This is a genomic window from Streptomyces sp. NPDC020742 (assembly GCF_040641675.1).
Lineage (GTDB): Bacteria > Actinomycetota > Actinomycetes > Streptomycetales > Streptomycetaceae > Streptomyces.
In genome coordinates, this window is record NZ_JBFAEA010000006.1 from 57,672 (window position 1) to 284,690 (window position 227,019).

General features: G+C 72.7%; 196 protein-coding genes, 3 tRNA genes, 1 other RNA gene and 5 pseudogenes (2 of these 205 running past the window's edge). 89 read left to right on the top strand and 116 right to left on the bottom strand.

Features of this window, described 5'->3' with window-relative positions; genetic code table 11:
• The 4 genes in view from AB0G84_RS13445 to AB0G84_RS13460 are tightly spaced (at most 22 nt apart) and all read right to left on the bottom strand, a layout consistent with a single transcriptional unit that may run on beyond the window.
• Window positions 1-1,068, bottom strand: partial view of a nucleotide disphospho-sugar-binding domain-containing protein gene (locus AB0G84_RS13445; protein WP_361319347.1) — the 5' portion only. It extends 147 nt beyond the left edge of the window; only the first 1,068 of its 1,215 coding nucleotides appear in the window; its start codon is at window positions 1,066-1,068; the stop codon falls past the left edge of the window.
• Between the two features lie 22 nt (window positions 1,069-1,090).
• Window positions 1,091-2,293 carry a cytochrome P450 gene (locus AB0G84_RS13450; RefSeq protein ID WP_361319349.1) on the bottom strand — a complete coding sequence of 401 codons (1,203 nt, stop codon included), beginning with the start codon at window positions 2,291-2,293 and terminating at the stop codon, window positions 1,091-1,093.
• Between the two features lie 18 nt (window positions 2,294-2,311).
• Window positions 2,312-3,448 (bottom strand): cytochrome P450, encoded by a 1,137-nt coding sequence (locus AB0G84_RS13455; RefSeq protein ID WP_361319351.1) that lies wholly within the window; start codon window positions 3,446-3,448, stop codon window positions 2,312-2,314.
• Window positions 3,449-3,460: 12 nt separating this feature from the next.
• Window positions 3,461-4,516, bottom strand: coding sequence for a methyltransferase (locus tag AB0G84_RS13460; RefSeq protein ID WP_361319353.1), 1,056 nt, complete (start codon window positions 4,514-4,516; stop codon window positions 3,461-3,463).
• A gap of 132 nt (window positions 4,517-4,648) precedes the next feature.
• Between AB0G84_RS13460 and AB0G84_RS13465 the strand changes: the two genes are divergently transcribed.
• Genes AB0G84_RS13465 through AB0G84_RS13475 form a run of 3 tightly spaced genes read left to right on the top strand, consistent with a single transcriptional unit; the run spans window position 4,649 to window position 7,014 of the window.
• Window positions 4,649-5,092, top strand: a complete 444-nt coding sequence (locus AB0G84_RS13465; RefSeq protein ID WP_361319355.1) for a DUF1772 domain-containing protein — start codon at window positions 4,649-4,651, stop codon at window positions 5,090-5,092.
• Between the two features lie 33 nt (window positions 5,093-5,125).
• Entirely contained in the window at window positions 5,126-6,160 is a 1,035-nt protein-coding gene (locus tag AB0G84_RS13470) for a methyltransferase (protein WP_361319357.1), read from the top strand.
• 47 nt (window positions 6,161-6,207) lie between these two features.
• The gene (locus AB0G84_RS13475) at window positions 6,208-7,014 is read left to right on the top strand and encodes a tyrosine-protein phosphatase (protein ID WP_361319359.1); all 807 of its coding nucleotides are present in this window, start codon (window positions 6,208-6,210) and stop codon (window positions 7,012-7,014) included.
• Between the two features lie 110 nt (window positions 7,015-7,124).
• Here the strand turns inward: AB0G84_RS13475 and AB0G84_RS13480 are convergent, their stop codons facing one another.
• The 3 genes from AB0G84_RS13480 to AB0G84_RS13490 are packed head-to-tail and all read right to left on the bottom strand — an operon-like array spanning window position 7,125 to window position 10,484.
• On the bottom strand, window positions 7,125-8,060 hold the full coding sequence (locus tag AB0G84_RS13480; RefSeq protein ID WP_361319361.1) for an NAD(P)-dependent oxidoreductase: 936 nt from the start codon (window positions 8,058-8,060) through the stop codon (window positions 7,125-7,127).
• Between the two features lie 22 nt (window positions 8,061-8,082).
• On the bottom strand, window positions 8,083-9,096 hold the full coding sequence (locus AB0G84_RS13485; RefSeq protein WP_361319363.1) for a Gfo/Idh/MocA family oxidoreductase: 1,014 nt from the start codon (window positions 9,094-9,096) through the stop codon (window positions 8,083-8,085).
• Entirely contained in the window at window positions 9,093-10,484 is a 1,392-nt protein-coding gene (locus tag AB0G84_RS13490) for an NDP-hexose 2,3-dehydratase family protein (RefSeq protein WP_361319365.1), read from the bottom strand. The genes AB0G84_RS13485 and AB0G84_RS13490 overlap by 4 nt, the downstream gene beginning before the upstream one ends.
• A 101-nt stretch (window positions 10,485-10,585) precedes the next feature.
• Here AB0G84_RS13490 and rfbC point away from each other — a divergent pair, with 101 nt between their 5' ends.
• Window positions 10,586-11,197 (top strand): dTDP-4-dehydrorhamnose 3,5-epimerase, encoded by a 612-nt coding sequence (rfbC, locus tag AB0G84_RS13495; RefSeq protein ID WP_361319367.1) that lies wholly within the window; start codon window positions 10,586-10,588, stop codon window positions 11,195-11,197.
• Between the two features lie 35 nt (window positions 11,198-11,232).
• Here the strand turns inward: rfbC and AB0G84_RS13500 are convergent, their stop codons facing one another.
• The 22 genes from AB0G84_RS13500 to AB0G84_RS13605 all read right to left on the bottom strand — a co-directional run bounded on the left by AB0G84_RS13500 (window position 11,233) and on the right by AB0G84_RS13605 (window position 37,551).
• The gene (locus tag AB0G84_RS13500; RefSeq protein WP_361319369.1) at window positions 11,233-14,763 is read right to left on the bottom strand and encodes an ABC transporter ATP-binding protein; all 3,531 of its coding nucleotides are present in this window, start codon (window positions 14,761-14,763) and stop codon (window positions 11,233-11,235) included.
• Window positions 14,756-15,475, bottom strand: coding sequence for a VC0807 family protein (locus AB0G84_RS13505; RefSeq protein WP_361319371.1), 720 nt, complete (start codon window positions 15,473-15,475; stop codon window positions 14,756-14,758). Before AB0G84_RS13505 ends, AB0G84_RS13500 begins: the two co-directional genes overlap by 8 nt.
• Before the next feature lie 72 nt (window positions 15,476-15,547).
• Entirely contained in the window at window positions 15,548-16,768 is a 1,221-nt protein-coding gene (locus AB0G84_RS13510; RefSeq protein WP_361319373.1) for an NAD(P)/FAD-dependent oxidoreductase, read from the bottom strand.
• Window positions 16,765-17,730 (bottom strand): amidohydrolase family protein, encoded by a 966-nt coding sequence (locus tag AB0G84_RS13515; protein WP_361319375.1) that lies wholly within the window; start codon window positions 17,728-17,730, stop codon window positions 16,765-16,767. Before AB0G84_RS13515 ends, AB0G84_RS13510 begins: the two co-directional genes overlap by 4 nt.
• A gap of 15 nt (window positions 17,731-17,745) precedes the next feature.
• Window positions 17,746-20,139, bottom strand: a complete 2,394-nt coding sequence (locus AB0G84_RS13520; protein ID WP_361319377.1) for a PEP/pyruvate-binding domain-containing protein — start codon at window positions 20,137-20,139, stop codon at window positions 17,746-17,748.
• 14 nt (window positions 20,140-20,153) lie between these two features.
• Window positions 20,154-20,414 carry a ferredoxin gene (locus AB0G84_RS13525; protein ID WP_361319379.1) on the bottom strand — a complete coding sequence of 87 codons (261 nt, stop codon included), beginning with the start codon at window positions 20,412-20,414 and terminating at the stop codon, window positions 20,154-20,156.
• Window positions 20,398-21,666, bottom strand: coding sequence for a cytochrome P450 (locus tag AB0G84_RS13530; RefSeq protein ID WP_361319381.1), 1,269 nt, complete (start codon window positions 21,664-21,666; stop codon window positions 20,398-20,400). Before AB0G84_RS13530 ends, AB0G84_RS13525 begins: the two co-directional genes overlap by 17 nt.
• A 16-nt stretch (window positions 21,667-21,682) precedes the next feature.
• A complete protein-coding gene (locus AB0G84_RS13535; RefSeq protein ID WP_361319383.1) occupies window positions 21,683-22,834 on the bottom strand; it encodes an aminotransferase class I/II-fold pyridoxal phosphate-dependent enzyme in 1,152 nt (383 codons plus the stop codon).
• Window positions 22,831-24,141 (bottom strand): lipopolysaccharide biosynthesis protein RfbH, encoded by a 1,311-nt coding sequence (gene rfbH, locus AB0G84_RS13540; protein ID WP_361319385.1) that lies wholly within the window; start codon window positions 24,139-24,141, stop codon window positions 22,831-22,833. Before rfbH ends, AB0G84_RS13535 begins: the two co-directional genes overlap by 4 nt.
• Window positions 24,142-24,192: 51 nt before the next feature.
• Complete coding sequence (locus AB0G84_RS13545) at window positions 24,193-25,134, bottom strand: NAD-dependent epimerase/dehydratase family protein (RefSeq protein ID WP_361319387.1); 942 nt, start codon at window positions 25,132-25,134, stop codon at window positions 24,193-24,195.
• A 5-nt stretch (window positions 25,135-25,139) separates the two neighbouring features.
• Window positions 25,140-25,499 (bottom strand): antibiotic biosynthesis monooxygenase, encoded by a 360-nt coding sequence (locus AB0G84_RS13550; protein WP_361319389.1) that lies wholly within the window; start codon window positions 25,497-25,499, stop codon window positions 25,140-25,142.
• Window positions 25,499-25,843 carry an antibiotic biosynthesis monooxygenase family protein gene (locus AB0G84_RS13555; protein ID WP_361319391.1) on the bottom strand — a complete coding sequence of 115 codons (345 nt, stop codon included), beginning with the start codon at window positions 25,841-25,843 and terminating at the stop codon, window positions 25,499-25,501. The genes AB0G84_RS13550 and AB0G84_RS13555 overlap by 1 nt, the downstream gene beginning before the upstream one ends.
• Window positions 25,843-26,580, bottom strand: a complete 738-nt coding sequence (locus AB0G84_RS13560; RefSeq protein ID WP_361319393.1) for a 3-oxoacyl-ACP reductase family protein — start codon at window positions 26,578-26,580, stop codon at window positions 25,843-25,845. Before AB0G84_RS13560 ends, AB0G84_RS13555 begins: the two co-directional genes overlap by 1 nt.
• A gap of 22 nt (window positions 26,581-26,602) precedes the next feature.
• The gene (locus AB0G84_RS13565) at window positions 26,603-27,070 is read right to left on the bottom strand and encodes a DUF1772 domain-containing protein (RefSeq protein WP_361319395.1); all 468 of its coding nucleotides are present in this window, start codon (window positions 27,068-27,070) and stop codon (window positions 26,603-26,605) included.
• Window positions 27,067-27,534, bottom strand: a complete 468-nt coding sequence (locus AB0G84_RS13570) for an SRPBCC family protein (RefSeq protein WP_361319397.1) — start codon at window positions 27,532-27,534, stop codon at window positions 27,067-27,069. The genes AB0G84_RS13565 and AB0G84_RS13570 overlap by 4 nt, the downstream gene beginning before the upstream one ends.
• A complete protein-coding gene (locus AB0G84_RS13575; RefSeq protein ID WP_361319399.1) occupies window positions 27,531-27,806 on the bottom strand; it encodes an acyl carrier protein in 276 nt (91 codons plus the stop codon). Before AB0G84_RS13575 ends, AB0G84_RS13570 begins: the two co-directional genes overlap by 4 nt.
• Window positions 27,807-27,851: 45 nt before the next feature.
• Window positions 27,852-29,075 (bottom strand): ketosynthase chain-length factor, encoded by a 1,224-nt coding sequence (locus AB0G84_RS13580; protein ID WP_361319401.1) that lies wholly within the window; start codon window positions 29,073-29,075, stop codon window positions 27,852-27,854.
• The gene (locus tag AB0G84_RS13585) at window positions 29,068-30,348 is read right to left on the bottom strand and encodes a beta-ketoacyl-[acyl-carrier-protein] synthase family protein (protein ID WP_361319403.1); all 1,281 of its coding nucleotides are present in this window, start codon (window positions 30,346-30,348) and stop codon (window positions 29,068-29,070) included. The genes AB0G84_RS13580 and AB0G84_RS13585 overlap by 8 nt, the downstream gene beginning before the upstream one ends.
• Complete coding sequence (locus AB0G84_RS13590; protein ID WP_361319405.1) at window positions 30,348-30,782, bottom strand: cupin domain-containing protein; 435 nt, start codon at window positions 30,780-30,782, stop codon at window positions 30,348-30,350. The genes AB0G84_RS13585 and AB0G84_RS13590 overlap by 1 nt, the downstream gene beginning before the upstream one ends.
• A gap of 27 nt (window positions 30,783-30,809) precedes the next feature.
• Complete coding sequence (locus AB0G84_RS13595) at window positions 30,810-31,133, bottom strand: TcmI family type II polyketide cyclase (RefSeq protein WP_361319407.1); 324 nt, start codon at window positions 31,131-31,133, stop codon at window positions 30,810-30,812.
• Window positions 31,130-34,321, bottom strand: a complete 3,192-nt coding sequence (locus tag AB0G84_RS13600) for an AMP-binding protein (protein ID WP_361319409.1) — start codon at window positions 34,319-34,321, stop codon at window positions 31,130-31,132. The genes AB0G84_RS13595 and AB0G84_RS13600 overlap by 4 nt, the downstream gene beginning before the upstream one ends.
• Window positions 34,322-34,368: 47 nt before the next feature.
• Window positions 34,369-37,551 carry an AMP-binding protein gene (locus AB0G84_RS13605; protein WP_361319411.1) on the bottom strand — a complete coding sequence of 1,061 codons (3,183 nt, stop codon included), beginning with the start codon at window positions 37,549-37,551 and terminating at the stop codon, window positions 34,369-34,371.
• A 172-nt stretch (window positions 37,552-37,723) separates the two neighbouring features.
• On the opposite strand from AB0G84_RS13605, the gene AB0G84_RS13610 reads away from it, so the two are divergent.
• From AB0G84_RS13610 to rfbB, 5 genes are read left to right on the top strand one after another with little or no spacing between them, the layout of a single operon-like run.
• On the top strand, window positions 37,724-38,884 hold the full coding sequence (locus AB0G84_RS13610) for a nucleotide disphospho-sugar-binding domain-containing protein (RefSeq protein ID WP_361319413.1): 1,161 nt from the start codon (window positions 37,724-37,726) through the stop codon (window positions 38,882-38,884).
• Entirely contained in the window at window positions 38,881-40,059 is a 1,179-nt protein-coding gene (locus tag AB0G84_RS13615; RefSeq protein ID WP_361319414.1) for a glycosyltransferase, read from the top strand. Before AB0G84_RS13610 ends, AB0G84_RS13615 begins: the two co-directional genes overlap by 4 nt.
• Window positions 40,056-40,799 carry a 4'-phosphopantetheinyl transferase superfamily protein gene (locus AB0G84_RS13620; protein WP_361319416.1) on the top strand — a complete coding sequence of 248 codons (744 nt, stop codon included), beginning with the start codon at window positions 40,056-40,058 and terminating at the stop codon, window positions 40,797-40,799. The genes AB0G84_RS13615 and AB0G84_RS13620 overlap by 4 nt, the downstream gene beginning before the upstream one ends.
• Window positions 40,800-40,848: 49 nt before the next feature.
• A complete protein-coding gene (locus AB0G84_RS13625; protein WP_361319418.1) occupies window positions 40,849-41,907 on the top strand; it encodes a glucose-1-phosphate thymidylyltransferase in 1,059 nt (352 codons plus the stop codon).
• Window positions 41,904-42,875 (top strand): dTDP-glucose 4,6-dehydratase, encoded by a 972-nt coding sequence (rfbB, locus tag AB0G84_RS13630; protein WP_361319420.1) that lies wholly within the window; start codon window positions 41,904-41,906, stop codon window positions 42,873-42,875. Before AB0G84_RS13625 ends, rfbB begins: the two co-directional genes overlap by 4 nt.
• Window positions 42,876-43,040: 165 nt before the next feature.
• On the opposite strand, the gene AB0G84_RS13635 is transcribed toward rfbB, so the two are convergent.
• The 3 genes from AB0G84_RS13635 to AB0G84_RS13645 all read right to left on the bottom strand — a co-directional run bounded on the left by AB0G84_RS13635 (window position 43,041) and on the right by AB0G84_RS13645 (window position 46,037).
• Complete coding sequence (locus AB0G84_RS13635) at window positions 43,041-43,694, bottom strand: response regulator transcription factor (RefSeq protein WP_361319422.1); 654 nt, start codon at window positions 43,692-43,694, stop codon at window positions 43,041-43,043.
• Window positions 43,691-44,755, bottom strand: coding sequence for an ATP-binding protein (locus AB0G84_RS13640; protein ID WP_361319424.1), 1,065 nt, complete (start codon window positions 44,753-44,755; stop codon window positions 43,691-43,693). Before AB0G84_RS13640 ends, AB0G84_RS13635 begins: the two co-directional genes overlap by 4 nt.
• A gap of 331 nt (window positions 44,756-45,086) precedes the next feature.
• On the bottom strand, window positions 45,087-46,037 hold the full coding sequence (locus AB0G84_RS13645) for a UbiA family prenyltransferase (protein ID WP_361319426.1): 951 nt from the start codon (window positions 46,035-46,037) through the stop codon (window positions 45,087-45,089).
• Between the two features lie 342 nt (window positions 46,038-46,379).
• On the opposite strand from AB0G84_RS13645, the gene AB0G84_RS13650 reads away from it, so the two are divergent.
• From AB0G84_RS13650 to AB0G84_RS13675, 6 genes are all read left to right on the top strand, one after another.
• Window positions 46,380-47,147, top strand: a complete 768-nt coding sequence (locus tag AB0G84_RS13650) for an AfsR/SARP family transcriptional regulator (protein WP_361319428.1) — start codon at window positions 46,380-46,382, stop codon at window positions 47,145-47,147.
• A 161-nt stretch (window positions 47,148-47,308) separates the two neighbouring features.
• Window positions 47,309-49,708, top strand: coding sequence for a PEP/pyruvate-binding domain-containing protein (locus tag AB0G84_RS13655; protein WP_361319430.1), 2,400 nt, complete (start codon window positions 47,309-47,311; stop codon window positions 49,706-49,708).
• Window positions 49,705-50,907, top strand: coding sequence for an FAD-dependent monooxygenase (locus AB0G84_RS13660; protein ID WP_361319432.1), 1,203 nt, complete (start codon window positions 49,705-49,707; stop codon window positions 50,905-50,907). The genes AB0G84_RS13655 and AB0G84_RS13660 overlap by 4 nt, the downstream gene beginning before the upstream one ends.
• Before the next feature lie 34 nt (window positions 50,908-50,941).
• Window positions 50,942-51,643, top strand: coding sequence for a VC0807 family protein (locus AB0G84_RS13665; protein WP_361319434.1), 702 nt, complete (start codon window positions 50,942-50,944; stop codon window positions 51,641-51,643).
• 46 nt (window positions 51,644-51,689) lie between these two features.
• Window positions 51,690-52,301, top strand: coding sequence for a malonic semialdehyde reductase (locus AB0G84_RS13670; protein WP_361319436.1), 612 nt, complete (start codon window positions 51,690-51,692; stop codon window positions 52,299-52,301).
• Between the two features lie 10 nt (window positions 52,302-52,311).
• Window positions 52,312-53,349, top strand: a complete 1,038-nt coding sequence (locus AB0G84_RS13675; protein WP_361319438.1) for a zinc-binding dehydrogenase — start codon at window positions 52,312-52,314, stop codon at window positions 53,347-53,349.
• Between the two features lie 900 nt (window positions 53,350-54,249).
• Here AB0G84_RS13675 and AB0G84_RS13680 read toward each other — a convergent pair.
• Window positions 54,250-54,966 (bottom strand): CPBP family intramembrane glutamic endopeptidase, encoded by a 717-nt coding sequence (locus AB0G84_RS13680; RefSeq protein WP_361319440.1) that lies wholly within the window; start codon window positions 54,964-54,966, stop codon window positions 54,250-54,252.
• Between the two features lie 92 nt (window positions 54,967-55,058).
• On the opposite strand from AB0G84_RS13680, the gene AB0G84_RS13685 reads away from it, so the two are divergent.
• Both AB0G84_RS13685 and AB0G84_RS13690 read left to right on the top strand, forming a co-directional pair.
• Window positions 55,059-55,634 carry a TetR/AcrR family transcriptional regulator gene (locus tag AB0G84_RS13685; protein ID WP_361319442.1) on the top strand — a complete coding sequence of 192 codons (576 nt, stop codon included), beginning with the start codon at window positions 55,059-55,061 and terminating at the stop codon, window positions 55,632-55,634.
• Between the two features lie 134 nt (window positions 55,635-55,768).
• Entirely contained in the window at window positions 55,769-56,329 is a 561-nt protein-coding gene (locus AB0G84_RS13690; protein WP_361319444.1) for an aldo/keto reductase, read from the top strand.
• Here AB0G84_RS13690 and AB0G84_RS13695 read toward each other — a convergent pair.
• From AB0G84_RS13695 to AB0G84_RS13715, 5 genes and pseudogenes are all read right to left on the bottom strand, one after another.
• A complete protein-coding gene (locus tag AB0G84_RS13695; protein WP_361319446.1) occupies window positions 56,317-57,177 on the bottom strand; it encodes a hypothetical protein in 861 nt (286 codons plus the stop codon). The genes AB0G84_RS13690 and AB0G84_RS13695 overlap by 13 nt on opposite strands.
• A 221-nt stretch (window positions 57,178-57,398) precedes the next feature.
• Window positions 57,399-57,665: a hypothetical protein gene (locus tag AB0G84_RS13700; protein ID WP_361319448.1), complete on the bottom strand. Its 267-nt coding sequence runs from the start codon at window positions 57,663-57,665 to the stop codon at window positions 57,399-57,401.
• The gene (locus AB0G84_RS13705; RefSeq protein ID WP_361319450.1) at window positions 57,665-58,822 is read right to left on the bottom strand and encodes a toxin glutamine deamidase domain-containing protein; all 1,158 of its coding nucleotides are present in this window, start codon (window positions 58,820-58,822) and stop codon (window positions 57,665-57,667) included. The genes AB0G84_RS13700 and AB0G84_RS13705 overlap by 1 nt, the downstream gene beginning before the upstream one ends.
• On the bottom strand, window positions 58,822-59,139 hold the full coding sequence (locus AB0G84_RS13710; protein ID WP_361319452.1) for a WXG100 family type VII secretion target: 318 nt from the start codon (window positions 59,137-59,139) through the stop codon (window positions 58,822-58,824). The genes AB0G84_RS13705 and AB0G84_RS13710 overlap by 1 nt, the downstream gene beginning before the upstream one ends.
• 248 nt (window positions 59,140-59,387) lie before the next feature.
• A pseudogene (locus AB0G84_RS13715) lies at window positions 59,388-59,897 on the bottom strand (mobilization protein); the annotation flags it as partial.
• Between AB0G84_RS13715 and AB0G84_RS13720 the strand changes: the two are divergent.
• Entirely contained in the window at window positions 59,897-60,040 is a 144-nt protein-coding gene (locus AB0G84_RS13720; RefSeq protein WP_361319983.1) for a hypothetical protein, read from the top strand. The pseudogene AB0G84_RS13715 and the gene AB0G84_RS13720 sit on opposite strands and share 1 nt — an antisense overlap.
• Before the next feature lie 129 nt (window positions 60,041-60,169).
• On the opposite strand, the gene AB0G84_RS13725 is transcribed toward AB0G84_RS13720, so the two are convergent.
• From AB0G84_RS13725 to topA, 5 genes are all read right to left on the bottom strand, one after another.
• Window positions 60,170-60,243, bottom strand: a tRNA-Thr gene (locus tag AB0G84_RS13725).
• A 93-nt stretch (window positions 60,244-60,336) separates the two neighbouring features.
• Window positions 60,337-61,926, bottom strand: a complete 1,590-nt coding sequence (locus AB0G84_RS13730) for an alpha/beta hydrolase (RefSeq protein ID WP_361319454.1) — start codon at window positions 61,924-61,926, stop codon at window positions 60,337-60,339.
• Between the two features lie 211 nt (window positions 61,927-62,137).
• Window positions 62,138-63,400: a DNA polymerase III subunit delta' gene (locus AB0G84_RS13735; RefSeq protein WP_361319456.1), complete on the bottom strand. Its 1,263-nt coding sequence runs from the start codon at window positions 63,398-63,400 to the stop codon at window positions 62,138-62,140.
• A 281-nt stretch (window positions 63,401-63,681) separates the two neighbouring features.
• Window positions 63,682-66,966: a dTMP kinase gene (gene tmk / locus AB0G84_RS13740; RefSeq protein ID WP_361319458.1), complete on the bottom strand. Its 3,285-nt coding sequence runs from the start codon at window positions 66,964-66,966 to the stop codon at window positions 63,682-63,684.
• Window positions 66,967-67,086: 120 nt separating this feature from the next.
• The gene (topA, locus tag AB0G84_RS13745; protein WP_361319460.1) at window positions 67,087-69,930 is read right to left on the bottom strand and encodes a type I DNA topoisomerase; all 2,844 of its coding nucleotides are present in this window, start codon (window positions 69,928-69,930) and stop codon (window positions 67,087-67,089) included.
• Window positions 69,931-70,439: 509 nt separating this feature from the next.
• Between topA and AB0G84_RS13750 the strand changes: the two genes are divergently transcribed.
• Window positions 70,440-71,021, top strand: a complete 582-nt coding sequence (locus tag AB0G84_RS13750; RefSeq protein WP_361319462.1) for a hypothetical protein — start codon at window positions 70,440-70,442, stop codon at window positions 71,019-71,021.
• A gap of 5 nt (window positions 71,022-71,026) precedes the next feature.
• Window positions 71,027-71,443 carry a DUF2752 domain-containing protein gene (locus tag AB0G84_RS13755; protein ID WP_361319927.1) on the top strand — a complete coding sequence of 139 codons (417 nt, stop codon included), beginning with the start codon at window positions 71,027-71,029 and terminating at the stop codon, window positions 71,441-71,443.
• 14 nt (window positions 71,444-71,457) lie between these two features.
• Here AB0G84_RS13755 and AB0G84_RS13760 read toward each other — a convergent pair whose 3' ends face one another.
• The 7 genes from AB0G84_RS13760 to bldG all read right to left on the bottom strand — a co-directional run bounded on the left by AB0G84_RS13760 (window position 71,458) and on the right by bldG (window position 79,212).
• Window positions 71,458-71,862 carry a hypothetical protein gene (locus AB0G84_RS13760; RefSeq protein ID WP_361319464.1) on the bottom strand — a complete coding sequence of 135 codons (405 nt, stop codon included), beginning with the start codon at window positions 71,860-71,862 and terminating at the stop codon, window positions 71,458-71,460.
• 180 nt (window positions 71,863-72,042) lie between these two features.
• Complete coding sequence (locus AB0G84_RS13765) at window positions 72,043-72,240, bottom strand: hypothetical protein (protein ID WP_361319466.1); 198 nt, start codon at window positions 72,238-72,240, stop codon at window positions 72,043-72,045.
• A gap of 108 nt (window positions 72,241-72,348) precedes the next feature.
• Window positions 72,349-73,899 carry a methyltransferase gene (locus AB0G84_RS13770; RefSeq protein WP_361319468.1) on the bottom strand — a complete coding sequence of 517 codons (1,551 nt, stop codon included), beginning with the start codon at window positions 73,897-73,899 and terminating at the stop codon, window positions 72,349-72,351.
• A 172-nt stretch (window positions 73,900-74,071) separates the two neighbouring features.
• The gene (locus tag AB0G84_RS13775; RefSeq protein WP_361319470.1) at window positions 74,072-74,656 is read right to left on the bottom strand and encodes a small secreted protein; all 585 of its coding nucleotides are present in this window, start codon (window positions 74,654-74,656) and stop codon (window positions 74,072-74,074) included.
• Window positions 74,657-74,885: 229 nt separating this feature from the next.
• Window positions 74,886-77,291, bottom strand: a complete 2,406-nt coding sequence (locus AB0G84_RS13780; RefSeq protein ID WP_361319472.1) for a sodium-translocating pyrophosphatase — start codon at window positions 77,289-77,291, stop codon at window positions 74,886-74,888.
• Window positions 77,292-78,316: 1,025 nt separating this feature from the next.
• Window positions 78,317-78,760: an ATP-binding protein gene (locus AB0G84_RS13785; RefSeq protein WP_361319474.1), complete on the bottom strand. Its 444-nt coding sequence runs from the start codon at window positions 78,758-78,760 to the stop codon at window positions 78,317-78,319.
• Window positions 78,761-78,870: 110 nt separating this feature from the next.
• Window positions 78,871-79,212, bottom strand: a complete 342-nt coding sequence (gene bldG / locus AB0G84_RS13790) for an anti-sigma factor antagonist BldG (RefSeq protein ID WP_030412609.1) — start codon at window positions 79,210-79,212, stop codon at window positions 78,871-78,873.
• A gap of 276 nt (window positions 79,213-79,488) precedes the next feature.
• Here bldG and AB0G84_RS13795 point away from each other — a divergent pair, with 276 nt between their 5' ends.
• Entirely contained in the window at window positions 79,489-81,933 is a 2,445-nt protein-coding gene (locus tag AB0G84_RS13795; protein WP_361319930.1) for a DEAD/DEAH box helicase, read from the top strand.
• Between the two features lie 807 nt (window positions 81,934-82,740).
• Here the strand turns inward: AB0G84_RS13795 and AB0G84_RS13800 are convergent.
• From AB0G84_RS13800 to ssd, 7 genes and pseudogenes are all read right to left on the bottom strand, one after another.
• Window positions 82,741-83,061: pseudogene (locus tag AB0G84_RS13800) on the bottom strand (Rv3654c family TadE-like protein); the annotation flags it as partial.
• Entirely contained in the window at window positions 83,039-83,437 is a 399-nt protein-coding gene (locus AB0G84_RS13805; RefSeq protein WP_361319476.1) for a TadE family type IV pilus minor pilin, read from the bottom strand. The pseudogene AB0G84_RS13800 and the gene AB0G84_RS13805, both read right to left, overlap by 23 nt.
• Window positions 83,424-83,633 (bottom strand): DUF4244 domain-containing protein, encoded by a 210-nt coding sequence (locus AB0G84_RS13810; RefSeq protein WP_361319478.1) that lies wholly within the window; start codon window positions 83,631-83,633, stop codon window positions 83,424-83,426. The genes AB0G84_RS13805 and AB0G84_RS13810 overlap by 14 nt, the downstream gene beginning before the upstream one ends.
• A 141-nt stretch (window positions 83,634-83,774) precedes the next feature.
• Entirely contained in the window at window positions 83,775-84,596 is an 822-nt protein-coding gene (locus AB0G84_RS13815) for a type II secretion system F family protein (protein WP_361319480.1), read from the bottom strand.
• 67 nt (window positions 84,597-84,663) lie between these two features.
• Window positions 84,664-85,611 (bottom strand): type II secretion system F family protein, encoded by a 948-nt coding sequence (locus AB0G84_RS13820; protein WP_361319482.1) that lies wholly within the window; start codon window positions 85,609-85,611, stop codon window positions 84,664-84,666.
• Window positions 85,608-86,756, bottom strand: a complete 1,149-nt coding sequence (locus AB0G84_RS13825; protein WP_361319932.1) for a TadA family conjugal transfer-associated ATPase — start codon at window positions 86,754-86,756, stop codon at window positions 85,608-85,610. Before AB0G84_RS13825 ends, AB0G84_RS13820 begins: the two co-directional genes overlap by 4 nt.
• Before the next feature lie 20 nt (window positions 86,757-86,776).
• The gene (ssd, locus tag AB0G84_RS13830) at window positions 86,777-88,060 is read right to left on the bottom strand and encodes a septum site-determining protein Ssd (RefSeq protein ID WP_361319935.1); all 1,284 of its coding nucleotides are present in this window, start codon (window positions 88,058-88,060) and stop codon (window positions 86,777-86,779) included.
• 535 nt (window positions 88,061-88,595) lie between these two features.
• On the opposite strand from ssd, the gene AB0G84_RS13835 reads away from it, so the two are divergent.
• Entirely contained in the window at window positions 88,596-89,504 is a 909-nt protein-coding gene (locus tag AB0G84_RS13835) for an HAD-IB family hydrolase (protein ID WP_361319484.1), read from the top strand.
• Between the two features lie 380 nt (window positions 89,505-89,884).
• On the opposite strand, the gene AB0G84_RS13840 is transcribed toward AB0G84_RS13835, so the two are convergent.
• Window positions 89,885-90,742 (bottom strand): oxidoreductase, encoded by an 858-nt coding sequence (locus AB0G84_RS13840; RefSeq protein WP_361319486.1) that lies wholly within the window; start codon window positions 90,740-90,742, stop codon window positions 89,885-89,887.
• A gap of 101 nt (window positions 90,743-90,843) precedes the next feature.
• On the opposite strand from AB0G84_RS13840, the gene AB0G84_RS13845 reads away from it, so the two are divergent.
• The 7 genes from AB0G84_RS13845 to AB0G84_RS13875 all read left to right on the top strand — a co-directional run bounded on the left by AB0G84_RS13845 (window position 90,844) and on the right by AB0G84_RS13875 (window position 100,552).
• A complete protein-coding gene (locus AB0G84_RS13845) occupies window positions 90,844-91,830 on the top strand; it encodes an ATP-binding protein (protein ID WP_361319488.1) in 987 nt (328 codons plus the stop codon).
• A gap of 321 nt (window positions 91,831-92,151) precedes the next feature.
• Window positions 92,152-94,476: a SulP family inorganic anion transporter gene (locus tag AB0G84_RS13850; RefSeq protein WP_361319938.1), complete on the top strand. Its 2,325-nt coding sequence runs from the start codon at window positions 92,152-92,154 to the stop codon at window positions 94,474-94,476.
• A 617-nt stretch (window positions 94,477-95,093) separates the two neighbouring features.
• Complete coding sequence (acs, locus tag AB0G84_RS13855) at window positions 95,094-97,061, top strand: acetate--CoA ligase (protein WP_361319490.1); 1,968 nt, start codon at window positions 95,094-95,096, stop codon at window positions 97,059-97,061.
• A 246-nt stretch (window positions 97,062-97,307) separates the two neighbouring features.
• Entirely contained in the window at window positions 97,308-98,702 is a 1,395-nt protein-coding gene (nhaA, locus tag AB0G84_RS13860) for a Na+/H+ antiporter NhaA (protein ID WP_361319492.1), read from the top strand.
• 44 nt (window positions 98,703-98,746) lie between these two features.
• Window positions 98,747-99,205: a phage holin family protein gene (locus tag AB0G84_RS13865; RefSeq protein WP_361319494.1), complete on the top strand. Its 459-nt coding sequence runs from the start codon at window positions 98,747-98,749 to the stop codon at window positions 99,203-99,205.
• Window positions 99,202-100,140, top strand: a complete 939-nt coding sequence (locus AB0G84_RS13870; protein WP_361319496.1) for an alpha/beta hydrolase — start codon at window positions 99,202-99,204, stop codon at window positions 100,138-100,140. Before AB0G84_RS13865 ends, AB0G84_RS13870 begins: the two co-directional genes overlap by 4 nt.
• 214 nt (window positions 100,141-100,354) lie before the next feature.
• A complete protein-coding gene (locus AB0G84_RS13875) occupies window positions 100,355-100,552 on the top strand; it encodes a hypothetical protein (RefSeq protein WP_361319498.1) in 198 nt (65 codons plus the stop codon).
• Between the two features lie 84 nt (window positions 100,553-100,636).
• Here the strand turns inward: AB0G84_RS13875 and AB0G84_RS13880 are convergent, their stop codons facing one another.
• The 3 genes from AB0G84_RS13880 to nth form a co-directional block, all read right to left on the bottom strand.
• On the bottom strand, window positions 100,637-101,836 hold the full coding sequence (locus tag AB0G84_RS13880; protein WP_361319500.1) for a MarP family serine protease: 1,200 nt from the start codon (window positions 101,834-101,836) through the stop codon (window positions 100,637-100,639).
• Window positions 101,837-101,849: 13 nt separating this feature from the next.
• Window positions 101,850-102,587, bottom strand: coding sequence for a CoA pyrophosphatase (locus tag AB0G84_RS13885; RefSeq protein WP_361319502.1), 738 nt, complete (start codon window positions 102,585-102,587; stop codon window positions 101,850-101,852).
• Between the two features lie 132 nt (window positions 102,588-102,719).
• On the bottom strand, window positions 102,720-103,826 hold the full coding sequence (gene nth / locus AB0G84_RS13890) for an endonuclease III (RefSeq protein WP_361319504.1): 1,107 nt from the start codon (window positions 103,824-103,826) through the stop codon (window positions 102,720-102,722).
• Between the two features lie 466 nt (window positions 103,827-104,292).
• Here nth and AB0G84_RS13895 point away from each other — a divergent pair, with 466 nt between their 5' ends.
• Both AB0G84_RS13895 and AB0G84_RS13900 read left to right on the top strand, forming a co-directional pair.
• Window positions 104,293-104,967 (top strand): Crp/Fnr family transcriptional regulator, encoded by a 675-nt coding sequence (locus AB0G84_RS13895; RefSeq protein WP_006604164.1) that lies wholly within the window; start codon window positions 104,293-104,295, stop codon window positions 104,965-104,967.
• A 136-nt stretch (window positions 104,968-105,103) separates the two neighbouring features.
• Window positions 105,104-105,946 carry a nucleotidyltransferase gene (locus tag AB0G84_RS13900; protein ID WP_361319506.1) on the top strand — a complete coding sequence of 281 codons (843 nt, stop codon included), beginning with the start codon at window positions 105,104-105,106 and terminating at the stop codon, window positions 105,944-105,946.
• Between the two features lie 147 nt (window positions 105,947-106,093).
• Here the strand turns inward: AB0G84_RS13900 and AB0G84_RS13905 are convergent, their stop codons facing one another.
• The 4 genes from AB0G84_RS13905 to AB0G84_RS13920 form a co-directional block, all read right to left on the bottom strand.
• Window positions 106,094-106,930: an MBL fold metallo-hydrolase gene (locus AB0G84_RS13905; RefSeq protein WP_361319508.1), complete on the bottom strand. Its 837-nt coding sequence runs from the start codon at window positions 106,928-106,930 to the stop codon at window positions 106,094-106,096.
• Window positions 106,927-107,874 (bottom strand): NUDIX hydrolase, encoded by a 948-nt coding sequence (locus tag AB0G84_RS13910; RefSeq protein WP_361319510.1) that lies wholly within the window; start codon window positions 107,872-107,874, stop codon window positions 106,927-106,929. Before AB0G84_RS13910 ends, AB0G84_RS13905 begins: the two co-directional genes overlap by 4 nt.
• Window positions 107,875-108,101: 227 nt before the next feature.
• Window positions 108,102-108,566 carry a RidA family protein gene (locus tag AB0G84_RS13915; RefSeq protein ID WP_361319512.1) on the bottom strand — a complete coding sequence of 155 codons (465 nt, stop codon included), beginning with the start codon at window positions 108,564-108,566 and terminating at the stop codon, window positions 108,102-108,104.
• Window positions 108,563-108,721 (bottom strand): DUF4177 domain-containing protein, encoded by a 159-nt coding sequence (locus tag AB0G84_RS13920; protein WP_003967454.1) that lies wholly within the window; start codon window positions 108,719-108,721, stop codon window positions 108,563-108,565. The genes AB0G84_RS13915 and AB0G84_RS13920 overlap by 4 nt, the downstream gene beginning before the upstream one ends.
• A gap of 209 nt (window positions 108,722-108,930) precedes the next feature.
• Here AB0G84_RS13920 and AB0G84_RS13925 point away from each other — a divergent pair, with 209 nt between their 5' ends.
• Window positions 108,931-109,911, top strand: a complete 981-nt coding sequence (locus AB0G84_RS13925) for an ArsA-related P-loop ATPase (protein WP_361319514.1) — start codon at window positions 108,931-108,933, stop codon at window positions 109,909-109,911.
• Window positions 109,908-111,281: an ArsA family ATPase gene (locus AB0G84_RS13930; RefSeq protein WP_361319516.1), complete on the top strand. Its 1,374-nt coding sequence runs from the start codon at window positions 109,908-109,910 to the stop codon at window positions 111,279-111,281. The genes AB0G84_RS13925 and AB0G84_RS13930 overlap by 4 nt, the downstream gene beginning before the upstream one ends.
• 476 nt (window positions 111,282-111,757) lie before the next feature.
• Here the strand turns inward: AB0G84_RS13930 and AB0G84_RS13935 are convergent, their stop codons facing one another.
• Window positions 111,758-112,099, bottom strand: a complete 342-nt coding sequence (locus AB0G84_RS13935) for a WhiB family transcriptional regulator (RefSeq protein WP_361319518.1) — start codon at window positions 112,097-112,099, stop codon at window positions 111,758-111,760.
• A 383-nt stretch (window positions 112,100-112,482) separates the two neighbouring features.
• Between AB0G84_RS13935 and AB0G84_RS13940 the strand changes: the two genes are divergently transcribed.
• Entirely contained in the window at window positions 112,483-114,696 is a 2,214-nt protein-coding gene (locus AB0G84_RS13940; RefSeq protein ID WP_361319520.1) for a transglycosylase domain-containing protein, read from the top strand.
• Window positions 114,697-114,960: 264 nt separating this feature from the next.
• On the opposite strand, the gene AB0G84_RS13945 is transcribed toward AB0G84_RS13940, so the two are convergent.
• Complete coding sequence (locus tag AB0G84_RS13945) at window positions 114,961-115,425, bottom strand: GatB/YqeY domain-containing protein (protein ID WP_361319522.1); 465 nt, start codon at window positions 115,423-115,425, stop codon at window positions 114,961-114,963.
• Between the two features lie 249 nt (window positions 115,426-115,674).
• Here AB0G84_RS13945 and AB0G84_RS13950 point away from each other — a divergent pair, with 249 nt between their 5' ends.
• From AB0G84_RS13950 to AB0G84_RS13960, 3 genes are all read left to right on the top strand, one after another.
• Window positions 115,675-116,601, top strand: coding sequence for a metallophosphoesterase (locus AB0G84_RS13950; RefSeq protein WP_361319524.1), 927 nt, complete (start codon window positions 115,675-115,677; stop codon window positions 116,599-116,601).
• 171 nt (window positions 116,602-116,772) lie between these two features.
• Window positions 116,773-117,495, top strand: a complete 723-nt coding sequence (locus AB0G84_RS13955; protein ID WP_361319526.1) for an integral membrane regulator — start codon at window positions 116,773-116,775, stop codon at window positions 117,493-117,495.
• A gap of 12 nt (window positions 117,496-117,507) precedes the next feature.
• A tRNA-Pro gene (locus tag AB0G84_RS13960) sits at window positions 117,508-117,581 on the top strand.
• A 58-nt stretch (window positions 117,582-117,639) separates the two neighbouring features.
• Here AB0G84_RS13960 and AB0G84_RS13965 read toward each other — a convergent pair.
• Window positions 117,640-118,108 (bottom strand): annotated as a pseudogene (locus tag AB0G84_RS13965) (LacI family DNA-binding transcriptional regulator); the annotation flags it as partial.
• A gap of 583 nt (window positions 118,109-118,691) precedes the next feature.
• On the opposite strand from AB0G84_RS13965, the gene AB0G84_RS13970 reads away from it, so the two are divergent.
• Window positions 118,692-118,910, top strand: a complete 219-nt coding sequence (locus AB0G84_RS13970; RefSeq protein WP_361319528.1) for a type A2 lantipeptide — start codon at window positions 118,692-118,694, stop codon at window positions 118,908-118,910.
• A gap of 291 nt (window positions 118,911-119,201) precedes the next feature.
• Here the strand turns inward: AB0G84_RS13970 and AB0G84_RS13975 are convergent, their stop codons facing one another.
• A complete protein-coding gene (locus AB0G84_RS13975) occupies window positions 119,202-120,491 on the bottom strand; it encodes a protein kinase (protein ID WP_361319530.1) in 1,290 nt (429 codons plus the stop codon).
• Between the two features lie 1,821 nt (window positions 120,492-122,312).
• On the opposite strand from AB0G84_RS13975, the gene AB0G84_RS13980 reads away from it, so the two are divergent.
• From AB0G84_RS13980 to AB0G84_RS14000, 5 genes are all read left to right on the top strand, one after another.
• Window positions 122,313-122,969, top strand: coding sequence for a YeeE/YedE thiosulfate transporter family protein (locus AB0G84_RS13980; protein WP_361319532.1), 657 nt, complete (start codon window positions 122,313-122,315; stop codon window positions 122,967-122,969).
• Window positions 122,969-123,385, top strand: coding sequence for a YeeE/YedE thiosulfate transporter family protein (locus AB0G84_RS13985; RefSeq protein ID WP_361319534.1), 417 nt, complete (start codon window positions 122,969-122,971; stop codon window positions 123,383-123,385). The genes AB0G84_RS13980 and AB0G84_RS13985 overlap by 1 nt, the downstream gene beginning before the upstream one ends.
• 437 nt (window positions 123,386-123,822) lie before the next feature.
• Window positions 123,823-124,173, top strand: coding sequence for a hypothetical protein (locus AB0G84_RS13990; RefSeq protein ID WP_361319536.1), 351 nt, complete (start codon window positions 123,823-123,825; stop codon window positions 124,171-124,173).
• Window positions 124,174-125,023: 850 nt separating this feature from the next.
• Complete coding sequence (locus tag AB0G84_RS13995) at window positions 125,024-129,040, top strand: AAA family ATPase (RefSeq protein ID WP_361319538.1); 4,017 nt, start codon at window positions 125,024-125,026, stop codon at window positions 129,038-129,040.
• Window positions 129,041-129,386: 346 nt separating this feature from the next.
• Entirely contained in the window at window positions 129,387-130,175 is a 789-nt protein-coding gene (locus AB0G84_RS14000) for a GntR family transcriptional regulator (protein WP_361319540.1), read from the top strand.
• A gap of 112 nt (window positions 130,176-130,287) precedes the next feature.
• Here the strand turns inward: AB0G84_RS14000 and AB0G84_RS14005 are convergent, their stop codons facing one another.
• Window positions 130,288-131,505: an amidohydrolase family protein gene (locus AB0G84_RS14005; RefSeq protein ID WP_361319542.1), complete on the bottom strand. Its 1,218-nt coding sequence runs from the start codon at window positions 131,503-131,505 to the stop codon at window positions 130,288-130,290.
• 190 nt (window positions 131,506-131,695) lie between these two features.
• Here AB0G84_RS14005 and AB0G84_RS14010 point away from each other — a divergent pair, with 190 nt between their 5' ends.
• Complete coding sequence (locus AB0G84_RS14010) at window positions 131,696-132,145, top strand: DoxX family membrane protein (protein WP_361319544.1); 450 nt, start codon at window positions 131,696-131,698, stop codon at window positions 132,143-132,145.
• Here AB0G84_RS14010 and AB0G84_RS14015 read toward each other — a convergent pair whose 3' ends face one another.
• Genes AB0G84_RS14015 through AB0G84_RS14030 form a run of 4 tightly spaced genes read right to left on the bottom strand, consistent with a single transcriptional unit; the run spans window position 132,146 to window position 135,756 of the window.
• Window positions 132,146-133,273, bottom strand: a complete 1,128-nt coding sequence (locus AB0G84_RS14015) for a hypothetical protein (RefSeq protein WP_361319546.1) — start codon at window positions 133,271-133,273, stop codon at window positions 132,146-132,148.
• Complete coding sequence (locus AB0G84_RS14020; RefSeq protein ID WP_361319548.1) at window positions 133,260-133,652, bottom strand: hypothetical protein; 393 nt, start codon at window positions 133,650-133,652, stop codon at window positions 133,260-133,262. Before AB0G84_RS14020 ends, AB0G84_RS14015 begins: the two co-directional genes overlap by 14 nt.
• Window positions 133,653-133,684: 32 nt before the next feature.
• Window positions 133,685-134,836, bottom strand: coding sequence for a hypothetical protein (locus tag AB0G84_RS14025; RefSeq protein WP_361319550.1), 1,152 nt, complete (start codon window positions 134,834-134,836; stop codon window positions 133,685-133,687).
• A complete protein-coding gene (locus tag AB0G84_RS14030; RefSeq protein WP_361319552.1) occupies window positions 134,833-135,756 on the bottom strand; it encodes a hypothetical protein in 924 nt (307 codons plus the stop codon). The genes AB0G84_RS14025 and AB0G84_RS14030 overlap by 4 nt, the downstream gene beginning before the upstream one ends.
• A gap of 315 nt (window positions 135,757-136,071) precedes the next feature.
• Here AB0G84_RS14030 and AB0G84_RS14035 point away from each other — a divergent pair, with 315 nt between their 5' ends.
• The 7 genes from AB0G84_RS14035 to AB0G84_RS14065 all read left to right on the top strand — a co-directional run bounded on the left by AB0G84_RS14035 (window position 136,072) and on the right by AB0G84_RS14065 (window position 143,433).
• On the top strand, window positions 136,072-136,743 hold the full coding sequence (locus AB0G84_RS14035) for a response regulator transcription factor (protein WP_361319554.1): 672 nt from the start codon (window positions 136,072-136,074) through the stop codon (window positions 136,741-136,743).
• 227 nt (window positions 136,744-136,970) lie between these two features.
• The gene (locus tag AB0G84_RS14040; RefSeq protein WP_361319556.1) at window positions 136,971-138,143 is read left to right on the top strand and encodes a histidine kinase; all 1,173 of its coding nucleotides are present in this window, start codon (window positions 136,971-136,973) and stop codon (window positions 138,141-138,143) included.
• Window positions 138,144-138,231: 88 nt separating this feature from the next.
• The gene (locus AB0G84_RS14045) at window positions 138,232-138,624 is read left to right on the top strand and encodes a hypothetical protein (protein ID WP_361319558.1); all 393 of its coding nucleotides are present in this window, start codon (window positions 138,232-138,234) and stop codon (window positions 138,622-138,624) included.
• A 1-nt stretch (window position 138,625) separates the two neighbouring features.
• Window positions 138,626-139,546: an ABC transporter ATP-binding protein gene (locus AB0G84_RS14050; protein ID WP_361319560.1), complete on the top strand. Its 921-nt coding sequence runs from the start codon at window positions 138,626-138,628 to the stop codon at window positions 139,544-139,546.
• A gap of 3 nt (window positions 139,547-139,549) precedes the next feature.
• On the top strand, window positions 139,550-141,157 hold the full coding sequence (locus AB0G84_RS14055; RefSeq protein WP_361319562.1) for a hypothetical protein: 1,608 nt from the start codon (window positions 139,550-139,552) through the stop codon (window positions 141,155-141,157).
• A 190-nt stretch (window positions 141,158-141,347) separates the two neighbouring features.
• Window positions 141,348-142,055, top strand: coding sequence for a helix-turn-helix domain-containing protein (locus AB0G84_RS14060; RefSeq protein WP_361319564.1), 708 nt, complete (start codon window positions 141,348-141,350; stop codon window positions 142,053-142,055).
• An 85-nt stretch (window positions 142,056-142,140) separates the two neighbouring features.
• Window positions 142,141-143,433: a cytochrome P450 gene (locus AB0G84_RS14065; protein ID WP_361319566.1), complete on the top strand. Its 1,293-nt coding sequence runs from the start codon at window positions 142,141-142,143 to the stop codon at window positions 143,431-143,433.
• Between the two features lie 105 nt (window positions 143,434-143,538).
• Here the strand turns inward: AB0G84_RS14065 and AB0G84_RS14070 are convergent.
• Window positions 143,539-143,622 (bottom strand): annotated as a pseudogene (locus AB0G84_RS14070) (SAM-dependent methyltransferase); the annotation flags it as partial.
• A 215-nt stretch (window positions 143,623-143,837) separates the two neighbouring features.
• Between AB0G84_RS14070 and AB0G84_RS14075 the strand changes: the two are divergent.
• Entirely contained in the window at window positions 143,838-145,628 is a 1,791-nt protein-coding gene (locus AB0G84_RS14075; protein ID WP_361319941.1) for a prolyl oligopeptidase family serine peptidase, read from the top strand.
• A 150-nt stretch (window positions 145,629-145,778) separates the two neighbouring features.
• Here AB0G84_RS14075 and AB0G84_RS14080 read toward each other — a convergent pair whose 3' ends face one another.
• The 11 genes from AB0G84_RS14080 to ffs form a co-directional block, all read right to left on the bottom strand.
• A complete protein-coding gene (locus AB0G84_RS14080) occupies window positions 145,779-146,732 on the bottom strand; it encodes a cation diffusion facilitator family transporter (RefSeq protein WP_361319944.1) in 954 nt (317 codons plus the stop codon).
• Window positions 146,733-147,151: 419 nt separating this feature from the next.
• Window positions 147,152-147,979, bottom strand: a complete 828-nt coding sequence (locus tag AB0G84_RS14085) for an SURF1 family protein (protein WP_361319568.1) — start codon at window positions 147,977-147,979, stop codon at window positions 147,152-147,154.
• Between the two features lie 83 nt (window positions 147,980-148,062).
• Complete coding sequence (locus AB0G84_RS14090; protein ID WP_361319570.1) at window positions 148,063-149,412, bottom strand: hypothetical protein; 1,350 nt, start codon at window positions 149,410-149,412, stop codon at window positions 148,063-148,065.
• Window positions 149,409-149,984: a SigE family RNA polymerase sigma factor gene (locus tag AB0G84_RS14095; RefSeq protein ID WP_361319572.1), complete on the bottom strand. Its 576-nt coding sequence runs from the start codon at window positions 149,982-149,984 to the stop codon at window positions 149,409-149,411. Before AB0G84_RS14095 ends, AB0G84_RS14090 begins: the two co-directional genes overlap by 4 nt.
• A gap of 655 nt (window positions 149,985-150,639) precedes the next feature.
• Window positions 150,640-151,755, bottom strand: coding sequence for an aspartate-semialdehyde dehydrogenase (locus tag AB0G84_RS14100; protein ID WP_361319574.1), 1,116 nt, complete (start codon window positions 151,753-151,755; stop codon window positions 150,640-150,642).
• The gene (locus tag AB0G84_RS14105; protein WP_361319576.1) at window positions 151,752-153,023 is read right to left on the bottom strand and encodes an aspartate kinase; all 1,272 of its coding nucleotides are present in this window, start codon (window positions 153,021-153,023) and stop codon (window positions 151,752-151,754) included. Before AB0G84_RS14105 ends, AB0G84_RS14100 begins: the two co-directional genes overlap by 4 nt.
• Before the next feature lie 382 nt (window positions 153,024-153,405).
• A complete protein-coding gene (locus AB0G84_RS14110; RefSeq protein WP_361319578.1) occupies window positions 153,406-154,074 on the bottom strand; it encodes a DUF5063 domain-containing protein in 669 nt (222 codons plus the stop codon).
• Entirely contained in the window at window positions 154,067-154,666 is a 600-nt protein-coding gene (gene recR, locus AB0G84_RS14115) for a recombination mediator RecR (RefSeq protein ID WP_361319580.1), read from the bottom strand. The genes AB0G84_RS14110 and recR overlap by 8 nt, the downstream gene beginning before the upstream one ends.
• 51 nt (window positions 154,667-154,717) lie before the next feature.
• Window positions 154,718-155,041 (bottom strand): YbaB/EbfC family nucleoid-associated protein, encoded by a 324-nt coding sequence (locus AB0G84_RS14120; RefSeq protein ID WP_361319947.1) that lies wholly within the window; start codon window positions 155,039-155,041, stop codon window positions 154,718-154,720.
• Between the two features lie 300 nt (window positions 155,042-155,341).
• A complete protein-coding gene (locus AB0G84_RS14125) occupies window positions 155,342-157,855 on the bottom strand; it encodes a DNA polymerase III subunit gamma and tau (RefSeq protein ID WP_361319582.1) in 2,514 nt (837 codons plus the stop codon).
• Between the two features lie 116 nt (window positions 157,856-157,971).
• Window positions 157,972-158,070: signal recognition particle sRNA small type (gene ffs / locus AB0G84_RS14130), an RNA gene on the bottom strand.
• Window positions 158,071-158,201: 131 nt separating this feature from the next.
• Between ffs and AB0G84_RS14135 the strand changes: the two genes are divergently transcribed.
• The 3 genes from AB0G84_RS14135 to AB0G84_RS14145 all read left to right on the top strand — a co-directional run bounded on the left by AB0G84_RS14135 (window position 158,202) and on the right by AB0G84_RS14145 (window position 161,206).
• Window positions 158,202-158,286, top strand: a tRNA-Ser gene (locus tag AB0G84_RS14135).
• Window positions 158,287-158,865: 579 nt separating this feature from the next.
• On the top strand, window positions 158,866-159,801 hold the full coding sequence (locus AB0G84_RS14140) for a helix-turn-helix domain-containing protein (protein ID WP_361319584.1): 936 nt from the start codon (window positions 158,866-158,868) through the stop codon (window positions 159,799-159,801).
• 292 nt (window positions 159,802-160,093) lie between these two features.
• Complete coding sequence (locus AB0G84_RS14145; protein ID WP_361319586.1) at window positions 160,094-161,206, top strand: hypothetical protein; 1,113 nt, start codon at window positions 160,094-160,096, stop codon at window positions 161,204-161,206.
• A gap of 61 nt (window positions 161,207-161,267) precedes the next feature.
• On the opposite strand, the gene AB0G84_RS14150 is transcribed toward AB0G84_RS14145, so the two are convergent.
• From AB0G84_RS14150 to AB0G84_RS14170, 5 genes are all read right to left on the bottom strand, one after another.
• Entirely contained in the window at window positions 161,268-162,017 is a 750-nt protein-coding gene (locus tag AB0G84_RS14150; RefSeq protein WP_361319588.1) for a hypothetical protein, read from the bottom strand.
• Window positions 162,010-162,594 (bottom strand): sigma-70 family RNA polymerase sigma factor, encoded by a 585-nt coding sequence (locus AB0G84_RS14155; protein WP_361319590.1) that lies wholly within the window; start codon window positions 162,592-162,594, stop codon window positions 162,010-162,012. The genes AB0G84_RS14150 and AB0G84_RS14155 overlap by 8 nt, the downstream gene beginning before the upstream one ends.
• Window positions 162,595-162,752: 158 nt before the next feature.
• Window positions 162,753-163,169, bottom strand: coding sequence for a hypothetical protein (locus tag AB0G84_RS14160; RefSeq protein ID WP_361319592.1), 417 nt, complete (start codon window positions 163,167-163,169; stop codon window positions 162,753-162,755).
• 231 nt (window positions 163,170-163,400) lie between these two features.
• Window positions 163,401-165,884 carry an NACHT domain-containing protein gene (locus AB0G84_RS14165; protein ID WP_361319594.1) on the bottom strand — a complete coding sequence of 828 codons (2,484 nt, stop codon included), beginning with the start codon at window positions 165,882-165,884 and terminating at the stop codon, window positions 163,401-163,403.
• Window positions 165,885-165,933: 49 nt separating this feature from the next.
• Complete coding sequence (locus AB0G84_RS14170; RefSeq protein ID WP_361319596.1) at window positions 165,934-167,034, bottom strand: alpha/beta hydrolase-fold protein; 1,101 nt, start codon at window positions 167,032-167,034, stop codon at window positions 165,934-165,936.
• 519 nt (window positions 167,035-167,553) lie between these two features.
• Between AB0G84_RS14170 and AB0G84_RS14175 the strand changes: the two genes are divergently transcribed.
• Window positions 167,554-168,852 carry an erythromycin esterase family protein gene (locus AB0G84_RS14175; RefSeq protein WP_361319598.1) on the top strand — a complete coding sequence of 433 codons (1,299 nt, stop codon included), beginning with the start codon at window positions 167,554-167,556 and terminating at the stop codon, window positions 168,850-168,852.
• A gap of 83 nt (window positions 168,853-168,935) precedes the next feature.
• Here the strand turns inward: AB0G84_RS14175 and AB0G84_RS14180 are convergent, their stop codons facing one another.
• The 4 genes from AB0G84_RS14180 to AB0G84_RS14195 all read right to left on the bottom strand — a co-directional run bounded on the left by AB0G84_RS14180 (window position 168,936) and on the right by AB0G84_RS14195 (window position 171,683).
• Window positions 168,936-169,220, bottom strand: a complete 285-nt coding sequence (locus tag AB0G84_RS14180) for an antibiotic biosynthesis monooxygenase (protein WP_361319600.1) — start codon at window positions 169,218-169,220, stop codon at window positions 168,936-168,938.
• Between the two features lie 141 nt (window positions 169,221-169,361).
• Window positions 169,362-170,030, bottom strand: coding sequence for a TetR/AcrR family transcriptional regulator (locus tag AB0G84_RS14185; RefSeq protein ID WP_361319602.1), 669 nt, complete (start codon window positions 170,028-170,030; stop codon window positions 169,362-169,364).
• Between the two features lie 181 nt (window positions 170,031-170,211).
• Window positions 170,212-170,895, bottom strand: a complete 684-nt coding sequence (locus AB0G84_RS14190; RefSeq protein ID WP_361319604.1) for a hypothetical protein — start codon at window positions 170,893-170,895, stop codon at window positions 170,212-170,214.
• 122 nt (window positions 170,896-171,017) lie between these two features.
• Complete coding sequence (locus AB0G84_RS14195) at window positions 171,018-171,683, bottom strand: TetR/AcrR family transcriptional regulator (RefSeq protein ID WP_361319606.1); 666 nt, start codon at window positions 171,681-171,683, stop codon at window positions 171,018-171,020.
• A 179-nt stretch (window positions 171,684-171,862) separates the two neighbouring features.
• On the opposite strand from AB0G84_RS14195, the gene AB0G84_RS14200 reads away from it, so the two are divergent.
• From AB0G84_RS14200 to AB0G84_RS14210, 3 genes are read left to right on the top strand one after another with little or no spacing between them, the layout of a single operon-like run.
• Window positions 171,863-172,144 carry a ferredoxin gene (locus tag AB0G84_RS14200; RefSeq protein ID WP_361319950.1) on the top strand — a complete coding sequence of 94 codons (282 nt, stop codon included), beginning with the start codon at window positions 171,863-171,865 and terminating at the stop codon, window positions 172,142-172,144.
• On the top strand, window positions 172,141-173,550 hold the full coding sequence (locus tag AB0G84_RS14205; protein WP_361319608.1) for an FAD-dependent oxidoreductase: 1,410 nt from the start codon (window positions 172,141-172,143) through the stop codon (window positions 173,548-173,550). The genes AB0G84_RS14200 and AB0G84_RS14205 overlap by 4 nt, the downstream gene beginning before the upstream one ends.
• A 10-nt stretch (window positions 173,551-173,560) precedes the next feature.
• On the top strand, window positions 173,561-174,790 hold the full coding sequence (locus AB0G84_RS14210; protein ID WP_361319610.1) for a cytochrome P450: 1,230 nt from the start codon (window positions 173,561-173,563) through the stop codon (window positions 174,788-174,790).
• Window positions 174,791-174,872: 82 nt separating this feature from the next.
• On the opposite strand, the gene AB0G84_RS14215 is transcribed toward AB0G84_RS14210, so the two are convergent.
• A complete protein-coding gene (locus AB0G84_RS14215) occupies window positions 174,873-176,825 on the bottom strand; it encodes an ABC transporter ATP-binding protein (RefSeq protein ID WP_361319953.1) in 1,953 nt (650 codons plus the stop codon).
• Window positions 176,826-177,233: 408 nt separating this feature from the next.
• On the bottom strand, window positions 177,234-178,841 hold the full coding sequence (locus AB0G84_RS14220) for an MFS transporter (protein WP_361319612.1): 1,608 nt from the start codon (window positions 178,839-178,841) through the stop codon (window positions 177,234-177,236).
• Between the two features lie 178 nt (window positions 178,842-179,019).
• Between AB0G84_RS14220 and AB0G84_RS14225 the strand changes: the two genes are divergently transcribed.
• Window positions 179,020-180,120 (top strand): AsnC family transcriptional regulator, encoded by a 1,101-nt coding sequence (locus AB0G84_RS14225; protein WP_361319614.1) that lies wholly within the window; start codon window positions 179,020-179,022, stop codon window positions 180,118-180,120.
• Between the two features lie 14 nt (window positions 180,121-180,134).
• On the opposite strand, the gene AB0G84_RS14230 is transcribed toward AB0G84_RS14225, so the two are convergent.
• From AB0G84_RS14230 to AB0G84_RS14245, 4 genes are all read right to left on the bottom strand, one after another.
• Window positions 180,135-181,331 (bottom strand): ABC transporter permease, encoded by a 1,197-nt coding sequence (locus AB0G84_RS14230; RefSeq protein WP_361319616.1) that lies wholly within the window; start codon window positions 181,329-181,331, stop codon window positions 180,135-180,137.
• Window positions 181,328-182,053 carry an ABC transporter ATP-binding protein gene (locus tag AB0G84_RS14235; protein WP_361319618.1) on the bottom strand — a complete coding sequence of 242 codons (726 nt, stop codon included), beginning with the start codon at window positions 182,051-182,053 and terminating at the stop codon, window positions 181,328-181,330. The genes AB0G84_RS14230 and AB0G84_RS14235 overlap by 4 nt, the downstream gene beginning before the upstream one ends.
• Window positions 182,050-183,081, bottom strand: coding sequence for a peptidoglycan-binding protein (locus AB0G84_RS14240; RefSeq protein WP_361319956.1), 1,032 nt, complete (start codon window positions 183,079-183,081; stop codon window positions 182,050-182,052). The genes AB0G84_RS14235 and AB0G84_RS14240 overlap by 4 nt, the downstream gene beginning before the upstream one ends.
• Before the next feature lie 74 nt (window positions 183,082-183,155).
• Complete coding sequence (locus AB0G84_RS14245; protein WP_361319620.1) at window positions 183,156-183,833, bottom strand: hypothetical protein; 678 nt, start codon at window positions 183,831-183,833, stop codon at window positions 183,156-183,158.
• A gap of 133 nt (window positions 183,834-183,966) precedes the next feature.
• Between AB0G84_RS14245 and AB0G84_RS14250 the strand changes: the two genes are divergently transcribed.
• The 3 genes from AB0G84_RS14250 (at window position 183,967) to AB0G84_RS14260 (ending at window position 187,030) form a co-directional block, all read left to right on the top strand.
• Window positions 183,967-184,653 (top strand): response regulator transcription factor, encoded by a 687-nt coding sequence (locus AB0G84_RS14250; RefSeq protein ID WP_361319622.1) that lies wholly within the window; start codon window positions 183,967-183,969, stop codon window positions 184,651-184,653.
• A gap of 113 nt (window positions 184,654-184,766) precedes the next feature.
• Entirely contained in the window at window positions 184,767-186,539 is a 1,773-nt protein-coding gene (locus AB0G84_RS14255) for an ATP-binding protein (protein WP_361319624.1), read from the top strand.
• Window positions 186,539-187,030 carry a hypothetical protein gene (locus tag AB0G84_RS14260; RefSeq protein ID WP_361319627.1) on the top strand — a complete coding sequence of 164 codons (492 nt, stop codon included), beginning with the start codon at window positions 186,539-186,541 and terminating at the stop codon, window positions 187,028-187,030. The genes AB0G84_RS14255 and AB0G84_RS14260 overlap by 1 nt, the downstream gene beginning before the upstream one ends.
• Before the next feature lie 153 nt (window positions 187,031-187,183).
• Here AB0G84_RS14260 and AB0G84_RS14265 read toward each other — a convergent pair whose 3' ends face one another.
• Both AB0G84_RS14265 and AB0G84_RS14270 read right to left on the bottom strand, forming a co-directional pair.
• On the bottom strand, window positions 187,184-187,348 hold the full coding sequence (locus tag AB0G84_RS14265) for a hypothetical protein (protein ID WP_361319629.1): 165 nt from the start codon (window positions 187,346-187,348) through the stop codon (window positions 187,184-187,186).
• Window positions 187,349-187,662: 314 nt separating this feature from the next.
• Window positions 187,663-187,884: pseudogene (locus tag AB0G84_RS14270) on the bottom strand (transposase); the annotation flags it as partial.
• 81 nt (window positions 187,885-187,965) lie between these two features.
• Here AB0G84_RS14270 and AB0G84_RS14275 point away from each other — a divergent pair.
• The 3 genes from AB0G84_RS14275 (at window position 187,966) to AB0G84_RS14285 (ending at window position 190,838) form a co-directional block, all read left to right on the top strand.
• Complete coding sequence (locus AB0G84_RS14275) at window positions 187,966-188,745, top strand: class I SAM-dependent methyltransferase (RefSeq protein WP_361319632.1); 780 nt, start codon at window positions 187,966-187,968, stop codon at window positions 188,743-188,745.
• A 258-nt stretch (window positions 188,746-189,003) separates the two neighbouring features.
• The gene (locus AB0G84_RS14280; RefSeq protein WP_361319635.1) at window positions 189,004-190,188 is read left to right on the top strand and encodes a histidine kinase; all 1,185 of its coding nucleotides are present in this window, start codon (window positions 189,004-189,006) and stop codon (window positions 190,186-190,188) included.
• On the top strand, window positions 190,176-190,838 hold the full coding sequence (locus tag AB0G84_RS14285) for a response regulator transcription factor (protein ID WP_361319638.1): 663 nt from the start codon (window positions 190,176-190,178) through the stop codon (window positions 190,836-190,838). Before AB0G84_RS14280 ends, AB0G84_RS14285 begins: the two co-directional genes overlap by 13 nt.
• Before the next feature lie 412 nt (window positions 190,839-191,250).
• Here AB0G84_RS14285 and AB0G84_RS14290 read toward each other — a convergent pair whose 3' ends face one another.
• The 6 genes from AB0G84_RS14290 to AB0G84_RS14315 all read right to left on the bottom strand — a co-directional run bounded on the left by AB0G84_RS14290 (window position 191,251) and on the right by AB0G84_RS14315 (window position 199,568).
• Entirely contained in the window at window positions 191,251-192,198 is a 948-nt protein-coding gene (locus tag AB0G84_RS14290; RefSeq protein ID WP_361319641.1) for a chitin-binding protein, read from the bottom strand.
• 29 nt (window positions 192,199-192,227) lie between these two features.
• Entirely contained in the window at window positions 192,228-194,366 is a 2,139-nt protein-coding gene (locus tag AB0G84_RS14295; protein ID WP_361319644.1) for a UvrD-helicase domain-containing protein, read from the bottom strand.
• A 157-nt stretch (window positions 194,367-194,523) separates the two neighbouring features.
• Complete coding sequence (locus AB0G84_RS14300) at window positions 194,524-196,761, bottom strand: family 2 encapsulin nanocompartment cargo protein terpene cyclase (protein ID WP_361319647.1); 2,238 nt, start codon at window positions 196,759-196,761, stop codon at window positions 194,524-194,526.
• Window positions 196,762-196,917: 156 nt separating this feature from the next.
• Window positions 196,918-197,775 (bottom strand): alpha-L-glutamate ligase, encoded by an 858-nt coding sequence (locus AB0G84_RS14305; protein WP_361319650.1) that lies wholly within the window; start codon window positions 197,773-197,775, stop codon window positions 196,918-196,920.
• Window positions 197,772-198,662: a hypothetical protein gene (locus AB0G84_RS14310; RefSeq protein ID WP_361319653.1), complete on the bottom strand. Its 891-nt coding sequence runs from the start codon at window positions 198,660-198,662 to the stop codon at window positions 197,772-197,774. The genes AB0G84_RS14305 and AB0G84_RS14310 overlap by 4 nt, the downstream gene beginning before the upstream one ends.
• Before the next feature lie 366 nt (window positions 198,663-199,028).
• On the bottom strand, window positions 199,029-199,568 hold the full coding sequence (locus AB0G84_RS14315; RefSeq protein WP_361319656.1) for a transposase: 540 nt from the start codon (window positions 199,566-199,568) through the stop codon (window positions 199,029-199,031).
• A 254-nt stretch (window positions 199,569-199,822) separates the two neighbouring features.
• Between AB0G84_RS14315 and AB0G84_RS14320 the strand changes: the two genes are divergently transcribed.
• The 4 genes from AB0G84_RS14320 to AB0G84_RS14335 all read left to right on the top strand — a co-directional run bounded on the left by AB0G84_RS14320 (window position 199,823) and on the right by AB0G84_RS14335 (window position 203,080).
• A complete protein-coding gene (locus tag AB0G84_RS14320; RefSeq protein WP_361319659.1) occupies window positions 199,823-200,305 on the top strand; it encodes an Lrp/AsnC family transcriptional regulator in 483 nt (160 codons plus the stop codon).
• 176 nt (window positions 200,306-200,481) lie between these two features.
• Window positions 200,482-201,294 (top strand): dimethylargininase, encoded by an 813-nt coding sequence (gene ddaH / locus AB0G84_RS14325; protein WP_361319662.1) that lies wholly within the window; start codon window positions 200,482-200,484, stop codon window positions 201,292-201,294.
• Window positions 201,291-202,550, top strand: coding sequence for an ornithine--oxo-acid transaminase (gene rocD, locus AB0G84_RS14330; RefSeq protein ID WP_361319665.1), 1,260 nt, complete (start codon window positions 201,291-201,293; stop codon window positions 202,548-202,550). The genes ddaH and rocD overlap by 4 nt, the downstream gene beginning before the upstream one ends.
• 206 nt (window positions 202,551-202,756) lie before the next feature.
• Window positions 202,757-203,080: a hypothetical protein gene (locus tag AB0G84_RS14335; RefSeq protein ID WP_361319667.1), complete on the top strand. Its 324-nt coding sequence runs from the start codon at window positions 202,757-202,759 to the stop codon at window positions 203,078-203,080.
• Window positions 203,081-203,126: 46 nt separating this feature from the next.
• Here AB0G84_RS14335 and AB0G84_RS14340 read toward each other — a convergent pair whose 3' ends face one another.
• Window positions 203,127-203,720: a TetR/AcrR family transcriptional regulator gene (locus tag AB0G84_RS14340; RefSeq protein WP_361319669.1), complete on the bottom strand. Its 594-nt coding sequence runs from the start codon at window positions 203,718-203,720 to the stop codon at window positions 203,127-203,129.
• 99 nt (window positions 203,721-203,819) lie between these two features.
• Here AB0G84_RS14340 and AB0G84_RS14345 point away from each other — a divergent pair, with 99 nt between their 5' ends.
• Both AB0G84_RS14345 and AB0G84_RS14350 read left to right on the top strand, forming a co-directional pair.
• On the top strand, window positions 203,820-204,278 hold the full coding sequence (locus AB0G84_RS14345; protein ID WP_361319672.1) for a nuclear transport factor 2 family protein: 459 nt from the start codon (window positions 203,820-203,822) through the stop codon (window positions 204,276-204,278).
• A gap of 310 nt (window positions 204,279-204,588) precedes the next feature.
• A complete protein-coding gene (locus AB0G84_RS14350) occupies window positions 204,589-206,145 on the top strand; it encodes an IPT/TIG domain-containing protein (protein ID WP_361319675.1) in 1,557 nt (518 codons plus the stop codon).
• 172 nt (window positions 206,146-206,317) lie between these two features.
• Here AB0G84_RS14350 and AB0G84_RS14355 read toward each other — a convergent pair whose 3' ends face one another.
• Window positions 206,318-207,889: a PLP-dependent aminotransferase family protein gene (locus AB0G84_RS14355; RefSeq protein WP_361319959.1), complete on the bottom strand. Its 1,572-nt coding sequence runs from the start codon at window positions 207,887-207,889 to the stop codon at window positions 206,318-206,320.
• Window positions 207,890-208,002: 113 nt separating this feature from the next.
• Between AB0G84_RS14355 and AB0G84_RS14360 the strand changes: the two genes are divergently transcribed.
• Window positions 208,003-208,836, top strand: a complete 834-nt coding sequence (locus AB0G84_RS14360; RefSeq protein WP_361319678.1) for a methyltransferase domain-containing protein — start codon at window positions 208,003-208,005, stop codon at window positions 208,834-208,836.
• Here the strand turns inward: AB0G84_RS14360 and AB0G84_RS14365 are convergent.
• A complete protein-coding gene (locus AB0G84_RS14365) occupies window positions 208,805-209,830 on the bottom strand; it encodes a helix-turn-helix transcriptional regulator (RefSeq protein ID WP_361319681.1) in 1,026 nt (341 codons plus the stop codon). The two genes, AB0G84_RS14360 and AB0G84_RS14365, sit on opposite strands and share 32 nt — an antisense overlap.
• Window positions 209,831-210,033: 203 nt before the next feature.
• Here AB0G84_RS14365 and AB0G84_RS14370 point away from each other — a divergent pair, with 203 nt between their 5' ends.
• The 5 genes from AB0G84_RS14370 (at window position 210,034) to AB0G84_RS14390 (ending at window position 214,817) form a co-directional block, all read left to right on the top strand.
• Window positions 210,034-211,560 carry an MFS transporter gene (locus AB0G84_RS14370; RefSeq protein WP_361319684.1) on the top strand — a complete coding sequence of 509 codons (1,527 nt, stop codon included), beginning with the start codon at window positions 210,034-210,036 and terminating at the stop codon, window positions 211,558-211,560.
• A 413-nt stretch (window positions 211,561-211,973) separates the two neighbouring features.
• Window positions 211,974-212,591: a TetR/AcrR family transcriptional regulator gene (locus tag AB0G84_RS14375; RefSeq protein ID WP_361319687.1), complete on the top strand. Its 618-nt coding sequence runs from the start codon at window positions 211,974-211,976 to the stop codon at window positions 212,589-212,591.
• Complete coding sequence (locus tag AB0G84_RS14380; protein ID WP_361319690.1) at window positions 212,588-213,244, top strand: peroxiredoxin-like family protein; 657 nt, start codon at window positions 212,588-212,590, stop codon at window positions 213,242-213,244. Before AB0G84_RS14375 ends, AB0G84_RS14380 begins: the two co-directional genes overlap by 4 nt.
• Before the next feature lie 143 nt (window positions 213,245-213,387).
• Window positions 213,388-213,639 carry a hypothetical protein gene (locus tag AB0G84_RS14385; RefSeq protein WP_361319693.1) on the top strand — a complete coding sequence of 84 codons (252 nt, stop codon included), beginning with the start codon at window positions 213,388-213,390 and terminating at the stop codon, window positions 213,637-213,639.
• Window positions 213,640-213,650: 11 nt separating this feature from the next.
• Window positions 213,651-214,817 carry an SPFH domain-containing protein gene (locus AB0G84_RS14390; RefSeq protein WP_361319696.1) on the top strand — a complete coding sequence of 389 codons (1,167 nt, stop codon included), beginning with the start codon at window positions 213,651-213,653 and terminating at the stop codon, window positions 214,815-214,817.
• Window positions 214,818-215,114: 297 nt separating this feature from the next.
• Here AB0G84_RS14390 and AB0G84_RS14395 read toward each other — a convergent pair whose 3' ends face one another.
• Window positions 215,115-215,594 (bottom strand): MarR family transcriptional regulator, encoded by a 480-nt coding sequence (locus AB0G84_RS14395; RefSeq protein ID WP_361319699.1) that lies wholly within the window; start codon window positions 215,592-215,594, stop codon window positions 215,115-215,117.
• A 402-nt stretch (window positions 215,595-215,996) separates the two neighbouring features.
• On the opposite strand from AB0G84_RS14395, the gene AB0G84_RS14400 reads away from it, so the two are divergent.
• Together AB0G84_RS14400 and AB0G84_RS14405 are read left to right on the top strand one after the other, a co-directional pair.
• The gene (locus AB0G84_RS14400; RefSeq protein WP_361319702.1) at window positions 215,997-217,235 is read left to right on the top strand and encodes a cytochrome P450; all 1,239 of its coding nucleotides are present in this window, start codon (window positions 215,997-215,999) and stop codon (window positions 217,233-217,235) included.
• A gap of 156 nt (window positions 217,236-217,391) precedes the next feature.
• Window positions 217,392-217,586: a ferredoxin gene (locus AB0G84_RS14405; RefSeq protein ID WP_361319705.1), complete on the top strand. Its 195-nt coding sequence runs from the start codon at window positions 217,392-217,394 to the stop codon at window positions 217,584-217,586.
• Window positions 217,587-217,637: 51 nt separating this feature from the next.
• On the opposite strand, the gene AB0G84_RS14410 is transcribed toward AB0G84_RS14405, so the two are convergent.
• Entirely contained in the window at window positions 217,638-218,075 is a 438-nt protein-coding gene (locus tag AB0G84_RS14410; RefSeq protein WP_361319708.1) for a nuclear transport factor 2 family protein, read from the bottom strand.
• Between the two features lie 82 nt (window positions 218,076-218,157).
• Here AB0G84_RS14410 and AB0G84_RS14415 point away from each other — a divergent pair, with 82 nt between their 5' ends.
• Together AB0G84_RS14415 and AB0G84_RS14420 are read left to right on the top strand one after the other, a co-directional pair.
• A complete protein-coding gene (locus AB0G84_RS14415; RefSeq protein WP_361319711.1) occupies window positions 218,158-218,730 on the top strand; it encodes a PadR family transcriptional regulator in 573 nt (190 codons plus the stop codon).
• Between the two features lie 273 nt (window positions 218,731-219,003).
• Window positions 219,004-219,357, top strand: a complete 354-nt coding sequence (locus AB0G84_RS14420) for a hypothetical protein (RefSeq protein WP_361319713.1) — start codon at window positions 219,004-219,006, stop codon at window positions 219,355-219,357.
• A 13-nt stretch (window positions 219,358-219,370) separates the two neighbouring features.
• On the opposite strand, the gene AB0G84_RS14425 is transcribed toward AB0G84_RS14420, so the two are convergent.
• Complete coding sequence (locus tag AB0G84_RS14425) at window positions 219,371-220,288, bottom strand: helix-turn-helix transcriptional regulator (protein ID WP_361319716.1); 918 nt, start codon at window positions 220,286-220,288, stop codon at window positions 219,371-219,373.
• 52 nt (window positions 220,289-220,340) lie between these two features.
• Here AB0G84_RS14425 and AB0G84_RS14430 point away from each other — a divergent pair, with 52 nt between their 5' ends.
• Window positions 220,341-221,396 (top strand): NAD(P)-dependent alcohol dehydrogenase, encoded by a 1,056-nt coding sequence (locus tag AB0G84_RS14430; RefSeq protein WP_361319718.1) that lies wholly within the window; start codon window positions 220,341-220,343, stop codon window positions 221,394-221,396.
• 123 nt (window positions 221,397-221,519) lie between these two features.
• On the opposite strand, the gene AB0G84_RS14435 is transcribed toward AB0G84_RS14430, so the two are convergent.
• On the bottom strand, window positions 221,520-223,796 hold the full coding sequence (locus AB0G84_RS14435; protein WP_361319721.1) for an MMPL family transporter: 2,277 nt from the start codon (window positions 223,794-223,796) through the stop codon (window positions 221,520-221,522).
• A 205-nt stretch (window positions 223,797-224,001) separates the two neighbouring features.
• Here AB0G84_RS14435 and AB0G84_RS14440 point away from each other — a divergent pair, with 205 nt between their 5' ends.
• The 6 genes from AB0G84_RS14440 to AB0G84_RS14465 form a co-directional block, all read left to right on the top strand.
• The gene (locus AB0G84_RS14440; RefSeq protein WP_361319724.1) at window positions 224,002-224,325 is read left to right on the top strand and encodes a winged helix-turn-helix domain-containing protein; all 324 of its coding nucleotides are present in this window, start codon (window positions 224,002-224,004) and stop codon (window positions 224,323-224,325) included.
• Window positions 224,326-224,337: 12 nt separating this feature from the next.
• A complete protein-coding gene (locus AB0G84_RS14445) occupies window positions 224,338-224,571 on the top strand; it encodes a hypothetical protein (RefSeq protein ID WP_361319727.1) in 234 nt (77 codons plus the stop codon).
• A 165-nt stretch (window positions 224,572-224,736) separates the two neighbouring features.
• The gene (locus tag AB0G84_RS14450; RefSeq protein ID WP_361319730.1) at window positions 224,737-225,276 is read left to right on the top strand and encodes an LPXTG cell wall anchor domain-containing protein; all 540 of its coding nucleotides are present in this window, start codon (window positions 224,737-224,739) and stop codon (window positions 225,274-225,276) included.
• A gap of 24 nt (window positions 225,277-225,300) precedes the next feature.
• The gene (locus AB0G84_RS14455) at window positions 225,301-225,984 is read left to right on the top strand and encodes a SigE family RNA polymerase sigma factor (protein ID WP_361319733.1); all 684 of its coding nucleotides are present in this window, start codon (window positions 225,301-225,303) and stop codon (window positions 225,982-225,984) included.
• Entirely contained in the window at window positions 225,981-226,562 is a 582-nt protein-coding gene (locus AB0G84_RS14460; RefSeq protein ID WP_361319736.1) for a hypothetical protein, read from the top strand. Before AB0G84_RS14455 ends, AB0G84_RS14460 begins: the two co-directional genes overlap by 4 nt.
• A gap of 149 nt (window positions 226,563-226,711) precedes the next feature.
• A protein-coding gene (locus AB0G84_RS14465; RefSeq protein ID WP_361319739.1) for a DUF4232 domain-containing protein crosses the window boundary here: on the top strand, window positions 226,712-227,019 show its 5' portion. It continues 307 nt past the right edge of the window; only the first 308 of its 615 coding nucleotides appear in the window; it begins with the start codon at window positions 226,712-226,714; its stop codon lies off the right edge, out of view.

Sequence of the window (227,019 nt, forward strand, 5' to 3'; positions counted from 1 at the left end):
CCGGGCCCGTACGGCCTCGGCGGAGAACTCCTCACGGGTCAGCAGCGTCCCGGCTCCGGCGGCGGCCAGGCGCTGTGCGGCGAACACCTGGTCGGGAAGCTGCGCCAGCACCAGCTGCGGCACCCCGTAGTGGAGGCCGGTCAACGTACTGCCGAAACCGCCCTGGTGGATCAGGGCGGCGGAGGACGGCAGCAGGTGCTGTAGCGCCACCCCGCTCACCACCCGGACGTGGTCGGGCACGTCGCCGAACCGCTCCAGGTCGCGCGGACCGACCGCGACCACGATCTCGGCGTCGAGTCCGTCCAGTGCGGCGACGACCTGGGGCGGCAGGAACGATCCGTTACCGCCCAGGTCCGTGGTGGTCGCGCCCCAGGTCAGACAGATCCGCGGCCGTCGTGGCGGGGTCCGCGCCCAATCCGGCAGCCGGGCCGGCCCGTTGTAGGGCACGTACCGTACGGGCAGCCGCCGCACCGCCGCGGGGATCTGCATGCTCGGGGGGCACGGGTCTACCGTCAGATCGCCCAGGATGTCCACGTCGTCGAGCCCGAGCCGGCGCGCCGTCGGGGCGAGCAGCGCCGGCACGAGCTCGTGCGCCTGGTAGGTCAGGTCGACGCCGTGGATGTGCCGCACCGCCGGCACGCCGAGCGCCGCGGCGGCCAGCGGTCCGGCGTAGCTGGTCGGCTCGTACATCACCAGGTCGGGGCGCCAGGAACGGGCGATGTCGAGCGTCTCCCCGGCCATCAGGTCGGCCCGGGCGGCGAACACCCCGAAGACCCGGGCGACCTTCTCCCGTTGCGCACGGCTCCAGTGCGCGGCCGAGGCGCCGGGCGGCGGGGCCTCGGGCACGTCCACATGGGCCAGCCCGTTCATGTACCGCCGCCGCAGCCCGGCGTGGTCCACGTCCTCCCCGGCCGCGACGAACACCGCTCCGGAGTCGGTGACGGCCCGGCGCAGCGCCGGCTGGCTGGCCACGCACACCTCGTGCCCCTGCGACCGCAGCGCCCACACCATCGGCACCAGCGGCAGATAGTGCGACGACCACGCCCACGCGGTCACCAGCACACGCATCGGGATGCTCCTTCCCCTTCGCTCACCAGGTGACCGGCAGCTCGACGAAACCCTCCAGCAGCGCCCCCTCCTGGCGGCGCAGCTCCTGCGGGGCCACCGTGAGCCGCAGCCCGGGGAAGCGCTTGAGCAACCGCTCGGTGGCGACCTCCACCTCCAGCCGGGCCAGGTTCGCGCCGATGCAGAAGTGCGGACCCGCGCTGAACGACAGCTGCTTGGCGGCGTCCCTGGAGATGTCGAAGACCCCGGGATCGGCGAAGACGGTCTCGTCCTGGTTGGCCGAGTCGACCGCCGGGATCACACTGGTGCCCGCGGGAATCGTGTAGCCGTCCATCGGGATGTCGGCCACCGCGTAGCGCAGCATCGACACGGACGAGCCGACCAGCTTCCACCGGAGCATCTCCTCGATCGCGCCCGGCAGCAGCGACCAGTCGGCCCGGAGAGCGGCCAGCTGGTCGGGGTGGGACAGCAGCAGCGCCACACCGCCGCCGAGCTGGGTGGCGGTGGTCTCATAGCCGACCAGGAGCAGCAGCCGGCACCACCACTGCAGCTCGTACTCGGCCAGCCGGCCGTCCTCCTCGTCCCGGGCCCGGATCATCGCGCCGATCAAGTCCTCGGACGGCTCGCGCCGCTTGGCCTCGATCAGCTCGCCGATGTAGGCGGACAGCTCGCGCATCGCCGCTCCGATCTCCGGACCCGTGTACCGGCTGACGGAGAGGAAGTGGTCCGTCCACGAGCGGAACCTCGCCGTGTCGGCTGCGGGGACCCCGAGCAGCTCGCACAGCACCCGGATGGGCAGGGGGAACGCCAGCGCCTCGTTCAGGTCCACCGGACCGCCGCGCCGTTCCATCCCGTCCAGCAGCTCGTCCACGACGCGCTCGACGAACGGGCGCAGTGCCTCCACCCGCGCGGGGGTGAACGCACTCATCACCAGGCGGCGCACCCGGGAGTGCTCCGGCGGGTCCGGGTCGATGCGCGGGTCCTGGAACATGTGGTTGTTCTTGGAGATCCGGGCGGCGCCGGGCCGGTTGATGCGACGGCTAAGCCGGTCGTCGGTCAGCAGCCGCCGTACGTCGGAGTACCGGGTGACCAGCACCGCCTCGTCGCCACTGGGCAGCGTCACCGGCACCAGCGGCTCGGCGCGCAGCCCGGCCAGCTCCTCGGGCGGATCGAGCGGACCCGGGCGTGCGAACGGATAGGGACACCGGGCCTTACCAGGCTCTTCCACGGTGCATGCGCCTTTCTGTCACCAGGTGACGGGAACGTCGGTGAACCCCTGGAAGAACAGGTCCTCCTGCCGCCGCAGCTCCGCGCTCGGCACCGCCAGACGCAGTCCGGGGAACCGGCGCAGCAGCGACGACAGGGCGATCTGCAGCTGTGCCCGGGCGAGGGGCGCGCCCGGGCAGTAGTGCTGGCCGGTGCTGAAGGTCAGCTGCGGCCGTTCCGCACGGTCGAGATCGACCTGGTGCGGGCAGCCGAAGGCGGCCGGGTCGTGGTTGCCGACCTCCAGCGCGGGGATGATGCTCGACCCCGCGGGCACGGTCACCCCGGCGATCTCGATGTCCTCGGTGACGTACCGCAGCATCGACAGCGACGAGCCGACCACTTGGCAGCGCAGCAGCTCTTCGACCGCGGTGGCCACGTCCGCGCCGTCGGCCAGGAGCCGCTCCCGCAGCTCGGGGCGGTCGAGCAGCATGACCGTGCAGCCGGTGACCTGGCTGGCGGTGGTCTCGTACCCGGCGAGCAGCAGCAGCGTCGACCACCAGTGCAGCTCCTCCTCGGCGAGCCGGCCGTCGTCGGCGTCGCTGACCTCGATCAGCGCGCTGATCAGCGCGTCGTCCGGGTCGGCACGCTTGCGCTCGATGAACTCACGCATGTACTCCCACGGCGGGGCGCTGGTGTCGCCGAACCGCGCCTGCTCTTCCTCGGGCACGCCGAGCAGTTCGCAGATGATCCGGATGGTCAGCGGACGGGAGAACGCGCGGTGCAGGTCGACCGTGCCGTCCGCCGACTCCGCCAGTTCGGCCAGCAGCCGGTCGACGATCTCCTGGATGCGGGGCCGGAACCGCTCGATGCGGTGCGCGGTGAACGCCTTGCCGATCAGCCGCCGCATCCGGGTGTGCCCGGGCGGGTCCATATCGACCTGCCGGTGGAAGACCTTGGTCTTCTCCGTGGTCATCCGGGCCACGCCCGGCCGGTTGCGGTTCTTGCTCACCCGGGGGTCGGCCAGCACGGCGCGGATGTCGTCGTACCGGGTGACCAGCAATGCCTCGTCACCACTGGGCAGGGTGATCCGCACCAGCGGTTCGGCGTGCACGGCGGCCAGTTCGGCGGGCTGGTCCGTGGCCCCCTTCCAGGCGAAGGGGTAACGCAGGGTCTTCACTGGGGCCTCCGATCAGACCGGGCGGGCCTCGATGATGTGGTGCGGCGGAACCGTCGCCGTGGCGCCGACCAGCTCGAACCCGGCCGCGGCGAGCAGCTGCGTCCACTCCTTGCGGTTGCGCTCCTTGCTGCCGAGGCTGACGCCCATGGCGATGTCCATCGCCTTGCTGAAGTGCCAGTCGTTGCCGTCCGGTACGACGGCGTCGATGACGAAGACGCGGCCCTCGGGCTTGCCGTCCAGCGCCGCCTTGATCCCGCTGAGGATCTTCACGCAGTTCTCGTCGTCCCAGTCGTGCATGATCGCCTTCAGCAGGTAAGCGTCCGGGCCCTGGGGGACCGAGGCGAAGAAGTCCCCGACCACGCACTCGACCCGGTCCGCCACGCCCTGCTCGGCCAGCACCGGGCCCGCACCCTCGATCGCGGAGGCCTGGTCGAACAGCACGCCACGGGCCTGCGGGTGCTTGGTGAGGATCGCCGAGAGCAGCCGTCCCTGACCGCCGGCGATATCGGCGATCGTGGCGAACCGCCCGAAGTCGTACGCCTCGGCGATCTTGGCGGAGATGTCGCTGGTACCGGTCATCGCCTTGTGGAAGACCTCGGCCCACTCGGGCCGCTCCGCCATGTACGCGAACCAGTCCTTGCCACCGCGGACCTTGGGCCCGGCCGGGCGGCCGGTGCGCAGCGTCTCCACCGCGTAGCCGAAGCAGTTCCAGACGCTCTCCTCGCCGTAGAGCGAGGCGAGGTGGCGCAGCGAACCCGGAATGTCGCTGCGCATGAACTGCCCGGTGCTGGTGAGCGCGAAGCGTCCGTCCGGCAGCTCCGCGTACAGACCGACCGACGCCGCGGCCCGCAGGAAGCGGTAGAGCATGCCCGGTTCGGTCTCGGTGGCGGCGGCCAGGTCGGCGACTTCGCGCGGCCCCTCGGTCAGGTGGTCGGCGACGCCCACCTGGGCGAGCACGCAGATCACCGACGAGATCATCTTTCCGGCCAGCAGCTTGAGGATGTACTGCTGCGGGCTGCCCTCGGGCCCTGCCTGCTGGGCGGACGGGGCGGGAGTGCTCGTCGTCATGGTTCTCCTCCGGTTCGGACCTGCCGAGCAGCGTCGGCGGAGCCTTTGGAGCGACGCTCAAGCCCGCGTCGACCGGGTGTCCCGCCAGCGGATCTCGAACCCGCCTCCAACACGCCCCCCGAACCTGCTCCCATGACACCTCTGCTCAGCATCGCCGTCCTGGTCGGCTGCGGCGTCGTGGCCGGAGTGCTGTTCGCGGTCGCGCTCAGCGTCGTCCCCGCCTTCCTCGCCATGCCGCCCGCGGACTACGTGCGGGTGCACCAGCTGGTGGGCCGGCACTTCGACAAGGTCATGCCGCCCCTCGTCCTGTGCAGCGTGGCCGCTGACATCGCCCTGGCCGTACCGGCCTCCGGGGCGCGGGGCCTCTACCTCACCGGCGCGCTGCTGCTGGCCGGGGTGTCGGTGGTCTCCCAGTTCGGCAACGTCCCGATCAACCGCAGGGTCAAGGCACTCACCCCGACCCGCCTGCCCGCCGACTGGCAGGACCTCCGCCCGCGCTGGCGCACCCTCCATCTCCTGCGCACCGCCCTGGCGCTCCTGGCCGCGCTGGCCAACGCCTGCGCGGCCGTCCTCTAGCCAGCACCACCCACCACAGAGACCGAGGCTCGTATGAACCCGACCACCGGCGGGACGCCCACCGCCTCCGCGACGGACGTCAAACGGCTGAGCAACGCCTTCTGCCACGCCAAACTGCTGCTCACCGCGGGAGAATTGGGGCTCTTCGAGGACCTTCAGCGGCACGGCCCCTCCGGGCAGGAGGAACTGTCCGCCCGCGTGGGCCTGCACCCCCGCGCCGCCCGCGACTTCCTGCACGGCCTGGTCCTGCTCGGTCTCCTCGACCAGGAGGACGGCCGCTACCGCAACAGCCCGGTCGCCTCGGCCACCCTGGTTCCGGGCGGCCCCGACCACATCGGCGGCTTCCTGCACCGCGCGAACCACATGCTGTACCCGGCCTGGGGAAAGCTCACCGACGCGGTCACCACCGGCAGGCCGCAGACCGCGGGCGCGCAGGACACCGGCGCGTTCCTCCGCATGCTGAACGACCCGGCCCAACGGACCCAGTACCTGAAGATGATGGACTCGGCCAACGGCCTGGTCGCCCCGCACCTGGCCGAGGCGTACGACTGGGGAAGCGTCGGCGAGGTGCTCGATGTCGGCGGGTGCCGGGGCAACCTGGTCTCACAGCTGATGCTCCGCTTCCCCGACCTCCACGCGGCGGTGTACGACCTAGCTCCGCTGGCCGACGCGTTCGCTGAACACACCGAGCGCCTCGGCGTGGCCGGCCGGGCCGCCTTCCACGGCGGTGACTTCTTCCGTGCCGATCCGCTCCCCGTCACCGCCGACGTCGTGGTCATGGGGCACGTACTGCACAACTGGTCCCCGGAGCAGCGCGCCTACCTGGTGAAGAAGGCGTACGCGGCCGTCCGGCCCGGCGGCGCCCTGCTGATCTACGACGCCGTCCTCCCCGAGGAGCCGGCGGACCTGGCGAGGACCCTGGTCAGTCTCAACATGCTGCTGGTCACCGAGGGCGGCTCGGAGTACACCGCCGCCGAGTGCCACCAGTGGCTGTCCGACGCGGGCTGCCAGGACATCTCCACCCGCCCGCTCGGCCCCACCGACACCCTGATCATCGGCCGCCGCTGATGAGGGCCGCCCGCACGGCCGGCCCACCGCACTCACGAGGAGTCCACATGCCAGCTTTGACCCGTACCTTCCCCGTTAGCCGCCGAAAGGCACTGGCCGGTATCGGCGCGGCCGTCCTCGGCCTCGCCGTCAGCCGCGTCCCCGCCGCACGCGCCGCCGACTACCCACCGGACGACCCGCGCCGGCGCTTCGTCGACGTGGACGGCGCCTTCAACATCCGGGACGTCGGCGGCTGGAAGGCCACCGCCGGCAAGATCGTCCCGCACACCTTCTACCGCGGCAGCACGCTCAGCCGGGTCAGCGATACCGGCTTCCCCCAGCTCTCCGCCCTCAAGCTGGCCGCGAGCGTCAATTTCCTCAGCCGCGCCGAACGCGACAAGAGCGCGCCCGATCGGCTCCCCCCGGGCGTGCGGACGGTCCTGGCGCCCATCGAGGACCCGGGCGGCGGCCGTCAGCCCGGCGGCGACACCACCAAGCCCGACCCGAACGTGCTGAGTGAGTTCCGTGGCTATGTGACCCTTCCGGAGGCCCGCGCCTCCTTCGGCCTCGCCGTCCGCGAGGTCGCGGCGCTGGGCGGCAAGCCGTTCTATCTGCACTGCAACTCCGGTACCTACCGGACCGGTTGGGCCACCGCCGTCCTGATGACGATCCTCGGAGTCGACCGCGCCCAGGTCAACGAGGAGTTCCTGCTGAGCAACCTGACCTTCGGCGCCACCTACGCCTGGACGGAGTACCTGGACGCCGCCTTCCAGCAAGTCGACGCGTCCTTCGGCTCGTTCGACGGCTACCTCGACAAGGGGATGGGCGTCGGCGCCGCGGACCTCCGCCGCCTCCGCCAGTCCCTGCTGGGCTGAGCTCGGCACGACGGCTGTGCACGACAGCACGTGGGGGGAAGGGCGCGTGAAGCGCCCTTCCCCCCACGTTGCGCTGCACGGTGGGCCCCGCGCCGCCCGACGCCCGTGGTTCAGCCGCCGGCGGAGCCGCGCGGCTCCGCCCAGAGGTCGGCCAGGGCTCCGGACAGCGTGCGGGACGCCGACCAGCCGAGGAGCTCCCGGGCGGGCGCCGGGTCGACCCGCAGCCACTCCGCGGCGGACCCCGGAGCGACCGGTCCGCCGGCCTCGGGCTCCCGCTCGATGATCCTGGCCGGTACGCCGCTCAGCTCCACCAGCTCCTCGACCAGGCCGCGGACCGGACAGGCATGGCCGGAGCCGATGTTCACCACCCCCTGCGCGGTCGCGGACGCGGCCGCCACGACGGCGTCCCCGAGATCGCGTACGTCCAGGTAGTCGCGTTCGGCGCGCAGCGGGGCCAGCGTGATCTCGGCCGCCGAGCGGGTGTCCCGCGCCCGGCGGAGCTCCCCGGCCACCCTGCCGACCAGGCTGTGCCGGTGGACGCCCGGGCCGACCGAGTTGGTGGGCCGCAGCACCAGGGCGTTGTGGCCGCTGTCCAGGACGGCCCGGGTGGCGGCGAGTTTGGCACGGCCGTACGCACCGGTCGGACCGATCGGAGAGCGTGCGGTCAGTGCGTGCCCCCGTGGCGTGGGCGCGTGCTCCATGACGCTGCCGAGCTGGAGGAACCGCACCGGGCGACCGTCCACGGCGGCCAGCAGGCGTGCGGTGAGGGTGCCGAACGACGTCTGCAGCTGCGCTTCGTCCAGCCCCCAGTAGCTGCCCGCCGCGTTCACCACCACATCGGGCCCGTGGGCCTTGAGCAGTCGGGGGACGGCTGCGGCCGCGGCGTGCACCGCGTCGAGCGGGAGTGTCAGCCGGGCGCCGGGCACCTCGGCCGGGCGGCGGGCGACGGAGACGACGTCCCAGCCATGGCGCGCGAAGGCCGCGCAGAGGTGCCTCCCCACGAATCCGGTACCGCCGAACACCATGGCCCGGCCGGCGTGCTTCATCCGGAGCGCTCCTTTCCGTTGTTCAGACGAGGTGGGCGAGGCGCCTGATGCGGTCGATCAGCTGTGCCTGGGCGAGGCTGGTGGCCTGGTCCGCCGCGTCGGGGCGTCCGCCCGCGACCTCCGCGCGGAAGGCGGCCAGCACCGCCTGGAACTGGTCGTGCGGCCGCAGCCTGATCCCGTCCGTGCGGCCGTCCATGGTGTGGCGCAGCACCGGCACGTGGTCGGCGGGCGGGGTGAAGGCCCGTTCGACCCGCAGCTCGCCTGAGGGTCCGACGATGTCGTAGTGGCAGCGGTAGGGGCGCCCGAAGCCCCACTCCAGCTGGGCGGTGACCCCTTCCGGGGACACCAGCAGGGCGCTGCCACCGGTGTCGGTGCCGTCCTCGTGGCGCAGGGCCGCTCCGAGCACCTCCAGGCCGGAGCCGAGGTGCATCAGGGCGGCGCGTACGGGATAGACCGCGGTGTCGAGCAGGGCTCCGCCGCCCAGGCCGGCGTTCAGCCGGATGTCCCCGGGCGGGCGGGCGGGCACGGTGAAGGCGGCGGAGAAGGACAGCGGGGCCCCGATGACGCCTTCGGCGACCAGACGCCGCACCTCGGCGTGCTGGCGGTGGTGCACGAACATCATGCTCTCGCGCAGGACCAGGCCACGGCGGCGGGCCAGCTGCTGGAGCCGGGCGACGGCGGTGGCATCGGTGGCGAGGGGCTTCTCGACGAGGACGTGCTTGCCCGCTTCCAGCGCCCGTTCGGCCCAGGGGGCGTGCAGGGCGTTCGGAAGCGGAAGGTAGACGGCGTCGGCACCGGGGTGGGCCAGCGCGGAGGCGTAGTCCGGCGCGGTGTCCGCACCGAAGCGTTCGGCGAACCGGGCCGCCTGCTCCGGGCGTCTGCTGGCCACCACCGCGACGTCCGTGCCGGGAAGAGCCGTCATGGCCGGAAGCATGCGGCGCCAGGCGATGTCGGCCGCGCCGAGGACCGCGAAGCGGAGCGGGGCGTCCGACGGCGAGGCCGCGCCGCACCGCGTGGCGGGGGGTGCGGTGCTCATGCCAGTGCCAGGAGGGCGGCGAACAGGCTGCGGGCCTGCATGTTCAGGTAGTAGCCGTGCCGGAGCAGGTCCATGACCTGACGCGGCGTCACCCAGGTGAAGTCCTCGGGCACGTCCAGCGGGCAGGCGTCATCCACCTCGGCGATCCGGTAGTGGCTCTCGGCGTACATGAACCGGCCGCCCTCCTCCGACTGGAGGGTGTCGTAGACCAGGCGGGCGGGGTCCTCTGCCGCACGGCTGAAGCGCGGCGGCCGGCCGGGGTGGTTGCACGGCTGGTACTGCACCGTGGGGGCGAGTTCCAGCACGTCCATGCAGCCCGCTTCCGACCGGGCGTTCAGCAGGATGTGCAGAACGCCGTTGATGCGGCGGGTGAGGAAGGCCACGACGCCCCGGCCGGCCGGTTCGAGCAGCGGCTGGGTCCAGCCGGGCACCTCCCGGTTGGCGGCGGCGATCTCGGCCGCGAGCACGCGGAAGTACCGGCCCGTCGGATGAGTGATCGCGGCCGGGCCGCGCCGCCACGGCGCGGCGTCGCTCAACGGGATCCGCTGCTGGGTGAGTTCGCGGCGCGATTTCAGATCGGAGATCCAGTGCAGGACCTCCGCGTCGCTGCGCAGCGACCACGATCCGGGCCGCAGCGCCTCGTGGAGGGCGCGGCCGTACGCGCCGCCGGCCGGCTCGTCGGGCAGACACGGAATGCACGACAGGACGGACCGGGCGTCCATGTTCACCACGTTGTCCCTCCGCAGCAGCCGGTTGACCTGGCCGAGCGTCAGCCAGCGGAAGTCGGGGTGGTCGGGTACGTCCTCGACCACCTCGACCAGCATGTTGCGATTGCGCTTGCGCAGGAACCACGAGCCCTGCTCGGACTGCGGCACGTCCACGATCGTCCGGGACCGGGAGCCGTCGGTGAAGTACTCCAGGTACGGGACGGCGCGGCCGCCGTGCACGCCGGTGTGGTTGCTCCTCGTGGCCTGCACGGTCGGGGACAACTGGACGGTGTTGATGTTGCCCGGCTCCATCTTGGCCTGCATCAGCAGGTGCGGCACACCGTCGAACTCCTTGACCAGGATGCCGAGGATGCCGATCTCCCGCTGGTTGATGACGGGTTGGGACCACTCACCGAGGTCACCGGTGACGTGCAGGCCCTCGATCCGGAAGAAACCGCCGCTGTCGTGGACCAGGTCGCCGGTGTCGGACCGGAACCGCCACCCGCGCAGCCGGCTGAACGGGACCGGAGTGACCTCGAACCGGTTGACCAGGCGCTGCCGCGCGAACCAGGCGTCGAATGCGGCGTTGGGGCACCGCAGGCCGTCGTGGGTGCGGCTCGATCGGGCGAACCGGCGGGCCGTCTCCACAGCGGGGTGCGGCACGGACGTGGCAATGCTCATGCCCGGAAGCCTGGCCGTCGTGGTTCAAGAACCGATCGCAGGCGTCTGGACGCCTGCCCGCCCACCAACCCGGCTCGACCGGACGCGGCCAAGGTGGCGCCATGGGAATCGTAATTACGCGAAGCATGCAGGTCAGGCCGTTGCGCATCCCTGACGTCCTGCTGGTCACCTCGACCCCCTTCGCCGACGACCGGGGCCAGTTCTTCGAGACCTATCGGGAGGACGCCCTGTCGGAGGCGGTCGGCCGCCCGGTCCGGATCGTCCAGACCAATGTCTCGGTCTCGCACCGGGGCGTCCTGCGGGGCATCCACGGCACGGCGGTGCCACCGGGTCAGGCCAAGCTCGTGAGCTGTCTGCGCGGCACCATTCTCGATTTCGCGGTCGATCTGCGGGTCGGCTCCCCCACCTTCGGCAGCTACGAGATGACCGTGCTGGACGCCGGATCCGGTGCGGCGGTGTACCTCGGCGAGGGCATGGGCCACGCCTTCTACGCCGTGGAGGACGACACCTGCGTCCAGTACCAGTGCACCGCGGGCTATGTGCCGCAGGACGTCGTCACCGTGGACGTGTTCGATCCGGAGATCGGCCTTCCGCTGCAACTGCCGCGTCCGCCCATCATGTCGCCGGGCGACGCCGACGCCCCCTCGCTGCGCGAACTGCTGGACGCCGGACGGCTTCCCCCGTACGAGGCCTGTCCGGGGCAGGCCGGCTGAGGTCCCGGGGCCGTTGTCCGGCGGCCCCGGTCTCCTCAGTGGACGGCCGCGCCCCAGAGCGCGGCGTAGTGGCCTCCGGCGGACATGAGTTCCTCGTGTCCGCCCACCTCGGCCAGCTGCCCGTCGACCAGCACCGCGACCCGGTCGGCGTGCCTGGCGTCCGCCGGCCGATGGGTGATCATGACGGTGGTGCGGCCCCGGGCGGCACGGAGGACGGCCTCCAGCAGGGTGGGGTCTCCGTGCGAGGTGGCCTCGTCAAGCAGCAGCAGCGCCGGATCGGCCAGCAGCGCGCGGGCCAGGCAGACCTGTTGCCGCTGGCCCGCCGAGAGCGTGCCGGTCCGTTCGTCGAGCACATGGTGATAGCCGCCGGGGAGGGACCTGATGACCTCGTGGACACCGGCCAGTTCGGCGGCGGCCTCGATCTCCGCGTCGGTGGCGTCCGCACGGCCGTAGGCGATGTTCTCCCGGAGGCTGACCGACAGCAGGAACGGCTCCTGGGGCACGTACCCGAGGGCCGCCTGGTCGCCCGCTGGCCAGGCCGAACGGAGCTCGATCCCGTCCAGCAGGACCTGGCCGGCGGTGGGCGAGTGCAGTCCGGCGATCAGCTTGACGAGGGTGGACTTGCCCGCTCCTGAGGCGCCGACCACCGCGAGCGTCTCTCCCGGCGAGACGTCCAGGTCCACGTCGTGCAGGACCTCGGGGCCGTCCTTGTAGCGGAACCCGACTCCGGTCAGCCGGAGCCATGCTCCGTCCGGATGCCACGAAGTCCACGCCCTCGTGGCGCAGCCCTTCAGATCGGGGTCGACGGCGAAGATCCGGCCGATGCGGTCCTGGGAGACCCGCAGTTGCTGCCAGGAGTCGAAGAGCCCGAACATCTGCTGCAGCGCCGGGGATATCAGGCCCAGACACAGCACGCACACGACCAGTCCGGCCGGGTCGACCCGGTGGCCCTGGATCAGCACGGCGCCGATGCCGAGCAGCGCGACCGTACCCAGGTCGAAGACCAGGTCGAGGAGCGGGAAGTAGGTCGCCACCAGGCGCTGGGTCCGCATCCTGGCCTCGGCGTAGCCGCGCGCCGCGGCGCGGAACACCTCCTGGCGCCGCTCGGCCGCCCCGTAGGCCTGGGACTCCCGGGAACCCGCGAGGCTCTCCTCCAGACTGCCGGTGAGCTCGGTGATCCGCTGCCGGGTCATCCGGTACTGCCGCGCCGACAGCCGCTGGCAGACCAGCGCGAGCACCAAGAGCAGCACCAGCGTCGCCAGCACCACGCCCGCCAGTTCCACGCTGACGGTGGTGATCACGACGAACGCCACCAGGAAGGCGCAGAACGCCACCACGATGCTCGCCAGACCGGAGGAGAGCATGTCGGACACCGCGTCGGCGTCGGTCGCGACGACCGTGAGCAGGTCGCCGCCCCGGTGGCGCTCGATGTGATCCACCGGAAGCCGCAGCAGGTGCGACCACAACCGGGTCCGCAGCGCGTGCACGATGCGCTGCCCGACGTCGTTCGTCATCACCATGAGCCCCCGGAGCCCCCCGTACTGGACGGCGACCACCGCGGCGAACGCCGCGCCGTATCCGGCCAGCGCCCATCGGTCACCGCCCAGACCCAGGTCGATCACCCGGCGGGCGAGAACCGGACGGGCCGCGCCGCCCACGGCGTCGAGCAGCACGAGCAGGGCCACGCCCAGCAGGGCCGTCCGATGGGTGCGCAGGAGTTCCGTCCAGCGGAACCGCCCGCCTTCGTCAGCCGGCTCGTTGACGGGCGGTGTCCGCTTCGCGTGGCGCCTGGCGGCCTGCCGCCGTACCGGCTCGGCCTGCGGTGCGGGCGGCGCGGGATCGGCCAGCAGCGCGCGGTAGCCGGCGTGGTCGCGCCACAGCTCTTCATGGGTGCCCTCGGCCACGACGGCCCCGTCGGCGAGCAGCACGACCCGGTCGGCGAGGGCGATCAGCGCCGGACGGTTGCCGACGATCAGCGTGGTGCGACCCGCGGTCGCTTCCCGCAAGGTCTCGGCGATCTCCTGCTCCAGCACGGGGTGCACCGAGCTGGTGACACCGTCGAGGACCAGCACGCGCGGGTCGGTCAGCAGTGCGCGGGCCAGCGCGACCCGTTGCAGCTGCCCGCCGGACAGGCCCAGCCCCCGCGGCCCCACCGCGGTGCCGAACCCCTCGGGCAGGCCGGCGACGAAGTCGGCCAGGCCCGCGCGGGCCGCGGCCGTCTCGACCTCCGCGTCGGTGGCGTCGGGGCGGCCGTAGGCGATGTTCTCCCGGATCGTCCCGGAGAACAGGAACGGGTCCTCGAACGCCATGGTGGCCTGCGCACGGAGCGATTCCAGCGTCACCGAGGCCACGTCGACCCCGTCGAGCAGGACCCGTCCGGACGACGGGTCGTGGAAGCGCGCGGGCAGCATCGCCGCCGTGGTCTTGCCCGAGCCCGACGCGCCGAGCAACGCGACGGTTTCGCCGGGCGCGATGCGCAGCGTGAAGCCGTCGAGCACCGGACGGTCCGGCTGGTATCCGAAGACCACATGGTCGAACGTCAGCTCGCCGGGGCCGTCCGGGAGCGGCCGGGCGCCCGGCCGCTCGACCACGGCCGGCACCGCGTCGAGCACCTCGAAGATGCGGCCCGCCGAGGCCCGTGCCCGGTTCAGCGTGGTGATGGTCTTGGCCAGGACGGCGGTCGGCCCGACCAGCATGGCCAGGAAGCCCGTTGCGGCCAGGAAGGCGCCGACGGTGACCTCGCCGCGCAACGCCAGCCAGCCGCCGACCAGCAGCACGACCAGCTGCCCGGCGACGGGAGCCGCGGTCAGCAGCGCCTCCTTGCGCGCCTGCAGACGCGCCGCGTCCCGGCGCGCCCGGAGCAGCTCGGCCGACTCGTCCCCGACCCGGCGGGCCTCGCGGCGCTCCTGCCGGTAGGCCTTGACCACGCGGATCCCGGCGAGCGTCTGCGACACCGCCTGGGTCAGCTCGCCCTGCCGCTGCTGAGCCTGCCCGGTGGCCTCGCTCAGCTCCCGCCCGCCCCGCTGTGCGAGGTAGACCAGCACCGGGATCAGTAGCGCGGTGCAGGCGGCGAGCGGAGGGCTGATCACCACCATCGCGACGAGGCCGCCCACCGTGAACAGCACCGCGCCGAACGCCCCCGGAAGCGTGGCCAGGGCCCGCACCAGCGTGCCGGTGTCCGAGTTGACCCGGGAGATGATCTGCCCCGACGACAGCTCCTGGCGCGCCGGGCCGCCGAGTTGCTGGCCGTGCCGGTGCAACAGGTCGCGCAGCCGGTACTGCACCTCGGTGACGATCTTCGCCTGGCGGTGCAGGCAGGACCGCTTGGCCGCGAACGTGACCACCGCGATCACCACGAAGAGCACCACCCACCGCCGCGCCTGCTCGGGCTGCCCCTGGACCGCCGCATCGACGATCCGCTGCTGGGCCAGGGGCACGACCGCCGACAGCAGGGAGCCCCCACAGGCGGCCAGGAAGGCCAGGACCAGGTCGAAGCGGTGCCGGCCGAGGAATCGCCACAGCCGGCGCACCCACAAGCCGCGCGGAGCGGACCGCCGATCAGCCACCGACCGCGACCTCCGCCCTGGCCGGCGCCGCCTTCGGCAGCCCGGTCCCGCGGGCCTTCGCGGCGGCGAGCGCCCGTGCCCGCATCGTGGCCAGCAACGGCCTGCCGAGCACCCTGCTGGCCAGCGCGAGACCGACCAGCGCGACCACGGTCGGCAGCGGGGACACCACGACCGCCACGCTCAGCGGGGTGGTGTAGACGATCGCTATCCGGAGCACGGCCGCCACGATGAACCCGACGCCCCAGAGGACGTTGAGCAACCGGAACCGGCGGGCGAACGCCGGGTCCTCGGCCCAGGCGGCGTCCCAGGCGGCCATCAGCCGCGGGTCGCCCTTGGTGATGAAGGGGGTCACCACATCGTTGATCACGGTCCGCCCGAAGAACGTGGTGATCAGGCCGTAGACGCCGCCCAGCGCGGGCACCACGGCCGACTTGGCCAGCACCAGCCGGGCGTCCCCGGTGACGAAGGTCAGGACCAGGCTGCCGACCAGCGTCACCATCATCATCAGCGGGAAGGCGCTGAGCCGGCGCGTCCGGACGCAGCCGACGACGGTGCGCAGCCCCGCCGCGGCCGCCCCGACGCTCAGCGCGAGCACCGGTCCGGCCCCGAAGAGGAAGTGCAGGACGAAGAAGCTGGCCGCGGGCGCCGCCATGTCGAGCAGCAAGGGATACGCGGTACGCGCGGCTGGCCCGCGCAAGACGGTCAACGACATCAAGAGCTTTCCTTCCAGGACCGTGCGACCTGCCCGGTCCTCACCTGTCGGGGCGGTCCTCACCTGTCCGGTTCAGACCTGAGTGAGCCGGCGGGCGCGGAACACGGTCTCGGCGCCGCGCAGCGAGCCCTGCACCGCCTCGTGGGCGTAGCCGCGCATGGTGTCCTCGTACGCGGCGACCGCCGCCACGGGGTCCAGCCGGCGCTCCGCGGCGTCGCCCAGTCGGGACGACAGCAGTGCGGCATCGCGCAGTGCCGTGTTGGCGCCCACGCCGCCCACCGGTGTCGTGGCGTGGATGCAGTCGCCCAGGAGCGTGATCCGGCTCGGCTCCCAGCGCCCGGGCAGCGGCACGGCCCGGATCGACAGGGCGAACGTGCTCTCCCGGTGGGCCTGCGCGACCATCCGGCGCAGGACCGGGTGCCAGCCGTCGGTCATCTCCACGGCCAGGGCGTGCAGTCGGAGCGGATCGGCGGTGAACAGTTCCCGCTCGGGCACCGGATAGCCGTCGGCCGGGGCGACCAGGGTCCACTTGAGGTAGTCGGGGACGGGGTCGAGCTCGGCCTCGGGCGCATACCGGCGCACCGCCTCCGGGATCGGCGTACGCGGCTGGAACACCCCGAGTGCCAGCGTCCGGCGGTGCGGACCCAGGACGGGCCGCGAGCCGCCGAGCAGCTCCGGCGGGATCCACGACAGCGCTTCGGCGTCCAGCGCCATGTGCCCGTAGATGCCGCGCAGGCCGGTGCAGAGGACCTCCGCCTCCGGCAACCGCTGTTGCCGGGCGAGGGAGTTGACGCCGTCGGCGATGACGAACACATCGGCGGTGACGGTGTCCCCGTCCGAGAAGCGCACCGTCACCTGATCGCCGGCGGTCTCGTAGCCGGCGACGGTACGGCCGAAGCGCACCGTGTCGCGCAGGCCGGTCAGCAGGATCTGCCGCAGCGTCCGCCGGTTGACCACCATGCTGGCCCGCGCCGGGTCCAGGGGGGTCCCCATCGGGCGGTGCGCTGCCAGCTCGCCCAGCTGCTCGTCGTAGGAGACGCCGCGCGGCATGTAGAGCCGGTTCGAGGTCGCTTCGACGAGCGCGTAGAGCCTTTCGGGAAGGCATGCGGCGAGCGCCTTGCGGCCGAACTCGTCGATCCGCAGCCGGTATCCCTGCAGCCGCGAGTCCGGGGTCGGGTCGGTCTCGTACACCGACACCTCGACGCCGCGTGCGCGCAGGCCCTGGGCCAGGCACAGGCCGCCGACCCCGGCGCCCGAAATCACCACGTGCAACGGTCTTGTGAGCTTCTTCATGTCCTCCGTCCGTCCTTGTCGGAATCTGGGATCACCGGTGCGGCGGCTCCGGCGAAGCGCGGGAACAGCGCCAGCGCGTTCTCCCGGTCGATCAGCCGCCGCTGGGAGGGGGTGAGCGGCGCGGCGTCGAGGCCGCGCACACAGGCGGCCACGGCGTCGGCGGGCGCGGCGCACCAGTCGGTGCCGAACAGGATCCGCTCCGGCGGTACGACCTGGAGCAGGCTCGGCAGCGCCGACGGGCCGGTGAGCGCCGTGTCGTAGTACAGCCGGTGCAGCCCCTGGGCTATCCGCTCCGGGTCGTGGCCGAAGAAGGCCGGCCCGAGCCACTGCACCCGGGAGGCGGCGTAGGGCAGGAATCCGCCACCGTGCGACAGGACGAACCTGATGTCCGGGAACCGGTCGAGCGCGCCGGAGAGGATCAGGCTCAGCCCGCCGCGCGTCGTGTCGAGCAGGAAGTCGGCCAGCACGTACGGCACGTTCATGGGCGCGGTGTCCGGAAGGGCCATGGGGTGCACCAGCACCACCGCGGCACGGCGGTTCAACTCGGCCAGCAGCGGCTCGTACAGCGGATCGCCCAGGTAGGCGCCGCCGGAGTGCGGGATCAGCACGACCCCGTCGGCGTCCAGCTCGTCGTAGGCGTGCGCCAGCTCCGCCAGGGCCGCGTCGACGTGCGGCATCGGCAGCCCGGCCAACAGGCCGAAGGTCTGCCGGCGGTCACCGGCGAACTCGGCGACGGCCTCGTTGGCGGCCCGGTTGAAGCGGGCGGCGGTGGCGGCGTCGGAGAAGAAGTCCCCGGGGATCGCGTTCGAGATCAGCGCTGACTCGATGCCGCCCGCCGCCATCAGCCGCTCGGTCCCGTCGAGCGTCCAGGGGATCTTGAAGGGGGCGCCCACCTCCCGCATCAGCTCGGCGATCCTCGGAAGGATGGCGTGGTGGTGTACGTCGATCCGGCGCGTGGTCATGGATGCTCCTCCGATTCAGCTCGTGGCCCGGCGGACCGTGCCGGACGAGCCGTCCACCACGAGCAGATCGCCGTCGTGGAAGACACTGGTCGCGTCACCGGTGGCCACGACCGCGGGCACTCCGTACTCCCGGGCGAGGGCCGCCGGGTGGGACAGCAGGCTGCCGCGGTCGGTGACCAGCGCGCCCACCGACGGGAACAGCACGGCCCATTGAGCGGTGGTCTGCGGGCAGACGAGGACTTCGCCGGCGCGCAGGCGGCCGAACTCGGCCGCGCTGGTGATGACCCGCGCCAGGCCCGTGTACCGCCCGGCGGACGCGGCCACGCCGTACAGCGTGTCCCCCTCGTCCTTCCGGCCCGCACCGGCGCCCGCGCCGAAGACGCTCATCGTCCACTCGGCGGCGTTCATCACGGCGCGCGCCCCGGGGGACGGCTCCGCCAGGCCGGGCCCGGCCGCCACCGGTCGCGGGGGCGGGCCGTACACCGGCGGGCCGGGGTGTGCCAGCGCCCAGGCGTACGCGCCGCGGTGCCGGGCCAGTTCGACCACGGCGGGCGGCGTTCCCTGAAGGGCCGCCAGGGTCTCCTCATACTCCAGGAAGAGCACGTCGTCGCGGGTGGCCAGGGCGCCGCGGGTGGCGAGGCGGGATCCCGCCTCCAGCATCGCGTAGCGCAGCAGGGCCCACAGCGACACCGCGTGCGCGGACTTCTCGTCCCGTACCGAGCAGCTCAGGTCCGAGTCGGCCAGGGCCGTCTCGAACCGCTCGCGGTCGGCGGCGCCCCGTGCGGAGAGCGCCGTGCGGGCTTCCGCCACCGCGGCGTCGCGGCGGGCGGCCAGCCGGGCCCGCTCGGCCACCACGTCGTAAGGGGCGTCGAGCTGGGCACGGACGAGTCCGAGCACCACCTCGGGCTGCTCGGCCAGGGTCGGTTCGGTGAGGGTGAAGCCGGGCGTGCGGTGCCCGTGCTCGGCGAGGTACGCGGTGAAGGCCGCGTCGAAGTCGGGGTCGACGGGGTGGTCACCGGCCTCCAGCGCCGCGCGCACCCGCGGCCTGGCGGCGGCCAGCCGGGCCAGGTCGCCCAGGAGCGCGGTGGCCGGCACATGGTCGCCGGCGAGCCCACCGCGCAGTTCGAGCGTCTTGCCGGGCTCCCAGCCCAGAAGCTCGGAGCAGGTGTGGCCGAGCCGGCCGAGCAGGAACGCGGAGGCGCCGCTGAGCCGGAAGTAGCGGTCGTGCAGCACCGCGAACGCCTCGCGCAGCGCGTCAAGGTGCCCGACGAGGCCCTCATCGGGCAGACGGGGCAGGGTGACCGACCGCAGCCGGGCGATCTGCCCGGCGCTCTCGGCCTTCCACCCGTCGTGCCAGCGCTGGATCAGCCGTCGGGGCTCCCCGTCCGCGACCCGGTCCGCGATCTCCTCCATCCGCGCCATCAGCTGCGCGGCGGTGTCGGGCCGGTAGTTGGCATAGGGCCAGCCGCCGATCACGACCGGACGGGGCCGCAGGCCGGTGCTGAAGGCGAACAGGTGCGGCGAGGCCGCGGTGAGGACCGGCAGGAGCACCGAACGGACGAAGGGTGCCCAGGGACGGTCGAAGTTGGGGTCGCGCATCGAGGTGCCCGGCGGTGCCTGGGCCGGTATCGGCACGTGCGGCACGAGCGCATCCGGCACCCCGGTGACCGGCCGGGCCTGTAACAGCCACAGCCGTCCGCCGTGGAACGCCCATTCGATGTTCTGCGGGCGGCCGAACCGGGCGGCGACCGACCGGGCCAACTCGGCGACCTGCCGGATCTGTCCGGGCGTGGCGACCTCGTCCTCGCCGGAGGTCCGGCGGGCCCGCCCGTCGGTGGTGACCGCCCACTCCTCGGCGGTGACCTCCCCGGCCATGAGCCGTACGCCGAGGCCGCGCACCGCGCTCACCACGACTTCCTCGGGGTCGAGCGTGACCACGTTGACGCTGAACGCCGCGCCGGCCACCTCCGCGTCCACCATGACCTGGATGAGTACGCCGACGCCGCCCTCCGCGCCGCCGCCGTAGGCGGCGACCCGCTCGCTGAACCCCGACGCCCAGCAGGCGCGCACGGCCTCGAACACCTCGTCCAGGCTGCGCAGGTTCACGAACGACTCGTACTGACCCGCGTACGACAACCCCGCGAGGTCTTCGGCAACGCCCGAGGAGCGCACCGCCACGGCGCGGCCGCCGGCGGCGGTCAGCACCTCACCGAGCCGCTCGCGCAGCGTCCCCGCCCGCTGCCGACCCGGTGATTCCTGCCCGAACTCCGTTTCCAGAGCGGCGGCGCCGATGACCCAGCCTTCGGGTACCTGGTAGCCGGCCGTCAGCAACTCACCGAGCACAGCGGCCTTCCGGCCGACGCGCGGCGCGTCGTCGAGCCCGGCCTCGGACAGGGGCAGGACGTCCATTCTTCGTACACTCCTCAGAAGTGCGAGCGGGCGTGGTCGCCCGGGCCGAGTCCATCCCGTGCCGATCCGGTTTCGTTCGACTCGGCTTCGAGACGGATGGCGCGCACCGGGCAGCCCTCGGCGGCTGCCCGGACGGCGGGCGCGAGCCGTGGCCCGGGGCGCTCGTCGAGCAGGACGGCGAAGCCCTCCTCCTCGTCCTGGCCGAACACCGCCGGCTGGGCGACGACGCACTCGCCGGACCCGATGCACCTGCTCTGCTCAATGGACACCCGCATCGCGGCTCCCCTCCTGTTCCTCGGCGCTCCACGTGACCGGCAGCCGGTCCGCCCCGAACAGCACCGACTCGTGCCGGAGCGGGATCTCCTCCGGCGGCACCGCCGTCCGAAGGTCCGGAAACCGCCTGAGCAGGGCGGTGAAGACCACGTCCAGCTCCAGCCGGGCCAGATGCGCGCCGAGGCACTGGTGCGGCCCGTGCCCGAAGGCCAGGTGGCGCGGGCCCGCCCGGAACGGGTCGAACCGGTCCGGCTCGGGGAAGGCCGCCGGATCGCGGTCCGCGGCCGCGGCCAGCGGGATCACGCCGTCGCCGGCGCGGATCACCACCCCGCCGATCTCGATGTCCTCGCGCGCGGTCCGACAGGTGGCCAGCTCGGCAACGGTGAGGTAGCGGAACATCTCCTCCACCACCCGGGGCATCAGCGACGGGTCGGCGGTCACCTTGGCCCGGACCTCGTCCTCACGCAGCAACAGCAGCGTGCCGAGCGAGATCATGTTCGCCGTGGTCTCGTAACCGGCGAGCAGCAGGAGCAGCGCGATCAGCGTCAGTTCGTGCGCGGGCATCTCCCCCGCCGCCGCCTGGGCGCCGGCGACCCGGCCGAGGAGGTCGGGGGTGGGCCGGACGACCTTGTCGGCGATCAAGGTACGCATGAAGCCGACCAGTTCACGGAAGGTGTGCTCGCTCGCCGCGGCCTCGGCCGGGCGCATCAGCTCCCCGGTCAGCTCGTGGAAGCGCGGCAGCCGTTCGGCCGGCACGCCCAGCAGCTCGCCGATCGCCCGGGTCGGCACCGGCAGCGCCAGCTCGGTGACCAGATCCACCACCCCGTCGGCCGCGTGCACCGCGGCCATCCGGTCCAGGCACTCCTCGACGTACCGCTCCATGGTGGGGCGCAGCAGCCGGATGCGGGAGGCGGTGAACTCGGGTGCGAACACCCGGCGGTGCGGGCCGTGCTCCGGCGGGTCCATGCCGACGAAGACCTTGACGTGCCGCAGGTACTCCAGTTCCTCGGAGAGGAACGGGTAGCCGGGCCGGGACCGGTCGGAGCTGATGCGCGGGTCGCCGAGGAGCGCCCGGACGTCCTCGTAGCGGGAGACGACCCAGGCGGTCTGCCCGGAGGCCAGCCGCACCCGCGCCACGGGCTCTTCCGCCCGCAGCCGGGCGTACTCCGGCGGTGGATCGTACGGGCAGGTCCGGCGCATCGGGAAGGCCGGCAGCTGCTCGTCGGCGGGCAGGTGCTCGCTGGTGGTGGACATGGGGGACCCTCCGTCCTCACTCCGCCGGCCACGCGGGCACCGCGGCCCGGATGATCCGGCAGACCTCTCTGATTCCGGCCTCGCCGACCTGCGTTCCGGTGGGCAGCGCCAGCACCCGGGCCGACAGCGCCTCGGCGTGCGGCAGGCGGACCGGTCCGCGGTAGGGCGTCATCCAGTGGCAGGCCGGGTGGAAGTACTTCCGGGCCAGCACGTTGTCCCTCTTGAGCACGGCGAGCAGCTCGTCCCGGTCGATTCCGGCGACCGTCTCGTCCACCTCGAGGATCACGTACTGGTAGTTGTTGCGCTCCCCCTCGGGGAAGGGCAGCAGGCGCAGTCCGGGCACCCGCGCCAGACCGCGCTCGTAGCAGCGCAGGTTCGCCAGGTTGCGGGCGACGAACCGGTCCAGGGAGTCCAGTGAGGTCAGCCCCATCGCCGCGGCCGCCTCGCTCATCTTGGCGTTGATCCCGATGTGCTCGACCACGTCCTCGCCGGCGATCCCGAAGTTGCGCATCCGCACGGCCCGTTCGGCCAGGGCATCGTCGTCGGTGACCAGCGCTCCGCCCTCGAAGGCGTTGACGAACTTGGTCGAGTGGAAGCTGAAGACCTCGCCGTTCCCGGCCCGTCCGACCGGCTCGCCGGCGTGGGTGCAGGCGTAGGCGTGCGCGGCGTCGAAGAACAGCGCCAGGCCGTGCGCCGCGGCGAGCTTCTCCAGCCGTTCGACCGGTGCGGCCCGGCCCCACAGGTGCACGGCCAGGATGCCGCTGGTGCCGGGGCCGATGAGGGTTTCGGCGTGTGCCGGGTCGAGCTGGCCGGTGCGCGGATCCACGTCACAGAAGACCGGAGTGAGGCCGATCCAGGAGACCGCGTGCGCGGTGGCGGCGAACGTCAGCGCCGGCACGATCACCTCGCCGGTCAGCCCGGCGGCCCGCAGGGCCAGTTGCAGCGCCGCGGTGGCGTTGCAGGTGGCCACGGCATGGCGGGTGCCGGACTGCTCCGCGATGCGCTGCTCGAACTCCGCGGTCAGGGGCCCGCCGTTGGACAGCCAGCCGCGGTCCAGCGCGCCGTTCAGCCGGGCGAGGAACCGCTCCCGGTCGCCGATGTTCGGTGTGCCCACCCGCAGCGGCGTGGCGAAGGCGGGCGGGCGCCCGGTCCCGGCCGACCGCGTCATCGGCCGGCCCCCGCGACGAACTCGCGGATCGAGGCGACCATGTAGTCGGTCATCTCGTCGGTGATGCCCGGATAGACGCCGATCCAGAAGGTCTGTTCGGTGATGAGGTCGCTGTTGGTGAGGGAACCGACGACCCGGTAGTTCTGGCCCTGGTAGGCGGGCTGGCGGGCCAGGTTGCCGGCGAACAGCAGCCTCGTGGCGATCTTCCGGCCCTCCAGGAACGCGACCAACTCGCGCCGGGTGAACGGGGCGTCGGGCTCGACGGTGAGGACGAAGCCGAACCAGCTGGGATCGCTGTCCGGGGTGGGCCGCGGCAGCAGCAGCCCGGGGACGCCCTCGAGCCCGTCCCGCAGCCGCTGCCAGTTGCGGCGCCGGGCCGCGACGAACCGGTCCAGCTTGGCGAGCTGGGTCAGTCCGAGCGCGGCGGCGATGTCGGTGGTCTTCAGGTTGTAACCGACGTGGGAGAAGATGTACTTGTGGTCGTAGCCGGCGGGCAGCGACCCCATCGAGTGGGTGAAGCGGCGCAGACACTTGTCGTCCTCGCCCGGCTCGCACCAGCAGTCCCGGCCCCAGTCGCGCAGCGATTCCACCACCCGCGCCAGCGCCAGGTTGTCCGTCAGCACACAGCCGCCCTCACCCATCGCGATGTGGTGGGCCGGGTAGAAGCTGACGGTCGCCAGATCACCGAAGGTCCCGGTGGTCCTGCCCTGGTAGGTGGACAGCACCGCGTCGCAGTTGTCCTCCACCAGGAACAGTCCGTGCGCCTCGGCGAACTCGGCGATCTCCGCGGCCGGGAAGGGGTTGCCGAGGGTGTGCGCCATCATGATGGCCCGGGTCCTCGGGGTGACCGCGGCCGCGATCCGGTCCAGCGTGGTGTTGTAGGTACCGAGGTCCACGTCGACGAAGACGGGGACCAGCCCGTGCTGCAGGAGCGGGTTGACGGTGGTCGGAAAGCTGGCGGCGACCGTGATGACCTCGTCGCCGGGACGCAGTCTGCGCTCCTCCAGCTCCGGCTGGCACAGGGCGGCCACGGCCAGCAGGTTGGCCGAGGAGCCGGAGTTGGTCAGATGCGCCTTGCGCAGCCCCAGCTTCCTGGCGAAGAGCCGCTCGAAGCGGATCGCCGACGGCCCCGAGGCGATCCGCATCGACAGGGCCTGCTCCACCAGCGCCGCGCAGTCGTCCTCGTCCAGCAGGGCACCGGAAGTCTGGATCATCGTCTGACCCGGGACGAAGCCGATCCCCGATGCACGGTCGCGATGTAGCTTGCGGGTCTGCTCCAGGATGAGTTGCTTGACCGGGTCGGTCACGATCGCGGCCTTTCGTTCGGCTGGCTGTGCTCACCAGGGTGGTGACGTGGGTCAGAGCTGCGATGGGACCTCGTTGGAGGACTCCCAGAGGGCGGTCAGAGAGTCGTGGGTGCTGCGGCGGGGCACCCAGTCCAGGACGCGCAGGGCACTCCCGACACCGATCGGCCGGCTGTCGCCGGCGTCGCGGCGCGGCGTCGCGCGCGGCTCGGACTCGCGCACCACCGGCATTCCGCTGATCCGGATCAGTGCGTCGACCGCCCCGTCGAGCGGTACGGGACGGCCGCCGGCGATGTTGAGGACGGGCGTGCGGTCGCGGGTCCGGGCGGCGGCCACCACCGCGTCGACCACGTCCCGCAGGTCCACCAGGTCCCGGTGGCCGTCCAGTTGGGGGACGCGCAGCACCCCGGAGCCCTCGCGCAGCCGGGCCGCGAGCATGCCGAACAGGCTGCTGCGCGGCGCATGCCGCCCGATCACGGTGGACAGGCGCAGGACGCATCCGTCGACGCGCCCCGCCGCGACCGCTGCCGTCACGAGGCGGGTCCCGGCCAGCTTGGTCCTGCCGTACGGGGTCGTGGGGCGTTCCGGGGTGTCCTCGTCGATGGCCTCGCGGCCGTCGGCCGGCGCCCCGTACTCGTACACCGTGCCGAGGTGGACCAGGCGCGGCCGGGGACCGGGGACGGCCCCCAGCGCGCCGACCAGCCGCCGGACCACCTCGGTGTTGGCACGCTCCATAGCGCTGTCGGTGACCTCCCACAGCGCCCCGGTGGCGTTCACCACCAGGGACGGCCGGGACCGGGTCAGCAGCCGGAGGAGCTCGGGGGCCGTGGCCGCCGACAGGTCCGCCGTCACGACCGCACAGCCCGCGGGCACCGGGCCGCCGCGGCGCGCGAGGGCCACCACCCGGTGGCCCTCGTCGCGCAGCCCGGCGCAGATCGCGCGGCCGAGGTAGCCGGTGCCCCCGAGGACGAGGGCCACCGGCGCGCCGGGGGCCACGTCCCTCACTTCCCGGCGCCGTTCGCCCCCGTGCAGGCCTCGTCCGGGACGCCGCCATAGGAGGCGACGACCTCGTAGATCCCGAACGCCCCGGCCGCACCGCTCTGGTAGGGGCGCAGCGGCGCCGTCGCCGCGCGGTGCTCGGCCCCCTCCTCCCACGCCCGGAACTCCTGGGCGCCGGCCCAGTAGCTCACCACCGCGTAGTCGTGCGGACGGGCGAGGCTGCGCAGCAGCTCGTTGCCGAGCAGGCCGGGAGTGCCCGCGAGGCCGCGGCTGATCCGGTGGTAGGCGGTGGTGACCGCCGCGGGGTCGCTCTCGGGAGCCGAGGCGTACAGCACCACGCGGAGCTGCCCTTCGGCGGCCATCAGGCGGCCGCCGCGGCGCCGGTCATCGCGCGGAGCACGGTCATGACCGCCATCGAGCCGCTCTTGCGGTAGGGGTGGAGGCGCTTGCGGTGCTCCAGGTGGATCTCGCTGTGCTCGTACTCCCGGAAGCCGGCCTCGTCGGTCCAGTCACTGACGATGTAGTAGACCGACGGCTCCTCGGTGCTCGCGGCGAGCCACTGGCCGAGGTTGGCGGGCTGGGAGGTGATGATGTCCGCGCCGGCCAGCCACGCCTCCTCGAACTCCTCCTCCCGGCCCGGGTGCAGCTCCATGCGCAGCAGGACCCGGAAGCAGGTCCCCGGCGCGTTCTGGTCGGTGGCGGTCATCAGATCCCTCCGTCGGCGTGCAGGGTCTCGCCGGTGATGTAGGACGACAGGTCGCTGAGCAGGAAGGCGACCGCGTGGGCGATCTCCTCGGTACGGCCCAGGCGGCCGACCGCGGTGAGGTTGCTGTACTTCTCGACGACCGCCTGCGGCAGCTCCGCCTCGGTCGCGATCACGCCGGGCGCCACCACGTTCACGCGTACGCCCCGGCCGCCGAGCTCCTTGGCCAGCGAGCGGGTCAGCCCGATCAGGCCGGCCTTGGCCGCGGTGTAGTGGGAGCGCAACGGGATGCCGACCGTGGCGGCCCGCGAGCCGATGTTCACCACCGAGGCGCGCTCGCCGAACAGCGGCAGGACCTGCTGGGTGAGGCGGAACACCGCGCCCAGGTTGGTGTCGAGGACCCGGCTCCACTCCTCGTACGGCAGGTCGGCTATCGGCACATGGCTGATCACTCCGGCGTTGTTGACCAGCCCGTCGAGCCCGCCGTAGCGCGCGCGGGCCTCCTCGACGAGCTGCCCGACACCGTCGGCGGAGCTGATGTCCGCCTGTATCAGGTGGTGATCGCCGGGCGTCTCCTTCAGCTGCGCAGCGAGTGCGTCGATGTGCTCGCCACCGCTGCGGTAGCAGGCCAGCACGTGCGCGCCGGACGCGGCGAGCGTCAGCGCTGTGCCGCGGCCGATGCCCCGGCCGGCGCCGGTGACCAGGACGCGCTTGCCATCCAGGGGGATCAGTTCGGTCATGTCGGTTGTTTCCTTTCGTTGCCTAGGCAGTGGCGGTGACGACGACGTTCACGGCGAAGGCGGTCAGCGCGAGCAGGGTGCGGGCCAGGTTCCAGGCCCGCCAGCGGCGGCGCGGGTCGATGCGGGCCCAGTCGGCCGGCTCCCGGGTGGCGTCCAGCGCCATCACCATGCGGTTCACGGGGACGTTGCGGGCGATCGAGATGCCCATCACCGCGGCCTGCAGCAGGGCGGCCGCGGCGCATCCGGCGGCGGCCGTGCCCCGGGCCGGCCCGACCGTCAACGCCACGTCGAGCAGCAGCGTCAGCCCGTTGGTGAGCGGCATCACGGGGTCGAACCGCGGCCGCAGGAACTGGACCGTCTCGACGTAGCGGCCGTACGGGAGGGCGAGGAACAGCGGCACGATGCCGATCACCGTGGCGAGCATGATGCCCGCGGCGATGCCGTTCGCCAGCGCGGCCAGCGCGGCGAGTACGTGCCCGTATCCGGTCATCCGGACCCGGCGCCGGCGGCCGCCCGCTCTTCCACCAGGGACTTGATCCGGCCCATCTCGCGGACCGTCTTACGGTTGATCCGCTCGGTCATCGCCGCGTCGTCAAGCGGCGCGTCCGGCTTCATGGCGAAGTCCTGGCGCCAGCGCATCTCCACCCCGCCCGGCACCTCCTGGTAGTCCCAGCGGATGTGCATGTGCGCGAACGGACCGGTCTCCACCCGGCGCGCCACCACGGTCCGCGAGACCGGGTCGGGGGTGCGCTCGGACACCCAGCTCCACACCCTGCCGTTGTCGTCGGGGTGCATGGTGAGCCGGAAGCGGACCGTCTGGCCGGTGGTGTCGAGGATCTCGGCCTTGGCGTACTCGGAGAACAGGTCGGGCCACGACGCCACGTCATTGGTCAGGGACCAGACGTGGTCCAACGGCGCGTCGATGACGATCCGGTTGTCGGTGCTGCCGCTCATGCCGCCGCCCCCACCCGCAGCTCCTCGATGTAGGCCAGCGCCTTGCGCGGGGTGGCCATCGTCTCCTCGAGGCTGTCGTCGGGTATGCAGATGCCGTGGTCGCGCTCCAGGACGTCGGCGACGTTCATCAGGGCCAGGGAGTCGAAGCCCAGGTCGCTCATCGGGGTGTCCAGGATGTCGCGGTCCAGATCGATCGAGTCGTCGTCGCCGACCGCGGCGAGCATGGCCTTCTTCAGGTCGGCCAGGGTGAAGGCGGGCACGGTTTCGGACACAGCGTGTCTCCTCTCCAGGTTCGGTTCGTTGTCGGGGACTTGGGATCAGGCGGCCTGGACGACCAGGGCCGAGGTGAAGCCGCCGGTGCCGCGCGCGACCACGACCGCGGTACGCACCCGGCCCTCGCGCGGCGCCCCGCACACCAGGTCGATGCGGTGTGCCGGGTCGGGCTCGACGGCGGCGGTCGGCGGGATGACCGCGTCGCGGATGGCCAGCAGGGCCGCGGCGGTGTCGACCGCGCCGGCGCCCGCGTACAGCCGCCCGATCAGCGTCTTGGGGGCGGTCACCGGCACGCCGTGCGGGCCGAAGACCGCCACCAGTGCGGCGGCCTCCTGCCGGTCCGGCTCCGGCAGGGCGGCGGCGTCGGCGAAGACCACGTCCACCTCGCCCGGCGCCACCCCGGCGTCGGCGAGGGCGGTGGTGATCACCCGGGCCAGTGCGGGCGGTCGCCCGCTGCCCGGACGGGGGTCGAAGCCCGCCGCGTAGCCGGTGATCCGGCCGTAGGGGGTGACGCCGCGGGCCGCGGCGGACTCGGCGGTCTCCACCACCAGCATCGCGCCGCCCTCCCCCGGCACATGCCCCGCGGCGCGGGCGTCGAACGGCAGGTAAGCGGTGGCCGGGTCATCGCCGGTGGACAGTCGGCCGCCGGCGATCTGGCAGACCAGTGCGTACGGGCTCAACGGCGCCTCCGTGCCGCCGCTGAGCACGATTCCGCCGTCCTCGCCGAGGGTGCGCCGGGCCTGGCCGAGCGCGTCGAGGGCGCCCGCCTGCTCGGCGATGACCACCCCGCACCGGCCGCGGGCGCGGTGGGCGATGGACACCTGGCCCGTGGTGGCGGCGTAGAACCAGGCGACCGACTGGTACACCCCCACCGCCTCCGGGCCCTCGGTCCACAGCTGTTCGATCTCCCGCTGGCCGAAGGCGTTGCCTCCGGAGGAGCTGGCAGTGATGACGCCCAGCCCGTAGTCGGGCAGCTCCGCGGGGTCGACGCGCGCATCGCGCAGGGCCCAGTCCGCGGCCGCGAGGCCGAGCTGTGTCCAGCGGTCGGTCTGCACCATCAGCTTGCCGCGCACGTGCTCCGCGGCGAAGAACCCGTCGGCCGAGCCGGCCAGGGTGACCGAGTAGCCGCTCGGGTCGAACGACCGGATCCGGTCGATTCCGCTCTTGCCGGCCAGGGTGGCCGCCCAGTACTCCTCGGTGCCCACACCGTTGGCGGCCACCACGCCCAGCCCGGTCACCACCGGGGCGTTCTTGGCTGACTCACTCATCTCGCGGCTCCGGTCGCTGAAGCAACATCGCTGATTGGAAGCCCCCGAAGCCGCTGCCCACGGTGAGCGCCACATCCACCGGCGCCCGCCGGGCGACCCGGGGCACATAGTCCAGGTCGCACTCCGGATCGCTCTCGGTGAGATTGGCCGTCGGGGGCACGACGCCGTGCTCGATGGCCAGTGCGCAGGCGGCGATCTCGATCGATCCGATCGCGCCGAGGGAGTGGCCGACCATCGATTTGATGGAGCTGACCGGGACTTCATGGGCCCGCTGACCCAGCGCCCGCTTGAACGCCGCGGTCTCGTGCCGGTCGTTCTGCTTGGTGCCGGACCCGTGCGCGTTGATGTAGTCGACGTCCTCGGGGGACAGCCCGGCCCGGTCCAGCGCGACCGTGATGGCTTCGGCCATCTCCTTGCCGTCACGGCGCAGCCCGGTCATGTGGTAGGCGTTGCCCCGGTTCGCGTAGCCGGCGATCCCGGCGTAGACGTGGGCGCCGCGCCGCGCCGCGGCTCCCGCCTCTTCCAGGACGAACACCGCCGCTCCCTCGCCCATGACGAACCCGTCGCGGGTCTTGTCGAACGGCCGGGACGCCGTCGCAGCCCCCTCGTTGTTGCGGGAGGTCGCCTTGATGGCGTCGAAGCAGGCCATGCTGATCGGGGAGATCGGGGCGTCGGTGGCGCCCGCGATGACGATGTCGGCGCTGCCCTCCTCGATCAGCCGCGCCGCGTGCCCGACCGCGTCGATTCCGGACGTGCAGCCCGTCGAGATCATCACGACCGGGCCCTCGGCGCCCCAGCGCCAGGCGACGTCGCGGGGGATGCTGCTGGGCACCAACTGGTCGTACAGCTCCGGTGAGGCCTCGGCCTCGTCGACCACCCAGCCGCGCTCGCCGCCGTGGCTGACCTTGAGGAAGCCCTCTTCCAGCCGGGTGGTGCAGCCGACCGCGCTGCCGATCACCACGCCGGTCCGTTCCGGGACCAGGTTGGCCTCGGTCAGGCCGCTGTCGGCGACCGCCTGTCCGGCCGCGGCCAGTGCGAACTGTGCGGCCCGGTCGAGAACGGCGCCCTGCCGTTCGGTGAGCCCGGCCGCGACCGCGTCGAAGTCGGCCTCGGCCGCGATCCGCGACTGGAAGCGGGAGGCGTCGAAGTGGGTCACCCCGCGGGTGGCGGTGGTGCCGGAGGTGAGCAGCGCCCAGAACGCCTCGGTGGTGGTGCCGCCGGGGGCGACCACCCCGATGCCGGTGATCGCCGCGGAGCGGTGGTGGGTGCCCATCACCGGGCCGCGATCTCAGGGTGCGGAGCGTCCGGGTTCGGCAGCTCCTCGGTGTCCACATGGCCCAGGCCCGGCTCCGGCGCGAGCGGGCACAGGTGGAAGACGGCCGTGGCGGGGACGTCCGAGGAATTGACCACCCGGTGCCGGGCGTTGATCGGCACCAGCACGCCCTCCTCAGCCGCCGCCTCCACCGGCTCGCCGTCGATGACGACGGTCATCGAGCCCGAGGTGACGTACAGGAACTCCTCGGAGTACGGGTGGTAGTGCTCGGACACGAACTCACCGGGCGCCAGGGTCAGGACGCCGAGGAACCCGGTGGTCGCACCGGCCGTCTTCGGACCCAGCACCACCCGGATGTCACCGCCGCGGCGCCGGTTGGCCGGGACATCCGCCAGCGCGACCTTGCGCGCCGCGGCCTGACTGGTCTCACTCATCAACACTCCTCACTCGGGCCAGAGCCCTCACGCACGGCGCCACTGGTAGAAGGGCGAGGCCAGGGCGTCCTTGGGCTCGTTCCAGGACGGGTGGTAGGGCTTGACGTAGGGGGCGAGACCCTCGTTGATCTCGCGGAACAGCGGGTGCTGGTGCACCTCGCCGAGCTGGGGCCGCAGCTCCTCGTCGGTCTCCACCAGGTGGAAGTAGAGGTCGTGGAAGGTGAACAGCGTGCGGCGCCGCACCCCCAGCAGCTCCGGCAGCTCCGACTCGTCGGACCGGGCGAACAGCTCCGCCACGCGGTCGCGGTGACGCTGGTCCAGCCGGGCGACGATCAGGTTTCGGGTGGTCATGTCCTCACCGTCGCCCTGCCGGGTAGAGGCGGGTTCAAGGATCGTTCAGTAGCTGGCGACCCCGGTGCCGAGGTGAGGGTGCGCAGCTCGTCCCGCCACCGGCCGGCGAGTTCCTGTGCCGCCCGCTGCGACAGCACGTCGGTGCGGTACCACAGGCGGGCGGCGGGCGCGTCCGCGCCCTGTGTGAGCTCCAGCGTGATCTCGAAACTGGACCGGGTGCGGGCCCGGCGCCGCTCGGTCGCGCGCACACCGGGCAGGTCGAGCACGGCGGCCCGGTTGTTCTGCACGACGAAACCGGCCTGACAGAACGGGTTGCGGGTGCGGTCACGGGGTGCCTCGGCGCGTAGCACCCGTTCGGTCGGCAGGAACTGGAACCGCAGCGCCAGGCCCAACTCCCGCTGTGCGGCCGCCAGGTCGGCCTCGGGGTCCTGGCCGGGGCCGCCCCGGAACCGGCAGGTCACCGCGTTGGCGAAGCAGCCGATCACCTGCTCGGACTCCGGGCTGGTGCGGCCGGCGACGGGGACGCCTATCGCCAGGTCGTCGGCGCCGGTCAGCCGGCGCAGCGCCCGCGCCCACGCCGCCAGCAGGACGGCCCGGGCGGTGCCGCCGCGCTCGGCCGCCACGGCCTCGGCGGCGCCGTACAGCTCCGCCGGCACCTCGATCGGCACCTCCTCGACCGGGGCGAACGGCGCCAGCTCCCCCTTCCCGGCCAGCGGCAGGTCCGGGACGCCGAGCAGGGCGTGGCCCCAGTCCAGCAGGTCGGCGCGGTCCGCCGCGCTCTCCGCGAGGTCCTGCCGCAGCCAGCTCGCGGCATAGCGGGTCGGGGCGGTCCACGGCAGGGCCGTCCCCGAGGCGATCGCCCGGTAGGCGTCCGACAGATCGCGGCACAGGAGGTCGGCCGACCATCCGTCGAACGCGGTGTGGTGGAGGGAGAGGGCCAGGGTGTGCCGGGTCTGCGACAAGGAGACCAGTGCGGCACGGACCGGGATCCGCTCCGTCAAGTCGAAGGGCTCGTCCAGCAGTTCCGCGACGATCCGTGCGGCCTCGTCCGCACCGGACGCCGTCCGCAGGCGCAGGACGTCCGGTACGTCGGCGGCGTCGATCACCTCGGCCCGGACCCCGCGCGCCCCCACCCGGTGCAGCAGCGTCCGCAGCGCCTCGTGACGGCGGATCACCTCGCGGAGCGCGGCCGCGAGCACCGGGCCGTCGACGGCGCCCTCCAGGTGGAACTCCAGTGGGCAGTGGGCGTCACCGCTCCCGGGGTTGGTGACCGACAGGTACCAGAATCTCCACTGCGGCACCGGCAGGCCCGCCAGCCAGCGGTGCTCGGACGGTTCCCCGGACGGTGCAGCGGCCCGCCCGGTGGCCGACCCGTCCAGGAGGGCCGCGAGGCCGCGCGGGGTGTGCTGGCCCATCACCTGCGCGGCGGTGGTCCGTACGCCGGACCTCTCGGTCAGCCAGTGCGCGATCCGGATCGCGGTGATGGAGGTGCCGCCCGCCTCGAACAGATCGTCGTCGGGACCGATCGGGGCCCCCAGCAGCCCGGCCACCAGGGACATGACGGCCCGTACGCCCTCCGGCAGCTCCTCCCCTGACGCCGCCTCGGCGCGGGCGGCGGCCTCCGCGGCGCGGTGTTCCTCCACGAGTGCGGCCAGCGCCGCCGCGTCGGTCTTGCCGTTGGGGTTCAGCGGCAGGTCCGGTACGCCGACCACGAAGTCGGGGACGAACGCCGGGGGCAGCACGCGGGTGACCGCCTCCTTGACCGCGGCGCCGAGGTCCGGCCCGGCCGGGTGCGCGGGCACCACACATGCGGCCAGGTGGGTCTTGACCGGCGCACCGTGCGGCAGCGGCACCACGGCGGCCCGCGTCACCTCCGGCAGCGCGGTGAGGGCGGCCTCCAGCTCGGCGGGCTCGATGCGCATCCCGCGGATCTTCACCTGGCGGTCCCGGCGGCCCAACATGACCAGCCCGTGCACCGGATCGATGCGGCCGAAGTCGCCGGTGAGGTAGACGCGGACCGGACCGCCGCCGGGCTCGGGCTCCAGTACGGGGAAGGCGCGGGCGGTGAGCTCATCGGCCCCCGCGTAGCGCAGGGCCAGGCCCTCCCCGGCCACGGCGATCTCGCCGACCTCGCCCGGGCCGAGCAGCCGCCGGTCCGGGCCGAGGACGTAGACCGTGGTCCCGGCCATCGGGTGGCCGACCGGGACGTCGTCGGCGATCCCGGTGGCGGGCACCTCGTAGGCGTTGGTGAAGACGCAGCTCTCCACCGGACCATAGACGTGCAGGACGCGCAGCCCCGGGGCAGCGGCCCGCACGCGTGCGAAGTGCCCGGCCGAGGCCCGCTCGCCTCCGGTCATCAGGACGTCGAGGCCGGCGAACGCGGCCGGGTCGGTCTCGGCGACCACGTTGAACAGCGCGGTGGTCAAAAAGAGGTGGTTGACCCCGGACGCCACGGCGGCACGCACGTCGTACGGCTGCACATGGCTGTGCCGGCCCTGCCGGTGCACCACCACGGTGCCGCCGTGGACCAGTGGCGACCACAGCTCCATCGCGAAGGCGTCCCAGGGGCTGGGCGCCGCCTGCAGCATGCACAGGCCGTCGCCGGCCCTGCCGAGGCCGAGCAGCGGGTCGCGCGCGATCCGCAGGATCGAACGGTGCCTGACGAGCGCGGCCTTGGGCGTTCCGCTGCTGCCGGAGGTGAAGAACACACACGCCGGGTCGTCGGTGTCCCCGTCGACCGGGCGGAAGGCCGCCTCGCAGGAGCGCAGCACCGTGAAGTCCAGTGCTTGGGCGTCTCCCGCGAACGGGTCCGGTCCCGCGCCGGGGTCGCCGCCGACGAACCAGCGGGCCCCGGTGTACGCGGCGAGCTGGGCACACCGGGCGGCCGGCCAGGCCATCTCGGGGGCGGCATAGACCGCACCGCATTTGAGGACGGCCAGCAGCGCCTGGTAGAGCTCCGGGCCGCGGGGCATCCGGACCACCACCACGTCGCCGGGCTCCACCCCCGCGGCGGTCAGCCCGGCGGCCACCCGGGTCGCCCCGTGGTCCAACTCCCGGTAGTCCAGCACCGCATCCCCGTACCGGACCGCCGGGGCCTGGGGGGTGGTGACGGCCCAGTGGCCGACGCACCGGTCGATGCGACGGCGGTCATCCGCGTCGAGAACCGGGCCGCGCAGGATCGAGGTCATGGCACCTTCCGCTCACATGGCTTTCCGCGGCTGGCGCGGAGGGAGGTCTACAGATGGGGGCAGGCGGGCACGGCCAGGGCGGCGAGCCGGCCCAGGTCGGGCCCGCCGTACAAGGTCAGCGGGATCTCCTCCACCACCGCCCACAGTTCGGGCATCATCAGGCGCTGCAATCCCTCGCCGGCGAACCGCCGGAGCTCGTCCAACGGGTCGTCGAGCGGTGTGCGCAGCACCACGGCGGCCAGCAGCCGGCGGGTGTCCGGCCCGGTGCCGACCGCCGCCACCACCACGTCCGCCACGGCGGGGTGGGCCGCGATCCGGGCGCGGACCTCCTCCGGCTCCACCCGGCAGCCGCGGATCCGCACCTGTCCGTCGAGGCGGCCGAGGAAGCGCAGCCGCCCGTGGCCGTCCCAGCGCACCAGGTCTCCCGACCGGTGACACCGTTCGCCCTCGAACGTGCCGAAGGGCTCCCGGGTGTCGTCTGCGTCGCTCAGGTACCCGGCCGGGAGCCCGTCGCCGAGGACGCACAGCTCACCGGTGCCGCCCGGCGGCACCAGACCGCCTTGCTCGTCCAGTACGACCACCTCCGTCCCGGCGACCGGACGGCCGAGCGGCAGCGGGCCGTCGGCCTCACATGCGTCGACGAGCTCGTGTCGCGTCGTGACCAGGCCGTTCCCGGTGGGGATATGGACGTGGGAGACGGCCAGGCCCGGATGGCGCCGCAGCAGGGCCCGCACCGGCTCCGGGGGCGGCGCGTCACCGCCGACCAGCACCCGCCGTACGGCCGTGAACGCGTCGGGCCGGTGCTCGACCAGGGCGCGGAACACCGCGGACGGCAGGACCGCCACGCTGGTGTCGTAGGTCTTGAAGAACGCGGCCAGCACCTCGGGCCGTGGCGGCTCGTCGGGAAAGACGTCCACGGTGCCACCGTTGAGCAGCGGGCCGAACAGCTCCAGCGCGGACATGCCGGAGCCGAGCGGGGCCAGCCGCGGCACCCGGTCACCGCGGCGGTAGCCGGCGATCCCGCCGTCCAGGGCGAGGCGGACCAGCGCGCGCTGCCGCACCAGCACGCCCTGCGGCGCGCCGGACTCCGCGCCGGCCCCTGGAGCGAGCAGCACACAGGCGATCCGGTCCGGGTCGTCGGGCGCCGGCGGGACCAGGGCCGGTGCCGTGGGCGCCGGCCCCCCGGCCGGCAGCGGCACACATCCCCGGGGCAGCAGCGGGCGGAACGTGCGCAGGGTCTCCTCCGTGCCGACGACCGCGGCCGGCCGGGCCGCACCGAGGATCCGGCCGAGTCGCTCCGGCGGGCTCTGCGGATCCAGCGGCAGGCAGACCGCGCCCAGCCGGAGGGCCGCCAGCACGGTGATCACCTCGTCGGCGGACCGGGGCAGTGCGATCGCCACGGTGTCGCCCTCGCCCAGGCCGCCGGCCGCCAGCACACCGGCCTGGTCGGCGGCGGCCTGGACGAGCTCTCCGTAGGTGAGGGAGAGATCGCGGGCGGAGTCGTTGACCGCGGGCTGGTCCCACTGATCGAGAGCGCGGCGTTCCAGGCAGTGCCAGATCCCCGACGGCTCGGCGGGCGACTCGGGGGACGTCCGCGGGTCGGCGCGGCGCAGCTCCGCCAGCAGGCGGCGCTGGTCCCCGGACATCCCCCGTACCCGTCCCAGCGGTTCGGTGTAGTGCCCGGCCAGGTCCAGCAGGGTCGCTTCGACGGCCTCGGCCAGCCCGGCCGCCTCGCCAGCCGACATGACCCCGGTGGCGTACTCGACGGCCAGCTCCGGCTCGGCGCCCCAGCGCTGTACGAGCAGCGTCACATCGGCACCGGTGGATCCGTTGAACGCCTGCCGCACCCTCATGCGCAGTCCCGCAGCCGCCAACTCGCCGGGCAGACAGGCGTCCTGACCCGAGAAGGCGACCTGGACCAGGGGCATGCGGCGCCCGTCGGCGTGCGCGCGCAGCCCCCGGCTCAGCACGCCCAAGGGCACCGAGGAGGCGCTCACTCCCTCGGCGACCGCGGCGGAGGTCCGGCGCAGATAGTGCTCGACGGTCCGTGCGTCATCGAGGTCGCAGCGGATCGGGACCAGCGCTGCACAGGGGCCGACCAGGCGCCGGGTGGCGGCCTCGGCCCGCCGGGCGACACTGATGCCGACCAGGAACCGGTTCAGCGCGGCCCGGCGGGCGATGACCAGCTGCCAGGCGGCGAGCAGTACGGAGTTGTGCGTGATCCCGGCCCGCGCGACGAGGTCGTCGACCGCGTCGCGGGCACCCGGCCCGAGCCCGAAGGGAATCCGGCCGCCCCGGAAGTCGAACCGGGCCGGGCGCGGGGCGTCCACGGGCACCTCCACGACCGTGGGGTAGTCGCTCAGTTCGGCGAGCCTGCGCCGGCCGAGCGCCTCCAGGCTCCCCGCGTCCCGGTCGTGCCGCTCCTGCAGGACGTCGGGGGTGGGAGCGGGCGGCAGGCCGACCGCGACGCCGGCGCACTCGGCGGCGTAGTAGGCCGCCAGCTCCTCCCAGAGCACGCCCACGGAGCGGAGGTCGGCGACCGCGTGGTGGACGACGAGCGTCAACAGGTGGTGCTCATCGTCGAAGCGGGTGAGCAGGAAGGGCCGGGCGGGCCGGCCGAAGGCCGAGGCCATACGGCGGGCGTCCCGCACCACCGTCGCCTCGACGGTCCCGACCGGATCGGTGCCGGGGGCGGGGCGCAGGCTCTGGCGGATCAGGGCCGGCCGCCAGACCGGCAGCACACGACGGCGGTATCCGTCGGGCGCTTCCTCGAAGACCGTGCGCAGCGCCTCGTGCCGGGCCACCAGCCAGTCCAGGGCCGTCGTGAGCGCCTGCTCGTCCAGCGGCCCGAACAGCTCACCGCTGACGACCTGGTGCAGCGCGGTGCCGCCCATCAGACGGTCCGCGCTCAGATAGCCGTCCTGTTCCGGGACCACCGGGCGGCTGAGCTCCAGCAAGGGCCCGGCGTGCACCGGGGCGTCCCCGGCCCCGCCGGGGACGGCGTCGGCCATCACCTTGGCCAGCGGCGCGAGGCCGAGGAGCCGGCCCACGTCGATGACCAGGCCGAGCTCCTCCTCGGCGGAGGCGGAGAAGTCCATGGCGGACACCGAGTTGCCGCCCAGTCCCAGGAACGACTCTTCGGCGGCCCGCTCGGCGATCTCCTCCGGCGAGAGGCCGAGTACGGACGCCAGCATCTCCAGGACCGGCCCGGTGTTGGTGTCAACGGTCATCGTTTACCTCCCAAGCCCTCATTGCCCGCAGCGTGCGCGGCGGCGATCGCATCCGGTTCGAGGCCCGTCGGCGGGCGGCCGGCCCCTCGTGGACGTCCGCCGGGGCGAACCGTTCTGGATCGCGGCTCGACCGGGCGGCCCGACGGTGGCGCGACGAGGTTGGGAGGCCACGATGCGTGTCTTGTTCGTCACCTGGGCCTGGCCGTCGCACTTCTTCCCGTGCGTTCAGCTCGGCTGGGCGCTGCGGGCGGCCGGGCACGAGGTCCTGGTCGCCAGCCAGCCGTCGCTCACCGGGGCGATCACCGGGGCGGGGCTGCCCGCGGCCGAGGTGGGCCGGGACGTGGACGTCGGTGCGATGGCGGGCCGGTACTTCTCCTGGCTGGTGCGGCAGGACCGGCCGGTGGAATGGGAGGAGATGCGGCGCTGGGGAACCGGCAACGTCATCACGTACAAGCGGATCGCCGAGGCCATGCTCGACGACACGCTGGACCTCGCCCGGCACTGGCGGCCCGACCTCATCGTCTTCGACCCGACGACGTATGCGGGTCCGCTGGTCGCGGCGCGGCTGGGCATACCGGCGGTCCGCCACATCTGGGGCATGGACTACACCTGCCGGACCCGCGAGTTCGAGCCGGAAGCGCTGGCCGACCTGTGCGGGCGCCTCGGGATACCCGGGGTGGAGACCCTCGGTGACATCACCGTGGACCCCTGTCCACCCTCCCTCCAGGTCGAGGCGCCGGTAGAGCGGCTCACGATGCGGTTCGTGCCCTACAACGGCCCCGCGGTCGTTCCGGACTGGCTGACCCGGCCCGCCGAACGGCCCCGGATCTGCGTGGTGGAGAGCAGCGCCGTCACGCGGTGGGGCGGGCCGGAAGCCGCTCTCACCCCCGTCGCGCTGGAGGCGTTCGCCGACGTCGACGCCGATGTCGTCGCGGTGGGCGCGGGAGCGGTGCCGGACGGACCGCTCCCACCCCGTGCCCGCCTGGTCGACCGGATCGCGCTGCACCTGCTGCTGCCCGACTGCGACCTGCTGGTCCACCAAGGCGGCGGCGGTGCGGTGATGACCGCGCTGGCGGCCGGAGTGCCCCAGCTCGTCCTGCCGCGCTTCACCGACCACGTCTTCAACGGGCGCCGGATCTCCGAAGCGGGTGCCGGCCGCGAGCTGTTCGCGGGCCGGGCCACCGCCGAGCTGATCCGCGCCGAGGCCGATCTGCTGCTGCGGGACGGCGGGTACCGGGCGACCGCGGAGAAGCTGCGGCGCGAGATGGCGGAGCAGCCGTCGGCGGCCGAGGTGGCCGACCAACTGGCCGAGCTCGCAGGGCGGGAGTCATGAGCCGGATCCTGTTCACCACGCAGCCCGCCAGCGGACACCTGCGCCCGCTGGTGCCGATCGCGCACGCCGCCCTGCTGCGCGGGCACACCGTGGCCGTCTCCGCGCCCGCCTGCCTGGCGGCCGAGCTGGCCGCGTACCGGCTGCCGCACCTGGTCGGCGGGTACGACTGGCGCTACGACGTCTACCGCATGCTGCCCGACGGCTACGCCGACCTGGACTTCGCGGCGGCGGCCGACACCTTCCGCTCGCTGGGCGAGCCGCTGACCCGGGCCTTTGCCGGGCACATCGCCCGACGGACCGCCGCCGACATCCTCGGGCACGGCTGGCGTCCGGACCTCATCGTGCGGGAACTGGACGAATTCGGCGGCTACTTGGCCGCCGAGGCGCTCGACGTCCCGCACGCGGCGGTCATCTCCTTCGGCGGGCTGCGCGAGGTCACCGGCCCCGCCCTCGGGCCGGTCCTCGACGAGGGCCGCCGGGAGCTGGGACTGCCGAGCGATCCCCAGGGGGAGCGCCTCCACCGCTTTCTGACGGCCGGGTTCCTGCCCCCGGAGCTCGGCGCGTCGGAGCTGCTCTTGCCGAACACCCGCTGCTACCGGCACATCAACGCCGAACGGGCCGCTGACCGGCTGCCGTCCTGGCTGGCCGGGCTCGATCTGTCCAGGCCGCTGGTCTTCGCCGCCTTCGGCACGGTGGTGTACGGCCTGCCCGGCTCGGCGCGGTTCGTCGACGAGGCCATCGCCGCACTCGGCGACGTGGACTGCACCGCCGTCCTGGCCCTGGGCGCGGGCGCCGACATGAGCGGTCACGGCTCCCCACCCAACGTCCACCTCGTCGACTTCGTCGACCAGGCGCTGATGCTGGAGGGCTGCGATCTCTTCGTGACCCATGGAGGACTCAACAGCATGAAGGAAGCCCTGCGCCTCGGCGTGCCCATGGTGACCGTCCCGGTGCTGGACGACCACCGACACAACGCCGCCCTGTTCGCCGCGGCAGGTCTCTCCCGCACCGTCCCGCTCGCCACCGCGACCAGGGAGGCGATGGCGGGGGCGGTCCGGCAGGCGCTGGACGCCCCGGGCCGGCGGACCGCCGCCCGCAGGATGCAGCGGCACCTCCACGCACTGCCCGCCCTGGACCGCCTCATCGATGACCTGGAAGCGCTGATCACACCATGACCGTCACCGCCGTGTCGGCCCCCGTGCGCTGCGAGGTCTGGTGGGCGCGACCGGACCACCAGCACGAACGGCTGCTGTCCCTGCTCGACTCCGTGGAGCTGTGGCGGCGCGCCAACTACCGGCGCAGCGAGGACCGGGCACGCTTCACCGTGGGCGCCGCCCTCCTGCGCCTGGCGTCCGGCCGGATGCTGGGCAGGGCGCCGCATCTGCTCACCTTCGGCCGCGACTGCCCCGACTGCGACCTCCCGCACGGGCGCCCGCGCCTGCGGGAGGGGCAGCTGCACGCATCGGTGTCGCACTCGGGGGGTCTGATCGCGGTCGCCGTCTCCACCGGAGCCGAGATGGGCGTGGACGTGGAGACGGTCGACCCCGCCAAGCCCGCGCGCCTGGCGAAGCGGGTGCTCGACCCCGCGGAACTGGACCGGTTCCAGGCCTTGCCCGGCGATCAGCGGCCCCAGGCCTTCTTCCGCATGTGGACCCGCAAGGAGGCGGTGCTCAAGGCCACCGGTGAGGGGCTGCGGCTGCCGATGAACGCGGTCGCCTTCGATCGCGGGGGCCGGCTGACCGCCTACCCCGGACGTCCCGACCTGCCGGGCGGCACCCGCATGTTCGACCTCCGGCCCCGCCCGTTCCTGAAGGACGTCCCGGACGGCGAGTACCAGGCCGCGCTCGCCGTCCTGTCGCCGTCCGACGTGCGGGTCGAGCAGTTCGACGCACGCGGGCTCCTGCACTCCTGGTAACCCCCGCGCCCCGTGAGCCCGGGGCGCATCCGACACGGAAGGTACGAGCATGAAAGCTCTGGTTCTCGCAGGCGGTTCGGGAACCCGCCTGCGCCCGCTGAGCCACACCATGGCCAAACAGCTCATCCCGGTGGCCGGGCGACCGGTGCTCATGCACTGCCTGGCCGACCTCGCGGAGATCGGCGTCACCGAGGTGGGCATGATCATCGGGGCCCGGGGCGAGGAGACGAAGGGTGCGGTCGGCGACGGCGGCGACTTCGGGCTGAAGGTCACCTACATCCCGCAGCGGGAGCCCCTGGGGCTGGCCCACTGCGTCCGGCTGGCCCGCGACTTCCTCGGCGACGACGACTTCGTCATGTACCTCGGCGACAACATCCTCGCCGACGGCATCGCCGACGCCACCGCCGAGTTCGCCCGGCACCGGCCGGACGCGCAGATCGTCCTCGCCCGGGTCGCCAATCCGCGCGAGTTCGGAGTCGCCGAGCTGGACGCCGACGGCAGGATCGTCGCGCTGGCGGAGAAGCCCGCCCGTCCCCGCAGCGACCTGGCCATGACCGGGGTCTACTTCTTCACCCCGGCCATCCACGAGGCGGTGGACGCGATCCGGCCGAGCGCACGTGGTGAGCTGGAGATCACCGAGGCACTGTCATGGATGCTCGCCCAGGGCCGCGACGTACGGGCCACGGAGTTCCTCGGCTACTGGAAGGACACCGGGCGGGTCGACGATGTGCTGGAGGCCAACCGGGTCCTGATGGAACGGCTCAAGGGCCGGGTCCAGGGCGAGGTCGACACGGCCAGCACGCTGCGGGGCGAGGTGGTGGTGGAGCCGGGCGCACGCATCGTCGGCTCCACGGTCGTCGGTCCCGCGGTGATCGGGGCCGGCACCGTGGTGTGCGACAGCCGCGTCGGCCCGTACACCTCGCTCGGCCGGGACTGCAGCCTGCTCGGCGCCGGCATCGAGTACTCGATCGTGCTGGACGGAGCGTCGGTACGGCACGTCGAGGGCCTGCACGGGTCGATGATCGGCCGGGAGGCGGACATCACCGCCGCGACGGCCCCCACGCGCCGGCTCGTCATCGGCGACCACGCCGAGGTGGAGGTGCCGTGAGAATCCTGGTCACCGGTGGCGCCGGTTTCATCGGCTCGCACTACGTCCGGACCCTGCTGGCCGACGGATACCCCGGGTGGGACGGCGCCCACGTCACCGTGCTCGATGCCCTCACCTACGCGGGAAACCGTGCCAACCTGCCCGGGACGCACCCCCGGTTGGAGTTCGTCGAGGGCGATGTCCGCGACCGGGCGCTGCTGACCGAGCTGCTGCCCGGACACGACGCCGTGGTGCACTTCGCCGCCGAGTCGCACGTCGACCGGTCGGTACGCGGTGGCTCGGAGTTCGTGGAGACCAACGTGGTCGGCACGCACACGTTGCTGGAGGCCGTCCGGCGGACGGGGGTGCCGCGGATCGTCTGTGTGTCGACCGACGAGGTCTACGGCACGATCGACGAGGGCTCGTGGACCGAGGACTTCCCGCTGCTGCCCAACTCCCCGTACGCCGCCGCCAAGGCCGGATCGGACCTCATCGCCCGCGCGTACTGGCGGACCCACGGGCTCGATGTGGTCCTCACCCGCTGCTGCAACAACTACGGGCCCCATCAGCATGTGGAGAAGCTCATTCCGCGCTTCGTCACCCGCCTGCTGTCGGGCGGTACGGTCCCGCTCTACGGGGACGGCGGCAATGTCCGCGAGTGGCTGCACGTCGACGACCACTGCCGGGCCGTGCACCGCGTCCTGGAGGACGGGCAGCCCGGCGGGATCTACAACATCGGCGGCGCCGAGGAGCTGACCAATCTGGAACTGACCCGGCAGCTGCTGGAGTTGTGCGGCGCGGACGAGAGCAGGGTGGTGCGGGTTGCCGACCGGCCCGGCCACGACCGCCGTTACTCACTGGACGCCAGCAAGATCCGTACGGAGCTCGGCTGGGAGCCCCGCATCCCGCTGGAGCGCGGACTGTCCGACACCGTCGCGTGGTACCGGGACGAACCGTGGTGGTGGAAGGAACAGCTGGACCAGGCGTAGCAGGGGCCTGCGCCGACCGGACCCTCGGACCCGGCGCGGTGGCGCGGTCGCGGCCGAGGACGGCCGCACCGTCCTTGCCCGAGGCCCTGCCGTCACACTCCCGCCCGCCCCGGGCGAACGACGGGAGTGTGACGTTCCGCCCCAGGGCGTTTCTTTAGGAACGCCCTAGCGATGACCGCTCGTGCTCGCCGGGATCAGCCGCAGCTCCTTGGCCCGGTTGACGGCATCGATCCGGGAAGCGGCACCGAGCTTGCCGAAGACGTTGTGCAGATGGCGTTTGACCGTCGCCTCGGTCAGCCCCAGCTTGTTGCCGATCTGGATGTTGCTCAGCCCGACCGCGGTCAGCATGAGGATCTCGGTCTCCCGCTTGGACAGCGTCCCGTGCCGTGCGGTGGAGGCGAGCTCGGCGAACTCCATGAGGCTGCGACGGGAGATGGACAGCATCAGCCGGTCGTCGTGGCCGCGCGGCATCCGTACGGCAGTCAGCAGCTCCTCCCAGCTCGCGCTCTTCAGCAGGTAGCCCGAGATGCCCAGTGCGATCAACTCGGTGACCAGGCGGGCGTCGTCCTGCATGCTCAGCACCACGATCCGGGTCTGCGGGGAGATGCTGCGGACCGCCGCCACGGTCTCGGTGACCGGCGCGCCGACGATGGAGACGTCGAGCAGCAGTACGTTCGGCCGGGTCTCCCGCACGACCTCCAGCGCGGCCCTGCTGTCCCCCGCCGAGCCCACGACCTCGATGTCGTCCTGCGCCTCGAACATGCCGCGCAGCCCGTCCAGGAACAGCACATGATCGTCGACGAGCGCCAGACGGATCATCGCCCCGCCCCTGCGGCCAGTGGAAGGAGCAACGTCACCCGGGTACCTCCGCCGGGGCGGGGCCCGACGGTCAGCCGGCCGCCCAGGAGGGTCGCGCGCTCGTGCATTCCGGTGATCCCGTAGCCGCCGGCCTCCGCCGGCTGGTTCCGGCGGGTGACCTCGACGCCTCGCCCGTCGTCCTCGACGGTCGCGGTGAGCAGGGTCTCTCCCACGTCCACCACGACCTCGACCGTGTCGGCGTCGGCGTGCCGCACGGCGTTGAGCACGGCCTCCCGCAGGATCAGGAAGGTCTCGGTACGGTCCCGCTCCGGCAGCAGGCTCTGGTCGCCGTTGACCTCGACGTCGAGGGAGATCTCGTCCAGCTCCGGTCCGGTGACCAGCGCCTGGAGCGCCTGGCGCAGGTCGTGGACCTCCGATCGCAAGTCCCCGATCAGGTTGCGGATCATCGCCAGCGAGGTGTTCAGCACCTCGCCGGCCTGGGCGATCTCACGCTCCGCCCGGTCGGGGTCGATCGTGCGCACTGCCAGAAAGGAGGAGAGCCGAAGCTTGCCCTCGACCACGCCGTGGCTGACCTGGTCGTGCAGATCCCCGGCGATCCGGGCCCGTTCATTGCGGTGGGCGTGGTTGATCTCGTTGCGCAGATATGCCGCGTACCAGGCCTGCGCCTCGGTGATCCGGTGGATGATCGAGGAGTTGAATTCGGTGAAGAAGCCGCTCAGCGAGTGGCCGCGCAGCTGCTCGACCTCGGTGACCTGCCGGATCGCCCAGTCGATCACGGTGCGGAACAGCAGCCGGGCGGCAGCCAGCGACTCGGCCTGCGGGATCTGCTGCCGGGCGCGGTCCAGGCCGATCTCCCGGCTCAGTTCGATGCCGGGCAGCTCGTCGTGGCGCCGACCACTGAGCACATCGGCGGTGTCGACGACCGCCTGCATGAGCTGGCCCTGCGCCTGTCTCCGGGCCTCCTCCGAGGAGGCGAATACGCCCCCCACTTCAAGGAGCGCCCGCCCGAACTCCTCGGCTAGTTCCGCGGTGGCTTCACGGAGCCTGGAGGCGAGCAGCACGTCTCGGGGGTCCGGCTCCGGACAGGAATTGCCTAAAGTTTTACCTTCTGTACTCTCGATTGTCACCGATTCCCCCCGGTCGACTCAGGCGTCAATCCCAGTCTCGTACGTGATCGTAGGTCACGTTTGGGGGGCTGTCGAAAGGCCATGCTCTAATTTAAGGCGAAACCAACGGGTTTCTTCCCCGGCGATTCTCCGCGGGGGCCGTCCGGAAGTCGCCGCGGGTGCCGAGGAGTTGCCGGGAGACGCAACCGCCCCGGTTCCGGCGCGCGGCCCCTCCGCCAGCCACTGCGCCAGCTGCCCGGCGACCGCCGCGCATCCTCCCGCTCGCTCACACACCCCCCGCAACGACCGTCAGCACACTGAGGTGCACGAGGTATTGGGTGGCCATGAAGGCCCGGTACGGCAGGCGCCGCAGCGTGCGCTCGTCCATGTGCGGCAGCCGCTGGGCCGTCCAGCGGGTGAAGCCGGGCACCAGGCAGTAGGCGGCGACCACGCCCGCACCGGCGAAGGCGAGCGCTGCGGCCGGCCACAGCACGGGGGCGAGAGCGAGGGCCGCGGCCAGGAAGCCGGCGCCCACCGCCACCGCACCGGCCGCACCCGCCAGCCGCGCCCGATGTCCCGATCCGCGCGCATACAGGGTGCGACGGCCGTCGACCCTGTCCCCGGCCAGATCGCCGAAGTCCTTGACCACCGCGCCGACCATCCCCATCCACAGCGACATCGACACCGCCACGATCACCAGCGGCCACGACAGCTGCGCCTGCGGGACGGCGAAACAGCCGTCGGTGTAGGCGAGCAGGCCCATGAGGAAGACGCAGATACCCGCGCCGGCCGTGGTGTTCTTCAGGGCGATCCCCCGGGCTGAGTAGAGCCAGCCGAGCAGCAGCATCCCCCCGGCGGCGAAGGTGCAGACCGGGCCGTCGAGCGAGGCCAGGACGAGCGCCGCGCCGCCGCTCGCCGCGACGAGCCGCCGGGCCGTGCCCACGGCCAGCAGCCCCTGGGCGATGGGCCTGGGCGAGCCGTTGACGCGGTCGCCGTCGACATCGCAGACACCGTTGTAGAGGTAGGTGCTGACCGTCGCCATATGCCACGACAGAGCCGCGATCACGACCCGGAACAGCCCGCCCGTCCCACTCGCCAGCAGCACGCCGGACGAGAAGCGCAGCATGAAGATGACCTGGACGAGGGGGCGCGATTCGGTGAGAGCCAGCTGGACCGGACGCAGACCGGATCCGAAGACGGAACGGACGCGCAGGGTGGCTGGCTGAGCTATGGACATATCCAGAAACCCAAGCATTTGTCAGAACACTTGGGAATAGAACTACATCCAAAGTGCAGTGTCTCTACATCCATCGCTATGACAAGAATGCCCAGCACCGGCCGCCCGCGGAGTCGCGCGCTCCGGCTTCGCGGCACGCCGACCGCCCGCACCCGGGATCGTACGGGCCGCCGAACGGCAGGTGTACGCATTTCCCGGGCCCGCTACAACCTTCGATCGCCCCGGCATAACCATGGAATTATTCGCGCGAATTGGGCGGCGCTTTCTGCGTAGTTTTATGGCCGGTTCCCGACCTAGGAACAACCGGCCGGGAGGGGAAAACCCGAAAGAACTGGAGAGACAATGCCGGAGTACAAGGTACTGGGGGCCACTCAGGTCCGCTCGGGGGACCGGGACCGTACCCCGACGCCCGCCAAGGTGCGACAGGTGCTCGCCCTGCTCCTGCTGCGCGGCAATCAGGTCGTGCACATCGACGCGTTCATCGACGAGCTGTGGGGAGCCGATTCCCCGCGCACCGCTGTCACCACCGCGCAGACGTACGTCTACCAGCTGCGCAAGTCCTTCGCCCGGGACGAGGTCATGGAGCCGGGACGCCGCTGGCTGCTCACCCGCCCGCCCGGGTACATACTGCTCCTGGAGCCCGGCGAACTCGACGCCGAGGTCTTCGAATCGACCGTCAAGACCGCCCGGAAGCTGCTGGAGAACGGCCGCCCCGAGGAGGCCGAGCCGATGCTCCGCCGGGCGCTGGGCCTGTGGACCGGTCCGGCCCTCGCCGACGTCACCAAGGGGCGCCAGCTGAGCGCCCATGCCGTACACCTCGAGGAAGAGCGCGTGCGCGCGCTGGAGCTGTGCGTCCAGGCGGGGTTCACGCTCGGCCGCAGCCGGGAACTGGTCGGCGAACTGCGCTCACTGACGGTCCGCTATCCGCTCAACGAGTGGTTCCACGGGCAGCTGATGAGGGCGCTCGCCGACTGCGGACGGCGCAGCGAGTCGCTGGACGTCTACCACAACCTCCGGATGCTGCTGGACGAGGAACTCGGCCTCGCCCCCTCGGAAGAGATCAAGCGAATACAGCACCGCATCCTCAACGAGTTGCCGTTGCGGGCCTGATGTCACCCCCCCCGGGGCGACGGTCGCCCCACCCGGGAACGCCGCCGCGCCGTGGGACGAGCGGCCGACGGCCGGGCTTGAACGAGACTCTAAGTGGAAGCCAACCTACGGGTGTGGGCTCGGCCCACAGACAGTCACCGCTGCGGAGGAGCGAGCGATCCATGGGTGTTCTGGCGTTATCACAGACCGGCCTGGCGGACGTGCCGGCCGCCGGACGCAAGGCGGCCGTGCTGGGCGAGCTGACGCAGGCCGGGTTCGACGTTCCGGCCGGCTGGGTCCTCGGCACGGAGCTGCTGGCCGCGGCGTTCGGCCCGGGCGGTGACCGGAGCCGGCTGCGCGAGAGCGTCGCCGAGATCCTCACCGAGGCGGGCGACGCCCCGTTGGCGGTGCGCTCCTCGGGCGTCGCGGAGGACCTGGAGGGCATGTCGTACGCGGGCCAGTACGAGTCGGTGTTGAACTGCCGCGGCCTCGACGACGTGCTCGACGCGGTCCGGACGTGCTGGGAGTCGGGATCCAGCGAACGGCTGACCGCCTACCAGGGCGACGCCCAGGGCGGCGGCGTGGCGGTCCTGGTCCAGGAGATGGTGGACGCCGACGTCGCCGGGGTCGCCTTCAGCGTGAACGTGCTCACCGCCGACCCCGACGAAGTGGTGATCAGCGCCGTGCGGGGGCTCGGCGAGCGGCTGATGTCCGGCGAGGCGACAGCCGAGGAGTGGGCCGTCCGCGACGGCGCCGCGCGGCGCACCTCCGGTGAGGAGAAGGTGGCCGATGAGGCGCTGGTCCTCCAGGTCGCCGAGCTGGCCCGGGCGGTCGCCGACCGGTTCGGCGCTCCCCAGGACGTCGAGTGGGCCGTCACCGACGGCCGGCTGCGGCTGCTCCAGGCCCGACCGGTCACCGGGCTCCCGGACGAACTGGTGCCGCATGTGCCGATCCCGGTAGAGGTACCGCCGGGATCCTCGATGCGCGACCCGAACTTCGACCGGCCCTGGACCCCGTTCGTCCGGTCGACGTTCCTGCCGGTCTTCACCCGGGCCGCGCCGCACGTCTTCGCCTTCACCACCGGTGCCACGCCGCGCCCGGCGGTCATCGGCGGCTGGCCCTACGTCACCCTGCGCCCCGACACCATGTCCGAACTGGTCGCCAGGCTGGAGGAGATCGCCGGAAGGTTCGCCGCGGACGAGCCGCTGGAGCTGGTGAACCAGTGGGAGGACGGCTGGAAGACCGAGTGCGCCACGGCCGTCGCCGAGCTCCGCGCGGTCGATCCGGCCGCCCTCGACAACCCGTCGCTGACCGCCCACTTCCACCGCCTCCTCGACGCCTTCGCGACCCTGCACGACCGCTACTTCCGGCTCAGCGGCGCCTCGGCGGGCCTGCTCGGGCGGCTCGGCGCGACCTGCGCCGAACTGCTCGGCTGGGACGCCGCCAAGACGCTGCGGCTGCGCGGCGGCCTGGTCGGCGACCACGTCCCCGCCACCTCCGGGGTCGGGGACATGGCACGTTACGCCGCCGGACGCCCGGGCGTCCGGGCCGCGCTGGAGGCGGGCGAGCGCCCCGCCGACCCGGGCTTCGACGCCCTGTTCACCGCCTACCTCGCCGCTTACGGCCACCGCACCGCCGGGTTCACCCTGGCCGAGCCGACCCTGGCCGAGCAGCCCGAGGTGCTGCTCGGGATGGTCGGCGCGCAGCTCGACGCCCCCTACGACCTGGACGCCGAACGCACCCGCCTGGACGAGCGCCGCGCCGCCGCGGTCGCCGAAGCCCGCACCGCGCTTGCCGGCCGCCCCGAGGCCGACCGGGAACGCTTCGAGCGCTGCCTGCGTGGCTCCGACATCAGCGCGCCGATCCGCGACGAGAAGTCCTTCTACGCCGTGTCGTTGTGGGCGCTGCTGCGCTACGCCGTGCTGGAGGCCGGCTCCCGCCTGGTCGCCGCCGGGATGCTCACCGCCCGCGAGGACGTGATGTTCCTGGAGCAGCAGGAGGTGCTCGCCGCCCTCGCCGGCCAGGCCCCCGCCGAGGGCCTGGTGCGCCGCCGCCGTGGTGAGCACGCCTGGGCACTGGCGCATCCCGGCCCGCAGCTGCTCGGCCAGCCGCCCGCGCCGCCGCGGCCGGAGCCGGACATGACACCGCCGTCCGAGGCCGCGCAGGCCGTCATGCGGGCCGCCGAGTGGTCGATGGGCGTCTTCGGCGCGGGTGCCGCCACGGCCCGTCAGGAGGAGGACACCCTGCACGGTGTCGCCGCCTCCGCCGGCCGGCGCACCGGCCGCGCCCGCATCATCACCGGTGTCGCCGACTTCGGGCGGCTGCGCGCCGGCGAGGTGCTGGTCTGTCCGGAGACCACCGCGCAGTGGGCGATCCTCTTCCCGGCGGTCGGCGCACTGGTCACCGACCGCGGCAGCCTGCTGTCGCACCCGGCGATCATCGCCCGCGAATACGGCGTCCCGGCGGTGGTCGCCACCCGCACCGCCACCGCGTTCCTCCGGGACGGCGACCTCGTCACCGTGGACGGCAACACCGGCACGGTGCGCCGCGAGCGCGCGGGCGGCTCCGAGGAGGGCCCGTGAGGGCACTGAGGGTCGCGGTGTCCGGGGGCGGCGTCGGCGGCCTGGCCCTCGCGCAGGGCCTGCGCCGCCACGGCATCGAGGCGACGGTCTTCGAGAGCGACGACTCCGCGCTGTCCCGGGAGCAGGGGTTCCGGCTGCGGATCGACGAGTTCGGCCGCGCCGCCCTCGCCGCCTGCCTGCCCGACCGGCTCTACCGCCTGACCGAGGACACCGCCAGCCGGCTCTACATGCCGCGCGGCGTCAGCTTCGACCACCGGCTCCGCCAGATCGGCGCGCACCGGCCGGCCGGAACCCCGGTCGACCGGGCGGCAGCGAGCATAGTCGTCGACCGCCGGTGCCTCCGGCAGATCCTGCTGACCGGACTGGGCGGCACGGTGCGGTTCGGCCGGAAGGTCACCGGCTACCGGCAGACCGACGACGGCGTACTCGTCGACTTCACCGGTGGCACCGCCACCGCCGATGTGCTGGTCATCGCCGACGGCATCAACTCCCTGACGCGGCGGCAACGCCTGCCTCAGGCCGAGGTGCTCGACACCGGCCTGCACGGCGTCCACGGATTCATGGCCCTGGACTCCGAGGCGCTCGGCTGGATTCCGCCGGAGCTGCTCGGCGGGGCTCGTCCGGTGCTCGGTCCGCGTCGCACGACCCTGGTACTCGGCGCGTACCAGCCGCGCCGGCCGTTCGCCGAGGCGGTCGCCGCACATGCGCCGGGCGCGGACATCGAAGCGGTCCATGACTACGTCAAGTGGACCCTGGTCGCCCCTGCCGGCGAGTTCCCCGCCACCGGCGCCGGCTTGTTCGCTGCCGACCCACTCGCCCTGCACACCGTGGCCGCCCGCATGACCGAGGACTGGCACCCGCTGTTGCGCCGGGTGATCGAACGCTCCCAGCGCGCCGCCACCTTCGCGCTGGCGATCAGAGCCGTGCCGGTGCCGGACGCCTGGCCGCCCGGCCGGGTCACGGTGCTGGGCGACTGTGTGCACGCCCCCACCCCGGTCGGCGGCACCGGGGCCAACACGGCCCTGTGCGACGCCGCCCTGCTCGCCGAGCGGCTGGCCGACGCCTCCGCCGGACGGCTGGATCTGATCGACGCGATCGGCCGCTACGAGGAGGAGATGCGAGCGTACGCACGCTCCGCGGTGACCAGCTCGCTCCGGGGCGCCGAGACCGTCTTCCGCGCCGACCCCCTCCCCGTCTGACCCCCAGACAGAAACCCCCAACAAAGGAGTGCCCATGCAGAACTCCGGCCCTCTCGCCCGTGTGCGGCCGTTCGTTCCCATACTGCTCGATATCGTTGTCCCCACGGCGCTGTACTTCGCCTTCAAGCGACTGGGGATGTCGGATTTCTGGGCGCTGACCCTCGCGGGTGTGTCCACCGGTATCACCACCCTGATCAACACGATCCGGCGGCGCCGCATGGACTTCGTCGGGGTCCTGGTCATGCTGGAGATCGCCCTGGCGGTGGCCCTGCTGTTCGCCACCAACGACCCCCGGGTGGTGGCGATCAAGCCGTCCTTCTTCACCGCCTTCAGCGGCGTGTTCCTGTGGGTCACCTGCTTCGTCGGCCGGCCCGTCGTGTACCAGGCGGCCGCCCCGATGGCGACCAAGGGCGACCCGGCCCGCGAGATCGCCTACGACCGCGCATGGCTGGAGTCGCGGGAGTTCCGGTTCCGGGAGCGGCTCATGACCGCCGCGTTCGGCGCGATGCTCGTGGCCGAGGCCGCGCTGCGCGTGTTCGTGGTGTACCACTACTCGGTCAATGACCTGGAGAAGTCCTTCGTGCTCTCCCAACTCCCCGGCATCGTCCTGCTCCTGGCGGTGCTCGGCTTCTTCCGCCTGAACGTGCCCGCCATCAGCCGCATCGTCGACGCCATCCAGGCCGAGGTCACGACGGGGCAGCAGAGCGAGCGCGGCCACGCGGGGAAGGGACGGTGATCCGATGCCTCCCGGCGTGCCCTGCTTCGCGGCATGAGGCACGCCGATGGCCGCTCTGACCGGCGAGGCCCGGCCACGGCTGTCGCCCGAGGCGCTGGACCTGCTGTTCCGGCAGGCCCGCACCCCGAACGGCTTCACCGACGAGCCCGTCCCCCCCGACGCGCTGGCAGCCGTATACGAGCTGATCCGATGCGGCCCGACCTCGTTCAACCAGCAGCCGCTGCGCATCCTGGAGATCCGCAGTGCCGAGGCGCGGCGGCGGCTGCTGCCACACCTGAGCGAACGCAACCGCGCCAAGACCGCGAGCGCCCCGCTGACCCTGCTGCTGGCCGTGGACCTGTACTTCCACGAGAACCTACCCGCGATGTTCCCGCACGCTCCGCAGCTATACGAGTGGCTGGTCGGCGCGCCACAAGTGCGGCGCGAGCGGGGCCGCTTCGACGCCGTGCTCCAGACCGGCTACCTCATCATGGCGGCCCGTTCCCTGGGGTTGGCCGCCATGCCCCTGCTCGGCTTCGACGAGGCGGGGTTGAACGCCGCGTTCTTCCCCGCCGAGGACCGGGAGGCACTGCTGGTCATGAATCTGGGGTGGCCGTCACCCGTGCGACGGGAGCGGCTGCCGCGCCTGGCCTTCGACCAAGTCGTCACCACCCTCTGAGGAGCTCGTTGTGTTCGCCGTCTACGCCGCCGCCCCCGATTTCGACGACCCGTTGGCGGGGCTGATGACCGGCGAGCGCCCCGAGCCGGAGGTGCCACCGGGCTGGGCAGCGGTGTCGATGCGTGCCGCCAGTCTGAACATGCACGACCTCTCCACCCTGCGCGGCTGGGGGATGCCACCCGAGCGGTATCCGATGATCCTGGGCTGCGACGGCGCCGGTGTGCTGGCCGACGGCACCGAGGTGGTCGTGCACGCCCTGGTCGGCTCCCCCGGCTGGACGGGCCCCGAGACGCTCGATCCGGGGCGGACCGTCCTCAGCGAGCGGCACCAGGGCAGCTTCGCCGAGACCCTGGTGGTGCCGGTCCGCAACCTGGTGCCCAAGCCGGCCGGGCTCTCGTTCAGCGAGGCCGCCTGCCTGCCGACCGCCTGGCTGACCGCGTACCGGATGCTGTTCACCAACGCGGGGGTGCGGCCCGGGCAGACCGTGCTGGTGCAGGGCCGCGAACGGATCGGCAGCATCGCGACCGCGGCGGTGCGGCTGGCGGTGGCCGCCGGGCTGGAGGTATGGGTCACCGCCGAGGGCAGCGGCCGTGCGCTGGCCGCCGACCTGGGCGCGCACCGGATCCTCGAACCGTCGCAAACGCCGCCCGGCCTGGTCGATGTCGTCCTCGACGGTGGCGTGGACGAGACCAGCTGGACCCGCTCGCTGGACCTGCTGCGGCCGGGCGGTGCGATCGTGTGCGCCGGCTACCGAGCGGGCCGCGCCGCCGAGTCGGCTGCGCCCCATGCCCTGCATCGCCTGATATTCGGGGAGCTGCGGCTGGTCGGCTCGGCCATGGGCACCGCCGAAGAGCTGGCCGAGCTCCTGACGTTCCTCGACCACACCGGGCTCCGCCCGCGCATCGCCCGAGAACTGCCGCTGCAGGAGGCCGCCGACGGCTTCCGGGAGATGCTCACCGGTGAGGCCGACGGAAAGATCGTCTTCACCCTCCCCCCTTCACCAGCCGCATCCGAGCACACGCAACCTCTCGGCCACCTCAGTGAGTGACCGGCCCGGGCATCCTCGCGTACCGCCGCTCCCCCCAGCACGAGTTCACGACGCCAAGGAAGCCCCCGGACGTCACCCCTACCACCGAGGGGCGTCGCGTGACGCACATCACACAGCCACGAGAGTGGAGTCTCGCCTGGACACGCTCAATCGCTGTGCGGCCCCCTGACAGCCCCTCAGGGCAACGGAGGTCAAAAATGACTGCCAGACATCGAGAGGTTTCTCGTTAAGTCTGCGCGTAAGTACCCGCCGCCACTCTCTGCGGGCCTACCGCGCCCAAGACCGCCCATATGGCGGCGAGTTGATGCGCTAGCCTCAGCGTGCTGCTCGCCTTCCGCCACGCTGTTCCGACCGACAGCCGGTTGACCGGGCCCCGCCATGGGGGCCTCGGAAGAGAGAGGGGCAGCGATGAGGGATCGATCGTTCAGGAAGGCCGGGAAGCGCTGGCCTGAGCCGGACCGCTGGCAAGTGCTCTTGTCGGCGCTCAGCCTTCTGGTGGCGGTCGTTGCTCTCGCGGAGCAAGTGGGACGGTAAGCCTGGCCGCAACCAACGCGGCCAGGCTCACCCACTGCTCCGTGGGCGCTGGCCCGGCCTGGTAGCCGCCAGGCCGGGCTGCACCCCGGAGCCGACCTTGTCGAGCCATGGCGCCTCCGCATCGCAGGTCGCCCCGCGATACGACGTGGTGGCGATCCCAATGGACCGCTGGCCAGTCACGCCAACTCCACTTGCAACTTAACGCCATGTCCATTGCGTCGCAATGAAAGTTCGCCCCGCACTCCGTCGCACCACGAAGAGGCCTCTCGGCCACCCCGTAGACCTCCCCCTGCCGTACGCCTCGTCATGCCGAATCACCCACCCACTTCGGGGCCTTGACGGAGTCCTGGTTCAGCCGCGGGCGGCTCACCCGCTCGCCAGCGCAAGGACCACGGGCACCGACATGGCGAGCGCGTTGTTAACGCCGTGGACGACGATGCCGGGCCACACCGAGCCGGTACGCCGCAGCAGCAGGGCATTGATGACGCCGACCACGAACGCGACGGGCAGCACCGGGTTGAGACCGTGCACGAGCGCGAAGACCGTGGCGCTGGCGAGCACGCTGACCCAAGCCCCGTAGCGGCCCAGCGCGTTGGCCAGCACACCGCGGAAGATGAGCTCCTCGCCGATCGGGGTGGCCACGAACCCGGCCACCGCGGTCGCGAGGTACCAGAGGAGGCCACCCGCGGCGGCCGCTTGGTAGCCGCCCTGGACGTTCTGGTGATCGCCCGCCACGGCCTGGTAGAGCAGCGAGGCGATGGTGGCCAACACGTAGGCGACGACGCCGAACCCGACGGCGGCGAGCAACGACCGCCCGCTCACGCGCCGCAGGCCGAACGGCGCGAGCCGGCGGATCCGCAGCAGGGCGGCGACCGCGAAGGCGCCGAGGCCCATCACCGCGGAGAGCACGAACCCGATGAGGCCAGCCATGGTGTCCGACAGGACGGCGTGCCGCAGGAACAGGGCCACGGCCGCGTAGAGCATCCCATAGGCGGCCACTCCGGCGACGCTCTCCGGCCAGCCGGGGCCCGACGGCCTATCCACGGGCGCTTCGACCAGGACGGGGCGGAGGGTCTCGTGCATGCGATGCTCCTGATCAGCGAGATAGCTCTAGCACAGCGTGCTAGTACGCCGTACCGTACACCGTACTAGCACACTGTGCTACTGTCCTCTTCGTGAGCAAGAGCAGGCAAGAAGAGATCCTCGCCGCAGCCCTCCGGCTGACGTACGAGCAAGGCGTCGGAGCGTTGAGCGTCCGGTCCGTCGCGGCCGCGGCCGGCGTCGGGGCGACCACGTTGCGGCACTACTTCCCGTCCCAGGCCGACCTCTATCAGGCGGTCGCGAGCCGGCTCGTCACCAACGTTCTCGGCGACCTCGACATCACCGATGACAGCCGGGATCCGGCCGCCCGCCTGTACGACTGCCTCGCGCAGTTCGTGCCGCAGCCCAACGAGCAGATGCAGGCGCTGACCGGCTGGGCCGAACTGCACAGGCTGGCCCTCGGCGGCGACGCGGGAGTCGTGGAGATCCTCAAGAGCGGGCGCCGGGCCTCGAAGGAGGCACTGCTCCGCTGGTTCGGCGTGCTCGCCGACCAGGGGCATGTCGCGCCGGCCGACGTCGACGCGCACGTCACACACGCCCTCACCCTGATCGACGGACTCAACCTCGACCTGTTCCTCTTCCCCGACCACGTCGATCCGGCCGCTGCAAGCACGGCACTCCGCTGGTTCGCCGAGCGCACTGTTTCCTGACCTTCATCCGGCTCCCGGCATCGCGGACGCAAGCGCGCCAGGACGGCCGACCCGCAGGGGTGGGCGCGGGAGCCGGGGCGTTGCGGACGTCGAGGTGGAAGCCCCGGTAGGAGGATCTTGGCCGTGAGCCGGATGTGGTGTTCCTGCACAACCCGGAGCACTCGCTTCACGAAGGCACCGCTCATAGCCGGGATGCCCTGGCCCAGGCATGCGCCGCCCTTGAGGAGGCCACGTCGAGCGGGCTGTGCGGCGCCTGGGGCGTCGCGTCCTGGAATCCGTCACCGCTGCCGAGCCTGATCGACGCGACCACGCCGAGGCCGTCCGCTTTCATGGTCCGCGTCGGCCTGCTGGTCGGCATCAAGACGCTCGATGCAGCGGATGCCGTCACTGCGACATGGCGCCTGAACGGCAACGTGGTGTGGGGCATGAGCCCCTTCGGAGGCGGCGCGAACGCCCCGGTGTGGGGCCGGATCGACTCCCGCGTCTTCCTCCGAGACGGCACCGGGCTCTCTCCAATGCAGGCGGCATTCCGGGCTGCCTACGAGCTCCCCAAGGTCGGCACGGTTGCCGTGGGAACCGACAGCCCCGCCCATCTAAGTGATCTGATCGACGCTCTGGCAGGCCAGGTCGACGAGCGAGCAATCGAGGAGTACCGGAACCTCCTTCGGGCCCGATTGCTCGATCAGCCCGCCTGAAACTCCGAGACGATCCGCTCGGCCACACGGCGAGCGGGCGTGAGACGGGGGTCCTCCGGGTGCGCGTCCGGCCCCAGGATCTTCGAGCACACGAACAGCGTCATCAGCTTGCCGTCCCGGCTCTCGAAGTCGCGCCTGCGTTCTTGCCATACGCGATCGGCCAGAGCCGGAACGGCGAGGGAACTTCCCCACAGCGAAGCCGAGTCCAACCCTCGCGGCGCGTTGCCCCAGTCCTCCCAGTCGAAGAGGCAGAACGCCGGCGCAGTCATGTTGGCCCAGTTCAGATCCGCGTGGGCGGGCACCCAGCTCTCGATGGTCGTATCGAAAGAGTGGGAGGGAGAGAGACCGTGGATGGCTTCGGTAACGAAAGCCTGCGTAATGGTGACGGTGTCGGGGGTAGCGACGCGGCTCGTGTCCTGGTCGGCAAGCGCGTCCAGGGAAGCGTTGAACGCCTGCCACCATGCGTCTTGCAGCTTCGGGTCCTCGCTGAGGATCGCGTTGCCGATGGGCGCACTCGGCAGGAGCTCGGTCTCATCGACCCGCCACATCACGAGTTCGTCCGCGTCCCGCCAGACCACACACCCCCGCCAGACGGGCTGCGCAATGCCTTCCAGACGCGAAGCGCACTCGGTGCCGTTCCAGCCCTGCGCCCCGATTCTGTCGAGCCCGCGCCGTTCGATACGCACCCACGTACGTCGGTCCGTCCGCGCTCCGACCGAGCGGCGTTTGCGTACCACCGTGTCCCGGTCCAGGTCGACTTGAAGAGATCGCGCTACGTGATCGAGGAGGTTTTCCACCGGTTCAACTCGCAAGTCCACGGAGCGCGCCGAAGATGCCGAGAGCGTCATGCGGGCGACCGTAACACCGGAGCAAGGGATACCAGGTCGATCTCGGGCACCGCGATCGGGCCAAGCCACGGGAGCCGTCGACTGAACGAGCGGGGTGCCAGGTCGTGACAGATGGTGCGGGGCGGTAGCGGCTCAGGCAGAAATCCCAGATCCACTCGTCATCGGTGAAGAAGGAGTCGCCGCCCAAGACGCGCTTTGCCTTCCGCGCAATCGAATCGAAATTACTCGTCCTGCCAGAGTGACCTGTCCTCGATCGTGCCGAGACGAGCTTCGCCGGAGGTCAGGTCAACCAGGATCGGCCAACAGTCAAGAAGCATGTCGTGAGGATCACGCGACTCCAGGTACTCCGGACTATTGAAAGGGGCAATAAGAAGATTTCCCCTGATTTCGGTGTTCTCGTAGTCGATTTCCAGCTCAGGGTCGTACGGCCCACGCTCCTGCTGAAGAAGCGCTTCGGCGACCTTCAGAGCCTCGCCACGATCCAGCATCAGTCTGTCCTCATGAATTGATAGTTCTTCCAGTTGTAGGCATGTGCCGCATGCCCACTCTGCCCGTCGATGAAGATGATGTCTCCATTGCGGTTGATGACGTTGAAGACGTGACCGCCGCGCTTGTCGCCACCGAAGATTATTCCACGCGCGCCGTCCCCGGCACCCTTCATATCTTTCACGATCCATGAAAAGGACTTGGGGCGGAAACTTCTACCCGGGAACTGCTTGGCAAGAGAACCAAGCGACCCACGGGGGAGGTTGGGAAGGGCTGAAGCGGGGGCACCTTGCATGGTGCGATCCACGGCGAGCGCGCATCCCCGACAATTGGTCATGCCACCGCCGGGGTTCACCAGGTCACGCAGAGGCTTCGTCAACGGAGTCTTGTAGGTATCGCCGAACAGCGTGGTACCGCCGCCTCCCTCGCCCCAGCGAAGGTTGCCCACACTATTGAGGTCAGGCCCCTCGGCTATGCGTGTTGCTACGCTCCGTGCACCGCCAAAGGCTCCCCCCAGCAGGATGCCGGATAGGCCGGCTGCGCTTGCCTCCTTGAGGCTGATGCCCTTCTGGTCGCCCAGAAGGTTGCGGCCACCCTGAGCGACGACCACATCCACCGTGATCGCCTCGATGCCGCCGATGGCAGCAGTGGCAAGGACCGTTCCGGCGATCTCGGCGACGGTGGCGGAAACGGCGACGCCCGCCGTGCTTGCTGCGGCGACGATCGCCTCGGTGGCGCCTGCCGCCGCGACCTCGCTGATGCCTCCGGTGAAGAGCGCCAGGGCCGTACCGGCGACCAGGACCGCTCCGGCGATCTCCAGTTCGTGCTCGATCTTCTTCTTGGCCTCGGCGACCTGGTCGGCGTACTTATCCAGGGCCTTGGCCATGTCGCGAGCAGCGGTGGCCACATCGTCGAGGTACCCCTTGCCGCCACCGTGGTACTTGCGCCAGAACCCCCCGAACGCTTCGATCGACTTGCCCTTGTTGTTGTCGATGACGTCCTGGGCCTTCTTGTGGCACGCGGCCGTGCAGTCCTCCACGTCGTCGGCGAAGGTGCGCCAAGCACGGGCGGCCTCCCGGAGTTCGTCCTCGTTGCCCTCCGGCCACCACATGCCGGTGAGATCCTGGACGATCTCCTTGGCCTTGTCGGCCGCACCCATCACTTACCACCCTCGAAGCCGGACTTGGCCGAGTGGTCAGCGTCTTCGTGGTTGGCGGCCATGTCGTTCATGGCCTTGGTGATGCTGGACAGGCCCTTGACCAGAGCTGCGGCCGCCTTCTCGATCTGTGTCTGGTGCGGGGCGTAGGCGTGCTCGAACTTCTTGCCCTGCTCGTCACCGCCCCAAGGCTCCCCCAGCCCGCTCAGCGTGTGGCGAAGCTTGGCCGTCGCCCGTTCCAGGGCAACAGACTCCCGGTGGAACGTCGGTGCGGCGGACTTGAGTTGGTCGGTGTCGATGTCGAAGCCGTCGCCAGTCATACCGTGCCTCCCCGTTGGCCGTGTACGCGTAACGCGTCGCGAGCCGCCGACAATGCTTCAGCTCGCAGATGGCGACCCTCGCATACAGCACTGACAATCGCCCTGGTGGGAGTACATTTCAGCCACGATGCAGCACCCCCGGCCCGCGGACCAGCCAGGCTCCCGCAGGGGCGATTCACCGAGAGCACGCACGGACCCTCGTTGTACGACCGCGAAGGGCTCCGTTCGTACAGCGACGTGTTGGGCGGCTAACGGCGGGGACGACGCTGCTTCGCGGGCGGTGCTGTGGCTGCTGCCGTTGGCTGACCGACGTCGGGTCCACTGAGCGATGGCGAAGGCGTGACTGTCGAGCGTCGGCGAGCGGCTTCAGCACGGCGGTTCGGTGCGGGGTTGCGTCCGGTGTGCTGGATGCGGGTGATCAGGACGCGGGCGGGTTGGCGAGCGGTGGCCAGTTCGCGCTGGGCGGCTGCTTCCTTGAGGAGTTGGTGGGGTTTGTGGCCGCGGGCTTCGGCGTCGGCGAGGACGGTGGCGAGGGCCGGCCAGCCGGTGTCGGTGAGGATCTGCTCGGCGTGCTCGGGGATGACAGCGCGTACATCGCTGGCCAGGGTGCGACGGGTCTCCTCCTTGGGCTGACGTTGCGCGAGGTCTGTGAGTTCGGGGGTGTGGCCGGCGGCGCTCTGAAGGTGCTGGAGGGCTTTGCGGGCGGCGTCGGCTTGGTGGGCGTGGCCCTTGGCTTCATGCCAGCGCCCTGCGACGATTGCGCAAGGCCGCGAAGAAGGAGAAGGCCAAGAAGGACGCGGCGAAGAACGCCGGCAAGAGCAAGGGCGGCAAGCCGAAGAACAAGGCGAAAGCCCAGCCCAAGGCCGACAAGAAGGCCAAGCTCCGGAAGCCCAACAAGTAGGTCTCTGAGCGCCCCCGCTCACGCATCGCTCACGCAAGCCATCTCGCGGCACCCCGGCCGCGCGACGCGTCATGCCCCAAGCAACGCAAAAGGCCAGGTCACGGACTGTGTGACCTGGCCTTTTTACTGAGCCGCCTTCGGGATTCGAACCCGAGACCTACGCATTACGAGTGCGTTGCTCTGGCCAACTGAGCTAAGGCGGCGTGGTGCGCGGCCCAGTCTACACATCGTGGAGGGGTGGTCTGTACCGGGATAAGGGGCTGGTCAGAGCGGGGCGGGCGGGGGTGTGAGGCGGGTCACTTGCAGACCTTGTTCTTGGGCGGGACGGTGCCGTCGAGGAGGTAGGCGTTGACCGCGGTGTCGATGCAGTCGCTGCCGCGGCCGTAGGCGGTGTGGCCGTCGCCCTGGTAGGTCAGCAGGGTGGCGCTGGTGAGCTGGGCGGCGAGGGCCTTGGCCCAGGTGTAGGGGGTGGCCGGGTCGCGGGTGGTGCCGATGACGAGGATCGGGTCGGCGCCCTTGGCCGGGATGCGGTGGGCGGTACCGGACGGCTTGACCGGCCAGTACGCGCAGTTCAGGGCGGCCCAGGCGAAGCTCTCGCCGAAGACCGGGGAGGCCTTGCGGAAGCTGGGCAGGGCGGCGCGGACCTGCTCGGGAGACGTGAAGGCGGGCGCGAGGTCGAGGCAGTTCACGGCGGGGTTGGCGTACATCTGGTTGGCGTAGCTGCCGTTGGGGTCGCGCTCGTAGTAGCTGTCGGAGAGGGTGAGCAGGCCCCGGCCGTTGCCGGCCTTGGCCTGGGCGAGGTACTCGCGCAGCATGGGCCAGGCGCGCTGGTCGTACATCGCGGCGATCACGCCGGTGGTGGCCAGGGATTCGGTGAGCTTGCGCGGCTCGCCGGTCTCCACCGGGTGCGTGTCCAGCTTCTTGAACAGGGCGGAGAGCTGCTTCCCGGCGTCCGCGGCGTTCTTGTGGCCGAGCGGGCAGTCCTTCTGCTTGACGCAGTCCGCGGCGAACGCCGTGAAGGCGGTGTTGAAGCCGATGGTCTGGTCGAGGTTGGTGGTGCGGGAGTCCAGGTCTGGGTTCATGGCGCCGTCCAGGACCAGGCGGCCGGAGCGGGTGGGGAACAGGCCGGCGTAGGTCGCGCCGAGGAAGGTGCCGTAGGAGGCGCCCATGTAGGCCAGCTTCTTGTCACCCAGGGCGGCGCGCAGCACGTCCATGTCGCGGGCCGCCTCGACCGTGGAGACGTGCGGGAGCAGCTTGCCGGAGCGGGACGAGCAGCCCTTGGCGAAGTCGCGGTAGGAGGTGACCAGCTTGTTGACCTCGGCCGGGGAGTCCGGGGTCTGGTCGGTCTGGGTGTAGCGGTCCATCTGCTGGTTGGTCAGGCACTCGACCGGTTCGCTGCCGGCCACCCCGCGGGGGTCCATCGCGACCAGGTCGTAGCGGGCACGGACGGCCGCGGGCTGGGGCGCGTACTGCTCCAGGTAGTCGATCGCCGAGCCGCCGGGGCCGCCCGGGTTGAGCTGGAGGGAGCCGAGCCGACTGCCGGGGCCGGTCGCCTTCTTGCGGGCCACCGCGAGCTTGAGGTCACTGGCCGCACCGGGCTTGGCGTAGTCCAGCGGCACCTTCAGCGTCGCGCACTCGAAGCCGGCGGCCTTGCAGGGGTGCCAGGCGAGCTTCTGGTCGTAGTACGGGCGCAGGTTGGCCGGGATGGCGGGCGGCAGGGGCTGGAGGGTGGAGGCAGCGGTGGGGCGCTGAGCGCCGGCCTCCGTCGTACGGCCCGGGGACGCCGCGCCGCCGGTGGACGAACTCCCCGCGGAACAGCCGGAGATCAGCAGGGCGGCGGCCGCGAGCGCGGCGGCGGAGAGGCGGAGCGGTCGGCTGGTGGCCATGGCGGTCCCTCGGTCTCGATCCCTGGCTGGGGAGGCGGAGTCTGGCGTGCGGTGGGTTCCCTGGGGGGTGGTGGACGGGTGGGGCGGCGGTGTCCGGGCGGTGCGCGGGCTCCGGGCGGAGAGTATCCGGACGGAGACCGTGAGTGGTCGTTTCGTCGGTGCCGGGTGTGGCCGGGTGTGTCTCCTGCCGTCGAGGGTCCGGGGTCCGGGGTCAGCCGGCTCGGAGGGCCGTGGTCATGGCTTCCACCGCCAGGAGCGGGGCGACATTGCGGTCCAGGGCTTCACGGCAGGCGATGACCGCCTCTATGCGGCGGAGGGTGCGCTCGGGCGTCGAGCCGGCGGCGACCCGCTGGACGCTGTCGCGCACCTCGTCGTTGGCCAGCGGGACCGGGGCGCCCACCTGGAGGGCGAGGACGTCCCGGTAGAAACCGGTGAGGTCGACCAGGGCCAGGTCGAGGCTGTCGCGCTGGGTACGGGTCGAGCGGCGCTTCTGCTTGTCCTGGAGCTCCTTCATGGCGCCGGCCGTGCCGCGCGGCAGCCGGCCGCCCGTCCCGGCGGCGGCACCGAGCGCCGCACGCAGCTCCTCGGTCTCCTTGGCGTCGACCTCCTCGGCGACCTGCTTGGCGTCCTCCCCCGCGGCGTCGATCAGCTCCTGGGCGGCCTTGAGGCAGCCGCCGATGTCGTCGATGCGGAGCGGGAGTTTGAGTACCGCGGCACGGCGGGCGCGGGCGCGCTCGTCGGTGGCGAGGCGGCGGGCCCGGCCGATGTGCCCCTGGGTGGCGCGGGCGGCACGGGCGGCGGCCTCCGGGTCGATGCCGTCCCGCCGTACCAGGACATCGGCGACCGCGTCCACGGGCGGCGTGCGCAGGGAGAGGTGGCGGCAGCGGGAGCGGATGGTGGGGAGCACGTCCTCCAGGGAGGGGGCGCACAGCAGCCAGACGGTGCGGGGCGCAGGCTCCTCCACGGCCTTGAGGAGGACGTTGCCGGCGCCTTCGGTGAGGCGGTCGGCGTCCTCCAGGACGATCACCTGCCAGCGCCCGCCGGCCGGGGAGAGCGAGGACCGGCGGACCAGGTCGCGGGTCTCCTTGACGCCGATGGACAGCAGGTCCGTACGGACGATCTCGACGTCGGCGTGGGTGCCGACCAGCGTCGTGTGGCAGCCGTCGCAGAAGCCGCAGCCCGGAGCGCCGCCGAGGGCCCGGTCGGGGCTGACGCACTGGAGGGCGGCGGCGAAGGCACGGGCGGCGGTGGCCCGGCCGGAGCCGGGCGGACCGGTGAACAGCCAGGCGTGCGTCATCTGGGAGGCGCCCCCGGGGCCGCCCGCCGGCTCGTCCTCCCCCGGCCCGGGCTGCCCGGCGAGCTGTCCCTCCTCCGCCGCGTGCTCAGCGGTGACGAGGGCGTCCGCGTCCCGTGCGGCCGCGGCCAGCTGCGCCGTCACCCGGTCCTGGCCGACCACGTCGTCCCATACCGCCATTGCTGCCCGCCGTTCCTGTCCGTTCCGTGCTGCTGGTGACCCGCCTGACCCATTGTGGGCTGCTCGTGACCCGCCTGACCCATTGTGGTGCAACCCACTGACAAGCGAACCCGAAAGCCTCCTCCGCCCGGGCGGGGGAGGCCCGCGGCACCGGCCCGGAAAACGGCCACCGGCCGCGGCGGCAGCTGCTGCGCTGCGGCCACGGCCGGTGGTACGGGTGTCCGACGGGGAAGGGGCCCGCCCGGGCGGAACCGACTAACGGCGCCGACTAACGGAACCGGCTAACGGCGCCGACCCCGGCCGCCGCGCCGTCCGTCGTCGTCCGCGTCCTCGTCCGCGCGCGAGCCGAGCAGCTCGTCGGCGAGCGACGGCAGATCGTCCAGCGGGGTCTCCTCCGCCCATTCGGGGCGGGGGCGGCCGCGCTGCGGGCTCGGCGCCGGCTGCGCGCCCTGGGCGGGCCGGCCGGTCGCCGGGTCGATCTGCGGGAGTTCGCGGGTGCGCTCGACGCCCGACTCGGGGGCGGCGGACGGCCCGGTGGCGCCGTGGTTCTCCTCCTTGCGGAACATCCACGACGGCACCCGGTCGGCGGGTGCGTCGCCCGCCGCACCGTCCTCGCGCACCGGCGGCAGCACCGCGGTCTCCTCAGCGTCGGCGGGGTAGCCCCCACGGGTGTCCCGCACCGGGGGCAGCACCGCGGTCTCGTCCGCGGCTCCGGGGGCCGTACGGCCGGACGCCTCGGGCCGCGGCAGCGCCTCGGTCCGCTCCGCGTCAACGCCGGAGCCCGCCGCGGAACCGTCACCGGATCCGGACGAGGCGGCTCCGGACGTCCCGGCCTCGGGCCCGTGCTCCACATAGCGCTTCCGCAGATCCGCCACCGGCGTCTCCTTGGTCGGCGCCTCGGCGGCCTCCTCCGCGGCCCTGGCCTCCTCGGCCGCCCTGGCCGCCGCCGCAGCCTCCGCCGCGGCCGCCTCCTCCGCAGCCGCCCGCCGGGCCTCCTCGGCGCGGACCAGCGCCTCCTCAGCCTTGCGCTGCTTCTCCAGGCGGCGCTCCTCGGCCTCCCTACGCAGCCGGGCCTGCTCCTCGTGCTGCTGGCGCAGCCGCTCCTGCTCGGCCTGGCGGGCCCGTTCCTCGGCCTCGCGGCGCCGCCGCTCCTCCTCCGCCGCCTGACGGGCCTCCTCGGCGCGCTGCCGGGCCTCGGCCGCCTGGCGGGCCTCCTCCAGCGCCCGGGCCTGCTCGGCCTCCTGCCGCTTGCGCTCCTCTTCCTCGGCGCGCAGCTTGGCAAGCTGCTCCTGGCGCTCGCGCTCCAGCCGCGCCTCCTCCGCCTTGCGCGCGGCCTCCTCCTCGGCCCGGCGGCGGGCCTCTTCCTCGGCCGCCCGACGGGCCTCGGCCTGCGCCTGGAGCTCGGACTCGGACAGCGGGAGCACCTGGTCGAGGCGGTGCCGTACGACGGTGGTGACGGCCTCGGGCTCCTGGCCGGCGTCGACGACCAGGTAGCGCGCCGGATCGCCGGCGGCCAGGGTCAGGAAGCCGGCGCGCACCCGCTGGTGGAACTCGGCCGGCTCGGACTCCAGCCGGTCGGGCGCCTCGGTGAAGCGCTCACGGGCCGTCTCGGGCGAGATGTCCAGCAGTACGGTCAGGTGCGGCACCAGGCCGTCCGTGGCCCAGCGGTTGATCCGGGCGATCTCCGTGGGGGCGAGGTTCCGGCCGGCGCCCTGGTAGGCGACCGAGGAGTCGATGTACCGGTCGGTGATCACCACCGCGCCGCGCTCCAGCGCGGGCCGGATGACGCTGTTGACGTGCTCGGCGCGGTCGGCGGCGAACATCAGCGCCTCCGCCCGGTCCGAGAGCCCGGTCGTCGAGACGTCCAGGATGATCGAGCGCAGCCGCTTGCCGATGGCCGTGGCGCCCGGCTCGCGGGTCACCACGACCTCGTGGCCCTTGCCGCGGATCCACTCGGCGAGCGCCTCCACCTGGGTGGACTTGCCCGCGCCGTCACCGCCCTCCAGGGCGATGAAGAAACCGGTCGGGGCGGGCGCCTGGGCCGGGTCGCCGCCGGCCAGCGCCTCGCGCAGATCGCGCCGCAGCGGTACGCCCTGCCGGTCGTCGACCTTGCCGAGCAGCCAGGCGGCGACGGGCAGCAGCAGCGCGCCGCTCAGCATCAGGGTGTAGGCGGCGCCCCCGTAGGCGACGCCGAAGTGGCCGCCGCCGACGTGGTGCGGGCCGATGACGGCCGCGAGCAGGGGCGCGACGATGGCGGCCAGCGCCACCGCGACGCGCACCACGGCGTGCAGGTGCTCGGTGGTACGGGCGGTGCGGGACTCCTCGGACTCCTGGTCCAGCAGGACGTGCCCCGTATTGGCCGCGACACCGGCGGCGAGACCGGCCAGCAGCGCCAGGATCAGCACCGTCGTGGTGTCCGGGACCAGGCCCATGGCCAGTAGCGCCAGGCCGGTCGCAGCCACCGCGAGGGCGAGCAGCCGGCGGCGGGAGAGCGCGGGCAGCACCCGGCGGGCACCGCGGATGCCGGCGGCCGTACCGCCGGTCAGCAGGAGCACCAGCAGGGCGAAGGTGGCCGGCCCGCCGGCCAGGTCGTAGCCCTGGAGCGCGGCGAGCGAGACCGCCGCGGCGATGCCGGCGGCGACCGATGCACAGCCCAGCACCAGCAGCGGCACCGCGCCGGTACGGCCCTTGTCGGCGGCCTTCTCGCCCTGGGCCGCGGCCTTCGGGCGGCGCAGTCCCTCCAGCGGGGAGCGCGGCCGCGGGGTGGCGGCACCGGGGAGCTCGATGAAGTAGAGGATCGACACCGAGGCGGCGAACAGCCCGGCGGCCACGTAGGAGCCGAGGGCGGCCTGGTGCAGGTGGAACCAGTCGATGCCGGTGCCCAGGAGCTTGCTGACGAGGGTGACGACCACCAGGGCGGCGGCCGCGATCGGCAGGGCGACGAAGGTGGTGCGCAGCGACAGGCGGCGCAGGGCGTCGAGGTTGTCCGGCAGCGGCCGCACCGCGGCGCCCTCGGCGGGCGGGGCGGGCAGCAGCCCGGGCGCCGCGCTCTCCCGGCACACGGTCCAGAAGCGCTCGGCGACGCCGGTGACGAAGACCGTGACCAGAAGCCAGGCCAGGGCGTCGGTGGGCGTCCAGTCGATCCAGAGCGGGGCGATGACCAGCAGGGCGAGCCGGAGCACATCCGCGCCGACCATCGTCCAGCGCCGGTCCAGCGGCCCCGACGGGGAGGTCAGCGCGGACAGCGGGCCCAGCAGCACCGCCCCGAAGAGCAGCATCGCCAGCATCCGGGTGGCGAAGACCAGGGTGACCGCCAGGGCGGCACCCCGGTAGCCGCCGCCCAGGACGGCCTCACCTCCCAGCGGCACATACAGCGCCGCCTGAAGGGCGAGCACCACCAGGACAAGCATGGACAAGGCATCGCCGACACCCCCGACGAACTGGGCGCTCCACAGCCGCTTCAGTGGGGGGAAGCGCAGCAGGGCTCGTACGGCGCGCTCGCGGGAATCCGCCGCTAGGGCGCCTGAGGTGGGGGTCACGACCGTTGGCTGCTCGGCACGCGTCATTCCGCCAGCCTATCGGGAGGGCCCGCACCAACGGGCGCCCACCCGAACAAACGGGCGGACCCGGCGGATCATGTCCGCCGGGTCCGCCCACTCCCGCGCACCGCAAGGGGCGCGCGGGGCTCACTCCTCGGCCGACGCCGCCGTCTTCTTTGCCGCCGCGGTCTTCGCGGTGGCCTTCTTGGCGGTCGTCTTCTTGGCGGTGGTCTTCTTGGCCGCCGTCTTCTTCGCCGTGGTGGTCTTCTTCGCCGCCGTCTTCTTCGCCGGCGCCTTCTTGGCCGCCTTCTTGGCGGTCTTCTTCGCCGGCCCCTTGGCGCGCTTCTCGGCCAGCAGCTCGTAGCCGCGCTCGGGGGTGATCGTCTCGACGTCGTCGTCCCGCCGCAGGGTCGCATTGGTCTCGCCGTCGGTGACGTACGCGCCGAAGCGGCCGTCCTTGACCACCACCGGCTTGCCGCTGACCGGGTCCGTGCCCAGCTCCTTCAGCGGCGGCTTGGCGGCGGCCCGCCCGCGCTGCTTGGGCTGCGCGTAGATCGCCAGCGCCTCGTCCACGGTGATGGTGAAGAGCTGCTCCTCGTTCTCCAGGGAGCGCGAGTCGGTGCCCTTCTTCAGATACGGGCCGTACCGGCCGTTCTGCGCGGTGATCTCCACGCCCTCGGCGTCCGCACCGACGACCCGCGGCAGCGACATCAGCTTGAGCGCGTCCTGGAGGGTCACGGTGTCCAGGGACATCGACTTGAAGAGCGAGGCGGTGCGCGGCTTGACCGCGTTCTTGCCGGTCTTCGGGGTGCCCTCGGGCAGGACCTCGGTGACGTACGGGCCGTAGCGGCCGTCCTTGGCGACGATCTCGTGGCCGCTGACCGGGTCGGTGCCCAGCGCGAAGTCACCGCTGGGCTTGGCCAGCAGCTCCTCGGCGTACTCGGGCGACAGCTCGTCGGGCGCCAGGTCGTCGGGGACGTCGGCCCGCTGGTGGCCCTCCTCGCCCTTCTCGCCGCGCTCGACGTACGGGCCGTAGCGGCCGACCCGCAGCTTGATGTCGTCGCTGACGGTGAAGGAGGAGATCTCCCGGGCGTCGATCGCGCCCAGGTCCGTGACCAGCTCCTTCAGTCCGCCGAGGTGGTCGCCGTCGCCGTTGCCAGCGTCCGCGGCACCACCCTCGCCGTGGCCCTCGCCGAAGTAGAAGCGCCGCAGCCACGGCACGGACTGCGCCTCGCCCCGGGCGATGCGGTCGAGGTCGTCCTCCATCTTGGCGGTGAAGCCGTAGTCGACCAGCCGGCCAAAGTGCTTCTCCAGGAGGTTGACCACCGCGAACGACAGGAAGGAGGGGACCAGCGCGGTGCCCTTCTTGAAGACATAGCCGCGGTCGAGGATCGTGCCGATGATCGACGCGTACGTCGACGGCCGACCGATCTCCCGCTCTTCCAGCTCCTTGACCAGGGTGGCCTCGGTGTAGCGGGCGGGCGGCTTGGTGGCGTGCCCGTCGACGCTGATCTCCCGCGCGGCCAGCCCGTCGCCCTCGGCGACCTGCGGCAGCCGGCGCTCGCGGTCGTCCAGCTCGGCGTTCGGGTCGTCGGCTCCCTCCACATAGGCCTTGAGGAAGCCGTGGAAGGTGATGGTCTTGCCGGACGCGGTGAACTCGGCGTCCCGGCCGTCGGAGGACCTGCCGCCGATCTTGACGGTGACGGAGTTCCCGGTCGCGTCCTTCATCTGGGAGGCGACGGTCCGCTTCCAGATCAGCTCGTAGAGCTTGAACTGGTCGCCGGTGAGGCCGGTCTCGGCAGGGGTGCGGAAGCGGTCGCCGGAGGGGCGGATCGCCTCGTGCGCCTCCTGGGCGTTCTTGACCTTGCCGGCGTAGGTGCGCGGCTTGTCCGGCAGGTACCCGGCACCGTACAGCTGCGTCACCTGCGCCCGGGCCGCGGCGACCGCGGTGTCCGAGAGCGTGGTGGAGTCCGTACGCATATAGGTGATGTAGCCGTTCTCGTACAGCTTCTGCGCCACCTGCATGGTCGCCTTGGCGCCGAAGCCGAGCTTGCGGCTGGCCTCCTGCTGGAGGGTGGTGGTGCGGAACGGGGCGTACGGAGAGCGGCGGTAGGGCTTGGACTCGACCGAGCGCACCGCGAAGTCGGTGTGATCCAGGGCGGCGGCGAGCGCGCGGGCGTTCGCCTCGTCCAGGTGCAGCACCTCGTTGTTCTTGAGCTGCCCGTTGGGGCCGAAGTCGCGGCCCTGCGCGACCCGGCGGCCGTCGACGGAGTTCAGCCGGGCGGTCAGCGTCGAGGGGTCGCTAGCGTCACCGGCGCGCCCGGTGGAGAAGGTGCCGGTCAGATCCCAGTACTCGGCGGAGCGGAAGGCGATGCGCTCGCGCTCCCGCTCGACGACGAGGCGGGTCGCCACCGACTGCACCCGGCCGGCAGACAGCCGCGGCATGACCTTCTTCCACAGCACCGGCGAGACCTCGTAGCCGTAGAGGCGGTCGAGGATCCGGCGGGTCTCCTGGGCGTCGACCAGCTTCTGGTTCAGGTCGCGGGGGTTGGCGACGGCCTCGCGGATCGCGTCCTTGGTGATCTCGTGGAAGACCATCCGGTGGACCGGCACCTTGGGCTTGAGGATCTCCTGGAGGTGCCAGGCGATGGCCTCGCCCTCCCGGTCCTCATCGGTGGCGAGGAAGAGCTCGTCGGATTCGGCCAGCAGCTCCTTGAGCTTCTTGACCTGATCCCTCTTGTCGCTGTTGACCACATAGATCGGCTGGAAGTCGGCGTCGACGTTCACCCCGAGCCGGGCCCAGGGCTCCCCCTTGTACTTCGCCGGGACCTCGGCTGCGCCGTTGGGCAGGTCGCGGATGTGCCCCACACTGGCCTCGACCACATAGCCAGGGCCGAGGTAGCCCTTGATCGTCTTGGCCTTGGCAGGCGACTCGACGATGACGAGTCGGCGGCCGCCGCCTCCTCCTGTGGCTTCGCTGGTCGGGGACAACTTCGCTCTTCTCTCCGGTCGGCGCTGGAAGTGCCCCCCGGCCGGATGCGGGGGCGCACTGGTGACGCTTGACGCTGCGGAGTGTGACGGTACCTCCCGCCCCCGTGTCAAACGGAAAAACCCCGCAACGCCACTCGAACGGTAACCCGACTACATGCCTTCATGCCGCCCGGACCGCATCAGCCGTCCGGTACGGGCCCGGGGCGGCACCCGTGGATCATGGCGGGTCCCCGCCCCCTCCCGGCGCCGCTGCCGGACGCCCCCGGCGCGTCGCGCCCGCACGCACCTCCGCTGATCTCACAGAGTGACCGATCGCCTGCACCGCGCCGGACCCACCGCCGCGGCCGGTTGGGCGTGGGGGGCGTATCTCACACGCTGCGTCGGATTCCGTCATCACCCTGATACGGCAGGTGAGGGGGCTGGCAGGATGGACGCAGGATGCCCCCGGCACGGCGCACCGCCCGGGCCGGGCACCGCCGTCATCACACACCTTCGGGGGGAATCTCACCATGGCGCACCAGTACCCCGGCCCTCCGCCGGAGCAGCCGCCCGGCCGGCCCGACCAGAATCCGTACACCGCCCCGCCGCTCGGCGGATCCGACGCCGGTTACGGCTACCCGCAGGCCGGCGCACCCGGTGGCCCGGGCTACGGCTACCCGCAGGCCGGCGCGCCGACGCCGCCGCCCGGTTTCGCACCGGGCACCCCGCCGCCGGCGCCCGGTGGCTTCCCGGCCGGTCCGCAGCCCGGCGGGATGGCGCTGTCGCTGGGGGACATCGCGGTGAGCGGCGACACGATCATGACGCCGGCCGGTCCGATGCCGCTCAAGGGCGCCATCTGGACGGCGACGGACATGTCGCGCACGGAGGAGAAGATCCCGACGCACGCCGTGGTGCTCGCCATCGTCTTCTTCCTCTTCTGTCTGCTCGGGCTGCTCTTCCTGCTGATGAAGGAGCGGGTGACCACGGGATTCGTACAGGTCACAGTGAACAGCGGAGGCCGGCACCACTCGACGATGGTCCCGGTGCAGTCGCGCGAGCAGGTGATGTACGTCCTCAACCAGGTCAACTACGCACGGTCGCTGAGCGTGTGAAGACCGTGCAGCCGGCCGGGCCGCCCACTGGGGCGACGATCCGGAACCGGACCGTCCGTCAGGCGTCGCTCGCGCTCGGCGTCGGCGCGGCCGCCGCCCTCTACCTCTGGCACACCGATCCACACCGGCCCGGGCAGGCACTGATCCCCTGCCCGTTCCGGATGATGACCGGAATCCTGTGTCCGGGGTGCGGCGGCACGCGGATGGCGTACGACCTGATGCACGGCGATGTCGTGACGGCCTTCCACGACAACGCCGTGCTGCTCACCCTCGGCGTACCGGCCGTGGCGTACGTCGCGGTGCGCTGGCTGGTCGCGGGGCTCCGCGGCCGCCCCTACCGGTTGAAGCTGAACGCCCGCGGCAATGCCGTGGTGTTCAGCATTGCCGCGGTGTGGATGGTCGCCCGCAACCTCGTGGGGTGACCAGGGCGCTCAGGTCAGCGAACGGTGACGGTGACCTGCGGCGAGAGGGTGCTGCCCGACGCTATGCGGAGGTGGTTGACGCCCTTGATACCGAGCTTGACCCGCACCGAGTAGGCGCCGCTCTTGTTGATCGGCGCCTGCGCGGGCAGCGAGACCCACTTGGTGCCCTGCTTCTGCTGGACAGTGATCTTGTTGCCCGCCGCAATGCCCTTGGCTGCGCCGGAGATCCGGAACTGCTCCCAGGCCTTGACCGTGGTCACGCTGGCCTTGGCCGTCAGGGACGCGGCGGCCGGGGCGGTGGCGGCGGCGGGCCGGGCCGTGTGGAGGTCCTGCGGCGCGGCGAAGGCGGCGGCCGAGCCCCCGGCGAGCAGGGAAGCGGCTATGACGCCGACGGTGGCGAAGCGAAGTGCACGGTTCATGAAGTTCGTTCCTCACAGACGTGGATGGGCCCTCGGGCCGCTGGTGACTTCACTGAGGAACATGCCCAGCCGCCCGCGGAAGTTCCACGTACCGACGCATATCGGCCAGCTTTCGGGCAGCTGTTACGGAACTGGCGTGAAGTGGACGTAATCCCCCTCCCGGGCACCCCGCGGGCGCGGCTACAGGGCCGCCAGCAGCCAGCCCCCGGTGGCCAGGAACACCACCCCGGCCAGCAGCGCCGTCGCGGCGGCCACCGGCCGGCTGACGCCCTCGGCGACCGGCGCACCGGTCCGTACGCGCACACCCGTCCACAGCAGCAGTCCGGCGCCGAACAGCGCGAAGGCCGCACCGGCGAACGCCTCGGGTCCACTCTCCATGCGCGCAGCGTGGCACCCCCGGGCGGCCTGCGGACGAACGCCGGATGAACGGCGCCCGCCCGGCCCCCGCCGCTCCTGACCGTCCCCGCCGCCCGCGGGGAGGGCGGGTCAGTCCCCCGCCGCCACCGGCTCCAGGAACCCCTGCTCGACCAGCATCCGGATGGAGGCCGGCGTCCGGTCCCGCAGCAGGACCGGGTCCTCGCCGACGAGCTGGGCGATGGCGTCCAGGATCCGGCCGGCCGGCAGCGAGCCGTCACACACCCCGGCGAAGCCCGCGCCGACCGTGTCCACCTTCGTCGCGCGCCGCATACCGCGGTTCTGACGGAGCACCACATGCTCGGGGTCCTCCGCCCCGGGCAGCCCGACCTGCTCCTGCACCACCTCGTCGGCGAGCCGGAAGTGCCCGGCCAGCAGCGCCGCGTCGTCCGTCTTCCGCAGGAAGTCCTGGCGGGCGAAGTGCGCCACGACCGAGTCCCCCAGCGGCTGTTCGACCGGATGCGGCCACTCCTCGACCGTGACGGACGTGGAGTCGGAACCGGACTTGCGCAGGGTGATCCAGCCGAAGCCGATGGCCTTGGTCTTGCGCGCCTCGAACTCGTCGAGCCAGGCGTCGTAGCGCGCGGCGTACTCCTCGGCGCCGCCGCGGTGGTCGCCGGCGTCCCGCAGCCACAGCTCGGCGTACTGGGTGATGTCCTGCACCTCGCGCTGCACGATCCAGGCGTCGCAGCCCCGCGGCACCCACGAGCGCAGCCGGTCGTGCCACTCCTCGCCCGCCGTGTGCTCCCAGTTGGCCAGCAGCTGGCAGTACCCGCCGTCGTTGAGGTGCGCCGCGGACTGCTGGACGAGCGTCCGGCACAGGTCGTCGCCAGCCATCCCGCCGTCGCGGTACGTCAGCCGGGCCCCGCCGGGCCCGGCCGGCGAGATCACGAACGGGGGGTTGGACACGATCAGGTCGTAGGTGGTGTCCCCGACCGGCGCGAACAGCGAGCCCTCCCGCAGTTCCGCCGGCCGCGCCCCGGAGAGCGCCAGCGTCAGCGCGGCGATCCGCAGCGCCCGGGGGTTGAGGTCGGTGGCCGTGACGTGGCTGGCGTGCTGGGCGGCGTGCAGCGCCTGGATGCCGGAGCCCGTACCGAGGTCGAGCGCCCTGCCGACCGGCCGGCGGACGGTGATCCCGGCCAGCGTCGTGGAGGCGCCGCCGACGCCCAGCACCAGTTGGGCGCGGTCCGCCTCCGCGGCGCTCCGGATGCCGCCGGCGCCGCCGACCGCGCAGCCCAGGTCGGAGACGATCCACCAGTCCTGCCCCTCGGGGCCGCCGTAGGGGCGCACGTCGACCGTGGCGCGCAGCTCGTCGCCGTCGCGCACCAGCCAGCCGTCGGCGAGGCAGTCCTCCACCGGGAGGGCGGCGCGGGCGCGCCCCTGCTCCACCGGACGCTGCAGCAGGAACAGCCGCACCAGCGTCTCCAGCGGGCCCTCGCCGCGGGTCGCCCGCAGTGCGGGGACGGTCTCGCTGCGGGCCAGCGCGGCGTACGCCGGTGCGCCGAGCAGCTCCAACAGCCCGTCGGCGGTGAAGGCGGCGGACAGCAGCGCCTCCCGCAACCGGGCGGTGCGGGCGTTGCTCTCGGGGTCCTGGACGTCTGCGGTGGGGAGGTGCGTACTCACGCCCCCCATTGTCGGCCCTGGCGCCGACAATCGGCGACGGCCCGGCGCCACGCCCTTCCCGGGCGCGTCGCCGGGCCGTACGGCCGCTGCGGCGCGGGGTGCGTCCGGCCGGTCGATCAGCGCTGTCCGCTGCCCGTCCCGCCGGCGCGATGACGTCCCGTGTGGTGCCGCGTCAGGACTTCGAGGACGGCGTGGGAGCCGGGGCGCCGGAGGCGGCCGGGTTCTGACAACCCTTCTGCTTGGCCATCGCCGAGCCGACGTCACCGGCCTCCAGGTTCTTGAAGGCCGTCTCGCTCTGCTTGTTGAGCTTGTTGATGCCGTTGGACAGGTCCCGCAGGCCGTCCGCGAACTTCAGCTTGTCCGAGGTGTCGAGCTTGTTGACCTGCTTCTGCAGGTCCGCATAGCCCTTGGAGAGCGAGTTGAGCTCCTTGACGGCGTTCTGCTGGGCCTGCTTCCCCTCCTCGGTCGGGGGCGGCCCGGCCTGGTCCAGGGCCTTGGCCAGCGAGGCGTAGGCGGTGGAGATCTTCTGGAAGGCCGCCGAATCCGTCTGCTGGACCTTCTTGGAGTCCGTGCTGCCGCTGTCCGCGGTCTGCATGGCGGCGTTGGCGTCCTGGATCTTCTTGAACTGCGCCTGCGCGGGATCGCAGAACGTCTTCGCCCAGCTGTTGAGCTTCTTCGTGTTGTCCTCGCTGCAGCCGGTCAGCGCGAGCACCAGTGCGGCACCGCCGGACAGTGCAGCCACAAGCTTCTTGTTCACCGGATTGGTCCCTTCCATGGTTCTCGGCCCCGGAACATACACGTCCAAAGGGTCTGGCCCCTGGGTCGGGCATCCCGTCCCGCCCTCATTGCAGCCATTTGCACCAAGCGCCGGGCGCGGACCGCACGACGGCCCGGACAGCCGACGGGCGGGCGGCCGGCATCCCCTAAAGACGCCGTCCACCCGCCCAGTTGAGCGGTCCGCGAGCCCTTCCGGCGGTGCTTCCCGGCTAGGAAGCCACCACCGTCTTCGCCGATTTGGCGATGCTCTCCGGATCTTCGGAGTTGTCTTCGTCACCCACGGCAATTCCGCGCCGCTTGGAGACGTAGACCGCACCGACGATGACCGCGACCGCCAGCAGCGCGACCCCGATCCGGACCCCGAGGTTCTTGTCGTCGCCGTACGAGAACTTGACCACGGCCGGCGCGATCAGCAGCGCCACCAGGTTCATGACCTTCAGCAGCGGGTTGATCGCCGGGCCCGCGGTGTCCTTGAACGGGTCGCCGACGGTGTCACCGATGACCGTCGCGGCGTGCGCCTCGCTGCCCTTGCCGCCGTGGTGGCCGTCCTCGACCAGCTTCTTGGCGTTGTCCCAGGCGCCGCCGGAGTTGGCGAGGAAGACCGCCATCAGCGTGCCGGTGCCGATCGCGCCCGCCAGGAACGAGCCGAGCGCACCGACGCCGAGCGCGAAGCCGACCGCGATCGGGGTGAGCACCGCCAGCAGCCCCGGCGTGGCCAGCTCGCGCAGCGCGTCCTTGGTGCAGATGTCGACGACCCGGCCGTACTCGGGCTTCTCGGAGAAGTCCATGATCCCGGGCCGCTCGCGGAACTGCCGGCGCACCTCGAAGACCACCGCGCCCGCCGACCGCGACACCGCGTTGATCGCCAGCCCGGAGAACAGGAAGACGACGGAGGCGCCGAGGATCAGCCCGACGAGGTTGTTGGGCTGCGAGATGTCCAGGCTGAGGCCCATCCCGCCGGCGGCCCGACCGATGTCACGGACGGCGGTGGCGATCGCGTCCCGGTACGAGCCGAAGAGCGCGGACGCGGCCAGCACGGCCGTCGCGATGGCGATGCCCTTGGTGATCGCCTTGGTGGTGTTGCCGACCGCGTCCAGGTCGGTCAGCACCTTCGCACCGTCACCGGTCACATCGCCGGACATCTCGGCGATGCCCTGCGCGTTGTCGGAGACCGGGCCGAAGGTGTCCATCGCCACGATCACGCCGACGGTGGTCAGCAGGCCGGTGCCGGCCAGCGCCACCGCGAACAGCGCCAGGATGATCGAGGCGCCGCCCAGTAGGTACGCCCCGTAGACGGAGAGCCCGATCAGCACCGCTGAGTAGACGGCCGACTCCAGGCCGACCGAGATGCCGGAGAGGATGACGGTGGCCGGGCCGGTCAGCGAGGTCTTGCCGATGTCCCGTACGGGCCGCCGGTTGGTCTCGGTGAAGTAGCCGGTCAGTTGCTGGATCAGCGCGGCGAGCACGATGCCGATCGCGACCGCCACCAGCGCCAGCACCCGCGGGTCGCCGCTGCGGCCCAGGACGGCGGGGTCGGTGACCCCGGTCAGGTCGCGGTAACTGGACGGCAGGTAGCTGAAGACCGCGGCGGCCACCAGCACCAGTGAGATCCCCGCGGAGACGAAGAAGCCGCGGTTGATGGCCGTCATCCCGCTGCGGTCCCGGCGCCGGGGGGCGACGACGAAGATGCCGATCATCGCGGTGAGCACACCGATGGCCGGCACCAGCAGCGGGAAGGCGAGCCCGGCGTCACCGAAGGCGGCCATCCCCAGGATGAGCGCGGCGACCAGCGTCACCGCGTACGACTCGAAGAGGTCGGCCGCCATACCGGCGCAGTCACCGACGTTGTCGCCCACGTTGTCCGCGATGGTGGCGGCGTTGCGCGGGTCGTCCTCGGGGATGCCCTGTTCGACCTTGCCGACCAGGTCGGCGCCGACGTCGGCGGCCTTGGTGAAGATGCCGCCGCCGACCCTCATGAACATCGCGATCAGCGCGGCGCCGAGGCCGAAGCCCTCCAGCACCTTGGGCGCGTCGACGGCGTACACGAGCACCACACAGGACGCTCCAAGCAGCCCCAGTCCCACGGTGAACATGCCGACGACGCCACCGGTACGGAAAGCGATCTTCATCGCCTTGTGGGAAACCGCCGTAAGATCCTTTTCCCGCTTGTCTCCCTCGGCCGGCGTCGCTTCCCGGGCGGCCGCCGCCACTCGCACATTGCTGCGCACCGCGAGCCACATGCCGATATAGCCGGTGGCCGCTGAGAATGCGGCGCCGATCAAGAAGAAGGCGCTACGACCGGCACGTTGTGTCCAATTGTCCGCGGGCAGCAGCATGAGCAGGAAGAACACCACGACGGCGAATACCCCGAGGGTCCGCAACTGCCGTGCCAGGTAGGCATTTGCGCCTTCCTGCACGGCCGCCGCGATCTTCTTCATACTGTCGGTTCCCTCACCGGCCGCGAGCACTTGGCGGACCAGCACCGCCGCGACAGCGAGTGCCGCCAGGGCAACCACGGCGATCACCAGCACGATGCTGCGGTTGCCCGCCGTCAGTGAGGGACCGGCCAGAAAAGAGGGGGTGTCGAGCAACTGAGGGGTGTAAGGCCCCGCCATTCGTCCTCCTTGACGTTTGGCACATGGGCGCGCGGAAGCACGCTCAGGCGTCCTGAGCAAGATGTGGACGGGATTGTAGGGAGCCCTGGTTGATCAAAACAGGGCGCCTCAAAGGGAATTCGCCGGTAGCCGCGAAGATCAATAGGCCGACGGCGCTCAGAATTCGCCCGGACGAAGGAAAGCCGTGAATTCACTGACTCCCACCCGATGATCTCCCTTTCGTACTGATCGTCTTTGCACCCGGCCACTGATCGTCGCTGCTCACGGGACGCAGCCGGCGGAGCGGGGCCGATTGTGGCGCGCGGGACGGGCGTGAGAATTGAGCCGCACGGCCGCGGCCGAACGAGTGGCCCGGCCCCCGGGGAGCGCACCTGGGAGGTGGTGATAGGCCGTCAGATCGAGTCCGGATCGCAACGCCCCGGTCGGTGGGCGACGGGGTGCGCGGCGGTGACGAGGGCGGTCAGCGGCGGGCCGGCCGGGGAGCCGCTCGTGGCGTTCGCAGGCGGCTGCCCACCGGGCGCGTGCAGACCTCGGCGGGGCGCAGCGGCAACGCGCGGACGACATTCGGAGACGCCCGGACAGCTCCGAAGACGCCCGGAGAGGCCCGGAGACGCCCGGAGACGCCCGGAGAGACATCCCGGAGAGGCATGAGGGGCATGACGGGCATGGGGGGGCACGGAGTGACGCTGCCGGGATGGCGCTGGGCTTCGGAGTGCTCCGGGGAAGGGAGTGCTCCGGGGAAGGGAGTGCTCCGGGGAAGGGAGTGCTCCGGGGGTGCGGGATCCAGGGGCGGAGGGGCCAGAGGGCCAGGGAGCAGACGGCTCAGGGCACGCAGGCCACCGGGCAGTTTGGGGCACGCAGGTCGCCGGGCAGCTCGGGACACGCGGGTCGCCGGGCAGACCGCTGGAAGGCGCGCGGTGTGAGGGGATGCCGCCGGGCCGGGAAGGGCGCGAGGCAGCGAAGGGCGCAGGGTGCGGGGTGCGGGGCCGGGATGGCCGCCGGGCAGAGAAGGGCCCGGGCAGCGGTTACGGCAGCGTTGCCGCCGTCGTCGTGGGCCAGGTCATCCGGATCATGCCGCCCTCCTTGCCGGCGGTCACCTCGACGTCGTCGACCAGCCCGCTGATGACCGCGAGGCCCATCTCGTCCTCGCCCTCGGCATCGCCCTCCGCGACCCCTTCGGTCGCCTCGGCGCCCTGGGAACCGGCGGCGCCCAGGCCGCCGGGCACGCCGTCGCCCACCTCGATGGAGAACTTCTTCTCGTCCTCGATCAGCAGGACCCGCACCGGCGAGGAGATGTCATGGCTCTCGTGCAGCCCCACGGCGCGGCTGCAGGCCTCGCCCACGGCGAGCCGCACCTCGTCCAGCACGGCCTCGTCGACCCCTGCACGCCGCGCCACGGCAGCCGCAACCAGGCGTGCGGTGCGGACGTGCTCGGGAAGGGCGCTGAAGCGAAGTTCGACGGTGGCCATGCCATCCCCCTCGTTATGCGGGCGTGCGACGCAGGGGGCCGGACACGCGTCCGGAACCCCCCGCCACTTCCTCCCCCCGCGCCGGGCCGGCGCGGGGGACCGGTGAACCGTCAGTCGGTGGCTGCGACGGCTTCCTCGACCGAGGTGTGAATCGGGAACACCTTGGTCAGGCCGGTGATTCGGAAGATCTTGAGAATGCGCTCCTGGTTGCAGACCAGGCGCAGCGAGCCCTCATGGGCACGCACCCGCTTGAGCCCGCCGACCAGCACGCCGAGCCCCGTGGAGTCCAGGAAGTCGACACGTTCCATGTCCACCACGAGGTGGTAGCTTCCGTCGTTCACAAGCTCGACCAGCTGCTCGCGCAGCTTGGGCGCGGTGTATACATCAATCTCGCCACCGACCTCGACGACCGTACGGTCGCCAACGGTCCGGGTCGACAGGGACAGGTCCACGGATCCTCCAGCACCTTGCTATCGAGCGGTCGCCCCCCTGGGGCCTCCCCACCGAAGGTAGGGGCGGATCTGGCAGCCGCGATGGCATTCAATCACTTACCAGCAGGCGTGCACGACGCCCTTTGAGCATTGTCCGTCATGCCGGTGACACACTCGGTGCCGATGGCCTCCAATCGACTCCCGCCGGATGCGGGCGCGCGTGCTACCCCAGGCATGATTCTCGAACGTCTCGCCAGGGGCGCGACCCGCGCTGCGCGCATCACTCATACGGAGCACTTGCCCCCGCGCATCGGCAGCCATGCCGACTGGCCGGAACAGATCCGGCCGGAAGTGATCGACGCCATCCGTTCGGCCGGAATCGATCGCCCCTGGGCCCACCAGGCACGGATGTCCGAACACGCGCTGCGCGGCGAGTCGGTCGTGGTCGCCAGCGGCACCGCCTCGGGCAAGTCGCTGGCGTACCTCGCGCCGGTGCTCTCCACCCTCCTGGACGGCTCCGAGGCCCCGAACGGCAGGGGGGCCACGGCCCTGTACCTGGCCCCCACGAAGGCGCTGGCGGCCGACCAGCGGCGCGCCGTGCGCGATTTGGCCGCCCCGCTGGGCAGCGCCGTCCGCCCTGCGGTGTACGACGGTGACACGCCCGTTGAGGAGCGGGAGTGGGTCCGCCAGTACGCCAACTACGTCCTGACCAACCCCGACATGCTGCACCGCGGCATCCTGCCGTCGCACCCGCGCTGGTCCTCCTTCCTGCGGGCGTTGCGCTATGTGGTCATCGACGAATGCCACAGCTACCGGGGCGTCTTCGGCTCGCATGTCGCCCAGGTGATCCGCCGGCTGCGCCGGATCTGCGCGCGGTACGGCTCCGAGCCGGTCTTCCTGCTCGCCTCCGCCACGGCGGCCGAGCCGGCCCACGCCGCGACCCGTCTCACCGGTCTGCCCGTGGTGGAGATCACCGAGGACACCTCGCCGCGGGGCGAGGTGGTCTTCGCCCTGTGGGAGCCGCCGCTGACCGAGCTCCACGGGGAGCAGGGTGCCCCGGTCCGCCGTACCGCCACCGCCGAGACCGCCGACCTGCTGACCGACCTCGCGGTGCAGGGCGTACGGAGCGTGGCCTTCGTGCGCTCCCGGCGCGGCGCGGAGCTGATCGCGCTGATCGCGCAGGAACGGCTCGCCGAGGTCGACCGTTCGCTTCCCGGGCGGATCGCCGCCTACCGGGGCGGCTATCTGCCGGAGGAGCGACGCGCCCTGGAGCGGGCCCTGCACAGCGGCGACCTGTTGGGCCTGGCCGCCACCACGGCGCTCGAACTGGGGGTGGACGTCTCCGGGCTCGACGCCGTGGTCATCGCCGGTTATCCGGGCACCCGCGCCTCCCTGTGGCAGCAGGCGGGCCGGGCCGGGCGCTCTGGGCAGGGCGCGCTCGCCGTACTCGTGGCCCGTGACGACCCGCTCGACACCTACCTCGTCCACCACCCCGAGGCGCTCTTCGACCAGCCCGTCGAGTCCACCGTCCTGGACCCCGACAACCCCTATGTGCTCACCCCGCACCTGTGCGCGGCCGCCGCCGAACTCCCGCTCACCGAAGCCGATTTCCCGCTCTTCGGGCCCACCGCAGCCGGACTGCTGCCGCAGCTGGAGGCCGCGTCCCTGCTGCGACGGCGGGCCACCGCCTGGCACTGGACGCGCCGCGAACGGGCCGCCGACCTCACCGACATCCGCGGGCAGGGCGGCGCACCCGTGCAGGTCGTGGAGGCCGGCACCGGGCGGCTGCTGGGCACCGTGGACGCCGCCGCCGCGCACACCACCGTCCACGACGGTGCGGTCCACCTCCACCAGGGCCGCACCTACGTGGTCCAACGGCTGGACCTGGACGACGATGTCGCCCTCGTGGAGGAGGCCAGTCCGCCGTACTCCACGACCGCCCGCGACACCACCGCCATCGCCATCCTCGAAACCGACACCGAGGTCCCCTGGGGGGACGCGCGGCTGTGCTTCGGCTCGGTGGAGGTCACCAACCAGGTCGTCTCCTTCCTGCGGCGCAAGCTGATCACCGGCGAGGTCCTGGGCGAGACCAAGCTCGACCTGCCGCCCCGCACACTGCGCACCCGCGCGGTCTGGTGGACCGTCACCGAGGACCAACTGGACGCCGCCCGCGTCGGCCCCGAGCAACTGGGCGGCGCGCTGCACGCCGCGGAGCACGCCTCGATCGGCCTGCTGCCGCTCTTCGCGACCTGCGACCGCTGGGACATCGGCGGGGTCTCCGTACCGCTCCACCCGGACACCCTGCTGCCGACCGTCTTCGTCTACGACGGCCACCCCGGCGGCGCCGGCTTCGCCGAACGCGCCTTCCACACCGCCGCGGAGTGGCTGAGCGCCACCCGCCAGGCGATCGCCTCCTGCGAATGCGAGGCCGGCTGTCCCTCCTGCATCCAGTCCCCCAAGTGCGGCAACGGCAATGACCCGCTCCACAAGCGCGGCGCCATCCGCCTGCTGGCCGAACTCCTCCGGGGGGCTCCCGGGGCCGCCCCAACCGCCCCCACCGCCCCTACGGACGACCGACCGGCCGACGAGGCGGAGGGAGCCGGGGAGGGCGCCGGACACGGAGCCGGGGAGGGAGTCGGAGAGGGAGCCGTCGACGGCGCGAATGCCAGGGACCTGTCGGAGGGTCGGGAGGGCGCGGGCGCGGAGGCCAGGGACCTGTCGGAGGGCCGGGAGGGCGTCTGACCGGGAGGTGGTCGGTAGGGGCGCGGCACGTGTCCGGGCTGGCCTGCCCGGCCCGGCGTGCCTGCCCTGCCCTGCGTGCCTGCCGGGCGCAGGCTGAGGCGGCTCTGGGACGGCCGTGAATGCCGCCATGAGCCGTGTGGGCTCACCCACGGCGGTGGCCCGGGCAGGCTGGGCTGTGCTGGGCCGGGGCAGGGCAAGGCAAGGCAAGCCGTAGGCGAGTGAGCCACAGGCGCCTGCTGGTCGGGCTGGGCTGGGAGGGGCGTCGTACCCCTGCCGGGGCCCGTGGGGCGGCGTAGGGGGCTGCCGGGGGCCGCGGGACGTCATACACGTCTGCCGGGGACCGCAGGAGGGCGTACGCATCTGACGGGGACCGCAGGACGACATGCGCATCGGCCGGGGACCGCTGGACGACATGCGCATCTGACGAACGCGCGGGACGCGTACGCGGCAGCCGCCAGAGGGGCCCATAGGCGGCTGCCCGGCTCCGCATGCGCCTGCTGGGCTCCACGGGGCCGTAGCGCCTGCTGGGCTCCCACGGGGCGCCGTAGTGCCTGCCACGGCCGCGGAGACCGCCGTACGCGCCTGTCGGGCCACGGGGGCTACCCGCTGCGGCCCCGGAGCCGACGGGGCCTCGAGGCCGACGGCGCACAGGTCCGGCGGGGCCGGCGGGGCCCGCAGCCGCCGTACGAGTCCCGGTCCCGGGCAGGCCCGCCCGCTGGCCGGCCGGGCGGCACCTGGTAGATCCGGCAACGCCCCACCCCGCGCCTCCGGCCCCGCCGCCCCTCCCGCCCGCGGTGGGCCCGCGCGGGATCTGACCCGGGAGGTGAAGGGCGGGCCGGCGGCCTCGACCGTGACGTCGGCGACCGGCCCGCGCAGTGCGCAGCGCACCAGGCGGGTGTGCTGCGCGGCCGCCACCCGGCCGGCCGTCGCACAAGCCCGGGCCGGGCCCTGCCGGGCGCGGTCCGCCGCGGCCAGCGCGGCGAGGTCTGCGGCGCCGCCGGCCCGATGGCGGGCGGTGACGGCCTGGCCGAGGCCGAGCAGCGCCAGGAAGACCGCGCACAAGGCCGCGGCCGCGAAGACGGTCCACACCGTCGCCGAGCCCTCGTCAGCGCACCGTTTCTTCCGCAAGGGCCACCGCCTCCCCGCCGACCCGGACTGCGAGGTGCCCCATACCAGGCAGCTCGGACTCGACCCGTACGCGCACCAGGTCGCCCTCCCGGGCCAGCGCGATCCGCGCACCCCGCGGGGCCGCGCCGCGGGCCGTGGCGATCACCGCCGACCGGGGTTCCGCGCGGGCCGCCGCCCGCGCACCGGCCCGTGCCGCGTCCACACACTCGATTCGGGCACAGGCCGCCATCAGCCCCCAGACCAGCACCCCGACGAGCACCACCAGCACCGGCAGCACCACGGCCGCCTCCGCCGTCACGAATCCGGCGTCGCGGGACGGCCGCGGGGTGCCAAGGGCGCGCGGCCTGCTGCCGCCCCTGACGTCAGAACCCGGCATGGAGCGCCTTCTCGAACAGCGACTGCAGCAACGCCTTGACGGTCCCGCTCGTCACGACCCGGTAGAGGACCACTGCCAGGGCGCACGCCGCGAGCGTGCCCATGGCGTACTCCGCCGTGGTCATCCCCCGGTCATCGGAGGCCGCCCTACGCAGCCTCGTCCACCACCGTGCGTACCGTCCGTTCCTTCCGTTCATTCCGCTCAGACCGTTCATTCCATCCCCCGTTTCCGCCGGCCTCTTGTGCCGGTCGCTTCGCTGAACTTGGCTGATTCCCCGACCCGTTGTGCGTCCGGACTTCCGCGGTGCTCGGTCAGGTGCGGAGATCAGTTGCGGAGATCAGGTGCGGCCCAGCAGGCTCGTCGCCAGGCCGATCAGTACCGGTGCCACCCCGAGCGTCAGGAACGCCGGCAGGAAGCACGCCGCCAGTGGGAGGGTGACCAGCACCCCGGCCCGGCGAGCCCGTGCGGTGGCGGATCTGGCCTGCTCCGCGCGGAGTTCGGCGGCGATCCGGGCCACCGATTCAACGGCCGGCACCCCGGATATCCCGGCGCGCTCCATACAGCGCGCCAGTTCGCCGGCCCCGGGGAGGACGCCTAGCCGTCGCCACACCAGCGCCCCGTCACCGCCCAGCCGCAGCTCCGCCGCCACTTGGCGCAGCCGCTCGGCAACGGGCCCGTCGAGCGAACGGCCCACCGCCTCGGCCGCCTCTCGCGGCCCGGCGCCCGCCGCGAGGCAGGCGGCCAGCAGATCACCGGCGGGGGCCAGCTCCGCCCGTACTGCCGCGGAAGCCAACCGCTTCGCCTCCGCGGCCCGTTGGCGCGCCAGCCAGCGGTACGCAACGCCCGCCACGGCGAGTCCTGACAGGACACCGGGCACCCCGCCGACGAGGATGGCGACGAGGCCGGCCGCGCCCAGGGGCCCGGCCCACGCCCTCGGTCCACCGCCATCCCGCCGCGGCCGGCGGGGACCGGCCGGCCACCGCCATGGGGCGGCCCCAAGCCCCTTGCCGCTGCGGTCCGGTGCGCGGCCCCGGAGCGCCCGAGCGCGTCTGCGCACCACCCGCTCGCGCCGGGCGTCCCGTAGCAACGCCATGGTGCACAGCACCATCGCCGCCACCGCAACCGCCATCCCCAGCCTGTGGACAACTTCCACACCCATCGCCTCTCCTCCCTCTGCCCTCTGTCCCTCTGCAGCTCTGTCCCTCTGCAGCACTGCCGCTCTGCCGCTACGCGTCGTCCGCGCCGGCGACGATGCGGGCCGTCCAGACCGCGCCGCCCCACTCCAAAAGCCCCCCGGCCATCAGGCAGGCCCAGCCGGCCGGGGTGTGCAGCAGGACCCGCAGGGGGTCGGCGCCCAGAGCGCTGCCCATCAGGAGCCCGCCCGCCGGCAGCAGGGCGAGCATCAGCGCGGTGACCCGTGGCCCCGCCAACTGGGCCCGCAGGTCCTCCCGTTGGTCGCGCTGCGCGCGGAGTCCCGCCGCGATCCGTTCCAGCCCGGAGGCGAGTCCGGCGCCGCCCTCCACCGCCACCTGCCAGCACGCCGCCATACCGGTCAGCCCCTCGGCACCCGGCAGCCGGGCGGCGGCGCGCAGCGCCCCGGGAACGTCCCCTCCGTAGCGCGTGGCCGCCACCACTGCCGAGCCCGCCTCGCCGAGCCCCGGCGCGCCCACCGCGGCCAGCGCCTGGGCCGGCTGCCGTCCGGCCCGCAGCTCGCCCGCCACCGCCGCGCAGAGCCCGATCACCGCCGCGGCCCTGCGCTCCCGCGCCCGCCTAGCGCCGCGGGTGGCCAGCCACCTCCGGACCAGGACCAGGGCGACCGGCGCGGCGAGCACCGGGAGGAGCGAACCACCCAGCGCCCCGAACGCCAGCCCCGCCGGCAGGCACCAGACCTCCCGGCCGAGCCCGACCAGCCGGCCGGCTCCGCGTCCCGAACCGGGCCCCAGCGCACCCCACCCGGCCCGGTTCGGGATGCACCGCGCCACTCGCCCTCCCGGGCTCCAGCCCCGGACCCGCGCCGGCCATGCCCGCCAGCCGTGCACGGGCCCCGCTCGTTCCCCCTCCCCGGCCAGCGCCCGGGCCCGTCTCCGTACGTCGTTGCGCCCGATGGCGGCCAGCTGGATCGCGGCCGCCGCACAGAGCGCCGCGGCCGCCGCAGCCGTCCCCGCGCCGTTCACGGCCCCTCGCCCCCGCCCCGCTCGCACAGCCTCAGCAGCCGCCCCCAGCCGGGCGCCTCCTGGAAGCCGGCCGGGCTCCACACGGCGGCCGGCACGGTCACCACAAGGCCGTCGCGGTCCCGCTCCAGGACGTGGAGTTCGGCGATCCGGCGCCGTCCGGACCGGTCGCGTACGAGGTGGAGCACGACCGAGAGCGCGGCCGCCAACTGGCTGTGCAGCGCGGCCCGGTCGAGGCCGGCGGTCGAACCGAGCGCTTCCAGTCGCGCGGGCACATCGCATGCGGCATTGGCATGGACAGTGCCGCTGCCGCCCTCGTGGCCCGTGTTGAGCGCGGCGAGCAGGTCGGTGACCTCGGCGCCACGCACCTCGCCGACCACCAGCCGGTCCGGCCGCATCCGCAGCGCCTGCCGTACGAGGTCCCGCAGCGTCACCCGGCCGACGCCCTCCTGGTTGGCGGGCCGGGTCTCCAGCCGCACCACATGTGGGTGGTCCGGGCGCAGCTCGGCGGAGTCCTCCGCCAGCACGATCCGCTCGGCGGGGTCGACCAGACCGAGGAGGGTGCTCAACAACGTCGTCTTGCCCGAGCCCGTCCCGCCGCTGACCAGGAAGGACAGCCGGGCCGCGAGCAGCGCCCGAAGCAGCCGGTCGCCACCGGGCGGGACGGTGCCGGCCGCCACCAGCTCCGCGAGGCCGAAGGCGCGCGGCCGCAGCACCCGGAGGGAAAGGCAGGTCCCGCCCACCGCCACCGGGGGCAGCACGGCGTGCAGCCGGGTGCCGTCCGGGAGCCGGGCGTCCACCCAGGGGCGAGCGTCATCCAGCCGCCGACCGGCCACCGCGGCCAGCCGCTGGGCGAGCCGGCGCACTTCGGCCGCATCCCGGAAGCGGACGTCCGCCCGCTCCGGTCCGGCGCCCCGGTCCACCCAGACCTCGTCCGGCGCGGTGACCAGTACGTCGGTGACGTCGGGGGCGGCCAGCAGCGGCTCCAGCGGCCCGCTACCGACCATCTCGGAGCGCAACGCGGCCACCACCCCCAGCACTTCGGTGTCCCCCAGGAGCCGCCCCTCCGCGCGCAGTGCCACCGCCACCCGGGCCGGGGTGGGCTCCGCCCCCGCTTCGGCCAGTCGCCGGCGCACCACCTCCAGCAGGCCCCGTTCGTACGCCCCGTTCACTCCCGGCCTCCGCTCCGGCCACCCGCACGGGCCGCCCCGCCGCCCGTGCCGGTGGCCTGGCCGTCAACGTGGGCCGCCCCGCCGTCCGCCACCGCCCGTGGGCCCGGATCCTCGCCCCCGCGCGCTCGCCGCGCCGGTTCCGGTCGCTCCCCCGCGGCTCCCTGGCCGCTTCCGCCGCCCTCCCCGGCCAGTGCCCGGGCCCAGAACGCCGCACAGAATCGCGCCAGCGGTCCGCGGACCCGGGCGCCGGGCGGGACGCCGCGCGCGACGTCCGCCAACAGACCCGCCTCCCAGGGCAGTTCGCCGGCCAGCGGAAGGTCCATGAGGCGGGCGGCCTCCACCGGGGGCAGGCCGTGGCCGTGGCGGCCGGGGGTGCCGCAGGCCACCAGGCGCACGTCCCCGAGCAGCGGCTGGAGGGTGGCGGCCACCCGCTGGGCCGCCGCGAGGGCCCGCAGTTCCATGGGGACGAGCAGCAGGCCCAGGTCCACCTGGGCCAGGGCCTCCGCCGTGGCCTCGTCGATGCGACGGGGCAGGTCGACGACCACGACGCCACCCGGCCGGCGCGCCGCGGCCAGCACCGCGCGCATGGCCGGGGGAGGGATGGCGACGTCGGTCCCCCGGTCCCAGCTGAGGACCCGTAAGGAGTGCAGGCGGGGCAGCGATTCGGTCAGCGCACCGCAGGCGACCCGGCCGCGCGACTCGGCGAAGGCGGGCCAGCGGAGCCCCTTCTCCTTCTCACCGCCCAGCAGGACGTCCAGGCCGCCGCCCAGCGGATCGCCGTCGACGAGCATGGTGCGCCGGCCCGTACGGGCGGCGGTGACGGCGAGCGCGCCGGCGAGGGTGCTGGCTCCGGCCCCACCGCGGCCCCCGATGACGCCGACGGTCACGGCCGGCGGCCCGATTCCTTCGACGGCATCGGCGATCCGGTCCACCAGCCAGCGCTCGCCGTCGGGGAGGGCGAGGACCCGCTCCGCCCCGAGGGCGACGGCCCGGCGCCAGGTGGCCTGGTCGTCGGTGTCCCCACCGGTGAGGATGACGCCGTCCCGGCGGCTGGTGCCGCACAGCCGCCCCGCGCAGTCCTCGCCGACGATCACCAGCGGCGCGGCTTCCCAGGCCCCCTTGCGACCCGGCGGGCCGTGCGCCACTTCGGGCAGCGCACCGGCTGCCGCGCACAGCCGCAGCAGATCGTCGAGGAGCCGCTCGTCCTCGGTGATGAGGAGCGGTCCGCCCGGCTCGGCGCCGGTGCGGTCCGGTCGTTCCGATGGCGTGGTTCCGGCCATGTTCTTCCCCCTGTCGCTACGGGTGTCGCGCTCCGCGAACTCGCGGACTTTCACCATGCAGCGATCGGGAAATCCGAGTGGATCTTGGTCCAAATCTGTGGACAACTCCGCGCCTGTGAATATCCCCGTCACCTATTCCAGCGACGAACGGCACTTCTGGGGCACAAGAGGGCGGCGACAAGGAGACAACAGCAGGGCGGGAACGGGACAAGTGAGTGGCGCGGAAGGGCGCGGGAGGAACCCCCGGAGAGGGCTTTCGCAGAGCAGCGCAACAACTACACTGAGTGACGATCCCAAGGCGTCCGCCCGCTGGGCCCTGCGCGGGCGGGAAACGGGGCGGAGCGGCGTCCGACGGCGCAAAAGGCGCCCGGACATGCGACGACCCCCGCCGGGGGGGAGAGCGGGGGTCGTCCCCACGGCCGACTCGGGGGGGGGAGGAGCCGGACCGGGTTAGCACGGTCGCGAACGATCCGTGACTTCCATGGTGTACCCGAGAGCCTTCTCAGGCAAACCCACGCGCCACACCTTACGCCGAATGGTGGGCGCCTATGCTCACCCCGTGGAAAACCACTCCGTACCTCACTCGACTCCCCGTACTGCCGCGTTCTTCGACTTGGACAAGACCGTCATTGCAAAGTCGAGCACGCTGACCTTCAGCAAGTCGTTCTACCAAGGCGGCCTGATCAATCGGCGGGCCGTACTGCGCACCGCGTACGCCCAGTTCGTGTTCCTCGCGGGCGGCGCCGATCACGATCAGATGGAGCGGATGCGTGAATACCTCTCCTCGCTGTGCCGCGGCTGGGACGTCGCCCAGGTGCGGGAGATCGTCGCCGAGACGCTGCACGATCTGATCGACCCGATCATTTACGACGAGGCGGCCTCGCTCATCGAGGAACACCACGCCGCCGGGCGGGACGTCGTCATCGTCTCGACCTCGGGCGCCGAGGTCGTCGAACCCATCGGTGAACTCCTGGGCGCCGACCGGGTGGTGGCCACCCGTATGGTCGTCGGAGAGGACGGCCGCTTCACCGGCGAGGTGGAGTATTACGCCTACGGCCCGACCAAGGCCGAGGCCGTGCGGGAACTTGCCGATTCCGAGGGCTACGACCTCGACCGCTGTTATGCGTACAGCGATTCGGCGACCGACGTTCCGATGTTGTCGGCGGTCGGCCACCCGTGTGCGGTCAATCCGGACCGGGCGCTCCGCCGCGAGGCGGTCGCCCGCGGCTGGCCGGTCCTGACGTTCAACCGCCCGGTTCCGCTCAAGCAGCGGCTGCCGGCGCTGTCGATGCCCTCCCGCCCGACCCTCGCCGTGATGGCCGCCGCCGGTGCGGCCCTGGCCACCGCGACGCTCGTCTGGTACGCGAGCCGGCGCAAATCCACAAAGCCGCACCTCACCTCTCTTGTCCGCGCCGGCGACGCCCCCCGTATTGACCGCGTTTGAAGCCAAACGTAAAGGATCTGTAGTCCGGGGTTCCGCTTCTTCTGCGCGAGGAGTACAAAGGACTTACCGGCCCGCGAGACCAAGGACATCCGAGAGGAACACCTTTAACGCAGCAAAGTGGCCCACGGACCGACGCATGAATGTTGGGCACCCACGCGACGCCGACCCGTCGATTACGGGCCAGCCGCACCAGGTAACGGACGAAGATTCCGACCTGATGGGCAAATTTCGAGCACGCACTGGTAACCCGGCGGACATGCCAGCGGCGGTACCACCGATTGGTACCGCCGCAACCCCGTTCAGGGGCGAATGAAGCAATGCTTCCGAATTCCGGCGCCCGGCCGCACCGCGGTCCGGGCGCCGCTCGTTCGCCGGCGCCCCTACGCCGCGCCGCGCTGCAGCGCTTCACAGACCGCGGTGCTCTCCCGGACCCCGAGTTCCACCGCGCGCCCGCAGTGGGCGATCCACGCCGCGACGCCCTCCGGGGTGCCCGAGACGTACCCCTCCAGGGCGGCGAGGTAGGCCGCGCGCCCCAGCTCGGCGTGCCCGACCTCGGCGGGGCAGACCGACTTGGGGTCCAGCCCGCTGCCGACCAGCACGATCCGCTCCGCCGCCCGCGCGACCAGCCCGTTGCACGAGGCGAACGGCCGCAGCGCCAGCAGCTCCCCGTGCACCACCGCCGCGGTCACCAGGGCCGGCGCCTCGCTGCCGGCGAGCAGCAGCCGCGACAGCCCGTCCAGCCGCCCGGTGACCTCGTCGGCGCTCGGCAGCGGCAGCTCGATGAGCGGCTCAGCCACCGGTTCACCGGCCAGCCGGGGCCGACCCACGGTCTGATCCGGCGCCTCACCACCGGCCGCGACCAGATGGAGCCGCGCCAGCACCCGCAGCGGCGACTGCCGCCACACGCTCAGCAGCTGCCCGGCCTCGGCAGTCAGCCGCAGCGCCGCACCGACCGTCCGCGGCTCGCCCTCGACGCCGAAGTCGGTGCGGCGGCGGACCTCTTCGAGCGCCCAGTCGGCCCCGGAGAGCGCCGCGGAACCGCGCGCTCCGCGCAGCGCCGCCTCAGAACTGACCTCATTGCTGCGGCGCCGCATGACCCGGTGGCCGTAGACGCGGTCGACGCCCTGCCGGACGGAGTCCACGGCGTCGGCGACTCCCGGGAGCGAGGCCAGGGTCGAGAGCGGATCGGCGCTCGCTTTCGGGGGTACGGGGGGCGTCCCCCGGGAGATTCCAGCCATGGGTACGACCCTACGCACCACCAGGCCCGACCCCTCGAAGGAGTGGTCTTCTTCACGCACCCCTCTCACTCAGAGGCAGCGTCGGATTACGCTTGGTGAACATGAAGATCGCTTTCGTAGGCAAGGGTGGCAGCGGCAAGACCACGCTGTCCTCCTTGTTCATCCGGCATCTCGCCGCGGCCCGGGTCCCCGTCGTCGCGGTGGACGCCGACATCAACCAGCACCTGGGCGCCGCCCTCGGCCTCGACGAGGCGGCGGCCGCCGCACTGCCCGCGATGGGAGCCCACCTCCCACTGATCAAGGACTACTTGCGCGGCAGCAACCCCCGGATCCCGTCCGCCGAATCCATGATCAAGACCACCCCGCCGGGCGAGGGCTCCCGGCTGCTGCGGGTCGGCGAGGACAACCCCGTCTACGACGCCTGCGCGCGGACGGTCGAGCTCGACGGCGCCCCGGTGCGCCTGATGGCGACCGGCCCGTTCACCGAGGCGGACCTGGGCGTGGCCTGCTACCACTCCAAGGTCGGGGCCGTCGAGCTCTGCCTGAACCACCTCGTCGACGGCCGCGCGGAGTACGTCGTGGTGGACATGACGGCCGGGTCCGACTCCTTCGCCTCGGGGATGTTCACCCGCTTCGACTTGACCTTCCTGGTCGCCGAGCCGACCCGGAAGGGCGTCGCGGTCTACCGCCAGTACAAGGAGTACGCCCGCGACTTCGGCGTCCCGCTCAGGGTCGTGGGCAACAAGGTGCAGGGCGCCGACGACCTGGCGTTCCTCCGTGACGAGGTGGGCGAGGACCTGCTGGCGACCATGGGGCACTCCGAGTGGGTGCGCGCCATGGAGAAGGGCCGCCCGGCCCGCTTCGCCTACCTGGAGCAGGCCAACCGCCGCACCCTGGAGACCCTCCACGACACGGCCGACGCCGCCTACGGGCGCCGCGACTGGGAGCGGTACACCCGCCAGATGGTGCACTTCCACCTGAAGAACGCCGAGAGCTGGGGCAATGCGAAGACCGGCGTCGACCTGGCGGCCCAGGTCGATCCGGCCTTCGTCCTGCACGAGGGGGCGGCGGCCCCACAGCCGGCCTGACCCACCGGGCCGCGCCGGCAGATACGGCCGGCCCGGAATCCCCTCCCCGACGGCAATACGGGAATTCCGTTGGGGGACACGGGGGACTGCGGGCCATACCAAAAAGGCTCCCTTTTCATCCCATAGGTGGGCATATTTGGAGCAAATGCCGCTAAAGCCTTCTCTCGTTCTTTGCTCGTTATTACGCTCCATTTACCGATGCTTGAGAGTCACCGGACCGTCGCCCACCAGGACATCCGCCGGCCGGCTCGCGTCTTGCCGCAGTACACCGCCGCCCACGATCGCGCCCCGCGCGACCGCGTCGCCCCGGAGGAGACGGGAATGCCGCAGATCGAGAAGTCGCCGCCGCACGCATCGCAGCACACCGGGGTCCCGCCCGGACCCCGGAAGCTCCCGGAGGCATCCCGGACGACGCGGCCCGACCGGGCCGCCTGGCGCGGCGACCTCTCCGCGTCGGCCGTCGTCTTCCTGCTCGCGGTGCCGCTGTCGCTGGGCATCGCCCTGGCCACCGGCGCCCCGCTCCAGGCCGGTCTGGTCGCCGCGGCCGTCGGGGGCATCGTCGCCGGGCTGCTCGGCGGCACCCCCCTCCAGGTGAGCGGCGCGGCCACCGGCCTCCTGGTGGTCACCGGCGACCTCGTCCAGCGCTACGGCTGGCGCGCCACCTGCGCCATCACGGTGCTCGCCGGTCTCACCCAACTCGCCCTGGGGGCACTGCGCGTGGCCCGTGCCGCGCTGGCCGTCAGCCCGGCGATCGTGCACGGCATGCTGGCCGGCATCGGAGCCACCATCGCCCTCGGCCAGCTCCATGTGGTCCTCGGCGGCCGGCCCGACAACTCGGCGCTCGACAACGCCGCGGCGCTACCCGGCCAGCTGGCGCATCCGCACACCGCCGCGCTGCTGATCGGCGCCATCACCGTCGTCGTGCTGGCCGGCTGGGGACGGCTGCCGGGCCGCGCCGGGCGGTGGGCGCGGATGCTGCCCGCCCCGCTGGCCGCCGTGCTCGCCGCCACGGCCGTCAGCGCGGGGATGCGCGTACCGCGGGTGCAGCTGCCGTCCTGGCGGCTGCCGGAGCCGCCCGTGCTGCCGGAGGGATCGATTCCGGCGCTGGTCACCGCGGTACTGACGGTCACCCTCGTCGCCAGTATGGAGTCCCTGCTGTCGGCGGTGGCCGTGGACCGGCTCGCGGCCGAGCGGCCGGGCGCCCCCACCGGCCGCGCGCGGCTCAACCGCGAACTGTGCGGCCAGGGCGTGGCCAACGCCGTCTCCGGGCTGCTGGGCGGGCTGCCGGTCTCCGGGGGCGCGATGCGCGGCTCGGCCAACGTACGGGCCGGCGCGGTCACCCGCCGGGCCACCGTGCTGCACGGGGTGTGGGTGCTGCTGTGCGCCGGAGCGCTGGCCGCGGCACTGGAGCTGATCCCGCTGGCCGCGCTCGCCGCGCTGGTGATGGTCGTCGGCGTACGGATGGTGAGCTTCGCCCACATCCGGCATGTGCAGCGACACCGCGAATTCCCGGTGTACGTGGGTACCTTCGGCGGCGTGGTGCTGCTCGGCGTGCTCCAGGGCGTACTGGCCGGCATCGCGGTCGCGGCCTTCCTGGCGCTGCGCCGGCTGACCCACACCCGGGTCTCGGTCACCCAGGAGGGCGAGGGCTACCGGGTGCGCGTCAGCGGCCAGTTGACGTTCCTTGCGGTGCCGCGGCTGACCCGGGCGCTGGGGCAGGTACCGGCCCACACCGAGGTCGTCGTCGAGCTGTGCGGATCCTTCATGGACCACGCCGCCTACGAGGCGCTGCAGTCCTGGAGCGCCGCTCACCGGGCGCACGGCGGTTGGGTGACCCTCGGCGGGCGCTCGGGCCGGCCACTGGCCGAGCCGGCCGGCACGCACTCCTGCCGGCCGTGGACGCCGTGGCGCAACCACCACTGCACCCGGCCGGGCCCGGAGCTCACGGCGGCCCCGAAGAGCAGTGACGGCCAACTGCTGGGCGGCGTCAGCGCGTTCCAGCGCCACACCGCCCCGCTCGTGCGCGAGGAGCTGGCGCGGCTGGCGCGCGAGGGCCAGCGGCCCGGTCAGCTCTTTCTGACCTGTGCGGACTCCCGGCTGGTCACCAGCATGATCACCTCCAGCGGCCCGGGGGACCTGTTCACCGTGCGCAATGTCGGCAATCTGGTGCCGCCACCCGGCTCGGAGGCGTCCTGCGACTCCGTGGGCGCGGCGATCGAGTACGCGGTAGAGGTGCTGCGCGTCGACTCGATCACGGTGTGCGGCCATTCGGGGTGCGGCGCCATGGGAGCGCTGCTGAACGGGGCCGCACCGGGCGACGCGGAACCGACCCCGCTCACCCGCTGGCTGCGGCACGGCCGGCCGAGCCTCGCCCGTATGCAGCGCATCGGCAGGCTGGGGCGGGGCGAAGTCGCCCTGAGCGGACGGCCGGTGGACGACGATCTGGAGCGGCTGGCGCTCGTCAACGTCATGCAGCAGCTGGACCACCTCCGCGCGCACTCCTGTGTGGCCCGCCGGGTGGCCGAGGGCGCGCTCACGCTGCAGGGCATGTACTTCCATGTCGGCGAGGCACAGGCGTATGTGCTCGACGAGGCCGCACGCCGGTTCTGCGCGGTCCGCGGCGAGGCCGCGCCGGCCGGGGCCTGACCTGCGCGACGGCTCTCATCATCAGCCCCGGGGCCGGCCGCCAGAAGGGCCGCGCGCCGGCAGCGCGCGGCCGACGCACTACTTGATCAGCCAAAGCACGAACAGGATGGCCGTCACCAGCATCACCGCGCCCTCGATCCAGTCCGTGAGCGTGAACTGGCTCTTCTTCTCGGCGCCCCGTCCCTGATTGCCCGTCATATCCCCGTCTCCCCCTCGCGCTTCCTGTTCCCTGCCCACACTCTCACTCCCCCCCACTCGGGCACGGACGGCAGGCGGCCCTCAGGACCGCCGCGCCCGGTGCCGTGCCCGGTGCCGCGACCGTCGCACCAGGCACGGTCGGCGCCGCCCGGGGCGCCCGTGGGGCGGGCTTTGACGCCTCCCGCGCCCCCTCCCCGCGCCCTCACGGGCCGACAGACGGCGCCACCCCCGGATGCACGGAATGCGGGGAGAGCGACACGTCGATCGCCCTATCGCACCCCCTGTACCCGATCGGGCCCCAGGTGCCAGGATCGGGAGTGGGTTGACCAACCCCCCGCCACCCAAGAAGAATCCTTGATCGTTAAGCGATTGGTCTAAACCACGGGACAGGTATTTACCTGCATGTTGGGAGCCATGAAGTGAACGAAAGTCCGTCCCTCTCCAACCTGCTGAAGGAGGAGCGGCGGTTCGCCCCGCCCTCCGATCTGGCCGCGCACGCCAACGTCACGGCTGCCGCATACGACCAGGCCGCGGCGGACCGGCTGGGCTTCTGGGCGGAGCAGGCCCGACGCCTGTCCTGGGAGACCGCTCCCACCCAGACCCTCGACTGGTCCAACGCACCGTTCGCGAAGTGGTTCGCCGACGGCCGGCTCAACGTCGCCTACAACTGCGTGGACCGGCACGTCGAGAACGGCCTGGGTGACCGGGTCGCCCTCCACTTCGAGGGCGAGCCGGGCGACAGCCGCGCGATCACCTACGCCGAGTTGCAGCGCGAGGTCTCCAAGGCCGCCCACGCCCTGACCGAGCTGGGCGTACGGGCCGGGGACCGGGTCGCCATCTACCTGCCGATGATCCCGGAAGCGGTCATCGCCATGCTGGCCTGCGCCCGCCTGGGCGCCCCGCACTCGGTCGTCTTCGGCGGCTTCTCGGCGGACGCCCTGGCCACCCGCATCCAAGACGCCGACGCCCGGGTGGTGATCACCGCCGACGGCGGCTACCGCCGGGGCAAGCCGAGCGCGCTCAAGCCCGCCGTGGACGAGGCCCTGACCCGCCCCGGCACGGAGAACGTCCGCAGCGTGCTCGTGGTCCGTCGCACCGGCCAGGACGACGTCGCCTGGCACGAGGGCCGGGACGTGTGGTGGCACGAGCTGGTCGAGCGGCAGAGCGACCAGCACACCCCCGAGGCCTTCGAGGCGGAGCACCCGCTGTTCATCCTCTACACCTCGGGCACCACCGGGAAGCCCAAGGGCATCCTGCACACCACCGGCGGCTACCTCACCCAGGTCTCCTACACCCACCACGCAGTCTTCGACCTCAAGCCCGAGACCGACGTCTTCTGGTGCACCGCCGACATCGGCTGGGTGACCGGCCACTCGTACATCACCTACGGCCCGCTCTCCAACGGCGCCACCCAGGTCCTCTACGAGGGCACGCCCGACTCCCCACACCAGGGCCGCTGGTGGGAGATCGTGCAGAAGTACGGCGTGACGATCCTCTACACCGCGCCGACCGCCATCCGCGCCTGCATGAAGTGGGGCGACGACATCCCGGCGAAGTTCGACCTGTCCTCGCTGCGCGTCCTGGGGTCGGTGGGCGAGCCGATCAACCCCGAGGCGTGGATCTGGTACCGCAAGCACATCGGCGCCGACCGCACCCCGATCGTCGACACCTGGTGGCAGACCGAGACCGGCGGGATGATGCTCAGCCCGCTGCCGGGCGTCACGGAGACCAAGCCCGGCTCGGCGCAGCTGCCGCTGCCCGGCATCGCCGCCACCGTGGTGGACGACGACGCCCACGAGGTCCCGAACGGGGCCGGCGGCTACCTGGTGCTCACCGAGCCCTGGCCGTCCATGCTCCGCACGATCTGGGGCGACGACCAGCGCTACCTGGACACGTACTGGTCCCGCTTCGAGGGCAAGTACTTCGCCGGCGACGGTGCCAAGAAGGACGAGGACGGCGACATCTGGCTGCTGGGCCGGGTGGACGACGTGATGCTGGTCTCCGGGCACAACATCTCCACCACCGAGGTCGAATCGGCCCTGGTCTCGCACCCGAAGGTGGCCGAGGCCGCGGTCGTGGGCGCCACCGACCCGCAGACCACCCAGGCCATCTGCGCCTTCGTCATCCTGCGCGGCGGCGCCGCCGAGGACGAGGGCCTGGTCGAGGAGCTGCGGGCGCATGTCGCCCAGCAGCTCGGGCCGATCGCCAAGCCCAAGCGGATCCTGCCGGTGGCGGAGCTGCCCAAGACCCGCTCCGGCAAGATCATGCGCCGGCTGCTGCGCGATGTCGCCGAGAACCGCGACCTGGGCGACGTCACCACCCTCACCGACTCCTCGGTGATGGAGCTGATCCAAGCCAAGCTGCCGAGCGCGGCCAGCGAGGACTGAGCGGGCGGAGCGAGGAGGGGCACCCGGCGACGGCGTCCGGGTGCCCCTCCGCCGTACCCACCCCCCATCTCCGGCGGCCGGACGCCCGGATTGCCCGTAAAGTGAGGCCACCGGATACTCCCTGGCGGCCACCCGGTACAGTGGGGACCGCGTCAATGACGCGCTAAGAATCTCTGGGTGCGCCGGGAAGTCTGGTCGGCAACTGCCACAGCCGTACACAGCTGCCGAAAGCCGGAGGTCATCCGCGTGAGCGCCCCCACCCACCGCCGTTCCATATTCCTGGGCCGGATGCCCCTGCCCGAGCGGAACTTCATCACGGACGCCCTGCGCACCGAGACCGTCGGCGGCGTCCTCCTGCTCACCGCCGCCGTAGCCGCCCTGATCTGGGCTAACACCCTCGGCGGCAGCTACCGCGCGGTCACCGGCTTCCACCTGGGCCCGGCCTCGCTGGGACTGGACCTGTCGGTGCAGCACTGGGCCGCCAACGGCCTGCTCGCGGTCTTCTTCTTCGTCGCCGGCATCGAGCTCAAGCGCGAACTGGTCGCCGGTGAGCTCCGCGAGCCGCGGGCCGCCGCGCTCCCGGTCATCGCCGCGGTCTGCGGTATGGCGACCCCCGCGGTCGTCTACTTCCTCGTCAACTCCCTGGGCGGCGGATCGCTCCAGGGCTGGGCGGTCCCCACCGCCACCGACATCGCCTTCGCACTCGCCGTGCTCGCCGTCATCGGCACGTCCCTGCCCGCCGCGCTGCGCGCCTTCCTCCTCACGCTCGCGGTCGTCGACGACCTCTTCGCGATACTGATCATCGCGGTCTTCTTCACCTCGAAGATCAACTTTCTGGCGCTCGGCCTGGCCGTCGCCGGCCTGGCGCTCTTCTACGTGTTGCTGCGCAAGGGCGTCCGCGGCTGGTACCTCTACGTGCCGCTGGCCGTGGCCATCTGGGCCCTGATGGAGAACAGCGGGGTGCACGCCACCATCGCCGGTGTCGCCATGGGCCTGATGCTGCGGTGCCACCGCCACGAGGGCGAGAAGCTGTCCCCCGGGGAGCGCATCGAGCACCTGGTCCGCCCGCTCTCGGCCGGTCTCGCGGTGCCGCTGTTCGCCCTCTTCTCCGCGGGGGTGTCCCTCTCCAGCGGTGCGCTGCGCGACGTCTTCACCCGGCCGGAGACCCTCGGGGTCGTCCTCGGCCTGATAGTGGGCAAGGCGGTCGGGATCTTCGGCGGTACCTGGTGCACCGCCCGCTTCACCCGGGCCGAGCTCAACCCCGACCTCAAGTGGCCGGACGTCTTCGCGGTCGCCTCCCTGGCCGGCATCGGCTTCACCGTCTCGCTGCTGATCGGCGAGCTGGCGTTCGCCGACAGTCCGGCACTGGCCGCCGAGATCAAGGCGTCGGTGCTGGTCGGCTCGCTGCTCGCGGCCGTGCTCGCCGGCGTCCTGTTGAAGATCCGCAACGCCAAGTACAAGAAGCTGTGCGAGGACGAGGAGCGGGACGAGGACCAGGACGGCATCCCCGACGTCTACGAGCTCGACAACCCCGCGTACCACCTCCGGATGGCGGCCATCCTCGAAGCCAAGGCCGCCGAGCATCGGCGGCTTGCCGAACTGGCCTCCGGCGCGCACGCCGGAGACGATGGTCCGGCATGATCTGAGAGGCTTTGCATCCTGGTGACGAGATGAGGGAGACGGCGATGAGCGCAGCCGACGCGGGCGGGGAGCGCAGCCTCGGGCAGCTGGTGGCCTCGGCCACCGCCGAGATGTCCGCACTGGTGCACGACGAGATCGCACTGGCCAAGGCGGAGCTGCGGCAGGACGCCAAGCGGGCGGGCATCGGCAGCGCCGCGTTCATGGTGGCGGGCGCGCTGGCGCTGTTCGCCCTGCCGGTGCTGAGCTTCGCGGCGGCGTACGGCATCCACAACCTCGGCCTCGGGCTCGCCTGGTCCTTCCTGATCGTGGGCGGCGCCTTCCTGGTGCTCGCCGGGCTGCTGGCGCTGATCGCGATGGCCAAGATGAAGAAGATCAAGAAGCCGGAGCGGTCCCTGAACTCCGCCAAGGAGACCGCGGCGGTGCTGCAGAAGGCCAAGCCGCACCCCCGCGTGGCGGCGAAGGAACACCCGGCGCTGGAGTCTGTGACACGCTCATCGGTATGACAGCTCCTGACAGCACCGCCTCGGTCGTACGGATCGACGTCCCCGGCGGGAGAGCGGTGGCGCACCGCGATGTCGCAGCCAACGGTGCCCGCTTCCACATCGCGGAGATGGGCGACGGCCCGCTGGTGCTGTTGCTGCACGGCTTCCCGCAGTTCTGGTGGACCTGGCGGCACCAGCTGCCGGCGCTCGCCGAGGCCGGCTTCCGCGCGGTGGCGATGGACCTGCGCGGTGTCGGCGGCAGCGACCGCACCCCGCGCGGCTACGACCCGGCGAACCTCGCGCTGGACATCACCGGCGTCATCCGGTCCCTGGGCGAGCCGGACGCCGCGCTCGTCGGCCACGACCTGGGCGGCTACCTGGCCTGGACGGCGGCCGTGATGCGACCCAAGCTGGTGCGCCGGCTGGCGGTGGCCTCGATGCCGCACCCGCGGCGCTGGCGCTCGGCGATGCTCGCCGACGTACGGCAGAGCACCCAGAGCTCGCACATCTGGAGCTTCCAGCGGCCCTGGCTGCCGGAGCGCCGGCTGACCGCGGACGACGCGGAACTGGTGGGCCGGATGATCCGGGAGTGGTCCGGTCCGCAGCTTCCCGACGACGAGACGCTCGCGGTCTACCGGAGGGCGATGTCCATCCCCTCGACGGCGCACTGCTCGATCGAGCCGTACCGCTGGATGGTGCGGTCCATGGCCCGCCCCGACGGCATCCAGTTCAACCGCCGGATGAAGATGCCCGTACGGGTCCCCACCCTCCATCTGCACGGCTCACTCGACCCGGTGATGCGCACCCGCAGTGCGGCAGGGTCCGGCGAGTACGTCGAGGCGCCCTACCGCTGGCGGCTCTTCGACGGTCTGGGGCACTTCCCGCACGAGGAGGACCCGGTGACGTTCACCACCGAGCTGATCAACTGGCTGAAGGACCCCGAGCCGGACCGCTGAGCGGCCCTGTGGCCGGGGCGCACGCCCCTCGCGCCACTGACTGCCCCGTACCCCGCCCAGGAGCGCACGAGCCGGCTCACCGACTCCCGCGGACGCCCGCCCCAACTCCCTTGTCCGAACGTTCGTATGACGAACGGCCAATTGCCCGGCGCATAGGCCAATTGGCGGTCCGAACGGCGATTACGGACCTTGGGCCCCGGGCAGAGTCGAGGGTATGGGCTGGACGCACGACTACCGTGACGTGGCACGCAACCGCCGCAGCAGTGCCGCTGCAGTGGGTACCCAGGACAGGGGCACCCCGGATCTCGGATCCGGCGCTTCCCCCGATCCGGCGCACCCGATGGGCATCCCGCATATCCTGCGCCGCAGAGCGCGCTGGATGAGCGCGCGCCTGCGCCATCCCCGCAGCTGAGCCGCGCCGCCGGGCGCGGGAGGCGGGCCTTTCGCGCCGTACGCGCCCCGCGGTCCCGCGCCGCCGCAGGCCGCCCCGGACACCTCAGATCGCGCAGCCCTGGCTGTCGACCTGCTGCTGGGCGCTGCGCCCCTTGAGGACGTCCTGACGGACCTCATCGGCGGTCAGCGCATAGCCGGTGTGCGAGTCGTCCAGCGACTTCGCGAAGACGACCCCGTAGACCTCACCGTTGGGGGTGAGCAACGGGCCACCGGAGTTGCCCTGCCGGACCGTGGCGTAGAGCGAGTAGACATCGCGGCCGACCGTGCCGCGGTGGTAGATGTCCGGACCGTTGGCCTGGATGCGGCCGCGGATGCGGGCCGCGCGGACGTCATAGCCGCCGTTCTCCGGGAAGCCGGCGACGATGGCGCTCTTCCCGCTGGTCGCGTCCGCGCCGGTGAAGCGCAGCGCCGGGGCGTTGAGCGACGGCACGTCCAGGACGGCGATGTCGCGCTGCCAGTCGTAGAGCACGACCCTGGCGTCGTACGTACGGCCCTTGCCGCCCACCTGGACGGTCGGCTCGTTGACCCCGCCGACGACATGGGCGTTGGTCATCACACGGTGCCGTCCGAAGACGAAACCGCTGCCTTCGAGGACCTTGCCGCAGCTGGGAGCCGTACCGACGACCTTGACGATGCTGCGCTCGGCCTGCGCCGCGACCGGGCTGGCGGCCAGCCGGGGGTCGGGCGCCGGGACGCTGTGGATGGGCTCGTTGGAGAACGGCGTGAAGACTTGCGGGAAGCCGTTCTGCGCGAGCACCGACGAGAAGTCCGCGAACCACGTGCTGGCCTGCTGGGGCATCACCCGGGAGACCCCGAGCAGCACCTTGGAGTTCCGGACCTCCTTGCCGAGCGTCGGCAGGGACGTGCCGGCCAGCGCGGAGCCGATCAGCCAGGCGACCAGCAGCATCGCCACGACGTTGACCAGCGCGCCGCCGGTCGCGTCCAGCGCTCTCGCCGGTGACCAGGTGATGTGGCGGCGCAGCTTGTTGCCCAGGTGCGTGGTGAGCGCCTGGCCCACGGAGGCGCAGACGATCACGATGGCGACTGCCCCGATTGCTGCGAAGGTGCCGGGGGTGGCATCGCCGGTGACCTCGTTCCAGATCACGGGCAGCACATAGACCGCGATCAGACCGCCTCCGAGGAAGCCGATCACGGACAGGATGCCGACGACAAAGCCTTGCCGATAGCCGATGATCGCGAACCACACGGCCGCGACCAGCAGCAGAATGTCCAGGACGTTCACGCCGGACACCGTCTCACGAGCGCCAGTCGAGCGGGACCTGCTTGTCACGGTCCCACGGAATCTCCCACCCCGCGTAGTGCAGGATCCGGTCGATCACCCCGGCGGTAAAGCCCCAGACCAGGGCGTTCTCCACCAGGAATGCCGGGCCGACGTGACCGCTGGGATGGCGCGTTGTCACACGATGGGCGGGATCGGTGAGATCTGCCACCGGAACCGTGAAGACCCGTGCGGTCTCCGCCTGGTCCACCGCTCCGACCGGGGTGGGCCGGCGCCACCAGCCCAGGACGGGCGTCACGACGAAGCCGCTGACCGGGATGTAGAGCCGCGGCAGCACTCCGAAGACCTGCACACCGGACGGGTCGAGGCCGGTCTCCTCCTGGGCCTCGCGCAGGGCGGCCCGGACCGGACCTGGCCCCTCCGGGTCGCCGTCCTCCGGGTCGAGGGCGCCGCCGGGGAAGGAGGGCTGGCCGGCGTGGGAGCGCAGGGTGCCGGCGCGCTCCATCAGGAGCAGCTCCGGACCGCGGGGGCCATGACCGAAGAGGATCAGCACCGCGGACTGCCGGCCGCCGCTCTCGGGCGGCAGGAAGCGGCTGAGCTGGCGCGGCTCAATGGTGCGGGCCGCGCGGGCCACCGGGTCCAGCCATCCGGGCAGGCCGTCGTCGGTGACCGTGTCCTGGCCGGCCGCGGCACCGGACGCCGCCCCGCCCAGGCCCGTCTCCTCGCCGTACTGCTGCTCCCGTGCACTCCTCATACGCGCCCCCTCAGGCCTGGCGTCGATCGTGGGTCTGCTGGGGCCCGTCGTCCCCTCGGGGCCGCTCCGCCCTCCGGGGGCGGGTCCGGCGGATGCGCACCGCAGGGCCCTCCGGGGGCGTCACGGCTGCGGTCATCCGGCGCTCGCCGAGGACGCCAGCGGCGGGGCGGGCTGCCCCGGATAGTCGGCCGGCGGCTTGAGCCGCTGTCCTGGCTGCCCGCCCAGCTCGTACTTCAACAGCTTCCTGGCCTTCTCCGGGTCCGTCTCGCCCTCGCCGTACGAGGGGCAGAGCGGGGCGATGGCACACGCGCCGCAGGCGGGCTTACGGGAGTGGCAGACGCGGCGGCCGTGGAAGACCACGCGGTGCGAGAGCATCGTCCAGTCGCTCTTGGGGAAGATCGCCGCCACATCGGCCTCGACCTTCTCCGCGTCCTGCTGGTCCGTCCAGCCGAAGCGGCGCGCCAGCCGGCCGAAGTGCGTGTCGACCGTGATCCCCGGGACGCCGAAGGCGTTGCCCAGCACCACATTGGCGGTCTTGCGGCCGACCCCGGGGAGCGTGACCAGATCCTCCAGCCGGCCCGGCACCTCGCCACCGAAGCGGTCGCGCAGCGCCGCGGACAGCCCCAGCAGCGACTTCGCCTTGGCCCGGAAGAAGCCCGTCGGCCGGATCAGCTCCTCCAGCTCCTCGGGCGGCATGACGGCCATGTCCTCGGGGGTCGGGCAGACCGCGAAGAGGCGCGGCGTGGTCTGGTTGACCCTCAGGTCGGTGGTCTGGGCGGACAGCACCGTGGCGACCAGCAGCTCGAAGGGGTTGGTGAAGTCCAGCTCCGGGTGGGCGTACGGATACAGCTCGGCCAGCTCACGGTTGATCCGCCGGGCCCGCCGCACCATGGCGGTGCGCGACTCGGGCTTGCGCGCGGGGGCCTTTGCGGCGGGGGCAGAGGGAGCCGCGGTCTTCTTCGCGGCGGTCTTCTTCGCGGCGGTCTTCTTGGTCACCGCCTTCTTGGCGGCGGTCTTCTTGGCTGCTGTCGTCTTTGCGGACGCCTTGGTGGCGGCGGTCTCGGGTGCGGCCGTTTTCTTGGCAGCGGCAGCCTTCTGCGCCGCCGCCTTCTTGGTGGCGGACTTCTTCGCCGCGGCCTTCTCGGCCGCCGTCGGCTTCTCGGGGGTCTGGTGCACGGCGGCCTTCTTCCCTGCTGAGCTCTTGCCTACCGGGGTCTGTGTCCCCACCGGGGTCCTCATCGCGTCCCCCACGGGGTGCGCGCCGGGGATCTCCTGGTCGCGGGCTGCGGGGCCATGGGCTGCGGGGTCGTAGCGTCCGGGCGGTTCGGGTACCGCCCCGCAGGCTGCGAACGGCAGCCCATCCGGACGGCCGGCTTCCGCCCGCCCCTCACCCCGGAGGGCGATTTGCTACTTTTATCCGAATGAGGCATCCCGCTGGACGTCTGTTCGCCCACAGCGGAATCGCGTCCTGCGCTCACTCGTTCGGCCCCCCAGTCCTCTGCTCTCACCGGCCTATTGGACACTCGGCCAGACTAAGGCCACCCACTGACATCCGGCTTGATCACTGTGATTCGTGACCCCAATCGGCCCCCTGCCTTATGGCGGAGAGCACCGGTCCGGCAAACTTGTGATTGATCGCACTGTTTTGCATTCCGGCATGATGGGGACCACAGTCCCCCGGAGCATGTCGACAAGGAGAGATCTCGTGGACGACGTTCTGCGGCGCGCACCGCTCTTCGCGGCGCTCGATGACGAGCAGGCGGCCGAGCTGCGCGCCTCGATGGGAGAGGTCACGCTCGCCCGCGGCGACGCCCTGTTCCACGAAGGGGACCCCGGCGACCGCCTCTACGTGGTCACCGAGGGCAAGGTGAAGCTGCACCGCACCTCCCCCGACGGGCGGGAGAACATGCTCGCCGTCCTCGGCCCCGGAGAGCTGATCGGCGAGCTCTCCCTGTTCGACCCGGGCCCCCGTACGGCCACGGCCTCCGCCCTCACCGAGGTCAAGCTGCTCGGCCTGGGCCACGGCGACCTCCAGCCTTGGCTGAACGCCCGCCCCGAGGTGGCAACGGCCCTCCTCCGCGCGGTCGCCCGCCGGCTGCGCAAGACCAACGACCAGATGTCCGACCTGGTCTTCTCCGACGTACCGGGCCGTGTGGCGCGCGCCCTGCTCGACCTGTCGCGCCGGTTCGGCGTGCAGTCCGAGGAAGGCATCCACGTCGTCCACGACCTGACGCAGGAAGAGTTGGCCCAGCTGGTCGGCGCCTCCCGCGAGACGGTCAACAAGGCGCTCGCGGACTTCGCGGGCCGCGGCTGGCTGCGCCTGGAGGCGCGCGCCGTGATCCTGCTGGACGTCGAGCGGCTGGCCAAGCGCTCGCGCTGACCCACCCGCACGCAGTCCCGGTGAAGGGCCCCGCTCCGGCGGGGCCCTTCACCTTTGCCGCGCGGATGTCGCCCCCGGTTCCTGCCGCGCGGTTATTGCCGCGCGGGGCCGGCGGCCGACTCGCCATAGTGGCGGCATGAACGGCAACGGGGGCACGCGAGCGGGCACCGGCCCGGGACTCGACCGGGACGGCTGCTTCGTACGGGAGGGCGCCCTGTCCCGGGTGCCAGCCCCCTTCGCGCCCGTTGTGGCGGACCTGAGCGCCCGGCTGACGGACCACTTCGGCCCCGACCGCCTGCACAGCAGCTACCTCTACGGCAGCATCCCCCGCGGCACCGCGGTCCCCGGCGTCTCCGACCTGGACGCGCTGCTCGCCCTGCGGGACGAGCCGACCGACGCCGACCGGGCCGCGGCCCGCACCGTCGAGGAGGGGCTGAACGCCGCCCACGGGCAGATCGACGGCGCCGGGCTGCTGCTGTTCGGCGTCGACCGGCTGCTGAGCGAGGCGGAGCGCCATGACCTGGGCTGGTTCGTGGCCTGCCTGTGCACCCCGCTGAGCGGCCCGGACCTCGCCGTGCGGCTGCCCCGCTACCGGCCCACCTCGCTCCTCGCCCGCGAGACCAACGGCGACCTCTTCGTCAGCCTGCCCGATCTGCGTGACAGGGCGGCGGCCGCCACCACGGAGGCCGAGCGCATCCGGCTGACCCGGGGCGTGGCGCGCCGCCTCGTCCGCACCGGCTTCACGCTCGTGATGCCGCGCTGGGGCGGCTGGACGAGCGATCTCGACCAGTCGGCCAAGGTGTTCGGCCACTACTACCCGGCGCACGCCGAGCAGATGCGCGCCGCGGCCCGCGCCGCCCGGACGCCCGCCGCGTACCCGGAGCTACTGGACGAGCTCCTCGCCGTCCTCGCCCCCTGGCTGGCCGACGAATACCTCGCCGTCCACGGGGCGAAGGCGCCCCGCCCACAGCCTCGCTGACGGAGCCTCGCGGCGGTCCGGGGGACAACAGCGGGTCGGGGGGACGACGGTGGGTCGGCGGCGGGTCGGGGGCCGGGGGCGCGGCCGGTGCCGCTCAGTCTGGTCCCCGCCCGCCCCGGCCCCGGCCCTGCTCCGCTCGGTCGCCGTTCAGTCCCCGATCAGCCCGTGTTCGCCCAGGTACTCCAGCTGGGCCCGTACCGACAACTCGGCGGCCGGCCACAGGGACCGGTCGACGTCGGCGTAGACGCTCGCGACGACCTCGGCGGGCGTACGGTGGCCGGCCTCGACCGCGGTCTCCACCTGGGCGAGCCGGTTGGCCCGGTGCGCCAGATAGAACTCCACCGCCCCCTGGGCGTCGTTCAGCACCGGCCCGTGGCCGGGCAGCACCGTCGAGACCCCGTCGTCCACCGTGAGGGACCGCAGCCGGCGCAGCGAGTCCAGGTAGTCGCCCAGCCGCCCATCCGGGTGCGCGACCACGGTCGTACCGCGTCCCAGGATGGTGTCGCCGGTCAGCACCGCGCGGTCGGCGGGCAGGTGGAAGGAGAGCGAGTCGGCGGTGTGGCCCGGTGTGGGCACCACGCGCAGTTCGAGGCCCCCGGTGGTGAGGACATCGCCCGCTCCCAGCCCCTCGTCGCCGAGGCGCAGCTCCGGGTCCAGCGCCCGTACGGGCGAACGGGTCAGCTCGGCGAACCTACCCGCCCCGTCGGCGTGGTCCGGGTGGCCATGGGTCAGCACGGTCAGTGCGATGCGCTTGCCGGCGCGTTCGGCGGTGTCGATGACGGCCCGGAGGTGCCCCTCGTCTAGCGGTCCCGGGTCGATGACCACCGCCAGGTCGGAGTCCGGCTCGGCGACGATCCAGGTGTTGGTGCCGTCCAGCGTCATCGCCGACGGGTTCGGTGCCAGCACGCAGTGGGCGCGCGCGGTGGCCGGGCCGGAGATCACTCCGCCGCGGGGCTGGCCCGGGAGGGCAGCTGCATCGGTCATGCGGGGTTCCCTCCCGAGGGGCCGGGGGCGTCTGAGGGGCCGTCGGAAGCACCGTCCCCGGGGGCGGCGTCCTCGGCGCCCTGTTGCGCGATGTGCTTGGTGAATTCCTCGTGCCCGGGCCAGCTCAGCTCGATCTCGTCCCCCACCAGGCGGGCACGGGCCAGTACGGGCGTCAGGTCCTGCGCCTCCGCGGCGGCCAGGGCGGCCGCGGCGGCCGGGTACGGCTGGAGGCCACGCAGCGTGGCGATCGTCGGGGGCATCATCAGCAGCTCACCGCGGTCGTAGCCGGCGGCGGCCTCCTCCGGGCGGATCCACACCGTCCGGTCCGCCTCGGTGGACGCGTTACGGGTGCGCTGGCCCTCAGGCAGTGCGGCGACGAAGAACCAGGTGTCGTAGCGCCGTGGCTCGAACTCCGGGGTGATCCAGCGGGCCCAGGCGCCCAACAGGTCGGAGCGCAGGACCAGGCCGCGACGGCCGAGGAAATCGGCGAAGGACAGCTCGTGGGCGACCAGCGCCGCGCGGTCCGCCTCCCAGTCCTCGCCCGTCGTGTCCGCGACGACCGTGTCGGCCGATTCGCCGGCGAGCAGCACGCCCGCCTCCTCGAACGTCTCGCGCACCGCCGCGCAGACGATGGCCTGTGCGGCCGCCGGATCGACGCCCATACGGACCGCCCACTGGGCGCGCGAGGGGCCCGCCCAGGCCACCGGTCGCTCGTCCCGCGGATCGACCGAGCCCCCCGGATAGGCATACGCGCCTCCGGCGAAGGCCATGGAGGCGCGTCTGCGGAGCATGTGGACGGCGGGGCCGCCGGATTCCGAGTCCCGCAGCAGCAGGACGGTCGCGGCCCGCCGGGGCTCAACGGGAGTCAGCTCACCGCTCGCGAGCGCCCGGATGCGGCCCGGCCACTCCGGCGGGTACCACTGGCCATTGGTCGTGGACGACATGGCCGGATGCTATGCGCTCCTGCGCGGATGTTCGAGGGCCCCTTTTCCGCCGGGCCCCTCAGCAGGGACGACGCTGGCGAGTGCCCGGCCACCGCGCGGGGCGGGCCGGTCCCCCCGCCCCCGAACCCGCCCCGGAGGGGAGGAGGGGGAGGGGGAAGGCACCGCGTCCGCCCGAGGCCGAGGCCTCGGCACGGGACCGGGCCCCGGCCGGGTCCACCTGGTGCTGCCTAGTCCTCGACCTCGACCTGGATCTCGACCTCGACCGGGGCGTCGAGCGGCAGCACCGCCACGCCCACGGCGGAGCGGGCGTGCACGCCCTTGTCGCCGAAGATCTCGCCGAGCAGCTCGCTGGCGCCGTTGAGGACGGCCGGCTGGCCGGTGAAGTCCGGGGCGGAGGCCACGAAACCGACGACCTTCACGATCCGCCGGATCTTGTCGAGGTCACCGATGACGGACTTCACCGCGGCCACCGCGTTCAGCGCACAGGTCGCGGCGAGCTCCTTGGCCTGCTCCGGGCTGACCTCGGCGCCGACCTTGCCGGTGGCCGGCAGGGCGCCGTCCACCATCGGCAGCTGGCCGGAGGTGTAGACGTACGAGCCCGAGCGCACCGCGGGCTGGTAGGTCGCCAGCGGCGGCACGACCTCGGGCACCTTCAGCCCGAGCGAGGCCACCTTGTCTTCTACGGCGCTCACGCCTTCTCCCTCTTGAGGTAGGCCACCAACTGCTCGGGGTTGTTCGGGCCCGGCACGACCTGGACCAGCTCCCAGCCGTCCTCGCCCCAGGTGTCCAGAATCTGCTTCGTCGCGTGCACGAGCAGCGGCACGGTCGCGTATTCCCACTTGGTCATGGGCCGAGCGTAATGCCTGTCCACGGCGGCTGCGGACGCCGTCCGGCGCGGGCCGCCCGTCCCCGCCCGACCCGGCGCCGCGGACGTGCCACCGCCCGCCCCCTACGGCACATCCCTGACCCTCCCCTGACCCTCCCCGGACGGATCTCCGGGTCTTGTCAGGCGTATCCCGTGCGTAGCCGCGACGAGGACTGGTTAGGCTCCTTGGCGTGAGCAGGCTCCATGTCGTCAGCGGCAAGGGCGGCACCGGCAAGACCACGGTCGCCGCCGCCCTCGCGCTCGCCCTGGCCACCGAGGGGCGCCGCACCCTCCTGGTCGAGGTCGAGGGCCGGCAGGGCATTGCCCAGCTGTTCGAGACCGAAGCGCTTCCCTACGAGGAACGCAAGATCGCAGTGGGTCCCGGTGGCGGGGAGGTCCATGCGTTGGCCATCGACGCCGAACGCGCCCTGCTGGACTACCTCCAGATGTTCTACAAGCTCGGCAGCGCCGGCCGCGCGCTGAAGAAGCTCGGGGCGATCGACTTCGCCACGACCATCGCGCCGGGCCTGCGGGACGTCCTGCTGACTGGCAAGGCGTGCGAGGCGGTCCGCCGCAAGGACAAGAGCGGCAGGTTCGTCTACGACGCGGTGGTGATGGACGCCCCGCCGACCGGCCGCATCACCCGCTTCCTGAACGTCAACGACGAGGTCGCCGGCCTCGCGAAGATCGGCCCGATCCACAATCAGGCGCAGGCCGTGATGCGGGTCATCAAGTCGCCCGAGACCGCGGTGCACCTGGTGACACTCCTGGAGGAGATGCCGGTCCAGGAGACCGCGGACGGGGTCGAGGAGCTGCGCGCCGCCGGCATCCCCGTCGGCGGCATCGTCATCAACATGACCCGCCCGGCGCTGCTGGACAACGGCGATCTGGACGTCATCGCCGCCCGCGGGGCCCGTACGGGCGTGGCCAGGGCGCTGTCCCAGGCCGGTCTGGGCGGTGCCCGGCGCGGCGGCCTGGCGGACCGGCTGATCGACCCCTTGCTGGAGCAGGCCCGCGAGCATGCCGAACGGGTCGAGCTGGAGCGCGCCGAGCACGCCGAGCTGACCGCTCTCGGCCTGCCCACCTACGAGTTGGAGCTGCTCCCCGAAGGAGTGGATCTCGCCGGGCTCTACCGCCTGGCGAGAGACCTGCGGAAACAGGGGCCCATATGACCTTGGACGACACGACGCTGGACGCCTCGGCCCCGGGCCTCGAAGTCGATGCGCTGATCGACGACCCGGGGACCCGCATCGTGGTGTGCTGCGGCTCGGGCGGCGTCGGCAAGACCACCACCGCCGCGGCGCTGGGCGTACGCGCGGCGGAGCGCGGCCGCAAGGTCGTGGTGCTGACCATCGACCCGGCCAGGCGGCTGGCACAGTCGATGGGCATCTCCGAGCTCGACAATGTCCCCCGCCGGGTCAAGGGCGTCGACGAGGCCGCGGGCGGCGAACTGCACGCGATGATGCTGGACATGAAGCGCACCTTCGACGAGATCGTCGAGGGCCATGCGGACGCCGAGCGGGCCCGCGCCATCCTGGAGAACCCCTTCTACCAGTCCCTGTCGGCCGGTTTCGCGGGCACGCAGGAGTACATGGCCATGGAGAAGCTCGGCCAGCTCCGTGCGGACGACGAGTGGGACCTGATCATCGTGGACACGCCACCGAGCCGCTCCGCGCTGGACTTCCTGGACGCGCCCAAGCGCCTCGGCTCCTTCCTGGACGGCAAGTTCATCCGGGTCCTGATGGCACCGGCCAAGGTGGGCGGCCGGGCCGGCATGAAGTTCCTCAACGTCGGCATGTCGATGATGACCGGCACGCTCAGCAAGCTCATGGGCGGCCAACTACTGCGCGACGTCCAGACGTTCGTGGCCGCCATGGACACCATGTTCGGCGGCTTCCGCACCCGCGCGGACGCCACCTACCGCCTGCTGCAGGCCCCCGGCACGGCCTTCCTCGTGGTGGCCGCACCGGAGCGGGACGCGCTGCGCGAGGCGGCGTACTTCGTCGAGCGGCTGGCCGCCGAGCAGATGCCGCTGGCCGGCCTGGTGCTCAACCGGGTGCACGGCAGCGGTGCGGCCCGACTCAGCGCCGAGCGTGCGCTGGCCGCCGCGGAGGTCCTGACGGAGGGGCTCCTACCGGAGGAGGCGCCGGCGGACGGGGTGGCCGAGGGCGAGCGCCCCGAAGCGGACCACGCCGAAAATAATCTTGAAGCCACCGGCATTGTGGATCTGGGCGAAGGGAAGACTGGATCCGGTACCGCCGGTGGCCCCTCCCCCGCCGCGGCGGCGCCTATGACACCCACGCCGGCCTCAGCGGCCCAACTCGCCGCCGGGCTACTACGACTGCACGCGGAACGCATGCAGGTCCTCGCGCGCGAACGGCGCACGCGGGACCGCTTCAGCGCACTGCACCCCGAGGTTCCGGTGACGGAGGTCGCCGCGCTCCCCGGGGACGTCCATGACCTCGCCGGCCTCCGCGCGATCGGCGAGCGACTGGCCCTGAACGGCCCGGAAACCGGCATCTCCGACAACGCTGACAATTAGCGACAGATCACAAGGGCACCCGCCGACAGCAGCCGACTTCCCTGGCGGCGCCACCGGCCGGCACGCCCTTCCGCCGCCTTTCGCCTCTCCCGGTGGGCGGCCGCAACTCCCGCCACTCCACGACCGTTCCGGCGCATCTGAGATCGCTGCATCGCGTCACGGCACAGCACGCGCGCATCCTCCGCCCGCTTCCCGGCAGACGCCAACGGCGCGACAGACACCAACGATCACGGCCATCGGCATTACGGCCATGGGCATCATGACCGCCCACACCACAACCGTCGACACCGCGGACCGGCCGCCAGCAGGAAGCCGCTGGCCGCGCCCACGGCCATGACTCACCGCTCACGATCCGTCGCCCGTGCCGTATGCCCACGACCGCCCGGCACTGTGACAGGACCGGACCGTGACAGGACCGGACCATGACGGACGGCAGCGCACCCGCGACCGGACGTTCCCACCGGTCGCCCGGCCCGCTATCCGACCGCGGCGAAGGCGTCGAACTCCTCGTCCTCGCAGTCCACCGGCAGCAGGCCCGTGCTGCGCTCGTATTCCGTACGCGCGGTCTCCAGCAGGCGGCGCCACGACGTCACGGTCGGGCGGCGGCGCAGCAACGCCCTCCGCTCGCGCTCGGTCATCCCGCCCCACACGCCGAACTCCACCCGGTTGTCCAGGGCATCGGCCAGGCATTCCGTACGCACCGGACATCCGGTGCAGACGGCCTTGGCGCGGTTCTGCGCGGCCCCTTGAACGAACAGCTCATCCGGATCGGTGGTGCGGCAGGCTGCCTGTGTACTCCAGTCGGTTACCCAGCTCATGCTGGCGCCGTCCTCTCCCGAATCGAGGCTCCCCCACGGCGGCAAGCGGCATATTCACCGTTGCCAGTTGAGGACGTTACGGAAGGCGGGCAGGGCGCAACACCCCCTTCGGGCCCAATCTTGAATGGCCCGAACGGACTATGCGTACGCGGCAGATCACCCAACGGAGTGACCGTGCGACATACGTCACTTACCTCATAAGGCAGGACAGTTCACTGCGTTGACGCGGGGTTTCGGTCGATGCGCGGGGACACGGGAGGGCCGGTCCGTGAGGAAGTGGGGGTTGACGAACTGGGGCGTAACCGTTCGGCGGTGGCCGCTGAAAACAGGCTAGGCGAACAGGTGCGCCCCTGTCCGGCGAATGAGAACGTAGGCTGGCTCCCATGCCCAACAAGCGCGATGGCGGAGGTCTGTCCAAGACGCAGGCGGCCGCGAAGTTCCTCGGCGTCAGCGTCCTGGCCGGTGCGGTGCTCGCCGGCCTCGCGCTCCCGGCGGCCGGGGCGCTCGGCCTCGCCGCCAAGGGGTCGGTCGAAGGCTTCGACGAGATCCCGGCGAACCTCAAGACCCCGCCGCTGAGCCAGCGGACCACCATTCTTGACGCCGACGGCGGCGAGATCGCCAAGGTCTACTCCCGTGACCGCACGGTCGTCGACCTCAAGGACATGTCGCCGTACATCCGGAAGGCGATCGTCGCGATCGAGGACGCGCGCTTCTACGAGCACGGCGCGATCGACCTGAAGGGCATCCTGCGGGCGGTGAACAAGAACGCCCAGTCGGGCGGCGTCTCCCAGGGCGCCTCCACCCTGACCCAGCAGTATGTGAAGAACGTCTTCGTCGAGGAGGCCGGCGACGACCCGGACAAGGTCGCGCAGGCCACGCAGCAGACGATCGGCCGCAAGGTCAAGGAGCTCAAGTACGCGATCCAGGTGGAGAAGGAGCTCGGCAAGCGCCGGATCCTGCAGAACTACCTCAACATCACGTTCTTCGGGCAGCAGGCCTACGGCATCGAGGCCGCCGCCCAGCGGTACTTCAGCAAGCACGCCAAGGACCTCAGCCTGGAGGAGTCGGCGCTGCTGGCCGGCATCGTCCAGTCGCCCAGCCGTTACGACCCGGTCAGCGCCCCCAACGAGGCCACCCGGCGGCGCAACACCGTGCTCCAGCGGATGGCCGATCTGAAGGACATCACCCAGGCGCAGGCGGACGCGGCCGCCAAGAAGCCGATCAAGCTGGCGGTCAGCCGCCCCAAGAACGGCTGCATCACCGCCACCCACGGCGCCGGATTCTTCTGCGACTACATCCGCAAGGTCTTCCTCGGCGACCGCTCCTTCGGAAAGAACCGCGAGGAGCGGCTGAAGCGCTGGGACCAGGGCGGCATGACCATCCACACCACCCTCGACCCGCAGACCCAGAAGTCCATCCAGGCCTCCCTGAGCGACCACGTCTACCAGGACGACCCGGTGGCCTCGGCCGCGACCATCGTCGAGCCGGGCACCGGCAAGATCCTCGGCATGGGCCAGTCCCGCCCGTACGGCTTCGGACCGAACCAGACCGTGATCAACCTCTCGGTGGACCACAACATGGGCGGCGGCGCGGGCTACCAGCCCGGGTCGACCTTCAAGCCGGTGATCGCGGCGGCCGCGCTGGAGCAGGGCACCAGCCCCGAGCAGGAGTACCCCTCGCCGTACCGGATGCCGTACCCGAGCCCGGTGCAGACCTGTAACGGCGAGTGGCGCGGTTCCCCCTCCGACATGACCCAGAACGAGAACCGGCAGGAGGTCGGCCCCTACGGCATGAAGGAGGCGACCGCGAAGTCGGTCAACACCTACTTCGTGCAGCTGATCAGCGACATGGGCATCTGCCCCGCGGTGAAGATGGCGCAGAAGATGGGCATCGAGCGGGCGGACGGCAAGCCGTTGCAGCAGGTTCCGTCGATGACGCTGGGCGTGCAGGAGATGTCGCCGCTGACCATGGCGTCCGGTTACGCGGCCTTCGCCAACGGCGGCGAGTACTGCTCCCCGGTCGCCATCGAGTCGATCACCGACGCTCGCGGCCAGCAGCTGCGGGTCCCGCAGACCAGCTGCCGCAGCGCGATGTCCAAGCGGACCGCGGACACCGTCAACACCCTCCTCAAGGGCGTGGTCGAGGACGGCACCGGCAAGGAGGCCGGTCTCAAGGGCCGCGACAGCGCGGGTAAGACCGGCACCAGCGACAGCCGGTACGCCGCCTGGTTCGTCGGCTACACCCCGAACGCCGCGGGCGCCGTCTGGGTCGGCGACCCGCAGCACAAGCGCAAGATGTACAACATCACCATCGGCGGCGTCCCGCACGAGAAGGTCTACGGCGCCGACACCCCCGGCCCCATCTGGCGCGACGCGATGACCGGCGCACTCGCCGGCCGGCCCGCGCCGGCCCTGCCCACGGTCCCGGTCAGCGACCCGGTGAAGGACAAGGGCGGGGACCAGGGCGGGGACCAGGGCGACGACAAGGGGCGCGGCAAGCACCGGCCCGGGCGTGGCCACGGCGGCGACAACAAGCCGGGCGGCGGCTGGCACCTCCCGGACTGGCCGGGTCTGTTCGGCGGCACCAACGGGGGCTGAGGGCGGGCTGGTTGAGGCCGCCGACGCGATGACGCGGCGGCCCACGGCCGAACCGGCAGCCCGTTCCGGCGCAGCAGCCCGGCGGCACGCAGCGAGAAGGGGCGCCTCCCTTGGGGGGCGCCCCTTCGGCGTCGGTGTCCGTGCGCGTCGGCGTCCGTGCGCATCGGCGTCCGTGCGCATCGGCGTCCGTTCTCCGGCCGCGGCTCGGCGGTGCCGTGTGCGGCCGGTCATCGGCCGCACCGGGCGTGCGGCCGAGCAGCGGGCTCAGCCGGCCAGCAGCTTCTTCACCATCGCGGCGACCCGGCCGCCCTCGGCGCGCCCCGCCACCTGCGGGTTGACGATCTTCATCACCGCGCCCATCGCCCTCGGCCCCTCGGCACCGGCGCCCTTGGCCTCCGCCACCGCCGCCGCGACCAGCGACTCCAGCTCGTCGTCGGTCAGCGGCTTGGGGAGGTAGTCCGCGAGCAGCTCGCCCTCGGCGCGCTCCCGCTCGGCCTGGTCGCCCCGGCCGCCCTGCTCGAAGGCGTCCGCGGCCTCCCGGCGCTTCTTCGCCTCCCGCGCGATGATCTTCTCGACCTCGCCGTCGGACAGCTCACGCGCCGCCTTGCCCGCGACCTCTTCCTTCTGGATCGCGGTCAGGGTGAGACGGAGGGTCGAGGAGCGCAGCTCGTCGCGCGCCTTGATCGCGCTGGTGAGGTCGTCCTGCAGCTTGGTCTTGAGCGTGGTCATGCCGATGAGTATGCCCCGCCCCACCGACAACCGCCGCGCCTTTTCCCCCCGCGCCCCCTCCGGACCCCCGCGGCCCCGCCCTTGTCCCCACCCTCTTCCCGGCCTCCCCCGCCTCCCCCGCCTCCCCTGCCTCCGTGCTCACCCGGCACTGCCGGTGCCCGGCCGCGGCAGCTGTGGGGGCCGGCCCCCGCACACCCCGGCCGCCCCTCCCGCTGCAACCACCCCCGTCACTCTGCAACGATGGGAACCATGCGCGCGCGATACGGAGTACCCCTGACCTTGACCGCAGTCGGCGCAGCCGGCCTGGCCTACGCCGCCGGCTTCGAAGTCCGCTCGTTCCGCCTGCGGCGCGTCACCGTTCCCGTACTGCCCCGTGGCATGCGCCCGTTGCGCGTCCTGCAGGTCTCCGACATCCACATGGTCGGCGGGCAGCGCAAGAAGCAGCGCTGGCTGCAGTCGCTCGCCGGTCTGCGCCCCGACTTCGTCATCAACACGGGGGACAACCTCTCCGACCCCGAGGGCGTCCCCGAGACCCTCGACGCGCTCGGCCCGCTGATGGAGTTCCCCGGTGCGTACGTCTTCGGCTCGAACGACTACTACGGCCCCAAGCTGCGCAACCCCGCCCGCTATCTGCTGGAGCGGGTCCAGGGCCGGCACGGCCTCAACGGCAACGCGCCGGTCGTCGGCGCCGTCCACAACCCGTGGGAGGAGCTGCGCGACGCCTTCGACGCCGCCGGCTGGGTCGGCCTGTCCAACACTCGCGGGCGCCTCAAGCTGGAGGGCATCGAGATCGCCCTGACTGGCCTGGACGACCCGCACATCAAGCGCGACCGCTACGCCGAGGTGGCCGGCGGCCCGGAATCCGGCGCCGACCTCTCCCTGGCCGTGGTCCACGCCCCCTACCTGCGCTCCCTGGACGCCTTCGCCGCCGACGGCTACCCGCTGATCCTGGCCGGCCACACCCACGGCGGGCAGCTCTGCATCCCCTTCTACGGGGCCCTGGTCACCAACTGCGACCTCGACACCGACCGGGTCAAGGGGCTGTCCACCCACACCGCCGCCGGCCGCACCTCCTTCCTGCACGTCTCCGCCGGCTGCGGCACCAACCGCTACACCCCGGTCCGCTTCGCCTGCCCCCCGGAGGCAACGCTGCTGACCCTCACCGCACGGGACTGACCGCGGCGCCGGGCGCCCGGCCCCCCGGTGGCGCGGTCCGACCACCCCGCTCCGCGGGCCCGCCTCCTGGGGGGCGCCGCTTGGGCGCCGCCTGGGGCGGGCGCCGCCGACACGGAGTTCCGTACCGCGCCAGCGCGCCCCCGCCGCCCCTCCTCCCCCTACCGTGGAGGAATGTCCGACCCCACCCGGACCTCGCAGTCCACGCGCCACATCGGCGGCCCGGCCGGGGCCGCCGCCCGCACGCCGGCCTACGCCGTCGCTCCCCGGGTCCGCCGGCCCCTCGCGGCCGCCTTCCGCCTCCTGATCACCGCGGCGGCCCTGACCGGCCTCTTGATGGCGGCGCGCAGCGGCCCCTCGCCCGCCCGCCTCGCCGCCTCGTTCACCGGGCAGGCCACCCTCGCCCTGGCCGTGGTCTCCGCGGGGTCCGCCCGCCGCGCCTGGACCGGTCGCCACCCCCTGAGCCCCCGCCTGACCGGCGCCGTCCTCTGCTACGTCGCCCTCGCGGCCCTCGCCCAGCACGCCCTCCCGGTCACCGCCTTCACCCTCCCCTCCCCCGGCCCCGGCGCCACCGCCGCCCAAGCCCTCCCGCACCTCCTCCTCTTCACCCTCGTCCCGCTCGCCGCCGTCGCCGACTGGCTGCTGCTCACCGCCCCGCGTGGCTTCCGCCTCGCCCATGCCCGGCAGTGGCCGGCCTACCCGCTGCTCTACCTCTGCTTCGCCCTCACCCTCCCCGCCGCGGCCGGCGCCCCCGCCCCCTCCCTGCCCACCGCCCTCACGCTGGCCCTCGCCGCCTTCCTGCTGCCGCTGATCGCCATCGGGACCGACCAGCTCAGGCCCGCTCCCCGTCGCCGCGGGAACCGGATTTCACCTACGGGGATCAGTCCGCTAAAGTAGAGCTCGTTGCTTCGGGGTGTAGCGCAGCTTGGCAGCGCGCTTCGTTCGGGACGAAGAGGTCGTGGGTTCAAATCCCGCCACCCCGACTGAAGGAACACCAGGTCAGGGGCCTGATCCACTCAGTGGATCAGGCCCCTGATCCGTTTACGGAGCCCTCTTGGGAGAAGATCTTGGAATCCCCCTCCCAGGCGGCGGCCGCCGCCCCGCCCTCAACAGCCGATCGAGCGCGGCCACTGGTGACGTGGGACACATCGCCAACCGGGCGTCGATAGACGCCTCCCAAAGACCCGTCAGGCCGGACAGCAGCCGCCTCCGCATGCCCGCGGCCACGTGGGCGTAGCGCGCGGAGACGGAGCCGTCGATGTGACTCATGCGCTCGTCCATGAGGACCTTCTCTGTGCCGAGGTCCGCCAGCATGGTCCGGTGCGTGTGACGCAGGCCGTGGGGTGTGGCCCGTGGGCAATCGGGATCTAGCCAGGTCCTCGACAGCCTGCTCCCCCTGTACCCGCGTGGCTCCGGCAACGCGGTCGGGGCGGTTCAGGACGTTGGACACCGTGCCGGCGGAGACACCGGCACGGCGCACGACATCGACCAGCTTCGCGCCCTGGAGGCCGCGGACACGGCCTTCTCCTTCTTCTCCCACGGGTCGACTCTCGATCTCGTACGGGCCGCGCCAATGGCTGCTGCGCTTCTCCGCGAACCCCAAGTGTCCGAGGAGGGAGTTGTGGGCTAATTCGGGGCCTGCGTGACGGCGGCCTTCACGATGTGATTGTAGCCGTAAAAGCCGACATCGTTGCTTGAAAAGGGTGTTGGTGTCGATGCGGCCGATGGCGGCAGGAATGGCTCCGGCGGAGACGGTGCGGGTAGCGCGGGCGGATTTTCCTTGAGGGCGGCATCCGCGAACCGCACAGGAAGGTCACGGACTCCCCGTATGACCCGGGCCCGCCGCGCCCTGACCGGTCTCGAATGCCGACATGTCCCACCAGTTTCCGGCGGCGATGGCGCCCTAAACCGGCCACGTGCGTCGGATCTCGAAAGAAGTGTGAAGGCGTTCCCGTGATCCCGTGAACGGTTCCACGGGTCGGCATGTGGGGATATTGGGGAACCTCGGAAGACATTACCGATGGGCCGGGGTCGCCGGGCGGCCGGTCGGCATGGTTTGCTCTCGCGCCAAGCTATGAGTGGAAAGGACAGTCATGCGTAACGACTTCACTCCCGTCGAGACCCGAGAGATTTCCGAGGCCGACCTGGACGGCGTTTCCGGCGGCGTTCTCGGCGACATGGTTCAGGACGCCACGTCCGCGGTCCCGGGACTGCCCGGGCTGCCCGGCGGCACGATCAGCGGCGGCGGCGGCATCCAGGTCAACGGCCCCGTCTCGGGTCAGGCCAGCTTTTCCGGCATAGCCGGGCTCTGACGCCCCGACAATCCTCTGCGCACTACTGGTCAATTCGGGGCCGGGCTACTGCGCCCCGTCGGTGGTGCGTTGGCGAATTCAGGGGCTCGCGTGACGTCGGCCTTCAGGGCTCGGTTGAGGCCTGAAGGCCGACGTTGTCGTTTGGGGTGGGTCCGGGTGTCGTCAGCCGGTGGGCTCGGCAGAGATCCTGACGGAGACAGTGCGGGTGGCTCGGGCGGCGTCCCCCCAACAGGTGGGGCGGCAGGGGCCAGGCGATGCAGACCGTGTGAGGATCCGGGCTCCGGGCGCCTGTCAGTGCTTGCGCTTGCCGGGCCTGCCGGCCTTCTTGGGGCCTGGTGTGGCTTTGGGGGCCCTCTCCGGCTTCTGCTCGGCAAGCTGTGCCGGAGGTGGGGAAGCAGTCTCGTACGACGCCGAGGGGGGCGGCGTGGCGGGACTCGTGCTCGTGGAGGGGTTGGTCTGCGGCCCCTGCGCTGAGCCGGTGTCGGGCGAGAACCACACTATGCCCGCCAGCAACGCCAGGGTGAAGATGCCGGCGCCGCCCAGCACAGCCACCAGCCGGGAACGACGGAGGAACGGCAGGTGTGCGCGGCGGGTCGCGGACCGGTGCACGCTCGTCTGCCACTCGGTTTCCGCCACCGGGGCGAAGGCACGGTCGGAGTGGGCGGTGGGAGCGGAGAGGGAGCCTGCAGGGGCGGCGGCTCTTGAGCCGGTGACGTGCGGCCGGTCCGGGCGGCCGTGATGCCCGTGTTCGCTCGGCAGCGGCTCCCGCGCACCGCGCCAGGCTCCGCGCCCGAACCAGTCCGCCACCTCGTCAGCCGTGGGTCGGCTCTCGGACTCCTTGGCCAGCAGACCGAGCAGATAGCTCTCGAAGGCGGGCGCTAGATCGACCCCGAGTTGCCGGGGTGGGACCGGGGCGGCATCAAGGTGCTGACGAAGCACCGCGAGCGCACCGTCCGCCTGGAACGGAGGCCGGCCGGTGAGGAGTTGGTAGAGCACGCAGCCCAGGGAGTACACGTCGGATGCCGGGCCGGCGGTGCGGCCCAGAGCCCGCTCGGGCGCGAGGTAGAGGCTGGTGCCCACGATCTGACCGGTGGCGGTGAGCGCGGCACCGGGGTCGTCGAGGAAGCGGGCGATGCCGAAGTCGCCGATCTTCAGGGTTCCGTCGGCGCCCAGCAGGAGGTTGGCTGGCTTGATGTCCCGGTGCACGATGCCCTGCCGGTGCGCGGCGGCCAGCCCAAGGGCGGCCTGTGCGGCGATGTGGGCCACGTGCTCGGCGGGCAGCGGTCCGGAGACGGTGAGCCGGTCGGCGAGGCTGTCCCCATCGACGAGCTCCATCACCAGGAACAGACGGTCTTCGTGCTCGCCGAAGTCGAGAACGGCGACCACGTGCGGGTGGCTGAGGCGTCCGGCGGTCTGCGCCTCCAGCCGGAAGCGGGAGGGCGCGGTGGGGTCGGAGTCGTGGGGGAGCAGGAGTTTCACGGCAACCGGTCTGCCGAGCGTCTCGTCGAAGGCCCGCCAGACCTCTCCCATCGCGCCCCGCCCGATGGTGTCACGCAGCCGGTATCGGCCCGCTATCAGCACTTGTTCTTCATCCTCATGCCCAAAGACGTCTTGATCGCCGCAGGCCATGACTCACCGTGGGGCGCGGATCAAGGTGCGGGGTGCCGCAGCGGCCCCAGCGTACCGGCCCTGCAACCTTGTCTTTCCGCGCAGCGCAGAGCCCGTCTGCTACGGGCAGCCCCGCCAGAGGACAAGGATGCGTGCATGGTTAGCGGCTGAGTCGTGACGGCTTTAAGTTGCTTTATTCACAAGAGCGCTGGATTGGTGACCATCTCTCGCCATCAGTGACATTCCAGGGGCACAGCACGCTGAAAGGAGTGACCCGATCATGAGGGTCGAGGCGCTCGCTCTCCTGCGGAGGTACGCGGGCGCCGACCGCAGGAGCGGGCCGATTCCCCCCGTGCTGGCCCGCTCCTGCGCGCATACGGCAGCCCGGGCGTCCCACGTGGCAGTGGCCCGCGGGCTGCCGTCATCAGTGAATCCCGCAAAGGACGTCGGGTAGCACCGGCGACCAGGAAGGTCGCCCTCTCGCAGGCGTCCCCCCGGGGTTCTGAAATCCGCGTTCTCATGGCCCCATAACCAACACCTTCATTACCTCATGCCGGTCTTTTCACCCAATCGATGAGCCGAGCCCACCAGCCGCCCCTCGATCGGCCTGGCCGACTCCCTGGGTAATCAGGAGCGTGTGTGCGTCGCGACGCCCCATCCTGTCGGTCTGGCACCGATTCCGATCGAATCGTCGCCTCCGCTATGCGTTCACGCTTGCGTTCCGCGGGCTCGCACATGCACCGCTGATCCGTTGGCACACCCATGAGAACTTGGTCCACATGCCTTCCGCAGCCCTCATAGGTCAACTTCCGGCACGACCGACAGACAGCACGTTGGCACATTATTGCCCTCCCTTAACTCTTCGTTTGACATCCAAGACATTCACGCCACCACCACAAGAAACTCCAGAATTTACACCGCCTCCATAAACAGCTGACTTGCGCCAGCGCGAGCCGCGATCACGCAGTCGAATCGCGACCCAAGTGACCTCGCCGGCGGTCATAAATTTCCGGACACGAGAGGCAGACGCCGCAAATCCGTCGCGGAGGGTACCTCACTGGGTGGCGCCAAGTGAACTGTTTGGAAAAATTCCCCGAGTTGCTCGGAACACAGAAACAATGGTTGCATCGCGCCCGGTCGAGGAATGGAGGCACAGCGCCTTACTGTCACTGCCCGCCACCGCATTGCTTTTCAGACCGTCGACCGGACACAGCGAGGGCAGGAATCGAGAACGGCAACCGCCCTCCGCGAACGGGTGGTGCGCCAGTCAGGAGGGAGCAACGTGGGTTGCTCGCACGCCACAGGATGCCCCCTTTTTCCCCTACTCAGGGCGAGCTTGCAGGGTTGGCGCGAATACTACTGCGACAGCGCGGATCGATGGCTTGGCTGTGCGCGCTACCAGATGTCACTCACCGGCGAGCGCGTGCCGATCAGCCTGCTGCCCAACGGAGCAAGCGCGCGACACCTCGAAGCCCGGACCGGGGTGGATCGATCCGGCGCCACCAGCCCGGCGGCGGTCCCCCAACAGCCCCCGCCGCCACGGCCCGCTTCGGGGCCGCCGGAGACCGCGTCCTGGCCCCAGCCAACACCGGCCCCGCCACATGAGCAGTCAGGACCTGGCACCGCGCCGCCCGAGGCCATGGCCCAGTTCGGGGTACCACCTACGCCAGCAGCTGCCTGGGATCAGCAACCGTCACCGTCCCCACAGGTTGCCCGACCTTCGGACAGCCTCGCTGCGCCCGGCTCGAAGCGCGGCTGGTGGGCTCGATTTGCCGACTGGATGGGAGGACCCGCATGAGTACCTACTGGCCCTGGTGGGCGGGCGCTATCGGGCTCGCTCTGGTCACGATCAACCACAGCCTCATCACCGATCGGTCTCTCGGGGTGTCGGCCGCGTGGGATCGCGTGCTGCACTGGCGTCGCGAACGCCAACTCGAGCGGATGGACGAGGAGTTCACCGACGATCAAGCGCTCGCTGAGGCGCTTGCCGCAGCCACAGCGGAGCACTTCGGCACCGGCACCGGCACGTCGACCGTGCCGCAGGTTCCGTACGGGGAGTCGCAGCCGCTCGAAGCCGACGCCGAAGCGGCAGCGAGTGAGCGCCCGGCAGCCACGAGCCTGCGCCCGGCCCCGCTGGTCACTCAGGCTGCCCTGCTGATGTCGATCTTCCTCGGCGGGTTCATCGCCGCGGCCACCTCCGGGCGGTTCCACCTCAGCTACGACCTGGGCCCGGGCTTTCGGAACCTGGTCACCGCCGATCCGACCACCATGATCGCCGTGCTGTTCGTGGGAGGCGTGCTGGTCGGCTTCGGCACTCGGCTGGCCGGTGGGTGCAGCTCCGGCCACGGACTCAGCGGCTGCGGCCGGCTACGCCCGGTCAGCATCGTCGCGACCGCCGTGTTCTTCGGCACCGCCGTCGCGGTGTCGTTCCTCCTGTGGAAGGTGATCTGATGCGCACCCGGGGTGCGATTCTGCTGGCCAACATCATCACCGGACTGGCCCTCGGTTATACCGTCACCAACATCGGCTTCGGCGACTACGCCGAGTTGAATCGCATGTTCACCTTCCAGGACCTGCGTATGTTCCTGTCCTTCGCGGGTGCTGTGGTGATCATCGTGTGCGCGTTCGCTCTGCTGCGGGTCCGCCGCACCCCAGGGCGCATCCATGCCGGCGTGATCCCCGGCGCGGTGTTGTTCGGTACGGGCTGGGCGATCTCAGGTGGCTGCCCTGCGATCCCGATCATCCAGGTCGCCAGCGGATACCTGCCGGCCCTGATCACGATCGTCGGCGTCATCGTCGGTATCCGGCTGTGCCGCTGGGCCAACGCCCGATACTTCCACCTCGACCGCGGCTCCTGCGGGCTGTAACCAAGCACGCCCGTCGCCACGAGCCATGAAGGTGGGGGCTCGCTCTTCTGGTCCTCTTCGACGCCGTCGCCAGATGACGCTGGGTCAGGCTTGGAACAGTAACCTCCCTCATCCAGCAGACTCATTGAATAGGTGACGATACAAGGGAAACGAAGATTCACTGCTCGAAGCGTCACCGAACGGTTGCTGTGCGGAAACCAGAGTCATAACATGGAAAGCAGAAGGCACCCAAGCATCAGCCGACTGAATGTGTGACCGTGCGGTCGAGCGCAGAGCGGCGGACGACTTGATGCTTGGGGCGAGTTGTCGCCGGCGGGGTGAAGAATAGGGCACCCCGCCCCTTAACCCCTCCCGCAATTGAGCCGTTAGGCCCTTTATGCCCTGCGCTCCACAGTTGGGGGTGCTTCCTGGTACCGCTACCAGAAGGGGGCACAGCAATGGCAGACAAGGTCGCATACGAAACAGACGGGGCGCCGGATCTCCGGTCGAGAGAGGCCACCGAGGTAACCCCCGTGGAGACGCTGGTGCCATCGGCAGCCGGTTTCCTGGGGCTCATGCATGGTCACGGCATCGTCATTCAGCCATTTACTGGCCTTACCGGCGTGACACACAATCATGCGGTCATGGCGTCACTGACCGAGATCCACCCCGACGGCCAACCTTTCATCGGCAATGCCGTTATGAAGATCTGCAACGTGGCTCCGCACGATAATGGAGTGGTTGACGTCCGCGTAGAGATAAGTTGGGACAGCGATCTGCCCGTGCGGGTCAGCTTCCTGGTCTCCTAAAGGTGATGGGTGGCCTGCCGGTCCTGCGGGACCAAGGCGAGGCCGGCTTGGCAGCGACCGTACGAGGTCGCGCTCGCCGCACTGAACGCGGCCCCGCGGTCAGACCGACCCCGGCCGGAACACCACCGAGTCAGGCGCTCAGGGCGCCTCACACGCGGACGAAGAGGTCGCGGGTGCATGTCCCGTCAGGCCCGGTTTTCGGAAACGGAAACCGGGCCTGATGCGTTTTCCGGGCCGGATCGGGGTGGGCGGGAGCGGATCTTGGGCGGGGCCCGTCGGGTGGTGGCTGCTGACGTCACTTCAGGGGCCTTGCCGGTGCTCACCGGACGCCGTGCCGGACGTGCCCCCGGACACATGCGGTACCCGGGCCGTGGTGCCGGGCGGAAGCGCGGCAGTGCGCGGAAGGAGAAACAACGCCGCGCCATTCGCCACCGGTCCCTCCCCTCGTGGGGACCGGTGTCGAACGGCGCGGGCGGTCGGTCCGCGCCACAGCGGCGTGGACCGAGGACGGTCGGACCCGTGGGCGGCGCGGAAGCGGTCCGGGCGGGACCGGCTCCACGGGTCCTGCGCGTTCATCGGCCCGGGCCGTGACCACCGGCCTGCGGGTCCGGCGGCGGGTGGCCGTGGACCTGCACCGAGAGGTGTCCGAGGACGTGCACCACGAGTCCCCTCTCGGGCAGTGAGGCGGTGGGCGGTCCGGGTAGGAACCGGTTGGTCGCCGCTGGATGGTGATCCTGCCAGCTGTGGCTCACACCGAGGAGGTTCCGGTACCGGGCCGGGGGATTCATCGCAGGTCAGCGAGCTAAGGTGAGTTTTCCGGTCCGGATGTCCTAGTGCGGGGAAGTAGGGGGTGGAGGCCTTGAGTTCCGACTCAGGCGCACGTACAGCCTTCGCGGAACGTCTCGCGCTGCTGTACAAGGAGGCCGGCAATCCGCCCCTGAAGACGGTGGCCGAGGCGGTCGTCCGGCTTCAGCGGGTCGACGAACGCGGGCGGCCCGTACGGGTTTCGGTGCAGCGGATCAGCGACTGGCGACGGGCCAAGAACGTGCCCGCGCAGTTCGCCGCCCTCGCCGCGGTGCTGAACATCCTGATACCCCAGGCCCGACGCCTGCGGCCCACGCCGGTGTCCACCGGGCTGTACGACCTGGCGCAGTGGCACCGGCTCTGGGAGCGCGCGGTCGCCGGGCCGGCCGGTGACCGCGGTGCGGCGCCCGCGCAGGAGGAGGAGCGGGCCACCGACGAGGCGGCGCCCGTCAGCGGGGTGTGCCCGTACCGCGGGCTGGCCTCGTACCGGCAGCAGGACGCCCGGTGGTTCTTCGGCCGGGAGCGGAGCACGGAGGCCCTCGTCGCCCAACTCCGCGCGGCGGAGCGGACGGGCGGCCTGGTCATGCTCGTGGGCGCCTCGGGGGCGGGGAAGTCCTCCCTGCTGAGCGCCGGCCTGGTACCCGCGCTGCGGAAGGGCGCCCCGGACGGCGAGAACGGCGAGGAGCGAGTGGTACTCCAGCTCGTGCCGGGAGCCGATCCGCTCGCCGAGCTGACCCGCCGGATCCCGGAGCTCGCGCCCCTCGTCTCCGCGGCGGAGGAACCCTCGGCAGCGGCGCCCGGCACCCCGGAGTTCGGGCACGCGGTGCGGAAGGCCGCCACGGCGTGGGCGCGGCGCGAGACGTCCGCCGCCGCCCGTCCGGTCGTGATCGTGGACCAGTTCGAGGAGGCGTTCACGCTCTGCTCCGACGAGGCGGCCAGGCGCACGTTCGTCCAGCTGCTGCACGCCGCCTGCACGCCGGCCGATCCGTGTCAGCCGGCCCCCGTGCTCGTCATCCTCGGCATCCGCGCCGACTTCTACGAGCAGTGCCTCGGCCACCCCGAACTGGCCGATGCGCTGCAGCACCGGCACATGGTGCTCGGGCCGCTGACCACCGCGGAGCTGCGGGAGGCGGTGACCGGCCCGGCCAAGGCCGTGGGCCTGGAGCTCGAACCGGGGCTGGCGGAGCTGATCGTCCGGGAAGTGGGCGCGGACGGCCCCGGCGGGGCACACGACGCGGGGGTGCTGCCGCTGCTCTCCCACGCCCTGCTCGCCACCTGGCAGCGGCGGAAGGCGGGCCGGCTGACGCTGGCCGGCTACCGCGCGGCGGGCGGAATGCAGGGCGCGGTGGCGGCGACCGCCGAGCGGGCCTGGTCCGGTCTCGACCCGACGGCCCGCACGGCCGCGAGGCTGCTCCTGCTCAGGCTGGTCCGGCTGGGCGAGGACACCCAGGCCACCCGCAGGCGGGGGACGCGGCGCCAACTGGCGGAGGAGTCGACGGATCCCCACAAGACGGAGGAATCGCTCGAAGCGCTGGTCCACGCCCGCTTGGTGACGCTCGACGCGGAGGCCGTGGAGATCACCCATGAGGCGCTGCTCCATGCCTGGCCGCGGCTGCGCGACTGGATCGACGAGGACCGGAACGGCAACCTGCTGCGCCAGCAGTTGGAGGAGGACGGCAGGGCCTGGGAGGGCTCGAACCGCGACACCTCGCTGCTCTACCGGGGCTCCCGCCTCGAACAGGCCCGTACCTGGGCGGAGTCCGCCGGTGGCACCTTCCTGACCCGCAGCGCGGTGGAGTTCCTGGCCGCTTCGGTCCGGCTGCGCAGGCGCACGGTCCTGCTGAGCCGTGGGGCGGTGGCGGCCCTGGTCGTCATGGCGGTGCTGGCCGTCGGCTCGGCGGTGGAGGCGTGGCAGCAGCGGGACGACACCGTCTTCCAGCAGGTGCTCGCCGAGGCCGACCGCGCCCAGTACACCGATCCGTCCCTTTCGGCCCAACTCGATCTGGTCGCACACGATTTGCGGCCCGACGATAAGAACACCAACAACCGGCTGGTCTCGACGGTGAACGCACCGCTGGCCACCCCCCTTCCGGGCCACACCGGCGCCGTCTACCTCACCTCGTTCAGCCCGGACGGGCGGGTCCTGGCCACCGCCAGCTACGACCGGACCGTGCGCCTGTGGGACGTGGCGGACCCCACCCGCCCCAAGCCGCTGGGCAAGCCCCTCACCGGCCACCAGAGCTGGGTGAGCAGCGCGGTCTTCAGCCCGGACGGACACACCCTCGCCAGCGCTTCGGACGACGGCACGATCCGGCTGTGGGACGTACGGGACCCCGGCCACCCGCGGCCGCTCGGCGCGCCGTTGGTCGGCCACGGCGGCACGATCTACCTGGTCGCCTTCAGTCCGGACGGACGCACCCTGGCCTCGGCCAACGAGGACCACCGCGTGCGCCTGTGGGACGTGCATGACCCGCACCGGCCGAAGGCGCGCGGTGCCCTGACCGGCCACACCGCCGCCGTGCGCTGTCTGGCGTTCAGCCCCGACGGACGGACGTTGGCAACCGGTGGCGACGACCACACGATCCGGCTGTGGGACATGACCGACCGGCCTCGCCCCCGGCCGATCGGCCAGCCGCTGACCGGCCATACGAGCACGGTGCACTCGGTGGCCTTCAGCCCTGACGGCCGCACGCTCGCCAGCGGCGGCGCGGACAACACCCTCCGGCTCTGGAAGGTGGCCGATCCACGGCGCGCGGCACCGCTCGGCCCGCCGCTCACCGGCCACACCGGTCCGCTGTGGTCGGTGGCGTTCAGCCGGGACGGAAACATGCTCGCCGCCGGCAGCGCCGACAGCACCGCGAGCCTGTGGAACGTCAGCGATCCGGCGTACCCGTCGCAGGTCGGCGAGCCCCTCGCGGGCAGCAGCGGGGAGATGTTCGCGGTGGGCTTCAGCCCGGACGGCAAGACCCTCGCCACGGGCAGCGGCGACAGCAAGGTCCGCCTGTGGTCGATACCGACGTCGGACGTGATCGGCCGGGTCGGAGTGTTCCGCCCGGACGGACGGGTGCTCGCCACGGCCCCGCTCAACGGGCGGATCCGGCTGTGGAACGTGGAGCACCCCGACCGGCCCGCGTCGCTGGGCAAACCGTTCATGCCCGCGGACGGCGACGACCGTACGCCGGTCTTCTCCCCCGACGGCCGCACCCTCGCGGTGCTGACGGGGCACCGGGAGGTGTATCTGTGGAACGTCAGCGACCCGGCCCGGCCGGTCTCCTACGGGCCGCCCATCACCCTGCGGACACGGTTCATGGGTGACCACGCGCTGGTCTTCAGCCCGGACGGGCGCACGCTCGCCACCGCGTACACCGACCGCACCTTTCGACTGTGGAACGTCGGCGACCCCTCCCACGTCGTGCCGTACGGCGCGCCGCTCACCGGTCACAGGGGTTACCTCAACGCCCTCGTCTTCAGCCCGGACGGCCGCACGCTCGCCAGCGGCAGCGCGGACGACACCATCCGGCTCTGGAAGATGACCGACCCCCGCCGCCCCGCCCCGCTCGGCGCGCCCCTCACGGGGCACCTGGGACCGGTCAACGCGCTCGCCTACAGCCCGGACGGCCGCACCCTGGTCAGCGGCAGCGACGACGACACCGTCCGGCTCTGGAACACCTCCGACCCCCGCAGGGCGGCCCGGCTGGGCTCCCCGCTCACCGGGCACACCGAAGCGGTCGTGTCGCTGACGTTCAGCAGGGACGGCAGCACCCTGGCGAGCGGCGGCCACGACAACTCGGTCCAGTTCTGGAACGTCAAGGTCCCCTCCAGGGCCGTTCCCCTCGGACAATCGACGAGCCCCAACGCCAAGACCGGCACTTTCCTGTCGTTCAGCCCCAGGAACAACCTGCTCGGAGTGTCGAGCGGCGGCGGCACCGTCCGGCTGTGGGACCTGGACAGCCGCCGGGCGATCCGCCGGATCTGTTCGACCACACGGGGCGTTCTGACGCCGGAGAAGTGGCACGAGTACCTGCCCCAGCTCTCGTACGACCCGCCGTGCGGGGGGCAGTGAGGGCGGCGTTCACCCACGGCGTGCGACCGGGCGTCCGACGGCGGGGGCCGGCTCCCGCCCCCGCCGTCGGCGCCGCACCACCCTGGGCCCCGCCGTCTCCGCTTCGCCTCCCGCTACGTGACACCGCTCACAAGTCCGTGTTCCGATCATGCAGTTGGCTCCCGCCGCGCCGGCAGCCTTGCTAGTCTTGGCCACAGCCCGATCGCTGGTGCATCCCCCGTCGCCAGCGATCGGGCGTTTTCATGCCCCGCGCCGCGCCCAGGGGCGCCTCTCCGGGAGCCGTAAGGTGGGGGCCACCCGGCAGGTCAGCCGGCCGGGGCACCGAGGAACGGAACGGTGGGCACCCATGGCCGTGGCAGACGAACGGCTCGCGGACGAGCTCCGCGAGGCCATCCGTGCGGGTGAGCTGAAGCCGGGGGAAGAGCTGCCGGCGGAGTCGGAACTCGCCGCGCGCTTCGCGCGCGACGTGCCGGCGGTCCGCGAGGCACTCCGCGTCCTGCGGGCCGAAGGGCTCATCGAGCGGCAGCACGGGCGCGGCCACAGGGTCCGGCAGCGGGGCACGGGCGCGTCGCGCACGAACCTCCGCCACCAGTGGGAGAAGAACCGGGCGCGCGCACCGCTGCAGGAGCGGGCCCGGACCGGCGCCACCGAACACGACACCGGGCTGACGGCCGACGACCTGGTCTTCCACGCGTCGTACCGCACGGTCGAGGCGTCCGAGGACCTCGCCGACGCCTTCGGGCTCCCCGAGGGCACCGCCCTCCTCGAACGCACCTACCGGACCCGCCCCGCGGCCGGGAGCGCGCCCTTCGGCCTGGTGACCTCGTACCTCGTCCACGACCTGGTCGCGCCGAACCCCGATCTCCTGGACGAGACCAAGGAGCCGTGGCCCGGCGGTTCGCAGAGCCAGCTCTACACCGTCGGCATCGAACTGGACCGCATCGAGGAGCGCATCACCGCCCGCCCGCCGACGCCGGAGGAGGCGGCGGAGCTGGAGCTGCCGCCCGGCACATCGGTCCTCGTGCTGCGGAAGACCTCGTACGGCATCGACGAGCGGATCGTCGGCGTGTCCGACGTCGTCCTGCCCGGTGACCGCACGGAACTGCTGTTCATCACGCCCCTGGAGAGGTGGTGAGTGCCGTGCGCCGGCGCATCGTCCTCCGCACTGCCGTGCACGCCCCTCGGCGCACTACCTGACGGGGGCGTACGCATCGCTCTGCCGGCAGGCCGACGCGCCGGCTCGCGGCTCAGGTCCGGTCGAAGGGGAGGTCCAGCATCCGGATGGCGTTGCCGCGCAGGATCTTGTAGATCACGTCCTGCGGGAGGCCGGCCACGTGGTCGGCCGCGACCTGCTTGGTGTGCGGCCAGGTGGAGTCGACGTGCGGATAGTCGGTCTCGAAGGTCGCGTTGTCGACGCCGACCGTCTCGATCGCCTCGATGCCGTGCTTGTCGCGGAAGAAGCAGCAGAAGACCTGCCGGTAGTAGTAGGTCGACGGGGGTTCGGGGATGAGGTCCTGCACCCCGCCCCAGGCGCGGTGCTCCTCCCAGACGTCGTCGGCACGTTCCAGGGCGTACGGGATCCAGCCCATCTGGCCCTCGCTGTAGGCCAGTTTGAGCCGGGGGAACTTCACCAGGACGCCGGAGAAGAGGAAGTCCATCATCGAGGCCATCGCGTTGTTGAAGCTCAGGGACGCCTGGACCGCGGGCGGGGCGTCCGGTGAGGCGGCCGGCATCTGCGAGGACGAGCCGATGTGCATGTTCACGACCGTGCCGGTCTCCTCGCACGCCGCGAAGAAGGGGTCCCAGTACCCGGAGTGGATGGAGGGCAGCCCGAGATAGGTGGGGATCTCGCTGAAGGTGACCGCCCGGACCCCGCGGGCGGCGTTGCGGCGGATCTCGGCGACCGCGAGGTCGATGTCCCACAGCGGGATCAGACACAGCGGAATCAGCCGGCCGCCGCTGTCCCCGCACCACTCCTCCACCATCCAGTCGTTGTACGCCCGCACGCAGGCGAGCCCGACCTCCTTGTCCTCGGCCTCGGCGAAGGTCTGGCCGCAGAAGCGGGGGAACGTCGGGAAGCAGAGCGAGGCCTCGACGTGGTTGACGTCCATGTCGGCCAGCCGGGCCTTGGGGTCCCAGCAGCCGCGGCGCATCTGCTCGCGGGTGATCCCGTCCAGGGTCATCTCGTCGCGGGAGAAGCCGACGGCGGCGATGATGCGCTTGTACGGGAAGAGCGAGCCCTCGTACTCCCACCAGTCGGTGAGCTGGCCGTCCGGGTCGGTGGTGAAGCGGTACTTCCCGCCCACGTACTCCAGCTCGCCGATGCCGGCGGTGAGGGGCTTCGGCCCCTTGTCCCGGTACTTCTTCGGAAGCCAGGTCTCGAAGAGGTGGGCGGGCTCGATCACGTGATCGTCCACGCTGATGACCTTGGGAATCTCCGTTGTGGCGCTCTGGTTGCTGATCACCCTGTACCCCCAACTGCGCGGTGGCGCGCGGCAGGCCGGACTCCAGATTTCTGACGACCCATCAGTTTCGAGGTTATGGGGTCGGCCCTGCGGCGACAAGGCGCTGCCGGGAACTGCACCCCTTGCGGGGCGGGCCGGGTTGGGCTGAACTGACGGTTCGTCAGTTATGGCATGGCTCGAAGGAGGCAGCATGCAGACGATCTGGCTCAGCGGTGCCGAGTGGTGCGCCGTCCTCCGCATCGGACTGGGCCTGTGGTGGCTGGAGAGCTGGCGCCACAAGGACAAGAAGACCTGGTTCGCCGGCGGCGGCATCACCTGGGCGGCCGGCATCGCGGCCAAGCACCGGTGGCCGCTGGTCCGCACGGGCTTCGACCGGCTGGTGAAGCCCCGCCCCCGGCTGATGGCGTACGTCGTCGCCTACGCGGAGCTGGCGCTCGGCCTCGGGTTGACCGTGGGCCTGCTGACGCCGATAGCCCTCGCCGCCGGGGCGGTGCTCAACCTGGTCTACCTCGTGCTGATGATCCACGACTGGGCGGAGCAGGGGCAGAACCTGATGATGGCGCTGATCTCGGTGACCGCGCTGCTCGCCATGAGCTGGCAGAGCTGGTCCCTGGACGGCGCGTTCGGGCTCTTCTCGTAGTCAGTGGGGAGTGCGGGCGGGCGGAGTGGGGGTCGGCGCCGTACGGGTGCGCCAGTACGCGAGGCTGGCCCGGGCGGCGCCCAGGGCGGGGTCGTCGGGCGGCGCGAGGCGTTCCCAGTCGGTGACGGCCTGCTGGAGGAGGACGCAGGCCGTGTGCGGGTCGCCCGCCTCGCCGGCGGTGGAGGCGTGGACGTGGCGGTAGCGGAGCGTCTCGGGGTCGGTGCGGCCCAGGTGAACGGCCGCGTCGGCGGCGACGGCCCGGAAGAGGTGGGCGGCCTGGGCGGTGCGCCGGGGGTGGCCGGCCTGGCCCAGGGACTTGACCTGGCCGGCGAACCGGGCGCGGGCGAGCAGGCCCGCGCGGGTGTGCCCGGTGCCGTACGCGGCGTTGCGGAACAGGGCGAGGTCGCCGGTGGCGCCGAAGGACCGCTGGAGGGGCTCGGGCAGGCCGGCGGCCGGGAGGGTGACGGTCAAGTGCCGGTAGAGCGTGGTGAGGTCGAGGTGTTCGGGGCCGTCCGGTACGCCGTCGGCGAGCAGCCGCAGCAGGGCGGTGGTGAAGCCGGTGCGGGTGTGGCCCTCGGGGGTGCGGGCCTTGCGGGTACGGCCGGCGGCGGCCAGGACGTGGATGTCGGCGGCGTCGGCGGCGTCCAGGGCCCGGGCGGCGAAGCAGCAGTCGAAGACGGCGATCTTGTGCTCGGCGCGGACCTGCCGCAGGGCCTGGAAGAGCGCCGCGACCGGCAGTGCGGTGCGCTCGGCGCGCCGGGTGTCGTCCACCGAGCCGGGCAGGGCCAGACACAGCCGGTTGTCGGTGCCGCGCAGGCCGTGGCCGGCGAAGTAGAAGAGCAGGACGTCGAGCGGGTCGCTGCCGGGGGCGGGCAGCAGCCGGAAGACCTCGGCCGGGGCCGGCGGGTCCACCCGGCGGTGCACCGAGGCGGGGTCGAACCCGCCCAGCGGCCCGGTCAGCACCTCGCCCAGCGCGACCACGCTCGCCGCGGCCTGCGGGAGCGGCGGCAGGGTGCTGGGCACGACCTGGGTCGCGGTGCCCACCAGGACGGCGACGGACCGCCCGGGGGCGGGGACCAGCGGCGGCCAGGCCGCCGGCGCCCCGACGATCGGCTCAGCTCCGGTCACCGGAACCCGGCTCCAGGAACCTGCGCAGCTGCTGCTCCACGGCGGCGGCGTCCTCGGGGCTGCCCGCCGAGAGCTCCACGGCGGTGCCGTCCGGGCGGGTCACCTTGAAGCTGATCCGCCGGGACCGGGCCCGCTGGGCGAGCCAGACCGCCAGTCCGCTGACCAGCGCCTCCAGGACCGGGCCGACCGCGCCCAACACCTCGGCGGCGTCGGCGAGGCCGCCCTGTTCGCCCGGTGCCGGCGGGACCATGCGCAGCCGGGCGGAGCCGCTGAGGTCCTCGTCCTCGTTGAGCCACTCGGCGAGCGACTGCGCCAGTTCGTCGGCGTCCTCGGCGGATCCGTCGAAGGCGAAGGTGAGGGTGGTCATGGAGGTGGTCATGGGGGGTGCTCCGGAGGTCGTCAACGGGCGGGTCAGAAGGACGGGGCGTGCGGATCGCGCCCCTCGGCGGGGGCCGGGGCGGCCGCTTCGGGGTCCGGGCCGGACCGGCCGGCCGTACGGAACAGCGGGGGGCGGCCCGGGATCTCGTACGGGAAGCGGAAGGCGGCCGAGGCCTGCGGCACATCGACCAGGTCGGCGAGGATCTGCTCCCAGCCGCCCAGCGGCTGCGGCACCTCCTGCCGGTAGGTGGCGTCCAGCCAGGGCAGTTGGAGGCCGGTGAAGCCGGCCCAGGCGGCGGCCGTCTCGTGCGGCGGCACCGCACGGGCCACCACACCGCCGCCCTCCGCGGCGGGCGGCGCGACGGTGGCGGCGATCAGCTCGGCGAGCGGGAGCGGGGCCGCCCCGGCCGCGGCGAGCGAGATCCGCATCCGGTAGCCGCGGCCAGCGGCGGCGGCCAGCGCCTCGTGGTAGCGGGCCGCGGCACGCACCGCGAACGGATCGGGCGCGATGTACTGGCCGAACACCGGGCTCGGCGCACCGGGTTGGGCGAGCCGGCCGTACTCCTGGGCGAGGTAGCGGAGGTAGCCCAGCAGCTCCTGCGGTGGCGCGTACGGCTCCAGGCAGATGCCCACCACGGTGGGGGCGGTCGCACGGGCCAGCGCCTCCCACACCGGCTCCCAGCTGACCGCCTCCGCACGGAGCGGGTCGACCGCCACACCGAGCGGGAAGTCGGTGTCCCGGCGCTGCAACCAGGCCCAGGACAGCCGCCTGCGGACCTCGACGAGGCCGGCCGGGGGCCCGGCGAAGGGGACCAGCGCGGTGTGCAGCGCGCCGGCGTCCTCGATCGGCTCGGCGCGTACGTGCCGGGGGGTGTGCGCCAGGGCGTCGCGCAGGGCGAGCGCGGCGGCCGAGGCGGCGGGGCCGCCCGCCGCGTGCGCGCGGCACAGCAGGGTGCAGCTCACCCCGCCGCCGGGCGCGGTGGCGTAGCGCAGCTCGACGGCCCGGCCGTCGGGCCGCCACTGCTGGGACAGCCAGACCTGTTCGAGGGTGGCCGCCTCCAGACGCCGCTGGGCCTCGGGCAGGCCGAGGTGGGCGCCGTTCTCGGCGAGCGCCGGCTCCGGTTCCAGCCGGAGCCCGGCCCAGGCCCACGCTCCGGTGGGCCCGGTGGTGGTCAGGACGCTCATGCGGTGGATTCGGCTCCGCCGGGGTGCGCCGTCGGCTGCTGACCGGGCTGCGGCGGGACCGCGGTGGGCGACGGGGGCACGGTGGGCGGGACGGCCGGGGGCGGCGGGGTGGCGCCGGCCTGGGGCGGGGCGGCCGGGGCGGTGTGCACCGGGGTGCCGTCAACGGCGACCATCAGGCCCTCGCGGCAGGCGAGGTGGACCGCCTCCCGCATGGCGCGGGCGCCCTCGCTGCGCAGCAGTTGGTGCTCGATGCCGTTCTCACCCTTGAGCCCGCGGACGAAGTCGCCGATGAACTGGCCCATCAGCTCCGTGCCGCGCCGCGAACGCCACATCATCCAGCCGAGGTAGAGGCTGGTGCCGTAGTTGAAGACGGAGACATAGGCGGTGTACGGACCGTCGCTCAGCGCGACGCGGGTGCCCATCCCCTGGGGGACGAGCGGGTAGCGGCGGGAGCCCAGCGTCCCGGTGATCGTGGCGTACACGGCGCCGGCCCGGTCGGGGCGGTCGGCCAGCAACACCCGCCACTCGCCGACCGGTTCGGGCAGCCGGGACATCAGCAGGACGACCCAGAAGACCACGAAGGAGGTCGCGGAGGCGAAGACCAGCCAGCCGAAGCCGGCGCTGCCGTCGCCGGACGAGTCGGAGCCGTAGGAGTCGGAACCGAAGGAGCCGGAGCCGTAGGAGTCGGACTGCGACCCAAGGCCCGACAGCAGTGAGATGAACCCGATGAAGCCGGGGATCAGCGAGGCGAGGAAGGACGCCAGGGCGGCCCGCAGCCACAGCCGGAAGATCGTCTTTCCGCTGACGCTCTCGTTGAGGGCCATTTCGATGGGCTGATGGCGCAGCGTCTTGTCCAGATAGGCGGCGTTGCCGTCGCCTCCGCGCCAGCCCGGGAGTGGAGTCTCGTTACCAGTGATCATGATTCCCCCGATCAACGGTGCACCCGGAGCGGCCCCCGGCCCCGCATGTGGCACAGCGGGTCCCCTGGTTCTACCAGTAACGACGCGCTCACGTAACGGCGTTGACAGCAATTGACCGGGCCTGTCCGGCTCCGCCCACGGCGAACGGTCCGGTCCAGGCGAGCGGCTCCGCGCAGGGCGAACGCTTCCGGTCAGGCGGGCGGCTCCGGCAATGGCGCGCCCGTCGGGTGGACTCCTCCGTGCCGGGTGCGGCTTCCGGTCGTGGCGGTGTCCGTACGGCGGGCGCCGCACCCGCCGTACGGCAGAATCCGGCCTGTGACTATTCGTCTACTGCTCGCCGACGACCAGGAGATGGTCCGCCGGGGCATCCGCCGCATCGTGGAGACCCAGCCCGACATGGAGGTGGTCGGGGAGGCGACGGACGGTGTGCAGGCCGTGGAGCTGGGGCGCGCCCTCGCCCCGGACGTCGCACTGGTGGACATCCGCATGCCGCGGATGGACGGGCTGGAGGTGACCCGCAAGCTGGCCGACCCGGCCCTGGCCCACCCCGTCCGGGTCGTCGTCGTGACCACCTTCGACCTCGATGAATACGTCTATCCGGCGCTGCGGTTCGGCGCCTCGGGGTTCGTGCTCAAGCGCTCGGGACCGGCGCTGCTGGTCGAGGCGGTGCGGGCGGCGGTGGCCGGGGACAGCCTGATCAGCCCCTCGATCACGGTACGGCTGCTCCAGCACGTCACCGGACCGGCGGCCGACCGGCGGCCCCGGCAGCGGCGCGACGCGGTGCTGACCGCGCGCGAGGCGGAGATCGCCGGACGGGTCGCCGAGGGGAAGACCAACGCCGACATCGCCCGCGAGCTGTTCATCTCCGCGGGCACGGTCAAGACCCATGTCGCCAGCATCCAGCGCAAGCTCCAGGTGCGGAACCGGGTCGGGATCGCGGTACGCGCCTGGGAGCTGGGGTACGCCACCGGGCGGACCCCGGGCTGACCTTCCCCGCGAGACCCGCCGGGCTGGCCTTCCCCGCGGACCGCGGGCCGGCCGCCGTACCGCCTCCGCCCCTGTTGACCGGTCGGACGCCGCCGTACTCGCAACGCCCTTTGGGGGAGGGGGCGTTCCACCGTTCCACGGCCGCCGCGGGGATGCCGCGGGGATGCCCGCGGGTCCGTGCCGTACGCACCGCCCCGCCCTCCGTGGACGGTGCGTAGCCTCGCCCCATGAATGACGCCGTTCCACGCCGGCGCGGGCGCCGCCGGTGGGCCGGGGCGAGCGCGGCGCTGATGCTCGCCCCGGCCGTCCTCGCGCCCCCGGGCACCGTGCTGCCCGCGGTCCTGGCCGCGCTGACCCTGGCCGTGGCGATCCTGCACTGGCCGACCGGCCGGATCTCGCTGGCACGTGCGGCGGGCGGGGCGGCGCTGCTCTCCCTCGCCGCCGATGCCTGCTCCTTCGGCAAGCCGGGCCTGGTGCTCCTGTGGTACCCGTTCGAGACGGTCGCGCTGCTGGTCCTGCTGGAGCGGGTGGTCCGCCATGTGCCCGTCCCGCGGGTGGCCCTGGTGGGGGCGCTGACCGGCGCCGCCGCGGTGCTGCTGCCCCTGCGGTTCACCCTGCACGCGCCCACCACGGGCCTGAAGGAGTCGGTCGTCGCCGCCGCGCTCGCCCTGTTCCCGACCGCCGTTGCCGCCGGCATCGGGCTGTACCTGCGGTCGCTGGACAACCGCCGGACGCACGCGGTGGCACTGGCCCGGCGCGAGCAGCGCCTCGAAGTCGCCCGCGACCTGCACGACTTCGTCGCCCACGAGGTAACCGGGATCGTCCTGGAGGCGCAGGCGGCGCAGCTCGGCGACGACACCGGCCCCGAGGAGCACCGGGCCCTGCTCCAGCGCATCGAGCAGGCCGGTCTGCGGGGGCTGGACTCCATGGACCGGATGGTGGCCACGCTGCGGGAGACCGACGACCGCGCGTGGCAGGAGCCGCCGCCCACCCGGCTGCACGGCCTGTCCGACCTGCCCGAGCTGGTCGGCCGCTTTGCGTCCATGACCGCCGCCGAGGTGACGCTGTCCCTGGAGGACGGGGTGGCCGGCACCCTCTCCCGGGAGGCCGAGGACGCCGCCTACCGGGTGGTGCTGGAGGCGCTGACCAACGTACGGCGGCATGCGCCGCGGGCCGGGCGGGTGGCGGTGTCCGCCGGCCGGACCGCCGAGGGGGCGGTGGAGGTCACCGTCGCCGACGACGCGGGCGCCGCGGCACCCGCCGGTACCCGGCCGGGCGGCGGCACCGGCCTCGCGGGCCTGGACGAACGGGTCGGCGCCCTGGGCGGCACCCTGCGGGCGGGCCCGCACAAGGCCGGGTGGCGGGTCCACTGCCTGCTGCCGGCGCCCGCCCTCCGGTGAGCGGATATCTGCCGATCGGCAGATGTGGCGGCGCCCCGGAGCCGGAATCCTCACAGCAGTGCGCCAGCCCGTCTCTCTGGAGGAACCGATGCTCACAGGCACCCGCGCGAAGCGGCCCGCCCCCCTCGTCGCCGTGGTGGCGGCGGCCGCCTTCCTCGGGCTCACCGGCTGCACCGTGGATGCCGCGACGGCGAAACCGGAGTCAAAGACCTTCGCGTACGCCGGCAGGTCCCTCAAGCTGACCACGCACGAGGTCGCCACCAAGGTCGTCGCCGCCGACCGCAAGGACATCAAGGTCACCCGCTGGTTCGACGCGGCGGCCGGCAGCGAGCACCTGACCTGGGTCCTCAAGGGCGACACCCTCGACATCGACGCGGGCTGCAGCGGAATCGCCCTGTGCGACGCCAAGTTCACCGTCGAGGTCCCCCGGGGCATCGCGGTGCGCAAGGACGGCGGGAAGCCCCGGGGCGGGAAGCGCTGAGATGCTCGAACTCATCGACATCAGCAAGGTCTACCGGGGCGGCAAGCGCGCCGTGGACGGACTGACGCTGCGTCTGCGACCGGGCCTGATCGGCCTGTTGGGCCCCAACGGCGCCGGCAAGTCGTCACTGATGCGGATCGCCGCCACCGTCACCCGCCCTACCGGCGGCACGGTGCTCTTCCACGGCGCGGACGCGGTGGCCCGGCCCGACGCCCTGCGGCGGGCGCTCGGGTACCTCCCGCAGGACTTCGGGGTCTACCCCAACCTGACCTCCCGCGAGTTCCTCCGCTACCTGGCCGCGGCCAAGGGCGTCTCGGCGCGGACCGCCAGGACCCGTATCGACGAGCTCCTGGAGCTGGTCAACCTCACCGAGGCGGTCAAGCGCCCGCTGGGCACGTACTCCGGCGGCATGCTGCGCCGGGTCGGCATCGCCCAGGTGCTGCTCGCCGACCCGCAGGTGATCATCGTGGACGAGCCCACCGCGGGGCTCGACCCCGAGGAGCGGGTGAGGCTCCGCAACCTGCTCAGCGACCTGGCGGCCGACCGGGTCGTCCTGCTCTCCACCCACATCGTCTCCGACGTCGAGTCGGTGGCCGCCGACATCGCAGTGCTGGCCGGCGGCCGGCTGCGGCACCGCGGCACCCCCGAGGACCTGCTGCGCTCGGTGGCCGGCCAGGTCTGGGAGGTGCTGGTCGACCCCGGCGCCGTACCGGCGGTGCAGGCGCGGCACCTCGTCAGCCGCCTGGTGCGCACTACCGAGGGCGTCCGGATCCGGCTGCTGTCCCGCACGCTCCCCTCTGAGGGCGCGGTACCGGTGGCGGCCGACCTGGAGGACGCCTACCTGGCCGTCGTCCGGGGGGCCACCGGCGGCGAGCCCGCCCTCGGCTTCGACGCACGGCCGCTGCGGGCCGGGGCGGAGTGAGGCATGCCGCTCCCGATGCTCACCGCCCTCGCGGTGGCCGACTTCCGCGATCGTGCCCGCCGCCCCGCCTACCTGGTGGTGCTGGCCGCGGCCGTCGCCCTGGGGTACGCGGCCGTGCCGGAGCCGGACGCCCAGTGGATGATCATGCAGGTCGGCGATCACCGCGGGATCTACAACAGCGCCTACGTCGGCATGGTGACGGCCCTGGCCGGCGGCCTGTGGCTCAGCCTCGGCGGGTTCTACACCGTCCGCAACTCCATCGAGCGCGACCGCCGCACCCGCGTCGGCCCGTTGCTGGCCGCCACGCCGCTGCGCACCTCCGCTTACCTGGCCGGAAAGTTCCTCAGCAACCTGATGCTGCTGGCGTCCATGCTCGGGGTGCTCGCGGTCACCGCCCTGGTCATGCAGTTGGCCCGTGGCGAGTCCCGCGAGGTCGACCTGTACGCCCTCTGGCAGCCGTTCGTCCTGATCGCGCTGCCGCTGGTGGCACTGACCGCCGCGTTCGCCCTGCTCTTCGAGTCGGTGCCGGTGCTGCGCACCGGTGTCGGCAACATCCTGTGGTTCTGCGCCTGGCTGGTGGTCTGCACCGCCGGACAGGGCCCGGGGCTGCCGCTGGACGGCCTCGGCGTCCACAGTGTGGCCAGGTCGATGTACACGGACATGGTCACCCAACACCTCGACGCCACGGGCGCGTTCAGCCTCGGCCTGACCTATCTGGACAGGCCACTGAGCCTGTTCACCTGGCACGGCTTCACGCCGACCGCCGACTACGTGTGCGGACGGGTGACGCTGCTGCTGACCGCCGCCGTGGTCGCGGTGCTCCCGATGCTGTGGTTCCGGCGCTTCGACCCGGCGCGCAGCCGCCCGGGCCGGTCCGTCCCCGTGGCCCAGGCCCCGGCCCCGGGCGTCGTCCAGCCGGTCCTCCTCGACGAGGTCGGACCGTACGCCGGCGGCCCGCGCCCGGCGGCGGGCGTACTGCGCACCCGACCCGAGCCCGGTGCGGTGGCCCTGCGGCTGTGGGCCGGCGAGGTCCGCATCCTGTTGCAGGGAGTGCGCTGGTGGTGGTGGCTGGGTGCCGCGCTCCTAATGGCCGCCGGGCTCACCGCCACCACCCTGCACGGCGTGACCCGCGTGCTGCTCCCGCTGGCCTGGATCTGGCCGGTGCTGATCTGGTCCCGACTGGGCACCCAGCGCCATGAGCACGGCGTCGAGGGCATGTTGGGCGCCTACCCCGCGGTGCGCCGCCGGGTGCTGGCCGAGTGGGCGGCGGGCCTGACCGTCACCGCGGTGGCCGGGCTCGGGCCCCTCGTCCGGCTGCTCGTCGCCGCCGACCGGCCCGGCCTGGCCGCCTGGGCCGGCGGCGCCCTCTTCATCCCGTCGTTGGCCCTGGCCCTGGGGACGCTCGGCCGCACCCACCGCCTCTTCCAGGCGGTGTACGTGCCGCTGTGGTACTCCGTCGCCAACGGCCTTCCGGTCTTCGACTTCATGGGCGCGCTGCGGAGCGGCGGCGAACCGGCTGCCGCACAGCCGTCGATGACGTACGTGGCCTCCGCGGCCCTGCTGGCGCTCGTGGTCCTCACCGTCGTCCTCCGCCGCGCCCGCCGCGACTGAACCCCACCGGCCCGCGGGAGGCCACGGCCGAGGGCGTCGGGCCGGGAACCGGAGACCGGGCAGGGGCGTCCGGGGCCGGGGGCCGGACACCCATGTGTCCGGAAACGCCCTACCCAACTGCCTTGTCCCCGCCTACCTTTGACTGCGTGACCAGATTTCACATCTGGTCACGCAGTCAACGGGGGGAACCGTGGAACGGGCGGAGCGCGCGGAGCGCATCCTTGAGGTGGCGGGGGAGCTGCTGCTCTCCTGGGGGTACGCACGGGTGACGATCGACGAGATCGCCCGGCGTGCCAAGGTCGGCAAGGGAACGGTCTACCTGCACTGGAAGACCAAGGAAGCCCTGTTCCTGGCGGTGGTCCTCAGGATCCAGTCGCGCAGCCAGCAGCGCCAGTTGGCGCGGATGCGGACCGATCCGCTGGAGGTCCTGCCGAGCCTGACGGTCAGCGGGCTCTTCCGCGACATCCTGAGCGAGCCGGCGCTGCGCGCCGTCTACACCGACGAGTCCGATCTGCTTGGCCGGCTCAACGACACCGCGAAGCGGGACCTGGCGGAGCTGATGGCACACGGCGAGCGGACCGTGTGCTGCCACCTCGACGTGCTGCGCGCCCACGGCCTGGTGCGCGACGACTCCGACGTACACCACCAGCAGTACACCCTGCTGGCCATCGCCACCGGCTTCTACACCGCTGAAGCCCTGCACGGCGACCGTGCCCCCGGCACCCCGGAGGTACGCGTCGAACTCCTCGCCAGGACGGTGCGCAGCGCACTGGAGACCGGTGGCGACCCCGAGCGCGTACGGGACGCCGCCGCTGCTGCCGCGCCGGCGGTCATCGCCCTCTACGAGGAGCTGATGGAGCTCTGCGCGCAGGAGATGCGTCGACAGCTCCGCAGCTGACCGCACGTTCCGGGCCGGACAGCAGGCCGGCCCGCCGAGTCCCACCCCGACTCACCATCCACTCCCAACCGGAGGAGAACGCACGATGTCGGCATCGACCAGCTCTCCCCTCAGCGCCCACGTCGGCAAGCACCCGGGCGAACCCCATGTGATGGATCCGGCGCTGATCAGCGATCCGTTCGGCGGCTACGGTGCCCTGCGCGAGCAGGGACCGGTCGTCCGCGGACGGTTCTTCGACGACTCGCCCTTGTGGTTAGTGACCCGCTTCGAGGAGGTCCGCCAGGTCCTGCGCGACCAGCGGTTCGTGAACAACCCCGCCGACCCGGCGCTCGGCGTCGCGCCGGAGGACTCCCCGCAGCTGCGCGCGCTGGTGATGCTGGGCATCCCCGAGCACCTGCACGGCTATCTGCTCAACTCGATCCTCAACTACGACGCCCCCGACCACACCCGGCTGCGCCGCCTGGTCTCCCGCGCCTTCACCGCCCGCAAGATCACCGATCTGCGGCCGCGGGTGGCGCAGATAACCGCCGAGCTGCTGGACCGACTCCCGGAGCACGCCGAGGACGGCGTGGTCGACCTGATCGAGCACTTCGCCTACCCGCTGCCGATCACGGTGATCTGCGAACTTGTCGGCATCGCCGCGGAGGACCGGCCCCAGTGGCGTTCCTGGGGCGCCGACCTGGTCTCGGTGGACCCCGACCGGCTCGGCCGGACCTTCCCGGCGATGATCGACCACATCCACGCGCTGATCGGCCAGCGGCGGGCCGCGCTCACCGACGACCTGCTCAGCGAGCTGATCCGGACCCATGACGACGACGGCAGCCGGCTCAGCGACGTCGAGATGGTCACCCTGGTCCTCACCCTCGTGCTGGCCGGCCACGAGACCACCGCACACCTCATCGGCAACGGCACCGCGGCCCTGCTCACCCACCCCGACCAGCTGCGGCTGCTCAAGGACGACCCGGCGCTGCTGCCGCGCGCCGTCCACGAGCTGATGCGCTGGTGCGGGCCGGTGCACGTCACCCAGCTGCGGTACGCCGCCGAGGACGTCGACCTCGCCGGCACCCGGATCCGCAGGGGCGACGCCGTGCAGGCCGTCCTGGTCTCGGCGAACCACGACCCGCGCCACTACACCGACCCCGAACGCCTGGACCTGACCCGGCAGCCCGCGGGCCGCGCCGAGAACCACGTGGGCTTCGGGCACGGGGCGCACTACTGCCTGGGCGCCAGCCTCGCCAGGCAGGAGGGTGAGGTCGCCCTGGGCGCCCTGTTCGACCGCTACCCCGACCTGGCGCTGGCGGTGGCGCCCGAGGAGCTGGAGCGCACCCCGGTGCCCGGTACCTGGCGGCTGACGTCGCTGCCGGTGCGCCTGGGCTGAACCCTGGGCGCCGCGGCCGGTCCGGTCCGGCCGGCCGCGGTGCCCCCCGCCTCAGTGCGGGCGGATGGCCTTCAGCGCGTACGTGGGCGGGCTGTGGGGGCGGTCGCCGGGGGCCACCAGCGAGGCCGCGGTGTCCGCCCAACGCACCGGTTCCGGCGGCCGGTTGAGGGCGCCGATGCCGGTGTGGACACGCGCTCGCCCCACCCGGCGCGATGGATCTCCCGCCGGTCGGCGGGGGCGGGACGTCCATGCATACCGCGCAGTTATCCACAGGGTTTCGGGCCCCGCCAACGCATTTTCCCCGCCGGGCGCAGAATGGGCCCATGACTGACGAGACGACCGCCCACACCGACCGCTGCACCGCCCCGGCCCCGCCCCCGGCACACCCCATGACGGACACCGGGATGCCCGACTGGGAGAAGCGCTTCCGCGCGCCGCGGATCGGGCTGCCGGACTGGGCCGAGGAGGCCCCGGACCGCTCCTTGTTCGTCTCCAACGCCACCGGCACCTTCGAGCTGTACGCCTGGGACCGGGTGAGTGGCGGACAGCGCCAGGCCACGGACCGGCCGAACGGCACCACCGACGGCACCCTGTCGCCGGACGGCGAGTGGATCTGGTGGTTCTCCGACACCGACGGGGACGAGTTCGGGGTCTGGATGCGCCAGCCGTTCACCGGCGGCCCGGACGAGCCCGCCACACCGGGCCTTGCGCCCTCCTACCCCGGTGGCCTGGCGCTCGGTCGGGACGGCACCGCGGTCGTCGGCCGCTCCACCGACGAGGAGGGCTCGACGATCCATGTGGTGCGGCCCGGACAGCCGCCGGTGGAGATCTACCGCCACCGGGAGTCGGCCGGCGTCGGTGACCTCGCGCACGACGGCTCCCTGATCGCCGTCGAGCACACCGAGCACGGCGACGCGATGCACTCCGCGATCCGGGTGGTGCGCCCGGACGGCTCCGCGGTCGCGGAGCTGGACGACACCAAGGGCGGCACCGAGGAGCTGGGCCTGTCGGTGATGGGCTTCGCCCCGGTGGACGGGGACTCCCGGCTCCTGGTGGGGCACCAGCGGCGGGGCCGCTGGGAGCCGATGCTCTGGGACCCGCTGACCGGGGTGGAGACGCCCCTGGAGATCGACCTCCCCGGCGATGTGGGCGCCGACTGGTACCCGGACGGCTCCGCCCTGCTGGTGGAGCACGAGTACCAGGCCCGCAGCGAGCTGTGGCGGTACGACCTCTCCGCCCCCGCGGGCGAGGCGCTGACCCGGGTCGAGACCCCGGCCGGCACGGTCTCCGGCGCCTCGGCGCGCCCGGACGGCACCGTCGAGTTCCTGTGGTCGTCGGCCGCCCAGCCCCCGGAGGTCCGCTCCACCACCGGCCAGGTCGTCCTGGACCCGCCCGGGATGACGGCGCCCCCCTCGGTGCCGGTGCGCGACGTCTGGGTGGACGGCCCCGGCGGCCGGATCCACGCCCTGGTCCAGCAGCCGCCCGGCGAGGGCCCGTTCCCCACCGTCTTTGACATCCACGGCGGCCCGACCTGGCACGACAGCGACTCCTTCGCCTCCGCCCCGGCGGCCTGGGTGGACCACGGCTTCGCGGTGGTCCGCGTCAACTACCGCGGCTCCACCGGCTACGGCCGTGCCTGGACCGACGCCCTCAAGCACCGCGTGGGGCTGATCGAACTGGAGGACATCGCCGCGGTGCGCGCCTGGGCGGTCTCCTCCGGCCTGGCCGACCCCGGGCGGCTGGTGCTGTCGGGCGGCTCCTGGGGCGGCTACCTGACCCTCCTGGGCCTGGGCACCCAGCCGGACGCCTGGACGGTGGGCCTGGCCGCGGTCCCGGTCGCGGACTACGTCACGGCGTACCACGACGAAATGGAGGCCCTCAAGGCGATGGACCGCACCCTGCTCGGCGGCACCCCTGAGGAGGTCCCCGAGCGCTTCGCGGCCTCGTCCCCGCTGACGTACGTGGACGCGGTGCGGGCTCCGGTCTACCTCTCCGCGGGCGTCAACGACCCCCGCTGCCCCATCCGGCAGGTGGAGAACTACGTCCAGCGCCTGGAGCAGCGCGGCCACCCGCACGAGGTCTACCGCTACGACGCCGGCCACGGCTCGCTGGTGGTGGAGGAGCGCATCAAGCAGATCCGCCTGGAGCTGGAGTTCGCCCAGCGCCATGTGAACACCGACGGCCCGCAGGGCTGACCCGGCCCGCAGAGCTGACCCGGCGGCCGGGACCGGCGGGTCAGCCCTCCTCGCCGCCCCGCCCTCCTCGCCGCCCCGCCGCGCCGCCTCGCTGCCCCGCCGCGTCGCCCCGTCCGCCGGCGCCGCTCAGTGGGCGGTGTCCGGCGCCGCTCAGTGGGCGGTGTGGTGGGCGAGGGCGGCGTGCGGGTCGGCGCCCACGGCGGTGTGGTCGGTGTGGACGGTCGCCGCGGTGAGCCGGGGCACGGCGTGGATGAGGGCGTGCTCCGCGGCGACGGCCACCGCATGGGCCCGGACCACGGTCAGCCCGGGGTCGACGACGATGTCGGCCTCGGCCCGCAGCGTATGGCCGATCCAGCGCATCCGGACCTGCCCGGTGCCGCGGACACCGTCCACCCCGCGCAGGGCCGCCTCCGCGGTGTCGATCAGCCCGGGGTCGACGGCGTCCATCAGGCGCCGGTAGACCTCGCGGGCGGCATCCCGGAGCACCAGCAGGATGGCCGCCGTGATCAACAGCCCGATCAGCGGGTCGGCCAGCCGCCAGCCGAGCGCCGCACCGCCGGCGCCCAGCAGCACGGCCAGCGAGGTGAAGCCGTCGGTGCGGGCGTGCAGCCCGTCGGCGACCAGGGCGGCGGAGCCGATCCGTCGGCCGGTGCGGATGCGGTAGCGGGCCACCCACTCGTTGCCGATGAAGCCGGCCACAGCGGCCAGGGCGACCGCCCACAGGTGGGTCACCTCCCGGGGGTGCAACAGGCGGTCGACGGCCTCCCAGGCGGCCAGCACCGACGAGGCGGCGATGGTCAGCACGATGGCGATGCCCGCGAGGTCCTCGGCGCGGCCGTAGCCGTAGGTGTAGCGGCGGTTCGCCGCCCGGCGCCCGAGGACGAAGGCGATGCCCAGCGGCACCGCGGTGAGCGCGTCCGCACCGTTGTGGATCGTGTCGCCGAGCAGCGCCACCGACCCCGACAGCCCCACGATCACCGCCTGCACCAGGCAGGTCAGCCCCAGCACCGCCAGCGAGCGCCAGAGGGTCCGCATCCCCTCCCGGGAGCCCTCCATCGCGGCATCGACCTTGTCCACGGCCTCGTGCCCGTGCGGCACCACCAGATGCCGGACCCGGTGCCGCGCACGCGCCCAGCGCCCCGCACCGCTCTCCCCGTGCCCGCCGTGCCCGCCGTGCTCGTGCCCGCCGGCCCCTCTGTGCCCGTGGCCGTGCCCGCCGGCCCCACCATGCCCGCCGTGCTCGTGCCCGTGCCGTTCCGGGTGGCGGTACGCGCCCTCCTGACCGTGCGGAGGGGACGCCTCATGAGCGTGCGGAGGGGACGCCTCATGCCCCTGCGGACAAGAAGACTCCTGACCCCGCGGAGAGGAGGACTCCTGACCCCGCGGAGGGGAGGAACCCTGCCCGTCGCCAAGGAAGGAGTCACGGCCGTGCGGAGTGCAGGGACCAGGGCCGTGCGGAGGGAACGGATTGCCTGCCATACGGCCTACCGTGGCACGCCAACTCCCTTGCGGCTACAGCGCTGCTACCCCTTCTGAGCAGCTGCGACCGGCTCGCAAGGGGGCTCCGGGAAGATCCCCAGCGCCGCGTCCCGGGCGGCCTCGGCCTCCCGCCGGAAGAGCCGGAACCACATGAAGACCACGAAGCCCGCGAAGACGAACCACTCGCCCGTGTAGCCGAGGTTCTGGAAGGCCTTGAGGTCCAGGCCGCTGCCCTCGGCGGCGGCCGGCGGCACGGCCCGCAGCGGGGCCTGGGCATCGGTGAGCGTGATCCAGCCGTCGTAGACCTCGTACGGGACGATGTTGACCAGCGACGCCGCGCTGATCATGCCGAGCTGGCCCCGCGGCAGCCCGCCGCCGGCGTGCACCCCGTCGGTGCCCTGGTTCTCGGAGGCCTGCAGCGCCCCGGTGACCGTCACCTCGCCCTTCGGCGGCGCGGGCACCTTCGCGGCGTCCGCCCGCACCCCCGGGTCGCCGGGCAGCCAGCCCCGTACGACCGGGAGGGCCTTGCCGCCGTCCGTGCGCAGCAGCGTCAGCACGTAGAAGCCCTGCCGCTCGCCGTGTCCGTCCTTCACCGTCCGGTCCGGTACGAGCAGTTGGTGTCCGGTGTCGTAGTGCCCGCGGGCGCTGGCCTGACGCCCTGAGGTGACCTGGTCGACGGGCAGCAGGCTCTCGACGGGGCGGGCCGCCGCGGCCCTGGCCCGGTCGGAACGGTCCTCCTGCTGCTGGTGGGTGGCGACGCGGTCCTCGAAGCGGCCCAGCTGCCAGCTGCCCATGAAGATGCAGAAGGGAATCGCCAGCACGGCGAAGACGTTGATCCCCCACCACCGCGGGGTCAGCAGGAACCGATACACGCCCTCAACGGTACGGTGCCGCCCCGGCGGGCCCGCACCGCCCCTCCCGCCCCACGGCCCCGCAGGGCCCGGCCCGGCGCCCGTCACGGGGCGGCCAGGGCCTCCGTACGGTAGACCGTCCCGGCGCAGGCATCGGTGACCTTGGCATCGGCCGCGGAGGGCTCGCCCGCCTCCGGCGTATGGCTGAGAACGATCCCTCCGGTCGTCTTTCCCCCGTCGCCGGAACCCTCGTCGCCGCCCGCCTGACCCCCGCTGTCACCGGCCGAGGTGGCGCCGGCGTCCGGGGACTGGCCCGGCTCCTTGCTGGGTTCGGGCGACGGCGAGGGCCCCGGGCTGACGCACCCGCCGGCGCCTCCGCCGGCCTCCGGGATCCAGGCGAACCGGACCTCGTACGCCTCCCCCGGTTTGAGAACCAGCTGGTCGGGGGTGGTGGCGGGGTCGGGCAGCCCGGTGGCCTCGTCGCCGGAGGTGTGGTCGACGACATGGATGCGGTCGGGGTTGGTGCCGCCCTGGGCGACCACACCGACGGTGCCGCCGCCCTCGACGGAGCAGGCGGCGCCGGAGGTGTTGACCACCCGGAACGCGCCGTAGACCCGGCCCGCGGAGTCCGCCGGGCGGACCGTGCTGGTGCCCTGGCCGAGCTGGTCGCGGGAGCAGACCGGCGAGGTGACGTCCATGGTCTCGTCCGGGGCGGGGGTGCCCGTCCCGGCGCTGTGGCCCGCGCCGTTCTTCTCGGTCGTCCTGCCGCGGCCCGAGCGCTCGCCGGCACCGGTTTGGGTACCGTCCCGGCCGGCCGGCGGCGGACCGGCCTGCTCGGTGCCCTCGCCGTGCGCGCCCTCGGTGCCGCCGTGGGCACGCTGTTGGCTGACCGCGGCGTTGGCCGGCCGGTCCGGGGAGTCCTCGGCGAGGTGCGCGACGTGCACCATGGCGGGGATGGCGGTGCCGCTCAGCAGCAGTGCGGCGGCCGCACCGACGACGGCATGACGGCGCCGCTGGCGGCGGGCGGGAACCGCCCTCCGCAGGTGCTCCAGGGCGTCCGGCGAGGGCTGGAGGTCGCCGACCCGGGACTGCAGCAGCCGCCTCAGGTCGTCCTCGTCACCGAAGCCACCGGGGCCGCCGGTGGGGTGGCTCCGGCCGTGGTCCCGCCCGCTGCCGGAGCCACTGCTGCTGCCGTTGCCGCCGCCGAAGGCGACCTCGGCGTCCGCGTCGCGGTCATGGGTCTCGCCCTCGAACACGGCGGCCAGCAGCCGCGCCCGGGCACCCTCGTCGAGGTGGGCGCCGGTCCGGCCTTCCGCGACGCCGCCGGCACCGCCCCTACGGTCCGTGGCGCCACCGCCGCCGTCCGTGACAGCGATGTCATCGCCCGTACCGGGCACGCCCGGCTCCGTGGCCACGGCGTACGGGTCCTGGCGGCCATACGTCGTGCCACTCATGCCGGAGCCTCCATCGCGACGCGCAGCGCCGCAATGCCCCGCGAGCCGTACGCCTTGACCGAGCCCAGCGATATGCCCAGCGTCTCGGCCACCTGCACCTCGGTCATATCGGCGAAGTAGCGCAGCACCAGCACCTCGCGCTGCCGGCGCTGCAGCCCGCGCATCGCCTTGATCAGCTGGTCCCGCTCCAGCAGGTCGTAGGCGCCCTCCTCGGCACTGGCCATGTCGGGCATCGGCTTGGAGAGCAGCTTGAGCCCGAGGATGCGCCGGCGCAGCGCGGAGCGCGAGAGGTTGACCACGGTCTGCCGGAGGTAGGCGAGGGTCTTCTCGGGGTCGCGCACCCGGCCGCGCGCGGAGTGCACGCGGATGAACGCCTCCTGGACGACGTCCTCGCAGGAGGCGGTGTCGTCGAGGAGTAGGGCGGCGAGACCCAGCAGCGAGCGGTAGTGCGCCCGGTAGGTCTCGGTGAGGTGGTCGACCGTGGTTCCCGCTGCCATCGCGTCGTCAACGTCCCCCCGCTGGGAGGGAACCTGCGCGGCGCGCGTGGTGGGCCAGGGGGCGATCACCGGCATGCCCCCGGCCGCACGGGGCCGCGGTGGGCGCACAGTTGCCCCTGCGCCACCCACGGGCGCGATCGTGAATCCGAGTACCTCTGCCACGCCTGTTGGACACGCTTCCCCCTGTAAGGGTTGTACGCGCAAGGCACCGCTTGTGACGATGCATCAAATGCCCTCATGCGTACCAGCTCTTCCCGAATGCCCGATAAGTCCCGACGTGTGAGCCCCGATGCCCGAGGACGCACCAAGCGGCCCGCGGACATCCCGGACCACCCCGGAGGGCGGCCACAAAGACGCCCCCCGCCCAACTGCCGGTTGCAGTGTGGCGGGGAGCGAATGGTCGAACAGATCGTCTGCCCAGATCAAGAGGTCTGGGCCAGCAATTCGCTCACAAGATCTTCACACGACCCACAAAGTATCTCCCGGGCGCTCGTCCCGCGATGGCCAATCACGCCAAGTCGCCCTCCCCCTACGGCCGGTGCCCGCCCCGCAGTACACCGGAGCCCCAGGGGTTCACCTGGGGCTCAGGAATCAGGGGTGCGAACTGGGCACCGGGGGCTGGAATCCAGGGCTGCGGACCGCCCCCGCCAGAAACCGGAACCGCCGGGCCCGTCGCGGCCGGCTCCCGAGACCGCCGCGCTAGCCGCGGCCGGAAACCGGGACGGTCGGGTCAGCCGCGCAGCTCGCCCGCCAGCAGCTCGCCGATCTGCGCCAGGTTCAGCGCCGCGCCCTTGCGCAGATTGTCCCCGCACACGAACAGCTCCAGCGCCCGGGGGTCGTCCAACGAGCGCCGCACCCGCCCCACCCAGGTGGGGTCGGTGCCCACCACATCGGACGGCGTGGGGAATTCACCCTCCTCGGGGTCGTCGCAGAGCACCACCCCGGGGGCCGCGGCCAGGATCTCGTGCGCGCCGCCGACCGTGACCTCGTTCTCGAACCGCGCGTGCACGGCCAGCGAGTGGGTGGTGAGCACCGGCACCCGCACACAGGTCGCGACGACCGGCAGCTCGGGCAGCCCCAGCACCCTCCGGGTCTCATGGCGCAGGGCCAACTCCTCGGAGGACCAGCCGTCCTCGTGGAGCGAGCCCGCCCAGGGCACGACGTTGAGCGCGATCGGCGCCGGGAAGGGCCCCAGGGTGTCCCCCACAGCCCGCCGTACGTCGCCGGGGGCGGCCCCCAGCTCCGTTCCGCACACCGCGGACAGCTGTGCCCGCAGCGTGTCCACCCCGGCCTTCCCCGCACCGGAGGCGGCCTGGTACGCGGAGACCACCAGGTCGCTCAGCCCGTACTCGGCATGCAGCGCACCCAGCGCGACGATCATCGACAGCGTGGTGGCGCCCGGATTGGCGATGACCCCGCGCGGACGCACCCGCGCGGTGTGCGCATTGACCTCGGGCACGACCATGGGCACGTCCGGATCCCTCCGGAACGCGCCCGAATTGTCCACGGCCACCACGCCCTTGGACACCGCGACCGGCACCCACTGCGCGGCGAGCTCCTCGGGGACGTCGAACAGCGCGACGTCCACCCCGTCGAAGGCGTCCTCGCTCAGCGGGACGACCTCGACCTCGGCGCCCCGTACGGTCAGCTTGCGGCCGGCCGAGCGGGGGGAGGCGATCAGCCGGATCTCGCCCCAGACGTCGGCCCGCTCGGACAGGATGCCGAGCAGGACCGAGCCGACGGCGCCCGTGGCGCCGACGACGGCGAGATCCGGCTTGTGGCCCGTGCGGGCGTCCGCCCCTGCCGTATCAGCGAGGGACGGACGGCCCGCCTCGGCCGGAATCATCGTCCGGTGCCGCCATAGACCACGGCCTCGTCGCTCTCGGAGTCGAGCCCGAAGGCGGTGTGCACGGCACGCACGGCCTCGTTCACGTCATCGGCCCGGGTCACCACCGAGATGCGGATCTCGGAGGTCGAGATGAGCTCGATGTTCACGCCGGCGTTCGACAGCGCCTCGAAGAACGTCGCGGTGACGCCCGGGTTGGTCTTCATCCCCGCGCCGACCAGCGAGATCTTGGCGATCTGGTCGTCGTAGCGCAGCGAGTCGAAGCCGACCGCCGCCCGGGTCTTCTCCAGGGCCGCGACGGCCTTGCGGCCCTCGGCCTTGGGCAGCGTGAAGGAGATGTCGGTCAGACCGGTGGACGCGGCGGAGACGTTCTGCACGACCATGTCGATGTTGACGTCGGAGTTCGCGATCGCACGGAAGATGAGCGCGGCCTCGCCGGGCTTGTCCGGGACTCCGACGACCGTGACCTTCGCCTCGGAGGTGTCGTGTGCGACGCCCGAGATGATTGCCTGCTCCATCGGCTGGTCCCCTTGCGGTTCGTTGCTGACCCACGTGCCCTGCAGCCCCGAGAAGGACGAGCGGACGTGGATCGGGATGTTGTAACGGCGTGCGTACTCGACGCAACGGTGCAGCAGCACCTTGGATCCGGAGCTTGCCAGCTCCAGCATGTCCTCGAAGGAGATCCAGTCGATCTTCCGGGCCTTCTTCACGACCCGCGGGTCGGCGGTGAAGACACCGTCCACATCGGTGTAGATCTCACAGACGTCGGCGTCCAGCGCGGCCGCCAGCGCCACGGCGGTGGTGTCCGACCCACCGCGCCCCAGCGTCGTGATGTCCTTCTTGTCCTGGGACACGCCCTGGAAGCCGGCGACGATGGCGATGTTGCCCTCGTCGACGGAGGTCTTGATACGGCCCGGAGTGACATCGATGATCCGCGCCTTGTTGTGCGCGGAGTCGGTGATGACACCGGCCTGGCTACCGGTGAAGGACTGCGCCTCGTGACCGAGGTTTTTGATCGCCATCGCCAGCAGGGCCATGGAGATCCGCTCTCCGGCGGTCAGCAGCATGTCGAACTCGCGCCCCGACGGGATCGGGGACACTTCCTGAGCGAGATCGATCAGCTCGTCCGTCGTGTCGCCCATCGCCGAGACCACGACGACAACCTGGTTGCCGTTCTTCTTGGCCTCGACGACTCGCTTGGCAACGCGCTTGATGCCCTCGGCATCCGCAACGGATGAGCCGCCGTACTTCTGCACGACAAGGCCCACGTGCGCTCCTCGCAACTGTCTCTTCGGGAGTTTCCTCCCGGACCCCCGGAAATGGGGGTACTGCGGTCGGCTCAGTCTAACGAGCAAGCGGAATCCGCCCCGCTGAAACCACATCGTGAGACCTGCGGCTCACGGAATGGTCGGCCGGTCACTCACCGACCGGTCGGCTCGCTGACCGATCGCTCACCGAGCGATCACTCACCGTCCGGCCGTTCGCCGAATGGCCCTGCCGCACCGGTCACCGTGGATCGGGTCCCGCTCGGCGGATCCGCGTGGCGCACCGTCGCGCCCGCTCGGCGGAGCACATGCCCGCTCCGCGCCCGTACACACGGAAACGTAACCCAGGTCACAGCCCCCGGGCATCCCGGGAGGCCGGCCACGGTCAGGGGCCCCGCAGCCCCAGCGGCCCGGCGATCTCCGCCGCCATGACCCGCCCGGCCTCCTCGGCGAGGCGCTCCTCGTCCCCGTCGCCGTCCAGGCCGCTGTCGGTGTCCAGACCGTCCAGCGCGTCCAGCGGCTGGTCGAGGCGTACGTGCGCGACCAGCGACTGCAGCGCGCGCAGCGCGGCCGAGGCGGTCGGCCCCCAGTTGGAAAGGTAGGAGAACTGCCACCACCACAGGGCCTCGCTCACCCGGCCCGCCTGGTAGTGCGCCAGTCCGTGCCGCAGGTCGGTGATGATGTCGGCCAGGTCGTCGGAGATCCGGCAGGCGACCGGCTCGCTGCGCGGCACGTACGGGTCGAAGACCTCCGAGTACACGTCCACCGGGTCGAGCAGGGCCGCGAAGCGCTCCCGCAGCCCGTCGGCGTCCGGCTCCGGACCGGTGTCCGGCTCGTACCGCTCGTCGGGGACGAAGTCCTCATGAGCGCCCAGCCGGCCGCCGGTGAGCAGCAGCTGGGAGACCTCCAGCAGCAGGAAGGGCACCGCGCTGTCCGGCTCATCACCCTTGGCGACCTCCGTGACGGCGACGATGAAGCTCTCGATCGAGTCCGAGATCGAGACGGCGAAGTCGTCCGGGTTCCGTGTCGCGTCGTGCAGCGTGGCATCAGACATCGAGAAGTCTCCTCCCTTCGAAGGCCCGCCCGAGCGTGACCTCGTCGGCATACTCCAGATCGCCTCCGACCGGCAGTCCGCTCGCCAGCCGTGTCACTCTCAGGCCCATGGCCTTGACCATGCGGGCCAGGTACGTGGCCGTGGCCTCGCCCTCCAGATTCGGGTCGGTGGCCAGGATCAGCTCGGTGACGGTGCCGTCCGCGAGCCTGGCCAGCAGTTCCCGGATCCGCAGGTCGTCGGGGCCGACGCCCTCGATCGGGCTGATCGCCCCACCGAGGACGTGGTAGCGGCCGCGGAACTCGCGGGTCCGCTCGATGGCCACGACGTCCTTGGGCTCCTCCACGACGCAGATGACCGCCGGATCACGCCGCGGGTCCAGACAGACCCGGCACTGCTCTTCCTGCGCCACATTGCCGCAGACGCTGCAGAACCGGACCTTGGCCTTGACCTCCATCAACGCGCTCGCGAGCCGGCGGACATCGGTCGGCTCGGCCTGAAGGATGTGGAAGGCGATCCGCTGCGCGCTCTTGGGACCGACGCCGGGCAGCCTGCCCAACTCGTCGATCAGGTCCTGGACCACGCCTTCATACACGGAACGTCTTCTCTCTCTTCTGCCGTGCTGCGTACGCTAGTTGCCCACCCCTCAGAAAGGGAGCCCCGGGATCTGGCCACCGAGGCCCTGGGCAAGCGGACCCAGCTTCTGCTGCTGGAGCTGCTGGGCGCTGGCGTTGGCATCCCGGACCGCCGCCAGGACGAGGTCGGCGAGGGTCTCCGCCGTCTCCTCGGCGGACTCGGTGTCCACCGCCTTGGGGTCGATGACCAGGCCTTTGAGCTCACCGGAGCCGGTCACCGTCGCCTTGACCAGACCGCCGCCCGCGGAACCCTCCACGGGCGTCTCCGCCAGCTCCTGCTGGGCGGCCGCAAGGTCCTGCTGCATCTTCTGAGCCTGCTGGAGCAGCTGCTGCATATTGGGCTGACCACCGGGGATCACGACGGAACTCCTGCCGTACGACAACGATTGGTGCGGTAGCCCGAGCCTACGTGTTTCACCGGCCCCGCGCCCTACGCCGTAGGGAGGAGCACGGGTGTACGTCCGGGGTACATCCGGCGGCCGTCCCGCTCCACCCGCCCCGTGGTCACCCACCGCCGAACACCGCTGACACACCGTCGAGCGCGACAGCTACCGCTACCGCCCCGCCCGCGCTCCCGACCGGCCGCGAGTCGCCCTCCCGCAGGCGGCCCCCACAGGCGGCGCCCACGGGCTCGTTCACTCGTTGTTGAACTCTTCCAGCACCGTGGCCCCCAGCTCGCGGACGATCAGGTCATGGCCGCTGAGTGCGGAGTCGACGAGGTCCGGGTCGTCCTCGGCCGGCATGTCGTACTCGATCGACATCGGCGGGGGCTCCGGCGGGGTGTACGAGGGCTCCGGCGCGGAAGCGCCCTGCCCACCGCCCGCGGAGGCCGCCGGGGCGACCGCCTCCCGCGCCATCCGGGCGCCCTGGCCACCGCCGCCCGACGCGCCGCCGCCCTGCCCGTACGGGCCGCCGGACGACGGGGCCGCCGGGGCCGACGGCGGGCCGGGCTGCTGGGGCGGGGCCTGCGGTGCGTACTGCTGCGGCGCGCCGGGCGCACCGCCGTAGCCACCACCGCCGCCACTGCCACCGCCGAAGCCGCCACCGCCGCTGCGGGGGGCGCCGCCGGCCGGCGGCTGGGCACCGCCCGACGGATCGACGATCGCCTCGACCCGCCACTGCACCTGGAACCGCTCGGCCAGCACGTCCTTGAGGACGTCCTCGCTCCCGCCGTTGGCGAAGCTGTCCCGGGCCCCGGCATTGGGGAAGCCGATCTGCAGGGTCGTCCCGTCGAAGCCGGAGACCTGGGCGTTCTGGCTCAGCAGGATCCAGGTGAAGCGCCGGCGGGCCTTGACCGCCTCCAGGATGTCCGGCCACATCTGCCGCACCTGGGCGGCACCCTGTGCCGCCCCCGGAGCCACCCCCGCCGGTGCGGGCTGGGCGGACGGTGCGGACTGCGCCGCGGGCGCACCGGGCTGCTGCTGTACGGGCGCACCGGCTGCCGGCCCGCCCGCCGCGGGGGCGCCGCCCTGCCCCGGTGCCACGGCCGTCGGCCAGCCGCCCGGCTGCCGGGCCGCCCCGCCATTGCCGGCACCGGCCCCGCCGCTACCGGCACCGGGCCGCCCGGTGCTGCCGGGCCACGCCCCGGGCCGCGCCCCGGCGCCGTCCGCCGCCGGGGCCTCGGGGACCGCCGGAGCCTGCGCACCAGCGGCCGGCGCCCCCGGTGCTCCCACCGGTCCGGGTCCTTCCTCCACCGGGGCTGCTGGGGCGGCCCCTGGAGCCACTCCCGGGGCAGCGCCGGACGGCACACCCGCGCCACCGGACGCCGCCGCCGACGCGGGGGCCCCCGTCGCCCCCCGTACCGCCGCGCGCGCAGCCGCCGGTCCGGACACACCTCCGGCCGGCATCGGCGGATGCGCCTCCGGCCCCGGTACGTACCCGGCCGCGGGCCCACCGGTCACCACGGGCGCCGGCCCGGCGCCGAGTCCCCCGCCGGCCCCCGGGCCACCGGGGACCGCACCGCCCGCACCGCCGCCCAGCAGCGCGGCACCCGCACCACGCTCCAGCCGGTCCAGACGGGCCTGCACCGACCGCTCGTCGTCGTACGCCGCGGGCAGCAGCACCCGCGCACAGATCAGTTCCAGCTGGAGCCGGGGCGAGGTCGCCCCACGCATCTCCGTCAGGCCCGTATTGACCAGATCGGCGGCCCGGCTCAGCTCCGCCGCGCCGAACACGGACGCCTGCGCGGTCATCCGCTCCACGACGTCCGCGGGGGCGTCGATCAGCCCCTTCTCCCCCGCGTCCGGCACCGCCGCCAGGATCACCAGGTCCCGCAGCCGCTCCAGCAGATCGGCGACGAACCGACGGGGGTCGTTGCCGCCCTCGATGACCCGGTCGACCACCTCGAAGGCCGCTGCCCCGTCCCCCGCGGCGAACGCCTCCACGACGGCGTCCAGCAGCGACCCGTCGGTGTACCCCAGCAGGGCCGTCGCCATGGCGTATGTCACACCGTCGGCACCCGCACCGGCGAGCAGCTGGTCCATCACCGACATCGAGTCCCGCACGGAGCCGGCGCCCGCCCGCACGACCAGCGGCAGCACCCCGTCCTCGACCGGGATGTCCTCCCGCCCGCACACCTCGGCCAGGTAGTCCCGCAGCGTGCCCGGCGGCACCAGCCGGAACGGGTAGTGATGCGTACGCGACCGGATCGTCCCGATGACCTTCTCGGGCTCCGTCGTCGCGAAGATGAACTTCAGGTGCTCCGGCGGCTCCTCGACGACCTTCAGCAGCGCATTGAAGCCCGCCGAGGTCACCATGTGCGCCTCGTCGATGATGTAGATCTTGTACCGGCTGCTCGCCGGCCCGAAGAACGCCTTCTCCCGCAGCTCACGGGCATCGTCCACACCACCGTGCGACGCCGCGTCGATCTCGATCACATCGATCGAGCCCCGCCCGTTCCTGGCCAGGTCCACACAGGACTGGCACGTCCCGCAGGGCGTGGGGGTGGGACCTTCCGCACAGTTCAGGCAGCGCGCCAGGATCCGCGCGCTGGTCGTCTTGCCACAGCCGCGCGGCCCACTGAACAGATACGCATGGTTGACCCGGTTGTTCCGCAACGCCTGCTGCAGCGGGTCGGTCACGTGTTCTTGCCCGATGACCTCGGCGAAGGTCTCGGGTCGGTATCGGCGGTACAGCGCAAGGGACGACACGCTTACGACGATATCGGGCCGCACTGACAGCCGGCCCTTCCCCAAGCCCTCGGCTTCGCCCCCGCCCCCGGCGTCGCTGGCGCGGGGGCCCCATGAGCAAGGGAGGCCCTCATCACAACGCAAGCGCCCCCCACGCACCCGCCAGAGCCGACCTACCCTTGCTGCCTTCCGGCCCTGGGGGAGTTCAGTCAGATAGCGCCACGTGAGGGGCTGCGCACCACAGTAGCGGATCCCCCGCCCAACCACCGAACCCTTCCCCCTCCCCACCCCCGCCCGCTCCCCCGATCCACCCCGCTCCCCGGATCATGTTCGCGAGCACTCCCCAACGTCTTGTATTGTTTGCGGCGGAGGATTCGCCTAGAGGCCTAGGGCGCACGCTTGGAAAGCGTGTTGGGGGCAACCCCTCACGAGTTCGAATCTCGTATCCTCCGCAGCCGCCCAGCAGGGCGAACGAAGGGCCCCACCGCATCGCGGTGGGGCCCTTCGTGGTTCTCCGTCCGGGTTCTCATCTCGGTTCGTGTCCCGGTTCGCGTTCCGGTTCGCGTCTCGGTTCGCGGTCCAGTCGGCTTCGGGCGACACCCAGAGCGCGTCGCCGAGCTGCCGCGCCACCTTCCACAGCACCGGCGCCGTGATGTGCGGGTGCCGAGTGCGCGTCCATGCCGCTCCCCCGGGCTCCCGCCCCGTGATCGCGTCGACATGATCCCGTCGACCCCGGCATCCGGGACTCCGAGCAGCAACAGCGCAGCCCCGCTGCGTGACGAGCGTCACGAAGTCGGCCGCCCCGTCGGATGCGGACGTACCCCGCCTCAAGATCGACGCCTGCCCAGGAGCTGCGGCGCCTGCCCAGGAGCTGCGCCCGTGGGCGTGCGACGGTCCCGGCCGCGGCGGTGTGGAACCGGGGCGTCCGGGCACACCGTGTACCACCTGGTGTGTGCCCTTTGACCCGCGGTTTCAGAAACGGGGAAAGACCGTTGTTGGACGAGATGGTGTTCCGGAGTGACGATGTGCCCGTGCCGGACCGGTTGGACTACTGGGCCGAGCTCCTGGGCCGTAGCCACGCCCCCATGGAGCTGTGCAGCGACTACGCCGACGACTTCCGGGCCTCCCAGCGCGTGCTGGACCTCGGTGGTGTCACCGTGTGGTCGCTCACCTTCCAGCCGCTGGTCTTCCGGCGCACGCCCAAGCTGATCCGGCAGTCCGACCCCGAGAATTACCACCTTTCACTCGTCGTACGCGGGACCGGGGCGGGTGTGTGGAGGCACCGGGAAACCCAGTACAAGCCGTTCGACCTGCTCATCAGCTCTTCCTCGCTGCCGAATGACGTGCACGGCATCGGGGCCCCGGTCTCGACGTTGGGGCTGGAGATTCCCAAGGTCCTGGTGCCGCTGCCGCGCGACGCGGCCCGCCGGATAGTCGGGGTGCCGGTATCGACCCGGGACGGTATGGGCGCCCTCCTGGCGCAGTTCCTCATCCAACTCACCGAGGACACCACCTCGTACCGGCCCACCGACGGCCCCCGACTGGGCACGGTCCTGACCGATCTGACCGCCGCGCTCTTCGCCCACCTGCTCGAAACGGGCGACAGTCTCTCCCCGGAGACCCACCGACGGACCCTCATCCTGCGCATCCAGGCGTTCATCCGGGAGCACCTGCACGACCCGCACCTCACCCCGGCCACGATCGCCGCCGCGCACCACATCTCCACCAGCTACCTGCATCGTCTCTTCCGGGACGAGGACGCCACGGTCGCCGAATGGATCCGCCGCCGACGCCTGGAGGCGGCCCACCGCGACCTGGCCGACCCAGCGCTCCGCGCCCTCCCCATCCACACCATCGCCACCCGCTGGGGATTCCCCCGCGCAACCGACTTCAGCCGCGCCTACCGCGCCGCCTACGGCACCACGCCCAAGGACCACCGGCATCAAGCCCTCCACTGCCCCAAGTGACCTCACAGCCACCGCAGTTGTGCGCTAGGAGTCGCTTCCGGTCGTGGTAGCCCGTGTTCGGGCTCAGCGGGCCGCCGGTCTGCTTGGTGAACGGTCTTCCACCTACCGGGCGCGGAGTCGCCACACCCCGTGGGCGCACTTCGGGCGCAGTCGGTTGGCGTTGTCGAAGCCGCCTGCCGTGTTCACTGCAACCTTTCGGCGCCCCAGCGGGTCTGGCTCCCTGTCCAGCCTCCCTCGGTCCCGTCCGAGGCCCCGTAGGGAGACCCCTATCACCGCAAGGGAACACCTACCGATGTCTGCACGTCACCCGCTGCGCACCGCGGCGGCCGCACTGGCTCTCGCCACCCTCGCGTTCACCACCGGCGGCGCCGAGGCGGCCGGCGCGACTCCCCGATGGGAAGTCTCCCTCGCCGGAGACAGCCCCGTCGAGTCCCTGTTATCCGTCTCCTCCGTCCATAAGGGCCTGGCTTGGGCGGTCGGCAGACAGGCTCAGCACGGCGTCATCATGCGCTGGGACGGAAAGCGGTGGCACGAGGACACCGCCCCGGGACTTCCTGACGTCCAGGAGTGGTCGTCGGTCAGCGCTGTGTCCGCGGGCGACGTCTGGGCCTACGGCACAACAGGCCGGGAGCAGACGCTCGTGCACTATGACGGCAAGCGCTGGGACAGCGTTCCCACCACCGGCCCCTTCGACGACTCCTGGCCGGAAGTCCCGATCAAGGCCGTTCCCGGGCGGCTCTTCAAGGGCGGCAAGGCGTTGTACACCTATGCCCACGGTGCGTGGCAAACCTTTGCACTGCCGCGGCTCGTCGACATCCGGGACATCGACGCCCTGTCCGCGAGCGACGCCTATGCGACCGGCATGCAGTACCCGGTGGACGGCGGCCATCCGGTGACCTACCACTGGGACGGGACCACTTGGACACTGATGAGCAGGCCCCCGATACGGGCCGGCGCAGAGGCCGACAAGATCACCGTGGCATCCCGGGACAGCGTCTATGTGGCGGGGTGGGCCCACGACTCCCACGGCGGCCCGCCCGTCCCGAGCGTCGCGCACTGGAACGGCTCAACGTGGAAGGACATCACCGGATCGCTGGCCAAGCTCTGGCTCTCCGCGCTCGGCTCCGATGGCCAGGGCGGCCTGGTGGCCACCGGTACCGACAGGTCCGACCCGGTCAAGGCTCCTCCGGTCTTCTGGCGTTACCGCGGCACCACCTGGACCAAGGAGCCCGGAGCACCTGCGCCCGATGGTGACAGGCAATCGCCGAGGTACGCCTTCTACGATCTGGAACCGGCCGGCGGCTCCGGTTCCTTCTGGGCCGTGGGTGACTACTCCAAGCCCATGGCTGCAGACGGCCACACCCCGATCAACGGTCTGATCGAGCGGTCCAAGAACCCTGCCTGAGGACGCCCCGCGGCCCGGCCGCGCCTCGGGCGGCAGGGGCGGGGCAGGGGCGGCATCGCCGTCACGGCGACCGTGGTGGGAAGTGGGCGGTGGCGAGCACCGTGCCGTCGGGGGTGGTCAGGCGGGCGCCGGAGAGGGTGGCGGGGTCCACCGAGGCCGGGGCTCCCCAGTAGCCGTAGCCACCGTGCAGGGTGAAGGCGCCGATGCGTACGGTGGAGCCGTCCTTGCGCACCAGCACGCAGGAGGTCTTGCCGTCGTGCGTGGCTCCGGCGTCCGCGAGGTCGACGGACATGTACACCCAGGCCGGCGGCCCGGGGTGGACGTAGATCTCGCCGACCGGGCTGCGGTCGCGCCCGACCCCGGCCAGTTGTGCGTGCAGCATTCCGGCGCCGGCCTCGACCGGGCGGGAAGGGGCGGCCGCCTCATTGGTGACGACCGTGCCGACGGCCCAGCCGCCGAACCCGAAGGCCAGCGCGAGGGTGGCCGCGGCGGCTGCGAGGCGTAGCCGGGCGCGGCTGCGGAACCCCTTGGGCGGCAGGAGTCCCCGGTTCCGCAGGCGGCCGTGGTCGGCGTGCGCCGCGTGGTGCAGCCGCCGCGCCACCCGGGTTTCGAAGCCTGCCGGCGGCTCGCTGCCCGGCAGGAGTCCGAGCAGTCCGTCGCCGACCAGGGTCAGCTGCTCGACGTACTCCCGGCAGTCCGCGCAGCGGTCCAGGTGCGCCACTGCCTCGGCCCGCCGGCGGCCGGGGAGGACCCCCAGAGCCAGCTCGGCGCCGAGCTCCCGCAGCTGCTCACAGGTCACGTCGTCAGCCATGGTGGCCTCGCTTCGGAGACGCGAGCGTGGACCGCAGCTTCCCCATCGCGGTCCTGATCCGCGTTTTGGCCGTGCCCAGAGGGATCTTCTCCCAGTCGGCGATTTGCTGGGCCGTCATGCCGTAGATGCCCGCCATCACCAGGGCCCGGCCCTGTTCGCGCGGCAGCCGTGCCACGGCGGAGCGCAAGGTGGACGACGCCTCGTCGGCCAGGGCCTGCTGCTCGGGGGTGTCGGTCACGACGTCGAGGAGCGCATCGAGGTCGTCGGGGGCCACCGGCTCCGGACGGCGTGAGCGGACGACGTCGATGGCGAGGTTGTGCGCGATGGCCGTCAGCCACGTCGTCACCGAGCCGCGCCGGGAGTCGTAGATCTGCGCATGCCGCCACGCGCGCTCGAACGTCTGCTGGGCAACGTCCTCGGCGAGCTGTGGATCACCCAGGACCGCGAGGGCGACGCCGAAGACCGTGTGCTGGAACCGCCGTACGAAGGTGGCGGCGAGTTCGGGGTCACCCGTGGCCAGCCCGGACAGCAGGGCCTCGTCCGGGAGGCGGCCGACGGGGAACCGGAACCTCTGCACACCTGGATATACGGTCCGCCCCGGCCGACGGATTGCCGGGCGGCCACGGAAGATCACCCTCACATTCTCTTCCGGTTGCGCCGCCGCTTCCATGGGCCGGGGCGACCCGTCCCCCCGCGCGGTGCGGACGGACCTCACGGCCGGCTCCTGCGGCGCCGTCACCGGCCCGCGGGCACCTTGGTGCGGACCGGGGCCGCGGGCGTACGTGCCGGCCGGGTGCCGTACCAGGCGAAGAACGCGAGGAGGAAGCCGACTTCCGCGAGGAAGGACAGCAGCCCGTACGGCGGGTCCCAGCCCTGTTCGTGGTAGCTAGGCAGCCCTACGGTGCGCGAGAGGGCGAAGCCGAGGATCATGCCGCCGCTGACCAGCGCGCCGACCCACCAGGCCAGTACGGAGTTCGCCAGCGCCAGGCCGGCGGCGGCCAGCAGCAGGGCCACGCTGCCGACGATGAAGAGGATTCCTATGTACGGCATCTCCTCCAGGTGCTCGGGGGCGATAACGAGGTGGACCACGGCGCTGACGACGGCGCAGCAGGCGGCGAGCCCGGTCAGCGCGGCGCGGGTACGGGAATGCATCGGTCCTCCTGACCAGGAACCGCCGGCGGCTGAGCCACACGGCGCGGGTGCCTGCAGGTGGGCCCCATGGGGGGCGGGCACGCCGACGGGGCTCTCGGGGCGGTGCCGCTACGGGCGCGCCCCGGGCTCGTCCGGCGCCTTCATGGGGGATACGGGACGGGCCGGCAAATGGTTCATGATCGGGGATTTGTGATCGGGACGTTCATGATCGGGGATTCGTGATTGGGACGTTCATGATCGGCGAGGTTCATGATCGGGGGCGCGTGGCTCCGGTGCCGGGTCCGCGTCGCCACACCGGGGCGTCCGGGAAGTGTGGGCCAGGCGTTCCTGGAGCCGGGCGTGGCGGAACTGGTAGACCGCGCCGGCCTGCCGCAGCACGCCGCGCCGATGGGCGTCCCGCAGGAAGGCGTTCACGGCCCAGGGCAGCCGCCCGGTCAGCGGCAGCCAGAGGCGGGCCAGGGTCAGCCACTGGCCCCACGCCGTCAGGCCGAGTCCGTAGGCGAGCCCGCCGCCCAGCCAGCCCACCAGCCCGAAGGCGAGCCAGTCGATCCCCCTGAACTTGTGGAGCCCGTAGAGGGCCCCGCCCGCGATCCCGAGGACGAGCCCGAACACGAGCAGGTGGAAGAGCACCAACGCGCGGTTGGTCCGCACCAGGTCAAGGGGGCCGACGGCGGTGCCGAGGTCGATGGGGCCCTCCAGCGCGGCGCTGAGCGCGAAGGTGAGGCCGGCGGCGAGGCCGTACAGGACCCCGGCCTGGAGCCCCATGTCCGCCCCGTGGGCGAGCAGGAGCACCAGCCCGTACGCGTGCGGATCCGTCAGTCCGATCACCAGCGTGTCCACGAGCCAGGACAGGAATCCGAAGCCGAAGCCGCCCACCAGCCCGATCGCCAGCCTGGGGAGGAACTCCCTGCGCTTCCCCTTCCTGCCGCCACGCAGACGCACGCGTACCCGGGACGGCTCGCGGGCTCCCTTCCGGTTCCGGAGCCCGTACACGAGCCCGAAGACCAGCCCGGAGGTGGCGCCGAACGAGACCCCGTTCAGGAGCCCGTTGACGAGTCCCGGCAGCACCCCGTAGCCCAGGTAACAGACCACGTACCACATCACCAGCGTGTCCACGAGGCCGAAGGCCAGCCCGGTCGTCAGCCCGATCAGGCCCATGCGCGAGGAGCGGCGGAGGGTACTGCCCAGTTGCCACCAGGCGAGGTTGGGGGTGCCGAGCCGGTCCAGGTGCCGGGCGAGGTGGCCGAGCCAGTGCGGGACGCGTGCGCGGTGGTCGGCGGCCCGGTCGCGGTAGACCGTGGGGATGAAGTTGTCCAGGAGGTGGTCCTCCAGGGCGTCGGGGGTGCGGAACTCACCGGTGTCCAGCAGCGTCCAGGGGTCGCGGTCCGGGTCGTCGCTGTAGATGGTGCGGGCCAGCGCGACCATCAACGGGGTCCTCAACACGGTGGCGAGCCGGATGCTGGCCGGGTGCTGCGGACGGTCCCGCAGGTGGTCCAGGACGGGGTCCCACGCGGTCGAGGTGGGGGTCGCCTTGCGGGTGGTGCGCGGCAAGTAGTGGCTCAGGTCGGTCAGGGAGAGGTCACTGAGTTCGACGGCCGCGGCGGCAGTCAGGGCCTTGGTGCGCCGCACGGCGGCGGCGTACTCGGCGCAGCGGCTGGTCAGCAGCAGCGGCATATCGGTGGCGTTGAGCGCCTCCAGCGCGGGCCGGCGCAGCCCGTCGGCGATCTCGTCGAAGCCGTCCAGGACCGGCAGGATGCGGTCGTTGTCGACCAGCGCGGCGGCGCGTGTCGGTGCGCCGGGGCCGCTGTCGGCAAGGCCGGAGTGGCTGCGCTTCTCGGCCAAGCGGGGGTGGTTGCGCTCCAGTTCGGCGGTGAGCCAGTGGCGCAGCGGCGTACGGGCGGGGTTCCACGAGGCGAGCCCGAAGATCACCGGCACCCGGTCGGCGGGGGCGGTCCGGGCGGCCAGCAGATCCAGGACGAACCGTATGGTCAGGATCGTCTTTCCCGATCCCGCCCGGCCCAGCACCACGAGCCTCCGGGACGGGATCCGGCGGTACAGCGCCACGATCTCGTCCAACTGACCGGCCAGGTCCGGCCGGCCGGGGGCGACCACCCCGGCCGGGGAGCGGCAGATGTTGGACCAGTGGTCCAACACCTCGTCGGGCGCCGCCTGCCAGCGGACCGGCAGCGGGATCGGGTCCCGGATCTTCCGGTGTTCCTCCTCCTCCCGCCACTGCTTGCGGAGCGCCTTCGCGAGCAGATCCGCGTCGTGGTCCAGCGGTGTCTCGGAACTCGGGCGCGGGGGCTCCCCGATGGTCACCGGCCCGTTGATCGTGTGGGCCTGGAGCACCGACCCGTATACGGTGCTCCCGCCCACCGTGTTGCGCACCGGGCCCTCGGGGATGTCCTGGCCTCCGAAGCGGTGGGGCTGGCTCCCGGGGTGGTGGGGCTGGCTTCCAGGGTGGCGGGCCGGGCTTCCAGGGTGGTGCGTCGGGCCCTCGCGCCGGGCCCGTCCGGCGGACCGGAAGCGACGCACCTGGAAGCCCAACCCCACCGCTGCCGGCCCGAGGAGCATGGCCCCGGCCCACGGTGCGAACGCGCCGGTCGGCGCCAGGGCGGCGGCCCCCGCCACCCCGGCGCCGGACGCGGCCAACAGCACCGGCACGACGGACACCCTCGCGCCGAGGGCCCTGGTGACCGGTGACGGCCACCTCACGGCGTCACCGCTCCCTGGTCGAGCGGCGCCGGTCCGCCTGCCGCGAGGGTCACGAGCGCGTGAAGCGTTTCATGATCAGCTTCACGAAGTCGTCCATGTCGGCCTGTAGACAGGCCTGTTGACTGTGCTTGCCGTTGCAGCCCTTGCCCCAGCGGCTGCCGTCGCGGTAGTCGGCGAAGCGGTACGAGATGCCTTCCGCCCTGAGGTGGGACGCGGCCGTCACGGCCGTCTGGCGGACCCGGTTCTCGGCCACGGCCAGGACCGGATCCACCGTCAGGTTGCCGCCGTCGCCGGCGTACATCGCGACGCCCATGCCCCGCAGCGAGCGGACGTGCTGGGCGGCGCTCTGCGCGTTCCAAACCCCGTCGAGGGGCCACACCGGCGACCCGAAGACCGCGTCGGGCGCGACGGTCGGCTTGCCGTACGCCGGCAGCAGCGCGCTGCCGACCACGGCGGCGCGCATCTCCGGGTTGAAGTCGAGGTCGCCGGAGAAGCTGCCCACGTAGCTGAACAGGTCCGGTCGGTGTTCGGCGTAGTGGAACGCGCCGAAGCCGCCCATCGAGTGGCCGGAGATCGCCCGGCCCGCCCTGGTGGGGATCGTCTTCAGGTTGGCGTCGATCAGCGGGATGACCTGGTTGAGGTGGAAGGTCTCCCAGTTCTGGCGGCCGAGTCCGCCGGGGTTGACCCAGTTCGCGTACCAGCCGCGGCCACCGCCGTTCGGCGTCACGGTGATCAGCGGAACGCCCTCGGTCGCCCGCTCGGTGATGACCTTGTTGCGGAGGGCGTCGGGGTACTCCGGCGCGCCGTGCAGGGTGTAGTTCACCGGATAGCGGGTGGCGGCGGCGCCGTTGTACCCGGTCGGCAGGGTCACCATGACGGTGTGCTCGCCCGAGACCTGACCCGGCAGCACGCTGTAGGCCGGGACCTGGTCGGACGTCACCTTGAAGGTGAAGGTGCGCCGTTTGCCGTCCGCCCACTTCGGCTGACTGATCACGGTGAGGCCGAAGCCGTTGGCGAAGTGCGGTGGCGCGGGCGCGGCCTGCGCGGCGGGCGCGGCCGGTCCGGCCATCCCGAGCGTTCCGAACAGGGCGGACAGGCCGACGAGCGCGGCAGCCCGGCCGCGTAACACCGTCCTGGAAAAGATCTTCAAGACAACTACCCCCGTTTTCGGCGTCAGACCCGCTGCGACGGAGCGAGCGGGCACGGATGAGGGCGCCCACCGACGTGGTGCGCCCGGAAACACCGGAAGAGCTGTGCGGTACCGCGTGGAACGGCCGGAACCGCGTGGGCCGGCCGAGTGCTGAGCGAACCGGCCGGACCTGCGTCTCAGATGGTGGAGCTGCCGATGTGGCAATGTCAACAAGGCATTGCGCAAAGGGAGTTGGGATGTTATGAGGTGATGATGTGTCCGCTCGCAAGGGAGTTCGCTTTCCGAGCCGTCCCCGGCGAGCGCCGGGATATTCACGTGCGCCGGTAGGTCACCCGGCGCTAGGTTCCCCCCATGGCAATCCGCAGCAATTTTCTCTGACGGGGTTCGTGGTGGACGCGGCGCGCCAGTGGCCCAGTGGCCCGGCGCCGGTTGCGTCTGCGCATCGTCGCGTCACTGCGTCCGCCGGGTGCGGACGGGTGGCGCTGTCCTGAACCTCCGCGTTGAGAGATGAGCTCCCCCATGCCTGACCAGCCTTCTTCCCGCACCGTGCTCGCCGACTGGTTCCGCGAGCACTCCACCACCCTGTCCACCCTTGATCCGCAGCAGCCCCTCGACGACCTCGAGGCGCTCCGGGAGATCATCGGCGATGCCCGCGTCGTCGGGATCGGCGAGGGCGCCCACTTCGTCGAGGAGTTCTCGCGTGCGCGCCAGCGGGTGCTGCGCTTCCTCGCCGAACGCTGTGGATTCACCGTCTTCGCCATGGAGTTCGGCTTCAGCGAGGCCTTCCCGCTCGACCGCTGGCTACGGGGCGAGGGGGACGACGCCGACCTGGCGACGGTGAGCCGGGCCGCCGCCGAGTGGGGCGCCGCGGACCTCATGCACTGGCTGCGCCACCACAACCGCACCAGCGGGCATCCGCTGCGCTTCGCCGGGATCGACGTCCCCGAAGCCGGCGGGGCGCTACGGCCCGCCCTGGAGCCGGTGGCCGACTACCTGCGCGAGGTCGACCCCGACGCGCTCCGCCTCGTCGACACGGCCCTGGAGGTCAGCGACCGGTTCCTCACGGGCTGCGGTTCCGGCGCCGCGGCGGGGCCCGCGTGGGCCCGCCTGGGGGCCGCCGAGCAGAACGAGCTGACCGCCGTACTGGCGCGGCTGTTGCTGCGGCTGCGGGCCGCCGAACCGCTCTACGTCTCCCGCAGCGACCAGGGCCGCTTCGACACCGCCCGGCGCCGGGTGGAAGCGGCCTGCCACACCGACTACATGTTCCAGGCGATGGACGCCCTGGTGTCCGGGCGGGGCCTGGCCGCGGACCTGTCGGTGCGCGAGATCTACCTGGCCGAGTCGGTGCGCTGGCACCTGGAGCGCGCCGACCCGGGGGCCCGGATCGCCCTGGCGGCCCACAACAGCCACCTCCACAAGACGACCCTGGAGTTCGACGGCGGCCTCACCGCGCTGCCCATGGGCCAGCACCTCCAGCGGATGCTCGGTCAGGACTACCGCGCGGTGGCCTTGGTGCACACCGCCGACCACGTACCGGAGATGTACCCGGACGCGAGCGCCGCGGTCGGCTTCACCCTCGCCGAGGCCCACCTGGAGCCCGCCCGGGCCGGCAGCGTCGAGGCCGCCCTCACCGATGCCGGCCTCGCCGACCGGATCACCCTGACCGATGTGCGCCACGCACCGCGGGACGCGCAGGGGGCGCCCCTGCTCAACGGGATCCGGAGCCAGAGCTCCCTGCTGCGCGCCCCGGTCCCCGCGGCGTTCGACGCGGTGCTCGCCGTCCCGACGGTCACCCGGGACCGCACCGTGCGCTTCTGAGTGAGCGCGCTGCACCCGAGCCGCAGGGGCTCCACCGTCGAGCGGTGGAGCCCCTGTGGCCGTTCCGCGGGGCGGCTGCCGCGCTAGCCCGCCATGAGGTGCAGGATCTCCCGGGGGCGGACCTCGCGCGCGTCGTAGGCGACGTCCACATCCGCCGTCATGAGGGTGGCGAGGGACGCATCGCGGGCCTCCTCGGACTCCCACTGGACCGTGGAGATCACCGCGTCGCCTTCGGGGGACAGCCAGCACTCGGCGGAGAGGCACCCCGGCGACCGCCGGAAGGCCTCGGCGACGCGGTGGACGCGGGAGACGAACTCCTCGCGGTGCGCGGCGTGCGGGTAGTGACTGGCAACCATGCCGACCTTCATCTGCACTCCTTGGTGGTGGTGTTGGCGACTGTCGAGGGGATGCCCGCCCGTTCGTCCGCCGGCGGCGTCCCTCCCGGTTGTCCGTGCCCCGGTCCGTGCCCCGGTCCGGGGCGCGTCCGGGTCCAGCTCGGACGAGGTCCTTCAGCGGGGTGGCGCAGCGGGTGCCGGAAGGCCGAGGACTCCGGCAACAGCGGCGGCCACGAGCGACTCGTCATGCGGGACCTGCCCGGCCACCGCGATCGACGTCCCCTCGATCGCACCGACGAGGGCGAGCGCGACGTCCCCGGCCGGTGGCCCGTCCGGGATCGTCCCCGCGTCGCGTCCGGCCTGGATAAGACCGGCGCAGCGCTCGACGAGCACGCGGTAGCCCCGCTCCACCTCGTGCCCGACCGGATGGTCCTGCCCGGAGAATTCCAGGCGCAGCGCCACCGCCACCCCCGCGATGTCGCGGCGGCAGAAGACGGTGTGCGCGCGGGCGAGCGTGAGCAGGGCCCGGGCCGGGTCCGGCTCCTGCTCGACGGCGCGGCCGACTTCCTGCTGCCAGGCCTCCAGGACCCACCCGCTCACGGCCAGGGCCAGATCCTGCTTGTCCTTGAACTGGTGGTAGAGGGCGCCGCGGGTGTACCCGGCCTCCCTGGCCACCTGTTCCAGCACGAGGTTGCTGTAGCCGTGGCGGGACAGCCCCCTGGCGGCCGACTCCAGCAGCGCGGCGCGCGTACGGGCCCTCCGCTCGGCCTGAGTGGAACGACGGGGGCCCGCGGGCTCCGGACCGTCGTCCGGCCCGCTCGCCCGATCGTTACGTACATGCATGTATGTATGTATGTTAGCAGTCGAGCGTGCGGGTGGGGCGGGGTTCGGGCGGGCGGGGGCGCGGGCAGCAGAGGCGGGTCGCGCGGGCGAGGTTATCTGACGGTGCGTCAGGAACGCTTCTCTCAGCGGGCCTTCAGGCCGTACGGGGGCTACGCAGCGGATGTGCGTCGTCGCGAAGGGGTCAGGCCGGGGCTCGGGCCGGGCGCTGCTCCGGGGCGTCCGGGCCATCAGGGGTGGCGGGGACGTAGGGGGTGGCCGGGGCGATCAGCAGCTTGGCGTGGAGGCGGGGGCCCAGGGCGGTCACGGTCCCGGCGAGGGCAGCGGCGATCAGCACCTGGGCGTTCACCACGTACGGGTTGAGCAGGAGCTGGGCCAGCAAGGCGGCGGCGACCAGGGCCAGTTTGGCGACGATCACGCGGGGCGCCGACAGGGTGGGGCGGGCGGACGGGTGAGCGCCGCGGGCACGCGCCCTGCGGGCGGCGCGGATCTGGAGCGGCACGGTCAGCAGGACGAACAGGACGCGGATCGCCAGCGCCCGCAGGGCGTGGTCGGAGGGCGGGTCCAGCAGGTGGCCGAGGAGGGAGTTGACGGCGAGGGCCGCCGTGACGATCAGGGTCCGGGCGGTGACCAGCCGAGCCAGCGCCCAACCGGGGCGCGCGGACGCGTGGTACGCGGCGGCGAGGCGGCGGTTGGCCGGCAGGAGCAGGGGCGGCAGGATCATCAGGAGGACGACGGTGCGCACACCGTGCACCCAGGCGGGCTCGTTGGCCTCGCCCAGCCACATGAAGGCGAGGACGAGACCGGCCACGGCGTAGACCCTGCGGACGGTCCGGGCGGGCGGGCGATCTGGCACGTGCGGGTTCATCAAGGCGGCTCCTGACAGGAGGAGTGGCGAGCGATCGAGACCCCTTGGCCGGCCGCGGTCGGCCGCGGCCCGCCCGGGACGCCCCGGGCGCGTACGCCTGGGGGCGCTCCCGGGCGGACCGGTCAGCCCTGGTCGGCGCTGCTCGGAGGTGCGGCGCCCGCGCCGACGCCGGCGAACAGCCAGACCAGGGCCTGGCCGAAGAGCTCTTCGGGGACGCTGTCCGGGTCGACCCGGCGCAGCCGCACCAGCCCCTGGAAGAGCGCCGCCACCACCGTGGCCACGGATTCCGCGGGGACCTCGGCGGGGGCGCCCCGCTCCGCGAGCCAGGTGCCGATCAGGCCCTCCAGCGCCTGGCGGGGTTCGCGGAGCGCGGCGGCCATGGTGTCGAGGACGTGCGGGTTGCGCACCGCGTAGAGCCAGAACTCGGCCTGGAGCGGGGCGAAGTCGGTGTCGGTGTCGGCGACGTGCACCAGCAGGCGCCCCAGTTCGGCGGCGGCCTCCCCGGTGCCGGCCTCGTGCCGCTCGAGGGTCTGGGCGGCCTCGGCAACCCGGCCCAGCCCGCGTTCGGCCATCAGCTCCAGGAAGAGCGCCTCCTTGCCGCCGAAGTTCGAGTACAGCGCGCCGATGGAGAAGCCGGCGGACTCGGCGATCTCCTCCACCGAGGCCCCGGCGAACCCCTTCCGGGCGAAGACCCGGGCCGCCGCGTCCAGCAGCAGCCGCCGGGTGCGGGCCTTGGCCTCGGCGCGGGTCAGCCGCTGGCGTACGGGTGCGTCCTGCTCGGTGCTCATGTTGGGGAGGTTATTCGCATAGCAAGCACTATGTCAATGCGCGGATAGCGTGTACAGTCCAGATAGTGGTGACTATCTGGATGGCTATCGCGATCGGAAACGCGAGGGCCGTGGCACGACCGCCTGCACTCGCCGAACGCGCCGCCGCACCCCCGCTGACCTGGGAGGAGAGCGAAGACATGCTCACCGGATTCACTGATTCCGCCGGTTCCGGCGGCTCCCCGCCGGAGGGACTCCGGCTGGTCGTGGACCTGAACCGCTGCCAGAGCTACGGGCAGTGCGTCTACGCCGCACCGGACGTCTTCCGGTTCCACGGCGAGGAGGCGCTGGAGTACGACTACGCGCCCGACGCCGGCACCCGCCGCGAGGTCGAGCGGGCCGCCGCGGCCTGCCCCGTACAGGCGATCACCCTGGGCCGGGCCACCGAGCCCGCGCCCCTGGCCCCGGAGGGTGCGCGGTGACCGCCCCCGAGCGCATCGTCGTGGTCGGCGCCTCGCTGGCCGGGCTGCGCGCCGCCGAAGCCCTGCGGGACGAGGGGTTCACCGGTGAGCTCACGCTCATCGGCGACGAGCCGTACGCGCCCTACGACCGTCCGCCGCTCTCCAAGGCGGTGCTGTCCGGCTGGCTGACCACCGACCACACGGTGCTGCCCCGGGTGCGGGACATCGGCGCCCGCTGGCTGCTCGGCACCCCCGCGCACGGCCTGGACGTGCCCGCCCGCCGGGTGGCGCTGGCCGACGGGCGGCGGGAGGCGTACGACCGGCTGCTGATCGCCACCGGCACCCGGTCCCGGCCCTGGCCAAAGGAGCGGGGCGGCGCCCTGGACGGGGTGCACCTGCTGCGCTCCCGCGACGACGCCGACCGGCTGCGCGCCGCGCTGGCCGCCGGACCGGAGCGGGTGCTGGTCATCGGCGCCGGGTTCACCGGCGGCGAGGTCGCCTCGGTCTGCCGCGACCTGGGCCTTGCGGTGACCGTGACCCAGCGCAGCGGCGCCCCCCTGGCGAGCGCGCTGGGCGGGGTGGTCGGTGACGCCGCGGCCCGCTGGTACCGCGAGGCCGGGGTGGACCTGCGGCTGCGCACCAGCGTCCAGGCCCTGGAGGGCGACGCCGCCGGCCGGCTGCGGCGCGCGGTCCTCTCCGACGGCACGGTGGTGGAGGCCGAGGTGGCTGTCGTCGCCGCCGGCGCCCTGGCCAACACCGGGTGGCTGGCCGGCTCGGGGCTGGCCGCCGACGACCGCGGGGTGGTGTGCGACGACGCCTGCCGGGCCCTGACCGTCGAGGGGACGCCGGTGCCGGACGTCTTCGTCGCCGGCGATGTCGCCCGCTGGCCGCACCCGCTCTTCCCCGGGCAGCTGCTGCGCCTGGACCACTGGGACAACGCCGTCGCCCAGGCCCGTACCGCCGCGCACAACATGACCCGGGCACGGCTCGACCACCACGTCCACCAGCCGCTGCCGGCGTTCTGGTCCAACCAGTTCGGGGTCAACCTCAAGTGCGTGGGGCTGCCCGCCCTCGCCGATCAGGTCGTGGTCACCCAGGGCTCGCTCGACCAGCGGTGCTTCGTCGCCGCCTACGGGCAGCGCGGCCGCCTGGTCGCCGCCGTCGCGGTGGACTCGCCCCGCGTACTGGACGGCTACGCCGCCCTCATCGAGGCCGGGGCGTCCTTCCCGCCGGTGCTCAACGCGACCGACGGGCCGGACCGGCACGAGCCATTCGACCCGGCCTTCCCCCGGCCCGCGGCCCCGGCCGCCCCGGCCGGCCCGGACCCCCTCACCGCCCGATCCGGCCCGGCCACGCCTTCCGCGCCGGCCGCCCCTGCTGCCCCGACCGTCCCGTCCGTCCCGTCCGTCCTGGCCGGGCACGAGTGAGGAGTTCCCCATGACCACCGTCGCCCCGGCCCTCCAGCAGCGCTCGGCCACGGACCTGTTCGCCCACCTCCTCCGGCACGAGAACCGCGCCGACCCCTACCCCGCGTACGAGGAGCTGCTCCGGCAGCCGGTCGTGCAGATGGACGACCGGACCTGGCTGGCGACCGGGCACCGCGAGATCGGCCTGCTGCTCCGTGATCCCCGGATCAGCGCCGACCGCCTCAACCCGCAGCAGCAGCCGATCCGCAAGAGCCTGCTGATGGAGGACCCGCCCCGGCACGACCAGCTGCGCCACGTGGTCACCCAGCAGTTCATCCCGCGCATCATGGGCATGCGCGACCACATCGACGCACTCGTCACCGCCCTGCTCGACGCGCACACCAGCGAGCGGCCCGGACAGCTGGACGTGGTCGGCGACCTCGCCTACCCGCTGCCCGTCACCGTCATCTGCGAACTGCTCGGCGTACCGCGCGAGGACGAGCCGCTCTTCGGCGCCCTGGCCCGCCGCCTGACCCGGGGGCTGGACCCCGTGAGCACCCAGAGCGAGCAGGAGATCCACGAACTCCAGCAGGCGCGCACCGAGTTGGCGGAGTACCTCGAAGGACTCATCGCCCGCCACGACGCCGACGACCGTGACGATCTGCTGGCCGGACTGCTGCACGGCCGGAGCCCGGACGGCCCGATGGACCCCATCGACCTGCGGGTCACCCTCGGCCTGCTGCTGATCGCCGGCCACGAGACCACCGTCAACCTCATCGCCAACGGAACGCTCGCCCTGTTGCGCCACCCCGACGCGCTCGCCCGGCTGCGCACCGACCCCGACCTGGCCACTCCCCTGGTGGAGGAGGTGCTGCGGTACGACCCGCCGGTGCAGATGTCCGGACGCAGCACCCTGGCCGACATCGACATCGCCGGGACCACCATCCCCAAGGGGGCGCGGATCCGCCTGCTGCTCGCCTCCGGCAACCGGGACCCCCGCCGCTTCCCCGACCCGGACCGGTTCCTGCCCGACCGTGCCGACAACGCCCACCTCGGCTTCGGCGGCGGCATCCACTACTGCATCGGCGCCACGCTCGCCCGCGCCGAGGCGCAGATCGCGCTGACCGCCCTCGCCCGCCGCCTGGACTCCCCCCGCCTGGTGTCCGACCCCCCGCCGTACCGGGAGAACGCCATCCTGCGCGGCCCGGAACGGCTCCCGGTGGCCTTCGACCGGCTGCTGCCGGATCCGCGCGGGGTCTGATCCTGGCGGGGTGGTGTGCCCGGGCGGCCGGGTGTACCCGGGCGGTCCGGCGGGCTGCCGCCGGACCGCCCGGGGCGGGCCCTCAGCGCACCGCCCGCCGCCGTCCCGCCGCCCCGGCGTTCGGGGTGCCGTTGTGGGGGTGGGCGGGCGGATGGGCGTGGAAGAGGGTGGCGTAGAGGCCCTGTTGGGCCAGGAGCTGGGGGTGGGTGCCGGACTCGACGAGGCGGCCGCGGTCGAGGACCAGGATGCGGTCGGCGTCGGCGGCGAGGTCCAGGTCGTGGGTGATCACGATGGTGGTGCGGCCCTCGGCGAGGCGACGCAGGGGGGCCAGGATGCGCTGGGTGGCCAGCACGTCCAGGCCGGTGGTGGGCTCGTCGAGGATGAGCACGGGGGCGTCGCGGAGCACCGCGCGGGCGATGGCGACGCGCTGCAACTGGCCGCCGGAGAGCCGGGCGGTGCCGGGGGCGATGATGGTGTCGTAGCCGTCGGGCAGGGCGGAGATGAAGTCGTGGGCGTCGGCGGCGCGGGCGGCGCGTACCACGTCGGCGTGGCTGGCGCGGGCGTGTGGGCGGCCGCAGGCGATGTTCTCCCCCACGGTGTCGTGCAGGACCAGGGTGTCCTGGGGCAGCAGGGTGATGTTCTGGCGGAGCTGGGCGAGTGGGAACCGGTGCACGGGGATGTCGTCCAGCCGGACGCTGCCGGAGTCGGGGTCGTAGAAGCGCAGCAGCAGCGCGGCGAGGGTGGACTTGCCGGCGCCGCTGGGGCCGGTGACGACCAGCAGTTCGCCGGGGACCGCGGTGAAGGAGAAGTCCCGTAGGACCAGGGCGTCCTCGGGGGTGCCGGGGTAGTGGAAGTCGACGTCGCGGGCCTCCACCTCGCCGATCGCCCGGCGGAAGCGCGGCGGGGCGATGAGGGAGGGCGCGGGGTCGGTGACGGCGGGGCGGGCGTCGAGGATCTCCAGCAGGCGCTCGGAGGCGGCGGTCGCCTCGGTGGCGGTCAGACCGAGCTGCCCCAGGGAGCGGATCGGCGGGTAGAGGTAGCCGATGAACGCGGCGAAGGCGAGCAGCTGGCCGAGGGTCATCCGGCCCGCGGAGATCTCCCAGGCCCCCAGGCCGATGATCGCCAGTACGCAGAGGGTCTCCAGGACCTCCACGAACTGCTCGTACAGCTGGTTGAGCCGGGCGCTGGTCACCGAGGCGCGGAACCAGCTGCGGGCCTGGCGGTCGAGCCGCTGCTCCTCGTCCCGCTGGCGGTTGTAGGCCTGCGTCAGTACGACGTTGACCAGGCCCTCCTCGACGACCGCGGTGATGGCGCCGTCCGCCGCGCGCTCCCGGCGGGAGACCTCTTTGACGCGGCCGGTGAAGCGCCGGGTGGCGATCCAGAACAGCGGTGCCAGGACGAAGGTGACCAGCGCGAGGTCCCAGCGCAGCAAGAGGGCCGCGCCGGCGTAGAAGAGGATGCCGAACAGGGCGGCGGCCGCCTGCACGAACCCGGTGACCACCAGTTGTTCGATGGCGTCGACGTCGCCGGTCATGCGCTCGACGAGGTCTCCGCGCCGGCTGCGCTGGAAGAAGTGCGGCGGCAGCTCCTGCAGATGGGCGAAGGTGCGGGCGCGCAGCCGCATCACGAAGCGCTCGGCGACCCAGGCCGCCAGGGAGTTTCCGAGGTAGCCCACCACCGCGCCGAGGACGGCGACGCCCAGCCACAGCGCAGCCGGCTGCCAGAAGGCGTTGACCGAGCCCTTCTGCAGGGCGTTGTCGGTGAGTTGGGCGAAGAAGAGGATGGCCGCGGTCTCGGCCAGCGCGGCGACGATGGCGGCCAGACAGACCAGGATGATCCAGCGTCGGTCGCCGCGGGTCAGTGGCCAGAAGCGGCGGAGGGACTCCTTGAGGCCGACGCGCTGGGTGCGGATGCTGGGGTCCGTCTGGGGGCCCCACAAGCTACGGCCAACAGGATCGGTCTCACTGTCGTGTTGGAACGGTTCCGGCTGCGTCTCATCGCTCGCCGGGCGCCGGGTTGAGCCGGGCAGATGCATCATCGCCACGCCCTGTCGAGGTGCTCGGGGAACGGGGCAGGTGTGGGGCCAGTGCACAGGTACGGGCCCACAACCCACGAGGCGGACCCGCGTGGATCGCGAGCCAGCCTCGAGCTCAGAGCTTTGGGTCAGTAGCCGTAGCCGAAGAACCGACGACGCCTGCGACCGAACCGACGACGGAACCTGCGGCGGTGACCGCCGTATCCGTATCCGTATCCGCCGTCTCCGTCGCCCCAGCCATCGCCTCGACGCCTGCGGGGGAAGACTTTCCGGAAGCTCATACTTGCCTCCTCGGTTTCCGTTCCTTGCTGACGAGCCGTTTCCGACTGCGTCAACTCCCAAGCTACGTCGACGACCTACCTATCAACAAGGAAATATGCGTGAAAATTCAGACAAAAGCGGAAAATATTATGTTGTCGACGAAGAGTAGCGGGAGATAACGCTGCGGATACGGGGTGAGGCTCCCGCCTCAGCGGTCTCACCAGGCACGCGTCGCCCTCCGTAGCCAGCACCGGACTTGACGGTCCGGACAGTGCGCACACTCCACCGCGGCGGAGTCCCCCCATGGCGCCGGGTGCGCATCAGGGCGGCGGCCACACCGGTCGCGGCAAGCAGCGCGAGCCCCACCGAGAAGGCGCTGCCGGCACCACGCAGCGCACCGGCGGCGGACGGCGTCCCGCCACCGGCCGCGCCCAGGAAGACCGCACCGAGCAGGGCCACGCCGAGCGTGCCGCCGAACTGCTGGGCGGCGTTCAGCAGGCCCGCCGCCGAGCCGGTCTCCTGCGGACGGATCCGGTGCAGCGCGGTGGTGAAGAACGGGACGGCGAACAGCCCCTGCCCCAGCCCGCCGGCCGTCAGCGCGAGCAGCAGCGGCCACGGGTAGCGGGCGGGGCTGCTGGTGGCGTAGACGGCGAGGGCACCCAGGGAGCCCAGGAACAGGGCGGCGAGCCCGGCGAACATCACGCGGGCGCCGTAGCGGGGCACCAGGTGGGCGCCCGCGGTCCAGGAGGAGACCGCCATCGCACCGGACCACGGCAGCAGGGTCAGCCCGGCGGTCCGCGCATCGGTGCCCGGCCCCAGCTGTAGCTGGAGGGCGATCACCAGCAGCAGGCCGTTGACCACCGCGAAGAACAGCACCGCGGCGGCCAACGCGGCGGGGAAACGGCGGTCCCGGAAGAGGCCGATCGCGATCAACGCACTGCCGCCGCGGGCGGTGCGGCGGCGCTGGTGCACCCCGAACACCCCCATCAGGCCGAGGCCCGCGGCGAGGACGAGCCAGGGCCGGGGCGAGGTCCAGGACGGGCCGGTCCCCAGGAACGGATGGATGATCAGCCCGGTGGCCAGGACGGCCAGCGCGGTGCCCGTCACGTCCAGCCGGGGCCGGCGGTCCGGCCGGTCCTCGCGGTCCTCGCGGTCCTCGCGCAGCAGCGGCGTCGCGAGCAGGACGCCGGTGCCCAGCGGGACGTTGACCAGGAACACCGACCGCCAGGACGAGCCGAGGAGGTCGGCATGGGTCAGCACACCGGCCAGCACCGGACCGCAGACCGCGGCCAGCCCCATGACGGGGCCGATGCTGCCCATCGCCCTGGCCAGTTCGTCCCCGTGGAACATGCCGCGGATCAGGCCGATGGTCTGCGGTATGACCAGGGCAGCGGCGGCGCCCTGCACCGCTCGGGCGGTGATCAGCAGCGCGGGCGAGGCGGCCAGCGCGCAGCTCGCCGAGGCGAGCACGAACACCACCACGCCGATCCGGAAGGTGCGCCGGCGCCCGGTGAGGTCGCCGAGCCGGCCGCCGGTGATCAGCAGCACCGCGAACGGGAGCGTGTACGCGGCGCCGAACCACGGGATGTCGGAGGCCGGCCCGCCGAGTTCGCCGTGGATCACCGGTGCGGTGACCGTCATGATCGTGGAGTCGAGCAGGTTCATCGCCTCGGCGGTCAGCAGCACCGCCAGGGCGGCCCAGCGGCGGGGGTACGGCGCGGGCTGCGAGGGTGGCGCGGACGGTGCGGGAGGCATCGGGCGGGGCTCCTTCCGTTCGGCCCCCGGGCGGGGCCTTTCGGCAGAGCGTGCGGGCGCGGAGGGCCTCCGTTCCTCCTGTGGTGCGGCGATGGTCGATCTTTTCCATCAGGGCGATCGTGGTGAAGGATTCGTCCATGGCTCCGGGCCTGGCCCGCCGACCGGGAGGGGTGCGCCGATGACCGGTGCGGCAACTGCGGCAGCGCTGGACGACGTCGACCGCGGGCTGGTGCATGCCCTGCACCTCGACGGGCGGGCGCCGTTCAGCCGGATCGCCGCGGTGCTCGGCGTCTCGACCCAGACCGTCGCCCGCCGCTACCGGCGGCTGCGTGCCCGGGCCGGGCTGCGGGTGGTGGGGCTCGCCGATCCGCACTGCGCGGGGCTGGTGCAGTGGCTGGTCCGGCTGACCGCCGCTCCGCACGGCGCCCAGGACCTCGCCCGTGCACTGGCCCGCCGTAGCGACACCTCCTGGGTGAAGCTGGCGTCCGGCGGCACCGAGATCCTCGCGGTGGTGCACGCCCCGGCCGACGGGGCCGACGGACATGCGCTGCTGCTGCACGACATCCCGCGCACCGCCGGGATCACCGCGGTCTCCGCCCATGCCCTGCTGCACACCTACCTCGGCGGCCCCACGGCCTGGCGCGGCCGCGCCGGCATCCTCGACGAGGGGCAGCGACGGCAGCTGGCACCCCACGGCGACCGCAGGGGCGGGGACCGACTCCTGGGCGCAGGGCCGGTGTTGACCGCTGCCGACGGTGCGCTGCTGGCCGCGCTCCAGCGGGACGGTCGGACCGGGCAGGCCGAACTGGCCGCGGCCACCGGCTGGTCCCCGGCCACCGTCGCCCGACGTCTGACCGCCCTCCGGGACGCCGGCGCGCTCTTCTTCGACGTCGAGGTCGACGATGCGCTGTTCGGCGCCACCACCCAGGCGATGCTGTGGATGGCCGTCGCCCCCGCCCGCCTCGACCGGGTCGCCACGGCGTTGGCGGGGCACGCGGAGCTCGCCTTCGTCGCGGCCACCACCGGCCGGACGAATGTGGTCGCCCAGGCGCTGTGCCCCGACCCCGCGGCGCTGCACCGCTACCTCACCGGGCGGCTGGGCGGCCAGGCCGCGATCCACACCCTGGAGACCGCGCCCGTGCTGCGCACCGTGAAGGGGGCGGGCCCGATCGCGCCCCCGGCGGCCCCTCCGCGTCCGGCGGCGTCGGCCCGCGGCGGGCGGGGTGCCGCGCGCCCGGGTGCCGGGCACCCGAGGGCCGGAGGCGGCCCCCGGGGGTGAGTCGGGCCGGGCGGTCAGGTGGCGGCGAGGGCGGCGGTCGGGTGCAGGCGGGAGGCCCGTACCGCCGGATAGAGGCCCGCGACCACGCCGATCAGCAGCGTCGCCGCCAGCCCGCCGGCCAGCGACCAGGGCGGGACCACCGCGGTCCAGCCCTGGGCGCGGGCGAAGGCGACCGTGGCGGCGGCACCCAGCGCCGCGCCCGCCGCCCCGCCGAGCGCGGACAGCAGCAGGGACTCGGTGAGGAACTGGATCCGGATCGCGCCCTTGGTGGCGCCCAGGGCGCGGCGCAGGCCGATCTCCTGGCGGCGCTCCAGCACCGAGATGACCATGGTGTTGGCCACGCCCACCCCGCCGACCAGCAGCGCCACCGCCCCCAGCCCCAGCATCAGGGTCGTCAGCCCCTTGTCGGTGGCGGCCTTGGCGGCGAGGGCGTCGGAGGGGCGGGAGACCTTCACCCCACCCTCGTCGCCGGGGTTGACCGTACGGGCCAGCACCTGCTGCACGGCCTCCACCGAGGCGTCCGTAGAGCGTTCGAAGACGGTGGTGGGATGTCCGTCGAAGCCCAAGTAGCGCTCGGCGGAGGGGAATCCGACCAGGGCGATGCGGTCCAGGGTGGGCACCAGCTCGATGGGGGCGAGGATGCCGGTGACCACGTACCACCGGTCGTCCAGCAGGATCTTGGCGCCGGGCGCGGTGATGCCGAGCCGGTCGGCGGCCACCGATCCCAGGACGACGGCGGGCAGCCGTTCGCTCGCCGCGTCCAACCATCTGCCCTTCTCCGTACGGGCGTTGAGGGCGGTGAGCAGATCGGGCCGGGCGGCCTGGACGGTGACGCCGGACGCCAGCTCCTCCGGTACGGCGTCACTGCGGCGCACCCGGGCGTCGACCGAGCCGGTGGCGGTGGCGTGCTGGACCGGGCCGATCCGCTCGACCATCGCCACCGCGCTCTTGGGGAGCTTGACCTCGTTCCCGAGCGCGTCCCGGCCCGCTTCGGCCGTGAGCAGGTTGGTGCCCAAGCGGTCCAGTCGGGCCAGCAGATCGGCGCGGCTGGAGGTGGACAGGCCGACCACCGCGACCATGGTGGCGATGCCGATCGCGATGCCGAGCGCGGAGAGCACGACGCGGGTGCGCCGGCTGCGCAGGCCCTCGGCACCGGTGCGCAGCACATCGGCTAGGGAGAGCCGCGCCGGGCGCAGCGCGGGGCCGCTCATCGGGACACCTCCTCGGTGGGGGCACCGGAGTCGTCGACGACCGCACCGTCACGGAGGCGGATCCGACGGGGCAGCGACGCGGCGATCTCGTTGTCGTGGGTGATGACGCAGACGGTCGTACCGGATGCGTGCAGCTCGCGGATGAGGTCCATGACCAGCTCCCCGGACGCGGTGTCCAGGGCCCCGGTCGGCTCGTCCGCGAGCAGCAGGTCCGGCGCGCCGACCAGGGCGCGGGCGATGGCCACCCGCTGTTTCTCACCGCCCGACAGCTGGTGGGCGAGGTGGTGCACACGGTGTCCGAGGCCCACCCCCTCCAGGGCACGGCCGGCCAGCTCGCGGCGCTCGCGCCGGGGGGTGCCGCCGTAGAGCAGGCCCTCGGCGACGTTGTCCTGGGCGCTGCGGCCGGGGGCGAGGTGGAAGTGCTGGAAGACGAAGCCGATGTGCCGGGCGCGCAGGGCGGAGAGCTGGGCGTCGGTCAGCGCGCTCACGTCGTGCCCGGCCACCCGCACCTCGCCCGCGGTGGCCCGGTCGAGCGTGCCGAGGAGGTTGAGCAGGGTGGACTTGCCGGAGCCGGACGGGCCGACGATGGCGGCGAGTTCACCGCGCGCCACCCGGAGGTCGACGCCGCGCAGGGCGTGCACCCCGCCCGGGTAGGTCCGGCTGGCACCGCTCAGTTCGATCACCGGCGGGGCCGGCGCCGGATCGGTCGTGGGCGCTGTCATTGCTCGGCCGCTCCGACCTTCATGCCCTCGGCCAGTCCGGCACCGCTGACCTCGATCCGGCCGTCGGCGGAGAGCCCGGTCTCGACGCGCACCATGCGGGTCTTGGTGCCCTGCACCACCTCCAGGCCGTAGCCGCCCTCACGCAGTGCGACCACCGCCTCGACCGGCACCGTCAGCACGTTCTTGCGGCTCTCGCTGACGAACTTCACGCTCAGCGTGCCCTGTTGGTCCTTGGAGCGGAGCTCGGCCCCCTTGTCGAGGGTGATCTCCACCTTGACCTCACCGTCCCTGGCCCCGGTCTCGGCCCCGGAGCCGCCGTCGCCGGAGGAGTCGGCGCTCTCGGGGGTGACCGTCCCGCTGACCGTGCCGTGCACCGTGCCACCGCTGGGCAGCGCTATCTCGGCCTTGGTGCCCTTGGCGGCGAGCGCCGCGTCGGCCTGGTCGAGCGTGGCGCGGACGACCGGAGTGGTGGAGGCGACCGTCAGCACCGGGCGGTCCGGGCTGATCGCATCGGCCAGGGCGGCATCGGCGGACACCACGCGTACGGGTCCGCGCTGGAAGACCACGTCCCCCTTGCCGATCTTGCCGGTGGGATCGGTGACGCCCAGGGACTTCTGCCAGGACGTGACCGCTGCCTTGGTGGCGGCGTCGTAGCGGACGTCCACATACAGGCGGGAGCCGAAGCCCAGGTCCCGTAGGTTGCGCTCCAGTTGGAGGACGTCGGGGCCGCGGTCGCCGACCTTCAGCTCGCGGAACATGGGCGTCGCGCCGTAGAGCAGGACCACCGGGCGGGCGTCGCGCTCATAGAGCGGCTGCCCGATCGAGACCGTACGGCCCACCTGGGCGGCCTTGGTGACCGTGCCCTCCACGGGTGACTTCACCGCCCGGCGCCGGGCGTAGTCCAGGTGCCCGTCGACGGTCTTGCTCTGGACCAGGTCGGTGCGGGTGATCTCGGTCGTCGTGGGCGGCAGCGCGGTGTTGCGGCCGGCGGCCGGGGTGTCCCTGCCGACGCCGGTCAGCAGCAGCAGACCGGTGGTGGCGGCGACCCCTGCGGTCACCGCCACCACGGCGACGACCCGCCGCTGACGGGGGGCTTGGACCTTCACTGCATCCCGTCCAGACCATCGAGCAGCTTGTCCTTGCATGCCTGCTTGGCCTGCTTGTACGAGGGCGAGTCGGGGGAGAGCGCGGGTGAGCCCGGGTTCGGGTCACCGCCGGGGATGACGTTGCCGTCCTGGAGCTGCGGGTTGGTGAACTTCGATACGCCGTGCGCACGCATGCACTTGGCGTGCGCGAGCATCGACTCGTACTCCTTCTGCGTATCGCGCCGCGGCTCCAGCTTCGTGGCGTTGAGCATGTCCTTGGTGCAGACGCCGTCCTTGCCGCCCTTGGCGATCGCTTCGTTCCCGGGCTTCTGCTGGAGTTCGTCGATCTTCGTCCAGTCCAGATAGCCGCTCAATTTCGGGTCGGGGAAATCCTTGTCGACGTTCTTGCGCATGCACTGGACGTATTTCATCTGTGCGTCGTAGAAAGCGCTCTTGCCCGGGGCGGCACCGCCGCCGGAGCCGCCCGAGCCGCCCTGGGAACGGCTGGTGGAGGGCGCGTCGCTGACCGTGGCGATGCCGTTGTCCTGGGACTCGGAGCCGCCGCAGGCCGTGGTCAGGGCCAGGACCGGGACGGCGAGCAGCAGGGCGAGGCGGGGGGTGCGGGAACGGGCGGCGTGGGAGCGGGGGGCGCGGGAAAGACCGGCGCGGCAGCGGGAGGGCGTCTGCGGGTTCATGCGGCCAATTTCGGCGGCTTAGTTGGTGGCCGCTCCATGGCCGCATGATGAGAACGTAACAATGCCGCCGGACCGCTCCACCGACCTGTGGATAACTTCGGGGCGGTTCCTGACCTCGCTCATAATCGGCGTCATGCCGCATGTGCTGCTGATCGAGGACGACACCTCCGTACGCGACGGAATGGAGCTGGTGCTGCGCCGGCACGGCCACCAGGTCGACGCCGCCGGCACCGGCGAGGAAGGCCTGGCGCTGCTGTCCCGGCCGCGGGGCGGCGGCATCGAGATCGCGGTGGTCGATCTGATGCTGCCGGGCATCGACGGCTTCGAGGTCTGCCGCCGGATCCGCGCCCGCAGCCAGCTGCCGATCATCATGCTCACCTCGCGTGGCGAGGATCTGGACGTGGTCAGCGGGCTGGAGGCGGGCGCGGACGACTATGTGGTCAAGCCGATCACCGGCCGGGTGCTGGAGGCCCGCATCCGGGCGGCACTGCGCCGGGCGGGCCCCGCCACGCCCGCGGACCGTAACGAGTTCGCCGGCCTGGCCATCGACCGGGCCGGGCTGACCGTCACCAAACGCGGCGCGCCCGTCCCCCTCCCGCCCACCGAGCTGCGGCTGCTGCTGGAGCTGTCCGCCTCCCCCGGCCGGGTCTTCAGCCGCGAACAGCTCCTCGCGCTGGTCTGGGAGCACGACTTCCTGGGCGATTCACGGCTGGTGGACGCCGCGGTCGGGCGGTTGCGCGCCAAGCTGGAGGACGTCCCCGCCAAGCCGCGGTACATCCAGACGGTGCGCGGCTTCGGCTACCGGTTCGGGCCGCTGTGAGGCCGCGGGTGTCGGGGCTGCGGAGGGCCGGGCGGTCCGGGTCCGAACGACGGGCGTCCGGGCCACGGGCGAATGGGCGGCGCGCGGGGCGGCTGCGGGCCTCCGGGACCGGGGTGGCCGGGCTGCGCGGCCGGCTGATCATCACGGTGGTGGTGGTCGCCCTGATCAGCGCGGTGACGGCGACGGCCCTGGCGTACCGGGAAGCGCGCGACGCGGTCCTGCGGCGGGCCCAGAGCGCCGCGGTCGATGACTTCCGCAACCGCGTCGAGCGGCTGGCCGGGGACCTCGACGTCCCCACCGACCCCCGGTCCCTGGCCCGGTTCGCCACCGGCGTCTCGTCCGGGGTGCGCGGCTCGCTGGTCGTCGCCCAGTACCGCGACTTCACCGCCACCTCCGATCCGTCCGCCGACCGCAGCCGGATCAGCGCCGAACTGCGCGCCGCAGTACGCACCGAGGACCGGGTGGCGCTCCAGCGGGTGCAGTACCGCGGACAGCCCTGGCTGGTGATCGGCGCCCCGGTCGGCCTGGCCGCCGGCGCCCGGTCCGGTGCGGACGCCGCGAAGGCCTCCGGTGTGGAGGTGTTCGCGGTGGTGTCCCTGGCCGAGGAGGAACGGGACGCCGCCGACCTGGTGCGCGCCGTGCCCAGTGGCCTGCTCCCCGTGGTGCTGCTGTCGGCCGTGCTGGCGCTGCTCGCCGCGCGTACCGCGCTGCGGCCGGTGCGCCGGCTGGCGCGGGCCACCCGCCGGCTGGCCGAGGGCGACCTGAGCATCCGCGTCGAGGAGAAGGGCCGGGACGAGCTGGCCGAGCTGGCGCACACCTTCAACGAGACCGCCGGCACCCTGGAGCACACGGTCGGCGAACTGCGCACCCAGGAGGCCCTGGCCCGCCGCTTCGTCGCCGATGTCTCGCACGAGCTGCGCACTCCGCTGGCCGCGATGACCATGGTCTCCAGCGTCCTGGAGGAGGACGCCGACCAGCTCACCCCGGACACCGCACAGGCGGCGCGCACGGTCAGCGCGGAGACCGCCAAGCTCGCCCGGCTGGTCGACGACCTCATCGAGATCTCCCGCTTCGACGCCCGGGCCGCCTCGCTCACCGTCCACGAGACCGATGTGGGCGAGGCGGTGCGCGGCACGCTGGCGGCCCGGGGCTGGTCCGAAGCGGTGACGGCCGAGCTGCCGGCGGGCATCCGGGCCCGGCTGGACCGCCGCCGCCTCGACGTCATCGTCGCCAACCTCGTCGGCAATGCGCTGCGGCACGGCGCGCCCCCGGTGACGGTCACCCTGCGGGAGACGGACGGCCGGCTCTCCGTCGAGGTCGCCGACCGCGGGCCCGGGCTGGCCCCCGAGGTCGCCCGCCATGTCTTCGACCGCTTCTACAAGGCCGACAGCGCCCGCACCCGCTCCGAGGGCAGCGGCCTGGGCATGGCCATCGCCCTGGAGAACGCCCGGCTGCACGGCGGCACCATCGAGGTCGGTGCCCCGGCATCCGGCCCCGGCGCCGTCTTCACCCTCGTCATACCCCTGTCCCCACCGGGCCCTGGGACGGAACCCCGATCGGGCCCCGGGCCGAAGTCCCCGACGGGTTCCGGGACGAACTCCCCGACGGGCCCGGGGGCGGACACCCCAACAGCTCCCGGGGCGGACACCCCACCGGGCCCCAGGACGGACACCTCACCCAGCCCCAGGACGGACACCCCACCGGGCACCGGGGCGGACACCCCGATGGCTTCCGCTCCGGCCTCCCCACCGGACACCCGCCCCGACTCCCCACTGGGCGCCCGCCCCGACTCCCCACCCGGTTCCTCACCCAGCTCCCCGCCCCGCCCCGCACCCGCCGCCCCGCCGGTCCCCCCGTCCGCCGGCCGCCCCACGGAGGCCCCCTGATGACGCGCCCCCGTACCGTCCTGCTCTGTGCGCTGCTCGCCCTCCTCGGCGGTGGCTGCGGCGTCCGTCCTACCGGCGTCACCGACGGCGGCCCGCCCCCGTCCGGCATCCCGCAGGGCATGCGGATCTACTTCGCCTCCGACAGCGGTCCGCGCGGGGTGTCCCGACCCGGCGTACGGATCGACCAACTCGACGACGTCTTCAAGCTGTTGCTGTCCGGCCCCACCGCGGAGGAGCAGGCGAGCGGGCTGTCCAATGTGGTCGACGGGGGCGGGCAGTTCCACGCCACGTCCCGGCACGGCCGGGTCACCCTCACCACCACCGGCTACCTCGGCTCCCCGCAGTACCCCGGCACCGCTCAGCTGGTCTGCACCCTCGCCCGCGCCGAGGTCGTCCTGCACGGCACCCGCCCGGACAAGGTCCAGGTGACCGTCGTCGGCCGCGACGGCCGGGCCGGCCCGTACCAGTGCCAGCAGTTCCTGCAACGCTGAACCGGCCGCGGCGGGACGGCGGAAGGCCCGCTTCCTGCCACCCCGGCCGGAGGCACCCGCGCTCCGGCGGACGTCCCGCGCCCCGGAGACGCCCTCCCGCAAAGCCGTGCCTACGCGTGCCTCACCCGTGCCTACACGTAGCGCACCCGTGCCTCACGCCCGCTTCCCGCGCAGCAGGAACAGGCCCACCGCCGACCCGATGACCACCACCCCGCTGCCGACGCTGACCAGCACCTGCTGGAGGCCGTCGAAGGCGAAGCTGGTGGAGACGTTGAAGACGAGGGCGAGGACGAGCACACACCACAGCAGGGCCTTCATAGCGGTTCCTTCCGGCAAGTCCGTGCGGAGCGCGGGGTCTTGAACGCTCCGGGAACCACGGTGCCGCCCCGGGGACGGCCCGTCGAGGGAGCCACCCCCCGAAGGCGGGGTGTAGCCGGCTACACCCCGGACGGGGGTGCACCGGCCGGCCGTTCCGCACCCGGCCGCCCGGGACGGGGTCGCTCAGTACTCCAGCTGTAGATCGTGATCTTCATGCTGTGGCCGCTTGTCGCCGGTAGTGGCTGGTCTAGGCTCGGGCTTGATGGCGGCGTCGCCAGTCGGACCAGCCCAGCCGGTGGGAGAGGCTGTGGATGGCCCTTCTTCACATCGCCGGTCTCGTCGACGACCAGCACCGCTGCCTCGTCGGCCAGGTGCTCAACGACGTAGTCACGGACGTCGTCCCGCACCGCGTCGGCGTCCCAAGAAGCCCGGCACAGCAGGTGCCGCATGCCGTGCGGGGGGGGGGCTTCCCCGGCCCATTCGGCGCTCGTCCAGCAGTTCTTGCGGGGCAGGTCGGCGAGCAGCCCGAGCGTCAACCGCCCAGCGCTATCGGGTGGCCGTCGCCGAAGTGGTGGGGCGGGGTAGCCGACCGCCAGCAGCACCGCTAGCGTCACCGTATGGACCAGGATGAACGGCTGCTTCACGCCTCGTCTTTCGGCGCGGCGGCGGACGCATACGCCGAGCACCGTCCGGACTACGCGCAGACCGCGGTGCGCTGGGCGCTCAAGCTCGCGCCCGGCCCGCGCGTGCTCGACCTCGGCGCCGGAACCGGCAAGCTGACCGCCACGCTGGTCGCGCTGGGTGTCGAAGTCATTGCGGTTGAGCCCGACCCGGCGATGCTGACCGAGCTGCGCCGCTCGCTGCCGGCTGTCCGTGCCCTGTCGGGTAGTGCTGAGGCGATCCCGCTGCCGGACGCGTCCGTCGATGCCGTGCTGGCCGGCAACGCCATGCATTGGTTCGACATGGCCGTCGCGGGATCCGAGATCGCCAGGGTCCTCGCGCCAAGCGGCGTCCTGGCCGGTCTGTGGAACGTCATGGACGACCGGGTCGAGTGGGTTTCCGGGCTCGCGCGGGTCAGCGGGAGCGCGGCCATCGGCCCGCGTGACACGCCCGCCAGCTGGCGCGTCGAGACGGCAAACATGCACCTTCCAAAGACTGGTGTGGCCGCCCGGTTCGGCTCGCCGGAGCAGGCTGAGTTCCCGCATGGGCAGCGCCGCACCGCCGGCTCTCTCGTCGCGACCCTCGCGACCCGCGCGGGGGTGCTGGTCATGCCAGAACAGCAACAAGAGGCCACGCTGGGCCGGATCCGCGCTTTCCTCGCGAGTAGGCCGGAGACCGCCCAGGGTGAGTTCACCCTCCCGATGCTGACCGGCGTGCTGCGCGTCCGCCGGCTGTGAAGCACCACGTCGGCAACGATCGATGACACGCCGCACACCGTCTTGCAAAGGCGGCTCATCCGCAGTCTCGTCTGGCGCTGACAGTCGGTCCACCTCGCTCGGAGAGCGGCAGCGATGACCAACGCCAACTCGCCTGCTGGCTCGCCACTTGAGGCTCCCAGACAGATGACAACCACCCCTAAAAGTGCCATGCACCACTGACACTCTCACCCCACCAGCAAGATCATGATCTACAGCTGGAGTATTAGGCTGACGGCCATGGGGGAGACGGTGCGGCGGGCGCGGCGCGCCACGGTACAGCTGCTGGCGGCGGCCGGGCTGTCGCTGGTGTCCTACCTCTTCCTCGCGGTGCTGCTGTTCACCGCCGTCGCGACGCTCCTCGTGGTGGGCGCGGGGGTGCTGCCGGAGACGGTGCTGATGCTGCGCAGGATGGCAGGGTTCAAGCGGCGGCGGATCGCGGCCTGGACGGGCGCGGCGGTCCCCGAGGCGTATCTGCCGCTGACCGGGGAGCTGTCCGCGCGGGTGCGCACCGCGCTCGCGGATCCGGGCACGTACCGCGATCTGCGCTGGCTCGCCGCGCACTTCGGCTACGGCTGGCTCCTGGCATACCTCGCGCTGCCGCTGTGGCCGGTCGGGCTGCTGGTGGACGGGGTGTGGTGCGGGCTGCTGCGGCGCCGGCCGGTGCTGCTCCCGCTGGTCGGGCGGCTGGCCGACCTCGACGCGGCGTGGTCGCGGACGCTGCTGCGCCCGGCGCCGGACAGCCTGCACAGCGCGCACCTCGCCGAGCGGGTCGAGGAGCTGACCGTCACCCGGGCCGGTGCCCTCGCTGCACACGGCGCCGAACTCCGGCGCATCGAACGGGACCTGCACGACGGCGCGCAGGCCCGTCTGGTGGCGCTGTCCATGCGGGTGGGCCTGGCCCGGCGCGCGTACGACAAGGACCCCGAGGCGGCCCGCCGGCTCCTGGACGACGCACAGGACCAGGCCGAGGCGGCGCTCGCGGAGCTGCGCCATGTGGTCCGCGGGATCCATCCGCCGATCCTCACCGACCGGGGGCTGGTGGGCGCGGTGCGGGCGCTCGCGGCCGGCAGCGGGCTGGAGGTGACCGTGCGGGCGGACGGGCTGGAGCCCGGACCGCGGGCCGCGGCGGCGGTCGAGGCGGCCGCGTACTTCGTCATCGCGGAGGCCCTGACCAATGCGGCCCGGCACAGTGGAGCGGACCGGGCTGCGGTGGAACTTGCCCGCAGGGAAAGGGCGTTGCGGGTGGTGGTGCGCGACGAGGGGCGGGGCGGCGCGGCACGCCCGCCGGCACCGGGGAACCCCGGCGGCAGCGGGCTGTTGGGGATCCGCCGCCGGGTCGCCGCGCTCGACGGGACCGTAGACCTGACCAGCCCCGACGGGGGGCCGACCGTGATCGAAGTGGAGCTGCCGTGCGCGTGGTGATCGCCGAGGACAACGCCCTGCTGCGGGAAGGGCTGGTGCTGCTGCTGACCTCCGCCGGGCACGAGGTGGTGGCGGTGGCGGCCAGCGGGCCCGAGGTGCTGCCGGCGCTGCTCACCCACCGCCCGGACGCGGCCGTGCTGGACGTCCGGATGCCACCGGGGTTCCGCGACGAGGGGCTGCGGGCGGCGCTGGCGGCGCGCCGGGAGATCCCCGGGCTGCCGGTGCTGGTGCTGTCGCAGTACGTGGAGGAGACCTACGCCGCCGAGCTGTTGGGCGACGGGGCGAGCGGGGTGGGCTACCTGCTGAAGGACCGGGTGGGGCGGGTCGATGCGTTCCTGGACGCGCTGGAACGGGTCGCGGCGGGCGGCACCGCGCTGGACCCGGAGGTGGTCTCCGAGCTGCTGACCCGGCGCCGCAACGACCCGCTGGACGCGCTGACCCCGCGCGAGCGCGAGGTGCTCCAGCTGATGGCCGAGGGCCGGGACAACACGACCATCGCCACGCTGCTGGTGGTCTCGGAGCGGGCGGTCAGCAAGCACATCGGGAACGTCTTCGCGAAGCTGGGCCTGCCGCCGAGCGACAGCGGGCACCGGCGGGTGCTGGCGGTGCTGGCGTACCTCCGCACGTCGGGGGCGCCGCGCGGGGCATGAGGCCGACGCCCGCCCCGAACGCCCGCAACCGGCCCGAACGCCCGCAACCGCCCCGGCCGCCCTCACCGCCCACTTCACCGGCAGCCAGCCGCACGCGGAGTCGCTCCGCAGCACCGGCACCCTGCACACCGCGACCGGCACCGGCCGGGTCGGCTTCATCGCTGCTGGCCGGGCTGGATCAGGCCATCGCCGACGGCGCCGAGGACCGGGTGACCGGCACGGTGGAGCGGATCACCGGGCGCCCGCCGCGCGGCTTCCCCGCGTTCGCCCGGGCGCAGTGGCCCGGCGGGGCCGCCCGCCCCTGACGGCGAACGGCGGCGCCTACCGGGCCGGGACCCGGGGCGCCGCCGCTCCGCCCCTGCGATGCCGGGGGCAGTTCACCCTCCCCCACACCGCGCCGGGAGGGGTCAGGTCACCATCCACCCACGCCGAACGGCGGGAACGGGCCGAAGGGGATCGCACGGTGGGTCAGCCGGGGCCGGGCACCGGGCCGGTTCGGCACGCGGGAGCTCGGCGAGACCACCGGCCGGGTGGGTACACGCCGGTACGACGAGGTCGCCGGCCGATTCGGCACCCGGGAGTTCGACGAGGCCGCCGGCCGGTTGGGGACCCGGGAGTTCGACGAGGCCGCGGGCCGGTTCGGCACCCGGGTGTACGGCGAGGCCGCCGGCCGGGTGGAGACGCGAGCCGGGGAGTTGACCGGGTCCTGTGGGTGGCCGGACGGGTTCGCGAGGTCACGCCGGTCGCGGGAGTCGGCCGGGTCCCGGCGATCCGCCACATCACCGGGGTACCGCGAGTCACCCTCATCCCGAGAGTCACCCCCGTCCCGGGAGTTGACGGGATCCCGCGGGTCCGCCACATCACCGGGGTACCGGGAGTCGCCCTCGTCCCGCGAGTCCGCCGGGTCGCGATGGTCCCCGTAGTCCCGCTGGTCCTCCGGATCCCTCCGGTCCCCCGAATCCCGCCGGTCCGACGGGTCCGACGGGTCGTCACGGTCCCGGTCGTACGAGGGGTCGGCGGACTCCGCGGGCTCCGGGGCGCTGGCCGGGTCCAGCTGCAGGCTGCCGTACCGCACCATGCGGGCGGACCGGCCGGCCGGCACGGTGGCCATGGACCTGCCCGTGCAGTCGCGGGAGGACCACAGCACCAGGTCGAGGGGGGTGTCGTTGATGACCTCACCGCCCGCGTCCCCGAGGCCGTAACAGTGATCGTCACCCGGATCGACGATCTCGTACCGCTTGTTGTTCGGCCGGGTGTGGAAGGTGATGGTGCCGGTGGTGGCCGCCGCTCCGAGCGGGCTGAGCAGGACGAACGCACTGGTCACGGCCACGGCGCCGAGGTAGACGGTCTTGTGTCGCATGGGCCGAGGGTTCCCGACGACATATCGGGCTATTCACTATTAAGCGGATATTCACCCCTCGCCTCCGTCACACTCCCCAGCCACAGCACGTCCCGCGCCCGGGTCATCGCCACAAAGAGCTGACTGCGAGCCAGTTCGCCCCGCTCACGGGCGGTTTCGACGCCGGCCCGGCCGGCCGCCGCGCCCTCCTGCCCGGCTGCCGGCCCGGCGTCGTGGCAGGGCAGGTAGACCCGCTTGAACTCCAACCCCTTGGCGCGGTGGTAGCTGCCGGTCTTCACCGCCTCGACCGGGTGGCCGTCGTACTGCTCCAGCGGGCATACCGGGATGCCGGCCCCGGTCAGCAGCCGCTGATAGCCCTCGACGGCGCGCTTGGAGGAGCACAGCACCGCGGAGTCCGCCAGCTCCTGCGGGGTCAGCGCGCGCAGGGCCGCCACCAGGGCCTCGTCGTGCGCGGCCCGGGTCGGCAGCACGGCGCGGTGCACCCGGCCGTGATGGTAGGTCAGCTCCACGTCCCGGCGGCCGGGGAGGCGCACCCCGTCGAGGTCCTCGAAGGCGTCCTCGGCGACCACGGACAGCGCGGTCTCCACGATCTCCCTGCTGTTGCGGTAGTTGGCCCGCAGGACCTGGCCGCGGTCGCCCCGGATGTCGATGCCGGCGTCCGACAGCCGGAACCCGCCCGGGTAGACGGCCTGTTGTCCGTCGCCCACCAGCAGCAGGCCGTTGGCGCTGTCGCCCACCAGGGCGTGCAGCAGCCGCACCCCGACCAGGGTGAGGTCCTGCACCTCGTCCACCACGACGGCGCTGTACGCGGAGTGTCCGGTGCGGCCGGCCGCCTCGGCGAGCGCCAGCGCGAGGACGTCGTTGAAGTCGTGCACCGCCCGCTCGGTGCGCTGGGCCTCGTACGCCTGGTACAGCGCCCAGACGGCCTGTCGGTGCGGGCGGCGCAGCCCGGCCCGGCGGCGCCGGCGGGCCAGCCCGGCGTACTCCTCGAAGGAGGTGATGCCGCGGCCCTTGATCACGTAGTCGATCTCCTCCTGCCAGTAGCCGGGCAGCGGGTCTATCTCGGCCAGGCAGCTGTCCCGGCCGACGTGCTTCCAGGCCATGCTGAAGGCGGTCTCCGCCTTCTCGGCGTGCAGCCGTACCGGCACCCCGCGGCGGTGCAGGTAGTCCTGGGCGAAGGAGTGCAGGCTGCTGAAGTCGACCCGGTCGGCCACTGCGGGGGCCAGGGACGCCAGGAAGGTGGCCTGGACGCGCGGCAGGTTGTTGGCGAAGGTCACGTACAGCACCCGGCCGCCGGTGCGCTGGGCGAGGTGGGCCGCACGGTGCAGGCCGACGACGGTCTTGCCGGTGCCGGCCGGGCCGCTGATCCGGGCGGGGCCGGACCAGTTGCGGCGGACCAGGGCGAGCTGGTCGGGGTCGAGGAAGGTCATCCACTGCTCGATGGGGGCCCGGCGGGCCTCGTCCAGCGCGGCCTCGCGCAGCCCGTCGAGGTCGAAGAGGCCGTCGTCGGCGGGCTCCGGCGGGCGGGGAGCGGGGCGCGGGGGTGCCGCGGCGGCCGGGTCCTCGTACTCGGGGAAGACCCGGCCCAGGTGGTCGGCGAGGGCCCGGACCGAGGCGGCCGGCAGCCGGGTGCGCTCCGACAGCAGCGCGGGGCCCATCTCGCGCTCGCCCAGCAGCCGCACCCGGCCGAGCTCGGCGTCGACCCGCTGCCCCACGAAGGCCATCAGCGGCCGCACCGCCACCGGCGACATCCCCAGGGACGCCACCGCGCCCTCGGCGGTCTTGGTGACCGCGAGCAGTTTGCGCCGGTGCTCGTCGCGGGAGAATCCGCCGGCCCGCAGCCGCCCGTTCGACGGTTCGGGTGCGGCCCGCCAGTTCTTGACGTCGATGACGAAGACCCCGCCGGGGCCGATCAGCAGCATGTCCACATTCGCGGCCCGGCTGCCCGGCCAGCGCCGGTCCACCAACAGCCGCCAGCCGCGCCGGGTGAGCATCAGCAGCTGGGCGGCGACCCGCCGCTCCCCCTCGCTCGCCGCCTCCCAGCGCTCGGCCTGCCGCCGGGCCGCCTGCCACTGCTCCCGCAGCAGCCGCTCCTGCCGACGGGCCTCCTGGGCCCGCCGGGACGCCGAGCCGCCCGCCGCACCGCCCGCCGTGCTCCCTGCCGCCATGCGTTCGCCCCCTCACCGCCGGCCCCCGCCGCTACGGGGTCATGAACCATAGGTGGGTCGCTCCTGACGCGGTAGTGCGCACGGCGGGAGCACGGGGGCACGGCCCGGGCCCGTGGACCGGCCGGCCCACGGGCCCGCACGGACCGCCGCGCGGGGCCTATCCGACGGCCCCGACCGTCCGCTGGAAGAGCCGGGCCGCCTGTGTTCCCAGGCCGGTGGGCGCGCCCAGCCACCCCGGCGAGCCCACCGGGTGGCGCAGCTCGGGCTCGACGTAGCGCAGGCAGCCCCGGTGCCAGGTGAGGATCCCCGCCAGCCAGTTCTCCAGCTCGCGCACATACCCGTCGAGCGCCCCGCGGGCCTCCGGCGAGAGCTGGAAGTCATCGCAGACGACCGGGAGTTGCTCGGCCGCGATGTGCTGGAACTCCCGCATGCGGGACGTCATCAGGTCGTTGACGATGGCCAGCGCGGCCGGGTAGTCGCAGTCGAAGAAGGTCTGGACGACCAGGATGCCGTTGTGCACCTCGCCCTCGTACTCGACCTCCTTCTGGTACGAGAAGACGTCGTTCAGCAGGCAGGCGAAGTCGGCGGCGGAGTTCTCCAGCGAGCGCAGGGTGCCGGTGCGGTAGACCTCCGGCGGGACCTGCCGGCCGTGGCCGATCCGGCTCAGGGCCATGGTGAGGTCGGAGCCGAAGGTGGCCCGGCGCATCTCGATGTAGTCGACCGGGTCCGGGACGCGGTTCTGGATCTGGTTGTCGATCTCCCAGAGCCAGCTGGCGACCATGGTGTCGATCGCCTCGCGGAACGTCCGGCGCTCCTCGGGCGTCATCGCCCCCGTCGTACGGGGCCAGAGGTCGGCCAGCGCGCGTTCCAGCGCGGTGGCCGGCTCCGGCACCGGGTGCGCGGGGTCGAGCGGCATGAAGAGCTTCAGCCGCTCGGTGCACGCCCGGGCCCCGGCGGCGTCGCGGGGGCGGCCGAAGACCTGGGGGTAGTAGTCGTCCGCGTAGGTGCCCCAGGCCAGCCAGGCGGTGGTCAGGTCGAGCTGCTCGGGGGTGGCGTCGGGGTGGATGCCGGCCGCGCACAGCGCCAGGTCGTGCCGGACCATCGCCGGCTCGTCCCAGACGTCGGAGAGCGGCACGCCGGGCTGCGGACGCAACAGCCCCATCCGGTGGGCCCACTCGACGACCCGGCGGCGAGCGCCCTCCAGGTGCGGGCTGAGGGTGGTGGCGAACGGCATGACGAGGTCAGGGATGCGGGAGGGGCCGACCCGCTGGTGCGGGACGTGGGTGGCGCTGCGGAAGCGGTGCCCGGCGGCGGTGGCCAGCGCCTTGTCGAGGTCGGCCGCGGAGGTGCCGAGCCCGCCGGCGGAGAACGGCGACCAGGGCAGGCCGGGGCCGGCCGCCGCCCCGCCGTCGTTCATGTAGCGGCTGGAGCGCAGGTGCCATTCGTGGCCGCCTGACTGCCAGTCCTGCAGCCCCTTGGCGTACGCCAGCACGTCCGCGCAGGACTTCGGGTCCAGGCCCTTCTCCACGAAGAGCGCGGGGAGTTCGGCGACGACGGTGTTCTCGAACTGCTGGAGGCGGGAGGTGATCAGGTCGTTGACGGAGTCCGCGGCCTGCTGCGTGGTGCAGTCCAGGAAGGTCTCCAGGACCAGCACGCCATTGCTCAGCTCGCCCTCCTCCTCGGTCTCCCGCTGGTAGGAGAAGAGGTCGTTGCGCAGGTGGACCCCGTCGGAGAAGGTGTCCTTCAGCACCCGCAGCGGCCGGGAGTCGGCGACCACCGCCGGGACCTCGGCGCGGGTCGCGTACTCCACCAGGCCCGCCGACCAGGGCGCACCGCCGACCTTGCGGCGCATCTCGATGTACTCGACGGGGTTGGGCACCCGGTTGATGTTGATGTTGGACAGTTCCCAGAGCGACTCGTTGAGCAGGTGCTCGGTGCTCTCGGCGAACCGGCGGCGCCAGTCCGTCGACATCTGCGGCACGGTGCGCGCCCACAGGTCGGCCAGCCCCGCCTCCACCGGGTTCGTCGGTTCCGGCATCGGCGCCGTGTCGTCCATCGGCATGAAGGCCGGCAGCCGGTCGAGGTACTCCTTGCCGCCCGCCCGGTCCAGGGTCCGCTTGAACTTCTCCAGGAAGTGGTCGTCGAAGAAGAAGACCCAGACGTACCAGTCCGTCACCAGCGACAGCGCCTCGGCGTCGCAGTCGGGGTGGGTGTAGGCGCACAGCAGGGCGTAGTCGTGGGCGTCGAGGTCGGACTGCTCCCAGATGCCCGAGCCCTCCAGCATGCCCATCGCCCGGGCCCACTCGGTGGAGTGCGTGCGCGCCGCTTCCAGGTGCGGGTTGAGCCGCGCCGGGTGCGGTGTGTAGAAGTCGGGCAGTTCGAATGGCTTGGTCACCGTTGCTGGCCTCTCCCCAATACGTGCGGAAGGAAGGCGTAACGGGCCACGCCCCCCTTGACGGGGCAGCGCTACCCCGGGGGTCGGCGCACTAGACCTTGTGGAGGATCAGCTTCCGCTTCCGCTCCCTTCGGCCCGATCGGCTTCGTTCACCGATCAGTTAGTGCTCATTTCTGACGTGGTCCTTTCGGACCGTGCCGCCGTACGGAGTGCCAGTTCCGCCAGCGCCTTCGGGGCGCCGGCCTGGCCGCGGATCCCGGGGAAGGCGTTGATGTCCACGATCAGCGGGGCGCCGCCGCCGGCGTCCAGGACGTCCACGCCGTAGACCGACAGCCCGAAGACCTCCCCCACCCGCAGCACGGCGGCCCGCCAGCTCTCCGGCAGCTCGGCGGCGGTCAGCGGCAGGGTCGGGCCGCGGCCGTCCGGCGCCAGCTCCGAGCGGCGCAGCCCGGCGAACAGCCGGCCGTCGACCACCCACAGCTTGTGGTCCCAGCCGCTGTTGGCGGTGAAGTCCTGGACCACCACCGGCTCCGCCGGCCACTGCGCGGCCAGCTCGCGCAGCCGTACGGCGGTGTCGGCGCGGGCCACCAGGTCGTGCCGCCGGCTGTGCCGGCTCTTGACCACCAGCGGTCCGGCCGGCTGCCCGGCCGCCGCCAGCTCCGCCATCGTCGCCACCGCTCGGGTCCGGGCGAACGGCAGCCCGGCCGCCCGGGCCAGCGCCGCCATCGCCACCCGGTCCTGGCACCGCGCCGTCGCCGCCGCCGAGTTGATCACCGGGACACCACGCTCCTCCAGGCGGGCGGCGAGCGCCAGCGCCCGGGGCGTACGGGCCTTGAGGAGGTAGACATCCGCGGGCGGGCCGGGCGGGAGCAAGGCCTCCGGGCCGGGCGGGGGTACGGCCCCCGGGCCGGCCGGGTCCAGGGTCTCCACCCGGTGGCCCGCGCCGGTCAGCAGTGCGGCGGTCGCGGCCAGTACCGGATGGGTGGCGTCCGCGGCGATCAGACCGACCCTCACCGGTCGCCGCCGATCGCCGCCAGCGGGGCCACCACCGGGACGGCGGCCTCCGGCCCCGGCCGCCCCCCGCCCCGGCCGGCCAGCCGCAGCACGGCGGCGGACACCCGGGCGACCGCGTCCGGCACCCGGCGGAAGCTGGGGAAGTCGTTGATGTCGACGACCACCGGCCCGTCCGGCCCCAACAGGACGTCCACGCCGTAGAGATCGAGCCCGAAGACCGCACCGACCTCGGTGACGATCCGGGCGATCTCGGCGGTCAGCGGCACCCGGCGCTCCCGTACGGCGTGCCCGGGGTGCAGCGGGGAGCGGCGCTCGGTCGCGTACAGCTCCCCGTCGACGGAGTACACCTTCAGGTCCGTACCGGAGTTGGGCACGTACGGCTGGGCGATCAGCAGCCCGCCGGCCGCCCCGTCCGCCCCCACCGGCCCGGTGGCGCACAGGTGGCCCGGCGACTCCACCCGCCGTACCTCGCGCCCGGAGCTGCCGTCCGCGGGCTTGACCACCAGGGGGAACTCCGCCTCGGGCAGTGCCGCGAACTCCTCGGCCCGGGCCGCCGCATAGGTCACCGGGACCGGCAGCCCGTGCTTGCGGGCGATCACCGCGGCCAGCGCCTTGTCGCGCACCCCGCGGATCGCCCGGGCGTCGTTGACCGTCGTCAGCCCGACCGTGGCGGCGGCCTCCAGCAGGGTCAGCCCCGGTCCGCCGGAGACGGTCTTGAGGACCCAGGCGTCATGGCTGCCCGCGCGCACCGCCTCGGATATCGGCAGCAGCGAGCGCCCCGGCCACACCACGTCCACCTGGTGCTCCCAGGCCCGGAGTTGGCGGATCACGTCCAGCGGCATGCCGTCGTGGCGGTACTGCTCCTCCACCAGGAAGCAGAGTCTCATCGGGGCACCCTCGTCATCGCCGCGCGCCGGTCCACCGCCGCCCGGCAGATCCATGACGCATCAGGATCCCACGCGGGGCCCGGCGGACCGGGCTCAGCCCTCGCGCGCGGCTGCACCCGGGCGGCGGCCGGGGACCCCCGCGGCCCGACGGCCGCCCCCCTGCGTCCCGCCGGTCCGCCGACCCGGCCGCCGCCGGGCGTCGACGCCCCTTTGACTCCCCTTGACGCCGCCTTGACCTGCGCGGACAGCGGAGGTGGGGGAGTGAGGGACGGGCCGTCGGCGCGCTACCGTGAGGCCACCGCGACGCAGCGGGACAGATGCACGGGAGGCCCATTGAAACCTCCCCTTCCTGGCGGAAGGGGATTCCTAGCTCACTTTGCCTGCCCCCTGGCAGGGGGCAGGGCTTACCAGATCAGCACTAGCCGGGTTGAGACCAGCCCGGACGAGCATCACACGGGCGGAGTTCTTGTCTCTGGGCGAGAGGGCTCCGCACGCGGTGCACGTATACGTACGTTCGGAAAGGGGCAGTGCGTGCTTGGCTCTCGCTCCGCAGTGCGCGCAGTCCATGGTGGTGTGCGCGGGGTGTACCAGGTGGACGGTCCGGCCGTGCTTGCGGCCCATCTCGATCAGGGCCGCCTTCGTGGCTCCGATCGCGGCGTCGGCCGCTTTGCGGGCCATGGTGGACTTCGCGAGGAATCTTGGACGGAAGTCCTCCACCGCGAGTGCATCGAAGTCCCGGACGACGCTGTTGGCCCACACCGAAGCACCCTCACGCAGCCACGCCATCGACTGCCGGGCCCCAGTCAGCATCTTGTCGAGCTGCGCCGGACCACACGTGACCTTCTCATCGGCATCCTTGTTGAGGGCGTAGACCTTGCGGGACATCGCCACGCACTCGTTCCACACCTACCGGCACCGCGCCCACTCGGCATCCAGCCGGGCAACCGCAGTCGCCGACACCCGAAGACGGAAGGTGTAGCGGGCGTGGCCGACATCAGCAGGCATTACCCCAACACCCCTTCCATTCCCCAGCAGTTGAGCTCAACTTACCAAAAAAGGGCAAGTCAGAGCATATGTGCAGAGAACTCCACCGCTTCGCGACTCCGACCCAAGGAACCGTTCCTCCCCGACCCAAAGGCCAGGGCCTCCCGGGAGGCCCAGTGAGCCACAAGGCCGCGCCCTTCGACGAACTCGATCGCAAGATCGTCGCGGCGCTGATCGACAACGGCCGGGCGAGCTTCGCGGAGATCGGCACGGCCATCGGGCTCTCCGCCACCGCGGTCAAACGGCGGGTGGACCGGCTGCGGGAGAACAACGTCATCACCGGGTTCACCGCGACCGTCCGGCCGGCCGCACTGGGCTGGCAGACCGAGGCGTACGTCGAGGTCTACTGCGACGGCGCGGCACCGCCCCGGCGGCTGGCCGAGGTCGTGCGCAACCACCCGGAGATCGCCGCCGCGATGACCGTCACCGGGGGCGCCGACGCCCTGCTGCACGTCCGCGCGACCGACGTCGAGCACTTCGAGGGGGTGCTGGAGCGGATCCGCACCGAGCCGTTCATCCGGAAGACGATCAGCTACATGGTGCTCTCCCACCTGCTGCCGGACAGCCCCGAGGCGGGAGCCCGGCACACCTCGCCCTGAGCCGCGCAGCGAACCGGCAGTAACAGCGGTCAAGGCGCAGGATTCCTGCTGGAACAAGCAGCATTCCTTGCTTGTGGCCCTCATACCCCGCTTCTTACCGTGGATTCGACCGCGGGTGACGATCAGTGACGACAGGTCACCCGCACGGTCCCCTGAGGAAGCGGAGGGATAGTTCTGTGCCGACGCGTCGTACGCCGCTCCCCCGGCGCTTTCTGGTCTGCGCCCCCGAACACTTCGACGTCCACTACGCCATCAACGCCTGGATGCGCGAGGGCACCCGGGTCGACCGGGCACTCGCCGCCCGCCAGTGGGAGACCCTGATCCGCGCCTACGGCGACCACGGGCACACCGTGGAGTCCGTGGCGCCCGTCCCCGGCCTGCCGGACATGGTCTTCGCGGCGAACGCGGCGGTGGTCATGGGCGGCCGGGTCTTCGGCTCGCTCTTCCACGCCCCCCAGCGGCGCGGCGAATCCGTCGCGTACGAGACCTGGTTCAAGGCCGCCGGGTTCGACGTCTACCGGCCCGAGGCGGTGTCCGAGGGCGAGGGCGACCTGGTCCCGGTCGGCCGCTATCTGCTGGCCGGCACCGGCTTCCGCACCACGCGGGCCGCCCACGACGAGGCCCAGGAGTTCTTCGGCGCCCCGGCGATCAGCCTCCGCCTAGTGGACCCGCTCTTCTACCACCTGGACACCGCGCTGTTCGCCCTGGACGACGAGAACATCGCGTACTACCCCGACGCCTTCTCACCGGGCTGCCGGGAGGTGCTCGCCCGGCTCTTCCCCGAGGCGGTCGTCGCCACCCGGGACGACGCGCTGGCCTTTGGCCTCAACTCCGTCTCCGACGGCCGGCACGTCTTCATCGCCCCGCAGGCGACCGGCCTGATCGACCAGCTCGCCGACCGCGGCTACGTCCCCGTCCCCGTCGACCTGTCGGAGTTCCACAAGGCCGGCGGCGGCATCAAGTGCTGCACCCAGGAGATCCGTTCATGACTGCTCCCGCCCGTACCGCACCCGCCCGCGCCGCCCGCTCGTCCGCCGAGCTGATCCGGGCCGAGGCGCCGGTCCTGGCGCACAACTACCACCCGCTGCCGGTGGTGGTGGCGCGCGCCGAAGGCGTCTGGGTCGAGGACGTCGAGGGGCGCCGCTACCTCGACATGCTGGCCGGCTACTCCGCGCTCAACTTCGGCCACCGGCACCCGGATCTGATCGAGGTCGCACACCGCCAGCTCGACCAGCTGACGCTCACCTCCCGCGCCTTCCACAACGACCGGCTGGCCGGCTTCGCCGAGGGCCTGGCCGAGCTGACCGGCCTGGACATGGTGCTGCCGATGAACACCGGCGCCGAGGCGGTGGAGAGCGGCATCAAGGTCGCCCGCAAATGGGCGTACGACGTCAAGGGCGTGCCCGCGGACCGGGCGACCATCGTGGTGGCCGGTGGCAACTTCCACGGCCGGACCACCACCATCGTGGGCTTCTCCGACGACGAGGACGCCCGGGTCGGCTTCGGCCCCTTCGCCCCCGGCTTCCGCACCGTCCCGTACAACGACCTCGCCGCCCTGGAGGCGGCGGTGGACGAGACCACGGCCGCGGTGCTGATCGAGCCCATCCAGGGCGAGGCGGGCGTGCTCATCCCCGACGACGGCTACCTCACCGGCGTACGCGAGCTGACCCGGCGGGCCGGCTGCCTGTTCATCGCCGACGAGATCCAGTCCGGCCTCGGCCGCACCGGCACCACCCTGGCCGTCGAGCACGAGTCCGTCGTCCCCGACGTCCTGCTCCTCGGCAAGGCGCTCGGCGGCGGCATCGTGCCGGTCTCCGCGGTCGTCGCCCGCCGTGAGGTGCTCGGGGTGCTGGGCCCGGGCCAGCACGGCTCCACCTTCGGCGGCAACCCGCTGGCCGCCGCCGTCGGTTCGGCCGTCGTCGAGCTGCTGGCCACCGGCGAGTTCCAGCGCCGCGCCGCCGAACTGGGCGAGCAGCTGCGCACCGGCCTGGCCGCGCTGACCGGCAAGGGCATCACCGCCTTCCGCGCCCGCGGCCTGTGGGCCGGCGTCGACATCGACCCCGCGCTCGGCACCGGCCGGGAGGTCAGCGAACGCCTGATGCGGGAGGGCGTCCTGGTCAAGGACACCCACGGCTCGACGATCCGGCTCGCCCCGCCGCTGACCATCACCGGCGAGGAGCTGGACACGGCGCTGGGAAGCCTGGAGCGGGTGTTGCTGCACAAGTCGGCGGGGCCTGCCCGGTGACCGCTGGCCCGGTGCCTCGGTGATCCGGTGAGCTGGCGAGCTGGCGAGCTGGCGAGCTGGCGAGCTGGTATCTCGGTGATCCGGGGACCTGCTGCCCCGGCGCCCCGTCGTAGAACGCCGTCCCGCTCGGAAACCCGCACCGGGCGGCGGGCTCGGGGCCGTGCCCAGGGGGAACCCCCGGTCCGGCCCCGGGCGTTCCACCGGACATGTGGAGCATCGTGTGGCACATCGCGGCCGCCGCAGCGGCGCTGGGCGCGGCCCTGTTCCTTGCCGACCGCGCCCTGTTATGGATGGAGCGCCGGGGCTGGGTCTACTGGCGGAAACGCAAGAGCCTGCTGTCCATCGGGGCCGACATGGTGCAGGACATCGACCCGGCCGCCCGGGCCGCCCGGCAGGCCATGGAGCAGGAGCGGGTACGCAAGAACGTCCGGCCGGCCGAGGAGCCGCCCTTCCACGTCGACCTGGACTCCGGGGTGGTGCGCATCCACGGCGGGGACACCCCGCAAGCGCAGCGGTCCCCACGCACCTGACCTGACGCCCCCGGCCCGCGCCGGTGGCACCCCACCGCCTGCCCGCTCACTCCGCCGGGCCCACCGCCGCCAGCAGGCTCGCGGCGGCGCTGCGCGCCTGCCGGGCCGCTCCCGGCTCCCCCGTGAGCGCGGCGGTGGTGATCGCCCCGTCGACCAGTAGCGCCAACTGCCCACCGATCTGCTCCGGTTGGGCCTGTCCGGCCGGCAGGGCGTCCCGGACGAGCCCGGACAGATACGTCCGCAGCGCCCGCTTGTGCTCCCGGGCCGTGCGGCCGACCGCGTCCGAGGCCGCCCCCAGCTCCCCGTAGGAGTTGATGAAGGCGCAGCCACGGAAGCCGGGCTCGGTGAACCAGTCGTGCAGCCAGTCGAAGACCGCGAGGGGGCGCGCCGCGGGACCGTCGGCGTGCGCGTCGACGTACTCCGCGAGCGCGGCACGCCAGCGGGTGTCCCGGCGGCGCAGATACGCCTCGACGAGGTCCTGCTTGGCGGGGAAGCACCGATAGAGCCGCTTGAGCGACACCCCGGCGGCGGTGCGCAGTTCATCCATGCCGACGGCCTGGATCCCGCGCGCGTAGAACAGCCGCTCCGCGGCGTCGAGTATCCGCACGCGGGCGTCGTCGTGGTCCGGATCGGAGTGCACGGCACCTCCGGGCTTGCAGGAGAACGGTCGTTCTCTACACTAGCCGACGCAAGGAGAACGACCGTTCTCCCGCTGTAGCGCCGCGCGAAGGAGCCCGCCATGGCACCCCGTCCGCCCCTCCCCCCGTTCGACGAGCCGAGCGCACGCCAGAAGGTGCAGGCCGCCGAGGACGCCTGGAACACCCGCGATCCCGAATGCGTCGCCCTCGCCTACACCGAGGACTCGGTCTGGCGGAACCGCGACACCTTCCTCACCGGCCGGGACGAGATCGTCGCCTTCCTGCGCCAGAAGTGGGCCCGCGAGCGGGACTACGCACTGCGCAAGGAGCTGTGGTCGTACAGCGGCAACCGCATCGCGGTGCGCTTCCAGTACGAGAGCCGTGACGCCACCGGCCAGTGGTGGCGCAGCCACGGCAACGAGCTGTGGGAGTTCGACGAGCAGGGGCTGATGCGGCGCCGCGAGGCCGGCATCCACGACGTCCCGATCACGGAGGCGGAACGGCGGATCTTCGGCCCCCGCCCGGAGGAGGAGCGGGGGCGTCCGCTGCCGTTCCGCTGACCGCCCCGAACGGTCCCGTGGAGCCGCGAACTCTCCGTTCCGGAGCCCCACATGAGGGCGTGCGGAATGCGGAGTGATGCGGAGTGATGCGCTCGGCTATGCCGTCCGTACGAGCAAGGAGCGGTTCGGCCGGTGGCCACGTGGGGGTGTTTCGCCTCCTCCGGGCGCGGGAACGAACTCTGTACCGAACCAATGGGCTGCCCATCCCTCCTCGGGGATGCGCAGCCCGCGGTTTTTTCTGTGCCGTGTGGTCTGTGGTGATGGTGCCCCGGAACGGGATCTCGGGAGAGCCCCCACAGAAGGGTTCCACATGAGTACACAGCTTGTTCAGCCGTCGTCGCAGGAGCTGTTGCGGGCAGCGGACCTCCTCGACGGGGCGCGGCCGGCCGCCGAGGCGAGGCAGATGAGCCCGGCGGCGGCACCCGCCCTCATGGCCGTCTCGTCCATCCCCGTCGGCACCAACCCGGTCGGGCTGGCGTTCATCCCCAACGGCAACCTCTACGTCGCCAACTCCGGTTCGAGCAACGTGCAAACCATCGACACCGCCACGGACACCGTCATCGGCGCTGCGATCCCGACCGGCACCACGCCGGCCTGGCTGACCGTCGCCCCCAACGGCAACGCCTACGTCCCCAACAACATCTCGAACAACGTGACGGTGATCGACACCAGCACCAGCACCGTCATCGCCACGATCCCCCTCAGCGGCGGGCCCGCCGCGGCGGCGGTCATCCCCAGCGGCAACGTCTACGTGAGCCGCTTCGGGGCGAACAGCGTGCAGGAGATCGACACCACCACCAACACCACCGTCGGCGCCGCGATCCCCACCGGCAGCGGGCCGGTCGGGATCGCGGTCGCCCCCAACGGCAAGGCCTACGTCGCCAACCGGAACGCGAACAGCGTGACGGTGATCAACACCGCCACCGCCGCCGTCATCACCACGATCCCCGGCCTCAACCAGCCAAACTTCGTGGCGATCGGCCCCAACGGCAACGCCTACGTCGCCAACATCGGGTCGAACAACGTGTCCGTGATCGACACGACCACGGACACGGTCATCACCACGATCCCCGTCGGCACCAACCCGTGGGGCATCACGGTCGGCCCGGACGGCAACGCCTACACGGCCAACCGGGGGTCCAACAACGTGTCGGTGATCGACACCACCACCAACACCACCATCGGCGCCCCGATCTCCGTCGGCAGCCAGCCGGTCGCGCTGGTGGTCGCGCCCAACAACAAGGTCTACGTCAGCAACATCGCCTCGGCCAGCGTCAGCGTCATCCAGTTCCCCCCGACGCTGACCAGCATCAACCCCACCCAGGGACTCACCACCGGCGGCACGGCGGTGACGCTCACCGGCACCAACCTGACCGGGGCGAGCGTCGACATCGGCGGCAACCCCGCCACCGGGGTGAGCGTCAACGCCACCGGTACGCAGCTCACCGCCACCACCCCGCCCGGGGTGCCCGGTCCCGCGGACGTCACCGTCACCACCCCCGGTGGCAGCGCCACTCTGGTGAACGGCTTCACCTACGTGCTGCCCGTCCACGCCACCTCGCTGACCGCGACCCCGGCGCTGGCGAAGCTGTTCCCGCCGCACGTGTACTTCCCGTTCCTGACCGCCACCCTGACCGACGAGGTCACCGGATATCCGGTGGCCGGTCAGCCGATCACCTTCACCGCCGGCAGCCACGTCCTGGGCATCGCCACCACGGACGCCCAGGGCGTCGCGCGGGTGAACGAGACGCTCACGCTGTCGCTGATCCTCCTCAACGGCGGCTATGACGTCACCTTCGCCGGTGCGACCACCCCGTGGGCGATCCTGTCCCCGTCCAGCGCCCACGCGGAGGTCATCGAGCCCTGATCGTCGCGTAGGTCACCGGCCGGCCGCTCCGGCGGCGTCCACGGGCGGCGGCTGCTCCGATGGTGGTGTCACCCTTGGAGCCGCCGCTCCGTCGAGGGGTGGAAGAGCCCACCCGACCTGCTCAGGCAAGAGCGCCGCCCGTCCGGCTTGTCCGGCGGGCGGCGCTCGGGCCTCAACCGCGCGCCATGATCTCCCCGAGGACGGCGACGCCCTCCGCGATCTCCCCCGGTGAACGCGCCGCATAGCCGAGCACCAGGCCCGGCCGGTACGGGCGCTGGGCGTGCCAGGACAGGGGCTGGACCTTCACTCCACGGGCGAGTGCAGCGGCGGCCAGGTCCGTATCGGAGGGCCCCGCGCCGTCGTGGTCGAAGGTGAGCGTCAGGTGCAGGCCGGCCGCGGCACCGTGCACGGTGGCGCCCGGCAGCCGGGTGCGGATCGCCTCGATCATGGCGTCGCGGCGGCGCCGGTGGCGTTGGCGCGCCAGTCGCAGCCGGCGCTCCAGCTCCCCCGATTCCATCAACCGGGCCAGCACCAGCTGCGGCAGTACGGCGTTGCCGAGGTCGGCGAACCGCTTGGCCTCCACCAGCGCCTCCCGGTGCGCCGCCGGCGCGAGCAGCCAGCCCACCCGCAACGCGGGGGCCAGCAGCTTGGAGACGCTCCCGGCGTAGCAGACCCGCTCGGGCAGCAGGGAGCGCAGCGCGGGCACCGGCGCCCGGTCGTAGCGGTGCTCGGCGTCGTAGTCGTCCTCCACGATCAGCCCGCCGTCCACTCCCCCGTCCGTCGCCCAGCGCATCAGCTCCCGCCGCCGGCCGCCCCCGAGCACCACCCCCGTGGGGAACTGATGGGCCGGGGTGAGCAGCACGGCCCGCGCCCCGCTCGCCCGCAGCGCGTCGACCCGTACCCCCTCGTCGTCGACCGGCACCGGGGGCGTCGCCAGGCCCCAGTGGGTCAGGTGCTGGCGTACGCCCAGCGAACCCGGTTCCTCCACCGCGATCTCGCGGATGCCGGCGCGGGAGAGCACCTGCGCGAGCAGCCCGAGTCCCTGCGCGGTACCCGCGACGATCAGCACCTCGTCCGGGTCCGCGCCGATCCCCCGGTTACGGGCCAGCCAGTGGGCCACCGCCTGCCGCAGCGCCGGTGCGCCCCGTGGATCGCCGTACCCGAAACCGTCCGCGGGCAGGTCCGCCAGGACCGCGCGCTCGGCCCGCAGCCAGGCCGCCCGGGGGAACGCGGCCAGGTCCGGCACACCGGGCGAGAGGTCGATCCGGGCCGGTGCGGCCCGCAGCGCATCGAAGACGTCCGCGTCGGGCGGCGCCGCGAACGGAGCGGCGAACGGGGCGGCGAACGGGGCTGCGAACGGGGCGGCGGAATGCGCGGTCCCCGCACGCGCCATGTCCGTACGCGCCATGTCCGCCCGCGCCGTATCCACGACTGCCCGCGCCGAATCTACGTCTGCCCGCGCCGGATCCACATCCGCCCCCGCCGCTGGCGTCCTCCGCCCGCTCATCAGGGGCACCGGCGCAGCCACCACGACCGTCCCACCCCGCCCTCGGCCGGCCAACTGGCCGTCGGCGCCCAGCCGTTGGTACGCCTCGGTCACCACCCCGCGCGACACCCCCAGCTCCGCGGCGAGCACCCGGGTGGCCGGCAAGCGGGTCCCCACCGGCAGCCTGCCGTCGGCGATGGCCCGCCGCAGCTGCGCGGCGAGCCAGTCCGAGCGCCCTCCCACGGGCGCCTGACCCATGTCGAGCTGGAGGAAGTCGGAGCACCCGGTGGTCCCCGTCCGACTTATGGACCCCTCGAAGCGCGCGTCTTTGGATCTGTGCACCGGTCCATTGTCTGCGTCACCGTGGTCCCATGCCGACGCCCACCACCCCGAACACCCGCTACATCCACGGATATGCGCCCCATGAGGCCAACCGCCTCGGCGACCAAGCCGACACCCTCGCCGACCTGCTGCACGCCGGTACGGCGTACCCGCCCGGCAGCCGGGTGCTGGAGGTCGGCTGCGGGGTCGGCGCACAGACCGTGCACCTGGTCCGCAGCAGCCCCGGCGCGCGGATCACCGCGGTCGACCTGTCCGCGCCCTCGCTCGCCCGCGCCCGCGCCCAGGTCACCTCCCAGGCACCGGACGCCGATGTCACCTGGCAGCAGGCCGACCTCCACCACCTCCCGCACCCCGACGGGCACTTCGACCACCTCTTCGCCTGCTTCGTGCTGGAGCACCTCGGCGATACGCCACGGGCGCTGGCCGAAATGCGGCGGGTACTGCGCCCCGGCGGCTCGCTCACCGTGATCGAGGGTGACCATGGATCGGCGTTCTTCCACCCGGACAGCGAACACGCCCGCGCGGTTATCGGGCACCAGGTACGACTCCAGTCATCGGCCGGCGGAAACGCCCTGCTCGGGAGGGAGTTGGCGCCTCTGCTCCGCCACAGCGGCTTCACCGGGGTCACCGTCCGCCCCCGCACGGTCTACGCCGACCACACCCGTCCCGCCCTGGTCGACGGCTTCACCCGCCGGACCTTCATCGCCATGATCGAGTCCATCCGGGACACCGCCCTGACCGCCGGCCTCACCACGCCCTCCGCCTGGGACCGCGGCATCGCCGACCTCCACCGCACCACGGAGGACGACGGCACCTTCCACTACACGTTCTTCAAGGCGACGGCGGTCCGTCCGCGGCCCTGACAGGTGACGGTGACGGTCCTTCCGCGGCCCTGACGGCCGATGGTTGCGGTCCCTCCGCGGCCCTGACGGCCGATGATTGCGGTCCCTCCGCGGCCCTGACGGCCGATGATTGCGGTCCCTCCGCGGCCCTGACGGGCGACGGCGGTGATCCGTCCACGGATGCGCCGCCCGGGGCGCACCGCCGCAGCGCCGGCAGCTTGCCGGCCGTCTCCTCGTCGGCCGGCATGCACGCGAACAGCTTGATGCCGGGGGCGTCCATCGCCGCGAGCTTCACATAGTCGAAGGTCAGCCGCCCGACGTGGGGGTGGTCGAACCGCCGCCGGCTGCTGCCGAACTCCGCGATGTCATGCGCCTCCCACCAGGTACGGAACTCCGCGCTCGCCTCCCGCAGTCCGCTGGTGAGCTGCTCCTGCCGCGGGTCCCCGAAGCACTGCTGGGCGTCGGCCCGGAACTGGGCGACCAGGTTCCGCGCCTGCTCCTCCCAGTCGGCCAGCAGCGTCCGCAGGGACGGGTCCATGAACACCAGCCACAGCAGGTTGCGTTCGGCCGGTTCCAGCTGGCCGGGGTCGCCGATCAGCCCGGCCTCGGCGCGGTTCCAGCCCACCAGGTCCCAGTTGGCGTCGAGCAGGTACGCGGGGTGCGGCTCCAGCGCGTCCACCAGCCGCTGGAGCGCGGGCCCCGGGCCGCGGCCCGGCCGCTGCTCCGGAAGCGGCACCCCGGCCAGCCCGAAGAGGTGCCGGCGCTCGACCGAGCTGAGCATCAGGGCGCGCGCCAGGCTGGTGACGACCTGCCGGCTGACGGTGATGTCGCGGGCCTGTTCCAGCCAGGTGTACCAGGTCACGCTGACCCCGGAGAGCTGGGCGACCTCTTCGCGCCGCAGGCCCGGGGTGCGGCGGCGGGGTCCGGCGAGGATGCCCGCCGCCTGGGGGGTGAGCCGCTCCCGCCGCGCGCGCAGAAACTCCGCCAGGCGGCGCCGCCTTTGCTCATCAGCCATCGTCGCTCCCGTTCGCCGCGGACCGCAGGGTGCCGACCGGGTACCGGCCGGGTGAAGGCGGGCCCGCGTGGGGCCCGAGCGGGTGTGCCCGAGTGGGCGCCCGCGTGGAGGCACCGCAGGTAACCGCACGTACCGGGTGGTACTGGGAACACCAGCATAAGCGGTCTCTGTACGGCCGCCCGGGGCTGTTCAACGCTTACCGCATGACCCAGACTCCACCTTCAAGTCCCGCCGGAACACGGTCCGTTCGGGTGCGGCCGGCGCCGGCACAGGCAGGGCCGCCGTCCGGTGCGGGCGGGGGCGCGGCCCCCTGGCGGGCCCTGGCCATCGTGCTGGCAGGGGCCTTTATGGCGGTGCTCGACACCTTCATCGTGCTGGTCGCCGCCCCCGCCATACAGGCCGATCTGCACGCCTCCGACGCCGACGTCCAGCTCGTCCTGGCGGGCTATCAACTCACCTACGCCATGGCACTGATCACCGGTGCCCGCCTCGGTGACCGCTTCGGCCGCAAGCGGCTCTTCCAGGCCGGGATGGCGCTGTTCACCCTGTCCTCCGTGGCCTGCGCACTGGCACCGGACGCCGCCGGCCTGATCGCTGCCCGGCTGGTCCAGGGCCTGAGCGCGGCGGCGATGTTCCCCCAGGTCTTCGCGATGATCCAGGTGCTGATCCCGGCCGCGCAGCGCCCCAAGGCGTTCGGCGTGCTGGGCGCGGTCATCGGCATGGCCACGATCGCGGGGCAGTTGCTCGGCGGGGTGTTGATCTCCGCTGACCTGTTCGGCTCCTCGTGGCGCCCGGTGTTCTGGGTCAATGTGCCCGTCGGCCTGGTGACGCTGCTGCTGGCCGCGTTGTTCGTTCCGGAGAGCCGCGCACCGGAGGCCCGGCGGCTGGACCTGCCCGGTGCGCTGGTGCTCACCGTGGCGCTGTTCCTGCTGGTCGTGCCCGTGGTGGAGGGGCGGTCGTACGGCTGGCCGTGGTGGACCTGGCTCAGCCTGGCCGGCAGCGTGCTGGCGTTCGCCGGGTTCGTACGGGTCGAGCGCGGGGTGGGCGCCGCCGGGGGCGCGCCGCTGGTGCAGTTGTCGCTGCTGCGCCGGCGCCCGTTCGCGGCGGGCCTGGGCCTGGTCGTCCTGGCCTACGCGGGGATCAACTCCTTCTTCCTGGTGCTGTCGCTGACCCTGCAGGACGGGCTGGGACGGGACCCGCTGGGCGCCGGACTGGTGTACACACCGCTCGCGGTGGCCTTCTTCACCGCCAGCCTGATCGCCGGCCGGCTCGCCCGCTTCGGGCGCCGGGTGCTGCAACTCGGCGCACTGACCGGCGCGCTGGGCTTCGCCGGCACCGCCGTCCTGGCCGTCCACTCCGGTGCCGCGCTGACCGCCTGGGAGCTGACACCGGCGCTGGCCCTGATCGGTGCGGGCAACGGGCTGCTGGTCACTCCGCTACTGAACGCCGTCGTCTCCCAGGTCGGGCCGCAGCAGGTGGGGATGGCCTCCGGCCTGCTCTCCACCGGACAGCAGGTCGGCGGCGCGGTCGGGGTGGCGCTCATCGGCGTCCTCTACTACGGCGCGCTCGGCGGCGCCGCGCACCACGACGTCGCCGCGTACGGGCACGCGCTGACCGCCGCGGTGCTCTTCAACCTCGCCCTCGCGGCCGCGGTCTCCGCCCTGCTGCCACTGCTGCCACTGCTGCCGGACACCGGCACACGGCGGGGCGGGAGCGGGGACGGGTCGTAGTCCGGGCCGGGGACGGGGACGGGGCAGGAACGGGGCGTAGTCCGGGCCGGGGACGGGTCGTAGTCCCGGACGGGTGGGGGCGGGGGCGGGACGGGGCACGGCAGGGTCCCAGCGGGAAGGGCCCGGGCGGGGCAGCGCGGGGCAGCGCGGGGCAGCGCGGGGCAGCGCGGGGCAGCGCGGGGCAGCGCGGGGCAGCGCGGGGCAGCGCGGGGCAGCGCGGGGCAGCGCGGACCGGGCGCGGAGGAACCCGTTCCGCATCCCGTCCACAGAAATGTCACCAACGCCGTTGCGTATGCGCCGACTTGGCGTATCTTGGAATGAGCGTTCCGAGTTATCTCCAGGCGAGATCCGGGGCGAGCGGGACGCCGTTGGCACAGACGCGCCCCCACGGAAACGGAAGGAGCAGGCCCGCCATGCCCGACATCAAGCACTTCAACCCCGACCTCGTACTCGACGACGCCATCGAGGTCTTCTGGCGCCAAGGCCTGCCCACTACCGGCATCCAGGCCCTGGTGACCGCGACCGGCATCAGCCGCTCCAGCCTCTATGCGACGTTCGGCAACAAGGACGGTCTCTACACCGCGGCGCTGGCCCGCTACATAGCGCAGCACTCGGTACCGGCCTTCGCCCGGCTCGCCTCCGCGGGCTCGGGGCTCACCGCCATCGAGGAGTTCTTCGGCGGGCTGATCGAGGTGCGGTGCACGGGCCCGGTCGCCGGCTGGGGCTGCATGGTCACCAATGCCCACGCCGGCCCCGAGTGCGCCGCCCCCGATGTCCGCACCCTCCTAGAGGACCACCACGCCACCCTCCAGGCTGCGCTGCGCTCGGCCCTGGCCACCGCCGCCGACCTGGGGCACCTCCACCCGTCCACCGACCTCGACCAGGCCGCCGCGGTGCTGGCGACCCTCGCCTACGGCGTCAATCTGCGCTCCCGCGCCGGCGCCGACGCCCGGTCGCTGACCGACACGGTGACCGCCGCCCTCGCCCCGCTGCGCGCCCTTCCGACCCCACAGGAGCAGCCCGCACCATGACCCTTCGCGACGAACTCACCACGTTCTTCCGCACCCACTACCCCGAACTCCCGGCCGAGGCCCGTGCGGTGATGGACCGCGCCGGCCGCGACCTCGCCGCTTCCGGCCAGGCTGCCCGGGCCCGCCAGGTGGGCGATACGGCCCCCGGCTTCCGTCTGCCGGACGCGACCGGCGCGACGGTAGCCCTGGCCGACCTGCTCTCCTCCGGCCCCGTCGTGCTCACCTTCTACCGCGGCGCCTGGTGCCCGTTCTGCCATATCGCGCTGCACGCCCTCCAGGAGCAGCACGCCGCGATCACCGAGCGGGGCGCGCGGCTGGTGGCGGTCTCCCCCCAGATCCCCGACGAGTCCCTCACCCTCACCGAGAAGCACTCACTCGCCTTCGACGTGCTCAGCGACGTCGGCTCGGACACCGCCCGAGAGTACGGACTCGCCTTCGACCTGCCCGAGGACCTGGCGGAGCTCTACGACTCCTTCGGCTTCGATCTGCGGCGGGTCAACGGCGGCCACCCCCGCACGCTCCCGCTGCCCGCCACCTACGTCATCGGCCGGGACGCGACCATCCGGTGGGCCTTCATAGCCACCGACTACACCGCGCGCGCCGAACCGTCCGAGATCCTCGCGGCTCTCGACGCCCTGCCCTCCGCCTCCTGACGCCGCACGGAACCCGGCCCTCCGGCAGGGAAGACGATCACGCGCCATGCGGTGCCCAACTCGCCGTCATCCCCCCATAGGCCCCCGCGTCCGGGAGCGCTATCGTCGGTTTTCCAGGAACGTAACGGGGGAGGCAGCCGCCGATGGCGCAGGACGATGCGGTGATCGGCTGTACGGGCGTACTGCTGATCGGCACCCGCGGGCCCGCCGGCCCCGGTGAGGTCCTGGTGCGGATCAGGGGAGGCTCCGAAGCCTTTCTCGCCTGGTCCGCCGAGCCCCTTCCCGTAGGGGCCACCGTGCTTGTGATCGACTCCCGTGGCCATCGCCAGGTCGACGTCATGGAGTGGGCCGATCCGTTGGACGCGTTGCCCGGCGATGCCGGCAACGCCGGCTGAGGAGACAAACGATGTTCGGTTACCGCGTTCCCGCCCCCGACCAGGCGATGCTGATCTCGGGAGGCAGGCGGGGCCAGGGCGGCGCGCCCTTCCGGGTCGTGACCGGCCACGGCAAGTTCGTACTGCCGGTCTTCCGCAAGGTGCGCTTCCTGACGCTGGCGATGTGCGAGGCAGAGGTCGCGGAGACCTGTGTGACCCGGCAGGGCATCGCCCTCACGGTCCGCGCCGTGATCGCGTTCAAGGTCGGCAACGACACCGAGAGCGTGGTCAACGCCGGCCAGCGCTTCCTGTCCGACCAGGACCAGATGTCGGTGCTGACCGGCCGGATCTTCGCCGGCCACCTGCGCTCCATCATCGGATCGATGACGGTCGAGGAGATCGTCACCGAACGGCAGAAGCTGGCCACCGAGGTCCTGGAGACCTCCAAGACGGAGATGGCCAAGATCGGCCTGATCGTCGACTCGCTGCAGATCCAGTCCATCGACGACGGCGACACCGGCTACATCGAAGCGATGTCCGCCCCGCACAAGGCGGCCATCCAGCGCCAGGCGCAGATCGCCCAGGCGCAGGCCACCCAGGCTTCGGTCGAGGCGCAGCAGGAGGCCGCCCGTAATCAGGCCGAATACTCCCGGCAGACCGCCGTGGTGCAGGCCGAGTACTCCGCCGAGGTGGACCGCGCCCAGGCGCACGCCGCCCAGGCCGGTCCGCTCGCCCAGGCCCACGCCCAGCAGGAGGTGCTGGCCGCCCAGACCGAGCTGGCCGAGCGCCGGGCCCAGCTGCGCCAGCAGGAGCTGGTGGCCGAGGTGGTCAAGCCCGCCGAGGCGGAGGCCGCGCGGATCAAGCTGCTGGCGACGGCCGAGGCCGAGCGGATGAAGATCCAGGCCGAGGCCGCCGCCTCGCACGACCGGGTGGCCCTGGACCGGATGCTGATCGACCAGCTGCCGCAGATCGTCAAGGAAGCCTCCGCGGGCCTGGCCAACGCCAACGTCAACGTCCTCAACGGCACCGACGGCCTCGGCGAGATCGCCGCCGGCCTGGTCGGCCAGGGCCTGACGATCCTGGACTCGGTGCGCCGCAACCTCGGCACCCCCGATGCCGCGGGCAGCACCGGCGGCAAGGACAACGGCTCCGCCTCCTCCTCGTCCCAGGGCCACAGCGGCCGGGTCGAGATCGAGTAGCCGCCGGAGCGGCGCTGGCCGCTGACGGCAGCGGCCAGGGCCGCACAGCGCAACGGAACAGAACGGAACGGAACGGAACGGAACAGCGCAACAGGGGTGAGGACGGTCCGCCGCCCTCACCCCTGCCGTTGCGCCCCGTGCCGTTCTCGGCGTGGTGGCCCGTGCCGTACTCGGCGTGGTGGCCCGTGCCGTTCGTGCCGTGGTGGCCCGTGCCGTTCCGCCCACACCCCGCCGCGCCGCTCTCCACCGTCACCCCGCTCCCGTAACGCCCTGGCCGCCCGGGCCGCCCTGCCGCCGCTACGGTTCCTCCTCCGCGTGCTTGTGGCGGGCCCAGGTCACCAGGTGGTCCAGCACGGCGACGGTGGTGGCGATGTCCGCGTCGTCGAAGTCGACGAGCACCTCGTGCAGGCTGGCCTGGATGGTGCGCTGGAGGCGGTGCAGGACGGCTCTGCCGTGCGGGGTGATGGCCACCTTGCGGGCCCGGCGGTCGAGCGAGTCCGGGGTGCGCTCGACCAGGTCCTGGGACTCCAACTGGCCGATCTGCCGGGTGACATGGGGCGGCTCGACCATCAGCAGGGCGGCCAGATCACCCACCCTGCTGACCCCTCCACTGTCCTCCAGGGCCATCAGCAGCCAGAGGTCGGAGCGTGCCGCCGTGACGCCCGCCCGGGCCGCCTGACGTTCGTGCGCCCGGGAGCGGGTGAGCAGGTAGGACAGCGTGGCCAGCACTCTTTGCAGTGCGGCGGTGGGGTCCTGGTCTCTTCCACGGTCCGGCATGCAGGCACTGTAGCGGCACCGGAAGAGCGAGATCCGTACTCCTGTGCGCACGCTGCGTAGGATTCCGCGCTCGCTTTGAGCCAACCTCGCAGGAGCCGTTCCCCACCCTTCCCACCCCGGTTCGGGGTGAGTTAGCGTCCCACTTAGTTGCTTAACTTAGGTAAGTAGCTGTCGGTGACAAGAGCAGCCGCACGACCGTCGACGACCGCCCGTCCCACCGCCCCCGGCCGGGGCCTGCGGGGCCCGCGGCGGGGCCGGCGCCGTGCGGCCGGGGTTCCCGTCACCGGCTTTCGGGTCCGGCACCCGGCGGCCGGTCCACGTGCGAACCCCGTAGAGGAGTGGCGCGACCCGCACCGTTCGCCACGGCAGACGCCGTGTCCCGATCGTGGAAGGACCAGTCGTATGACGACCGCAGAACGCATCGAGGGAAACCCCGGCACCGACCCGGGCGCGCGCCCCGCCGGCCTCGCCGTCCCGGCCGCCCGCGCCGCCGGCTGCCCCTTCGATCCGGCGCCGGAGGTCGAACGCGCTCGCCGCGAGGAGCCGGTCACCCGGGCCACCCTGTGGGACGGCTCCTCCTGCTGGCTGGTGACCCGCCATCAGGACGTACGGGCGGTCCTCGGCGACGCCCGGTTCAGCGCCGATCCGGCCCGCCCGGGGTTCCCCTTCCTGGCCGCCGGCGGACGCGAACTGCTCACCCGCATCCGGACGTTCATCCGCATGGACGACCCCGAGCACGCCCGACTGCGCCGGATGCTCACCGCCGACTTCATGGTCAAGAAGATGGAGGCGATGCGCCCCGAGGTGCAGGGGATCGCCGATCAGCTGCTCGACCGGATGACCGACGGCCAGGAGTCGGCCGACCTGGTCGCCGAGTTCGCGCTGCCGCTGCCGTCCCTGGTGATCTGCCTGCTGCTGGGCGTCCCCTACGAGGACCATGCGTTCTTCCAGGAGCGCAGCCGCATCGCGCTCAGCCTCCGCTCGACGGCCGAGGACGTGCGGACCGCCCAGGACGAGCTCCACCACTATCTGAGCGGACTCGCCGAGTCCAAACGGAAGGCACCGGACGACGGCATCGTCAGTCGGCTGGTCGCACGCGGCGAGCTGAGCGCCGACGAGATCGCCTCCATGGGGCGGCTGTTGCTGATCGCCGGGCATGAGACCACCGCGAACATGACCGCCCTGTCCACCCTCACCCTGCTCCGCAACCCCGAGCAGCTGGCCCGACTGCGCCAGGACCCGTCGCTGGTCAAGGGCGCCGTGGAGGAGCTGCTGCGCTATCTGACGATCGTGCACAACGGCGTGCCGCGGGTGGCCACCGAGGACGTCACCATCGGCGGGGTCACCCTCCGCGCCGGCGAGGGCGTGCTCTGCACGCTCAACTCCGCCAACCGCGACGAGGAGGTCTTCCCCGGCGGCGACGCCCTCGACGTGGGCCGCGACGCCCGCCGCCATGTGGCCTTCGGGTTCGGCGTCCACCAGTGCCTGGGCCAGCCGCTGGCCCGGGTGGAGTTGCAGATCGCCATCGAGACGCTGCTGGGCCGGCTGCCCGGGCTGCGGCTCGCGGTCCCCTTCGAGGAGATCTCCTTCCGGAACGACATGGGAATCTACGGCGTGCACACGCTCCCGGTCGCCTGGTAGCGCACCCGTTCCCTCCGCACCACTCGCGCCATCTGCACCACCCCTTCCCTCCACACCACCCGTTCCCTCTGCCCCCTTCCCTCCGCACCACCCGTTCCCTCCACACCACCCGTTCCTTCCGCACCACCCGTTCCGTCCGTACGACTTGGGAGAGAGATGCGCATTCACGCCGACCAGGACAAGTGCTGCGGCGCCGGAAGCTGTGTGCTGTCCGCGCCGGACGTCTTCGACCAGCGCGACGAGGACGGCATCGTCGTCGTCCTGGACGCCGAGCCGCCGGCCGACCTGCACGACGCGGTGCGCGAGGCCGCGGCCATCTGCCCCGCCGCCGCGCTCTCGGTGACCGACTGAGACCACCGCGCACCGGCCCCCGCGCACCCGCGGGGGCCGGCCCGCACCGCCCTACGGCTGCGGCACCAGCCCGTCCGCGACCAGTCCGGCCAGCACCGCCTCCCCTAGCGCCTGCACCGCGGACTGCGGCCGCACCATCACCGTGAACTCCTTGATCAGGCCCGCCTCGTCGTACTGCAGCAGATCGATGCCGTGGATCTGCTTGCCGCCCACGGTGGCCCGGAAGACCAGGACCGTGGAGTCGGCCGGATCGCCGTCGCTGCCCGCGCCGGCCGCCGTGCGTGCGCTGCCGGTCAGCTCGCCGACGTAACGGAAGTCCTCGAAGGTGCGCAGCAGCACCCCGAACAGCCCCAGCACCATCGGTCGCCCCTCGAAGGGCGTGAACTTCACCGGGCTGTAGAAGCGGATGTCCTCGGTGAACAGCCCCTCCAGCGCGCCCAGTTCACGTGCCTCCACCGCCGCCTTGAAGCGCTCCGCGGCCGTCGCCATGACAGGTCCTCTCTCCTCCGCCTCACCAAACAGTCACGGATATGATTAGTCACATTCTTGAGTATGGGAAGGGGCCGGGGCCATGGCTCTCAGGCACGCGGTGCTGGCGGCGCTACTGGACGGCGAGTACAGCGGCTACCAACTGGCCAAGGCGTTCGACGCCGGTGTCGCCCACTTCTGGCATGCGCTGCCGCAGCAGCTGTACGCCGAACTGACCCGACTGGAGGCGGCGGGGCTGGTCACCGGCCGCGAGGTGGTCCAGGAGACCCGCCCCAACAAGCGGCTGTTCCAGGTCACCGACGCCGGACTGGCCGAGCTGGAGCGATTCGCGGCGACCACCGCCAAACCGTCCTTCATCCGCGACGATCTGCTGGTCAAGGTGCAGGCCGTGGACCGGACCGGCACCACCGCGGTGATCGAGCAGCTCGACGAGCGCGGCCGGATCGCGGCGGCCAAGGCCGAGATCTTCGAGAAGCTCCTGGCCCGACTGCGCGGCGGGCGCGAGGAGGACGACTTCCTGGCCCGGGGCGCCCGGATCGGCCCGTACCTGACCTGTCTGCGCGGTCTGGCCTTCGAACGCGAGACCCGCGACTGGTGCGCACGGACCGCGGCCGTCCTACGGGAACGCGCCGCCGCGACCGGTCAACACCCCTGAGCCGCCCAGACATCACGGCGGCACGGCATCACGACGGCACGGCAGTACGGCGGTACGGCAGCGCAGCGGTACGGCGGCGGCCCGGCACCACTGCGGTAAGGCGGTAAGGCGGAAAGGCGATACGGCGGTACGGCGGAACTGCCCCACGCCCGCGGGGTCGTACAACGCTCGACGGATCGATTCACCAACACCCCTTCGTGTGACCGCGCACATCCCCGGCCGGGTGCATGGGCAGCTCACTTTCCGCACATACCGGAAATGGAAGGACGTCCCATGCGTCTTCGCCGCACCACCGCCGTCACCGCCACCGCCGTCGGCGCCCTCGCGCTCGCGCTGACCCTGCCCGCCGCCCCGGCCGGCGCCGCCACCGGCCCGTTCACCTACGTGTACCAGGACTCCGGCGGGCCGCACGTGGGACTGCTCTCGGATCCGCCCAGCCGGGAGTGCCTCACCCTCCCCGAGGTGGCCCCCGAGTTCATCCCGCCCGCCCACTCACCGCGGAACTACACCGACTCCACCGCGACGGTCTTCACCGGATCCGACTGCACGGGCGAGTACTTCACCCTCCGGCCGCACGGCGGGCACGCTTCCGAGCGGCTCAAGCTCCGTTCGGTGGTCTTCTCCTGACCGGCGCGGCCGGCTACTGACCCGAGGCGCTCCGCCCGCAGCCCGAGGCCAGCCGGCGCAGCGCCTCGGCCGACGGCGACCCCGGCTCGGCGTGGTAGGTGATCACCTGCTGGTCGGGGTCGGCGGGCAGGGTCAGGGTCTCGTAGGCGAGGGTGAGGCGGCCGACCCGCGGGTGCCGCAGGACCTTGACGCCGAACCCCTTGTCCTGGACGTCGTGCGCGGCCCACAGCTGTCGGAACTCGGAACTCCGCACGGAGAGCCGCCCGATCAGCGACGCCAGGGCCGGGTCGTCCGGATTGCGGCCCGCGTCGCGCCGTAGGTAGCCCACCACGTCGGCCGCCTTGGCGTCCCAGTTCTCGTACAGTTCGCGGGACTGCGGGTCCAGGAACACCGTCCAGGCGAGGTTGCGCCGTTCGACCGGCAGGGCGGCGACGTCCCCCAGCAGGGCGGCGGCGAGCGGGTTCCAGCCGATGATGTCCAGCCGCCGGCCGATGACGTAGGCGGGGACGTTCTCCATGGTGTCGATCAGTTGCTGGAGCGCCGGGCGGATCTGCTGGCGGGGTGCTGTCGGGCGCAGCCGGCGGGGCGCCGGGCGGGCGAGGTGGGTGAGGTGGTCGCGCTCGGCGGGGGTCAGTCGCAGCGCGGTGGCGATGGCGTCCAGTACCGCGGCCGAGACGTTCCGGCCGCGCCCCTGTTCCAGGCGGATGTAGTACGCGACGCTCACCCCGGCCAGTTGCGCCAGCTCCTCCCTGCGCAGCCCCGGCACCCGGCGCCGCCCGCCGTACTCCGGTAGCCCGACGTCGCCCGGCCGCAGTCGCGCCCGCCGGGAGCGCAGGAACTCGCTCAGCTCGGTGCGCTGGTCCAGAGCCGGGGCTCCCGACCGCTCGCTGGGCCGGAGGGTGGTCCTGTCAGTGGTAGGTACGCCGTGCATATGTTCAAGGGTGCACTGGTTAGGCAAACCGGAAGGTCGCATTCTCGGTGGCATGACCCACACCTCTGTCTCCGCGTACGCCGCACCCGCCCCGAAGGCACCACTGGAGCGGATCACGATTCCGCGCCGCGAGCTGGGTGCCCACGACATCCTCATCGAGATCAAGTACGCCGGCATCTGCCACTCCGACATCCACACCGTGCGCGGTGAATGGGGCGACGGCGGGGCCTTCCCGATCGTCCCCGGCCATGAGATCGCCGGTGTGGTCGCCGAGGTCGGCACCGAGGTCACCCGCTACCGGGCGGGCGACCGGGTCGGCGTCGGCTGCTTCGTCGACTCCTGCCGCGAGTGCGACAACTGCCGGGCCGGGCTGCAGCAGTACTGCACCGGTGAGCTCGGCATGGTCGGTACGTACAACGCCACCGGCCGGGACGGCGAGACCACCCACGGCGGTTACTCCACCCACCTCGTCGTCGACGAGAACTACGCCCTGCGCATACCGGAGAGCATCCCGCTGGACGCCGCGGCCCCGCTGCTCTGCGCCGGCATCACCCTCTACTCGCCGCTCGCCCACTGGAAGGCCGGCCCCGGCAAGAAGGTCGCCGTCGTCGGCCTGGGTGGCCTGGGGCACATGGGCGTGAAGATCGCAGCCGCGATGGGCGCGGAGGTCACCGTGCTCAGCCAGTCGCTGCGGAAGAAGGACGACGGGCTGCGGCTGGGCGCGGACCACTACCACGCGACCTCCGCCCCGGCCACGTTCGAGGCGCTGGCGGGCACCTTCGACCTGATCGTCAACACCGTCTCGGCGAACCTGGACCTCAACGCCTACCTCGGGCTGCTGCGCACCGGCGGCACGCTGGTCCAGGTGGGCGCCCCGGAGAACCCGCTGCCGGTCGCGGCGTTCGCGCTGATCTCGCAGCGGAAGTCGCTGGCCGGTTCGATGATCGGCGGCATCCCCGAGACGCAGGAGATGCTGGACTTCTGCGGCCGGCACGGGCTGTCCGCGGACATCGAGGTGATCAGCGCGGACCGGATCAACGAGGCGTACGAGCGGGTGCTGGCCAGCGACGTCCGCTACCGCTTCGTGATCGACGCCGCCACGATCTGACCGGCCGCTCCGGCTTTTAGGGCATTTCTTTCGCCCTAGGAGCACCCGCCCGGACACCCGCGCCCGGTGCACCCCACGAGGGTGCACCGGGCGCCGGGCATCGGGCCCTTCCGGGCCGTCCGGTCAGCCGGCCGAGGCCCGCGCGGCGAGCGGTGCCCCCTCGGTGGCCGGCACAACACCGGCGCCCGGCCGGGACGGCCACCACGCGGCCCGGCCCAGCAGGGTGAGGGCCGACGGCAGGATCATGGTGCGGATGACGAAGGCGTCCAGCAGGACCGCCGCCGCCAGGCTGAAGCCGATCTGCTTCATCTCGGCCAGGTGCAGGAACATATAGCTGGCGAAGACGGTGACCATCACCGCCGCCGCACTGGTGACGACCTTGGCGGAGGCGCCGATCCCGTGCAGCACGGCCTGCCGGGGCGCCACCCCGCGCAGCACCTCCTCCCGTATGCGGCTGACCACGAAGACCTGGTAGTCCATCGACAGGCCGAAGAGGATCACGAACAGGAACAGCGGCACCCGGGAGCCGATGGCCTGGGTCGCGGCGGGGTCGACGCCGAACAGCCAGCTGGCCAGGCCGTGTTGGAAGAAGACCACGACCAGCCCGAACGCCGCGGCGGCGGACAGCAGGTTGAGCAGCGCGCCGAGCAGCCCGATGACGACGGAGCGGAAGACCAGGGCCGTCATCACCAGCGTCAGCACCAGCAGCGCCCCGACCACCAGCGGCAGCTTGGCGTCCTGGTGGGCCAGGTAGTCCGTGTCGTGGGCGACGTCCCCGCTGACCGCGAACCGCGCGCCGGGCACCTGTCCGACGGTGGCCGGCAGATAGCGGGTTCGCAGCCGGTCGAGCGACGCCCGCGCCTCGGGTGAGCTGACCTTGTGCGGTGTCGACAGGTCCATGGTGGTGGTGCGGTGGTCACCGGAGGTCCGTACGCGCGGGTCCGTGCCCTTGGCGTAGAGCGGATCGGCCGCCGCCCGCGCGCTGAGCGTCCGCAGTGCCTTGGCCACCTCCGGCGACCGGCCGGCCGGGGCACGGACCACGATCTGGTGCTGGACCCGCAGGTCAGGGAAGGCCCCGGTGAGCCGGTCGTACGCCTGCATCGCGGGGATCTCACGGGAGTGGCTGTCGTCGTTGAGGACCCGCAGCTGCATCCCCAGGGCGGGCGCGGCCAGCGCCAGCATCGCCAGCACGGAGAGGCAGAGCGTGGCGGCCGGGTGGGTGCGGGCCGGCCTCAACAGGGCGGTCCAGACCCGGCCGTTGCCCGCCGCCCGGGCGTCCGCCGCACGCCGGCGGGACGTCGGCTGCCCCCGGCGCACCGCCCGCCGCTCGGCCCGCCGGGCGAGGACGACCAGCAGCGCGGGCAGCGCGGTCAGCGAGCTGAGCACCGCGGCCAGCACCACGATGACGGTGCTGGTGGCGAGCGAGGAGAAGACCACATCGGTGGCCAGATAGAGCGTGGCGGTGGAGACCACCACCGCGAAACCGGAGACCACTATCGCCCGGCCGGAGGTGGCGGCCGCCAGCTCCACCAGCGCCTCGGGCCCCAACCGGCCGCCGCTGCGGGCCCGTTCCTCGCGCTCCCGCTTGAGGTAGAAGAGCGTGTAGTCGACCCCGACGGCCATGCCGATCAGGATGATGACGTTGTTGCCGACCCCGGCGTCCGGCAGGACGTGCGAGACCACCATCGACAGGCCCATGGCCGCCGCGATCGAGGTCAGCGCGAGCACCAGCGGGACCGCCGCCATCAGCACCGAGCCGAACACGGCCAGCAGGGTCAGCAGGGTGACCGGCAGGGCGAGCGCCTCGGAGAGGGCCAGGTCCTGGTCGCGCTGGGTGTCCAGGCCCACCGAGATCGACGGACCGCCGACCTCCTCCACCCGTAGCTCCGGATGGCCGCGCTGGGCCGCCGCGGTCTGCGCGGCCAGCGGCGCGACATGGTCCTTGCCCTCCGCCTCCGGGCCCTTCATGGTCACCGCGACCCGCAGCCGCTGCCCGTCGGCCGAGCGGACCGGGGGCGCGACCCCGGCCACCTCCGGCAGCTTCGCCATCCGGGCGGTGATCTCGCGTACCACCGCCCCGGCCGCGGCCCGGTCCAGCGGACCGGACCGGGCGGAGATCAGCACCTGCTCGACCGCCGCATGGTCCAAGTGCCCCTCGGCGGCCAGGGTTTCGGCGCGGCCCGCTTCGCCGACGCGGTAGTCCGCCGGCGTGGCCTTGTGGGTGCCCAGCGCGGAGCCCACCCCCAGGCACAGCACCACGAACGCCAGCCATCCGGCCAGCGCGCGCCAGGGACGGCGGGCGCTCCACACCGCCAGGCGCACGGTCGCCGGCCGCCCCTCCTTCCTCCGCTCCCCCCTCGGCCGGTCCGGCCCGGGCCGTTCGTGCACCGTCACGTCCATCTGCCCGGCTCCTTCGACATTGCGTCGCCCCCCAGTGGTGCGGGTGTAAGTTTTGAGTTACATGTCAGCGAAGAATTACAGGTGTCTGACTGCGCCGTCAACCGTAAGATTGCGATGGCCGGAGGGCGGCGGACCGGCTTGACAGTCCGTCGGGGCGTGCGAAAACCTCCGCTGACAGGTGTCCGAAACGGCGAGAAGGTGGGCCATGAACAGCGAAGAGCTGCTGGCCCTGCTGTCCGCCGTGGGCCATGCGCAGCGGCTGCGGGTGATCGGCGAGCTGGCCGGCGGCCGGCTCTACGTCAGCGAGCTGGCCCGCCGGCTGGAGATGTCCCGGCCGCTGCTCTACATGCACCTGGACCGGCTGGAGAAGGCCGGTCTGGTGGTGGGGCGGCTGGAGCTGTCCGAGGACGGCAAGGCGCTGAAGTACTTCGAACTCACGCCGTTCGAGCTGAAACTGAACGTGGCCACCGTCCTCGCCGCCCTTCGGGAGGACGGGGCCGCGGTGGCGACATCGGAGGAACGACCCTAGGGGGGCGCTTACATGGCCAGCACCATCATCCCGATCTCCATCCTCTTGATCGTCTTCGCCTCGGTCACCACGATCGTGGCGTCGTACTTCAAGCTGCAGCGGCACCGCGCGGACGCCGCGGCGCTGGCCGAGTACCGCAAGCTCGCCGAGCGGGTCACCGCCCAGCAGGAGACGATGAGCGCGCAGTTGGCGGAGCTCGGGGACCGGGTCAAGGCGGTGGAGAAGCTGCTGCACAGCGTCGGCTGAGGCGGCCCGGCCGGAGTTCCCGCGGAGCCGGTCCGCCCCGGCCCCGCCCCGAGGTCCCGCAGCAGATTTTCCCCATCGCCCGGCAACCCCCGCGGTCGCCGTACGTCGTCACGGGTGAGGGCGCCGGTCAGGCGCCCCCCGCCGACGAACGTGGAGCAGCCGACCGTGACGTCTCACCCCTCTCACCCCGCTTCCCCCTCTTCGCTGTCTTCTCCGTCCTCCCCGCCCCGCCCCTCCGCCCCGTCCGGCCGACGCGCGGCCGCCGGCGCCGGGCTGGTCGCGGCCGTGGCGCTGACCCTGCTGTCCGCGCCGGGCGCCGCGCACGCCGACGACCGGACGGGCGGCCACCGGCCGCCCACCGCCCCGGCGGCCACCGCCAGCCCCGTCCCCTCCGCCAGCCCCACCTCCCCGGGCGGCCCCCGGCCGACGCCGGTACCCACCCGCCCGGGCCCGCGCCCGTCCGCCACCCCGCCCCACCCGGGCGCCACCCCGCCCCCGACCCCCGGGCACAGCGCCACGCCCACCCAGCCGCCCGGCACCGGCAGCAGCAGAAGCGGAAGCACCGGAAGCGGAACCGGGAGCGGCAAGGAACTGGCCCGTACCGGCGCCTCCTCCACCACCACGCTGGTGCTCGGGGCGAGCGCCGCGGCGCTGCTCGCCGCCGGCGGCGGCACCGTCCTCGCCGTCCGCCGCCGCCGCGGCTGAGGAAGCACCAGGCCAGAGGAACCGATGGAGTACTCCGCCGGACCGTTCGGCGCCCCGGTACGGCTCGCCCTGCCGGGGCCCCGGCCTGCCCTGTGGCGGCGGCTGCTGCGCACCGCCCGCCCGACGGCCGTCCACCGCGAACGCCCATACCGCGCCGACCCGTCGGGCCACCGCCCCGCGCACGGCCCGGACGCCCACGGTGCCACCCCGCCGCCCCTTGCCCGGCCCACGATCAGCGAGCTGTACCACGCGCACCGGCTCACCATGATCCGGCTGGCCGTGCTGCTCGTCGACGACCGCGCCACCGCCGAGGACGTCGTCCAGGACGCCTTCGCCGCGCTCTACAAGCGGCACGGCGAACAGCTCGACGAGGTCGACAACGCGCTGGCCTACCTGCGCACCGCGGTCGTCAACGCCGCCCGCTCGGTACTGCGGCGCCGGCGCACCGCCCGCGACTACACCCCGCCGTACGAGGCTGACGCACCGTCCGCCGAGGAGCGGATCGTGCTGGACGAGGAGCACCGCGAGGTCCTCGCCGCGCTGAGCGGCCTGACCGCGCGCCGACGGGAGGTCCTCGTTCTGCGCTACTGGTGCGACCTGACGGAGGAACAGATCGCCACGACGCTGGGCATCAGCCGCGGCGCGGTGAAGTCCCTCGCCAGCCGCGCCCTGGACTCGCTGGAGAAGATCTTGGAGGCGCGATCATGACCGGCCCCGGCACCGGGCCCGAGCGTCCCGTCGAGGAACGGCTGCGGCGGGCCCTGGCGGCGCGCGCGGAGAGCGTGGGCCTGGGCGACCTGCGACCCGCCGCGCCCCCGGTACCGCCGGCGCGCCGGCCCCGGCCCGCCGGTCCGCGGCGCCCCTGGCTGCGCCGGTTCGGGCTGCCGCTGGCCGTCGCCGCCACGGCCGCCGCCGTCGCACTCGGCCACCTGACGGCACGCACCGACGGCCCCCGACCGCGGCCCGCCCCGCCGGCCGCCCCGCCGAGCCCGGTCTCCCCCGGGCCGTCCCCGGACCGCTCCGGCCCGACCCCCCAGCCCTCATCGCCCGCGCCACCGGAACCGTCCGTTCCGCCCGGCCGCACCGCCGGCCCGGACGGCTCGCCCGCACCCGGCACCGGCTCGCACCGGCCACCCCGGACCACGTCCACCCCGACGGCCGTCCCGCCCGCCCCTCCGACGCACCCCCCGGGCCGCCATACCGGCGGGGACCCCAGCCCGTCCGCCGCAACGAGCACCACGGACCCGCCCGGCAGCAGCAACTCCCCCACCTCGGCGGCTGGTTGACCGGGCCGCCACACCGCCGCGAACGGGCGCCCCGCCGAACCGCGCCGCACCGGCCGGTCGCGGGGCCTGGGCACGTTAGCCGGGCGTTAGCCGTTCACCAACGCCCGAGCCGAAGGTCGGACACACGCCACCGTTCTGCGGGAGTTGCCATGCCGTCCGTCACCGCCGCCCGCCGGGCCCTCACCGCGGGTCTGACCGTCACCCTCGCCCTGGCACTGACCGCCGCCTGTCAGAACGGCCTCGGCAACCGCGCCGACGCACCGGCCACCGCCGTCTCGCCGGCCCCCGGCCCGCCGCACGGCGGCACCCCACCGACCGGCCCCGGCGGGCGGGTCGCCTGTACGCCGGAGATGCTCAGGTTCCATGCCGGCGCACCGCCCCGCACGGCCCACCGGATGCTGCTGACCGTCACCAACTACGGGTACCGGACCTGCGACTTCGCCGCTCAGGGCTACCC

Excerpts from the sequence above, each read along its gene's own strand:
- AB0G84_RS13460 (WP_361319353.1), bottom strand. The coding sequence starts at position 4,516 with ATGACGACGAGCACTCCCGCCCCGTCCGCCCAGCAGGCAGGGCCCGAG.
- AB0G84_RS13465 (WP_361319355.1), top strand. The coding sequence starts at position 4,649 with ATGACACCTCTGCTCAGCATCGCCGTCCTGGTCGGCTGCGGCGTCGTG.
- AB0G84_RS13470 (WP_361319357.1), top strand. The coding sequence starts at position 5,126 with ATGAACCCGACCACCGGCGGGACGCCCACCGCCTCCGCGACGGACGTC.
- AB0G84_RS13475 (WP_361319359.1), top strand. The coding sequence starts at position 6,208 with ATGCCAGCTTTGACCCGTACCTTCCCCGTTAGCCGCCGAAAGGCACTG.
- AB0G84_RS13480 (WP_361319361.1), bottom strand. The coding sequence starts at position 8,060 with ATGAAGCACGCCGGCCGGGCCATGGTGTTCGGCGGTACCGGATTCGTG.
- AB0G84_RS13485 (WP_361319363.1), bottom strand. The coding sequence starts at position 9,096 with ATGAGCACCGCACCCCCCGCCACGCGGTGCGGCGCGGCCTCGCCGTCG.
- AB0G84_RS13490 (WP_361319365.1), bottom strand. The coding sequence starts at position 10,484 with ATGAGCATTGCCACGTCCGTGCCGCACCCCGCTGTGGAGACGGCCCGC.
- rfbC (WP_361319367.1), top strand. The coding sequence starts at position 10,586 with ATGGGAATCGTAATTACGCGAAGCATGCAGGTCAGGCCGTTGCGCATC.
- AB0G84_RS13505 (WP_361319371.1), bottom strand. The coding sequence starts at position 15,475 with ATGTCGTTGACCGTCTTGCGCGGGCCAGCCGCGCGTACCGCGTATCCC.
- AB0G84_RS13510 (WP_361319373.1), bottom strand. The coding sequence starts at position 16,768 with ATGAAGAAGCTCACAAGACCGTTGCACGTGGTGATTTCGGGCGCCGGG.
- AB0G84_RS13515 (WP_361319375.1), bottom strand. The coding sequence starts at position 17,730 with ATGACCACGCGCCGGATCGACGTACACCACCACGCCATCCTTCCGAGG.
- AB0G84_RS13520 (WP_361319377.1), bottom strand. The coding sequence starts at position 20,139 with ATGGACGTCCTGCCCCTGTCCGAGGCCGGGCTCGACGACGCGCCGCGC.
- AB0G84_RS13525 (WP_361319379.1), bottom strand. The coding sequence starts at position 20,414 with ATGCGGGTGTCCATTGAGCAGAGCAGGTGCATCGGGTCCGGCGAGTGC.
- AB0G84_RS13530 (WP_361319381.1), bottom strand. The coding sequence starts at position 21,666 with ATGTCCACCACCAGCGAGCACCTGCCCGCCGACGAGCAGCTGCCGGCC.
- AB0G84_RS13535 (WP_361319383.1), bottom strand. The coding sequence starts at position 22,834 with ATGACGCGGTCGGCCGGGACCGGGCGCCCGCCCGCCTTCGCCACGCCG.
- AB0G84_RS13550 (WP_361319389.1), bottom strand. The coding sequence starts at position 25,499 with ATGGCCGCCGAAGGGCAGCTCCGCGTGGTGCTGTACGCCTCGGCTCCC.
- AB0G84_RS13555 (WP_361319391.1), bottom strand. The coding sequence starts at position 25,843 with ATGACCGCCACCGACCAGAACGCGCCGGGGACCTGCTTCCGGGTCCTG.
- AB0G84_RS13560 (WP_361319393.1), bottom strand. The coding sequence starts at position 26,580 with ATGACCGAACTGATCCCCCTGGATGGCAAGCGCGTCCTGGTCACCGGC.
- AB0G84_RS13565 (WP_361319395.1), bottom strand. The coding sequence starts at position 27,070 with ATGACCGGATACGGGCACGTACTCGCCGCGCTGGCCGCGCTGGCGAAC.
- AB0G84_RS13570 (WP_361319397.1), bottom strand. The coding sequence starts at position 27,534 with ATGAGCGGCAGCACCGACAACCGGATCGTCATCGACGCGCCGTTGGAC.
- AB0G84_RS13580 (WP_361319401.1), bottom strand. The coding sequence starts at position 29,075 with ATGAGTGAGTCAGCCAAGAACGCCCCGGTGGTGACCGGGCTGGGCGTG.
- AB0G84_RS13585 (WP_361319403.1), bottom strand. The coding sequence starts at position 30,348 with ATGGGCACCCACCACCGCTCCGCGGCGATCACCGGCATCGGGGTGGTC.
- AB0G84_RS13590 (WP_361319405.1), bottom strand. The coding sequence starts at position 30,782 with ATGAGTGAGACCAGTCAGGCCGCGGCGCGCAAGGTCGCGCTGGCGGAT.
- AB0G84_RS13595 (WP_361319407.1), bottom strand. The coding sequence starts at position 31,133 with ATGACCACCCGAAACCTGATCGTCGCCCGGCTGGACCAGCGTCACCGC.
- AB0G84_RS13600 (WP_361319409.1), bottom strand. The coding sequence starts at position 34,321 with ATGACCTCGATCCTGCGCGGCCCGGTTCTCGACGCGGATGACCGCCGT.
- AB0G84_RS13605 (WP_361319411.1), bottom strand. The coding sequence starts at position 37,551 with ATGACCGTTGACACCAACACCGGGCCGGTCCTGGAGATGCTGGCGTCC.
- AB0G84_RS13610 (WP_361319413.1), top strand. The coding sequence starts at position 37,724 with ATGCGTGTCTTGTTCGTCACCTGGGCCTGGCCGTCGCACTTCTTCCCG.
- AB0G84_RS13615 (WP_361319414.1), top strand. The coding sequence starts at position 38,881 with ATGAGCCGGATCCTGTTCACCACGCAGCCCGCCAGCGGACACCTGCGC.
- AB0G84_RS13620 (WP_361319416.1), top strand. The coding sequence starts at position 40,056 with ATGACCGTCACCGCCGTGTCGGCCCCCGTGCGCTGCGAGGTCTGGTGG.
- AB0G84_RS13625 (WP_361319418.1), top strand. The coding sequence starts at position 40,849 with ATGAAAGCTCTGGTTCTCGCAGGCGGTTCGGGAACCCGCCTGCGCCCG.
- AB0G84_RS13635 (WP_361319422.1), bottom strand. The coding sequence starts at position 43,694 with ATGATCCGTCTGGCGCTCGTCGACGATCATGTGCTGTTCCTGGACGGG.
- AB0G84_RS13645 (WP_361319426.1), bottom strand. The coding sequence starts at position 46,037 with ATGTCCATAGCTCAGCCAGCCACCCTGCGCGTCCGTTCCGTCTTCGGA.
- AB0G84_RS13650 (WP_361319428.1), top strand. The coding sequence starts at position 46,380 with ATGCCGGAGTACAAGGTACTGGGGGCCACTCAGGTCCGCTCGGGGGAC.
- AB0G84_RS13655 (WP_361319430.1), top strand. The coding sequence starts at position 47,309 with ATGGGTGTTCTGGCGTTATCACAGACCGGCCTGGCGGACGTGCCGGCC.
- AB0G84_RS13665 (WP_361319434.1), top strand. The coding sequence starts at position 50,942 with ATGCAGAACTCCGGCCCTCTCGCCCGTGTGCGGCCGTTCGTTCCCATA.
- AB0G84_RS13670 (WP_361319436.1), top strand. The coding sequence starts at position 51,690 with ATGGCCGCTCTGACCGGCGAGGCCCGGCCACGGCTGTCGCCCGAGGCG.
- AB0G84_RS13680 (WP_361319440.1), bottom strand. The coding sequence starts at position 54,966 with ATGCACGAGACCCTCCGCCCCGTCCTGGTCGAAGCGCCCGTGGATAGG.
- AB0G84_RS13695 (WP_361319446.1), bottom strand. The coding sequence starts at position 57,177 with ATGACGCTCTCGGCATCTTCGGCGCGCTCCGTGGACTTGCGAGTTGAA.
- AB0G84_RS13700 (WP_361319448.1), bottom strand. The coding sequence starts at position 57,665 with ATGCTGGATCGTGGCGAGGCTCTGAAGGTCGCCGAAGCGCTTCTTCAG.
- AB0G84_RS13705 (WP_361319450.1), bottom strand. The coding sequence starts at position 58,822 with ATGGGTGCGGCCGACAAGGCCAAGGAGATCGTCCAGGATCTCACCGGC.
- AB0G84_RS13710 (WP_361319452.1), bottom strand. The coding sequence starts at position 59,139 with ATGACTGGCGACGGCTTCGACATCGACACCGACCAACTCAAGTCCGCC.
- AB0G84_RS13730 (WP_361319454.1), bottom strand. The coding sequence starts at position 61,926 with ATGGCCACCAGCCGACCGCTCCGCCTCTCCGCCGCCGCGCTCGCGGCC.
- AB0G84_RS13735 (WP_361319456.1), bottom strand. The coding sequence starts at position 63,400 with ATGGCGGTATGGGACGACGTGGTCGGCCAGGACCGGGTGACGGCGCAG.
- tmk (WP_361319458.1), bottom strand. The coding sequence starts at position 66,966 with ATGACGCGTGCCGAGCAGCCAACGGTCGTGACCCCCACCTCAGGCGCC.
- AB0G84_RS13750 (WP_361319462.1), top strand. The coding sequence starts at position 70,440 with ATGGCGCACCAGTACCCCGGCCCTCCGCCGGAGCAGCCGCCCGGCCGG.
- AB0G84_RS13760 (WP_361319464.1), bottom strand. The coding sequence starts at position 71,862 with ATGAACCGTGCACTTCGCTTCGCCACCGTCGGCGTCATAGCCGCTTCC.
- AB0G84_RS13765 (WP_361319466.1), bottom strand. The coding sequence starts at position 72,240 with ATGGAGAGTGGACCCGAGGCGTTCGCCGGTGCGGCCTTCGCGCTGTTC.
- AB0G84_RS13780 (WP_361319472.1), bottom strand. The coding sequence starts at position 77,291 with ATGGCGGGGCCTTACACCCCTCAGTTGCTCGACACCCCCTCTTTTCTG.
- AB0G84_RS13785 (WP_361319474.1), bottom strand. The coding sequence starts at position 78,760 with ATGGCCACCGTCGAACTTCGCTTCAGCGCCCTTCCCGAGCACGTCCGC.
- AB0G84_RS13805 (WP_361319476.1), bottom strand. The coding sequence starts at position 83,437 with ATGCCGGGTTCTGACGTCAGGGGCGGCAGCAGGCCGCGCGCCCTTGGC.
- AB0G84_RS13810 (WP_361319478.1), bottom strand. The coding sequence starts at position 83,633 with ATGAACGGAAGGAACGGACGGTACGCACGGTGGTGGACGAGGCTGCGT.
- AB0G84_RS13815 (WP_361319480.1), bottom strand. The coding sequence starts at position 84,596 with ATGGGTGTGGAAGTTGTCCACAGGCTGGGGATGGCGGTTGCGGTGGCG.
- ssd (WP_361319935.1), bottom strand. The coding sequence starts at position 88,060 with ATGGCCGGAACCACGCCATCGGAACGACCGGACCGCACCGGCGCCGAG.
- AB0G84_RS13835 (WP_361319484.1), top strand. The coding sequence starts at position 88,596 with ATGGTGGGCGCCTATGCTCACCCCGTGGAAAACCACTCCGTACCTCAC.
- AB0G84_RS13840 (WP_361319486.1), bottom strand. The coding sequence starts at position 90,742 with ATGGCTGGAATCTCCCGGGGGACGCCCCCCGTACCCCCGAAAGCGAGC.
- AB0G84_RS13845 (WP_361319488.1), top strand. The coding sequence starts at position 90,844 with ATGAAGATCGCTTTCGTAGGCAAGGGTGGCAGCGGCAAGACCACGCTG.
- AB0G84_RS13850 (WP_361319938.1), top strand. The coding sequence starts at position 92,152 with ATGCCGCAGATCGAGAAGTCGCCGCCGCACGCATCGCAGCACACCGGG.
- AB0G84_RS13865 (WP_361319494.1), top strand. The coding sequence starts at position 98,747 with ATGAGCGCAGCCGACGCGGGCGGGGAGCGCAGCCTCGGGCAGCTGGTG.
- AB0G84_RS13870 (WP_361319496.1), top strand. The coding sequence starts at position 99,202 with ATGACAGCTCCTGACAGCACCGCCTCGGTCGTACGGATCGACGTCCCC.
- AB0G84_RS13875 (WP_361319498.1), top strand. The coding sequence starts at position 100,355 with ATGGGCTGGACGCACGACTACCGTGACGTGGCACGCAACCGCCGCAGC.
- AB0G84_RS13885 (WP_361319502.1), bottom strand. The coding sequence starts at position 102,587 with ATGAGGAGTGCACGGGAGCAGCAGTACGGCGAGGAGACGGGCCTGGGC.
- nth (WP_361319504.1), bottom strand. The coding sequence starts at position 103,826 with ATGAGGACCCCGGTGGGGACACAGACCCCGGTAGGCAAGAGCTCAGCA.
- AB0G84_RS13900 (WP_361319506.1), top strand. The coding sequence starts at position 105,104 with ATGAACGGCAACGGGGGCACGCGAGCGGGCACCGGCCCGGGACTCGAC.
- AB0G84_RS13905 (WP_361319508.1), bottom strand. The coding sequence starts at position 106,930 with ATGACCGATGCAGCTGCCCTCCCGGGCCAGCCCCGCGGCGGAGTGATC.
- AB0G84_RS13910 (WP_361319510.1), bottom strand. The coding sequence starts at position 107,874 with ATGTCGTCCACGACCAATGGCCAGTGGTACCCGCCGGAGTGGCCGGGC.
- AB0G84_RS13920 (WP_003967454.1), bottom strand. The coding sequence starts at position 108,721 with ATGACCAAGTGGGAATACGCGACCGTGCCGCTGCTCGTGCACGCGACG.
- AB0G84_RS13930 (WP_361319516.1), top strand. The coding sequence starts at position 109,908 with ATGACCTTGGACGACACGACGCTGGACGCCTCGGCCCCGGGCCTCGAA.
- AB0G84_RS13935 (WP_361319518.1), bottom strand. The coding sequence starts at position 112,099 with ATGAGCTGGGTAACCGACTGGAGTACACAGGCAGCCTGCCGCACCACC.
- AB0G84_RS13940 (WP_361319520.1), top strand. The coding sequence starts at position 112,483 with ATGCCCAACAAGCGCGATGGCGGAGGTCTGTCCAAGACGCAGGCGGCC.
- AB0G84_RS13945 (WP_361319522.1), bottom strand. The coding sequence starts at position 115,425 with ATGACCACGCTCAAGACCAAGCTGCAGGACGACCTCACCAGCGCGATC.
- AB0G84_RS13950 (WP_361319524.1), top strand. The coding sequence starts at position 115,675 with ATGCGCGCGCGATACGGAGTACCCCTGACCTTGACCGCAGTCGGCGCA.
- AB0G84_RS13955 (WP_361319526.1), top strand. The coding sequence starts at position 116,773 with ATGTCCGACCCCACCCGGACCTCGCAGTCCACGCGCCACATCGGCGGC.
- AB0G84_RS13970 (WP_361319528.1), top strand. The coding sequence starts at position 118,692 with ATGCGTAACGACTTCACTCCCGTCGAGACCCGAGAGATTTCCGAGGCC.
- AB0G84_RS13980 (WP_361319532.1), top strand. The coding sequence starts at position 122,313 with ATGAGTACCTACTGGCCCTGGTGGGCGGGCGCTATCGGGCTCGCTCTG.
- AB0G84_RS13985 (WP_361319534.1), top strand. The coding sequence starts at position 122,969 with ATGCGCACCCGGGGTGCGATTCTGCTGGCCAACATCATCACCGGACTG.
- AB0G84_RS13990 (WP_361319536.1), top strand. The coding sequence starts at position 123,823 with ATGGCAGACAAGGTCGCATACGAAACAGACGGGGCGCCGGATCTCCGG.
- AB0G84_RS14000 (WP_361319540.1), top strand. The coding sequence starts at position 129,387 with ATGGCCGTGGCAGACGAACGGCTCGCGGACGAGCTCCGCGAGGCCATC.
- AB0G84_RS14010 (WP_361319544.1), top strand. The coding sequence starts at position 131,696 with ATGCAGACGATCTGGCTCAGCGGTGCCGAGTGGTGCGCCGTCCTCCGC.
- AB0G84_RS14020 (WP_361319548.1), bottom strand. The coding sequence starts at position 133,652 with ATGACCACCTCCATGACCACCCTCACCTTCGCCTTCGACGGATCCGCC.
- AB0G84_RS14025 (WP_361319550.1), bottom strand. The coding sequence starts at position 134,836 with ATGAGCGTCCTGACCACCACCGGGCCCACCGGAGCGTGGGCCTGGGCC.
- AB0G84_RS14030 (WP_361319552.1), bottom strand. The coding sequence starts at position 135,756 with ATGATCACTGGTAACGAGACTCCACTCCCGGGCTGGCGCGGAGGCGAC.
- AB0G84_RS14040 (WP_361319556.1), top strand. The coding sequence starts at position 136,971 with ATGAATGACGCCGTTCCACGCCGGCGCGGGCGCCGCCGGTGGGCCGGG.
- AB0G84_RS14045 (WP_361319558.1), top strand. The coding sequence starts at position 138,232 with ATGCTCACAGGCACCCGCGCGAAGCGGCCCGCCCCCCTCGTCGCCGTG.
- AB0G84_RS14050 (WP_361319560.1), top strand. The coding sequence starts at position 138,626 with ATGCTCGAACTCATCGACATCAGCAAGGTCTACCGGGGCGGCAAGCGC.
- AB0G84_RS14055 (WP_361319562.1), top strand. The coding sequence starts at position 139,550 with ATGCCGCTCCCGATGCTCACCGCCCTCGCGGTGGCCGACTTCCGCGAT.
- AB0G84_RS14065 (WP_361319566.1), top strand. The coding sequence starts at position 142,141 with ATGTCGGCATCGACCAGCTCTCCCCTCAGCGCCCACGTCGGCAAGCAC.
- AB0G84_RS14075 (WP_361319941.1), top strand. The coding sequence starts at position 143,838 with ATGCCCGACTGGGAGAAGCGCTTCCGCGCGCCGCGGATCGGGCTGCCG.
- AB0G84_RS14090 (WP_361319570.1), bottom strand. The coding sequence starts at position 149,412 with ATGAGTGGCACGACGTATGGCCGCCAGGACCCGTACGCCGTGGCCACG.
- AB0G84_RS14095 (WP_361319572.1), bottom strand. The coding sequence starts at position 149,984 with ATGCCGGTGATCGCCCCCTGGCCCACCACGCGCGCCGCGCAGGTTCCC.
- AB0G84_RS14100 (WP_361319574.1), bottom strand. The coding sequence starts at position 151,755 with ATGATTCCGGCCGAGGCGGGCCGTCCGTCCCTCGCTGATACGGCAGGG.
- AB0G84_RS14110 (WP_361319578.1), bottom strand. The coding sequence starts at position 154,074 with ATGTCTGATGCCACGCTGCACGACGCGACACGGAACCCGGACGACTTC.
- AB0G84_RS14120 (WP_361319947.1), bottom strand. The coding sequence starts at position 155,041 with ATGCAGCAGCTGCTCCAGCAGGCTCAGAAGATGCAGCAGGACCTTGCG.
- AB0G84_RS14145 (WP_361319586.1), top strand. The coding sequence starts at position 160,094 with ATGTCTGCACGTCACCCGCTGCGCACCGCGGCGGCCGCACTGGCTCTC.
- AB0G84_RS14150 (WP_361319588.1), bottom strand. The coding sequence starts at position 162,017 with ATGGCTGACGACGTGACCTGTGAGCAGCTGCGGGAGCTCGGCGCCGAG.
- AB0G84_RS14160 (WP_361319592.1), bottom strand. The coding sequence starts at position 163,169 with ATGCATTCCCGTACCCGCGCCGCGCTGACCGGGCTCGCCGCCTGCTGC.
- AB0G84_RS14175 (WP_361319598.1), top strand. The coding sequence starts at position 167,554 with ATGCCTGACCAGCCTTCTTCCCGCACCGTGCTCGCCGACTGGTTCCGC.
- AB0G84_RS14180 (WP_361319600.1), bottom strand. The coding sequence starts at position 169,220 with ATGAAGGTCGGCATGGTTGCCAGTCACTACCCGCACGCCGCGCACCGC.
- AB0G84_RS14185 (WP_361319602.1), bottom strand. The coding sequence starts at position 170,030 with ATGCATGTACGTAACGATCGGGCGAGCGGGCCGGACGACGGTCCGGAG.
- AB0G84_RS14190 (WP_361319604.1), bottom strand. The coding sequence starts at position 170,895 with ATGAACCCGCACGTGCCAGATCGCCCGCCCGCCCGGACCGTCCGCAGG.
- AB0G84_RS14195 (WP_361319606.1), bottom strand. The coding sequence starts at position 171,683 with ATGAGCACCGAGCAGGACGCACCCGTACGCCAGCGGCTGACCCGCGCC.
- AB0G84_RS14200 (WP_361319950.1), top strand. The coding sequence starts at position 171,863 with ATGCTCACCGGATTCACTGATTCCGCCGGTTCCGGCGGCTCCCCGCCG.
- AB0G84_RS14210 (WP_361319610.1), top strand. The coding sequence starts at position 173,561 with ATGACCACCGTCGCCCCGGCCCTCCAGCAGCGCTCGGCCACGGACCTG.
- AB0G84_RS14215 (WP_361319953.1), bottom strand. The coding sequence starts at position 176,825 with ATGCATCTGCCCGGCTCAACCCGGCGCCCGGCGAGCGATGAGACGCAG.
- AB0G84_RS14220 (WP_361319612.1), bottom strand. The coding sequence starts at position 178,841 with ATGCCTCCCGCACCGTCCGCGCCACCCTCGCAGCCCGCGCCGTACCCC.
- AB0G84_RS14225 (WP_361319614.1), top strand. The coding sequence starts at position 179,020 with ATGACCGGTGCGGCAACTGCGGCAGCGCTGGACGACGTCGACCGCGGG.
- AB0G84_RS14230 (WP_361319616.1), bottom strand. The coding sequence starts at position 181,331 with ATGAGCGGCCCCGCGCTGCGCCCGGCGCGGCTCTCCCTAGCCGATGTG.
- AB0G84_RS14235 (WP_361319618.1), bottom strand. The coding sequence starts at position 182,053 with ATGACAGCGCCCACGACCGATCCGGCGCCGGCCCCGCCGGTGATCGAA.
- AB0G84_RS14245 (WP_361319620.1), bottom strand. The coding sequence starts at position 183,833 with ATGAACCCGCAGACGCCCTCCCGCTGCCGCGCCGGTCTTTCCCGCGCC.
- AB0G84_RS14250 (WP_361319622.1), top strand. The coding sequence starts at position 183,967 with ATGCCGCATGTGCTGCTGATCGAGGACGACACCTCCGTACGCGACGGA.
- AB0G84_RS14260 (WP_361319627.1), top strand. The coding sequence starts at position 186,539 with ATGACGCGCCCCCGTACCGTCCTGCTCTGTGCGCTGCTCGCCCTCCTC.
- AB0G84_RS14265 (WP_361319629.1), bottom strand. The coding sequence starts at position 187,348 with ATGAAGGCCCTGCTGTGGTGTGTGCTCGTCCTCGCCCTCGTCTTCAAC.
- AB0G84_RS14275 (WP_361319632.1), top strand. The coding sequence starts at position 187,966 with ATGGACCAGGATGAACGGCTGCTTCACGCCTCGTCTTTCGGCGCGGCG.
- AB0G84_RS14280 (WP_361319635.1), top strand. The coding sequence starts at position 189,004 with ATGGGGGAGACGGTGCGGCGGGCGCGGCGCGCCACGGTACAGCTGCTG.
- AB0G84_RS14290 (WP_361319641.1), bottom strand. The coding sequence starts at position 192,198 with ATGCGACACAAGACCGTCTACCTCGGCGCCGTGGCCGTGACCAGTGCG.
- AB0G84_RS14295 (WP_361319644.1), bottom strand. The coding sequence starts at position 194,366 with ATGGCGGCAGGGAGCACGGCGGGCGGTGCGGCGGGCGGCTCGGCGTCC.
- AB0G84_RS14310 (WP_361319653.1), bottom strand. The coding sequence starts at position 198,662 with ATGAGACTCTGCTTCCTGGTGGAGGAGCAGTACCGCCACGACGGCATG.
- rocD (WP_361319665.1), top strand. The coding sequence starts at position 201,291 with ATGACTGCTCCCGCCCGTACCGCACCCGCCCGCGCCGCCCGCTCGTCC.
- AB0G84_RS14335 (WP_361319667.1), top strand. The coding sequence starts at position 202,757 with ATGTGGAGCATCGTGTGGCACATCGCGGCCGCCGCAGCGGCGCTGGGC.
- AB0G84_RS14345 (WP_361319672.1), top strand. The coding sequence starts at position 203,820 with ATGGCACCCCGTCCGCCCCTCCCCCCGTTCGACGAGCCGAGCGCACGC.
- AB0G84_RS14350 (WP_361319675.1), top strand. The coding sequence starts at position 204,589 with ATGAGTACACAGCTTGTTCAGCCGTCGTCGCAGGAGCTGTTGCGGGCA.
- AB0G84_RS14355 (WP_361319959.1), bottom strand. The coding sequence starts at position 207,889 with ATGGGTCAGGCGCCCGTGGGAGGGCGCTCGGACTGGCTCGCCGCGCAG.
- AB0G84_RS14360 (WP_361319678.1), top strand. The coding sequence starts at position 208,003 with ATGCCGACGCCCACCACCCCGAACACCCGCTACATCCACGGATATGCG.
- AB0G84_RS14365 (WP_361319681.1), bottom strand. The coding sequence starts at position 209,830 with ATGGCTGATGAGCAAAGGCGGCGCCGCCTGGCGGAGTTTCTGCGCGCG.
- AB0G84_RS14370 (WP_361319684.1), top strand. The coding sequence starts at position 210,034 with ATGACCCAGACTCCACCTTCAAGTCCCGCCGGAACACGGTCCGTTCGG.
- AB0G84_RS14375 (WP_361319687.1), top strand. The coding sequence starts at position 211,974 with ATGCCCGACATCAAGCACTTCAACCCCGACCTCGTACTCGACGACGCC.
- AB0G84_RS14380 (WP_361319690.1), top strand. The coding sequence starts at position 212,588 with ATGACCCTTCGCGACGAACTCACCACGTTCTTCCGCACCCACTACCCC.
- AB0G84_RS14385 (WP_361319693.1), top strand. The coding sequence starts at position 213,388 with ATGGCGCAGGACGATGCGGTGATCGGCTGTACGGGCGTACTGCTGATC.
- AB0G84_RS14390 (WP_361319696.1), top strand. The coding sequence starts at position 213,651 with ATGTTCGGTTACCGCGTTCCCGCCCCCGACCAGGCGATGCTGATCTCG.
- AB0G84_RS14395 (WP_361319699.1), bottom strand. The coding sequence starts at position 215,594 with ATGCCGGACCGTGGAAGAGACCAGGACCCCACCGCCGCACTGCAAAGA.
- AB0G84_RS14400 (WP_361319702.1), top strand. The coding sequence starts at position 215,997 with ATGACGACCGCAGAACGCATCGAGGGAAACCCCGGCACCGACCCGGGC.
- AB0G84_RS14405 (WP_361319705.1), top strand. The coding sequence starts at position 217,392 with ATGCGCATTCACGCCGACCAGGACAAGTGCTGCGGCGCCGGAAGCTGT.
- AB0G84_RS14410 (WP_361319708.1), bottom strand. The coding sequence starts at position 218,075 with ATGGCGACGGCCGCGGAGCGCTTCAAGGCGGCGGTGGAGGCACGTGAA.
- AB0G84_RS14415 (WP_361319711.1), top strand. The coding sequence starts at position 218,158 with ATGGCTCTCAGGCACGCGGTGCTGGCGGCGCTACTGGACGGCGAGTAC.
- AB0G84_RS14420 (WP_361319713.1), top strand. The coding sequence starts at position 219,004 with ATGCGTCTTCGCCGCACCACCGCCGTCACCGCCACCGCCGTCGGCGCC.
- AB0G84_RS14425 (WP_361319716.1), bottom strand. The coding sequence starts at position 220,288 with ATGCACGGCGTACCTACCACTGACAGGACCACCCTCCGGCCCAGCGAG.
- AB0G84_RS14430 (WP_361319718.1), top strand. The coding sequence starts at position 220,341 with ATGACCCACACCTCTGTCTCCGCGTACGCCGCACCCGCCCCGAAGGCA.
- AB0G84_RS14435 (WP_361319721.1), bottom strand. The coding sequence starts at position 223,796 with ATGGACGTGACGGTGCACGAACGGCCCGGGCCGGACCGGCCGAGGGGG.
- AB0G84_RS14440 (WP_361319724.1), top strand. The coding sequence starts at position 224,002 with ATGAACAGCGAAGAGCTGCTGGCCCTGCTGTCCGCCGTGGGCCATGCG.
- AB0G84_RS14445 (WP_361319727.1), top strand. The coding sequence starts at position 224,338 with ATGGCCAGCACCATCATCCCGATCTCCATCCTCTTGATCGTCTTCGCC.
- AB0G84_RS14455 (WP_361319733.1), top strand. The coding sequence starts at position 225,301 with ATGGAGTACTCCGCCGGACCGTTCGGCGCCCCGGTACGGCTCGCCCTG.
- AB0G84_RS14460 (WP_361319736.1), top strand. The coding sequence starts at position 225,981 with ATGACCGGCCCCGGCACCGGGCCCGAGCGTCCCGTCGAGGAACGGCTG.